The organism is Nocardia sp. NBC_01329 (assembly GCF_035956715.1).
Classification (GTDB): domain Bacteria; phylum Actinomycetota; class Actinomycetes; order Mycobacteriales; family Mycobacteriaceae; genus Nocardia.
Genome location: NZ_CP108381.1, coordinates 6,104,281 through 6,332,746, shown reverse-complemented (window position 1 = coordinate 6,332,746; position 228,466 = coordinate 6,104,281). Strand labels below are relative to the sequence as shown.

Genomic DNA, 228,466 nt, shown 5'->3' with positions numbered 1-228,466 from the left:
GCGGGTGTTCATGCCGTTCGTGAGCGGTTTCGGGGTATACGGCGAGATCATCGCCGAGGTCGCGGCCGCCGACTACAAGGGCTTCGACCTGCTCGACTGAACCGGCGAACGCCCGGCGAGCCCTCCCTTTCGACGGTAGTCATATGCCGGACCGGAATATGACCACTGATAGCATTCGGCGAATGACGACGAGCGAACCCGACCAGGCGCAGATCAACCTGCCGCCGACCAGCTGGGCAGTGCTCGCCATGCTCTCCTACGAGGAGGAGATCTCCGGATACGACCTGAAGAAATGGGCCGACTGGAGTATCCGGTACTTCTACTGGAGCCCTTCCTACAGCCAGATCTACTCGGAGCTGAAGAAGCTCGAACGACACGGGTTCGCGCATTCGCGGGTCGACGCCGACAACGCGATGCGCGGCCGCCGCCTCTACCGGATCACCCCGGCCGGACGCGCCGCCGTCACCGCCTGGACCAACAATGCCCCGGTCGATCCGCCGATGCTGAAACACCATGTGATGCTGCGGATCATGTTCGGGCATCTGAGCTCGCCGGACCGGCTCAAAGAGATCCTGCGCGACCATATCGCCGACGCCGAACGGCTGGAACGCAGTGCCGCCGTCGACGCGGCGGCCGCGAAATCGGAACCCGGCTGGGCCTATTCGCAGATCGTGCTGCAATGGGCCGAACGGTACTACGCCTCCGAACGCGACCTCGCCCAGCAGCTCATCGAGGATATCGACGCGGCCGAAATCGCACTGGTAGCGGCCGAACACGACGACCGGGCCGAGTACCCGCACCCCACCCCGGGACGCTGGCGCGAGGTCGAACAGCGGGTCAAGGAAGAGGACCCGGAGCGGCGCTGAGGACCGGCCGGGTCCGGACGCAGAAACTGTGGCAGACCCGGTCGCGGACGATGGACTCCGGGCATTCCGGGTCGAACCAGCGGTCCACCAGACCCCAGTGCACCGGATGCGACAGGTAGGTGCCCGACAGACCGGCGAGGTCGGTGAACTCCTGCTCCCAGACGTGCGTCCATTCCGCGGAACCGGTGGCCCGGTCCACTCGGCTCAACCGCCAGGCGCGGATGGTGGGGATGTGGCGGGGCATTCGCAGCAGGTCGCCCTCGAATTCGGCGAGCGCGGCCGCCGGTGCCGCCGGGTCCGCCCGCAGCAGCAGGGTGCGGAACACCGTGCCGGCGCCCCGGGGCTCGGCCGCCCCGCCCACACCGGGACCGTGGTCGGCCCCGTCGATGCGTGACACCTCGGCCCGATCGCACACCTCGGCGACCCGATCCATGACCGTCCGCCCGGAGACCGCTTCGGCGAAGTTCAGGCGGAGCAGGATATCGCCACCGTTGCGCACCCCGGGCAGGGTCGGTTCGACCAGCGCGTACGGTCCCGCGCCCACGGCGGCCCGCAGTTCGGTCAGCAGGGTGCCGATCGCGCCGGGGCCGGCATCCGGGACGAGGTGGACGAGACGGGTGACCTCATACATCGGCGAGCGCCTCGATATCGGCGGCCGCTGCCGCGGATTCACGCGTCCGGCGAACGATCAGCTGATCCATCCCGGCCCACCAACGACCGAGTTCCGGATCGGGCCGGCCCTTCCAGGTCATCTCCCACCAGCCGGCGGGACCGTCGAGTTCCCACATCACGGTGACCGTATTGGACCGATCGTCGAGCCAGAGCGGCGGCGCCACCAGGACCTGCGCCAAGGTCATACCGCGCCCGATCGCCCCCGGCACATACTCGGCGAGGTAGCGGTCCACGAATTCCCGTGCGCGGCCGGGCATCGTCTCGATCCGGTCGACGATGTAGACCTTCGCTGCAGTCATCGCCCCACGGTATGACCGCGCCGCGCTGTCCGGCCGAGACCGGTCCACTCTTCGGGAGGAGCGGCTCCACCGGCTCTTTCGCGGATCTACGGTGGCCCGACCAGGGATACGGCCGGTGCCGCACCGGCCACGAGATCGAGGAGGCCGCGGATGGAATCCGGAGCCGTACGCGACGCGGAACCCCGACTGCTTCCCGAGGTGGCCGCGATGCTGGCCACCCTCGACAGCGGGTTTCCCGACGTCACCGCCCTGACCGCACCGGAACTGCGGGCGATGATCCGCGCCCGCCGCGCGCCACTGCAATGGCTGCCGGCCATGCGCGACGTGTACAACCTGACCATCGCCGGCCCGGGCGGGGCCCTGCCGATCCGGATCTATCGGCCCCGCCACGACGCGTCCGCGCTCCCGGTGATCGTTTTCGCGCACGGCGGCGGGTTCGTGTTCTGCGATCTGGACAGCCACGACGAGTTCTGCCGGTCGATGGCCGACGGGATCGGCGCGATCGTGGTATCGGTGGACTACCGGCTCGCCCCGGAACATCCCGCACCTGCCGCACACGACGATATGTACGCGGCACTCGTCTGGTCCGCCGAACACATCGGCGAATACGGCGGTGACCCCGCGGCTCTGGTGGTCGCCGGGGACAGCGCGGGCGGTAATCTCGCCGCCACCATCGCTCTGGCAGCCCGCGATCACGCCGGGCCCTCGATCGCCGCGCAACTACTGCTGTACCCGGTGATCGACGACGATTTCGATACCGAGTCCTACCGCCGCTTCGGTACCGGCTACTACAACACCGCGGCGGCGATGCGCTGGTACTGGCAGCAGTACGCACCGCACGGGACCGGCGATCCGCGCCTGATACCGACCCGTGCGGACTCCCTGGCCGGGCTACCGCCCGCGGTGGTGATCACCGCCGAACTCGATCCGCCCTGCTCGTCCGGCGACGCCTACGCACAACTGCTCACCGAAGCCGGTGTCGTGGTAGGCCACCATCGCTACAACGGCCTGTTCCACGGGTTCCTGACAATTCCGGCCCTCGCGGTCACCCGGACCGCCCGCGCGGAGATCTGGGAAATGGTGCGTTCCGTACTTCCGGCCCGGTAGGCCGGGCACTCACGAACCCCGGTCACGGCACGGGCACTGGCGGGCAGCGGGGTACGCGGCCTAGCGTCACGCCATGACCACCACAGCAGTTGTGACCGGCGGCGGCCGCGGTATCGGACTCGCCTTCGCCCGCCACCTGGCCGATGCGGGCCACCTGGTCGTCCTCACCGATATCGACGGTGCGGCCGCGCAGCGGGCCGCCGCCGAGATCGGCCGGGGCGCGGTCGGGTTCCGGCAGGATGTCCGCGAGATCGCCTCCCACCGCGAGATCGCCGAGAAGGCCGGGGCCCTGGGGCAACTGACGGTTTGGGTGAACAACGCCGGGGTGCTGTTCGCGGGCGATGCCTGGACCCATCCGGACGAGGAGATGACCACCATCCTCGATGTGAACATTCGCGGCGTCGTGGCGGGGTCCGCGGCCGCGATCGCGCAGATGGGGCAGGCGGGCGGGGTGATCCTCAATATCGCGTCGCTATCGGCTCTCACCCCGGTACCCGGCCTCGCCCTGTACGCCGCGACCAAAGCGGCCGTCCTGTCCTATACGACGTCCGTCCAGGGCGACCTCCGGCACGCCGGTCTGCCGATCCGCGTCCGGGCCCTGTGCCCCGACGTGGTCGATACCCGGATGGTGACTTCGCGTGCCGAGGACCCCGGCGCCGCGCTGCTGTTCGCCGGGCCGAAACCGATGAGCGAGGATGCCGTCGCCCGCGCGGGGCTGGCACTGATGGAGAGCCGTCAGATCTTCCGGGTGATGCCCCGATGGCGCGGGGCGCTGGTACGAAGCGTCGATCTGGCACCCGCGTTCGGCCTGGGGATGGTCGCGCTGATGCGCAAACTCGGTGATCGCCGGCAGGCCCGTACCTGACCGAGCGCATCTCCCGGTACCGGCAGGCGCGAGACGCAGGGCGTCGATTCCGGCGCCGGAACACGACCTGCCGATCCCCCGGGCAGCCCGGCGCCGGTCAGACGTATTGCAAGGCCGCCGCACGCGGCCTCGGCACCGATCCCAGTGGGCGGGCCTGCTGGAGGGTGGGATGTACCCGGACCTGCCCGTCCTCGACATTGCGCCAGATCCCCAGTGCGGTCATCCGAACCGGCGCGGCCAGGCGCTGATCGAACCGCATCCGGTCGACGGGCCCGCAGATCGATACTGCGGCCACTGCCTGCCCGATCTCGCCGACCGGCGCCGCCACGCACCCGAATCCGGACAGCGATTCCTCGCGTTCGAAAGCGATACCGTGCGCGCGGACCTTGGCCAGTTCGGTGCGCAGTTGCGCGGCCGTCGCGATGGAGTAGCGCGTTCTCGGCCGGACGGGTCCGGCGTCGAATACATCGCCGCGCTCGCCGTCGGCATAGGCGAGGATCGCTTTGCCCACCGCCGTACAGTGCGCGGGCTGGCGGCCGCCGACCCGGGTCGGCACCGCGCCCGCGAGCGGCCCGCCGATCTTGTCCAGATACACCACATCGTTGCCGTCGAGAACGGCCAGATGCACCACGTATCCGGTGGTTCGGTGCAGTTCGTGCAGGAAGGGTACGGCAGCGCGGTGCAGCCGGTCCTGGTGCACCGCCAGCGAGCCGAGCTCCATCAGGCGCAGCCCCAGTTCGTAGTCCCGGCCGTCGCGGCGCAGCCAGCGCAGTTGTACGAGCCGCTCCAGAATGCGGTGCGCCGAGGACCGGGGCAGCCCGGTGCGGCGCACGATCTGCGCGAGGGTGAGGCGCCCCGGGCCCTCGAACGCGTCGAGAACGAGCGAGACACGGTCGAGCACAGCGCTCGGGGTGGCGGCGTCGGCCTGGATTGTCATGAGCCCTCCATCGGGTCTACAAAATGGTGCCCCCAACTGGATATGCCGAATAGGCATATTCCTATTAGTATCATCTGCCTGTGGTAACTGTCACACGAATCGCAAAGGTTGGCCGAAAATCACGAACGGCCCCCTAACCGAGCGAAACGCTCAGCCGGGAGGCCGTCTCCAGCGCGGTTTCTACATCGCGGCCAGTGGTTCGCTACCGGACCAGTCGTGACCCCAGTAGCTGTCCGCGGTGATCTCCTCCGCCGTGTAGTACTTCTCGTCGACCCGCATCCCCTCGGTACCGAATTCGATATCCCAGCCGCCGGGCGCGCGCACGTAGAACGACACCATCTTGTCGTTGGTATGCCGGCCCAGCGTCGAGGACACCGAGAACCCGTCCTTCGTGACCCGATCCAGCGCCCGGCCCACCGCGTCCAGCGAATCGACCTCCACCATGATGTGCACCAGCCCGGGCGCACCCCCGTGCGGAGCGGGACACAGCGCCAGGCTGTGATGCCGTTCGTTCACACCGAGGAAGCGGATCCGCACCGGCCCGAACTCCGGCGGCGCCGGCACCCGGAACGCCCCGCGCGGCAGAAAGCCCAGCACCTCGGTGTAGAACTCGAACGCGCCGCCCAGGTCCATGGTCGGCAGCACCACATGCCCCAGACCCTGGGCCCCCGTCACGAACCGAGCGCCGAACGGGGTCACGACCGGGCTGTGGTCGAGTACCGGGCCGTGGAAAACCTCGAGAGTGGCGCCGGTGGGATCGGTGAAGGTGATCGCCTCCTCCACCCGACGGGCATCGGCGTCGGCCTGCGACAGCGATTCCACTGCGACCCCGGCCTTCGACACCGTCTCCCGTACCCGCCGCAACGCGGCGTGGTCGCGGACCTCCCAGCCGATCCGCACCACCTCGTCGGATTCCCCGGCGACCACCACTATCCGCGCGGCCCGTTCGTCCATCCGCAGATAGAGCGCGTTCTCGTCCGGCCCCGACCCCGCCGCGAAACCGAGCACATCGAAGGCGAACCGCCGCCATCGCTCCATATTCGTGGTCTGGATCTGTACATAACCCAGGCTCTTGATATCGGTCATTTTCGATATGTCCTTGTCGTTCGTCTCGTTCCGGCCGGTCAGATCATCGAGCGCAGCTGATCGGCCGGATCGAATCCCATCGAGCTCAGCGCCGCGGCGTGATACACGGTGCTCGGTACATGGATGGCGTGGTTGAGGCCCGCGTGGGCGTCGCGCCAGTACCGCTGCAGCGGTTTGTCCATCCGCAGCGCGTTACCACCGGACCGGGCGAAGATCTGGTCGACGGCCAGGACCGCCCGCCAGGCCGCCCGCACCTGGGTGCGCCGCACGGCCGCCCGCTCGGCGAAATCCACCTCGCCGCCGGATTCGACGATGCCCCAGACCCCATCCACATTGGCGAGCAGTTCCTGCCGCGCCGCGTTGATATCGGCGGCGGCCTCGCTGATCGCGAACAGGACGTACGGATCGTCCTTGACCGCCGTACCCTGTGCCCCCACCCGGCCGCGTTGATAGTCCAGATGCGCGGCCAGCGCCCCCTCCGCGATCCCGATCACCGCCGCGCTGATCCCCAGCGGGAACATCGTCGACCACGGCATCTTGTACAGCGTTTCGGTGACGCCGTACTCGCGCTGTGCGGTGCCGTCGATGACATGGTCACCGTTCATCACCCGGTAGGAAGGTACGAACGCGTCGCGTACGACGATGTCCTTGGAACCGGTCCCCTTCAGCCCCACCACGTTCCACGAATCCTCGACGATCTCGTAATCGGACCGGGGCAGGATCATGTGCAGCATCGTCGGTGGCGCGGCGATACCGCCCTGTTCGTCGCCGAGCATGGCGCCGAGAAAGATCCAGTCGCAGTGATCGGTACCGGAACTGAACTGCCAGCGGCCGTTGAAGATATAGCCGCCGTCCACCGGACGAGCGACACCGGTCGGCGCGTAGGGCGAGGCCATCCAGGTGTCGTTATCGGCACCCCACACCTCTTCCTGCACCTCGGGATCGGCGAACGCGAGCTGCCACGGATGTACGCCGACGATGCCGCAGATCCAGCCGGTGGCCGGATCCAGCGCGGCCGCCGCCATCACCGATTCGGCGAATTCCCGCGGATGCGCCTCGAACCCGCCGTATTTCTTGGGTTGCAGCAGCCGGATCGGGCCGGCGGTCTTCAGCAGCTTCGCGGTCGAATCCGGGAGCCGGCCGAGGGCTTCGGCCTCCGGGGACTGTTCGCGCAGCTGATCGGCGATCGCGGCGAGGTTGTCGAGAACACTGGTCATTATGGGTTCCTCGGGGATACCGCGCACGGCTTCGACCGGCGCGAAAGGGGAAGTGAACAGCTCAGGCGGTGGTGTCGAGGACCGCGCCGCGGGCGATATTGTCGGCGACCTCGGCCTCCCAGCTGGATACTGCGCGTTCGGTATCGATCTCGAATTCGAATCGTTTGGTCATGTCCTCGGTGACGTCCCCGATATCCACGTAGAACTGCTGGTACCAGCGGCGCAGCTGGTACACCGGGCCGTCCTCCTCGGAGAGCAGCGGATTGTCGATGGGCGCCTTGTTCTTCCAGATCTCGACATCCTGTTCGAAACCCACTTCGACACCGCGCGCGAACTGCGCCGCCATCGCCTCGGCATCCGCGTCCGACATGCCCTGCGGTTTTTTCACCATCACGCCGTACTGCAAGACGAACGAATTCGCGCTGACCGGATAGTGGCAGTTGATCAGGACAGTTTCGATCGTCATCCCCTGCGCCTCGTTCCACAGCCGGTCGATCATGTAGGAGGGGCCGAAATAGGAGGCGTCCGAGCGCAATGCGGAATTCGGATCGTCGTAACTGGTACCGACATTGATATCGCCACGCGGTGTGGACCGCATGTACTGGGTCGCCACATGCCCTTCGAAAACGTTCTTGAAATAGCGCGGGAAGGAATAGTGGACGTAGAAGAAGTGGGCCATATCGACGACGTTGTCCACGATCTCGCGGCAGTTCGAGCCCTCGACCAGCAGCGAGTTCCAGGTCCAGTCGGTCCACTCCGCGGTGCCGTAGCCCTCGATCTGCGGCACGGTCACCTCGTCGGTGGGTCTACTGCCCTGCGGGTCGTGCCAGACGAAAAGCTGACCGTTGCGTTCCAGCGTCGGCCAGGCCCGGGTCCGGGCCAGTGGGGGCACCCGCCGGGCATACGGGATCCCGGTGCATTTCCCGTTCCCGCCCCAGCGCCAATCGTGGAACGGACAGGCGATGGAATCGCCTTTGACCGACCCCTGTGCCAGGTTGCCGCCCATATGGCGGCAGTACGCGTCGAGTACGTGCAGCGTGCCGTCGGTCTCGGAGCGAAAGACCACCAGGGTCGTGCCGAAGGCCTTCACCTCGTGCGGCTGCCCGTCCCGGAACGATTTCGCCAGGCCCAGGCAGTGCCAGCCGCGCGCGAACCGGGTCGGGGCCGCGGCCGCCTCGATCTGCCTGTATTCGTCTGTACCGTGCTGGGATCGCCCGTTCGGTGCGTGAGCCGGCATCGGAACCTCCATGTTCGGAGCGAGTTGAGTAACTGCGCCGATAGTGACGTGACACATGGGGGTGCACCGTGCGTCGTTCCCGGTCAGTGGAAACGTTTCGGCACGCGATCGCGCCGGGAGAGCCCGGCGGCGGAGACTCCGGCGGCCCGTTTCCGGGTCCGGAGCAGTGCGGCTCGGGAGTGAGAACTCAGAAGCAGATCGACGCGCTTCCGAGCGGGATACAGATCACGACCGACCCCGTGACCGGGGCCACCGGCTCCGCAGTGGCCGATGCGGCGGGTGCCGCGATGAAGCCCAGAGCCAGGGCGATCGTGCTCGCGGCGAAGAGTTTGCTGATTCGGTTCGACATTTCCGATCCTTTATTCGCAGGCCGACCGATTCGTCGACGCACAACTCAGTTTTCGCCGTTCGGGAGGTGGGCACCAGACAAGGAACCATGACTTTCCGGTTCGGGGGTCACGGTCCGATCGCCGGTGGAACCCGATGCGGTCACGTTCCGGTCGCGGGCGGGATCGGGTGGATCCGGCAGCTTTCGAGCCGGTATCGAATCGGAGGCTTCCGCGTCCCGCGTCCCGGCTCACCCCGACGACGAATCGTGGACCGGACGCACTGTCCGCTCAGCGCCGGAAACAGCCCCTGAGCGGGGTGCGCGGCATTGTCGCTGGTTACCCGGCGTTAGGATTGCGCAATGAGCGTCGACAATCGCCGGGTCCGGGCGTCCGCGCCCCCGGTGCGCGCGAACGGGCGCGAGGAACCGGGTAACGACGCCGCCGGAAAGAAGGAGAATGCCGCGGTGGCGCGGCCCGTGCGCCGTCGGCCGAAGAACCGGCGGGCGCAGATCGCCGCGGCCGCGGCCAATGCGTTCGGAGCGCTCGGATACCACGGCGTGAGCATGGAGGATATCGCCGGCGGGCTCGGCATCAGCTCCGCGGCGCTGTACCGGCACTACCCCAGCAAATACGCGCTTTTCCAGGAAGAATCCCTGCGCGTCGGCCAGGCTATGGCCGACGCGGTACGGATCGCCCCCGAGGTAGCCGAGGACGAACCCGAGCAGCGACTGCGGTCGGTATCGGCGGCGCTGTGCGCGGTCACGGTGGCCAACCGGGCCAGTGTCGCGCTGGTGCGGTGGGAGGGCCGGTACCTGGAACCTGCGGATCGCGAGATCCGGGACGGGCAGCAGAACGCGGTCCTGGCCGCCCTGGGCACCCAGCTCGCCGCCTATCGGCCCGAGGTACGCGGACAGGATCGCCAGGTTCTGGTGGTGGCATTGCTGTCGGTGATCACCAGCATCGCCGACCATCATGCGACGCTGCCCACGAAAGCCCTCGCGGGATTGCTGGTCACCACTGCGATGGACCTCGCGGCGGTCTCTCTCCCGGCACCCGGTGATGTCGAACCCGTCCGGCCGGTGGAGATTCCGGAATCGTTCAAGCACGAGCTGCTGTTGCGCAAAGGCGTGGAACTCTTCCATGCCCGTGGCTACCCGAATGTGAGTGTCGAGGATATCGCCACCGCGGCGGGTCTGTCCGCGGCCTCGGCGGTGTACCGCTTCTACCGGGGTAAGAGCGATCTACTGGCCGCTGCTTTCCGGCGTGCCGCCGAACGGGTGTCCAGCGCGATCGGTCCGGCTGTCGCGGGAGCGGCCGGGCCACGCGAGGCATTGGATTCGTTGATCCATCAGTACGTCGAGGGGTCGTTCGCCGAACGCGAACTCACTTTCGTCTACTACACCGAATTCCAGCACGTTCCCGCCGAGGAACGCGCTGCGCTGCGCAATGTGCAACGGCTGAGTGTGGAGGAATGGGCGCGATTGGTCCGGGAAGTCCGCCCGGAACTGTCCGGCCCGCAGGCGCGCTTCCTCGTTCACGCGGCTTTCGCCCTCGTCGTCGATCTGGGTCGCGCGTTCGGCACGGTCGCGACCGCCTCACAGGAGCGGGTCTCCCTGCTCATGCGCACAATTCTGTACGGTCACAGGCTCCGCTGATACAGGGCACGGCCCGCCGGTCCGCGGCGGCCGTACCCGGCCAGGGCTACGAATGATCCACTGGTACATGCGCATTCCGTTCCGCGGGCTGCTCAGGTTCCTCACCGGATCGAGAAGCAGAAGAACCTCATCCGAAACCGCCGCGAATCCGCGCCGCCCGTCCACATCACACCAGCTTCGGTGCCAGGTATCCGAAACATGCAGTGCCGCACCGTGAATGTCTCAATTCCAGATGTCGGCCGAGCACGGTAGCTTCACCTTCGTGCCCGCCAACCCGTCCAACCCGCACGATGCATACTTCCGACATGTCCTCGGCCGCCCCGCCGATGCTGCCTGCGAACTGAGCACCGCGCTTCCAAGGAGGCACTCATGACCACCGCCGAACGGCTCCGCGCCGAGGGCGAGGCCCGGGGTGAAGCCCGCGGCGAGGCCCGCGGCCGAGCCGAAGCGCTCATCGAGCTGCTCACTGTGAAGTTCGGAGCCCTGCCCACCAGCACAGTCCAGACCATCCGCAACAGCGACCCCGATCACGTCCGTACCTGGACAGCCCGGGTTCTGGACGCCACCACCGTCGACCAGATCTTCGCCTGAGTTCCTTCCCCGGGCGCCGCCTGGACCGAGTTCGCTCGTGCCTCGGCTGTACATCCGCAGATGTCAGCAGTTGTGTCGGGACTACCTCCTGCCCCGACGCCACCGCCGATCCGTCTTCCTGAGCCACTGCCGACCGTCGTCGGCGAGCGACCCGGATAGTGCCGGTAACAACAGGGTGAGTCGTTCGGGTCGATCCGCCCAGCGGCGTTGCACAATCGCAGGGCCGGGCAGCGAGCAGTGTCCACAGCAGGCAGTGCCCACAGCAAGCAGTGCCCACAGCAAGCGGAACGAGCGAACCCCGGCGTTCGATGCACGAATCGCACATCCGGACTGGGAAGATTTCGCGCGAGTGAGCGCGGCGCAGGAGGCGATTGCGGCGTGGCTGAGCGAGGAATGCTGGTGGGGCGGCGCGCGTTTCTGCACGCCGCCACCGGCATCGGTGCGGCGCTGGCGATGCCCGCGCTGGGCGGATGCGGTGGCGACGACGACGCACTGACATTCTTCTTCCAGGCCAACCCCGCCGAAGCCGACGGACGGCAGCGGGTGATCGACGAATTCGCCCGCCGGAATCCGGATATCAGGGTGAGGACCCTGCTGTCGGGCCCCGACCCGATGCAGCAGATGCTGACCTTCTGCGCGGGCGGGAAATGTCCCGATGTGTTGATGGCGTGGGAACAGACCTATGCCGGGCTCGCCGACCGGGGCGTGCTGTTGGATCTGAACATCATGCTCGACCGTGATCCGGCCTTCGCGGCCGAACTGGCAGCTGGAGGAGTGGCCGCGCTGTACGACACCTTCACGTTCGAAGGTGGGCAGTACGCGCTCCCGGAACAGTGGTCGGGAAACTTCCTGTTCTTCAACAAGGCATTATTCGACGAGGCCGGGTTGCGTCCCCCCGGCCGATGGGAAGACGCGTGGAGCTTTGCCGAATTCCTCGATATCGCTCGTGCTCTCACCGAACGTGTCCGGTCGGGCGAGGTCCGGCAGTGGGGGTTCGTGGACTCCTGGGTTCCGTACTATTCGGCCGGCCTTTTCGCCATCAACAACGGCGCCGAATGGGCGCGTCCGCGAACGGTCCCGGGTCGTTCGGTCTTCTCCGATGACGCTTTCGTCGAGGGTGTCCAGTTCTACGCGGACCTGGCCAACAGATATCACGTGGCGCCTGCTCCGGCCGATCAGCAGTCGATCTCGGCGATGGATCTGTTCGCCCAGGGCAGAGCTGCGCTGGCGATGGGCGGGCACTGGCGATACCGCACTTTCGCCGACGCCGACGACCTCGATTTCGACGTCACGGCCCTCCCGTCCGGTTCGGCGAGGCGCGGAGCGCGCTCGAATATCGGCACGACGGGGCTCGCCATATCCGCCGCCAGCCGCCACCGCGAGCAGGCATGGGAGTTCCTGAAGTTCGCGGCCGGGCCGGTCGGTCAGGCCGTCATCGCGGAGACCGGCCTATTCGTTCCAGCCCTCCGGTCAGCGGTGCGATCCACCGGGTTCGCCGAAGCGCACCGCGATATCGGGAACCTGGACATCCTCATCGACGGACCGGCCCACTCCGCGCCGCTACCGGTGACGGACCAGTGGCCCCGGATCGACGCTTTGATGGACCGCTACATGGGCCCGGTGCTGCGCGGCATTGCGCCCGCGACCTCGCTGGCGGACCGTCTCGCTCCCGAAGCCGAGGAGGTGCTGCGCAACCCATGACCGCCACCGACGAGATCGCGATCGCGGAACCCGCGGCGCCGAAAGCCGCCGCCATACCGCGGCGCTCGGCGCTGGCCCGGCGGCAGGCGCGGGCGGCGCGATTGTTCATCGCGCCGAATCTCGTGGCGGTGGCGGTGTTCCTGGTTTTCCCGTTGGGGTTCTCGCTCTATCTGAGCTTTCAGCAGTGGGATATGTTCGGCCCGATCCGGTTCACCGGGCTGGGGAACTTCCGCCGCCTGCTCACCTCGGATCCACTGTTCACCATCGCGTTGCGGAACACGATCGTCTTCACGCTCGGAACCCTGATCCCCACGGTGTCGATAAGTCTCGTGGTCGCGGCCACCTTGAACCGGGGCGTCAGGGGAACCGGGTTCTTCCGGACGGTCATGTTCCTGCCACTGGCGATATCGAGCGTGGTGATGGCGGTGATCTGGCGTTTCGTCTTCGATACGAACAACGGTCTGCTCAATATGATGCTCGGCCGGCTCGGAATAGGCCCCGTCCCCTGGCTGGTCGATCCGCGCTGGGCGATGGTTTCGGTATGCCTGGTCAGCGTCTGGAAAAGCATCCCGTTCGCCACGATCGTTCTGCTCGCCGCCATGCAGGGCGTCCCGGCGGACCTCTACGAAGCGGCGAAGATCGACGGTGCGGGCGCGATCCGGCGATTCGCATCGATCACCCTGCCCTTGATCCGAGGTGCGCTGTCCTTCGTCTTCGTGATCTCGATCATCGACTCGGTCCAGGCGTTCGACCAGATCTATGTCCTCACCGGCGGTCACGGCGGACCGGAGACGGGCACCTATGTCTTCGGAATCATGATCTTCCAGAATGCTTTCGCGTTCGGTGATGCCGGCTACGCCTCCGCCATCGCCTGGCTGATATTCGTGGTCCTTTTGGCGCTGACCGTCGCGCAACTGTGGTTCGCCCGCAAGAATTCAGCGGACCGATGACGGCGGCACCGGCCCGATGGCGGACCCGCGCCTTCGTCCGCGCCGGCGCGCTCTACCTCGCGCTGATCGCGATGGCGTGGTGCGCGCTGCTGCCTATCCTGTGGGCGCTGGCGGGTTCGGTGAAGAAACAATCCGAAGTCACCACACCGACCCTGATCCCGCGGAATCCACAGTGGTCCAACTACCGCGCTGTCTTCGCGGAGATGCCGTTCGCCCGGATGTTCCTCAATACGATCGTCTACGCCGGATGTATCACCGCGGGCCAGGTCTTCTTCTGCTCACTGGCCGGCTATGCGTTCGCCCGGCTGCGCTTCCCCGGCCGTGACGTCCTGTTCGTGGCCTATCTGGCCACGCTGATGGTCCCGCTGACCGTGACCGTCGTGCCGCAGTTCGTCCTCATCCGGATTCTGGGCTGGACGGATACGCCCTGGGCGTTGATCGTGCCCAGTGTGTTCGGCAGTGCCTTCGGCACCTATCTGATGCGACAGTTCTTCCGCACCCTGCCCATCGAACTCGAAGAGGCCGCCATCATCGATGGTTGCTCACCATGGCAGGTCTACCGGCGGGTTCTCCTGCCGAACGCCAAACCCGCGGTGATGGTTCTGGCTGTACTCACCTGGGTCAACGTCTGGAACGATTTCCTGTGGCCCCTGGTGATGATCCAACGCCAGGATATTTCCACTGTCACGCTCGGCCTGGTGTGGATGCAGGGCCAATACGTCTCGAATTGGCCGGTATTGATGGCAGCGTCCATGCTGATCCTGCTACCGCTGTTGCTCATCTACGCCCTCGCGCAGAAGGCGTTCGTTCGAGGGATCGCCCTGTCCGGGATCGGCGGCCGGTGAAGGACAAGCTCCTTGAACCCGCCCCTGAGCACGCGGTACCTGATCCGGGGCCCAACCCACGTGCGCCCTGGCAACCGATATCTGCCGAATCGGAACAGAAGAATCCGAGCTGGACGCGCTCGAAATCCGATTGCGTCGCGTCACCGAATCGGCCGTCGCACGGCCGTCGCCATTCGGGGCCGCCGCCAGGTCGGCAAATCCCGGTTGGTCCAAGAATTCTGTGACCGGGCAGCGCTGCCGACGCGCGGCCCCCGAAAAAGCCTCGGCATCAACGTGATCGGCAGAACGGTCCGCACCACCGCAGCCGCCGATCCGTGGTCGCGGAGGGTTCGCTGGGACCTTCCGCACCGGCGCCGTACCTTCCCCGAGTCCGGCGCCGGGTGCGGATTCCCGGGTGGCCGGATCACGTTGCCGCAGCGGGCCACCCGAAGGAACAGAGTACAAGCTCACGATCCGATTGCCGGGAGATCGGCCCGGGGTGTCGAAAATGGAGATGCAATATTGCGCCGTGCCGCTTGATATTTCGTCCGGGCGACCCAGGTGAGCTGTATCCCCGACCGATACAGCTCACCTACCACACCGGTTGTCCCCGGCGTAGGCGGTTGGGGCATGCCGATAGCGGACGGCTATACCTCGGTGCCGGCGATTCGCAAACGGGCGGATGCCGACATCCGGGCTGTCCGTTGTGGGCGGCCGGAAGACCGGCCGGCGAATCGCACCGGTGGAAAGTACCGCACCGGCCACAGGCGCGCCAGTGGGGAAACGGAGGGCGTCTTCTGGTGCCGGAGCGCGCTCGCGAGCGGTTCGCCACCGATTAGCGCGACATAGAGTACTCCATGTGTCGAATATTCCTCCGGCACAGCGGCACCGGATCCTCCGGGATCTCGGCGCCGCGCGCTCAGCGCAGTTCGGCGGTCGCCCGCTCGGCCAGCAGCACGACCGTTGCCTGCGGACCCCGGCTCAGCGGGACCGGAACCACCGAGAGATCCACGACCGACAGCCCCGCCACTCCGTGTACCCGGAATCGGTCATCGACCACCGCCCGCGGATCGCCGGCGCGGCCCATCCGGCAGGTACCCGCCAGGTGTTGCGAGGTACCGAGCCGGTCCCGCAGCCACCGGTCCGAGACCGGACCGGCGGCTCCGAGCGGCTCGGCCGCCATGGATTCGAGGATCTGCCCGGCCAGTTCCACCGCATCGCGCAGCCGGGTACGGTCGTCGGCGGTTTCGAGGTACCCGTGCTCGATCCGGGGAGCGGTCAGCGGATCGGCCGTGGTCAGCCGGATACTGCCCGCGCTGGTCGGTCGCATCAGGGTCACGCCCATGCGATACGCGCCCGGGATGAACGCGACCGTATAGGGCCGGATCTCGATATCGTCGAACTCCAGGACGTATTCCAGCGGAACGGAGCGGCCCGCGGGCGCCGGATGCCGATAGTCGATCCCGATCTCCGGATGATCGGTGAACCAGCCACCGACCGGCACCTCGGCGACCACCGGGATACCCAATGCCGCCGACTGCTCGCCCGGCCCGATTCCGGAACGCAACAGCAGGGCCGCCGATTCGATCGCGCCCGCGCACAACACCACCCGCTCGGCCCGGATCGTCTCCGGCTTTCCATCGATCAGGCAATCGGCCCCCGTCACCCGGGTGCCCTGGAAACGCAGCCGGATCACCAGGGTGTCCCCCTGCACGGTCAGATTCGGACGCGACAGCGCGGGCAGCAGATAGGAATGCGCGGGTCCGATCCGGTGCCGCCGCCCGGACGCGTCGGGTGGCCCGACCGTGCACGGGACCGGGCCGACACCGGATTCGGGACCACCGGGCAGCGCGTTCCAATCGGCGACCTCACCGAACCCGAGGTCCCGGCAGGCCGCCCCGAACTCCTGTATCAACGGGGTCGGCCGCACGATCCGGCGCACCGGAACCGGCCCCGCCCGGCCGTGCCCGGGGTGGTCCCCGTAGTCGTGATCGTTCTCCAGCGCGCGGAAATACGGTAGCGCCGCCCCGAAATCCCACGACCGGCTCCCGGTCTCCCCGCTCCACGCGGCGAAATCTCGTGCCGCGGCCCGGATGAAATAGGACCCGTTCACCGATCCGGAACCGCCGATTCCGCGGCCGCGCACGATGGTGCCCGGCCGGTCCGGCGTGAGCGCCACGGAGTACCGCCACAACCAGGACGCCCGATCGCCGAGCGGCAGCTCGGCACTGTCGGCCAGTTCCGGCGGGAAATCGTCACTGTGGGCCCAATGGCTGCCCGCCTCGACGACCCGCACGGTATGTCCCGGATCCTCGCTGAGCCGGGCGGCCAGTACGCATCCGGCCGTTCCGGAACCGATGATCAGCGTGTGCACCATGCGGATACCGACTCCGGCTACTGCGGTGGAGCGGTCGGCTTCAGGGCCCCGAGGCTCCCGGCCCGGTAGGCGCCCAGCCACAGGCCGGTGCCGTAGCCGATATCGTCGACCCGCCGGAATGCGATATAGCGCAGCGGATCCAGCCCGCCCGATTCCCGGTGGGTGTACCAGTCGACGGCGCCCTCGGCCACCGCCAGCGATAGCGCTATCTGCCTGATCCGGCGGGAGAACAGCATGGCGGCCAACGTTATCGGCCAGTAGTGGCGGCAGATGGCCGAGGCGATACGCCACAGGCCGGCGAAGAAACCGCGCGCCACGTAGATCGCCGCGACACCGGTGGGGTTGTCCACCCCGGCGAAGGCGCGCCGCAATCGGCGCAGCGGCAGCAGCAGGGTGAGCCCAGCGCCCAGCGCACCCCATCGAGTGCGGGTCGCCAGCAGCAGCACCGCCGCCGCTGTCCATTTCGGGACCTGCAGCGGCGAAACCATTCCCGCGTGCCGGTCGCTGAGTGGGGCGGCACCGGTGCCGTAGAACACTTTGCGCCGGAACCAGTCCCGGAACGAGACCCGGTGATCGTGGGCCACATGGGCGGCCGGTTCGTAACGTGCCCGCCAGCCCGAACGTTCGAGTCGCCAGCACAGGTCCACATCTTCGGCGACCTGCATGGTTTCGTCGAATCCATCCTCGGCCTCCAGTACCGAGCGGCGCACCAGCAGAGCCGCACTGGGTACATACGAGACCACCCCGCGCGATTGCACCGCCGATTCGCGCCGGCCCAGGTCCAATGAGGAGCGGGTGTGCTCGTAGCGCGCCAGCGTATTGGACTCCGGGTCCAGCGCCACGATCCGCGGCGCCACCAACGCGACCTGGGGATCGCTGAAATGGCCGAGCATCACTTCGAGCCAGCCGCTGCGCGGTACCACATCGGAATCGAGGAAGGCCACGAACTGGGTTGTCGCGGCGCGCAGCCCGGTGTTGCGGGCCGCGGCCGGGCCACGGCTGCGTTCGTGGCGCAATACTCGCACCCGGCAGCGGCCGGTGTGCTCGTCGGCGATCCGCACCTCGTCATCGGAACCGTCGTCCACGACGATCACGGTATGACCGCGCAGCGCGGCCAGCAGCCGATCCAGGCCGACCGGATTGTTGTGCAGCGGGACGATGATCGTCACGTCCTCCGGCGACGGCAACAGCCGCGGCCGCGGATTTGCCACCCCCGAATCCAGTAGCCGTCTGGCAACCACCGCCGATTGCGGGCTGTTCACCTCGAGATAGCCGTCGCCGATCATTTGGGCCGCCTCGGGAGCCAGACGCAGCAACCGGGCAGGTGAACCTCCGATAAGGATTCGACCCCCCGAGTATGCGCGTACCCGTGGGTCGATCCGCACCCCGAATCCGTCGGGCAGGCGATCATTGCGCATTCCACGGATGGTAACTGTCGATTCGATACGAGACATCAGCAGTCCGGGAAAAAGTGTTTCGACCGGAAGAAATTACCGGAACGACCGGGTGCGCGGACATGAAAGAGGTCACCGGCGTCGTTGCGCTGGTATGGAAAACCGCCCGGAGCAACGGCCTGGCTATCGCTGCTCCGAGCGGTTTCCGGAAACTCCTCACACGAGCGGACTCTCGTCACACGCGCGCGCCGGCGGCCGCGACGGCGGCAGCAACGTCAGCGGAATCGGACCGCCGCCCGAACGCGACCGGCGAGGGGCGCTCTTGCGGGAATGGTCCACCGCCGGACGCGGGATCACCCGTCCGGTGGCGGCCAACGCCGCTTCCCCGTAGCCCTGGACGCATTCCGGATCGGGGCCGTCGGCGGGCAGTCCGGTGAAGAACTTCGCCGCCATACAGCCGCCACGGCAGGAGTCGTAATGGGCGCACGAGGCGCAGGCCCCACCACCGCTGGGCTCCCGCAGCTCCTCGAAGAGCGCCGATTCCCGCCACACCGTGGCGAAACCGCCGTCGGTGACCACGTTTCCGGCATGGAATTTCTCGTGGATCGCGAATGGGCAGGCGTAGACGTCACCCAATGGATCGACCAGGCACACGACCCGGCCCGCCCCGCACATGTTCAGTCCCGGCAGGGCCTGACCGTAGGCGGAGAGGTGGAAGAACGAATCCCCGGTGAGTACACCGTCGCCGTTGCGGACCAGCCACTCGTATAGCGTGCGCTGCTGTTCCGGAAGCGGATGCAATTCGTCCCATACGTCGGCGCCGCGGCCCGACGGCCGGAGCCGGGTGAGCCGCAGGGTTGCGCCGTACCGATCGGCGATCTCCTTGAATTGGTCGAGCTGATCGATATTGTGCCGGGTCGCCACCACGGATAATTTCGCATCGCGGAATCCGGCGTTCGCGAGATTCTCCAGCGCCCGTATCGCGGTGGCGTAGCTACCCGCTCCGCGGACCGCGTCGTTCACCTCGGCATCGGCACCGTCCAGCGAAATCTGCACATCTACGTAATCGCTGGCGGCGAGCCGCTGCGCGACCTCGGGAGTGATCCGTACGCCGTTGGTGGAGAATTTCACGCCGACCTGATGCGAGGTCGCGTAATCGACCAGTTCCCAGAAATCCGGGCGCACGGTGGGTTCACCACCACCGATGTTCACGTAGAACACCTGCATCCGCTGGAATTCGTCGATCAGCGCCTTGCATTGTTCGGTGCTGAGTTCTCCGGGATCGCGCCTCCCGGACGAGGACAGGCAGTGCACACACGAGAGATTGCACGCGTAGGTGAGTTCCCAGGTGAGGCAAATCGGAGCGGCCAGGCCCGATTCGAAACGGTCCACCAGGCGTACCGCCGGGTCGGCCGGGCCCACTCCGGTGAAGGGCGCGGGCTCGCCGGGCACCGCTTCCGCCGGCGCGTGCTGGATCATCTGCGAATCGGCCAGATCCGCCAGTGCCCGGACGTACGGATCGGCGGCCGAGTCCTCGATCCCGGCGGCCCGGATAGCCGCGCGGGCCGAGGTGTGCCCGGGCAGGGAACGCACGATCTCGACGATCCGCGGATTCTTCAGGAACGACAGTTTGCGGGTCCCGAAGTGGTAGAGCAGCGCCCCGAAGGGTTCGGGGCGCAGCGCCACTCTGGGATGCAACTGCCAGCGCGTTTCCAGGTCGAGCATAAGTTGGCTCCCGCCGATCAGTAGACGCCGCACATACCGTCGATGGACACCTCTTCGATCAGGGATTCCTCGATCACGGGCGCTTCTTCGGCGGCGTGGGTGTCGACGGTCCCGATCGGGCCGCGGTGATCGGTTTCGGTCTGTCCGAAGGAACGGTTGTCGGCCATGGCTGCCTCCACAGGTCGGTACCTGCGCCGGCTCGATGCCGTGGCGAACCGCCGCAGCGGCACCGCTGGGGATACCGCCGGTGAGCCCTGGCACAGTGCCGGCGCCGCGGTCGCACGCTGCGACCACCGTCACACCATAACGTCATCCACTGACAAAATGGAACAGTTTTACGGTGATGTCCGCGCTCGCGCCCTACCGCGACCTCTACACTTCGGGGGCAAAGCAGCTGAACAGAACGTGACGGGCGGATGCCGCCCGACGCGCAGAGGTGGCAATGGGAGTCGTGCGGATGCAGGCGAGTGGGGGCGGGGGCGGCAACGGCAGCACCCTCTCCGAGACCGAGATCGTGGAGGCGGCACTTCGTGTCGTGCGAGCCGACGGGGTGGAGAAGTTGTCCATGCGGCGGCTCTCACGCGAACTCGGCGTCTCTCCGATGGCGCCGTACTACTACGTCGCCGATAAACGGGAGCTGTTGGACCTGGTGGCGAGCGCCGCGCTGACCGGGGTGCGCAAACCGCCCCCCGAATCGGGCCCCTGGCAGGACCGGCTGGTCGATCTACTCGCCCAGATCGACGAACGGCTGCGCAGACATCCCGGACTGGGCGATGTACTCATCGAGCAGATGCTCGGCAAACAGCTCGACCTGATCGCCGGGATCATGGAGATCCTCTACGAGGCCGGCTTCGACGATCGCAACGTTCTCGCCGGTTACGCGACTATTCACACCTACCTGTTCGGCCGCCGGCGGGTGAATCCGCGCAACTTCGACACCCCGCCCGATGTGGTGATGCCGGAGCGAGTGGCCCGCGCAATGGAACACCTGCCCGATCTGCGTGGCCGGTATTCCTACGATTTCGGGGTGGGCGTACTGGTCGCCGGCCTGGAGGGTCAGCTCGTCCGTCAACAATCGGCCGGCATAGGCTAAAATAGAACACGTTCTAGTTTTGCCGAGGCGCGGATGCCACCGGCTACCAGTGTCGAGAGGACGAGATGACCACCGTCGAAGTGCCCCATGGCTCACGATCCGTCGTATTGCGGGTCGCCCAGGTCATCGCGGAAACCACCGACGCGAGCTCGCTGGTCTTCGAGGTCCCCGAGCAGGCGCGGGAGAAGTTCGCGTACCAGCCCGGCCAGTTCCTCACCCTGCGCATCCCCAGCGACCGCACCGGATCGGTGGCACGCTGCTATTCGCTGGCGAGCTCGCCCTTCACCGACGATCTGCCCAAGGTCACCGTGAAGCGGACCCGGGACGGTTACGGCTCCAACTGGCTCTGCGACAACATCAAACCGGGCGACCAGCTCGAGGTACTGCCGCCGTCGGGCATCTTCACCCCGAAAACTCTCGACGAGGACCTGCTGCTCTGCGCCGCGGGCAGCGGTATCACCCCGGTGATGTCCATCCTCAAATCCGCGCTGGAGCGGGGCAGCGCCAAGATCGTGCTCTTCTACGCCAACCGCGACGCCGAATCGGTGATCTTCGCGACCGAACTGCGCGAACTGGCCGAAAAGAACCCGCAACGGCTGGTGGTGGTGCACTGGCTGGAGGCCCTGCAGGGCCTGCCGACCGTGACCGCGCTGGCCGAACTGCTGCGGCCCTACACCGAATACGCGGCCTTCATGTGCGGCCCGAAGCCCTTCATGGACGGGGTGCACGACACACTCGCCCAACTGGGTGTGCCGCGCAACCGCACCCACGCCGAGATCTTCAATTCGCTGGCCGGCGACCCGTTCGCCGACGCGGCCCCGGTCGATATCTCCGACGAGGAGGCCGCCCGCGCGGCCACGGTGGAGGTCGAACTCGACGGCGAGACCCACAATCTGAGCTGGCCGCGTAAGCGGACGCTGGTCGACATCATGCTGGACAAGGGCCTCGATGTGCCCTACTCGTGCCAGGAAGGCGAGTGCGGCTCCTGCGCCTGCACCGTACTCGAGGGCAAGGTCGAGATGGAGAACGCCGAGATCCTCGACCCCGAGGACATCGAGAACGGTTACATCCTGGGCTGCCAGGCTCGCCCGGTCACCGACCACCTGCGCATCCAGTTCTGATCAGGGAGGGCGTGCCCCGCGAGATCCGGGTCACGCGCGAGGAAGCCGGGCCCAGCGCTGCGTGGCGCATCGGACCCCGCGTGCGGATGCGCGGCCGGATCTGACGGGCCGACCGTGGCCCATCGACTGAGCCCGGATGTCGGTTGGATCCCGAGTAGCTCTCGGGTCGCCCCCGGACAACCCAGGGATGCCGCCGCTTTTCGGTGCTGGAGGCCCCGGATGCCGGCCGCGCGGGCTCGAACGTAGCCGATCGCACCGACAAGATCGTTGCTGCGGCCGGCCGAATGGAGTCTCCGCGGGACACGTCCTCCGCTCGCCGGTCCGGATTGCCGGGCTCGGATCAGACGTGCACCGGTTCCGGGAGCCGGGCCCCCTGGCGCTGCAACTCCGCCCGCACCGTCGCGGTGGCCACCGTGCCGGTGCGAGCCTGCTGCGCGGCCGCCACTCCTGCCGCCTGACCGGTGGCGAACGCGGTCCCCATGACCCGCAGCGACGCCCCGGCCTGGCGATCACCGTCCAGGGTGCGCCCCGCCGCGTACAGATTGCCGGTGCCGACACTGCGCAGACAATCGAGCGGGATCGGATAGAAGCCGGGGTCGCCGATGAACTTCCAGGTAGACGGGATACCCGGGCCCGGGTGGTACTCCATCGGCCAGGCGCCGATCGCGATCGCGCGCTCGGTGGTATCCGGGCGGAGGATATCGGCCTCGCGCAGCCGATGCCGGGTAACGATATGGCGGGATTCGCGGGTACCGAGTTCGGGACCGGTGGTGACGATATAGGCGTGCTCGGCACCGGGGATGGTCCGCACCACCGGCAGATATGCCTGGGCCTGCCGTCGCGCACCGATCTCGGCGCGGGTGGTGTCGGCCGCGGACCGGGCGTCATAGCCTTCGTCGACCAGGTACATGATCACGTCGCCGGAGACCGGCATCCGGGCGACCAACCCGGATTCGGCGAGCAGACCGGCCACCCCAGCGGCCTTGGCGCGGCGCACGGCCTCCCCGACGGTGTGCACGGTGACCTCCGCCTCGGCCGCGATACCGCCGAAGCGCACGCCGAGGCTGCCGTTCTGCACCCACCCGTCGGTGCCGTAGCGGACTTCGGCCCCGGCGCGATGCGCGAGATCGGCGTCGCCGGTCGCGTCGACGAACGCTGCCGCGGTGAACCGGTGCACACCCTCATGGTCGGCGACCTCGACCGCGGTGATGCTGTCACCTTCGGTATGCGCCCCGACCAGCAGGCTGTGCAGGCGGATATCCACCCCGGCGTCCCGGCAGAGCTCGTCGAGGACGACCTTCACGTTCTCCGGGTCGAAGACCACGGTGACGGCGTTGAATCGGCGCGGCGCGCTGACCGCACCGCGCGTCTTCAGTGCCGACACCACCTCGTCGGCGATGCCGAAGACGACCTGTTCCTGCTCGTCGCGGGTGTAGAGGCCGCAGTAGGTGACGACATTGCGCAGTGTCGCCGCACCGCCCAGACAAGGACCGCGCTCGATCAACAAGGTGCGCGCTCCGGTACGGGCGGCACCCACCGCCGCCGCGATACCGGCCGATCCGCCGCCCGCGACGATAACGTCGTAGTGCGTACTGCTCGGGGTCATACGGGGTCAGCCCTTTCCATCGGTGGCGAGGATCAGCGAATTGCGGTCGCTGCGGACGGGGACGGCAGCGGACACGGATTCGCGGTTGTCGGCGTCGCGGATGAAGTACATGGGGACGATCGCCAGACAGGGGCCGGCGGCGAGGACGAGGAAAACCAGCTGGAACGAACCGCTGGCGCTGAAGACCAGCCCGACGACCGCCGGCACGATCGTGCTGCCGAGCTGCCAGAAGGCGTTCACACCGCCGGTGGCCGTCCCGGCCAGTTCCGCGCCCGAGAGCGTGGGGATCATCGCCATCATCACCGGGCTGTAGACGTAGGCCGTGATACCGAGGAACGGCGCGATCCAGAGGAACTGAGTTGCGGTGTGCGCGAAACTGAAGATGATCAGACAGGTCACGAACGCCACCAGGATCGCGATCGTCAGCCGCCGGCGGCTCAGCCCGAGGGCATCACCCAGCAGGCCGATCAATGGCTTGGAGAAGACCGCGACGGCGCCGAAGATGACCACGACGGTGCCCGCCTGGACCGGATCGATACCGACTCCCTTGACCATCAGCAGGTTCGACCAGGTGATGAATCCGTAGGTACCCCACAGCGCACCGAACCCGGCCAGCGCGAGCAGCAGCAGGCCGCGATTGCGCAGCAGCGGGCGCAGGTTCGGTTTGGCGCCGGAATCGGCGCGGACCACCAGCGGGCCGGGGCGCAGCAGGATCAGGCAGAGCACGCCGACGACGATCGAAACGAGCCCGAACAGGTGGTAGGAGGTCCGCCAGCTGTGCGATTCGATGAGTCTGGGGACCACGGCATTCGCGACGACCAGGCCCAGGGAGGTCGCGGTCATGAAGACACCCATCGCGAAACCGCGCCGCTGCGGGACGAACCAGCTGGTGATGAGTTTGACGCCGCCGCCGACCTCGGCACCCGCGCACAATCCGATACACGCCTGGAAGAGCAGCCCCATCGCATGACTGTCGGCTTCGCCGAACGCGAGCATGAAACCGCCGGAGAGCAGGATGCTCACCCCGACGGTGGCCCGGGCGCCGATCCAGTCGGCGATGAAACCGCCGATCGCGTTGGAGACGACGTACCCGATGTAATAGGTGGTGGCGAAGATTCCGAGGCCGGCGACGGCCACCCCGAGGTCGTCGCCGACCGAGCCGGCCGCCGGCCCCCAGGTGGCACGGTCGACCGAGGTCATCGTGAAGGCGGCCCAGCAGAGAGTCAGTACCACCCAGCGATATCTGGTGTCGGGAGGTGCGGGGGAGATCGCGGTCACCGGAGGTCCTTTCGAGCGAAGCGGGGGCACCGGCGCCGCGTTGGGCGGCAGCTGTGGTTCCCACCACAATGCAACCGCGTGAGCGGCTCGTGATCCAATGCCACTTGGATGGCCCGGGTATGTCCTGAAGTTATGGCATATCGATCGGTATGCGAAATGGGAGCAATGGTGGAGCTACGGCAGCTACGGTATTTCGTCGAGGTCTTCGATCGCGGCTCGCTGTCCGCGGCGGCCAAGGCCCTGCTGATCTCGCAACCGGCCCTGACGCGCCGGATCCAGCAGCTGGAACGCGAATGCGGGGTACCGCTTTTCGAACGGGTTCCGGCCGGTATCGTGCCGACCCCCGCCGGGACCGCCCTTTACCAGCATGTCCTCACTCTGCTCCGCTACGCCGACACCGCCAAGGATGCCGCCCGCGAGGCGGGACCGGTCCGGGAGATCGTGCAGATCGGGCTGGCTCCGGGCCTACCACCCACGTGGCTCGAGCAACTGATCGACACCGTGCGGGTGGCGGTCCCGCAGGCATACCTTTCGCTGACCGACGCGATCAGCACCGTCCAGCTCCAGCACCTGCGAGCCGGGCGCCTGGATATAGCTTTCGTGCATGAACCGCCGACAGGAGACCTCGTCCGGCACCGCGTGCTGGAAGAACCGTTCGGCCTCGTCGTCGGTCCCCGGCTGGAGTCCGAGTTCACCGGCACCACCTGCCCGCTGCGCGCCCTCGACGGGATGGATGTTCTCGCCCACGCCCGCGACCAGGTCCCGATCGGGCACGACCGGCTCGTCTCCGCGGCTCACGAAGCCGGTATCGCACCGCGGTGGCATTTCGCCAACTACACCGAGAACGCGCGAGCCTGCCTACGCGCTACCGGTGCGAGTGCGGCGATCCTGAGCCGGACCACCGCGGGGCGGCTGCTGCCCGGCTGGGAATGGCGGCGGCTGGTCGATCCGCCGATCACCATGCAGACCTGGATCGTGCGGCAACCTGTGGTCCGCAGCACCGTCGACCAGGTCGCCGAAACCATCATCGGCTCCTTCGGTATCGACTGATCCGCTTCCGGCGATCAGCACCGGGCCCGTACCGGCCAGGGGTCCCGGCACCTGTCGCGGATGAGCACCACGCCGGTCCGGGCTCCTACCCGGCCCCCAGGAGGCGTCCGGATTCGTACGCGGCAGCCCCGGGGGGCAGCTCCCCGGGGTGACCGCTCAGATACACCCGCACGGTCCCGTCACCGGTCGACGGGCCTCCCAGCGCCTCCATCCGCCGGACCGTCTGCGCGGCCACAGCCTGTGCGCTGTCGAAGAGCCGGACACCGTCGGGTAGCGCGGCGACGATGGTGTCCACGATCAGCGGGTAGTGGGTGCAGCCGAGCACCACACCCTCGACATCGGCAGGAGTACGGGCCGCCGCGTCCGCCACCGCCGCACGCACCCCGGCCATATCCCCGCGATCCACCGCTTCGGCGAGCCCGTGACAGGCCACTCCCGTCACCTTCGCCGCCCCGCCGAACCGGGCGATCAGATCGGCCTGGTACGGGCTGGCCGTGGTCGCCGCCGTCGCCCATACCGCCACCGACCGGCAGGCCGCGGCGGCCGGTTTGATCGCCGGAACGGTACCCACCACCGGCACCCCGGCACCCAGATCGGCGCGGACGTGGTCGAGGGCGGTCACGCTGGCGGTGTTACAGGGCAGCACCACCACCTCGGCACCCAGGTCGCGCGCGGTACGGGCGGCCGAGACCACCCGATCGACCACCCAGTCCTGTGGTTTCGGGCCCCACGGCGCCCCTGCCGGATCCAGCTGCAACAGCAGGTCCACATCGGGACGCAGCTTGCGCAGCCACGCCGCGGTGGGCAGTAGCCCGAAACCCGAATCGATGAGCGCGACGATCACCCCAACAGGTTATTGAGTCGCGCCGAGCAATTCCTCCACCGGGGCGGCAGCGGCGATCTTCGCGCGCATCTTCATCACCTGACCGGTCATCCCGGCACCGACCACCCCGGCCAGCCGCCCCTCACGGAAGTAGTAGGCAAGGAACTTACGACCGTCGTCGGCAAGGATCCGGATATCGTCTGTCGCCCGCGGGGTGCCCAGAGCTTGGAGTTTCAGGTCGTACTGGTCGCTCCAGAAGTACGGAACCTGCGGGATACTCGGCGCTTCCACTCCGAGGAGCGCGCAGGTCAGCAACTTGGCCTGCTCACCAGCATTGGTCCAGTGCTCGATCCGGCGATGTTCACCGGTGGGGGTCCGCCAGGCCGCGACATCACCGACCGCCCAGACCCCGGGCACGCTGGTCCGCCCCGCCTCGTCGGCGAATACGCCACCACCGGCCGCCGGCTCGGCCAGCTCGATACCGGATCCGGCCAGCCAGTCGGTCACCGGATAGGAGCCGATACCGGATACCACGAGATCGGCGGTCACCTCCGACCCGTCCGCCAGCCGGGCCCCACGCACTCGCCCGGCCGGATCGGCCAGCAGTTCGTCGACACCGACGCCGCAACGCAGATCGACACCTTCGGCCCGGTGCAGCCGGGCCACCAGTTCACCGAGTTCCGCGCCGAGCACCCCGGCCAGCGGCGCGGGCTGCGGCTCCACCAGCACCACGGGCACGTTCTGCGCCCGCAGGCTGGCGGCCAGTTCACAGCCGATGAACCCGGCGCCGATCACCAGGGCCGCGTTCGTCGCACCGACTCCCGCCCGGATCGCGACCGCGTCGTCGTGACTGCGCAGGACGTGGACCCCGCCGACCTCGTCTGCGCCGGGTAGCAGCCGGGGCCGCAATCCGGTAGCGATGACGAGATGCTCGTAGGCCACTGCGGAACCGTCGGCGAGCCGCACCTGTTTGGCGGCCGTGTCCACCCCGACCGCGGCAGTACCCAGCCGCAGGTCGATCTTCTTCTCGTCGTAGAACTCGTCCGGCCGCAGCGGAGTCGCGGTGGTTTCACCGCGAACGAACTGCTTGGACAGCGGGGGGCGATCGTAGGGCGCGTGCCGCTCCTCCCCGAGCAGCACCAGTTCGCCCTCGTACCCCGCGCGGCGCAACTCCTCGGCGGTGCGCAACCCGGCCAGGCCGGCACCGGTGATCACGATCGGCGCGGACATACCGAACTCCCTCCCGCGGCGCCCGGCGCCGCGCCTGGAACAGGTTACAGAAATCTGTGTAGCTCACCCTAACAAGCGCAGCGGGCGTAGCCCATCCGCGCTTCGCGCACGGCCGAAGCGAAGGCGGGGTCCACCCGACTCGCCCGGCTCCGTGGCGGAAGCGCGCCGTTTGCCCATCGATTCGCCGCGCAATCGTGTCCGTCGCGATACCGAGCGGTCACTGTAGGACGGCTATACCGAGGTCAGGCCCTGTCAACGGACCTGTTTTCAGTCTTAGGGAGGCCACCATGTTCACAGAAAGCCGGACTCAGGATTTCCTGGCCGTAGTGCTCGGCGTCTTCACCGCTCTGTCACCGATCTGGGTAGCGACCAACGACCGCGCGGTGTGGACGATGATCGTGCTCGGCGCGCTCATCGCACTGACCGGACTCGCTCAGATGTACCGGCCCGCGATGGCGGCAACCGACTACGCGATGGCGTTGTTCGGCGCACTGCTGTTCATCGCACCGTGGGCCATGGACTACACCAGCTACAGCGGGGCGTCGTGGACGTCCTGGGTGGTCGGGATCGTCACCGTCGTGATCGCCGTGGCGGCGCTGCCGGCGGTCGCCGGCCGGATGCACAGGGCGGCACCGCACCACTGACGCGGACCGTCCCGAAAACACCACCCGCCGGACGGGACGGGCGGTCGGGCTCATTTGCGCCATCGACACCACCGGGAAAATTTCGAGGGGCCCCGACAAAGCCCACCGGACAGGGCGGCCGGATGAACCGATCACCACCGATCCCCGCGTATCTCGCCGTCGGGGCACGTCAGAGCTCCGTATCCGGGTGCCCCGGATACGGATCCGCGCGCGCGGTCGCGGCGGGCGGGATGTAATCTCGATCACCGCGGGTGGTCCCCGCGGCATTCATGGGCTTTGCACACTAGAACGTAGTCCCCCCCGGCGGGTAAGAATGGGCTCATGGATGCCGAAAATGCCAGCCTCGGAGACGGACGTCGCGGCCGCCAGGAGGAGTACGGTCGCGCACAGCACAACTCCGAGTCGAGGGGCTTCGCCGGCTTCGGATCGAACGAATTCGATTCGGCGAATGGTTCGAACGGCTCCACGAACCGATCCGAACCCATCCCGGATCACGGTTACACGTGGACCCCCGCACCACCGTCCACTCCCCCGCAGAACCAGCACAGCACAGGCGGATCGGCGGCGTTGGACCCGTTCGCCGCCTGGAACACCTCCGGCGTGATCGGTGACGCCTCCGCTGTCGGGGTCATGACATCCGGTAGCCAGGAACCGGATTCCCGCTTCAGTAGTTCCCCGTCGGAACCGTCACGGTTCCCCGCCCCTCCCGACGACCGCAACGGTCCCGATACGGCCGCACTCGCCACCCGCCACAGCGCCGGGCCGGAAATCCGCCCGGGACAGGCCGACGAGCACTCCGCCGCGCTCGCCTCCTCGGCGCGTATCCCCGTTCCCGGCACACCGTATTCGCCCGAACCGCTGCCCACCACGGGGACGGCGGAGGGCGCGGCTTTCGCCTATCCGGTCGACCCGGAGGCCGCACCGGGGCCTGCCGACTCCTACGGGTCGTCTCCGGACGCCGGGTCGCTGCCGAGCTGGCTCAGCTCCATCGGGGAAGAGCCGGCTCCCCATCCTTTGGAATCCGGTGGGCGCCGCCGCAAGGTCGATCTGACCGAATCCGCGGAATCCGCCGAGACGTTCAATCCGTTCGAGGATCAGCACACTACCGAGCCGGCGGAGAGCGCCGCGGTGAGCGTCTCCGACCCTTATGAGCTGCCCGCGATTCCGAGTGACCAACGGGAATCCGAAACCGTCGACGATGATCTCGCCGTCCGGCCGGAGCTCCCGTCGCGTGGACTGCCCAGCCGTAGCCCGCGGACCCACACCGCATCTGCGCCGGGAACCGACGAGGAGCCCGCTGCCGCTTCGATCACCGCCCGGCGCCTGCCGCGTTCGGCGGCCCGGCACGCCCCTGCTCCGAGTGCGGACGCGCCCGTGTCCGCGAACGCGCACGAGGCCCGCACCGACACCGGAAGCGAGCCGGAAACAGCACATACCGCCACGGGTGCCGAGAGCCTCGACAACGAGCTTCCGGCGCCGCGCCGGCTGCCGCGCGGCGCACTCCGGTACAACCCCGACGACGACCGTTCCGGTTCTCGCGGCGAGCAGCCCGCCGCGCTGCGAATCGCGGCCCCGGCACCGGATACCGCGCCCGCCGACGATGCGGGGGCCCACACCGTCGCTCCCCCGCGGCTGGCTCCACCGGGTGACAGCACCCCGATCCTCGACCGACTGCTGGACCCCGAACCCGCGCACCGTATCGATACCGTCGACGAATCCGGTGCGGGCCCGGTGGCCGAGATACTGAACCGGATCCTGGAATCCGATCCCGGCCCTTCCCGGCACTCGGATTCCGACGAACCCGAGGAAGCGGAAGCCGCGGTCGAGAGCTCCGTACTCTCACCGCTGACCCTGGTACCCGACGATACGAGCGAGAGCTTCTCCGATACGCGCACCGACGACGCCGATGCGCGCCCACCCCTCGAAACGCGGCGTTCGCGGCGGGCCCGCGAGGCCGCCGAGGCCACGGGGCCCACCCTGCCGGACCTGTCAGAGCCGGAACTCCCGGCTCCGGACCCGGACCCGGACCCGGACCCGCTGCCGGAGCTGCGCCCGGCGCCGGTGGACGACACCGCCTCCCGGCACAGCCGCAGCGAGGAAGGCGCCGATATAGACATCCACCTCATCATGCGTTTGCTCACCGCAAGCGATGATCTCGAAGTCCTGGCAGGACAGGCGGAGACAGGCGAGGTATCGGCCGCCGAGGTGGCCCGCGCCGCACGCGAGGCTCGCGCAGCGGTCCTCTCGGCGGTCACCGCCTGGTATGGCGGGCCGGCCCAGATGGTCAAGTTCGCCAACGCACTGTTGCAGGCGGCCCGCGAATCCTGATCCACGGCTGCGAGTCCCGTTCGCGCGATCGCAGTCAGCTGGAGGCCGGCGTGGTCGCCGACCGTTCGTCCACGTGATCGGCCGGTGCCCCCGCCGGTTCGATCTCACCGTCGGCCACAGCCTGCCACCGGTGCACGAGCCTGCGGCAGGCGTCCGCCAGTTCCCGCGGCTCCACTTCCGTGATATCGGTATCGAAGGTGGCGAGTAGTCCCGCGACACCGGCCCAAGACCACGCGCCGATGGTGAGGCGGCAGTGATCGGGATCGAGGTGCTCGACAACCGATCCGCCCGGCGCCCAGCGCGCGACCGTCGCGGCCGCGAGGTTCAGCCGCGCACTCCCGGTGCACTCCCAGGTAGCCGGCGTATCGCCGCGGTCGTGGGTGGTCATGACGAAGCGGGCGATATCGCCGCCGGGTAGTTGTCTCGGCGTGAACTGGATGCCGGTGGGCGGATGTAGGTAGAGACGGTCGAGGCGATGGACGCGCCAGGCGTCCTCGGTGTGGTGGTAGCCGACCAGGTACCACCGGCCCGCCCAGACCACCAGGTGATGCGGTTCGAAGCGACGGGCCGGAGTGAACCCCGCTGTGCCGGGGGCCGGTCGGGTGCCGTCGACGTCGAGCGTCTCGATGACGAGGATTTGATGGCGGTGTACCGCACTGCCCGCGATCTGCAATGCGGCCACATCGATGGGCGGCGCCGGAAACTCCCAGTAGTTCTGAAGCCTGGTGAGCCGCAGCGTTTCCACCGCCGCCCGCAATCTGGCCGGCATGACCTGTTCGAGGGTGTCCAGGGCCCGCGCGGTGTCCTCGCCGAGGCCGAACACGGTGTTCGGAGCGGTCTGTAGAGCCACCGCGACCGCCAGTGCCTGCTCGTCGTCGAACAACAGCGGCGGCAGCGTATGCCCAGCACCGAGGCGATAGCCGCCGGCCGGGCCGTGCAGCGTCACGACCGGATAGTCGAGCATGCGCAACGTTTCGATATCCCGCCGGACGGTTCGCTCGCTGACCTCGAGCCGGGCGGCGAGCTCACCGAGCGACCACCGCCGACGAGTGGCGAGCAGCGACAGCAGGCGCAGGGCGCGCCGAGATGTATCGGCCACGGGTCGACAGTAGTGGACATTCGACGGCCACTACCGATGGCATCCTCGCGTCCGGAAACATTCGATATCAGCCCTGGGAGCCAGAACATATGCGCATCATCATCGTCGGGGGCGGAATCGGTGGCCTGGCGCTGGCCGCCGGTCTGCGCCGACACCAGTTCGAGGTATCGGTGTTCGATCGCGATCACGACATCGCGGAAACCGCCGGGTACCACATCACGCTCGACGGCCGGGCCCAGGCGGCACTGCGGGAGCTGGTCGCACCAGAGATCTTCGAACGGCTGCTGGGCTCGGCGTCTGCGCTGCGACTGCGGCCCGCGGACGCACTCTGGGACCGGCACGGCCGCCTGCTGGGTTACGGACCGAACCTCAGTGACAGCCCGAGCGTGGATATCGACCGCATCACCCTGCGGACAATTCTGGCGGACGCGGCCGCTGCCGACCTCCGATTGGGGCGAGCCGTCACCGATATCGGCCGGACCGCGGACGGTAAACCGACGGCTGCCTTCGCCGACGGATCCGTGCAGGAGTGCGATCTGCTGGTAGGAGCCGACGGCACCCATTCAGTGGTCGCCCGCCACCTCGCCGGCGGTCCCACCAACGAACCCGCCGGTATCGTCGGTTTCTCCGGCCGGACCGCGGCCGAAGACCTCGGGGTATCCGAGCGGCAGCGGCTCGGGCCACGCTCGGGGATGGCGATCGGTCCGCGGGGCGCGGCGCTCTATATCGGATACCTCGATCCGGTGGGCAACGCGGTACTGGACGCACCCGCGCGACGGGAGGCGATCACCACGGGCCCCACCTACATCTGGGGCGCTATGTTCCCCGAGTCCGCCGCGATCGAGTCGATGCGCGGTACCCGCGGCGCGGCGCTGCGCTCCGCGTTGCTCACCGGGTTCCGCCGCCGCGGATGGAGCGAACGCTCATTGGAAGTCCTCACCCGGGCCGACCCCGACAGCATCGCCGCCTTCCGGTTCAACGCCGCCTCGACCCGGTCGCAGGACCTCGCCCCCTGGCCCGCCGGCCCCGTCACCGCCCTAGGCGACGCTGTCCACGCGACGCCGCCCACCGCTGGCATGGGAGCCGGCGCCGCTATCCGCGATGCCGCGAGCCTGGTCACCCACTTGCTCGAGGTCGCGGCCGGTACGACGGCCCTGACCGTGGCTGTCAGCGGTTTCGAGGCGGATATGCGCGTACGCGGTAGCGAAATCTTGACCCAAGCCATGAAAACCGTCCGCTGGATACGCGCCACGGATACCCCGCTCGGCGCGGCCTTGACCGCGACAACGACCCCGTTACTCGCTGCGACCAACCGCCTGCGACGCAGAAGCTGATACGCCCCCGGCCCGCGCCCCCGCACCGGCCGAGCGGGTGAGTCCAGCTCGGCTGGGTCGGGGCCATGGGCGCGGGAAGCCGAGTGGCAGACTGCAGGCAGGGTCACGTCAGTCGTACGGAAGTAGAACCGCGGACCACAAGTGTTGAGGAACAGCCGCGGTGCCGCGACTGTTCCCTCGCTCCGTCGGCCGCCTTCTACGCCTTCCGACCTCGCGCGCGGACGCGCAGGGACCAGTAGATCATGCGGGCCATCGCGAGCGGCCCGTAGCGCACACCCTCTGCGTAAGGCTGATCTCCGCGCAGGATGGTGTCGGCGCCGCCATCGACGAAGATGATCTGTCCCGCCATGAACGAGTTGGCCGGGGCGAGCGTCCAGGCGACGGCCTCGGCGACGGCTTCGACCGGGCCGGGAAAACCGAGCGGCTGTGGCAGTGCCTCGGCGAGGATCTTGGCCTGCGCCGAGTCGGCGAGCATTGTCCCGCGCACGGTCTCGGTGTCGACGATGCCGGGAGCGATAACGTTGAGCGGGATGCCACTGCCCGCCCACTCCGCGCCCCCCGCATGGCGCCGCACCCATCGATTCAGGGCGATCTTCGTCGACCGGTAGATCACCCCACCCCGACCGCGCGCGATCGCCCGTTCCGCGGCCGCGATCGCCGAATTCTCGTCGTCGCGTAGCGCGGCCGCCACGATATCGGCGTCGCCCGAGGACAGCGACGACGCCGAGGAGATCAGCGTCGCACGCGGCGCATCGGACTTGAGCAGCAGCGGGCGCAGGCCGGTCAGCGCAGCCATGGTTCCGAAATAGTTGACCCTTACCGTGGCCGAAGCGGGCGCACCGATACCGGCGACGAGTGCGAGCCCGTCGATGCCGTTGGGTGCCAGCCGAGCAACCTCCCGCACGAGCGCCTCCCGCCCCTCGGGGTCCCCGAGATCCGCTCGGACGTCGACGTCGTCGGCCAGGCCGCAACGGATCACCCGGGCACCACGGCGTTGCAGAAGTTGGGCGGTCAGAGCGCCTATTCCACTGTCGGCCCCGGTGACGACGTACGTGCGCCTGTCGTGAACATCCATGACACTCCTGATGCGGTGAGACAAGATGCATTACTGCAATAATGCATAAATGCATCATACTGGTAGTTCGTCACCTGCCGGCGGTTTGCGCGAACGAAAGAAGCAGGCCACGCGAGAAGCGCTCATCTCAGCGGCGACCCAGCTCTTCCTTCGCCGCGGCCTCGCCCAGACGACGATCGCGGATATCGCGGCCGCCGCCGATGTGGCACCGCGCACCTTCTTCTTGCACTTCGCATCCAAGGAGGACGTACTTTTCCACTACTTGGAACGCTATGGTGACACCGCTGTCGATGCGATCGCGCAGCTCCGACCCGGTGCAACACCACAGGACGGGGTGCACAGTGCGGTGCTGTCGATGATCGAGCTGTACGACGCCCCGGAGGGTGGGGCCGACACACTCGCGCCGCTGCGAGTGCAGTTGATGCGAGACAGTGAAGGCTTCCCCGCTTCTCTCGCCGCTCGCCTCTCAGCTCTGCAGAAACGACTTCTCGACGCGCTGTACAGCCGGTTCCCCGAAGTGGCGGGATCCGAACTCGTCGCCACTCATCTGGGCGCGGCCTGCGGCGCGGTCGGCGCAACCGCGATGCACAGGATCACCGCGACCCCCGATCTGACTTCCCTCGACCTGAAGGAAGCGATGCTGCTCGCCCTGAAAAGAGCGAGTGCCGGCTTCACCGACCTCGCCGAGACTCCGGGTGAAACGCCGCCGTGACGCCCGGGCAAGTGCGATCAGATGAGTGGGCAGCGCAACCTCTACGTCGACGGATCAACCGAGCCATGCCTCCAGAGCCCCGCAAACTCTCCAGGCGCCGGTTTCCTCGACGAGGTCGTACTCCATGGTCCGACTGTGGCTCTGCGTGCCGATTGCCACGTCCATCTCGACGGTGATGGTCCCCCGGTCACTTCCTTCGGGCACATCGACACGTGGTTCTGCTCCCGTCCGGCGCGGATCCGATAGCCATCGGGCTGCGTTCTCTCCCCGAGCGTCCGCGGTGGTTGGAGCCCGCGGTCCACAATGCAAACGGCGCCGCCCTCGAAGGAGCGGCGCGGTACCCAGCGATTCAGCGAACACTTGACGAAACTGCGGACGGTAGTTGTCGAAGAACGGGGTGTGGCACTCACGAATGGCCGAACTCGGCCCACGCCCGTCCCAGCATCATGGCGTTATCGCTGTGATGCCATCGAGATCACCGAACTTCGCCTTCGTATCGAGGGAAACGACGGCACGACCGGTTTCCGCAGCATGCGCGGCGATGATCAGATCGTGCGCGCCGCGGGGTCTACCCGATCGGCGTACCTGTGCCAGGAGCTGGGCGTGGCGAGTGGCTGTGGCATCGGTGTACTCGAGGATATCGAGGTCGGTCAGCAGCAACGCGAGTCGACGGGAGCGTTGAGCCGCGCGCTCAGCGGTGTCGGCCAGTTCGATCCCGACCCGGAACTCCGCGACAGTCACTGCGGCTATCGCGAGATCGTCGGCGTCGTAAACTGTACGGTCGATCGTTCCGCGCTCGTAGGCGATCAGAACACCCGTATCGAGAATCAAGCGCCTGCCCACGGGTCCTCCATGTCGTCGGACACCATGGCGAGCCCCGCCGCGATATCGGACGCGTAGTCGTCGTCGAACGGTGGTACGTCGGATTCCTCCAACGCGAGCCGCAACGAACGGCCCGTACTCGTCGCGGGCGGCGTCACGGTCGCGACGGTTCTCCCATGTCGGACGATACGAATCGTCTCACCGTGTTCAGCACGGCTGAGCACGGCTGAGAAGTTGCGTGACGCCTCGGCCGCGGACATTGTCACCATGAATTCAGATTATCTGAATTACGCGGGTCGCGCTACTTCTGGGCCTGGCTCGAACCGAGCAGTATGCCGCGCGAGATGCAAAACGGCGCCGCCCCCGAGGGAGCGGCGCCGTTCTCGGTGATTCAGCGAATCAGGCGATGATCTTCGTGACGCGACCGGCACCGACGGTGCGGCCACCCTCACGAATCGCGAAACGCAGACCCTCGTCCATGGCGACCGGCTGGATCAGCTTGACCAGCATCTCGGTGTTGTCGCCGGGCATAACCATTTCGGTGCCCTCGGGCAGGGTCACAACGCCCGTCACGTCAGTCGTACGGAAGTAGAACTGCGGACGGTAGTTGTTGAAGAACGGGGTGTGGCGGCCACCCTCATCCTTCGACAGGATGTAGGCCTGACCCTCGAACTCGGTGTGCGGGGTGGTGCCCGGCTTGACCACGCTCGGTCTGCCACATCGGGCCACCGGCGGCGGCGACCACCACGGCGTGGCCGCCCATCTTGTGCAAGCGATCAATTCGATAGATCGGTCGCGATACACCGGAAACCAGTGTCATCGTCGAGCATATTCCGCGCTGCATCATTAAATGCAGCCGGTTCGCCTCTGTCGAAAGGGCTTGTGAAGGCCGAGCCTTTGAGCTGATAGCGGCCGACCGTGGTCTCTGTTGCGATCCACTCCCAGGTGTTACCCACAAGGTCGTAGACCCCGAAGGGGCTGACTCCACTGGCGTACGTGTCCACGGAGGTCGTTGTGCCGGGTCCGGAACCACGGACATTACATTTGGCCGGAGTCGGCTGGTTTCCCCAGGGCCACGTGTTGCCGCGGGTACCCCGGGCGACCTTCTCCCACTGCTGACTGGTCGGCAAAGACTTATGGGCCCACGCAGCGTAATTCGCAGCGTCGTCCCACGTAACCCAGACCACAGGATGGTCGGCAACCTCACGTTCCGGGTGCAGTCCACCCCAATGTCTCGGCGGGAGATGCGCGCTTGCCGCGATGAAGCGTGCATAGTCGGCATTGGTTGTCGGAAAAATATCCATCCAGAAGCCACCCACCCACGCCGGCTGGTCTTGTGCTCCCGCAAGGAAAGTTCCCTCCGGTACCCAGGTCATCAACTTGCCATCTATGGGATGACGCCGACGAGAACAGCTCTGGGTGACATCGGGATCCCGTGCCGCACTGAGTACAGATGGGGATATCGCCTCGATAAAACGAACAAGTTCGTCGTCTCTGAGTCGGGACAGGATTGTGTCGAGGGCCGCCTGGTTGACCGGGCGGGGCTTGATGGTCGCACCGCCGGCCTCCCAACGGGAGACCACCCGGGGATTGACCCCGATGTGTGCGGCGAACTCGACCAGACTCATCCTGCGTGCACCACGCAACGCACGTGCTTCTGCTCCCGTCCAGCTTCGAACAACAATGGCCATCGGGTATACGCCCCCTTCCCCGAGCGACTTGATCAGCACCCCAACGTCATATTAAGCTCATCAGACCCGTTGCGCTGGAACGGATTCGTATTCCGCCCGGAGCCGGTCGATCATTACGCGATCTATCGGAACTTCAATGTCATCGATTCGACCGATTGCGCGCACTCCCACCGCGGCATTGGTCGCGACAGCGCCATCGACGTATGGCAGCTCGGCCAACGTGATCGGCTTGACGATGACTTCCTCGTCCAAGGTCTGGCTGAGCAAGCGCATCGTGACGCCGGGCAGAACCTCCGCCTCCGGCCAGATGAGGTGCCCGTCTGCGATAACCCCGATATTCGAGGTCGCAATCTCGCTGATAGCTCCGTCAGCGGTGGTGAACAGGACATCGTCGGCGCCATCACGCTGCGCCAGACGACGTTGATGAAGAGCTCCGAACAGTCCGACATGTTTGGTCCTGGGTAGGTCCCGACTGTAGACCGCTGACCGCAGGGTGAGCGGAGACTCTGGGACAGGCGGCGCCTCGCGCACAGTAACCAGAACCGCAGGTTCTGCATCTGCTCCCGGTTTGCTGAGTGTGATCCCCGGATCGAAGATGGTAACCCGTAAGACAACTGCGGAATCAACATCTTCAAGGGCCTGCCGGATGAACACGCGCACGCGGTCGACATCGAGTTCAGCATCGAACACCGTCTGACAGTCTCGGACGAGCCGATCCATGTGCTGGGTGAAGCCACGCACAGCGCGATGCTCTACACGCATGGAAGTGAAGTGCCCATAGCCCACCAAACCCAGTGCAGCAATAGCGGACTGACTGATCGGCGCCCCATTGAGTTCCATGTGCTCAGTGTGTCACCCATAAGCGCGAACGCGATCGGGACCGGCAGCCAAGGCCAGCGAAACGTCAGTGCATTGCGACCAAGCGCCAGTTCCGCGCAGACGGTTGCCCCCTGATGCTGGGTTCATCAGCACGGATGCGACTGAACCTATACGAGTCCAGCCAGGCTGACCGAACATCACATTCAGCGCAGATCAGGGGGTACTGGTGGCACTGTCCTTCGGGCACGAGGGCTTTTCGATGGCATTGCGCTGCGATCGGCCGATTCGGGTAACGAGCTTCGAAGAAGCTCGAACGCTCCTACGGATTCACCATTACTGCTCGACGGAAATTTGCCAGGCCAGATGTTCTGCCCAGTCATTCCTCGATTACGTGACAGGCAGTACCTGATCCGAGATAAATAGCCAAGACGGAGTTGGCAGTGAGAAACCTCTATGGTCGGTCCATCGACTCTGTAGCACCGAACCGGACTCGCCCGCGATTGCCCAAGCGCATTCCAGGAGCGACATTCGAGCAACGGGGCGAGATGCACACGGAAGCACCCGCTACAGAAGCTGACCCGACGGTAATCACCGGACTTCTGAATGCCCTGCATAAGTGGGCGATGCAGGAACCAGAATGAAATTCGCCGCACCAATGGGCAGCACTTATTCCATTGCCATCTGGGGAATTTCCGCGCTGGAACCGGAGCCGAACTGAACCACCGGACAAATCCAATAAAGGAACCTAAATGAACATTAACGACTACTACGGCGCGCGGCTCGAACCGACTGGCCGGGTGCTGCGACTGGTCATCGATGCTGTCAACGAATGCAACCTGCGGTGCAGATACTGCCATCCCGGCGAGGTCTGGCGTACTCAGCAGCTCGATGCCGCTGTGGTGCAGCAGGCGATGACTGCGGCGGATGACGCCGGCACGCTGGAGGTGGTGCTGACCGGTGGGGAAATGACGATGCATCACCAACTGCCCGCGGTCCTCGACAGCACACACCTGCTGCGGCGGTGCGCGTCCACGCTGATCACAAACGCCACATTGCTCACCCCGGAGATCCAGCGTCAGCTGGCCGAATCGAATCTGACCCGGATCTGCACCAGCGTCGACGGCATCACCAACGATCTACACGGGTCGGCACGCGGGAAGAATCTGCCACGCGTACTGGACGGGCTGCACAGGCTCGCCGGAACAGGGAAACCGACTACCGTCATCACCGTCGTGCACCGCGGCAACTGGGAGCGGGCCATCGAGCTCAGCGGCTACCTCGCCGATCGCCGACTCGCCGTGCAGCACCACCTGTGCGCCCCCAGTTATTCCGGTCAGGCTCGCGAGAACTACCCGGAGCTGGCGTTGCGCAAGCACGAATTCCACAGTGTGCAGACCCTGGTCGACGAACACCAGGCAGACCTCGCTGACCGTGGTGTGTATCTGACATTCAATTCGTTCTGGCCGGCTACCGGGTTGGCGCCGATACGTACCGGCCGCACGATCACCCTCCAGCAGCTGTCCGAACAGATCAAAGACACCCTCTGCAATATCCGCCCGAACGGTGAGTTCCGTTTGCAGGCAACAACGTGGGGCCGGGAAATGGTCGGCAACGCCGCCCTCGGCTCGGTCCACGACCAACCACCAAGCCGTCTGCTCAGGAATGCCGAATCGGTACTCGCCGACGGATCTGCCAAACAACTGCCCCGGGATGTCGAGGCACGACACAAGTTCCAGATCGGCACCCACTTCGAAACCGAAGAACGCCAGGCGACCGACGTGCTCATCGGCCACGCCGACGGCAACGAGTCCGATGTCGAACTGGTGCCGATCCGCAGCGTCGACAAGCACTGGGCCTTGGACAATCCCCTCGACATTTCCCAGCTGGCCGCCGAACTGAAAACCGAACCCCAGGACCGGCGAGTCCTGCTCCATCCCACCGGGGTCATGCTGATCTTCCACCGGCGCCACTCTCTGGTCACAGTTCTTCGGCCGGCCGAATGGAACGCTGTGTGCCGGGAGCTCGCGACACAGGAGCGGCAGCCAGCATGAGTACACCAGTGGGCACACGCACCGGCATCCTGTGGGACGACATCGAACTGACTCGTCTCGTCTCGGCCGCGACTGCGGGCACGAGCGGCAGCCTCCAGGCAACCATCCTGTCGCATCTGGCGACACCTTCCACAGCGGCCGTCCGGCTCGCGGCCGACTTGGAGGTAGATCTGGGGATGGTGCGAGCGGCCTACCGCCACTGCCGCACCAGCATCGCGGTGCACGATCTGGTCAACAGCAACTATTACCCACATCGGCTACGGTGGGCCGCTGCTGCATCGACCATTACTGAGTGGCAGCGAAACCCTGACCGCCCGGCTCTCATAGCGGCCCACGAGCCAGCGATGTCGGAAACCGTAGAAATCCATCCCACCCGCGGTACCTGCAACTATTCCTGCGCAATGTGCCTGTGGTCGGACCAGAAGGAGCTCACCTACACCACCCAGTTCCTCGACGCCGGTGGCCTGCTCAGCGCACACGAATGGATCCGGGTCCTCGGTGATCTCCGCGACGGCGGCGTACGGCGCGTAGTGATATCCGGCGGCGGTGAAGCCCTGATCAACCCCGAACTCCCCGACATCCTCACCGCGGCTGCCGATCTCGGGTTCGACATTCACGTCTACACCACCGGGTTCAGTATCCGATCCGGAACACCGCTGTTCGCGGCCCTTCTGCGCTGCCATCGGATCCGGTTCAGCATCCACTCGCCGGATCCCATTACCTACGACCGCATTGCCGGTACCCGCCCCCAACAGCGGGCCCTGCATCGCGTCGTGGAAAATTTGGCGGCCCTGCGCACAGCGCGCAGCGATGGTCTGCGACTCGGCATGGGCTGTGTCATTCAGCCGTTCAATATCGAGCAGATCACCGAGATGGCCGCCTTCGCAGCCAACGCCGAGGCAGACTGGCTCGATCTCCGGAAAGACGAGGTCGAAGTCACCAACAGCCTTGACGGTATGCAGACAGCACGGCTGCGCGAACAACTCCGTGCCTTACGCGCTGCCCCGCCCGCCGGAACCCGAATCGATCTCGGCGACGAACTGGTCGCCATCGCCAACGGCTCCACACCCCAGCGAGCCCGAACCCGTGAATGCATGGCCCGCTACCTGCGACCCACGATCAGCCCCTACGGTTTATTAGCACCCTGCGATCTCAAAGCCGAGCCACGCTTCGCCCAGGGCGGATACGACCTCGGCAATATCAAACGCTCCCGAATCCTCGACGTAGTCACCACCTCTGCGCAACGGCCGATCGCCGACGACTGCGACCAATGCATGCCCAGCTCCCGCACAGGTAATGCCGTGGTACACAAACTGCTCGACGATCTCGCTGCGGGCTTAACCCTGGACGAACAGCCGTTCAGTTACGCGCCAGCCGGCCCGTGATCGCCGTGCGGGCGGCGGCAAGAACACCACGCACGACCAGCCCCACGGCGACCAGCGGCACGAACAGCATCCACGGTGTGCCCCGGTGGTAGTCGCAGTAGAACCGCAGTGCGCTGTGGTGGTGGGTACGCACCTTGCGCAGCGGCGCCGAACGCATGCTTCCACCCTCACGGTGACGGATCTCCACGTTTGGATCCAACACCACCCGCCACCCGTTGCGATGCAGATCGAGCGCCATCTTCGTTTCCTCGAAGTAGAGGAAATACCGCTCGTCGAATCCATCCACAGCATCGAATGCTTCACGGCGGAACAGCATGCAGCATCCCGAAATCCAGTCCACGTCACTGACTTCGGTGACCTGCCGACCAAAGTACCGCCGTGTGGCCGGGTTACCCGGCCACACCCCACCCAAGATCGCGTGTGCGATACCGACCAGCAGTGACGGAAACGCGCGACCGGAGGGATACAGCGTCCCGTCCAGCCGGGCGATACGTGGTCCGATCATCCCGATCCGCTCGTCGGAGCGGGCAGTTTCCACGAGAGTCGATATCGACCCGGGGGCCAGTTTTGTATCCGGATTGGCCACCAACAGCCAATCCGCGTCGGTCTGCGCTGCCGCCTGATTGATCGCCGCAGCCAAACCCACGTTGCGGTGATTACGGGTGACGCGACCGCCGAATTCCTCTACCAGCACGGGACCGTTGTCAGTGGACGTGTTGTCGACGCAGACGATATCCAGTTCCAGCGGCTGCACCGCGTTCTCGATCGACTGCAAGAAAGTTGGTAGATCCTCCGCACTTTGGTACGTGATCAGCAGGACACCGACGGTCTTGTCACGCATGCGGGGACCCTATCAGCGTTGAACGAAGTCCTCATCTTCGCTCACGAGGAAACGAAAACGGCGCCGCCCCCGAAGGAGCGGCGCCGTTCTCGGTGATTCAGCGAGTCAGGCGATGATCTTCGTGACGCGACCGGCACCGACGGTGCGGCCACCCTCACGAATCGCGAAACGCAGACCCTCGTCCATGGCGACCGGCTGGATCAGCTTGACCAGCATCTCGGTGTTGTCGCCGGGCATAACCATTTCGGTGCCCTCGGGCAGGGTCACAACGCCCGTCACGTCAGTCGTACGGAAGTAGAACTGCGGACGGTAGTTGTTGAAGAACGGGGTGTGGCGGCCACCCTCATCCTTCGACAGGATGTAGGCCTGACCCTCGAACTCCGTGTGCGGGGTGGTGGTGCCCGGCTTGACCACGACCTGGCCGCGCTCCACATCCTCGCGCTTGATACCACGGATCAGCAGACCCGCGTTATCGCCCGCCTGCGCGGTGTCCAGCATCTTCCGGAACATCTCGATACCGGTGATGGTGGTCTTGGTCTTCTCCGGGCGGATGCCGACGATCTCGACCTCAGCGTTGAGGTTGATCACGCCACGCTCGACACGGCCGGTGACGACGGTGCCACGACCGGTGATGGTGAAGACGTCCTCGATCGGCATCAGGAACGGCAGCTCGGTCTCACGGACCGGGTCCGGGATCGACTCGTCGACCGCGTTCATCAGCTCGACGATGGACTCGCTCCACTTGGCATCGCCTTCGAGAGCCTTCAGGCCGGAGACGCGCACGACGGGGGCATCCTCGTCGAACTCCTGCGAAGCCAGCAGCTCACGGACCTCCATCTCGACGAGCTCGAGGATTTCCTCGTCGTCGACCATGTCCGACTTGTTCAGCGCGACCAGGATGTAGGGCACGCCGACCTGACGGGCGAGCAGCACGTGCTCACGGGTCTGCGGCATCGGGCCGTCGGTGGCCGCGACCACCAGGATGGCGCCGTCCATCTGCGCCGCACCGGTGATCATGTTCTTGATGTAGTCGGCGTGACCGGGGGCGTCTACGTGAGCGTAGTGGCGCTTCTCGGTCTGGTACTCGACGTGGGAGATGTTGATCGTGATACCACGAGCCTTCTCCTCCGGCGCCTTATCGATCTGATCGAAGGCAAAGCTCTCGTTCAGATCCGGAAACTTCTCCGCCAGCACCTTGGTGATCGCTGCGGTAAGCGTGGTCTTGCCGTGGTCGACGTGACCGATGGTGCCGATGTTGACGTGCGGCTTTGTCCGCTCGAACTTCGCCTTCGCCACTGTGTGGTCCTCCTGGACTTGTTGGTGCTTGCAGTTGCAGCAGTGCGGGGGTCATCCCCGCTTACGCGGGGAACTAACGGTTGTACAAACTCCCGGGAGATCCGGGGCAGGCGAGCTACCTGCCCCGGAGGGGTATTTACTCGCCGGTCGCCTTGGCGATGATCTCCTTCGACACGTTGGCCGGAACCTCCGCGTACGAGTCGAACACCATGGAGTAGTTCGCCCGGCCCTGGGTCCTCGACCGCAGATCACCGATATAGCCGAACATCTCCGAGAGCGGAACCAGCGCCTTGACGACACGGGCACCACTGCGTTCCTCCATGGCCTGGATCTGGCCACGGCGGGAGTTGAGGTCGCCGATCACATCGCCCATGTAGTCCTCGGGCGTGGTGACCTCGACCGCCATCAGCGGTTCGAGGATCACCGGACCGGCCTTACGGGCCGCTTCCTTGAGGGCCTGCACGCCGGCGATCTTGAACGCCATCTCCGAGGAGTCGACGTCGTGGTACGCACCGTCGAGCAGGGACACTTTCAGGTTGACCAGCGGGTAACCGGCGAGAACACCGTACTGCATGGCGTCCTGTGCGCCCGCGTCGACCGAAGGGATGTATTCCCTCGGCACACGGCCACCGGTGACTTTGTTCTCGAACTCGTAAGTGGCACCGTCTTCACCGACGAACGGCTCCAGCGCGATGATCACCTTCGCGAACTGACCCGAACCACCCGTCTGCTTCTTATGGGTGTACTCGAGCTTCTCGACCTTCTTGGTGATGGTCTCGCGGTAGGCCACCTGCGGCTTGCCGACGTTCGCCTCGACCTTGAATTCGCGCTTCATCCGGTCGACCAGGATGTCCAGGTGCAGCTCGCCCATACCGCCGATGACGGTCTGGCCGGTCTCCTGGTCCAGTTTCACCGTGAAGGTCGGATCCTCTTCGGCGAGCTTCTGGATCGCGGTGCCCAGCTTCTCCTGGTCGGACTTGGTCTTGGGCTCGATGGAGACCTCGATGACCGGGTCCGGGAAGGTCATGGACTCCAGCACGATCTGATTGTTCGGATCGCACAGGGTATCGCCGGTGGTGGTGTCCTTCAGGCCGATGACCGCGTAGATATGGCCGGTGCTGGCCGAGGGGACCGGGTTCTCCTTGTTGGAGTGCATCTGGAACAGCTTGCCCAGACGCTCCTTCTTGCCCTTGGTCGCGTTGATGACCTGGGCGCCGGAATCGACCTTGCCCGAGTAGACGCGGACGTAGGTCAGCTTGCCGAAGAACGGGTGCACCGCGATCTTGAACGCCAGCGCCGCGAACGGCTCGTCGGCGCTCGGCTTACGGATGAGAACCTCGTCCTCTTTGTTCGGCGCGTGACCCTGCACGGACTCGACGTCCAGCGGCGAGGGCAGGTAGTCGATCACGGCGTCGAGCATGGGCTGCACGCCCTTGTTCTTGAACGCCGAACCGCACAGCACCGGGTAGAGCTCGGAGTTGACCGTCATCTTGCGGATGGCGCCCTTGATCTCCTCGATCGAGAGTTCACCACCGCCGAAGAACTTGTCCAGCAGCGCTTCGTCGGACTCGGCGACGGTCTCCAGGAGTTCCTGCCGGTACTGCTCGGCCTGCTCGGCCAGATCGGCCGGGATGTCCTGGACCTCGTACTTCTCGCCCAGCTTGGTCTCGCCGGTCCAGACCTTGGCCTTCATCTCGACCAGGTCGACGATGCCCTCGAAGGAATCTTCGGCACCGATCGGCAGCTGGATGACCAGCGGCTTGGCACCGAGACGGTCCTTGATGGTCTGCACGGTGAAGTAGAAGTCCGCACCGAGCTTGTCCATTTTGTTGACGAAGCAGATCCGCGGCACGTCGTACTTGTCCGCCTGCCGCCACACCTGCTCGGACTGCGGTTCCACACCCTCTTTACCGTCGAAGACGGCGACGGCGCCATCGAGCACGCGCAGGCTGCGCTCCACCTCGACGGTGAAGTCCACGTGGCCCGGAGTGTCGATGATGTTGATCTGATTCTGGTTCCAGAAGCAGGTCACCGCCGCGGAGGTGATGGTGATTCCGCGCTCCTGCTCCTGCTCCATCCAGTCGGTGGTCGACGCCCCGTCATGGGTTTCGCCGATCTTGTAGTTCACACCGGTGTAGAAGAGGATGCGTTCGGTGGTAGTGGTCTTGCCCGCATCGATGTGGGCCATGATGCCGATGTTGCGGACCTTGTTCAGGTCGGTGAGCACGTCCTGTGCCACGGAAATCTTCCCCGCTCGTAGCTAGTTGGGATTCTCGCCGACGACCCGGAAGTCGTCATCTGTCTCAAAGCGGAAGCAGAGCTTCCGTAAGCCTCCCGACCCCGGAGCGATGGGCCGGGCAGACATCACCAGCGATAGTGCGCGAAGGCCCGGTTGGACTCGGCCATCTTGTGGGTGTCCTCGCGACGTTTGACCGAAGCACCGAGACCATTGCTGGCATCCAGCAGTTCATTGGCCAGACGCTCGACCATGGTCTTCTCACGACGCGCCCGCGAGTAGTTCACCAGCCAGCGCAGCGCGAGAGTGTTGGAGCGGCCGGGACGCACTTCGACCGGCACCTGGTAGGTGGCGCCACCGACGCGGCGCGGCTTGACCTCGAGGGCAGGCTTGACATTGTCCAGCGCGCGCTTGAGGGTGACGACCGGATCGGTGCCGGTCTTGTCGCGCGCCTGCTCCAGCGCGCCGTAGACGATGCGCTCGGCAGTCGACTTCTTGCCGTCGAGAAGAATCTTGTTGACCAGTTGCGTCACCAGCGGCGACCCGTAGACCGGGTCGTTGATCAGCGGACGCTTGGGAGCGGGGCCCTTGCGAGGCATATCAGCTCTTCTCCTTCTTGGCGCCGTAACGGCTGCGGGCCTGCTTGCGGTTCTTCACACCCTGGGTATCGAGCGAGCCGCGAATGATCTTGTAGCGCACACCGGGAAGGTCCTTCACACGACCGCCGCGCACGAGCACCATCGAGTGCTCCTGGAGGTTGTGGCCTTCACCCGGGATATAAGCCGTGACCTCGACCGCGCTGGTCAGCTTCACACGCGCGACCTTCCGCAGCGCGGAGTTCGGCTTCTTGGGGGTGGTGGTGTACACGCGGGTGCACACGCCACGACGCTGCGGGCTCCCCTTGAGGGCCGCGGTCTTGGTCTTGGAGACCTTGTCGCGGCGACCCTTGCGGACCAGCTGGTTGATGGTTGGCATATACCGGCTTTCCTTTTATCGGTTATGGCGGTGTCAGGGCGGTTCATCGAGCTTTCACCCGCACGTCCAACCACGTTTCTCGCGTCCCGAGGTCGGGCGTGTCGCGCGCAGTTCAGGGCCCGCTTTACAGGCACGCTGGAATCGTCAGCCGCTCTCGCTGGCCTATGTCTACGCTCGAACTTGCCCGTATCCTTCCGGGCACAGCGGTCCACTGTACTCGGGCGTAGTGAATAGGGTCAAAACCGGGGTGATGTTGTGATATGGCGGGCCGGCCACGACCCCTCGGTTTCCGGGGCACCGCCGGACGTCACCGCGCCCGGTTCAGTGTCAGCGCCATGAGTTGCTTCACCGGCTCACACGGATCGGGATGCGCCGAGCCCGGATGGTAGTTCACCCACCACCCGACCACCCCGGAATCCGGCGCGCTGGCGGTGACCCCACACGAATCCGGGTCCTGCGGACGCCGGATCGCCAGCCCTTGGGAACTTTCGACCTCGATGATCTGCGAGGTGTAGCCGAGCTCGCCGTAGGTGGTCTTCTCGTTACTCAGGGTCCCGTTCTCGTACCAGTTCAGGGTGACCAGCGCGCTCCCGCCCGGAGCGTCGACGACCAACCACATACACACAGCACCGTTGAACTCGCCGCTGGCGAGCTGACCGCCGACCGCCTCCCCGATGGTGACCCGGTCCACGACTTCGCATTCGCGCAGCAATTTATCGAAGTTCACGTCCAGCTGCTCGGAGTCACCCGCCGGCACCGCCGACCCGTCGATGGTGCTGCCACACCCGACCGAAAGCAGTACCAGTACGCAGCCGAGCAATGCCAGTAGGCCGCTCCGGCCCCACGGAGGTCTACGCATACCGGACCTCACTGCAACCGCTGCACGGTCAGCTCGGCCAGTTCGCGGGCGGCCTCACACGGTGGCTCCAGCGTCCCCGCCTGGTGGGACCATTCGAAGAAGTCATCGTCCAGTTGTACCGCCAGATCGCAGATGGTCCCCCAACTGCCCTGGAACCCCGGCCGGCCCGCGACCTCGATCGATTCCGGGGCGCGCCCCGCGGTCGTCACCCACGCCCGCTCGCGTCCGATGGGACTGCCGCGGTAACTCGCGAAGGTCATGCTCCCGCTGCCCTCCCAACGGCAACCGGTGGAATTCTTGTAGCTCATCCACACCGGACCTCCGAGAACCTCGGATACCTCCTGATCGGTCACATGGCCACATTCGCCGACGAACGGACCCAGTGCGGCGACTTTCGGTGGGGCCTTCTTCGAGAAGTCCGAATCGTCGGAGTCGGAAGACGAGCAGCCCATCAGCATGGTCAACGCCATCCCGCCCGCGATCATGGCCGACTTCATCCGCATACCGGAACTCTACCGACAGGACAGGTCACCAGCATCCGCGGATCGCGGGCCCACCCGGGCGACCGGCCCGACGGCAAGACGGACCGGCATGCGCCGGAAGCGAATTCGGGATCGGCCGCGTGCGTCACGCGGCGTGGGCAGCGGAACGCGGCCTCAGCGAACCGTCACCACGACTTTGCCGGTGGCGGCACGGTTTTCCAGTGAGGCCACCGCCTGCGCGGCCTGGTCCAGCGGAAAGAGCACAGCCTGCGGCGCGGCGATCTTGCCCGTCGCGAACAGCGGCTCCACTTCGGCCCACTGTTCGGTCAGGTAGCCGGGGTGGGACAGCATCCATTCACCCCAGCCGGCACCCACGACCTCGACATTCTTGAGCAGCAGCCGATTCACCTTCACAGTCGGGATATCGCCGCCGGTGAAACCGACCACCAGCAGTCGGCCACCACGGGCCAGCGACCGGATGCTGTCGGTGAAGCGGTCACCGCCGACCGGGTCGAGCACGATATCGACACCGCGGTTGTCGGTGAGTTCCTTGACCCGGTCCAGCCAGCCGTCGGTGAGCACCACATCGGTGGCCCCGTGCGCGCGGGCGATCTCGGCCTTCTCTGCGGTGCTCACCACCGCGATCACCCGACCGGCACCCAGCGCACCCGCCAGTCGCAGGGTAGAGGTACCGATCCCACCGGCGGCACCGTGCACCAGCACGGATTCACCTTCGGCGAGGCGGCCGCGGTTACGCAGGCAGAAGTGCACGGTGAGATCGTTGAACAGGATTCCGGCCCCCGCCTCGAAGGAGATGTTGTCCGGGAGCTTGAAAACCATCTCGGCGGCGGTGGTGGTCACTTCGGCCATGGCGTTACCGAGCATGGTGAGGGCGCACACGCGGTCACCGGGCCGCACATGCGATCCCTCCGGGGCTTCGCGCACCACGCCGGCGACCTCGCCGCCGACGACGAAGGGCATCGGGGGTTTCATCTGGTAGAGCCCACGGGTCATCAAGACGTCGGGGAACGCGACTCCGGCGGCGTGTACGTCGATCACCACACCTCCCGGCAGCGGCTGCGGTTCCGGGATATCGACGATCTCGATCGCTTCCGGCCCGTCGAGTTTGCTGACCTGAGCTGCGCGCATATGCCGCCCTCTCTGTTCGCCGACCGGGCGGCTATAGAGACGCACCAGTCGATGTGTACCAATCCACCCGTCCTGATCAACCTAATGGGCATCACCGGCCGAAGTCCATCCCACGCCCGGGCCGGTCGATCCTCGCGCATTACGTCGGATACCGGCCACCGCCACGCGCCGAACACAGCGAACAGGCGGCTCAGCGTGGCGCGGTGACACAGGCCCCGTAAAGTCGTCTCACAGGAAACACGCAGAAGTACCGCGGCTCAGCCCGCCGCGCGAGGAGCACAAGTGTCACTCGATCAGCCGCTCACCCCGCTTCCCCACGAGGGCATGGGGTTCGTCACGGCGTGGCCGGTGCGAGCCGGCGACGTGGACCCGTACAACCGCCTACGCCTCGACGGTGTCGCCCGCTACCTCCAGGACATCGCCTGGGAAAACCTCCAGCAATCGGTCCTGGAGCGCAGCGACCCGAACTGGATCATCCGGCGCACGGTCATCGACGTGGTGCGGCCGGTGCTGTGGCCCGACCGTGTCCAGCTGCGCCGCTGGTGTTCGAGCATGTCCACCCGCTGGGCGAATATGCGGGTCCGGATCACCAGCGACCGCGGCGGCCTGATCGAGACCGAGGGTTTCTGGATCAATATCAACGAGTCGAACAATATGCCCGCCCGCATCAGCGACGCGGGCCTGGCCTACCTCGCGCAGACCACAGCCGAACAACGACTGCGCTGGCGCCCCTGGCTGACCGACGCGGCCCCACCGGAATCCGACACCGACCTGCCGTTCCCACTGCGAGCCACCGATATCGACCAGTACAACCACGTGAACAACACCTGCTACTGGCAGGCCGTGGAACAGTACTTGGTCGACTACCCGAAGCTGGTCAGCGGCCCGCATCGCGCGGTCATCGAATACGTCGCCCCGGTCCTGGCCCGCCAGCACATCAGCGTCCGCAGCAGATACGAACCGGGCGACCGGACAACTGGCCGGCCGACACTACGACTGTGGTTCGTCGTCGACGGAATCACCACCACGATCGTCCGCATCACGCCGCTGTAGGCCGGAGAGCCAGACCTTGGGACCGGCTCTTCGACGGGTAGCGGGGGTGCGGGTCGAGCTTGTCGCGAAGGCGAGAGCGCGTGAACTCGCACGCGAAAGCGAGGGCCTGAACTCGCACGCAAAGGCGAGAAGTGGGCTCGCTCGCGAACGTGCTGTGTTTTTGGCGCGCTGGCGCGCGCGGGGGTTGAGGCCCTGAAGTCTCGCCGTTCAAGCCTCGAGACTCGCACCCTGGCCTGGGTGGGTTCACCTCGGCCGAAGGTGCTCAACGGTCGGTCCATCGGATGGCCGACCGCACGTCGCATGCGCTTCGAGGCCTGAACGGCGAGACGGCCTCAACCCTTTGGGTGTCTCGTAAAACTCGACTCACTGGGTTGCTTCGGCATTCGATGGCCCGGTGGTGGGTCCGTGTCCCGGATCGTTCCGGGGCACGGACCACGTCGGCTGCACGGCTCGGCGGCAGTCCGTGCGTTCGACCTCAGCTACCGCCCTTGGCCGCCTGCAGGAGGTCCGCGAGGGTGGTGAACTTGACCCGGGGCCGCCCCGCGTCCTTACCGGCTCCCCGTTCTGCCTGGTCGATGGCCTTCCAGCCGACCCGATCCACCAGGTCCGGCTGGCGTTCCCGGACCAGGGCGCGCAGTGCGTCCCGGTCGGCCGTGGGTGCGGCCAGTCTGCCGGCGATGAAATCGGCGATCAGTCCCTCCACGGTTTCCTCCGAGTCGACCCGGTTCGAACCGATGACCCCGCGTGGGCCGCGTTTGATCCAGCCGCTCACATAGACGCCGGTCAGTGGTCGACCGTCCGGGGCCGTGACGCGGCCGTGTTCGTTTGGAACGACCGCGCGCCTGTCGTCGAACGGCAGATCCGGAACCGGCTGTCCGCGGTAGCCGATCGACCGAAGGACGAGCGAAGCCGACAGGCTATCGATTTCGCTGGTGGGGCGGGCGTTGAGGATGCCGTCCTCTTCCACCAGCTCGTTGCGGGCGAATTCCAGTCCTTCGACCTTGTCGGTACCGGTGACCGCGACCGGGGCGGCCAAGAATTTGAACACGATCCGCTTGTTGCCTTCGGCGGCCGGCTTCGCGGCGAATTCCTCGGCGAGCGCGTATTTCAGCGTCAACGAGGGTTCGACATCCGGGTGGTCGAGCAGCGCCCGCGAGGCCGGATCGAGTTCCAGTTCGGCCGGGTCGAGCACGATATCGACCCCGGACAGATGCGCCAGTGCCAGGAATTCCGGCGAGGTGTAGGCCGCCTGTAGCGGTCCGCGCCGGCCCAGCACCACGACTTCGCGGATATTGCTGGTGCGCAACGCGGCGAGCGCATGATCGGCGATATCGGTTTTCGCGAGTTCGTCGGGGTCCACGGTCAGCACCCGGGCGACGTCCAGCGCGACGTTACCGTTGCCGACGATGACGGCCCGCTCACCGGAGAGGTCGAAGGCACGGTCCGCGTAGTCGGGATGCCCGTTGTACCAGGCCACGAACTCGGTCGCGGAATGGCTGCCGGGCAGCTCCTCACCCGGGATGCCCATCCGGCGGTCCGAGGAGGCGCCCACCGCGTAGAGGACAGCGTGATGATGCGCCAGCAGTTCCTCGTGGGTGATGTGTTTACCGACCTCGACGTTCAGGTAGTACTGCAGGGTGTCGCGGCGGAATGCCGATTCGAACATGCCCGCGACCGTTTTGGTGCCCGGATGGTCGGGGGCTACGCCCGCGCGGACCAGGCCCCACGGCGTGGGCAGGCGGTCGAACATCTCCACCTGGACGTCGCAGCGCCGCAGTAGTTCGTCGGCCGCGTAGGCAGCCGCCGGTCCGGCACCGACGATCGCGACCCGCAGCGTGCCCAGTTCCTTGGGTGGCCGCACCGGGGTCGAGATGGGATCCAGGTTCGATTCCAGCGGATGGCGTTCGAACCAGGCCGCGTTGATCTCCCGGAACCGGGCCAGCGACGCGGGCAGATCGTCCTCGGAGTAGATGGCCTCCACCGGGCACGCGTCGACACAGGCGCCACAGTCGATACAGGTGTCGGGGTCGATGTAGAGCATTTCGGTCGTCGCGAATTCCGGCTGGTCCGGAGTCGGGCGGATGCAGTCGACCGGGCACTCGGAAACGCAGCTCGCGTCGTTACAGCAACGCTGTGTGATTACGTAGGCCATATTTGTACAGATCCTCGAGACTTATGTGCGGGCTGGTGCCGTCCGGGTCGCGGGTGGCAAGGCGTGACGACTGTGCGTGGACCGGGGTCGCCGGCCTACCCTCCATTGTGACGCCGCTTTCAGTTTGCCTCGAGTGTGTTGTGGATCTCCGCACGGAGGGTGCCTACGGTGGTGCCATGGCTCGGACTCTGATCTTGATGCGGCACGGGAAATCGGCATATCCGGCCGGGGTCGAGGACCATGAACGCCCGCTGGCCCCGCGCGGGCGACGGGAAGCCGCCCTGGCCGGCGACTGGCTGCGGTCGACCCAGCCGCCGATCGACGCGGTCCGCTGTTCCACCGCGACCCGCACCCGGGAAACGCTCACCGCCACCGGTATCGACGCACCGGTGCGGTTCGAGTCCGGAATCTACGAGGCCGGCGCCGAGTATCTGGTCGAACTCGTGGGCCGCACCGATCCCGCGGTCTCGACCCTGCTGGTGCTCGGCCACGTCCCGGGAATGCCATGGGCGGCCTGGGACCTGGCGGCTGTGCACGACACCGATGACGCCCTGCGGCTGAGCCGCAAATTTCCGACATCCGCTCTGGCGGTGCTGCGCTTCACCGGCGGGTGGGACGAGGTGGGCCCGGCATCGGGAGATCTGGTGACCTTCCACGTCCCGCGCTGACGCTCAGCGCAGCAGTTTGCCGCCGAACACCGCCCCGGCACCGAGTACGACGAGCAGCAGGAAAGCCGCCCAGCCGCCGATAAGCCACCAGACCAGACCGAACACCACCACGGCCGGTGCCACCGCGATGGCGGTGATCACCGGGCTTTCCTTGACCGTTGCCCACGCCGAACGCGCCCGGACCCGGTCGATTTCCTTGGCCATGTCCCCAGGTTACGTGCCGGATACCGGATACGCCGGTACGCGCGGGTTCCGGCCGTTGGCCCCGTCGGCCCGGCACGGCGGCCGTGCCACCGCAGTCTGAGTACGCTGGCGCTCGGCGGCACGGCCACCGGCCGTGGCGTCGTGTGGAGGTATCCGGATGCGGAGAGGAGCTGCGGAGATGACCGAAGCGACCGAACAGAGCAAGGTGCTGCGCAACCCCGACGAGAACCGTTACGAGGTGTGGTACGGCGCTGAACTCGCCGGATTCGCGGAGTACACCGAGCAGGGTGGGGAAACCGTTTTCACCCATACCGAGATCGGCCCCGAGTTCGGCGGCAAGGGTTTGGGTAGTCGGCTTGCCGGGTTCGCGATCACCGATACGGTGGAGCGGGGGCGCAAGATCCGGCCCGAATGCGCGTTCATCCGCGGTTACCTGGATAAACACCCGCAGTACAGCGAGCACGTGGTCGGCGGCGGTGAGTGATCTCGATCCGTATCCGGCCGAGACCCTGTGCGAGCCGGGTAGCGGGCCGGGGCCGGTAGCCCGGCTGTATCCGGCACGTGAGGTTCCATTGGGCGGAGTGCGCGGAACCTATGTGGAGCGCACTCTGCCGCAGCGGGATCTGCCGACCGTCGGAGCCTGGTGCTTTCTGGATTATTTCGGCGTGCCCACGGTCACTGTCACCGGCGCACCGCCCGATATCGACCCACATCCGCATATCGGTCTGCAAACCGTCACCTGGCCGTTCGAGGGGATGATCCGGCACCGGGATTCGGTGCGTTCGGATGTGCGGATCGAACCCGGCCAGCTCAACCTCATGACCTCCGGCCGCGGTATCGCCCATTCGGAGTACACGGTTCCCGATGCCCCCGCCGGGCGTGGGTTGCAGTTGTGGATCGCGCTGCCCGACGGTCATCGCGATATCGCGCCGCATTTCGAACAACATCGGGAGCTGCCCGTTCACACTGCCCCGGGCTTGCGGGCGGTCGTACTGCTGGGCTCGCTGGCCGGGGTCACCTCACCGGCGATCATCTACACCCCGCTGGTAGGGGCCGATATCGAGATCGAGCCCGCGACGGCGGCGACTGTGCCGTTGGACCCGGGGTTCGAATACGCACTTCTGGTGGTGGAGGGTACGGTGACCGCAGCCGGGACCGAGCTGACGCCCGGTCCGCTGCTGTATCTGGGTACCGACCGCGACGATCTCGAGTTGTCCAGCGACTCCGGGGGCCGGTTCGCCTTGATCGGCGGGGAGCCGCTCGCGGAGGAACTGGTGATGTGGTGGAACTTCGTCGCCCGGGACCATGCCGAGATCGTGGCGGCCCGCGCGGATTGGGAGTCGCACGATATCGAACGCTTCGGCGATATCGCCGGCCATACTCCCGACCAGCGCATTCCGGCGCCGCCGATGCCCGGCGGCCATTTGAAACCCCGGGCCCGGCGACCGCACGGCGATTGATCCGGATCCGCGCTTGCTTGGAGTCCACTCCAGGTGGATAACGTTGTCCTCGTTCGACGAGAGGACAACGGGCGCCATTTGTAAATTATTGTGGCGCAGCAACTTCAGGCAAGAGAGGTAGTCCCGTGAGCGTTACCGGACCCAGGCTGGACGTCACCGACCCGGCACGGGAGCTCCCCCGGCATTCGATCGGGGCCGCCGCCCGGCACTGCGGGCTGAGCCAGGACACCTTGCGCTGGTACGAGCGCATCGGCCTGCTCGCCCATATCGGCCGCGACCACACCGGTAAGCGGCGGTTCAGCGACCGCGACCTCGACTGGCTGACCTTGATCACCAGATTGCGCACCACCGGGATGACGGTTGCGGACATGATCAGGTACGCCGAATTGGTCCGCGCCGGCTCGAGCACCATTCCCGAACGGCTCGCGATGTTCCGAAAGACCCGCGCCGATGTCCTCGAACGTATCGCCGAACTGGAGCAGACCGTGGCGGTGCTGGATCACAAGATCTCGATCTACGAACAGCACACTCCGAGTGAGGTCGCCGGGTCCACCGATAACGCAGCTTCGTGAAGGGACAGCCGAGACCATGACCGAGTACGCAATACTGCCGACCACCGCATTGGGCACCGACGGGATCCGGGTCGGCGTCCAGGGGCTGGGCTGCATGGGGATGAGCGAGTTCTACGGCCCCACCGATCGCGCGGAATCCCGTGCGACCCTGGATCACGCCCTCGAACTCGGCGTCACCCTGTTCGACACCGCCGACATCTACGGTTCAGGTGACAACGAGGAATTCCTGAGCGATTTCGTTCGCGCCAACCGGGACCGGATCGTCCTGGCCACCAAATTCGCGCTCGTCCGCAAAGCCGACGATCCGCACTATCGCGGTATCGACAATTCACCCGAGTACATCCGAGCGGCCGTGGACGCCAGCCTGCGCCGGCTCGGCATCGACACCATCGACTTGTACTACATGCACCGGCGCGACCCGCAGGTGCCGATCGAGGACAGCGTAGGGGCGATGGCCGAACTGGTGCAGGCGGGCAAGGTGCGCACACTCGGCCTGTCCGAGGTCACCGGGGACGAGCTGCGCGCCGCGCACGCGGTCCACCCGATCGCGGCGGTGCAGTCGGAGTGGTCGCTGTTCTCCCGGGATGTCGAGCGCACGGCCGTGCCCGCCGCCGCCGAACTGGGTGTCACCTTCGTCCCGTACTCGCCGCTGGGTCGCGGCTTCCTCACCGGCGCCCTGCCCAGCACCGGCGAGCTGACCGAGGGCGATTTCCGGCGGAACATGCCCCGTTTCACCGGCGACAACGCCGCGCACAACGACGCGCTCCTCGCCCCCCTGCGCGCCGTCGCCGAGACCCGCGGGCTCACACCCGCGCAGATCGCGCTGGCCTGGGTGCAGTCCCGGGCGCAGGTCCACGGGTTGCCGGTGGTACCCATTCCGGGCACCCGGCGCCGGGCCAGGCTCGCGGAGAACACCGCCGCCACCACCGTCAAGCTGACCGCCGCCGAACTGGACCGGCTGGAGCCGATCGCCGAACAGGTAGCCGGGCCGCGCTACGCGGATATGTCGTTCACGTCGGCGGGCCGCGAGTAGGACGGTTCGTTCGAATCCAGCCGCTGGGTACCGATGACCCGGAGCAGTTCCATCTTCTCCGCGGCGTCGGTACCCGGCAGCGGCCAGTAGATGAGCAGTCGCTGGGTAGCGCTGGGCGTCAGCAGTGTTTCGCAGAACACATCGATCGCGCCGACCTCGGGATGGACGGCGGTCTTGGTGTCGGAGAGCCGGACCGCCACTTCGTGTTCGTTCCACAGCCGGTCGAACTCCGTACTCGCCGAGCGGAGCGCGCCGACGAACTCGACGACGTCGGGGTCCCCGGGTCGCCGGGCCGCGGTGGCGCGCAGATCGGCCACCTGCCGCCGGGACAACCGGTCCACATTCTCCGCCGGGGTGATCGACCGGACCGCCGGTTCGGTGAACCACCGCCAGGCATGGAACCGTTCCCAGCCCGGCCGTTCGGCCTGGTCGCCGAAAAGCAGGGTGTGCATTCGGTTCTGCACCAGGCATTCACCGAGATCGGTGATGACGGCCGCCGGGATATCGTCCAGTTTCGCCAGTACGTGCATCAGTCCCGGGCCCACGTGTTTGTCCGTCCGGCTCCCACTGGGCGGAGCGTGATCGCACAGCAGATAGATGTGATCGCGTTCGTCACCGGTGCACCGCAGCGCGCGGGTGAGGGATGCGAGCACCTGCGTGGACGGCCGCGGACCGCGGGCCTGCTCCAACCGCGTGTAGTAGTCGGTGGAGATTCCGGCCAGCTGCGCCACCTCGTCCCGGCGCAGGCCCGGGGTGCGGCGCCGAGTACCCGGGGGCAATCCCACCGCCTCGGTGGTCAGCTGTTCCCGGCGGCGGCGGAGGAAATCGGCGAGTTCGCTGCGATCCATACCTCCACTGTCGCGCACCGGCGCGCGGTCAGCCAGGGATCGCCGCTCCCCCGATAAAGCGTCTCTGCCATGGCCGCCCGAACTGCGCCACCGTGGATGCCATGACGAATACACAGATCGCAGTCGCGCAGTTGGGTAGCACCGGGCCGACGGTCGGGCGTATCGGGCTCGGCGCGATGGGAATGTCGGGTTCTTACGGCCCGGCCGACGACACCGAGTCGGCGGCCACCGTGCACGCCGCGCTCGATTCCGGCGCCCGGCTCGTCGACACCGGCGATTTCTACGGGATGGGCCATAACGAACTGCTGGTGGGCAGAGCCATCGCCGATCGGCCCCGGGAGGAAACGATTCTCAGCGTGAAGTTCGGCGGGATGATCGGTCCGGACGGCACGTGGCAGGGGTTCGACAGTCGCCCGGCCGCACTGCGCAACTTCCTGAGCTACAGCCTGCGGCGGCTCGGGGTCGAGCACGTCGATATCTACCGCCCGGCGCGGCTGGACCCGGCGGTGCCGATCGAGGACACAGTCGGTGCCCTCGCAGAACTCGTCGATGCGGGGTATGTGCGGCATATCGGGCTTTCCGAAGTGGGCGCCGAAACACTGCGCCGGGCCGCCGCGGTACATCCGATCGCCGATCTGCAGATCGAGTATTCGCTGTTCTCGCGCGGGGTCGAAGCCGAGATCCTGCCCGCCTGTCGCGAACTCGGTATCGGTATCACCGCTTATGGAGTGCTGTCCCGGGGCCTGCTGAGCGATACGGCTCCCGGTCGCACCACCGGGTTCGGCAAGTCGGACTACCGGCCCCACACTCCCCGTTTCCAAGGCGACAATCTCACCGCCAACCTGAAACTGGTCGATGCCCTGGCCGCGCTCGCCCGGGGCAAGGGCGTGTCCACTGCCCAGCTGGCCATCGCCTGGGTACTCAGCCGCGGCGGCGATATCGTCCCGGTGATCGGTGCGCGGACCCGTACCCGCTGGTCAGAGGCACTCGGAGCGCTCGACGTCACGCTCACCGACGCGGATCTCGCCGCTATCGAGGCCGCGGTCCCGCCCGAGGGCGTCGCGGGTAGCCGGTATGCACAATCACAGATGCGCGCGTTGGACAGCGAGCGTTGAGGTAAATGGGTCGCGGGTGAGTATCGCCTCGCACAGCACCGGCCGGGCCGCCGAGATCGGGGCCCGGTCGGCGATCGCCACGACGGACTACTTCGCCAGCAACGCGTCCAATGCCCGGTAACTGGCATTGAGCCCGTCGGCCATACCGGACTGCAGCATCCCGTCGCGTTCCTCCGGTGTGTGGAACTGGCTCACTGTGACCACGCAGGTCCGGCCGTCTCCGAGATCTTCGAAGGTCGCCGCGTCGATGGCCACATGTGCGGGCATACCGTCCCATTCGAAGGACTGCACGATCCGCTCTTGCGGCACGATTTCCCGGATGCGGCCCTCGAACCCGTGAGCCCGGCCGTCGGCGTGCTCGACGAAACGCCAGTGCCCACCGACCCGGAACTCCCAGCGCTCCACATCGATCCGATTACCGCGGCCCCACCACTGGGTGAGCTGTTCGAGCCGGGTGTAGGCGTCCCAGACTCGCTCGGGGGCAGCGTGGAAAACCCGTTCGATCCGGATCTCGCGATCCCCGGCGGTGGTGACGACTGCTTCTTCGGTGGCAGTACTCATTGTTCGTGCTCCGTTCGTCGCAGGAATTCGCCGAGACGGTCCATGCGTGCTTCCAGCATCTGCCGGTAGCCCTGGAGCCAGGCCATCTCCCGTTCGAACACATCGGGACCGATCCGGCAGTACCGGACCCGGCCACGCTTCTCCATATTGAACGGCACCCGAAGGATGTCAACCGACCACGGTGAACAGCTCGTAGCTGTGCCCCTCCGGCGATCGGACGTACACGCCCCGGCCACCACCCAGGTTGTTGATATCGCGATCCCAGCCGTTCTCCGGCCCCGAGCCGAACTCCACCCCGGGCTGCCGCGCCAGCCACCGCAGCACGGCATCGAACGTCGGGTCGTCGACCAGGAAACCGTAGTGGCCCGGCTCGACCCGGCCGCGGTCGTCGAAATCGAAGGTCAGATCGCGATTCACCCGCACCGGCACGAACGGGCCGACCGGGGCGCCGACCGAAAGCCCCATGAGACCGGCGAAGAATGCCGCCCCGGCCGCGCGATCCCATGCGGGCACGATGGTGTGGTTCAGCACGATGCCCGGCCGCCGTTTCGGCACGTCCACTTCGGCGAACATCACCCCGCCTTCTAATGTGAATGCGATTCACATGTATTATACATGCGAATCGCATATTGAAATACGAAGAGGATAGATTGGTTCACATGAGCGGCAGCTCCACTCCCGCAGACGGCGGGCCCGCCCTGTTCCGACTGGTTCGGTTCTGGTCCCGGCGCTGGATACAACGCGGCGCGGGTGAGCAGAGCGCGGAATTGCGCAACGCCGCGTACGTCCAGGTCGTGGAAGCGGTGGCCGGCGCCGCCCACGCCCCGGCCGAGGCGACCATCACCGCGGTCGCCCACCAGCTCGGCCTCGACCATTCCGGCGCCAGCCGGATGGTCCGCGACGCCACCGCGGCCGGATATCTGGCCCGCCGCGAATCCGACCTCGATCGGCGGCGCACCGCGTTGCACCTCACTCCCGCCGGCAACCGCCTGCTGGCCGACGCTCACGATTGGCAACGCCGGATCTTCGACCGGCTCACCGACGACTGGTCCCCCGCCGACCGCCGCCGGTTCGCCGATTACCTACAGCGCCTGGCCGACGACCTACCGCACAACCACTGAGACGCGGCCGGACAACTTCCGATATCACCAGCGATAGTCGAGGAATTTCCCGTCGAGGGTGATGACGACGCGATCACCATCGGGATCGGGGCGGCGGGCGAAATCGACCTTGAAGTTGATAGCACTCATGATCCCGTCACCGAACTCCTCGTGGATGAGTTCCTTCAAGGCCGGTCCGTACACCGAGATCGCCTCCACGAAGCGATAGATGGTGGGATCGCTCAGCAGAGCCGGATCGGCGCCCCGTGCCGGCTGCAACGCCAGGCTCTCGGCTACCGCGTCGTCCAGTCCGAGCAGATCGCAGACCTTGCCGGCCTGTTCCGAAGTCATCGGATGCTGCCCGAGCAGCGCCGCAGTGGTCCAGACCAGCGGAGCGCCGAGCGCATCGGCGATGTCGGCCCAGGACTTTCCCTGACGGATACGGGCGGCGACGACGAGATCGGCGGCCGCGCGCTTGCTCATGATCGGTTCCATACGAGACTCCTAGCATCGGGAAACATCGAAAGCCTCCCATCGCCGGGCGCGGCGAACCGAATCGGTATCCCAATGTTTACTTTCGTGAAATCGCGCCAGTTCGTGGCTGTTGCGCAAGGTCACGCCGCGGCGGCACCGCACCGCACCGAGTCCGGTGAGGGCCCGGTAACACGGGTGCGCTCGGCTCGATACGGACGGGAAATCTCGGCATCGCACACTTCGGCACGAAAGACCACAACCGAAGGGCGTGTCATGTCTTATCTCAAACCAGCGGATTTCGTCGGAGCAATGATCGACGCCGGCGAAGCGAAGGCATTCATGTCCACGCGCGATACGGTCATCCGTGCCTATATGGCGGGGGCGATCCTGGCACTCGCCGCGGCTTTCGCGGTCACCATCACGGTGCAGACCGGCGAGGCGCTACTCGGCGCGGTGCTGTTTCCAGTCGGCTTCTGCATGCTCTATCTCCTCGGATTCGATCTGCTCACAGGTGTTTTCACCCTTGTCCCGCTGGCCTGGCTGGACCGGCGGCCCGGGGTTACCTGGCGAGCCTTGCTACGCAATTGGGGTCTGGTCTTCGCCGGGAACTTCCTCGGTGCGTTCACCGTCGCGATCATGATGGCGATCATCCTGACCATGGGATTCTCGATGGACCCCAACGAAGTCGGCCAGAAACTCGGCGAAATCGGAGTTTCGCGCACCGTCGGCTACGCCGACCACGGCGGGGCGGGAATGCTCACCCTTTTCGTTCGCGGTGTGCTGTGCAATTGGATGGTCTCCACCGGCGTTGTCGCGGCGATGATGTCGACCTCGGTATCCGGCAAGGTGATCGCCATGTGGATGCCGATCATGCTGTTCTTCTATATGGGGTTCGAGCATTCGATCGTCAATATGTTCCTGTTTCCCTCCGGACTTCTGCTGGGTGGCGATTTCTCGATCGGTGACTATCTGATCTGGAACGAGATCCCCACGGTGGTAGGAAATCTGGTCGGTGGCCTGGCCTTCGTCGGCCTGACCCTCTACGCGACCCACGCACGCACTGCCACGCCGCGCCCACGCCCCGTCGCTCAGCCACCCGGCGCCAATGCCGACGCAGGCAACGGGGTCGACTTCGCGGCCCAGTAATCGGTGTCCACGGCCGCGTTCTGCGCGGCATAGAAGCGGCGGCGATTCTCCGCCGAGGGGTCGCTGACCAAATCGGTCACCGTGTCGGAAACCCGGCGGGCGTGTTCGTCACCGATCCAGCGCAATGCCCGTGCAGCTTCCGCCTCGGAGTACCCCGCTGTTTCCTCACCGGCCGCGACCTGCTGCAGCCGAGTCAACTTCGCCCGGCTCGGGGCAGCCAGATAGTCCTCCCCCGCGTCGCGTGCCGCACCGCGCAATTGGATTCCCTCCCGGCCCAGCGAGTAGTTCAGGACGGCTCGCTCCAATTCCGCGGCGGCGGCGGGGGTGTTCATCGCGGCCGAATAGTTGGAAGCGGCTACGACCTCGGCCAGGTTCTTGTCGGCCAACGGCACGTCTCCGGCATGTTTCACCACATACCCCCGCGCCTCCACCGCGCGCTGGATCATATCCTCGTCGGTGAAACCCGAACCGCGTAGCGAGGCGGCGACCTGACCGAGGAATCCGCCGCCGCCGACAAGGACGCCGTCGACCGCGGCAGCCGCGCCCCGGGTCGTGTTCACGCCGCCACGACCGGCGCCCAAGGAGACTGCCGTCGCGTCGCGCGCCGCGTGCGACAGGTGTAGGCGATCCAGATACGCGTGGGTGAACAGTCCATCGGACCCACCGATCTTCTCACCGTTCCAGCGCGTATTCCACGCCGCCCACTGATCGGACATCGCTCTCTGGCGTTTCCACGAATGCGGGTCCAGTGGCGAGACCCGGTTGAAAAGCCAGGCGCTGGCCGGATTGTTGTTCAGCGTGCTGAGTGCGGCGGCCCCGGCGAGCAATCCGAGCCCCGGAACACCGGCGTTGCCGAGACCACTCGCCCCCATCCCCAGCGCCGATGCCCCTCCTCCGCCGCCGCCCCCCGGCGCCTGCTGCAGAGCCAGGGCGAACCGGTTGACAATCCATTCGTTGCCCTGGTGCAACGCGGCGGAGAGGCGCCGGAACTGGAACAACGCGACCGTCTGTACGACAGCACCGAGGATCAGCACCAGCGTCGCCTGTCCACCTGCTCGATCGAACAGGTTGCCGAGGAACAGCACATACAGACCCAGGTAGATGATGTAGACCGCCATGACCGCGGCCCCGTAGAAGCTGTCCACCAGGTTGCGCACCAAGAATGTCTGAGTCGGCCCATAGATGAAACCACCCGCCGCGAAACCGAAGATCGCGGCGAAGCCGTGGAATATCGAATCGAGCGCGGCCCAAATGATCTTGACCGAGAGGTACGCGCCGAACGCGAGCAGAATCGCCGCGCAGATCAGCATCACCAGACCCGAGCCGACTTGGCCCATAGTCGGATTCAGGGCTGCCTGCTGCGCCGCCAGATCACCGCAGTTGCGCAATCCGGACACCACAGCGGAATCCGAACCCGACCGCATCCCGGCCGACCAGGCGTCCGCGCAGCCGGCCCGGTCGTCGATCACATGCCCGAAGTTCCATACCTGGAGCTGATGCCGGGCGAAATTATCGGCCAGACTCTCCTGCATCGTGGCGACCAGACCCGTCGGGTCGGCGTGCGCCTGCCCGGTCAGCCCGGCGGCCACCGAGATTCCGAGATCGCGCCCCTGCGACATCAGTCCGTGCGAGGACAGGACGTCTTCCAGCGGTTGAGCGGTGAATGTCGGGCCGATCACCGCGACCCCGACCATGGTCACGGCCTGGGTCACCGCCCGCGCGCGTTGCCCGCGCAGCACGAACCACGCGACGAAGAACGCGCCGATCGACGCGGCGACGATAAGCAGTAGGGGAGTCGCGATCTGCGCGTCGAGACTGCCCGCGACCCCGGACAGTGCTTCACCCACCGGATCGAGCCAATGGAAGCTCATCGTGTAGCCGATCAACCAGATAGCGCCCGTCACGATGACGATATAGCCGGCGAATTCCAGTCCGAGCACCACCGCGATCGCTGTCTGCAGCGGCTCGAACAAACTGCCCTGTGTGGCGACGAACCGATAGTGGGTCAGTTCGACACCGCTGGAATCACGGATGTTCATCCAGTTCAGCGCGGGAAATCCGGCGTTGGCGACCGATTCGGTTTCCCCGCTCGCGGCCAGCGCACTGGCCCCGAGCAGAGCGGGAACGACGAACAGGGCCGAGAAGATCACCGCCGCCCGCCGGATCCACCGGCTGCGCGCGGACTTCGACAGACTCGGATCGGTGGTACCGCGGCGCCGGGATCGGATACGGATAACGCGAGCGGACACAGCGCTTCGGTATGACATCGGACCTCCGGGCAGTCGTCGACTCGGGGACTGTTCGACAACTCCGGCAGACAGTGCGCTGCAACATTATTCTCAACCGTTTCAGTGAACGACATATCGACGCAATGTGATCGAAAGGCGCGGTTCATATTCCCACCGGCGGTGGTTCCCCAGCATCCGCCCATGACCACCTCCGAAGCGCAGGCGAATCCGCCCTCGACCAGAACCGGCCCGCAGACAGAAGCGGGCCGGCTCTCCAGCAGCGAACGATCAGCCGATCAGGACCAACGTGATGGGGGTTGAGGAGCATCCGGAAGAAAGTCACGCTGAGCGGACACGCTGAATCCTGTTGTTGTGCTGGTGATTTCATGTCAGCGTGATTGATGACGGTGTACCCGGTTACGGGCGGTTCGATGTGTTGTCCCGTGTGGAGTTGGAGCGGTTCTGCTACCTGGACGATGAGGACCGGCGGTTGATCACAGCCCGACGCCGGGAATACAACCGGCTCGGGTTCGCGGTACAGGTGGTGACAGTCCGCTATCTGGGGAGAGGAACCCACAACTGGAGACAGTTGATTATCCGATGAACACTATGGCGTGGTCGCTGGCGATGCTCTGCCGGCATGCTTCGTGCAATGCCAGCCACGCCATCCACTCGTAGGTGAATTCTCCACTGTCGGTCTGGATCAGTTCGTCGATGCGCTGCGCTTCGGCGTCCGACAACGAGAGATCTGGCTCTAGCCGAATTCCGATCGCCGGAGCACAGGACTGTAGTTCGGCGAGCAGGCCTTGGCTGGAGCCCACGCGCTCGTCGTCGCCGATCAATTCCGGGATATCGAAATCGACGGGTATGTAATAGCCGTCGACGTCCGAGTGGTAGAGGAGGTGAGATTCGAACATGTCCCTCTCAGCAGACACCACCTCGTCGTCCGCCTCCACCTCCGCCATATCGGACACCGGCGTGACGGGCAGTCCGGCCTGGCATCGCGCGTAAACCCGATGCAGGCAGTAGAGCGCGGAGTACGGCATCGATGTCATGTTGCGCGGCCGGGTGGCAGCACGCACGACTCGGGTTGCTGCCATTCGATTGCTTCTTCTTTCAGCAGTATGGCGAGCTGGTCCAGTTCTTCTCGGCTGTCGTCATCGCCGACTGCGATCGCTAGTCCCACGCGGGCACCCTAGCGGGCTCCACCGACAGCAGGAACGACATCGCATGCCACGGCGATCAGACCTCGCCACATCTGAGCCAGCATCACCCACCAGTTCCTGGCACTGCCGCCGAGCTGCTACTTCAGCTGGATCGACCAGCAGACCAAACATGAACCCCGCCGACCGCGAGTCTTGCTGGCTGTTCCCCAGCCGTTGCGTCGGCCCGCCGCGACACACCAGCACGTTCTCCGGATGCCCGCCCCGGCTGTCGCGGACGCGCTCGACTGTCACCACCAGACCACCACCAGGGCCGCCGCCCCAGGTCACCGCCCCAGGTCACCGCCCCAGGTCACCGCCCCAGGTCACCGCCGCGTGGACCCGCTATGCAGCGGGCCTGCGGCTACGGTCCCCGCGCTGGATACCACGAACACGCGATACCTCTGTATCTGTCAAGCTGCGTCGGCGTGGTGGCTTGATTCGTTTGGTGCGGTGCGGCGTTCGTCTCGAGTCATCGTTCGCCAGCACAGATCGGCCAAGCGGCGCTTGAGACAGCGCTTCGCTTCCTTCGGGGTCTTTCCTTCGGCGATCTTCTTGTCGTAGTAGGCGCGGCCGGCGGTGCTGCGCATCCGGATCTGGATCATCGCGACTGTGTGCAACGCGGAATTGAGTTCTCTGTCGCCGTAGCGGGACAGGCGATGGCGGGTCGAATCGGCACTGGCGATCTCGACAGGTGCGGTGCCGGTGTAGCTCGCGAAAGCGGCAGCCGTCGGAAATCTGCTGACTCGTCCAGTGCGTCCGATAATGCGGGCAGCCAGCACTGGCCCGACGCCGGGTATTTCGCGCAGCGTGGTGCCGTGCTGATCGAGAAGCTCGCTCATCGCTGCGGCGTTCTCGGTCAGCTGGGTGTCGTAGCGTTTGATATCGGCGACGAGGTCCTTGGCCAGCGTTTTTCGGACTCGGTCGGTGCCGCTGATCGGGCGCAGACCACGTAGGGCGGTTGTGGCCTTGGCGGCGGTGAGATCCGTGGGGACCCCGCCTGGCAGCAGTTCGCGCAGCAACGCGTGCAATTGGTTGACTGATCGAGTTCTGTTCTCGGACAGGGTCTTGCGTCGCTCATCGAGCAGAGCTAGGGAGTCGGCGTGCGTTTCGCCGTATACCGGACGGGCATCACCCTGCATTGCCGCGACGCTGGCTGCCGCCGCGGCATCGATGCGGTCGTTCTTGCGGCGGCCACCGCGGGAGAGCTGCCGCACTCGCGCGGTCGCGGAAGGCGCTACATCCACCACTGCCTCGTCGGCGGCGACCAGCCACTGCGCCAAGTGGTGGCCGAGGCCTTCGGCGTTCTCCACAGCCCAAGTGCGTTCGGGCCATTGCCGTGCCCAGACCAGCAGCTGGCGGTAGCCGGCATGGCTGGCGTCGACGCGGATCGATCCCTGATCAGAATTCGTCGCTGGATCCAGCGCGGTCGCGGTGTGGGTGGACTTGTGCGGATCGACGCCGATCAGCATCATCAGGTGCGGTTTCCTCGCCTCGTCGGGTGGGGTGATCCACGGCCGACAGGTCGACTTCCAGAACCCTTCGCAGCAAGTAGTCGTCACACCTCTGTCGAGTCAGACCGTGAACGGAGACCAGGCGGTGGACATATCGCGAGCAAGTCAGCCACACCGGCGACAGACAGTTGACGAGTCACCCCGCCCGGTCACCTGCGGGACGTTACGGGGTCGCGAACCCCGACCACGAACCGCTGCGTACAGATAAGTCGACAGTTGATTACGCGATCCCACCAGTACGGACCCCGTGATCCCGAGGGCGGCGGCGCCGAATACCGCCACATTGCACAACTTCTGGATCGTCCACGTCCGGCAACTTGCTGTACGGGGAGAGCGAATCGCGACACGACGAGCACATACTCGCCGTCTACGACGGGGCCGGGTTCACCGCCGCGGAGGCCGACCGGGCCACGGCCACGGTCTTCATGTTCGTATCGGGCAACGCAGTGGGGCTACAACGCCGGCCCCGAGCAACAGTTTCGAATTCGGTCTGGCCGCACTGCTGAACGGACTGCGGGAACACCTTCCCAGCAGCGCGAGCGGATAACGCGGCCCGAGACGCACTTCGGCCCCGCACCGTGCCGGTGCGGGGCCGAATGCTGTCGCTACCTACCGATTACCGGTAGTCGCTGAATCCGTAATCGTCCAGCGGGACCGCGGCACCGGTGGCGGCGCCGAAGCCCTCCGGGCTGTAGTAGGTGTCGTCGTAGGACGGCACCGCATACGCTGCGGCACGGGCCTCCTCGGTCGGCTGAACCTGGATGTTGCGGTACCGGTTGATACCGGTACCGGCCGGGATCAGCTTACCGATGATCACGTTCTCCTTGAGGCCGATGAGCCGGTCGGAGCGGCAGTTGATCGCCGCGTCCGTCAGGACTCGGGTGGTCTCCTGGAACGACGCCGCCGACAGCCACGAATCGGTGGCCAGCGACGCCTTGGTGATACCCATCAGCACCGGACGACCCGCCGCGGGTTCGCGCCCCTCGGCGACGACCCGACGGTTGGACGCCTCGAACTCGGCCCGCTCGGTGAGCGAACCGGGCAGGAACTCGGTGGCGCCCGAGTCGATGATCGTCACCCGGCGCAGCATCTGGCGGACGATGACCTCGATGTGTTTGTCGTGGATCGACACACCCTGGCTCCGGTAGACCTCCTGGACCTCGTGGACCAGGTGGATCTGGACCTGCCGGGGGCCCATCACGCGCAGCACCTCGTGCGGATCCGCCGCGCCTTCCAGCAACTGCTGGCCGACCTCGACGTGGTCGCCGTCGGCGAGCAGACGTTCGCTGCCGTCGTCGTGCTTGAACACGCGCAGCCGCTGACGCTTGGACAGCTTGTCGTAGACCACATCTTCCCCGCCGTCGTCGGGAATGATGGTGATCTTGTAGAAGCGGTCGTCGTCCTCCAGCCGGATCCGGCCCGAGACCTCGGCGATGGGCGCCTTGCCCTTGGGCACCCGAGCCTCGAAAAGCTCCTGAACACGAGGCAGACCACCGGTGATGTCATCACCCGCGACACCACCCTGGTGGAAGGTACGCATGGTCAGCTGGGTACCCGGCTCACCGATGGACTGCGCGGCGACGATACCGACCGCCTCACCGATATCGACCAGCTTGCCGGTCGCCATCGAACGGCCGTAGCAGGTCGCACAGACCCCGGTACCGGTCGTGCAGGTCAGCACGGAGCGGACCTTCACCTCGGTGATACCGGCGTCCAGCAGCGCCTCGATCGCGGGATCGCCCAGGTCCGCGCCCTTGCCGACGACGACATTGCCGCTCTGGTCGAGCGCGTCCGCGGCGAGCGTCCGAGCGTAGGCCGAGGTCTCCACATGCGCGTCGCGGATCAGCGTGCCGTCGGCCTGCTTCTCGGCGATGTGCACGATGATGCCGCGCTCGGTGGCGCAATCGTGCTCGCGCACGATGACGTCCTGCGAGACGTCGACCAGACGACGGGTCAGGTAACCCGAGTCGGCGGTACGCAGCGCGGTATCGGCCAGACCCTTACGAGCACCGTGGGTGTTGATGAAGTACTCCAGAACCGTCAGGCCCTCACGGAAGGAGGACTTGATCGGTCGCGGGATGAACTCACCCTTCGGGTTCGTCACCAGGCCCTTCATACCGGCGAGGGTACGGGTCTGGGTGAAGTTACCCGTGGCGCCCGAGTCGACGATCGTGATGATCGGGTTATCGGCCGGGTAGTGCGCCCGCAGCGCGCGGCCGACCTCTTCGGTGGCCTCCTGCCAGATCTTGACCAGGGCGTTGTTGCGCTCCTGGTGATCGAGAGCACCACGCTGGTACTTCTTCTCGATCTGATCGGACTGCGCCTCGTAGCGCTCCATGATCTCGGCCTTCTCCGGCGGAACGAGCACGTCCGACATGGAGACGGTGACACCCGAACGCGTGGCCCAGTAGAAGCCGGCGTCCTTGAGCTTGTCGACGGTCTGCGCGACCACGATCATCGGGTAGCGCTCGGCGAGATCGTTGATGATCGTCGCCTGCCGCTTCTTCGGCATCGGCTCGTTGATGAACGCGTAGTCCGCGGGCAGCAGTTCGTTGAACAGCACCCGGCCCAGAGTGGTCTGGGTGGTCCACGCGTCGCCGCGCCGCCATCCGTCCGGGAACAGCTCCGCCTCGACCTCTTTCTGCGGACGCTGATCGGTCAGCCGCACCTTGATGCTCGACCGCACGGTCAGCTCGCCACGGTCGACCGCCATCTGTGCCTCGGCCGGCGAGGAGTACACGCCCTGCTCCGGACCGTCGCCGTTCGCGGGCTGGTACCCGCCCTTGGCGCCTTCGTCGAACCGGGTCAGGTAGTACAGACCCGTCACCATGTCCAGACGGGGCATGGCCAGCGGGCGACCCGACGCCGGGGACAGGATGTTGTTCGAGGACAGCATCAGGATGCGGGCCTCGGCCTGCGCCTCCGCCGACAGCGGCAGGTGCACGGCCATCTGGTCACCGTCGAAGTCGGCGTTGAACGCCTCACAGACCAGCGGGTGCAGCTGGATGGCCTTACCCTCGACCAGCTGCGGCTCGAAGGCCTGGATACCGAGGCGGTGCAGCGTGGGTGCCCGGTTGAGCAGCACCGGATGCTCGGCGATGACCTCTTCGAGGACGTCCCACACCTGCGGCCGCTGCCGCTCCACCATCCGCTTGGCGGATTTGATGTTCTGCGCGTGGTTCAGGTCGACCAGCCGCTTCATCACGAACGGCTTGAACAGCTCCAGCGCCATCAGCTTGGGCAGCCCGCACTGGTGCAGTTTGAGCTGCGGGCCGACGACGATGACCGAACGACCGGAGTAGTCGACACGCTTACCGAGCAGGTTCTGCCGGAAACGACCCTGCTTACCCTTGAGCAGATCGCTCAGCGACTTCAGCGGGCGGTTACCCGGGCCGGTGACCGGCCGGCCGCGACGGCCGTTGTCGAACAGCGCGTCCACGGATTCCTGCAGCATCCGCTTCTCGTTGTTGACGATGATCTCGGGGGCACCGAGGTCGATCAGTCGCTTGAGGCGGTTGTTGCGGTTGATGACACGCCGGTAGAGATCGTTCAGGTCGGAGGTGGCGAACCGGCCACCGTCGAGCTGGACCATCGGCCGCAGTTCCGGCGGGATCACCGGAACGGCGTCGAGCACCATGCCCATCGGCGAATTGCCGTTGGTCTGGAAGGCCGCGACGACCTTGAGCCGCTTGAGAGCGCGCAGCTTCTTCTGACCCTTACCGCTGCGGATGGTCTCCCGCAGGTTCTCGGCCTCGGCCGCGATATCGAAGTTCTCCATCAGCTTCTGGATGGACTCCGCGCCCATCGCGCCGGTGAAGTACTCGCCGTAACGGTCGGTGATCTCGCGGTAGAGCACTTCGTCCACGATCAGCTGCTTGGGCGCGAGCTTGGTGAACGTGGTCCAGATCTCGTCGAGCCGGTCCAGCTCACGCTGGGCCCGGTCGCGGAGCTGCTTCATCTCCCGCTCGCCGCCGTCTTTGACCTTGCGACGGACGTCGGACTTGGCACCTTCGGCCTCGAGCTCGGCCAGATCGGCCTCCAGCTTCTGCGCCCGGGCCTCGAGGTCGGCGTCCCGCTGGTCGGCGACGGTCTTCTTCTCGACCTCCATCTCCGCCTCGAGCGTGGACAGCTCGTTGTGCCGCATCTCGTCGTCGACGGCGGTGATGACGTAGGCGGCGAAGTAGATGATCTTTTCCAGATCCTTCGGCGCCAGGTCGAGCAGGTAACCGAGCCGGCTCGGCACACCTTTGAAGTACCAGATGTGGGTGACCGGGGCGGCCAGCTCGATATGGCCCATCCGCTCACGACGCACCTTGGCGCGGGTCACCTCGACGCCACAGCGCTCACAGATGATGCCCTTGAAGCGGACACGCTTGTACTTACCGCAATAGCACTCCCAGTCCCGGGTGGGACCGAAGATCTTCTCGCAGAACAGGCCGTCCTTCTCCGGCTTGAGCGTGCGGTAGTTGATGGTCTCCGGCTTCTTCACCTCGCCGAAGGACCAGTTACGGATGTCTTCGGCGGTGGCCAGGCCGATCCGGAGTTCATCGAAGAAGTTGACGTCTAGCACGTAACTTCCTTTCCCCTGTGCGGGTCGAATACGAGCAAAAGTTCTCTATTGGATTCGAACGCGGAGGCCGAGCACCGAGCCGCAATCCGGCTACGGCACCCGGCCAACGCCCTAGTTCGCCAGATCGTCGACGGTTGCCGCTTCGTTCCGGGACAGGTTGATACCCAGATTGGCCGCCGCCCGCTCGAGATCCTCGTCGTCGCCGTCGCGCATCTCGATGGCCGCGCCGTCGGAGGACAGCACCTCGACGTTGAGGCACAGTGACTGGAGTTCCTTGAGCAGAACCTTGAACGATTCCGGGATTCCGGGCTCCGGAATGTTCTCGCCCTTGACGATCGCCTCGTAGACCTTCACCCGGCCCACCACATCGTCGGATTTGATGGTCAGCAGTTCCTGCAGCGTGTAGGCAGCACCGTAGGCCTGCATGGCCCAGCACTCCATCTCACCGAAACGCTGACCACCGAACTGCGCCTTACCACCGAGCGGCTGCTGGGTGATCATCGAGTACGGACCGGTCGACCGCGCGTGGATCTTGTCGTCGACCAGGTGGTGCAGCTTCAGGATGTACATGTAGCCCACCGCCACCGGATACGGGAACGGCTCACCCGAACGACCGTCGAACAACGTCGACTTACCGTCGTCGTCGACCATGCGGTCACCGTCGCGGTTGGGTCGGGTCGAGGCCAGCAGCCCGGTCAGCTCCTCCTCACGCGCACCGTCGAAGACGGGGGTCGCGATATTGGAGTCGGCCGGAGCAGCCAGCATTTCCTCCGGCAGCGCCTTCGCCCATTCCGGACGGGTGCCATCGGCTGCCACATCGACTTCCCAACCGGCTTTACCGATCCAGCCGAGGTGGGTTTCCAGGATCTGCCCGATATTCATACGACGCGGCACACCATGGGTGTTCAAAATAATGTCGACCGGGGTGCCGTCTGGCATGAACGGCATGTCCTCGGTGGGGAGGATCTTGCCGATGACGCCCTTGTTGCCGTGCCGACCCGCGAGCTTGTCACCGTCCTGGATCTTGCGCTTCTGCGCCACATAAACCCGGACCAACTCGTTCACACCGGGAGGCAGGTCATCATCGTCATCACGGGAGAACACCCGGATACCGATCACCTTCCCCGACTCACCGTGGGGCACCTTCAACGAAGTGTCACGCACTTCCCGCGCCTTCTCACCGAAGATCGCGCGCAACAACCGCTCTTCCGGGGTCAGCTCGGTCTCACCTTTCGGGGTGACCTTTCCGACCAGGATGTCCCCGTCACGGACCTCGGCACCGATCCGCACGATCCCGCGCTCGTCGAGATCGGCGAGGACCTCATCGGAAACGTTCGGGATATCGCGGGTGATCTCCTCGGCACCCAGCTTGGTGTCGCGGGCGTCGATCTCGTGCTCCTCGATATGAATCGAGGTGAGAACGTCGTCCTCGACGAGGCGCTGCGACAGGATGATCGCGTCCTCGTAGTTGTGGCCTTCCCACGGCATGATCGCCACGAGCAGATTCTTACCGAGAGCCATCTCACCGTTCTCGGTGCACGGACCGTCGGCCAGGACCTGACCACGCTCGACCCGCTGACCCTCGTCCACGATCGGACGCTGATTGGCACACGTGCCCTGATTCGACCGCGCGAACTTCCGCATCCGATAGGACTTACGGGTGCCGTCGTCGGCCATCACGGTCACGTAGTCGGCGGAAACCTCCTCGACCACACCGGGCTTGTCGTTGACCACGACATCACCGGCATCGACCGCCGCCCGCAGTTCCATACCGGTACCCACCACAGGGGATTCCGAACGGATCAACGGCACAGCCTGACGCTGCATATTCGCACCCATCAAGGCACGGTTGGCGTCATCGTGCTCCAGGAACGGAATCATGGCCGTCGCCACCGACACCATCTGGCGCGGCGAAACATCCATGTAGTCGACCTCGCTGGTGTCGACGAATTCCATCTCCTCGTTACCGCGGCGGCACAGCACCCGGTCCTCGACGAAATTGCCGTCGGCGTCGACTGCCGAGTTCGCCTGGGCTCGGACGTGCCGGTCCTCTTCGTCGGCGGTGAGGTACTTGACCTCGTCGGTCACCCGGCCGTCGATCACCTTGCGGTACGGCGTCTCGATGAAACCGAACGGATTGACCCGCGCGTACACCGACAGCGAACCGATCAGGCCGATGTTCGGGCCTTCCGGAGTCTCGATCGGGCACATGCGGCCGTAGTGCGAGGGGTGCACGTCACGGACCTCGAGGCCCGCGCGTTCACGGGACAGACCGCCGGGGCCCAGCGCCGAGAGGCGGCGCTTGTGGGTCAGACCCGACAGCGGGTTGTTCTGGTCCATGAACTGCGAGAGCTGGGAGGTTCCGAAGAACTCCTTGATCGCGGCCACGACGGGGCGGATGTTGATCAGGGTTTGCGGCGTGATCGCCTCGACGTCCTGGGTGGTCATCCGCTCGCGGACCACGCGCTCCATCCGGGACAGACCGACCCGGATCTGATTCTGGATCAGTTCGCCCACGGTGCGCAGGCGACGGTTACCGAAGTGGTCGATATCGTCCACGCCGACCGGCACCTCGACACCGCCGGGGGCGGTCATCATCCGGTCGCCGGCGTGCAGCCGCACCAGGTATTCGATGGTCGAGACGATGTCCTCGCGGGTCAGCGTGGACCCGTCGATGGCCTCACCCGGATGCAGACCGAGCTTCTTGTTGATCTTGTAGCGACCGACGCGCGCGAGGTCGTAGCGCTTCTCCTTGAAGAACAGGTTCTCCAACAGGGTCTGCGCGGACTCCTTGGTGGGCGGTTCGCCCGGGCGTAGCTTGCGGTAGATATCGAGCAGCGCCTCGTCCTGGCCGGCCGTGTTGTCCTTCTCCAGGGTGGACATCATGATCTCGGAGAACCCGAAGCGCTCGGAGATCTCCTCAGCGGTCCAGCCGAGGGCCTTGAGCAGCACGGTCACCGGCTGACGACGCTTGCGGTCGATACGCACACCGACGGTATCGCGCTTGTCGACGTCGAACTCGAGCCATGCACCACGGCTCGGGATGACCCGGACGCTGTGCAGATCCTTTTCGGTGCTCTTGTCGACCGAGTGATCGAAGTACACGCCCGGCGAACGCACCAACTGGGAGACCACGACACGCTCGGTGCCGTTGATGATGAAGGTGCCTTTATCGGTCATCATCGGGAAATCACCCATGAAAACCGTCTGGCTCTTGATCTCGCCGGTGTTGTTGTTGATGAACTCCGCGGTGACGAACAACGGCGCCGCGTAGGTCATATCTTTGTCTTTGCACTCGTCGATGGAGGCCTTGACCTCTTCGAAACGAGGGTCGGAGAAAGACAGGGACATCGAGCCGGAGAAATCCTCGATCGGGGAGAGTTCCTCGAGAACCTCCTCGAGCCCGCCGACCAGCCCGCCGTCACCGCGAGCGGCAGCGCGCTCACGCCAATCCGGCGTGCCGACCAACCAGGCGAAAGATTCCGTTTGTAGATCGAGAAGTCCGGGCACCTCCAGCGGCTCCCGGATCTTCGCGAAAGACACCCGCAATGGAGCCCCGGGTATACCCCCCGAAACTCCCAGCTTCGTATTGGCGCTTGTCTGGGTGGAGACTGCCAAGATGCGTCCTTCCAGCACCTCACGCGCGTCGCGTGGTGGTCCGCGACCGTCGCTTGTCTGCTACATTTTGGGATTCTCGCTGGTCACAACCCGAACGAGACTCGAACAGCAAACAACGGAAGCATCACCGGAAGGGTGGAACTTTCGTAGTGCGATCAAGGAATGGACAGGAGGCAGCCAGCGCAACGTCCAAACCTACACCTACCTATACGGAGGTGTCAAAGTACCACCCCGCCGAAGCGTTGCGTGGCTGACGCGCCGGGCCGGTTCCGCTGGCTGGGTTCCGGACCACGGGCGGTGCCTCCGACAACGAATTCGGCGCTGGCGGGTGTCCACTACCGACGGCGGCCGAAGCCGCCACCAATAGCGTGACTGGTCCGGCGAAACTCGTCAAGTGCCCGTGCCGACCTGGCGTCCTTCAAATCTCCGGGCGCGATACAAGATCAGTAACGATCGCCCGTATCGCCCCTGTTCCAGCCGGATACGCGCCCGCGGCACCCCTGCCGAACGGCTCGGGACCACGAAACAGCGCGCCGGGTACGAACCCGACGCGCTGCTCTGGAAACAAGCTCGTTTATTACACCCTGGGGTACTGCATGGTGTCGAAATCCGACCCCGGGAAATCGTTACCGCTGTCACCGCTGCCGCGCTGACCCGAGTTGTAGGACATGACCATCGTCTCGTCGTTCTGATCGAGCGACTCCCGGATGGCGACCTGCGCGGCGTGCGGCAGGGTATGCATGGTCTCACGCACCCGGTTCTTACGCCGCTCCACCGCCTGCCGCACCGGCATACCCGGCTGGGCCTTCATCTGCGGGATGATGCCGTCGACCTCTTCGGCACCACCGTGGTGATGGCCGGCGTCCACCATGGCCTGCTCGCGCGCCATCTGGGCTTCGTCCTTTTCCTCGGACATACCGATGGGGCCGATCATGCGACCGTTGAGGAACTGCTTGACCACCGGCTCTTCACTGGTGAGCAGCACCTCACGCGGGCCGAACATCACCAGTTGGCGGCGGAACAGCATGCCGATGTTGTCCGGCACGGTACGAGCCAGGTTGATGTTGTGGGTCACGATCAGAATCGTGGCATCGATCTGAGCGTTGATATCGATGAGCAGCTGGCTCAAGTAGGAGGTACGGACCGGGTCCAGGCCGGAGTCGGGCTCGTCGACCAAGATGATCTGGGGGTCGAGCACGAGTGCCCGGGCCAGTCCGGCGCGTTTACGCATACCGCCGGAGATCTCGCCGGGGAGTTTGCCCTCGGCACCGAGCAGACCGGTGAGCTCGAGTTTCTCCATGACGATCTTGCGGATGTCGGATTCGGACTTCTTCGTGTGCTCGCGCAGCGGGAAGGCCACGTTGTCGAAGAGATTCATCGAACCGAACAGCGCACCGTCCTGGAACAGCACACCGAAGAGTTTCCGGATCTCGTAGAGCTCCTTGTTGGAGCAGGTGGTGATATCGGTACCACCGATGAAGATGGAGCCGCGTTCGGGCCGCAGCAGGCCGATGAGCGACTTCAGGAATACGGACTTACCGGTACCCGACGGGCCCAGCAGCGCGCTGACCTCACCGGCAGGCAGGGTAATAGAAACGTCCTGCCAAATCCGTTGTGAACCGAACGACTTGGTTACACTCTCGGTCCTGACCTCGACGCCCACGCCAACCTCCACATTTCTCAGCGAGCTACCCGCTTGGCACCGCAGACCCGGAAGCGGTGCGTCACGTCACAGCGAGTCCGGTCACTGTAACCCATGGCACGTCCATAGCACACCCGACCTGACCGAAGAGTAACCATCGCCGCCGATCTCGAAACGGCAGAATGGCCGTTAACCAGCACCTGAGAAAACGGGCGGAAGACGAGAAAACGGGCGGCCCCGAAAGGGACCGCCCGTTTCCGGCAATGCCGGTCGTAGCCGGTCGTATTACTTGACCGAAACCTTGGCGCCGGCGGCTTCCAGCTTCTCCTTGGCGGCTTCGGCGGCATCCTTGGCCACCTTCTCCAGGATCGGCTTCGGCGCGCCCTCGACGAGATCCTTGGCCTCTTTCAGGCCCAGGCCGGAGACGATCTCACGGACCACCTTGATGACCTGGATCTTCTTATCGCCGGCACCCTCGAGGATGACGTCGAACTCGTCCTGCTCCTCGGCGGCGTCGGCGGCGGCCGGGGCGGCACCGGCGGCGGCGACGGCGACCGGAGCAGCAGCGGTGACCTCGAACTTCTCCTCGAACTTCTTGACGAAGTCCGACAGCTCGAGCAGGGTCATGTTGCCGAAGGTTTCGAGCAGCTCGTCAACGTTGGCCATTGTTGTTTCCTTTCGATGGTGAATGTCTGTGCGGGCGAGCCGGAGTCGACCGTTCCGCGAATAGTGACGCGAGCCTCAGCGGAGTCTCCGCGCTGTTACTCTGCGGCGGCTTCGCCGCCGGTGGCCTGCTTCTTCTCCTGCAGCGCGGCGGCCAGGCGGGCCACCTGCGAGGCGGGAGCGTTGAACAGACCGGCGGCCTTGGCCAGGTTGCCTTTCATGGCACCGGCCAGCTTGGCCAGCAGGACCTCGCGGGACTCCAGGTCGGCGATCCGCTCGACCTCGGACACGGACAGCGCAGCGCCGTCCATGTAGCCGCCCTTGATGATGAGCGCCTTGTTGTCCTTCGCGAAGGTCTTCAGCGCCTTGGCGGCGTCGACCGGTTCACCGGAGATGAACGCAATCGCGGTGGGTCCGACGAACAGATCGTCGAGACCCTCCACGCCGGCCTCGGCCGCAGCGCGCTTCACCAGGGTGTTCTTGGCGACGGAGTACGTGGCGTCGGCACCGAGCGCACGACGCAGTTCGGTGAGCGCGCCGACGGACAGGCCACGGTATTCCGTGACGACTGCGGCCGTCGAGCCCTTGAACTGCTCGGTGATCTCCGCGACCGCGGCAACCTTTTCGGGTTTCGCCATACTTCGCCTCCTCTCTGATGTCGGTATGGATATGCCCTACCGATCAGGGGCCGGCGAAAGAACAAGCGCCCCGAACGCAGAGCGTTCCGGGGCGCGTAAGGAAACCTCCACACGGATAACCCGTGTCGGATTCCAGCCTCGGCTCTCCCTGCGCGGGCCGCCGGCACTCTCGCCGGACCTTCGACCGATTCCACGAGGAATCGACGACCAACGGTCTTCGGTAGAACGGATTGGTGGTGTCGAACTGGTCGACAACCGGATCGAGCATACCCGGACAGTTCCTCATCTGGCAAAACGGTCGCGTAGCGGGTCGACCGGGCCGCCGATTTCCCGCACAGATCGCTGGTACCCACGGCCCAGTCCAGCAGATTCTTCAGACTTCCCGGCAGCGTGCACTTCCCGGCAGCGTGCCCGCGTATTCGGGAGTGCAGAACAGGACCGCGTCTGCCGCGGCCGATCGCCCCCGCAGTTCCCGCACCGCGGGGTGGACGCTGACGGCGTCCGGAAAGTACGCGGGCAATTCCACCGATCCGCCGTAGCACCGGGCCCGGATCCCGTCCGGCGCGAGGGCCTCGACGGTGCGCAGGGCGGCTGTGTTGGTCGACCCCGCTCTCGTACTTCCGGAAATCAGCAGAACCGCCGTCACACCACGGAGTAACCGCCGATGCCCGGTAATCAGTCCGCACTGCGCTCGGTCCCGCCGGTGGTCGGGTGCCGGGACGACACCGGATGCGCAAAACGGCGGGAGCGTCGGAGACGCTCCCGCCGTTTTGCGGTACTTCGCTTTACAGGCGACGCTTACGCGTCCTCCTCCAGGAGGTTGCGGGTGCGGTTCGGGTCCACCGGGATGCCCGGTCCGGTGTTCGTCGAGACCGTCACCTTCTTGACGTAACGCCCCTTGGCGGTCGACGGCTTGGCCCGCAGGATCTCGTCCAGCGCGGCACCGTAGTTCTCCACCAGCTTGTTGTCGTCGAACGACGCCTTACCGATGACGAAATGCAGGTTGGCCTGCTTGTCGACCCGGAAGTTGATCTTGCCGCCCTTGATGTCGTTGACCGCCTTGGTCACATCGGTCGTGACCGTGCCGGTCTTCGGGTTCGGCATGAGACCGCGCGGGCCCAGGACACGCGCGATTCGGCCGACCTTGGCCATCTGGTCGGGAGTGGCGATCGCGGCGTCGAAATCCAGCCAGCCGCCCTGGATCCGCTCGATCAGATCCTCGGCGCCCACAGCGTCGGCACCCGCGGCTTCCGCCTCGGCCGCCTTCTCACCGGCCGCGAACACGATGACGCGGGCGGTTTTACCGGTGCCGTGCGGCAGGTTCACGGTGCCGCGAACCATCTGGTCGGCCTTACGAGGATCAACGCCGAGCCGGATCGCGACCTCGACGGTCGCATCCGTCTTCGTGGTGGCGGTTTCCTTGGCCAGCCGGGCCGCTGCCAGCGGCGTGTAGAGCGTGTCGCGATCGACCTTCTCGGCGGCGGCGAGGTACGCCTTGCTTCGTTTTGCCATGTTTCTCTGTCCTGATTCTGTCGGCGACGTTCCCGGGGCGCTCGTGATCACACAAGTAACCGCCTGAGCGCCCGGCGTTCACGCCGCAAGTCGTGGTTCAGCTGTGGTTATCGGGCCTGGCCGGCCCTCCCACCGAAAGCGGGATCGCGATATATGGCTTCGCTGCGCCTACAACGGCCTGTCATAACCGACCGCGGCGGCCTGGCGAAGGCGGAGGTATCGCACCTCCCCCAGCACTGACACTCAGCCTTCGACGGTGATACCCATCGAACGCGCCGTACCCGCGATGATCTTGGCCGCCTGGTCGATATCGTTGGCGTTCAGATCTTCCTGCTTGGTCTTGGCGATCTCGCGCACCTGGTCCATGGTCACCGTGGCGACCTTGTTGCGGTGCGGCTCGGGCGAACCCTTCTGCACACCGGCGGCCTTCAGCAGCAGCCGGGCGGCGGGCGGTGTCTTCAGCTTGAAGTCGAAGGACCGGTCCTCGTACACCGAGATCTCGACCGGGATGACGTTACCGCGCTGCGATTCGGTCGCGGCGTTGTACGCCTTGCAGAACTCCATGATGTTGACGCCGTGCTGACCGAGCGCCGGACCCACCGGGGGAGCCGGATTCGCGGCGCCGGCCTGGATCTGAAGCTTGATGATCCCGGCGAGCTTCTTCTTCTTGGGGGGCATCTTTCTTTCCTAGGGTGTGGTGTTCCTTGCTCTCTGCAAGTTCCGACCCGGGACTCACGGCCCCGGGAAACACAGGCGCCGCCGACTAGATCTTGGCGACCTTGGTGAATTCCAGCTCGACCGGAGTCTCACGCCCGAAGATCGAGACGAGCACCTTGAGCTTCTGCTGCTCGGCGTTGACCTCGGAGATGGTGGCAGGCAGTGTCGCGAACGGACCGTCCATCACGGTCACCGATTCGCCGACCTCGAAATCGACCTCGATGGTGGGCCGAGCCTTGGTCTCGCCGCCGCTCTCCGTACCTCCGGATGCGGCAGCCGACGCGGGCGCCTTCTTCTGCTGCGAGACCGGGACCAGGAATTTCACGACCTCGTTGATGGTCAGCGGCGAGGGGCGCGATGTCGCGCCCACGAAACCGGTGACGCCCGGGGTGTTGCGGACCGCGCCCCACGATTCGTCGTTCAGGTCCATCCGGACCAGGATGTAGCCCGGCAGCAGCTTCTCGTTGACGCTCTTGCGCTGGCCGTTCTTGATCTCGGTTTTCTCTTGGGTGGGCACCTCCACCTGGAAGATGTAGTCCTCCAGGTCCAGGTTCTGCACACGGGTTTCGAGGTTGGTCTTCACCTTGTTCTCGTAACCGGCATAGGAGTGGATGACGTACCAGTCGCCGGGAGCGCGCCGCAGAGCGGCTTTCATCTGCTCGACCGGGTCCGGCTCTTCCGCGTCGACGGATGCGGGTGCGGCCTCGTCGCCAGCCTCGGGCTCGGCGTCGGACGCCGGCTCCTCGACGGATACGGCGGCCTCCTCGGCCGTCTGATCGTCGACCGGGAACTCGTCGGTGGTGTCGTTCTCCGGGGTGCTCACTGGGCACTCGCTTCCTGTGTCGTCACGTGCATCCTCTGCATGCCGGGGTTCGGGTGCGGCGTAGGGCTCCGTCCGGCCCGCGGCGCGGATCGGTTACCGGCTCCGATATCGCCTGGCTAACCGAACAACCAGTCGACACCCTTGATGAACGCCAGATCCAACCCGCTGATGAACGCGACCATGAAGACCACGAACACCAGAACAACGGTCGTATAGGTGATCATCTGCTTCCGGTTGGGCCAGATAACCTTCCGCAGTTCCGCGATCACCTCACGCAGGAACTTGAACAAACGCTTGAACGGATTCCGGGACCGTTCGCGGTCGGTCCGGCCGGATTTGGCCTCGGACTTGCGCGTGGGTCGATCGATGGTCGCGATCGAACCGGTATCGGACGCGCCCAATGAGGCGGACCGGCCCCGGCGAGCGGAGCGCTTTCCGCTCGGCCGCTGCGCCGGGGCGGCGGCGTCATCGCCGTCGTCGGCGCCGTACCCGCCGCGGCGGGTGTCCCGCTCGTCGGTCACGTCGATCCTCTCTCATCGCCGGCATCCAGGGCAGGGGCGACAGGACTTGAACCTGCAACCTGCGGTTTTGGAGACCGCTGCTCTGCCATTTGAGCTACGCCCCTTCGGCTGAACTCCGACACCGTCGCGAGTTACAACCACACTGCGATATTCAATTATCGGCGCTGGTGTCACACAACACGCGCGCCGCTCCGGCAGGTGCCGGCCCCATCGGCGGGGCCGGTCGAACCGGTATCGGCTCGAGCCTACTCAGCCACTGTGGCCGATATGAACGAACCCCGCCTGGAACCAGCCTTGCAGAGCAGCGCGCATCGGCTGGTGACCCCAGAATCCCGAGTGTACGGCACGGTCGGCGGCGGAAGCCAATCAGGGTCGCTCGACCAGGTCAGGACAACTGAACGGTAGCCGTGGCCCGGCCGAAAATCTTGCGCCCACCGGACTTCGCCACGATCGCGATCACCGCGGTCTTCGTCTCCGGATCGACGGATTTGACCTTGCCGGTGTACTCGACCTCGGCCGGCTCCGTGGCACTCACGAACACCGGGCTGGTGAACCGGACGTTGTACTCCTTCACAGCACCGGGATCGCCCAGCCAGGAGGTGACGAAACCGCCGCCCAGGCCCATCGTGAGCATCCCGTGCGCGACACAGGTGTCCAGGTCCACCAGTTTGACGACCTCGTCGCTCCAGTGGATGGGATTCGCATCGCCGGAGACGCCGGCATAGTTCACCAGATCGCCACGAGTCAGGGCGACGATGCGGGTGGGAAGCTCGTCACCGACCGAGACATCGTCGAACGCCCGGCCGAACCGGATCGGCACCGCTGCGCCCACGACCGGAGCCGGGACCTCGTGCCGGGTACGCGGGGTGTGATCGGGCACGGACGCATCCATTCCGTGCATGAGCACCTTGCGGACGGCGTCGTTCAGGTTCGGGTCGATATCGCCGCCGCTGCGGCCGACCAGCGTGGTGTAGGTAGTGAGCACCAGTTGGTCGCGCTGATCGGTGACGATGTTCTTGGTGACGATGATGTCGCCACCGAAGGCCTGCCGGAACGAGTGCAGATGCACATCGCAGATCAACTGGTCACCGACCACAATGGGCCGGTGGAACTCCAGGATCTGGTCGGTCTGCATGATCTGGCTCAGGTCGTAACCGGTGACGACCGTCTCGAAGAGTTTGCGTTGAGCGAGGATCCCGATGAGAGAGATGAAGGTCAGCGGGGCGACCAGGCCGTCGTAGCCGAATTCCAGGGCGATGTCTTCGTCCCAGTGTGTCGGATGACTGTCCTGAACAGCGCGAGCGTATTCCCGAACCTTTTCGCGGCCGACCTCGTAGTAGTCGTCCACACGATAGTGGTGACCGACCATGGCGGCCGCGTGGGCGGCGGGATCGAACTCCGCATCCGTCGCGACCGCTTCGTCTGTATCGGTGTGCATTGTCACGGGAGGACTGTACCTATCTGACCCCGCAGCACGGAGTCTGCATGGCGGCTGGACATCGGGCCTGAAGATAGCAGTCGGCGTGACCAAGGAGGGCCGAGTAGCCGCCTGATCGTTGCCGTGGCCGGCGATCGGCCACGGCATCGGTGGTTCGCGCAACCACCGCAGGACCAGGACGCCGCCGTCGAGCGGGAATACGAACCCCCAGCACTTTCGGCCGGAAACCCGGTGGGGAACACGACCGTGGTGCTGTGAACATCCGACACGCCGAATACGCGTGTGGACGCTCGGGACCCGCTGCTACCGCAGCGGCGTCACGCGAGAATCAGCGGGATTCGCGATGCGCCCGGTGCGTACCGCAGTTCGGGCAGAACTTCTTCAGTTCCAGCCGATCCGGGTCGTTGCGCCGGTTTTTCTTGGTGATGTAGTTGCGATGCTTGCACTGCTCGCAGGCCAAGGTGATCTTTGGCCGGACATCGGTGGACTTCGCGGCCACGATATGCCTTCTTTCCGGTCAACCAGAGGGTCAATCAGTATGGGTAGCGATGGCCGGACTCGAACCGGCGACACAACGATTATGAGTCGTTTGCTCTACCGCCTGAGCTACACCGCCTTACGCGCCATCTGCGACGGCGACGCCGCGGCTTGGAGTGCCGAGTCGGGACATCACCGGCAATCCGGCGAGCCCCCTAACGGAATCGAACCGTTGACCTTTTCCTTACCATGGAAACGCTCTACCGACTGAGCTAAGGGGGCACGACCTCTCAGCAGCGAACCGACAAAGTCGTACCCGTTGCCTCGAAGACTTGAACGAGAGTACACACTCACCGCCAGGAGCTCCAAACTGAGTGGTCAAAGCATATTTTCCAGTGACCGGCCCATCATCCCCCGCTTGGAAAACGACCCCGGACGGACAGAACCCCCGCCGGTCTTCACCGGCGGGGGTTCGTGGTGGCAGGTGTAGGATTCGAACCTACGTAGGCTTTCACCGGCAGATTTACAGTCTGCTCCCATTGGCCGCTCGGGCAACCTGCCTCGTCCCGCACTCTTGATCTTTCGATCGCTTTCTCAGTGCGCTCAGCAGGATACAACGAACCCGCACCCCGAATGCAAACCCGCTGGCCAGATCGCTCGAACAGCTCCGATCACCATGGCGGCACAGCGTCGCGCCGCCGACCGGGTAGCTTGCGTAAGCACCCAGGGTGATCCAACAGTGAACAGGAGCGCAGTGTGGCCGATTCATCATTCGACATCGTCAGCAAGGTCGAGCGGCAGGAGGTCGACAATGCCCTGCACCAGGCCGAGAAGGAGCTGAACACCCGCTACGACTTCCGCGGAACGGGTGCGGAAATCGAATGGTCCGGCGAGGACAAAGTGGTACTCACCGCTGAATCCGAGGAGCGGGTCAAAGCCGCGCTCGAGGTGTTCAAGGAGAAGCTCATCCGGCGCGATATCTCCCTCAAGGCCTTCGACGCCGGCGACCCGGTTGCCTCCGGTAAGACCTACAAGATCACCGGGACGCTGATCCAGGGAATCGACTCCGAGCACGCCAAGAAGATTTCCAAGAAGATCCGCGACGAAGGCCCCAAAGGTGTCAAAGCGCAGATCCAGGGCGACGAATTACGGGTCAGCAGCAAAAAACGCGATGACCTGCAAGCAGTGATCTCACTGCTCAAAGCCGACGATTTCGGGATCGCCCTGCAGTTCGTGAACTACCGGTAGCCGGCTGCGTCGATCCAGCACGAGCGAGGGCCCTCAGCGACCGGCCATCTGCTCCAGCCGCGCGATCCGATCCGCCATCGGCGGATGTGTCGAGAACAACTTGGCCATGCGGTCACCGGCGCGGAACGGGTTCGCGATCATCAGATGTGATTGCGCGGTCAGCCGGGGTTCGGGCGGCAACGGTGCCGCCTGCACCCCGCGCTCCAGCTTGCGCAACGCCGAAGCCAGCGCGAGCGGATCGCCGGTGAGTTCCGCGCCCGACTCGTCGGCCTGATATTCCCGCGATCGCGATACCGCGAGTTTGATCAGACCCGCGGCGATCGGACCCAGCAGAGAGACCAGCAGGACACCGATGATATTCGGCCCGGAACCGCCCCGATTACCACCGAACGCCGCCGCGAAATACGCGAAATTCGCCAGTCCGGAAATCACTGCGGCCATCGCTCCCGCGACCGACGAGATCAGAATGTCCCGGTTGTAGACATGGGAGAGTTCGTGCCCCAGTACCGCCCTTAATTCCCGCTCGTCCAGAATCTGGAGAATACCGCTGGTACAACACACCGCGGCATGCCGCGGGCTACGTCCGGTGGCGAACGCATTGGGCGCATTCGTAGGACTTATATACAGCCGCGGCATCGGCTGCCGGGCGATGGTCGCCAGCTCACGCACTATGCGATAGATCGCCGGCGCCTCGATCTCGCTCACCGGCTGCGCCCGCATGGCCTTCAACGCGAGCTTATCGCTGTTGAAATACGCATAACCGTTCATCGCCACGGCGAGAAGAACCGCGACGACCAGAATGGTCGTGTTCCGGAACGCCGCCCCCGCCAGCACTATCAGCGTGGAAAGTCCGACCATGAGCCCGAACGTTTTCATCCCATTCGCAAACCCGTGCCCGTGCATAGCACTCCTGTATACGTGGCGCGCGACCGAACGCGCGAGTTTCGGCCAGAACCGCTACTGCACGACAACGACCACAGCGCCGCGTGAGTTCCGGTGCCTTCGGCGCGTTGCGTCGGCCGCTGCCTCCGGTGCGAGGCGGGCCCGATCCACCGACGCCGACCGAGAAGTGGGCGCCACGCACCGGTGTCGAAAGCGATGAGCGGCATGCCACCGACTGTCACGCTCACCCCCTTGTACCGGGTCGGAGGGGCTTTTCGTTCGACAGTTACGTATGCGCTCGCGGTAACGTTCCGTTCGCGTAAGAGGTAGGCCGCTGCTCGGTGCGCCTCATAGCATGAATTTACTCCACAGTTCGAGCGAGTAGGTCAAGGAGGAGTCATGCAATATCAGACACAGCGAGATATGCGTTCGACCCAACTATCGGGCAGGCGAACAGCTCGAGCTGTATTCCCGCTCGGCGATCGAATCGCCTATCGGATACAGCACGCCGGCTGCCGCCGCTGATCCGGCCGCAATCCCCGGCAGATGTACCAGGTCCAGTGTTCAGAGCGAGCCACGGCCGCCGCGAACACCGATGCGCCCCGGAAAATCGCCAGGTGTTTTCGCGATCCGATGATCACAATGATCTCGCTACCTACGACGAGACCCGCGCCGCATACACACAGCCCGGCCTCTCCGCGCCCCGAGGAAGCGGACGTGCACCTCAGAGTGCAACTCGGCAACGTTCGTTTCGATTTCGTAGCCTGCGTCACCGCGGCGTTGTTGTTCATCCAGGACTGCCACGCTCGCCGCCATCCGCGAACTATCAAGATAGTCCAAGATGACCGTCTTCGATACCCGCGCTTGCCCAATGAGCGCCTGTATTTGGAGCCCTGAACGCTGAGCCGAACAACTCACACAGACCCGGCCGGCACGTTCGGCCACTGATCGGGTGACAGCGTCGTCGCCTGACCTCCGATGGATTCGACTCCAGGTGAGGGTGTTCAACACCCGCGCTGCCTCGACAATGGCGTTGGCGGCAGTTCACAACGGCGTGGACCTGGAGACGGTTCTCCCTCGAGGATGAACGACCCCGGCGTAGGTCGGTGGTGGTCGCCACCGGAGCAGGCGCGATCTGCACTACCCGGTCGCGGCCGGCGCGACCTCTTCATGCTCGGCCGCACGCTTGATCGGCCCGCTATCAGACGACGAACGCCACACAACCCGCCGCGGACTACTCTGAGACTGAACGCCTCGTCGGATCGACGACGTGCTCCGGCGCAGAGGCAGGCCGCGGAGCTAGGGAAGTGATGGCGGTGAACGATCGAGATGTCTCGGTCCAGAACGCTACAACTCGTATCATCGACCCGCATGAGCGGGCCGACTATTGGTCCGAGCTGATCAATTCGTATCATCGGCGTCTGGGCTATGCCTTCCCGGGTGGGAACGACTTCAACGGTCGCACGACCGTACGGCGCACCGCGGATTACCAGCTCGTCGGCTGGGAGTCCGACCCGGTGACCTATTACCGCACCGCTGGACATGTGCGCGCCGATAGCGACGACGATTTTCGGCTGCTGCTGTCTGTCACCGGACAGGTGGACCTCTGGCAGGCCGACCAGCACGCCCGCCTACCAGCAGGGGTGGGCTGCCTGGTCTCCATCGACAAACCCTTCGCGTTCGCTCTCGGCGAAGGCAAGGGATTGCTGATGACCATCCCGCACCGAGAGATCGAACACCGCTTGGACAGTACGGCGCTGCCCCCCGCCCGCCCCGCCGACCTCACCTCGGGGCTCGGCCGGGTTGTCGCCGACCTCGCCGCGGGGCTGTTCGCCGAAGGCGACAACATGACCCGCCATCAGTTCGACACAGTCTCGTCCCGCCTGGTGGAATTTCTGTGTATGCACATCCTCGGGGACTCTCCCACCAGCCCGAGTCATCTCGCGGAGCTGGAAAGCGCTATCCGGCACTATATCCGCACCCACGCCGCCGATCCCGATCTCACGGGGACGACGATCGCACACGACCTCGGCTGGTCTCTGCGGCAAATCCAGCTCGCACTCCAGCGAGCCGGCACCACGCCTCGTGAACTCATCAAGGATGAACGCCTACAACTCGCTTACTCACGTCTGCGCAATCCCGTCTTCCGCGAGCAAGGCATCGCAGACCTCGCCATGGGGCTGGGTTTCGGCTCGGCCAGCGCGTTCAGCACGGCCTTTCGCCATCGCTTCGACGCCAGCCCCCGCGATATCCGACACGGGTGAGCGGCCGGCGCAGGGACGGCCATCACAACGTGCGTGGACGAGTGGGCCGAGACGACGGCGCGACGATCCCGTTCAGGCGTTCAGGCGGCGGCGACCGGGGCGAGCGGATGCGAGTGCATTGTCAGCCGACGCGTTCGATGGTGTACTGCACCAGGTGCACCAAGGCGTCGTTGGCGGGACCCGGCGGAAGGGCCCGCAGTTCCGCGTGGGCAGTATCCGCGTAATCGCGCAGCTTTTCCTTCGCCCGTGTCATCCCCGGGGAGCAGGCGAGTAGCTCCAGCGCTTCGGCTACTTCGGCGTCGGATTCGAGAGGACGAGCCAGGAGGGTGCGCAGCCGGTCGCCGTCGGGGCTTTCCTCGCGGAGTGCGTAGAGGACTGGGAGGGTGTGAACACCTTCTCGTAGGTCGGTGCCCGGGGTTTTGCCGGATTGTGCGGACACCGACGAGATATCGATGATGTCGTCGGAGATCTGGAAGGCGGTTCCCACCGCGTCGCCGAGGCGGGCGAGACGCTCCACATGCTCGCTGTCACCTCCGGAGAAGGTGCCGCCGAACCGGCCGGAGGCCGCGATCAGCGAACCGGTTTTCTCCCAGACCACACGCAGGTAGTGCGCCACCGGGTCGGCGGACTCGCGCGCGCCCATGGTTTCGCGCATCTGACCGGTGACCAGTTCGGCGAAGGTCTCGGCGATGATGCGCACGGCATCGGGGCCCAGGGTCGAGGTGAGCCGGGAGGCGTGCGCGAAGAGATAGTCGCCGGCCAGGATCGCCACACTGTTACCCCAGCGGGAGTTCACGCTCGTGGCACCGCGGCGCATGGTGGCTTCGTCCATGACGTCGTCGTGGTACAGCGTGGCCAGATGCACGAGTTCGATGACGGTGCCGGCGGTGACGAGGTCCGGATCTCCTGGGCGGGGGCCCAGCTGCCCGGTGAGTATCGTGAACAGCGGCCGGAACCGTTTACCACCGGCCTTTGCCAGGTGAAGTGCCGCTTCCTGGAGGAAGGCCGCCCCGGAGGACAGTTCCTCGACCAGCAGTTTCTCCACTTCTTCGAGGCCGTTGCGTACGGTCTCGGCGAGGGCGGGGTCCCCGAGGTCGACCCCCGCCACCACCGTGCCGGCTTCGCTCACAGCAGATGTGCTCATACCTTCTCCCAAGGACGCGTCCGACCCCACGGTGATGAACCTAGCGTGTTCACGTCGGAACGCCCATGAACACCGTCACTGTATTGATTGAGCATGAGCGAGGCCGACGAGCTGTCGTCACACTGATGCGGAGACCGGAGAGCAGGCGAAGGTATCGCACTTCAGCCTCCAGGCCTGACTCGCTCATGCTGTGCCCACCGTACCGCCATCGACATCACCGGCGACGGCCTGTAACTATTGACCGCATGGGTGCACCCGAAGCCACGCCATCCGATACCGACCGGGACGCGCTGCCCGCCCACGTACCGGTGCTGGTGGTGGGTGCCGGTCCGGCCGGTTCGGCGGCCGCGGCCTGGGCCGCCCGCGCGGGTCGCGAGGTACTGCTGTTGGATTCCGCGACCTTTCCCAGGGATAAGACCTGTGGCGACGGTCTGACACCGCGCGCCACCGCCGAACTCGAACATCTGGGGTTGGGCGAATGGGTGCGGGCGCATACCGTCAACCACGGCCTGCGGATGGCCGGTTTCGGTGGCGAGGCCCTACTCCCTTGGCCCGGTGGTTCGTTTCCGACCTACGGCAGCGCGATTCCGCGCACCGAACTCGACGACAAACTGCGTGAAACAGCCGTGAAATCCGGCGCGCGGATGCGCGACAGCGCGAAGGTCGTGGATATCGCGCGTGACGGCGACCGTGTCACCGGGGTGACGGTCCGGGTGGGCGCGGCATCGCACGAGATCGGCTGCCGGACCCTGATCGTGGCCGACGGCGTTCGTTCTCCGGTCGGTAAACGGCTCGGCCGCACCTGGCATCGCCGGTACGCCTACGGGGTGGCGGCGCGTGCCTACATTTCCTCCGGCCGCAGCGACGACCAGTGGATCACCTCGCATCTGGAGTTGCGGAATGCCGAGGGGGATCTGGTGCCCGGCTACGGCTGGGTCTTCCCCCTCGCCAACGGTGAGGTGAACATCGGAGTCGGTTCGCTGGCCACCGAACGTAGGCCATCGCATATCGCGCTGAAACCGTTGCTCGAGCACTATGCGGAGCTGCGCCGCGAGGAATGGGAGTTGAGTGGTTCGGTGCGCGCGGTTTCCTCGGCGCTACTGCCGATGGGTGGCGCGGTGTCCGGTATCGCGGGCCGCAACTGGGCGCTGCTGGGCGACGCCGCCGGTTGCGTGAACCCGCTGAACGGTGAGGGGATCGATTACGGACTCGAGGGTGGGCATATGCTGGCCGACCTGCTGGACGAGCCCGATCTGACCCGGGTGTGGCCGGAACTGCTGCGCGCGAAGTACGGCCGCACCTATTCGGTGGCGCGGCGGATCGCGGGCCTGGCCACCCATCCGCGGATGGTCCCGATCGGCGGGCCGCCGGTGATGCGTTCGAAGTTCTTGCAACGCACCGCGGTCCGGGTGATGGGCAACCTGGTCACCGACGAGGATGTCGACGTCACCGCCCGTGCCTGGCGTGCCGCGGGGCGGGCATCGATGCGTTTCGACGACCTCGCACCCTTCTGCTAGGCCGTCGTGACCGGCCGGCCGATACCCCTGGATCTGCTGCCGCATCTGCGGCGGGCCCGAGACCTGGTCGACCGCGAATACGCCCGGCCGCTGGACCTAGACGGTATGGCGGCGGCTGCCGGAGTGTCGAAATATCATCTCCGACACCACCGTGACCGAGGTCTGCATCCTCGTCGGCTACGCGCCCGATTCGGGAGGCGAAACGGGTAGGTCCGGGGCCGCGCGCTACCGCACGGCCCCGGAGGGATATCAGACTTCGGCGTGCTCCTCGAACCATTTGACGATGAACTTGCGTTCGCCGTCGGCCACCCGCCGCTGCAACTGTTCGGCAAGGGGCTCGATGGCACCGCCGACCAGCGGAACCTTGACCTTCACCGAGCCGGAGACCACGATCTCCGAACCGTCGGCGGTGGGGCGCAGTTCGTAGGTGCCCTTCATCTCCGAGGAGATCGCCGACGAGGTGCCCTCGAAGGTCCCCGCAGCAGTGGTCCCGGTGAGGGCCTGCCAATTATCGATACGGGTGACGACCAATTCGCTCTTGAGCACCTTGCGCACGATCCCGGGGATCTTGTCCTGCCGGATCGTCTCGGTCATCTCGATGCGAGCGGTTCCCGGGCCACCGGGGTGGGACAGGTCGAGGGTGGCCGTCGGGGCGCCGGCGAACCGGTCGCGCCACAGTTCTTCTCCGGTGAGCGCGGCGTGCAGATCGGCCACCGGGATCGGATAGGACAGCGTGAAGCCGAATTTTCGGGCCATGAGCGCTCACCCTAGCCGACCCCGCTAGCCTGTTGCGGTGCCGGAAACCAGCCGCCGCGAACCGCGCGACCCCGGTCACCCGGAGGCCGGTGCGCGCGCCGGTGGAGCCGCTCCGGCCGAGAACGATTCCGCAGGAGGCAGCGTGGCCGAGCAGGCAGGAGTGGCCGAGCCACTCGTCGCGGCCCCGGAGCCCGGCGGTGCGCCGGCACCGACGGCCGGCCCGGCACCGCGTTCGGCGCGCGCCGAACGACTCCGCAAGATATGCGTCGGCGTGGTGATCACCGCCGTCTCGGTGAGCGTGCTGGTGGTGCTGTTGTTCCTGGCGGCCTGGCGCAACGACTATCTGATCGAATCCGACAAGGGTGAGACCACCGGTGAGGTGCTTTCGGCCGGACGGCTGCGCTCGGCCGTGATGTACGTGACACCGGACGGCGTCACCCACAACCCGAAGGTCGGCGTGCTCTACCCGACCAACCTCACCGCGGGCGAACGGATCAATGTCGAATACAGCCGCGCCGACCCCGATCTGGTCCGGGTGGCGGGCCGTGATGTCCGCGTCGCGATCCTCCCGGCCCTGTCGGTACTGGCCGTGACCTGGGCACTCACCCTTCCGGCATTGTGGTTGCTGATGCGGGCGGCGACCGGTTCGATGAGTGTTCGCCCGATCTTCGATCCGGCGTCATATCGACGTCGCGTGCCGGGGGACCACAACCGCGCAGACTGACCGGGTGCGCGTAGCCATCGTTGCGGAGTCATTTCTGCCTGAGATGAACGGCGTCGTGAACTCGGTGCTGCAGGTGCTGGATCATCTGGACCGGCACGGTCACGAAGTTCTCGTCATCGCGCCCGATACTCCCCGCGGGTCGCCGCCCGCACCCCGATCGCACGGCAGGTTTCCGATTCACCGGGTCCCGGCGGTAATGGTGCCGAAGATCAGTTCGCTGCCGGTGGGGCTGCCGCAGCCGGGCATGATCGGAGTCCTGGCGGATTTCCATCCCGATGTGGTTCATCTGGCCTCACCGTTCCTGCTCGGTGCCGGTGGCCTGGCAGCGGCGGTACGGCTGGACCTGCCCACGGTGGCCGTGTACCAGACCGATATAGCGGGATTCGCGAAGAGCTACGGACTGGGCCTGGCGGGCCGCGCCGCGTGGGGCTGGACCCGGCGGATCCATGAGGGTGCGGTCCGGACGCTGGCCCCGTCGAGCGCGGCCGTCGAGGATCTGGCCCGGCACGGGATCCCGCGGGTTCACAAATGGGGCCGCGGGGTCGATACGGTCCGGTTCACCCCGACCGCGCGGAGCACGGAACTGCGCGAGGAATGGCTCGGCGGCACCGACCGGCTGCTGGTGGGGTTCGTCGGCCGCTTGGCGCCGGAAAAGCATGTAGAGCGGCTCGCGGCACTGGCCCACGACCCGTCGGTGCGGCTGGTGATCGTCGGTGACGGGCCCGAGCGGCAGAAACTCGCCGGCCTGCTGCCGAATGCGATCTTCACCGGCGAACTCGGCGGCAGCGAACTCGCCCGTGCCTATTCGAGCCTGGACGTGATGGTGCATTCGGGTGAGCACGAGACGTTCTGTCAGGCGGTACAGGAAGCGCTGTCCTCCGGGGTTCCGGTGATCGGACCCGATGCCGGCGGCCCCCGAGATCTGATCGCGCACTGCCGCAACGGCTATCTGCTGCCGGTGAGCGACTTCACCGAATTGCTGCCCAGCACGGTCGCCGCGCTAGGCGATGCGCCGCTGCGCAACCGATTCGCCGCGGCAGCCCGTAAATCGGTTCTGCACCGCACCTGGCCGGCCATCTGCACCGAACTCTTGGATCACTACGCCGAGGTGATCGGCACCGAACACCGATTACCGCGCTCCGCCTGACCGGGCGCGGCAGACCGGCCGGGCCCGGACTGTAGACAGGCCTGTTCAGCCGATTCCATCAGGGCCACCGCCGCCTGTGCTCCGGCCGGGCGCGGACTGTGGATGGGCTTTGCCCAGCCGTGCCCATTAGGGTCGGGACGTGGTGAAAACACAATCGGTCCGGGCCTCGCTGGACAAGCAACCGCACGAGGTCGCGTCGATGTTCGACGGGGTGGCGCGACGATACGACCTGACCAACACCGTGATCTCGGCCGGCCAGGACCGTTATTGGCGCTGGTTGACCCGTAAGGCCATCGCTCCGCGACCCGGCGAGCGGGTGCTCGACCTGGCCGCCGGCACCGGGGTCTCCACGGTGGAACTGGGCCGGTCCGGCGCTTGGTGTGTGGCTACCGATTTCTCCCAGGGCATGCTGGCCGCGGGCCGGTTCCGGAAGGTGCCCATGGTCGCCGGGGACGCCATGGCACTGCCCTTCGCCGACAGCTCCTTCGACGCGGTGACCATCTCGTTCGGCCTGCGCAATGTCGCCGATATCGATCTCGCGCTACGGGAGATGCTGCGGGTCACCAAACCCGGCGGCAGGCTGGTGATCTGTGAGTTCTCCACACCGGTGATCCCGGGCTTCAAAACCCTCTACATGGAGTACCTGATGAAGGCGCTCCCGAAGGTTGCCCGGGCGGTGAGCAGCAATCCGGATGCCTACGTCTACCTGGCCGAATCCATCCGAGCCTGGCCCAACCAGCGGCAGCTGGGACGCCGGGTGGCAGAGGCGGGATGGTCGGGCGCGAAATGGCGGAACCTGACCGGCGGAGTGGTCGCGCTGCACCGGGGTTACAAGCTCGGGGGCTGATCGCTCGGTCTCGGCCGTTCATCAACCTCACCACTGTGATTTTCGCCGGTGAAGTGGAATGTCATGCGGCGATAACATCGGGCAAACCCGAGGAAATCGGCCGCGGGCACGATCGGAGGCATGTCCGAGGCACACCCCGACCGGCAGGCGGGCACGACCAGGACGGCGTGCTCCTACTGCGGTGTCGGCTGCGGAATCGAGGTCGCCACCGAGGTGGGTACCTCCGGCGCACCGATGATCGTCAAAGTCAGCGGCGATAAACTGCATCCGTCGAATTCCGGGCGGCTGTGCACCAAAGGCGCCACCCATCTGGAGCTGATGCGGGCACCGGGGCGGATGACCACCGCCTACCGGCGTTCCGAACGCGGGGTGGAACCGCAACCGGTCGGCGTGGACGAGGCAGTGCGGGAGACCGCGACGCGGCTGCGCCGGATCCTCGACGAATACGGCCCCGACGCCATCGCCCTGTACGTATCCGGGCAGATGTCGCTGGAAGCCCAGTACCTGGCCACGAAACTGGCCAAGGGCCATCTGCGGACCATTCATATGGAAGCGAACTCGCGGCTGTGTATGGCCAGTGCCGGCACCGGATACAAACAGTCGCTGGGAGCCGACGGCCCACCGGGGTCCTACGAGGATTTCGAGCACGCCGACCTGTTCTTCGTGATCGGCGCCAATATGGCCGACTGCCATCCCATCCTCTATCTGCGCATGACCGACCGGCTCAAGGCGGGCGCGAAACTGATCGTGGTGGATCCGCGGCGCACCGATACCGCGGCGCGCGCCGATCTGTTCCTGCAGATCGCGCCGGGGACAGATCTGGCGCTGCTCAACGGTTTGCTGTACCTGCTGGTCGAAGCCGGCGATATCGACGCCGGCTTCATCGCCGAGCTCACCGACGGCTGGGAAGCCATGCCCGAGTTCCTCGCCGACTACACACCTGAGAAAGTGGCGGAACTGACCGGTCTGACCGAAGAATCCATCCGTACCGCCGCGCGCTGGATCGGCGCGGCCGGTGAATGGATGAGCCTGTGGACCATGGGGCTCAACCAGTCCACGCACGGAACCTGGAACACCAACGCGCTGTGCAACCTACATCTGGCCACCGGCGCCATCTGCCGTCCCGGCAGCGGACCGTTCTCGCTGACCGGCCAGCCGAACGCCATGGGTGGACGCGAAATGGGGTATATGGGCCCCGGCCTGCCCGGACAGCGCAGTCTGCTGAACCCGGCCGACCGCGCGTTCGTGGAGGACGCCTGGGAACTGCCGCCGGCGACGCTGCGCACCGAGGCCGGGCCCGGCACCATCGAAATGTTCCGCGAACTCGCCGCGGGTGCGATCAAGGCCGCCTGGATCGTCTGTACCAACCCGGTGGCGACGGTGGCCAACCGGAAGACGGTGATAGCGGGCCTGGAAGCGGCCGAACTGGTGATCGCACAGGACGCCTACACCGAGACGGCCACCACTCCCTACGCCGATATCCTGCTGCCTGCCACCCTGTGGGCCGAGGCGGATGCGGTGATGGTGAACTCCGAACGCAATGTCACCCTGCTGGACAGTTCGATCGAACCGGCTGGCGCGGCTCGGCCGGACTGGCAGCTGATCGCGCAGGTGGCGACCGCTATGGGTTTCCCCGGTTTCGACTACGCCTCGAGCGCCGAAGTATTCGACGAACTGCGGCGCTTCACCAATCCCGCCACCGGCTACGACCTGAGCGGGATGACCTACGACCGGTTGCGCGAGGGCCCGATGCAGTGGCCGTGCTCGGATCCGGGACAACGCCGCAACCCGATCCGCTATCTGAACGACGGTACGAGTCAACCGCTCTACACCGATGCCGACGGTAACGAACCCCGCCTGGCCTTCCCGACACCGAGTCGCCGGGCCGTCTTCTGGCCACGCCCGCATATGCTGCCCGACGAAATGCCCGACGACGACTACCCGTTTCTGCTCAATACAGGCCGACTACAGCACCAGTGGCATTCGATGACCAAGACCGGTCGCGTCGGCAAACTCAACAAGCTCAACGGCGAGCCGTTCGTGGAGGTCCATCCCGACGATGCTCGCGCGCTCGAGCTGAATCCCGGTGACCAACTGGAGGTCACGTCGCGGCGCGGGCGGGCGGTACTGCCCGCCCGGATCAGTGACCGGGTACGGCCGGGCGGATGTTTCGCGCCGTTCCACTGGAACGATGAACAGGGCGAATATCTGACCATCAACGCGGTAACTCACGACGCCGTCGATTCCGATTCCCTGCAACCGGAATTCAAGGCATGCGCGGTGGCGCTGCGCCGGGTCGCACTGATGGCGCGGGCGCACACCCCGGAGACACCCGCGAGCGCACCGGGATCAGCCGCGACCGGCCACCACCCCCTGGCCACGATGCTCGGCCTGGATGCCGCGGCCACCCCGACCCTCAGCGAAACCGAACGGATCTACCTGGGCGGGTATCTCGCGGCCTTGCAGACGCTGCCGGTATCCGGGCAGCCGGTACTGCCTTCGTCCGCGCCGCTGTCGGAACGCAGCCGACTGTGGGTCGACGGCCTCCTGGCCGGCATGTACTCGCGTGGCGCACAGGTCGATCCGTCCCCCGGTGATCTCGACCAGGCGCCCCCCACTCGAACCGTGACAGTGCTGTGGGCTTCGCAGACCGGTAATGCCGAGGAATTCGCCGCGACGGCGGTCCAGCGGCTCACCGAGTCCGGGATCCGCCCGCGGCTACTCGATATGGACTCCTGTGAGCTCGATGTGCTGACCGGTGACGTCCTGGTGGTCACCAGCACCTTCGGGGACGGTGGACCGCCGGACAACGGCGCCGGTTTCTGGACCCGGCTCGACGACAGCGCGAACCGGCTCACCGGTATGCGGTACGCGGTGTTCGCACTCGGCGATTCCTCCTACGACGATTTCTGCGGGCACGGCCGCAAACTCGACACGCTGTTCGCCGACCGGGGCGCGAAACAGTTGCTACCCCGCCAGGACTGTGAACCCGATTTCGACGAACCGGGCGCGCGGTGGCTGGACGCGGTGATCGCCGCACTGTCCGAAGCCGGCGACCACGGTGCCGGCGACGATCTCGGTGGTGGCGGCCCGAGCACCGGATTCCGCAGCGGCACCGCGACCGGTGTCCTGGAACGCAGCGCCCCCGCCCCGCTTCCGGTTCGCCGGACAGCGCCCACCACTTTCACCCGTATCGCACCGGTCGCCGCACCGCTGCTCGGGAACGAGGTACTGACCGCGCCGGACGCCGCCAAGGAGGTCCGGCGGATCAGTTTCGACCTGAGCGGGCTGGAAGCCCGGTACGAGGTGGGTGATTCCCTCGGTGTCCGGCCGACGAACTGTCCGTCGCTGGTCGGGGAATGGCTGGCGGCGACCGGCCTGGACGGCTACCGGGAGGTGGAGGCCGGTGGCGCCGAGATGTCGCTGGAACAGGCGCTGTGTACCCACTACGACATCACCAAGGTCTCCCGTGGTCTCCTGGAATTCGTGGCCGGGCACAACCCGAGCAACCGGCTCGCCAAACTGCTGCGCCGCGACAACCGGAACGAACTGGCCTCGTATCTCTGGGATCGCCAGCTGGTCGATGTACTCGGCGATTTCCCGGTCCACGCCGACCGGGTGGAGTGGCTGGATGTTCTCGGGAAATTGCGGCCGCGCCAGTATTCGATCTCGTCGAGCCCACTGGTGAGCCCGGACCGGGTGGAACTCACCGTGGGGGTCGTCCGGTACGGCGACCCGACCGCCACAGGGTCCGCGGCCCGGCGCGGCGGGGTCTGCTCCACCTTCCTAGCCGATCGATCCGCGAACGCTATGGTGCCGATATTCCTCCAGCGCGCTCCGCATTTCCGGCCGCCACTGGACCCCGGCACACCGATGATCATGGTCGGCCCGGGCACCGGTATCGCCCCGTTCCGCGGTTTCCTGCACGAACGGCGCGCGCAGGGCGCTACCGGGCGCAACTGGCTGTTCTTCGGCGACCAGCACGCCGCCCAGAACTTCTACTACCGCACCGAATTGGAGGATATGTTCCGGACCGGTCACCTCTCCCGGCTGGATCTGGCCTTCTCGCGAGACCAGCGGGAACGGATCTACGTACAGCACCGCATGATCGAACACGGCGCCGAGCTGTGGTCGTGGCTGCGCGACGGTGCCCACTTCTACGTCTGCGGTGATGCGGCACGGATGGCCGAGGATGTGGACGACGCGCTCCTGCGGATCGCCCGCATCCACGGCAAACTCGACGAGGACGGCGCCCTGGCCTTCAAGAAGCAGCTCATCGCCGAGAAACGCTATGTCCGCGACGTGTACTGACAGCTGCCCCGGGGCCGGTTTCAGGCGGCCGGCGGGTTGAGCCGGGCGAAATCGGGCAGGCGGTAGTAGGGATAGTAGGGGTAGGGCGGGGTGACCGCGCTTGCCTTGTCGAGCCGGGCGAGCTGATCGGTGCTGAGTTCCCAGCCGATCGCTCCGAGGTTCTGTCGCAACTGTTCCTCGTTGCGGGCACCGACGATGACCGTGCCGACCGTGGGCCGGGTGAGCAACCAGTTGAGCGCGATCTGGGGGACGGATCGGCCGGTTTCGGCAGCGATTTCGTCCAATATGTCGACCACGTTGTAGAGGTGTTCCTGATCCACCGGCGGGCCCGCCTCGGCGGTCCGATGCAGTCTGCTACCTGCGGGCAGCGGCTGCCCGCGCCGGATCTTGCCGGTGAGCCGCCCCCAGCCGAGCGGACTCCAGACCACCGCGCCCACCCCCTCGGCCCGGCCCAGCGGCATCAGCTCCCATTCGTAATCGCGGCCGACGAGCGAGTAGTAGACCTGATGGGCGATATAGCGGGTCAGACCGTGCCGATCCGCGGCGGCCAGCGATTTCATCAACTGCCAGCCGGCGAAGTTGGAAGCACCGATATAGCGGATCTTGCCCGCGCGGACCAGATCGTCGAGCGCGTGCAGAACCTCCTCCACCGGGGTACGGGCGTCGAAGGCGTGCAGTTGGAACAGATCGATATGCTCCACGCCCAGTCGCGTGAGTGAAGCCTCCACGGTGGCGATGAGGCGGCTCCGTCCGGTACCCGCGTCGTAAGGGCCCGGCCCGGTGGGCAGACCGGCCTTCGTCGACAGCAGTAGTCGATCGCGGCGGCCGCGGATCGCGGCCCCGAGCACCTCCTCGGACGCGCCGTCGGAATAGACATCGGCGGTATCGAACATGGTCACGCCCGCGTCGAGGCTGATGTCGATGAGTCTGCGCGCCTGGTCGGCATCGGTATCACCCCAGGCTTCGAACAGTTCCCCGCGGCCGCCGAAGGTGCCCGCGCCGAAGCTCAGTGCGGGAACGACCAGACCTGAGGTCCCCAACCGCCGGTATTCCATCTCGACTCCTAAAGGGTCTATTGTTTCGTTAACGAACCCGAACATACACCCACTGAGCAGTAAATGAAACTGGAGTTCCGTTATGACTGAAGAGTTGGTCGCTCCCGGCTCGGTACGCCCCGGCGGCCGCACCGCCCGCGTACGGGCCGCGGTACTGGAAGTCGCCGGTGACCTACTCGCCGAACACGGCTTCGCCCATCTGGACCTCGCCGACGTCGCGACCCGCGCCGATGTCGGCAAGACGACGGTCTACCGCCGCTGGCGGACCCCGACCGGGCTCATCGCCGACCTCCTGGTGGATATGGCCGAACAGTCACTCCCCCGCGCCGCGACCGGCTCCCTGCTCGGCGATCTGACCGCCAACGCCCAGCTCGTCGCGAAAACCCTCGCCGACCCCAGACAGGGCCGGCTCTTCCGCGCCGTTATCGCCGCGGCGACCTGCGACGAGAGCACAGCCGCCGCGTTGCGCCGGTTCTACGATGTCCGGCTGGCGGAATGGGCACCGTGCATCGCCGACGCCGTCGCCCGGGGCGAGGTCCCACCCGGGACCGACCCCCGAGCGGTACTCACCGCCGTATCCGGCCCGCTCTACTACCGGCTGCTGGCCAGCGGTGACCCCATCGACGAGCACGCTGCCCACGCCGCCGCCGAAAGCGCGGCGAGCGCGGCGGCCGCCGGAATCTTCACCGCGCCTTGGGAATCCAGAACGGATCGCGCCCGGTGAGGCCCAGGACCCGATGCAGCGGCGGAGCCCCCGGCCCGACCGGCACCACGGGTCCGAAGAGCCCGGGCGTACCCTCCGGCGGCGTATCTCGCAGGAACCGCAACAGAACCTCGAGATCGCTGTCGGCCACCTCGACAGCGCGACCGGTGGCACGGGCCAGATCCCAGGCGTGGATGACCAATTCGTCCAATGCGACACGGGCTGTGACCACCGCGGGCATAGCGACGCCGCCGGCCTCGGTCTCGCCCTCCCACGCCTCGGGATCCTGCCACGCCTCGGCCAGAGCCTTCAACTGCGCCGGGATCCGGGTCCGCCAGTCGGGCGCCAGGGTTGCGCCGGAATCGAATTCGGGTGCCGCGGAATTCCCGACCGCATCCTTGGTCGCCGCGGCGCGGAACGCCTCGGCCAGCCCGCCGACGTGTCCGAGAATCGCGCGGACCGGGAGATCGGCGGGAGTTCGGCTGTCGATCTGATCGTCACCGATCGCGGCAACGGTATCGGCGAGCGCGGCAGCTGCGGCCGACAGGTCGAATTCGGGATACATCGGGGCTCCTCGGGGTCGGTGGATCCACCTGTACCGACGAATCCGGGCGGTGGAATTCACCGGCCGCGACGCAAACGATGCCGGGCAGCTACCGACTGGGATCACGCTCGGCTGAGCTGCGATCGGAACCGATCGATACGGAAGCGCACGGCCGGAGCGGAGGCGAAGGTACGCCTAGATCCCGACGTTCGTCCGGACCGCCGTGTGCAGATCCCGCAGCCCGGCTCGATCGGTGACGACTTCCAGCACCCGCAACCCCGTCACCGACCCGCTGAGCTCGATCGCCAGTTCGTCCAGAGCCACCTGCCGGTGCGGAATCCGGTACGCCGCGCAGAGTGCCGACAGATCCATACCGTGCGGTGTGCCGAAGACTCGCTCGAAAACACCGGCGTACTGGGGATCGCCCTGTTCGAGGAGTTCGAAGATACCGCCCCCGTCGTCGTTGGCGACCACGATGGTCAGATCCTCGGGGCGGGGCTCGCCGCGCCCGATGAGCAGACCGGAGGCGTCGTGGAGGAAGGTGAGATCGCCGATGAGCGCGACGGTCCGGCCCCGATGGTGCAGCGCCGCGCCGACCGCCGTCGAGACCGTTCCGTCGATACCCGCGACACCCCGGTTCGACAGCACGCGCACATCGGGCCGCGGCGCGGAGACCAGCGCGGCGTCACGTACCGGATTGGACGCTCCCAGCAGCAGCTGGTCACTCTTGCCCAGCGCGTCCATCACCACCGCGGCCACGTGCAGGCCGGTGGGTTTCGGATGCTTGGACAGTTCCTCGCGCACCACCGAACGGGCCCGCTGATCGAGATCGCGGCAGCGGGCCAGCCATTGCGCGCTGGGCGTCCCGGTCGTCACCGCGCGGGTACCGGTGCCCACCACATTGCCCGAGACATCCGGCCAGCGCGGGCCGGTGGTCAGCGCGTACACGGTGACCTCGGGGTCGGCCAGGACCCGGGAAACCTGCCGGTGCAGCGTGGGCCGGCCGGTGATGATGGCCTGCCGGGGTTTCAGTAGCGGCAGCGCCAGCGGGTGCAGGGCCGGACCGTGTACCGGCGCGGTGGGTTCGGCGACCGTCGGCAGCGCGGCGAGTTCGGCGCGCAGACCCGCGCCGTGCCCGGAGATCACCACGGTATCGGGGGTGAGGTCGATATCGAGCGGCACATCGAGCGTGGCGTACTGCGTTGCCGTCCAAGGCTGCTCGGTACCGCGCCCGGCGGGAATGGTTTCGTCCTCCCGGAAGTCCGGCACCAGCGGTTCACGCAGCGGGATATCGAAATGCACCGGCCCGGCATTGCCGGACCGGGTCCCGCGCGCGGCGGCCAGCACCCGGCACACAGAGGAACGCCAGACACTGTTCTGCTGCGGATAGTCGGTGGCCGGTTCGGCTTCGGCGAGACCCATACTGATCGTCGCCCGGACCTGACTGCCGAACAGACCGAGCTGCTCCACCGTCTGATTGGCACCGGTACCGAGCATCTCGTACGGGCGATTGGCGCTGAGCACGATCAGCGGGACCCGGGCGTAGTTGGCCTCCAGTACCGCGGGCCCCAGATTGGCCACCGCTGTACCCGAGGTCATCACCACCGGAACCGGGGTGCCCGAAGAGACGGCCAGGCCGATCGCCAGGAAACCCGCGGTCCGCTCGTCGATGCGCATATGCAACCGGAGCCGGCCCGCGGCATCGGCGGCCTGCAGAGCGAAAGCCAGCGGGGCGTTTCGCGAGCCGGGGCACAGCACGACTTCCCGAACCCCACCGCGTGCGAGTTCGTCGACGATCACCCGCGCCTGCGCTGTTGACGGATTCACGCCTCCAGCCTGTCAGACCACGGACGCCACGTCTGCGTCGGCCTGCTCACACCCCATGAGTTGTCGCGGAACCCCGCGGAAACGAACCCGGCGGCTCCGCCCGGATGGGCCCGCGCGCCGGATTCCGATCACCCCCGTGTACTCCCCCGTTGGGGACCTCACCGTCGAGGTCCCCGGGTGCCGCGCACACGCGCGGCCGAATCACACGTCGGTCAGCCGGCGTGCTTCTGCACCAGATCGCCGAGCCGCGGCAGCGCCTCGATCACGTTCTTCTTCGCCGAGGAACGCATCGAGTTGTACACCTTCTGCAGGGCCGGACGGCTCGAGGAGGCGGCACGCGCGTCGGTGACGGTCAGCAGGGATTCGGCGACCTCGTCACCCTTGGAGCTGAGCAGCTCACCGAAGCTGCCGGTACCGCCGGCCTGGAATTCACCCCAGTACGGCTGAAGCTGCTCGAGCAGCTTGGGCGCCAGCGATTCCAGTGCGTCGGGCACGATGGACGGGCTGATCTTCTTCACCGCCGCGTACCCACCCTTCACGGCGAGACCCGACGCACCACCTTTATCAGAGACTTCGGCATCCAGGACCTGGACGGCGTCGGCAAGGAAGGCCGGGCGCGTAGTCTCGTCAAGCAGTGATTCAGACAGTGCTGCAACCAATTTAAGGATCCTCCGGATCAGAACTCGTATGGACGGGCAACGCAACTATACGCACCATCCACAAGAGTCCTTCCCGCCCCGCATGGGTAAGCAACAGACGGAGATAACACCTCCGCAACCACGGAAGTGTTACGCGGCTGGATCATTCGGCTCGACCGGAACGCGCTGAACAGCGCCCCGGCTTCGCGACCGGGCGATATCGTGCGGTCCCCGGGCCACCGGAAAGGGAAGTCCCGTCGGTGACGCCGCGACGGCGATCCGCCGGGACGACCGATCACGGCTGCCAGGGCAGAAGTTGAACCATCAGCCCTTCACTATCCGCCAGCACGGTGCCTTGCTCATCGACGAGTTCGGCACTGATGAAGGTTTTACGACCCTCGATACGCTCGACCCGGCCGCGGACCGTCAGCGGCGTATCCAGCGGAGTCACCTTGCGGTAGTTCACGTGCAGGAAGGCGGTCCGGCTGATCGGACGGCCGGCGTAGTGCACTGTCATCCCGAACAGGTCATCGAACAGTAGGGGCAGGACGCCGCCGTGCGCGGCGGAGTTGCCACCGAGGTGGAAGCGGCGGAACACGCCCTTCATCACGATGCCGTCGGGTCCGGCCGAGACCGTGTGCCAGGGCAGCAGGAGCAGGCTGCCGCGCCCGGGCAATTCGACGGCCCGGCCCGCAGGGCCTTGCTGTTCCGGCGCACGGTAGGGCTCGAGCAGATCGACCAGCGCGTTCACCTGGTCGCGCGCCGCCCTGAATACGTCGTCGGGGGCGTCCGCGGAAACAGCGAGGTCCTGGAGCGTGCGCATGGCCTCGACGAATTCGCCGAATTCCGGCCCGACCCGGGCCGGGGTGATCTTCGGGAACCCACCGTGCCGCTCGTATTCCTCGGGCGCTGACCGGTCCTGCGCGGGCCGATCTCCGTCGACAGCGCTGTCGTCGATCGCCGGTTGCGTCTGCTCGCTCATATACGCACCGTAACCCTGGGTTATACGCCGTCCAAATATTCCGGCTCATATGTGGTGAACTCAACGGCCCGCCGACACCGCCTGCGAGCCTGATGTAATCACCCCATGACGTTCAATCCGACGCTGTGGCGCGACGTGGCCGGGTTCGAGAATCTGACCGATATCACCTACCACCGCCACATCGACCAGGGCACCGTCCGGATCGCGTTCGACCGCCCCGAAGTACGCAACGCCTTCCGGCCACACACAGTCGACGAACTCTTCGCCGTACTCGAACACGCCCGGACGACAGCCGATGTCGGCGCCGTCCTGCTCACCGGCAACGGCCCCAGCCCCAAAGACGGCGGCTGGGCGTTCTGCTCCGGCGGCGACCAGCGCATCCGCGGCCGCAGCGGCTACCAGTACGCCAGCGGCGACACCGCCGACACGGTGGACAAGGCCCGCGCCGGACGGCTCCACATCCTGGAAGTCCAGCGACTCATCCGATTCATGCCCAAAGTCGTGATCGCCCTGGTCAACGGCTGGGCCGCCGGCGGCGGCCACAGCCTGCACGTCGTCTGCGACCTCACCCTCGCCAGCCGTGAACACGCCCGCTTCAAACAAACCGATGCCGATGTGGGCAGCTTCGACGGCGGCTACGGCAGCGCCTACCTCGCCAAACTCGTCGGCCAGAAATTCGCCCGCGAGATCTTCTTCCTGGGCCGTACCTACACAGCCGAGGACATGCACGCCATGGGCGCCGTCAACGAAGTGGTCGACCACGCCGAACTGGAGAACGTCGCCCTGGAATGGGCCGCGGCGATCAACGGGAAATCCCCCCAAGCCCAGCGCATGCTCAAATACGCTTTCAACCTCGCCGACGACGGACTGGTAGGACAGCAGTTGTTCGCCGGAGAAGCGACGCGGATGGCATATATGACGGACGAGGCAGTCGAGGGCCGCGACTCGTTCCTGGAAAAGCGAGCACCGGACTGGACGCCATACCCCTGGTACTTCTGAGCTGTGTTTATTTGCGGCGCCCACATGGTTTATTTGCGGCGCCCACACGAGGTTTGCCGGCGATACGAAACCGAGGAACCCGCCGGAACAAAGGCGAGCTCACCGCAGCCATATGAGCCCTCTCCGCCCCCATTCACCCACCAACGCAAATCGGACACGACGTCGCCTTCACGCACCTAGACTCTGCGTCGATGGACATCCTCAGCAGCCGCATCATCCTCCGTCCCCGGGACTACGCGACGACCCTCGCTTTCTACCGGGACTCGCTGGGCTTGGCGATCTATCGCGAGTACCCGGGCGGAACGGTTTTCTTCGCCGGGCAGTCACTGATCGAGGTGGCGGGGCACGGGGGTTCCGGTTCGGGTCCGCGGGGTTTTTCCGGGGCGGTCTGGTTGCAGGTGCGTGATGTGGCAGCAGTGGCGGTGGAGCTCACGATCAACGGCGTGGCGATCGACCGGGCACCGGTGACCGAGCCGTGGGGGTTGGTCGAAATGTGGTTGACGGACCCGGACGGAGTGCCGATCGTGCTGGTCGAGGTGCCGGAGGATCATCCGATCCGGCGGGACAACCGTTGATCCGGTGCGGGTGGGAGTTTTCTGCCGGGTTGCCAACCCTGGGTCCTCCGGGCGACGATACGATCGGATGGCCGCCCGATCACCGACGCCCGGTGCGACCGCTTTCGTACCGTCCGACGAGTGAATCGCAGTCTCATGCCTGGCCCAGCCCCATCCGATAAGTCGGCTCCGTCCCCTTGTTCCGGCAGCATCGACTCCTGCTATCCGCTCTCCAGCGGACGTGACACCATCGCTGCCGTGATCGAGCGCAGTGAGCGAATCACGGCCTTCCGGCGTGCCGGGGACAAGGCGCGGCCATGACCAAAACCTTGCGTACTCTGCCCATACCCACGGGTAGCGGAGTCAGTGATGTGCTGCCTCACCTGCGACAGGTGCTCGACGGCAGTGGTTCGGCGGCCTGGTTGCCGGTGCCGACGAGCGATCGGCGCGAAGCCCGCCGTTTGGGTGACGCGCTCGCTCCCGGGGAGCCGATCGGCGACGAGATCGCGCTGGTGGTCACGACCTCCGGCACCACAGGGGTCCCGAAGGGCGCCATGCTGACCGCGGATGCGTTGCGGGCCAGCGGTGATGGCACCCATGAGCGTCTCGGCGGCCCGGGTAGTTGGTTGCTCGCCCTGCCCACCCATCACATCGCCGGATTGCAGGTGCTGCTGCGGTCGCTGCTGGCGGGTACCGAGCCGACCGTGGTCGATGTCTCCGGGGGTTTCCTGCCCGAGGCACTGGCCGGTGCGATCGCGGGTATGCGCGGTGAACGCCGATACACCTCACTGGTCCCGACCCAGTTGATCAAAGTGCTGGAAGCCCCCGCCTCGACAGCCGCGCTGGCCGAGCTGGACGCGGTGCTGATCGGTGGTGCCGCGATTCCCGCCCCGATCTACGAACGGGCAAGGGATGCCGGGATCAATGTCGTGCGCACCTACGGGATGAGCGAGACCTGCGGCGGCTGCGTCTACGACGGGGCCCCGCTGACCGGGACGCAGGTGCGAATCGAGGATGACCGCATTCTGCTCGGCGGCGATATGCTCGCCGCCGGTTACCGCAACATGCCCGACCATCCGGCTTTCGCCGAGCCGGGCTGGTTCCACACCGACGACGCGGGGGTCTTCTCCGACGGTGTGCTCCGGGTCCTCGGCCGGCTGGACGAGGCCATCAGCACCGGCGGGCTGCTGGTGATCCCGCAGGTCGTGGAAGCGGTGCTGGCAACGCATCCCGCCGTCGCCGAATGTGTGGTTCTCGGATTGCCCGACGATCGGCTGGGTCAGCGGGTCGCTGTGGCAGTGGTGCCCGCACCGGGTACCACGCCGCCCACCCTGGACGGGATTCGCGAGCACGTACTGGCCGAGCTGGACGCCGTGGCGGTACCGCGCGAACTCACCCTCGTCGATGAGATCCCGCTGCTCGGCCCGGGTAAACCCGATCGCGGCGCACTGCGCAGGCAGCTGTCGGCCGGGTCGGCGTCCTGATCGAGCGGTCCGCGACGGTACCGCCGCGGACCGAGCTCGCCGGATCAGAGTTCGTCGTCGCCCGTGTCGCTGTCGTAGTCGTCGCCCAGCGGAACCGGGATGGCCTGTTCCGCGATATCGACCGGATTCGCGTACCACTCGTCGCTGCCACCGCCGACCAGGGCGGGTTCGTCGGGTATCGGCATACCCTCGGGAACCGAACGGGGATCGATATCGGTGTACGGGGCGTCGTCGGGGTAGGCCGGTGCTGCCTGTTCGGCCCGATCGGCTTCGGGTACCGCGTCGAAGGTGCCGGGGTCGGTCGTCCGGGGCAGTTTGTCACGTTGGGCCATGGTGGGCTCCTCTCCTCCGTATAGGCCTCGGCGGGCGACTGCCCACCGAGGGGAAGATCAGTCCAACGCTGTCGAGGATGCCCCCGACAGTCCGATCCGGCAAGTAGCGTTTTCCGCGTGATCTGTGGATGAACCTCACCCGGACGCGCGCATTAGGCTGCGGAGATGGCTACCGCAGCACAATGGATCGAGGGCGCCCGGCCCAGAACTCTGCCGAACGCGATCGCCCCGGTCGTGGCCGGTACCGGCGCCGCGGCCGCCATCGACGGTGCGCAGTGGTGGAAAGCGCTACTCGCCTTGGGTGTTTCGATGGCCTTGATCATCGGCGTCAACTACGCCAACGACTATTCCGACGGTATCCGCGGCACCGACGACGAACGCGTCGGCCCGTTGCGGCTGGTCGGTTCCGGAGTGGCCTCCCCCACGGCGGTGCGGCGCGCGGCGGTCGCGAGCCTCGCGATCGGCGCGTTTCTGGGGCTGGTGCTCGCGCTGTTGTCGGCCCCGTGGCTGCTGTCGGTCGGCGCGATATGCCTGGCCGGCGCCTGGTTCTACACAGGCGGCAGCAAACCCTACGGCTACAGCGGTTTCGGCGAGATCGCTGTTTTCGTCTTCTTCGGCCTGGTGGCGGTACTGGGCACGCAGTATGTCCAAGCACTCCGGATCGATTGGGCCGGGGTTGCGCTGGCGGTCGGGGTCGGCGCGTTCTCCAGCGCGGTACTTGTGGCCAACAACCTCCGCGATATCCCCACCGACACCGAGACAGGTAAGACGACACTGGCGGTGAAACTGGGCGATACCCGCACCCGCGTCCTGCACCTGGTGCTGTTGGTGGTCCCGTTCCTGATGACCCTGGCACTGGTGGCCCGCACCCCATGGGCCTTGGCCGGCCTGCTCGCCGTCCCCCTGGCGGTACGCGCGAACGCCCCTGTCCGGGCGAACCGGGACGGATCGGCGTTGATCCCCGCCCTCCGCGATTCGGGTCTGGCGCTGCTCGCCTGGTCCGTCCTTTCGGCCGTTGCCCTCTGGCTGGGCATCTGACCGTTACGCCCGGGCTCCCCGCACAGGACGGGAGGGCACGTAGCCGAGGCGTGGTCCTTTCAGTCCGGTGCCAGCAGACCCTCGAGAGCTCGGCGTACTACGAGTTCGAATATGTCGCCCGGCGGGCCGGTGTCGTGGTTCGAGGTCCCCAACGCTGCCGCGAGGTGGGGATGGTCGCCTTTCTCCGCGGTTTTGTGAAGGTAGGCCGCCTGGGCGGCACGCCGCGACCGGTCGGCCGCCCGGTCACCGACCTCGGCGCGGGTGAGCTGTTGGACGAGCGCGTTGAGCGCGGCGATCGCTTGTAATTTGATCAGCCCGGGCAGGTCGACGGTTTTCATCGCCTCCAGCGCGTATTCGAGATATCGGATTCCGTGCGGTCCCACGCGTAACGGCTCGACCGGGATGTCGAGCAGCCACGGGTATTTCACGTGGACGTTCTTAGCCCGGATCGCCAAGGCGGTGAGGTCGTCGATCGCCGTGCCGCTGGGCGGTGGATCGAGATCTATCTCGCCGGCGGCGGCATCGACCATGAGGTCGAGTACGTCGTCACGACTCGACACGTAGCGGTACAGGGCAGACTGGCTCACGCCCAGCTTCTCCGCGATCCGGCGCGTGGATACCGCGGCCAAACCGCCGTGGCCGGCCAGCTCGATCGCGGCGGCGGCAAGGTCGTTCCGGCTGTGCGATGGGGCGGGCCCGCGCCTGCCGTCCGTACGTTCCCACACTGTCGGCCCGGCTTTCCCGGACTGTGCCATTCGCCATACCCCTCTACTCGCCGGTGTCGGCTGTGCCCTATTCTAAAACTGAGTTCAGTGAACGCTATTAATGGAGGTTCGAGATGTCAGCCGGTGAAGCATGGGGACCGCGGCGGTGGGCGCAGAACGGGGCGGTGCGCCTCGCTTTCGATGAGTTCATGCCAGAGCTCGGTGGAGAACCCTTGCTGATCGTCACCGGATTGGGCGCAGGTCGGCACTGGCTTCCTGATGGTTTCTGCGAGCAGTTGGCCGAGCACGGGTTCGCCGTGGCGCGATACGACCAACGCGACGGCGGCGAATCGACCCATCTGCCACCGATCGCGGTCCGGAACCCGATCGCCGCGCTGTTGACGCGACGCGGTGAGGCCTACACCGCCGAAGACGTGGCAGACGACGCGACGGCCGTGCTCGATGAACTGGGCTGGAGTTCGGCACATCTGCTCGGGGTGTCCCTCGGTGGGGCGGTCGCGCAGCGCATCGCCCTGCGGCACCCCGGTCGAGTACGTTCCCTCATTTCGGTGGATGCCGTTCCGGGTGATGTCACCGGCCTGCGCACATTGCGCTACATCCGGTTGGGCACGCTGGCGAAGTTCGCGCGGGTGAAATTCCCCGACACCCGGGAAGGTGCGGTCGATGCGGGCGTCGCGGTAGCGAAACTGCTGTCCTCCCCGAACCGTGAATTCGACGAGGCCGCCGTGCGAGCAGGTTTGGAACTCAACCCCGACAGCGGGATTCACGACCAGGAAGCGCAGAGTCGGCAGATCGGCGCCCAATGGAGCGGTCCGGCGATCAGCGAGATCACCCAACCCACCCTGGTGGTACACGGCGAAGACGATCCGCTGATCAAAACCAGCGCCGCCCATGTCATCGCGTCGCGGATCGCCGGCGCGCGTCTGCTCCTGCTGCCCGAAACCGGACACGACCTACCCGCGCACGTATGGCAACCACTCTCGGCCGCTATCCGCGAACTCGCCGACACGAATGCCTGACGAGCAACCTCCCGAGGATTCCGGCTTGTGGCCTCACCGCCGTCCAGCCGTCACACCTATCGACTACGACGAGGAAATACGATGAGATTCAGCCGTTCGATATTCATTGCCGCGCTCGCGGCCGGCAGCATCGTTTCGGGAGCGAGCACCGCACACGCGGACCCGAACCGGCCCGAGCCGGTCGTGTCCTATCACGCCGCATTGGTCGGCCGGTCCGTGGTCACAACTCTGGATCACGGCACATTCGCCGACACGCATACCGGCGGCTCGGTCGACATCCGCAACGCTGCGGGCGAGCTGCTCGACACACTGCCGGTGACGTACTCCTTGGACGGTCGAGCGCTCGACCTCCGCCGACAGATCTCCGATGACGGCCGCACCCTGACCATCACCCCGGACATCACCGGCCTGGACCGCGCGGCACTGCGCCCGGTGGCCTCCCCGGTCGAGAACCAGCTCGCAATGAACGACCTCATCAACGCGGTGAGTATCAGCACCTCGCTCGGAACCCTCGTCGGCACCGCCCTCGGCGCGATCGCCGGAATCGGCATCGGCATCGCGGTTTCCGGCGTCGCCTGCGCGGCGCTGAGCCTGGGCTGCGTCGTCGCCGTGCTGCCCATCATGAGCCTGGCGGCCGCGGCCGGCGGAATCACCGGACTGATCGTCGCCGGTGGGCCCATCAGCACAGCCGCGGCGTTCGACTACATCACCACCCTCAACGCACCGCCGGGGACCAGCAAATACGCCGAGCAGGTCCAGGGCGAGCCCGGTAGTACTCCCCTGTCGGGCACACCGCGGTGAACACCGGATATCGCGGCATATCGCGAACAGCCGTCGCCGCTCTGGCAGCCGCCGGTGCCCTCACCGTCGCCGCGGTGCCCGCAGCTGCCCAGCCCACGACGGTGCCGGCCCTGCACGCCTCGGTATCGGGCGACTCAGTGATCACCCATCTCGACGGCGCCACCTTCGATCGGGCCGGCGATGAACGCACGGTGCGCATCGTCGACGCGCACGGCCAGCTGTTGGCGTCTCTGCCGCTGACGTTCCGAATCGACGACCGACCGTTCACGATCAGCAAGCAGATCTCCGACGACCAGCGCACCCTGACGCTGAGCCCGGATCTCCCAGCCCTTCGCCGAGCCGGGCTCGAACCGGTGGCCTCCCCGATGGAGGAACAGCTCGCGCTGAACCAGTTGTCCATCGATCTCGGCCGCGACGTGGGCCTCGGCGGTCTCGCGGGAGCCGTGGTCGGCGCCGCCGTGGGCGCCGTACTCGGGCTCGGTTCATGTCTCGTGGTCGGTCTGGCCTGCGTTGCCACCGTCCCGGCGGCGATCGCGGCGTTCGCCGCCGGCGGCGGCGTCGCGGGGACATTGATCGGCGGCGCCGCCGCGCTCGCCGACTCCGGGTGGAAGTATCTGCTCACACGGCAGGCACCACCGGGGCAAAGCCCCTATGCCGGCCGGGACGGAGTGCTCGCCGAGGACGGAACCGGCGTTCCCGATACCAATCTCCGTCTGCCCTCCGGGTCGGCGAGCGGTCTGAAGACCGGTTCCGCCAGCGGCTCCGGCGGGTAGCCGAGCCGAACTCGGAATCCCGCGCACCTGACCGTCAGTCGTTGTCCGGGATCAGGATTCCGATGGCCCAATTGACGATCGTGACGATGATGGCGCCCAGGAAGGCCGCCCAGAATCCGTCGATCCGCAAACCGTAGTCGGTGGCCTCGGTGATCCAGGCGGTGAGCCACAGCATGAGGGCATTGATGACCAGCAGGAACAGGCCGAGAGTCACAATGACCAGCGGTAGTGACAGCAATTTCACGAAGGGTTTGACGAAGGCGTTCACCACTGTGAAAACCACCGCGATCGCGATCAGGACCACGATTTTCGCGCCGTTGCCCTGGTCGGGTGGCGAGACGATCTCGATGTTGCCGACCCATAGGGCGGCCAGCCAGATGGCGAAGGCGGTGCCGATCAACCGGAGAGCAAGCTGCATATCGTCATGCTAAGCACATGAGGCCGCGGCATGCCGCATACGAGGGTCTTTTGGGCTCGCCCGGACAGCGGCTCCGGCGCTGCCCGGGGGCCGGCGGACTGTCCGGCTCACGCCGCCTTGTCGAGGACAAGTGTGTGCCTCACCGCGCAATTCGGCGATTCCATCGGCGCCGTGGTTCGCCTTTTTCGAGCAGTCCGAGCAGGAGGTGCTCGACCCGGATCTCCGGCGAATGCAACTCGCGCGCCTGTTCCTGTGCCGCGACAACCGCCATGCGCGCGTTCCCGGAAAATTTCTCGAACATCTATCGACCCCTGCCTCTGCGAGTGTATTTCTGATGGACCGCCTGTTTACTGACCTCGAGTGCGTCGGCGATGGCTTGCCACGACCAGCCCTGGTCGCGGGCATTGCTCACCTGGATCGCTTCGAGCCGCTCGAGGAGTCTGCGCAGCGCCAGCACTGCCCGTAGACCCACCGCGGGGTCCGGGCTGCCCGCCGCCGCGGCCAGCGTGGTTGCTTCTGTCATATGTCAATTTTTATTGACACCTGCGGCGAATGTCAATAAAAATTGACGACAGGTGGACGCAATCGCGGCGCAAGAGCCGTGCAAGCCGGGAAGAGGAACCTGGCCGACATGACGAAACACGCGACAGCGGCCTCGTTCGCGATCGAAGCGAACGATCTGGTCAAAGTATTCGGCACCCAGCGGGCCGTCGACGGGGTCAGCCTCACCGTCCCGCAAGGGTCGGTCTACGGCGTGCTCGGACCGAACGGGGCGGGAAAGACCACGACCATCCGTATGCTCGCCACCCTGCTGCGCCCAGACGCCGGCAGTGCCCGGATCTTCGGCCACGATGTCGTCGCCGAACCAGGGGCGGTGCGGTCGCTCATCGGGGTGACCGGCCAGTACGCCTCGGTCGACGAGGATCTGACGGCCACCGAGAACCTGATGGTCTTCTCCCGGCTGCTCGGACTGAGCCGATCGGCGGCCAGAGTGCGGACCGCCGAACTACTCGAGGAATTCGAGCTCACCGATGCCGCGAACAAATCGCTGAAGAACTTCTCCGGCGGAATGCGCCGCCGGCTGGACCTGGCGGCGGGCCTCATCGCGACCCCGCCGCTGCTGTTCCTCGACGAACCGACCACCGGTCTGGACCCGCGTACCCGGGCCCAGATGTGGGAGACCATCCGCAGGCTGGTGCGGGGCGGCACCACCGTCCTGCTCACCACCCAGTATCTGGACGAGGCCGACCAGCTGGCCGATCGGATCGCGGTGATCGATCACGGACGGGTGATCGCCGACGGCACCGCCGACGAACTGAAAGCGTCCATCGGTGGTTCCTCACTGCACCTGACCATCGCCGACCGCGCGCAGCTCGAAACCGCCCGCCGGATCATCACCGAGGTATTGGACACCGAAGCTCAGGCCACTCCGGAGGCCGGTCGGCTCACCGCCGCGCTGCCCGATCCGAACAGCACCACCGATCTCCTGATCAGGCTGCGCGACTTCGATATCGCGGTGGAGGAGATCACCGTGTCCAAGCCCAGCCTCGACGAAGTCTTCCTGACCCTCACCGGCCGCCCGGCCGACGCCGATACCGAAACCGAAACCGAACGGACCGCAGCATGACCACGACACTGACCGAACCCGTGCCGCCCGTTGCGGCTGCGCGGATTCCGGAACCGGCCGCCCGTATCGGGCTGCGCAAGACTTTCGAGAACACTCTCACCTTGGCCTACCGCGGCCTGCTCAAGATCAAGCACAACCCCGAGCAACTGTTCGACGTGGTGATCCAGCCGGTGATCTTCACCCTCATGTTCACCTACATCTTCGGCGGGGCCATCTCCGGCGACGTGAAAAGTTATCTGCCGGTGATCATTCCGGGCATCCTGGTGCAGACCGTGGTGATGACCTCGGTGGTCACCGGTGTACAGCTCAAAGAGGATATGGAGAAAGGGGTCTTCGACCGCTTCAAATCCTTGCCGATAGCCCGGATCGCCGCCCTGTCGGGCGCCCTCACCGCCGATATGGTGCGTTACGGCATCGCCTCGGTACTGACCGTGGTGATGGGTTTCATCATGGGCTACCGCCCCGAACCTGCCGGTGTCCTGCTGGCGGTGCTGCTGGTCGTGGCCTGCTCCTTCGCGACCAGTTGGATCTGGGCCTTCTTCGGTGTGATCGCCAACAAGGCCTCGGCGGTGCAGGGCTATTCGATGCTGGTCATGTTCCCATTGACCTTCGCCTCACCGGCGTTCGTTCCCAAGGAGACAATGCCGGGCTGGCTGCAGGCATTCATCGACGTCAACCCGGTCTCCCATCTGGTGTGGGCCTGCCGGGACCTGATGAACTCCGGACATATCGGCATACACGTGCTCTGGTCGCTGGTCGGCGCCGCCGCGATCGTCGCGGTGTTCGCGCCGCTGACCGTACGGGCCTATATGCGCCGCGCGTGACTCGGACGCGTCCAGGGCCCGCTCAATCGGTCACAGGCCGAGCGAGCGGGCCCGGCGCGCCCGTTTCCGCACCGACCGTCCCGATCAATTCCAAGATCCGCGCCCCGGCCGCCTTCCGGCGCAACCGCCGGGCTCTGTCCACGGCCTCGTCCAGCCGGAGCCCGCCGAGCCGCTCCCGCCACAGCTCATGATGCCGCTCCCACCGCATGACGGGGTAGTCCTGCCGGCCCGTCGCCACCGTTGCCAGCGCGAGCAGTTCGACCCCTACCCCGGAATGCTCGTCCAGGGCCAGCAGTGCCGAGCCCAGCGCACAGGCCACCGCGCCGATCTGTGGGAGATCGGGTACCACGCCGAGCCGTTCCAGCGCGGTGACGGCCAGTTCGGGAATCAGCGCCGCGACCGCCTCTATCCGCCCGGCCAGTACATGCGCGGCGACAGTCGTCGAACACACCAGCAACGCCCCCGGGCCGGGGGTGAATTCGTCTCCGGGCCAGCCCAGCAGATCCACCGCACGCCGGAAATGGGCCAGACCCGCATCGATATCGCCTTCGGCGAGTTCGATCTCCGCCAGACCGGCCGCGATCGTCGACAACCGATGATTGCGGCGGATGGTCGGGTCGTCGATCAACTCCAACCCCGCCCCGCCGGAATCGGACAGCCCCAGTGCGGCGGCGAGCTCCCGCCGTGCCCATTCCGGCTCCCCGCTACCGGCCAGCGAGACCGCCATGAACGACCGCATCTCGAGGCTTTCGTCGTAGGCACGGATCCGGTACAGCAGTTCGGCGGCCTCCTCGTAGTAGCCGACCGACTCGCGGTAGTGCGCAGTCTGGCCTTCCAGTGCGCCCAGATGCTGCACCACCATCGCCCGGCTCCACACCTCCGTCTCGGTCGTGAGCAATCGGGCGGCCCGCGCGTCGCGACGGGAAGCGAAGATCCGGCCCATGTTCTCCCAGATATTCGCCCGGGCCACCAGAGCGACCACTCTGATCTGTGGGTCGTCCGAACGTGACCCGTTCGCGAGCAGGCGGGCGATCCGAGTCGTATCGGCGGGGTAGGTGAGCAGCTGCCCGAGGAATCGGAGAGCCCCGTCCATCCCGGTCCCGTGCCGCAGCAGCGCACGAGCCCGGAACCGCACCACCGCCAGCTCACGGATGCCGCGGCTCATGAAAGCCAGATGCAGCGCGGTCATCGCATGACAGAGCATGTAGAGGTCCGCGTGGGTACCGGACGCGCGATCCGGCGGCGGCAGCGCCAACAGCCGCGGTATCCACCCCATCAACTCCAGGTGCGCCCCCTGCGCCACCCACCGCATGGAGACTGCCGGGAAGACCCCGTACACGGTGTGCCGATCCCCGACCGCCTCGGCCCGGCGTAACACCGCGACCAGGTTGTCCAGTTCGGGGACCATGAGCAGGGCGGGTCCGATCTCATCGCCGGCCAGGTATCGCTGTGCGAGCGCCACCGCGAATTCGCACGCCCATCGGGCCATCCGGGACTCCACGAGTTCGATCTCCGCGCCGGTTCCGCTGTCCGCGGCGACCAACTGCTGCTCGCCGAATTCGCGAACCGTCTCCAGCATCCGATAGCGCACGCCCAGGCCCGGATCGGTCTCGACGCCTTCGTCTTCCACGACCGTCAGAAGCGATTGCCCGACCAGCCCGTCCACCGCCGTCGCGATATCGCCGACCTCCGGCCCACCCGCCACCAGCTCCGCGGCGTCGAGCGTGAAACCCGCGGGGAAGCGACACATCCGGCGCAGGGCGATCTGCTCGGCGGGCTCCAGCAGGTTCCAGCTCCAGGCGATCACGGCGTGTAGCGTGCGATGCCGTTCCGGTGACGCGCGATCGCCGGAACGCAACAGAGCGAAACGCTGGTCGAGCCGACGCTCGATATCCTCCACACTCATGGTCCGCACCCGGGCCGCCGCGAGCTCGATCGCCAGCGGCAGACCGTCCAGCGTGTGACACAACCGTGCCACGACCGCCGCATCCAGTCGCACCGAGGGCCGCACGGCGCGGGCCCGGGCCGCGAACAGATCGGTCGCCGGGGATCCGGCCGGGTCGATCGCCAGAGGCGCCAGCGGAAAGACCGTTTCGGCGGTGATCGCCAGCGGTGACCTGCTGGTGGTGAGCACCGTCAGCTGAGGACAGCGGCCGACCAGATCGGCCACCACCACGGCCGCACCCTCGATCAGATGTTCGCAGTTGTCCAGCACGAGCAGCATCGGGCGGGCCGAGAGCGCATCGCGCAGCTTGCGGCCGCTGTCGGTGGGCGGGCGTACCTGCGGCAGAGCACGATCACGCACGGTTTCCCCCAGACCCACCGCCCCTGCTATCGCGGTCTCGATATCGACCGCCGCGGCCCGGCCGGTGCCCTCCGGTCGTACCGACGCGAGCTCCACCAGCACTACCGGCTGGGTCGCCGAGGCCCGCACCGCGAGTTCGTTGGCCACCCTGGTCTTCCCGGCACCACCCGGCCCCAGCACGGTCGTCACCCGCGAAACCCGCAGCAGGCGAGCCAGTTCGGTGAGATCATCGGCCCGCCCGAGCAATTCGTTGGGTTCGGCCCGTACCCCGACGGCGGCGATCGCAGGTGGTGGCGGCGCAACCGGTCCGGGCAGTTCCGGTTGCGCACGAGAGGTGAACCGGCCCTGCAGTATCGCGGTGTTGAGTTCGGTGATCGCGGCCCCGGGATCGGTGCCCAGTTCGGTGGCCAGGGTCGTGCGGAGTGCGACGAAAACGTCGAGTGCCTCGTTGGTGCGGCCGGCTGTCGCGAGCAACTGCATCAGCGTCCGGGCCCGGGCCTCGTCCGCGGGGCGCTGCCTGGCCTGTTCCCGAGCGATCTCGGCGGCGCCGTCGAGATCACCGGTCGCCGCCCGAGCCGCCCGCTCGATATCGTCGAGCGCCCCGGCGCATTCCGCGGCCGCGGCGGCGAGTTCCACTGCCGGCCCGCTCGGGGGGAGGTCGGTCCCCGGCTCACCGCACCACAGCCCCCGGGCCCGGGCCACAACGGCCAATGCTTCCGCCGCGTCACCGGCGGTCAACGCGGCACCGGCCCGGCGCGCGGACTGCTGCGCGGCCGTCAGGTCCACCTGTTCCGGACGCAGCGCGATCCGGTAACCGGCCGGACCTGCCGCCAGCACCCCGTCGGGCAGCGCGGCCCGCAACCGGGAGACCTGGGTGTGCAGGGCGTTCATCGGCGAGCGCGGCGGGTCACCGCCCCAGACCTCCTCGATGAGCACGGCGGCACTGCGACTGCGGCCCGGCCGCAGGGCCAGCGCCACCAGCAGCAACCGAGCCCGGGTCCCCGGCAACACCACCAGGCCGGCGTCGCGGCGCAGCGCGATACGACCCAGCAGCGTCACCACGAACGGTTCGTCCGTGGACGCCGGAATCAGAGGAGGACGGCCGTGCGCGCGGCCCGGATCGAGAACCATACCGACGTCATCGTATGCGCTGCCTGCCCGGGGAACGCGTCCTCACCACCCCGGCGGCGTCAGGCCTGCCATCGGCCGGTGGCCACGAACTCCTCCAGGGCGGCGGTCGGCCCGATCAGGTCCCAGCCCTGGCTCGAGACCCATTCGTCGCTGAAATAGGTGCCCGCGTACCGTTCGCCGCCATCGCACAGCAGGGTCACGACACTGCCGCTGCGACCGTCGGCCAGCAGCTGCGCGATCAGCCCGCACGCACCCCAGAAGTTGGTCCCGGTGGAACCGCCCACTCGCCGGCCCAGCCCCTTGCTCGCGAATCTGGCCGCCGCGATCGAGGCGGGGTCGGGGACGTGGATCATCCGATCCACCACCTCCGGCACGAACGAGGGTTCCATCCGGGGCCGGCCGATCCCTTCGATCCGCGACGGCATACCGGTCGTGTAATCGCGCAGACCGGTTTCGTAGGCCCCGTAGAACGCGGAATTGTCCGGATCGACGACGGCCAGCCGGGTCGGATACCGGCGGTAGCGCAGGTATCGGCCGATGGTCGCGCTGGTACCGCCGGTGCCGGCGCCCACGACGATCCACTCCGGCACCGGATTGGTCTCCAATGTCAGCTGATCGAAGATCGACTCGGCGATATTGTTGTTCCCGCGCCAATCCGTCGCGCGTTCGGCGTTGGTGAACTGGTCCAGGTAGTGCCCGCCGCATTCCTCGGCGAGCCGGGCCGCCTCGCTGTACATATCGGGTGGGCGCCGGACGTAATGGCACCGGCCGCCCTGGGCTTCGATGAGAGCGATCTTCTGCGGCGAGGTGTTGGCCGGAACCACCGCCACGAACTCCAGGCCGAGCAGCTGTGCGAAATAGGCCTCGCTCACCGCGGTCGAACCCGAGGACGCCTCCACGATCGTGGTGCCCTCGGTGATCCAGCCGTTGCAGAGGGCGTAGAGGAAGAGGGACCGCGCAAGGCGATGCTTGAGGCTGCCGGTGATATGGGTGGATTCGTCCTTGAGGTAGAGCTGAACATTCCAGTCCACCGGCAGCGGATAGCGCAGTAGATGGGTGTCGGCACTGCGCTGGGCGTCGGCATCGATGAGCCGGACGGCTTCATCGGCCCAACCGCGCGGGTTGCCGCGCGCACACGTTTTCACGCCGGACCGCCGGAACTGCCCGGTTCCCCCCGCTTCGTATCCGGTTCCGACGCGCCCTCGGCCGTGGTCCCGGTCTCGGCCGGGGGCGAATCCTCCGGTCCCTCGGTCTCGGTGTCGCCGCGCAGCCGGGCCCGCAATTGCGCCTTGTCGCGGCGGCGGCCTTCGTCCACGGCCGCGATATCGGAATTCACCTTCCCGCGCAGCCCCTTGAACAGGGTGAGCGAGAGCGGCAGCGCGATGACGATCGCGAAGAGGATGGCGACGACCAGTGGGATCTCCACCGAGACCACCGCCGCTCCGGCCATGATCACGGCGGTGAGTATCGCGACCGACACCAGCCGAGCCAGGGTGTAGAGCGCCAGGTTGCGTGCCAGCCGGCGGCCCGGCGATGTACCGGGCCGGGGGCCGGTCGGTTCCTCGGATGGGTTCGCGTCACTCACCTGACCAGCGTAAGCGACACGCCGGGCGCGTCCGCACGGCGTATCCGTTTTGTCCATTACCTCCGCTTTACCAACAGTAGGTGGTTCGAACACCCGGGGGTCGCAGTGCCACTATGTCGGAATCCGATGAGAAGACGTGACGAAACAGAAAGGTTTGCCATGACCGCGATCGCCGTGGGGGTGCAGGAGAACCTGTTGACCCCGGGCCAGGTTGCCACCCTGTTCCACGTAGACCCCAAGACCGTCACCCGCTGGGCGCATGCGGGACGGCTCGGTTCGCTGCGCACTCCGGGTGGACATCGCCGGTTCCGCGAATCGGAAGTGATGCGGTTGCTCGAATCGCTCACCACCGAGGCGACGGTACGCGGGTAGCCGAGCCGCACCCCGCAGGGCAGCTCGGCCGCTCGTTCACACCGCGGCTGAGCTCGACCTCGGCGGAACGGGACCACCGGCGCCCCGGCCGCCCTTACCCGTCGGGGGTTCCGGGAGCTAACCTCGGTGGAGGAGGTGAGCCACGTGATGTACCTGTTGGCACTCATCGCGATCGTGGCGATCGTGGTGCTGTGCTGGAAGGCATTCGGCCCCGGGGGCGGCACGCCCGCTCCGGGACCGACCCGAAAGCGTGTTCTCGGCCCGGATGACGATCCCGAATTCCTCTGGCGAATCTCGCGTCAGCAGAAACATCGGGACGGCGATCCGGGATCTACCGAACACTGATCGCCGCACGCTGATAATGCCCGGCCGCGGGTTGTTTCCCGCGGCCGGAGGGGCAGGTTCAATCACCCGTGCTGTCCAATTGCGGCAGCCCTTCCACGGCCCGCAATTTATCCGCGACCACGGCCAGGCGATCCAGCGCCTCGGCAGGCAGCCCTACCGCGGTGCGCACCAGCCTGAGCAGGGAGTCGGGCTCCAGGCCACAGATGAGCGCGTTGTCGGCCGCCAGTGTCGCGCGGTAATCGGTATCGCCTCCGTTATCCGAACTGAAATTCTCCGAATCCACTGCCGCTCTCCTCATTGCTCGCCGCGCTATGGAGGGGAAATGACCGGTCACACCCGATAAATCGCAGGCCGGGCCTTGTACAGTTCAGCAAATAACTCGACCGAACAATAGCAACCGAGCATTGCGGCAGAGTAACGATCATTACGGCCGGAGAAATAGCCGCCCGATCAGTTCAGCCCGGAGTAGCTGTGCAGCCCCGAAACGACCAGATTGATGATGAACAGGTTGAACAGCATCGCCACGAATCCGGCCACATTGATCCACGCGGCTTTGGTATCCCGCCAGCCCGAGGTCGCCCGTGCGTGCAGATATGCGGCGTAGAGCACCCAGGCGATGAACGAGCAGGTTTCCTTCGGGTCCCATCCCCAGAACCGCCCCCACGCCGCCTCCGCCCAGATGGCACCCAGGATGACTCCGGCGCCGAAGAGCGGGAAACCGATGATGGTGGTGCGGTAGGCCAGCCGGTCCAGGGTGCGGGCGTCGGGCAGCCGGGCCGCGATCGCACCCAGGATATTCGCGGACTCCGCGCCCTCGGGCTGGCGCAGCCGGTAGAGGAACAGCAGACTCGCCACACCCGATACCAGGAACACCCCGCTGCCCAGGCTCACGATCGTGACGTGCACCGGCAGCCAGAACGAACGTAGTGCCGGCACCACCGGGGCGGCGTCCGTATAGAGCACCGTGCCGGCGAGGAACATCAGGATCAGCATGGGTGCGAGCAGGAAGACCCACATCGCCCGATAGCGCGCGTCCCGCATGAACACCAGACCGACCACTGCGGCGGCCGCGGTCGCCATGGCGACGAACTCGTACATATTGCCGAGCGGGAAACGACCGGTCGAGAATCCGCGCAGCACGATCGAACCCACATGCAGGGCAACCGCCACGAACAACACCGAGAACGCGCTGTTGCCGAGTCGCTCGGACATCGGAATCGCCGGTTCCTCGGCGATCCGGCCCGGGGTAGCGCTGCCCGCGGCGACGCCGCCGGCGGGAACCAGCTCCCGCTCGCTCACCTTCCGCACCCGCGCCGAGGCGTATTGCACGATCAATAGCACCAGCACCAGCGCGTACACGACGATCGCCGTCTTGTAGGCGAGGTCGCTGTAGCCGGCGAGGGTGTCGTCGATCGGCATCGTTACATCTCCCGTGTTCGTACCGTGGTGCTCGTCGGGCAGTTTCTGCCCGTGCGTGGTCGCCCACGCGTGTTCTGGGACGGCGTTCAGTCGCCGGACGCGTCCAGCAGGCGGTGGCGCAGACGATCGAACTCGCCGCCCCAGCCGGCCTGATCGGTACGGGCCAGCCCACCCATCTCTACTACGACGCGTCGTTGGTCCACGGTACCCTCCGGGGTCACCCGCAGCCAGACCCGCCTCCGCGAAACCAGCAGCGAGACCAGCAGCCCGCCCATCATCACCACCGCGCTCACCAGCACCCACTGCTGCGCGGGATCGTGCGAAACCTGCAGGTTCACGAACTCCTCGGCACCGTCGAAACGCACTTCGGTCCCACCCGGCAGTTTCGTGGTCTCCCCCGGCCGCAGATTCACCCGGGCCTCCTTGCTGAGCCGGCCCTGCGCCACCATCTCCTGATCCAGCGCGAAGATCGACTGCGGGCGCCCGGTATCCAGACCGGTGTCACCGCGATAGATATCCACTGCCACCGCAGGATCGGTCAGCTCCGGATACACCGAGGTGAGCAGCGAACCGTGGAAACTCGCGGTGGGCGCGAACAGACCCTCGATCGCGATCTGGTTCTGCCGCCGCTGCTCGTCGGTAGCGAACATACCGCCCGGCGGATCGACGCGCAGCACTCCGCTGGAGAGGAAGGTCTGCATATCGTTGGGCTGCCATTGCACGGTTTCGGTGCGTTTCTCGCCGTTCGGGAAGGTCACGGTGAACGTCGGTGCGTAACCGTGTCCCTGCAGATAGACCCGGTCTCCGCCGACCCGCAGCGGATGGTTCACCTTGATGGTCTTATCCCGCCAGGTACCGGCCGCCAGATCCGCGCCCTCCTGATACGAGATATCGGAGGTGAACATCTCGGCCTGCCCGTTGTCGAGATAGTCGGCCCGGAAGTTCTTCACCTTCACACACATCGGGGTCATCCCGGTTCCGTCGTTCACGTTCCCGGCGCGGAACGAATCGAACACCGCCGGCGAGGTCGTGCAGAAACCGGGCCCGTTGTTCGCGATGACGATCACATTGCCCTCGTACCCGAAAAGCTTCCCGGCCGCGACAGCGACCAGGAGCCCGACCAGGGCCAGATGGAACACCAGATTGCCCAGTTCGCGGGTGTAACCCTTCTCGGCCGACAGGGTGACCTCACCGTCGCGCTCGCCCGGCCGCGTCTCGGTACGCCAGCCGCGCAAGCGGGCCCGAGCCCGCTCGGCGATCTCGTCCGGGGTGCCGTCGAGGACTACGCGGTGGTGGTGCGGCAGCCGGGCCAGATTGCGCGGCACCCGCACCGGTGGGGTTCGGAGTGCGCGGTAGTGGTCCACGGTCCGCGGCAGGATGCAGCCCACCAGAGAGATGAACAGCAGCACATAGATCGCGGTGAACCAGAAACTGGAGAACACGTCGAACAGCTCGAACCGGTCCATCCACTCACCGAGCACCGGCCGGTCCGCGATATAGGTCGCGACCTTCTGTTCGTTCAGGCTGCGCTGTGGCAGCAGCGCGCCGGGGATGGCGGCGAGCGCCAGCAGGAACAGCAGCACCAGCGCGGTCCGCATACTGGTGAGCGCTCGCCAGCTGTTGCGTAGCAGGGCGAGAGCGCGGCCGAGCGGGGACTGCCGGGGCGGCTGGACCGGAGGCGCCTCGGGATGGTCTGTCACGGTCATATCGGCAGCGTCACCTCGGCGACGAATCCATCACGCACCCAGCCGACGAACTGATCCCAGGCCCCGGTCACCAGGGCCGCCCCCACCGCGACCAGCAGAATTCCGCCGACCACCTGGATCCGGCGGGAATTACGCCGCAACCATCCGACACCGCGCAGCGCGCGCGCCGACCCGAGGGCCAAGATCACGAACGGTAGTCCGAGCCCGAGACAATAGGCGACGATCAGGGCCACCCCGCGCACGGCGGTGGTGCCCTCGGTACCGGCGGCCACCGCCATCACACCGGACAGCGTCGGGCCCAGGCACGGCGTCCAGCCGAGCGCGAACACGGCCCCGAGCAGCGGCGCCCCCGCGATCCCGGCGAGGCGGCGGGGCTCCATCCGGGTATCACGCTGCAGCGCCGGGATCAGACCGAGGAAGGCCAGGCCCATCACGATGGTGACCACGCCACCCAGCCGCTGCAACAACTCCCGGTTGACGTTCAAGGTCTGGATGAGCCCGAAAACCGTGGCGGTGGCCAGGACGAACACGATTGTGAAACCGGCGACGAACAGGCCCGCCGCGCCCGCGACCCGCAAACGTCCCGAATCGGGGGCCGTCACCGGAACCGAATCCGCGGGCGCGGCAGGCTCGGTGAGTACCGCCGACGCGGACCCGCCCGCAGCCGTCGCGGACCGCGCGCGCCGAGCCTGGTCCACGGTCACCGGCGGCGCCTGCGCACCGACCAGACCGGCCAGGTAGGACAGATACCCCGGCACCAACGGCACCACACACGGCGAGGCGAACGACACCAATCCGGCCAGCAGGCAGGCGCCGAGGGCGAGCAGCAACGGCCCCGTGGCCGCTGTCTGCTGAAACGATTCCCCCACCCCTGCCAGCACCGTCAACGCGAACTACGCTCCGATTCGCCCTCGGAGTTGTTCACACGGCGCTCTTCGCCACGCCCGCCCGGCGCGGTCGAGCCCCGGCCACCCGACGGGCGCGAACTCGACACCCGCCGATCGCTGCCGGGCTGCTGGGTCGCGGGCTGTAGCTCCCACGAACCGAGCGAGGACTTCACCAGCACCTCGGCGCGGACTCCGCGCGGTGGCCGGGTCGCCCCGTAGCGTCGTACGCCTCGGGATCGAAGACTTCTCATGATGCTCCCTCCGCGGCGATGCGCTGCACCACCGGTAAAAGATCTTCTGCGAGTAGGGCGCGCAGGAAAACCGCTGCCACCCGATGGTCCCGATCCAAAATCAGAGTTGTGGGAATGACACTGGTCGGGAAATTGCCACCGAGCGCCAGAAGTGTGCGCATCGACGGGTCGTAGATCGACGGATAACCGACGTGGTTATCGATAACGAAATCCTGTGCTTTGTCCTGTTGGAAATCCCGGACGTTGATCCCGAGGAAAGCGACCCCGAGATCCTTGGTCTGTTCGTAGACCTGTTCGAGCGCGGGGGCTTCGCCACGGCAGGGCCCGCACCACTGCCCCCAGAGATTGACCACGACCACCTGGCCCGGGAAATCGTCCACCGACACGTTCTTACCGTCGTCGGACATCAGATCCGGACCCGAGAGCTTGCCGATCGTGCCACGCTCGGACGGCGGATCGTAGAAGATATCGGTCTGCCCGCCGGGCGAGACGAATTCGAAGGTGCCACCGGTGGCCACCGCGTCGGTACCGGTCGAACAGGCCGACACCACTGTCAGGCACAGCAGCGCCGCGAGCGCCGGCAACAGCCGGAACCCGAACACCACGGCACCTCGTCTCATGCGCTCTGCCTTCGCTCGCGCAAGAACGGACGCCCTACGTGGTCACGCTGCGCTACCGCCTCCGGCCGCTGACCGTTCATGCGCTCTGCCTTCTGGCGCAAGAACGGGCGCCCTGCGTGGTCACGCTGCGCTACCGCCTCCGGGCGCTGACCGTTCATGCGCTCTGCCTTCTGGCGCAAGAACGGGCGCCCTGCGTGGTCACGCTGCGCTACCGCCGCCGGGCGCTGACCGTTCATGCGCCGTGCACCGTCGGATCCGAACCGCCCGCGGGCTCGGAGTAGACGATATCGACGAGTGTGTCACCCCGGTACACCAGTGAGGTGAGCGAGGCCAGACCGCACTGCCGAGTGCGCGGATCGTGCCAGAGGCGCTGCCCCTGTAGGAACCGGCGCAGGGTCCACACCGGCAACTGATGCGAGACCAGCACCACCTCACGACCGGCCGACTCCACCCGGGCCTTGTTCACCGCGGCCAGCATGCGGTGGGCGATCTGCAGATAGGGCTCGCCCCAGGACGGGGTGAACGGATCGCGCAGTTTCCACCAGTGCCGGGGTTTGCGCAGCGCGCCGTCACCGACCGACACTCGCAGGCCCTCGAAGGTGTTGCCGGCTTCGACGAGGTTCTCGTCGGTGCGCACGATCAGCCCGTGTTCACCCGCGATGGGTTCGGCCGTCTCCTGCGCGCGCTGCAACGGAGATGCGATGACCACGGCGATGTCGTGGTCGGCCAACGCCCGCGCCACCGCGCCGGCCTGGGCCCGCCCGGCCACCGACAGACCGAAGCCCGGCAGCCTGCCGTACAGGATGCCGCGCGGGTTGTGCACTTCACCGTGGCGCAGGACGTGGACGATGGTTTCGACCGCTTCGGAATCGGCCGTACCGGTCGACGGCGCGGAAGCGGCGATCGGGCCGGCAGCCGGGAGATCGGCGCCGGTATCCGGCGGAGATACCGGGTTGCCGGGTGACGACGAGGTGCCCCGGTCGGCCGGGGCGGCGGATACGCGCTCGGGGTCGGGCTTGCTCACGCGCGAGTTCCTTCGGGTGTGGCGCTCGCGGCCGCTTCGGCGGCGGCGGGCAGGGCTGCGGCGATTCGGTCGAACGCGGCGTCGTCGAGCGCGGCCGAGACGAACCAGGCCTCGAACGCGCTGGGCGGCGCGTACACCCCGCCGTCGAGCAGCGCGTGGAAGAAGGCCGGATAACGCCAGGTCGCGCTCGCCTTGGCGGCGGCGTAGTCGAGTACCGGTTCATCGGCGAAGAACACGCTCACCATATTGCCCGCGAACTGCACACGATGTGGCACCCCCGCGCCGGTGAGGGCGTCGGTGAGCAGAATTCCGAGCCGTTCGCTGTTGCGGTCCAGCGCGGCGTACACAGCATCGTCGGCGGCGCGCAGCGTGGCGAGCCCGGCCGCCACGGCGACGGGGTTTCCGGACAATGTGCCGGCCTGATACACCGGCCCCAGCGGCGCCAGCCGGTCCATCACGTCGGCCCGGCCACCGAAGGCCGCCGCGGGCAGCCCGCCACTCATCACCTTTCCGAAGGTGTAGAGGTCGGCGGCCACCGGATCGAGTCCGTACCAGCCCGATGCGCTCACCCGGAAACCGGTCATCACCTCGTCCATGACCAGCAGTGTGCCGTGATCGGAGGTGATCCGGCGCAGCCCGGCATTGAAATCGGGCAGCGGCGCGACCGCGCCCATATTGCCGGCGGCGGCCTCGGTGATCACCGCGGCGATCTCGCCCGGGTTCGCTTCGAAGGCGGCGCGTACTGCGTCCAGATCGTTGTACGGCACCACGATCGTGTCGGCGGCCTGCGCTCCGGTGACGCCGGGGGAGGTCGGCAGCGCGAACGTGGCGACTCCGGAGCCGGCATCGGCCAGCAGGGCATCGACATGACCGTGATAGCACCCGGCGAATTTGATGATCTTGGCGCGTCCCGTGTAGCCGCGCGCCAGCCGGACCGCGCTCATGGTCGCCTCGGTACCGGAATTCACCAGCCGCACCTTCTGCACCGGCGCCACCCGCTCGACGATGAGCTCGGCCAACTCGACCTCGCCCGGTGTCGGCGCCCCGAAGGACAGCCCGGACCCAGCGACCTCACGGACCGCCTCCACCACCGCCGGATGGGCGTGCCCGAGAATCATCGGTCCCCATGAGCACACCAGATCGACGTACTCGTTACCGTCGGCGTCGGTGAGTCGACAGCCCTGGGCGGATGTGATGAACCTCGGCGTGCCGCCCACCGAACCGAAGGCCCGCACCGGGGAATTGACCCCACCGGGAACAACCGCTTCGGCTCGCTGGAAAAGCTGACTGGAGGCCGGCACTGCCGTACCGGCCACGCGCAGAGAACTCACGGCCTCCAGTTTGGCAGCCCGCCGCGGCGACGTCGACGACAGGGTGCGCATACGTGACATACACCGCTGAGTCGACACTTACCGAGCCAAATACAGCCGGGTAACGGCCCGAGTGCGTAAGGTCTGTCTGCGTCGGATCAACAGCGGATCACCGGCCAGGAGGTCGTTTTGCGTATTGCCTCGAGTACTGCGGCTCTGTCGCTGGCCTCGGTCGCCTTCGGAATCCTGGCAACCGGACTCGGCGCGGGGACGGCGGCGGCTGTCGAGCCGGTCCTGGACCCCGACAATGCCCGCGGCGGAGTACGGCTGAGTCAGCCCGAAACCGCGGCACTGGCCCAGGGCCCGATTCCGGCGCTGGTGGACCATACGATTCCGCCCTCGCGGATCGGCGCGGGACTCGACAGCGATACCCGCCTCTACCGCGATGAGAACGGCGGCGTCCGCGCCTCACTGCGCCAGGTGATCCTGGAATCGGCGGACAACGGCGGGTCGGTCCTGGTGTTCTTCCATGTCCCCGGTGCCGCGCACGGCCGGGTGTTCGATATCTACCAGCAGTGGCGCTGACCGGGCGATTCAGGAACGCCCGGGCGTGCGGAAGACCCGGGCCACACCATCGATAACAGCCGTACCGGCACCTGCGACCAGCAGCATCGCGAGAAACAGCCAGGGCCCCACGTAGCGGGTCGCCGTATACGCCGGGACCTCACCGGTCGCCGGGAAATCGGTGTTCTGCACCCCGAGATTCCAGCAGAGCGCGGCCAACGCGAGCGCGAGGACCGCTGCCGCGATATCCGCGGCCGGTACCACGAGCGAACGGTTCACAGGTCTCCTCGGATCGATGGCGACTCGAATGTGCTCACCCGATGGTGCCCGCGCGGGACCCGATAATCAATCGTCGCGACCGGTGCCCGGTCCGGAATCACGATCTGTCCCGGATGCGGTGACCACCTGGTTCAACGCCGCCCGCAACGCACGATGGTCCTTCGCCCAGGTACGTACCAACTCACCATCGATACGCCGCAGCCCGATCGCGGTACGCCGCCGCGGGACACCGGTCAGCTCACCGAGAGCCCGGCCGTCCTCCCAGGGTTCATCGGCATCCACCGGCAAAACCGCGGCGATGGACCGGACCGGTGTCGTTTCGGGACCGTTACGCAGGAAACTGCCCGTGAGCTCGACACTGGCGTGGGTACGGGCGGCATACACCTGTAGAACCGCGAAACCGCTGATCAATATTGCGCAGAACAGCAGCACGAACCAGTGCGGCGTAGCTCCGACCGCGACCTCGGCGATCAAGAGCAACACACAGAACAGTGGGCCGTAGGCGACTGCGCGCCAGCGCGCCCCTGGCTCGGAGAAAAGAACCTCGTCCGCCGCCTCGGCGGTATCCACTCGATCAGGCATGGAAGAACCGGCCGGAAGCGAGCACCACTCGTATCAGCCGATGACGCCGGGAATCAGCAGAACCGCGACGGTGAGAACACCGAACAGGACCATGAGAGTCAGTACGAGCATGTCCCGCCGAATACTCTGTGGCTGTTGGATCACCACTCGCATCGTCGCCTCCGATCCCCGGACGGTGGAGTCTCCGCCCTACTGGCCGGGTACCCGAGGCCGCCGGTTGGCATGTCCTCTGTGACAGCCCTCACCATACATGGCGGAATACCGGGAACAAACTCCACGTTCGTTATCTGAGCGCGCCGCCTGGTCGGTGCCGCTGTCGACGCCCAGGTCGAAAGGCCTGGTTCGGGGTCACGAGTTTCCGGGCCCGCCTGGCCCACGCGGGGGCAGGAACCATTTCGCCGCCTCCGACCGCTGACAGAGAAAAATCGCGCCACCGGCCAGCACCGCCTGCACGATGGACGCCGCGCCCGACAGCAGCGGCCCCACACCTTCCACGACTCCGATGGAGAACAACGCGGCGACCCCGGTGATCACCAGCCACACCCCGACAAAGGTCAGCAAGGTCCGCGCCCACAGCTTTCCTCTGCCGAGCTGATGCACCACCAGCACCCCCAGCGCGGCCACCGCCAGCCCGAGAATCACCCCCAGGACCGCTCCCACCGTCACCAGCAGATCGACCATCGCTGGAGTGATCTGAGGGTCGGCGGATTGCATCCGCTCCCGGAACTCCGCGCTGAACCGCTCGCGGTCGGTCAGCGTATCGGCCAGGGATACGAACAACCGGCCCACACCCAAACCGATTACGCCCCACCACAGTTGCCGCGCGGTGCTGATATCCACCGGCGGGGTCATGACAGCCAGAGCGCCGCCTCCGTCGCCCAATAGGTCGCGACGATATCCGCGCCCGCGCGACGGATCCCGGTCAGCGATTCCAGTACGGCACCGCGACGATCGATCCAGCCGCGTTCGGCCGCCGCCGTGATCATCGAGTACTCGCCCGAGATCTGATAGGCCGCAACGGGAACCGGGGAACGATCGGCCACCTCGCGCAGAATATCGAGATACGACATCGCGGGTTTCACCATGACGATATCGGCGCCCTGTTCCAGGTCCAGTTCCAATTCCCGGATCGACTCCCGGCGATTGGCCGCGTCCTGTTGATAGGTGCGGCGATCGCCCTGTAGCGAGGAGGCCACCGCTTCCCGGAACGGGCCGTAGAACGCCGACGCGTACTTCGCCGCGTAGGCGAGAATCGCGGTATCGGTCCGGCCCGCCTCGTCCAGCGCCTCCCGGATGGCGCCCACCTGGCCGTCCATCATCCCGCTCGTCCCGAGCAGATCGGCGCCGGCCTCGGCCTGCGCCAGCGCCATCTCCATGTACCGCTCCAGCGTGGCGTCGTTGTCCACCGCGCCCGAGCTGTCGAGCACTCCGCAGTGCCCGTGATCGGTGAACTCGTCGAGACACGTATCGGCCATCACCACGGTGGAATCCCCCACCTCGGCCACCAACGCCCGCAACCCCCGGTTCAGAATGCCCTCCGGGTCGGTCGCCCCGCTGCCCACCGGATCCTTGTCCTCGGCCTTCGGGACCCCGAACAACATCAACCCACCCACACCGGCCGCGACGGCCTCGGCGCCGGCTTTGCGCAGCGAATCCAGCGAATGCTGGAACACCCCCGGCATCGAAGAGATCTCCCGAGGTTCGGACAACCCGTCCGCCACGAACATCGGCAACACCAGATGCCGCGGCTCCAGACTGGTCTCGGCCACCAGCCGCCGCAACGCGGGCGTCCGCCGGAGTCGCCGCGGACGTTCGATACCGCTCATAGTGTGGAGTCTAGGCGGGCCGGTCAGCGAGGGGATGGTGCCCCCGCTCGCGCAGGGGCGGGACTCCCGGGGGCCTCGACCCGCGGCGCCGCCGGCGCCGCGGAAAAACAGTTACCTGCTGCGTCGGCTCTTCTTCCGCGGCGGCGGCAGCAACCCCTCAGCCCGGAGCCGGGCCGCGTGTTCGGCGAGTGCTTCCACGAGCGGACCCACCTGCGCGACCTCCGGCTGCACATCGACCCGCAGCCCGAACTCTACGGCCGTCTCGGCCGTCTTCGGGCCGATGCAGGCCACGATCGTGCGCGTGTGCGGCTTCCCGGCGATACCGACCAGGTTGCGGACCGTGGAGCTGGAGGTGAACAGCACCGCGTCGAATCCGCCGGTTTTGATCATCTCGCGGGTTTCCGCCGGCGGCGGAGAGGCACGCACCGTGCGGTAGGCCGTGACATCGTCGATCTCCCAGCCGCGTTCGCGCAGGCCTTCGGCGAGAGTTTCGGTGGCGATATCGGCGCGCGGCAGCAGCACCCGGTTCACCGGGTCGAAAACGTCGTCGTAGGGCGGGAAATCGGCCAGCAGACCGAGCGAGGACTGTTCCCCGCTGGGCAGCAGTTCCGGGTTGATACCGAAGGCTCGCACCCGCTCGGCGGTGGCTTCGCCGACACAGGCGATCTTCACACCGGAGAACGCGCGCGCGTCGAGACCGAACTCGGCGAACTTCTCCCAGACCGCGCGGACCGCGTTGGTGGAGGTGAAGACCACCCACTGGTAGCGGCCGTCGACCAAGCCCTTGACCGCACGTTCCATCTGCGCGGGACTACGCGGCGGTTCCACCGCGATGGTCGGCACTTCTTTGGGGATGGCGCCGTGGGTGACCAGCCGTTCACTCATTTCGCCGGCCTGGTCCTTGGTGCGGGGCACCAGCACGGTCCAGCCGTAGAGCGCCCGCGATTCCCACCACGACATCTTCGATCGCTGCGCGACCGCCTTACCGATGGTGACCACCAGCGGGCCGACCAATTCGGAGGCAGCACTGTTCAACGTGGCCAGGGTGGCTTCGATGGTGCGCTGCTGACGGGTGGTGCCGCGCACGGTGACCGCGACCGGGGTCTGCGGCGCCATACCGTGTTCCACCAGGGCACTGGCGGTTTCGGCCAGATGCCCGGAGGTGGCGTGCAACACCAGCGGTCCGGGCGCGGCGGCGAGGGCGGGCCAGTCGACTTCGCCGCGCACATCGGCTTCGGTGTGACCGGAGCCCAGCGCGATACCGGCGTAGCTCGGCACGGCCGAACCCGAGGGCAGCCCGGGCAGCACCTCGAACACGATATGCGAGCGGGTGACCGCGGTGACCTCGGCGATGACCGCGTCGGTGGTGAGCGGGTCACCGGAGACCACCCGCACCACGTCGTGGCCGGCTTTCGCCTCGGCGACCAGGGTTTTGGCGACTTCGGCGGGATCGCCGAGCGCGGGCCGGACATCCACCGGGCGCTCGCCGTCCGGTTCCGGTTCGACCTCGGTGCCGATCAGGGCGAGCACGCCGGCGTCCACATCGGGATCGGTGAACGCGAGGGTGGCCCGGCACAACACTTCGCGTGATCGGGTGGTCAGCAATGCCGGGTCCCCCGGGCCCGATCCGACGAACAGGATCCGCCCCGGATGCTTCTTGCTGGCTCGACTCATCGGTTGTTCTCCATTGGACTGGGTTCGGTGAAGTCCGTGGCGGTGCTCGTTCCCGCGGCAGCCGCGCTCGGTTCCGCGGCGGTGCCGCCCGATCGCGCTGCGGCGGTGCTCGTTCCCACCGGGGTGGTGTTGTTCCCGGCTCTCGCGAGATCCGGTTCCGCGATGCCGGGTTCGGCCGCGAGTAGCTCGTGCGCACCCAGCTCCAGCAGTTCGCGGGCCAGGGCGCGGCCGAGTTCGGCGGCCTCGGCCGGTGCACCCACCGTCGAGGCCCGTATCACATCGGAACCGTCGAGCGCGGCGGCACAGCCGCGCAACGACAGCTCCTCGACGATGCGTCCGTCGTCGTCCAAGGATTCGACGAGTTCGGCGATCGCTCCGACGGGCGCGGTGCAGCCCGCCTCGAGTTCGGCGAGCAGCGCCCGTTCCGCGGTGACGGCCGTTCTGGTGGCCGGATCGTCGAGGACGGCGAGCAGCTCGATCAAGTCTGTATCGTCGGCGCGGCATTCGACGGCCAGCGCCCCTTGCGCGGGCGCCGGCAGCATCTGCACCGGGTCCAGCGCCTCGGTGACAGCGTCCAACCGGCCGATCCGGGCCAGCCCGGCGCGGGCGACCACGACAGCGTCGAGTTCGCCTTCGGCGACCTGACGCAGCCGGGTGTCGAGATTGCCGCGCAGCGGCCGGATCTCGAGGCCCAGGCCGAGCGCGCGCACCTGCGCTATCCGGCGCGGCGCGGAGGTACCCACTACGGCACCCGGCGGTAGCTCACCGAGCACCAAGCCGTCGCGGGCGACGAGCGCATCCCGCGGATCCTGGCGTAGCGGCACCGCGGCGAGCACGAAACGATCGTCGGGCGCGGTGGGCAGGTCTTTGTAGGAGTGCACCGCGATATCGATGTTCGCGGCGGCGAGTTCGGCACGCAATGCGCTGGTGAAAACGCCCACGCCGATCTCCTCGACCGGATCGCTGGACAGATCTCCCGGCGTTTCGACGATCACCAGTTCCGCCGGTTGCCCGGTCTCGATCAACGCGTCGCGCACATCGCCGGCTTGGGTGCGCGCCAGCAGACTGCCTCGGGTGCCGATCCGCCACGGCCGTCGACCGGCGGTTCCGGGACCCTCGGCGCCCGCGGAGGCGGCCGAGCCCTGCAGGATTGTCATGTCGACTGCTCCTGTTCGTCTTCGTGGCTGCCGGGTGTGAAATCGTCGGCCAGGGCGATATCGCCGTCCAGGCTCATCCAGCCGGCGCCGTTGTGTTCGGCCCGGCTGATCTCCATGGGAGCCGCGACCGCCTGGGCCGATCCGGGTTTCAGTTCGAACAATTCGCGCAGCGCCTCGGCGTAACTGTCCCCGCCCGGTGTGCTGGCCAGCTGTTTGACGCGCACTGTCGGCGCGTGCAGCAGTTTGTCCACCACGCGCCGGACTGTGCGAGCGACCTCGTCGCGTTCGGGGTCGGCCAGCCGCGGCAACCGCGAATCCAGCCGCAGCAGTTCGGCCTCCACGACTTCGGCGGCCCGCTGCCGCAGCGCGGCGACGGTCGGTGTGACCTCGGCCATCCGCTGTCCGGTCAGGTACTTGGCAAGTTCCTCGGCGACGATGGCGCGAGCAGCGGCGGTATCACCGGCAGCGGCACCGGCGGCCGGGTCGTGCTGAAGAGTCTCGATATCGATCACGGTGACCCCGGGGAGCCCGGCGACCGCGTGATCCACATCGCGCGGTAGGCCGAGATCGCAGAACACCATCGGACGGCCCACTCCGCGCTCCCGGTCCGACAGCGCGTTGTGCGCATCGGCCAGGGTGACCACCGACCCCACCGCTCCGGTGCAGGTGACCACCACATCGGCGACCACCAGCGCCTCGGCGAGCCGGGACAATTCGAGGGCATGCCCCGCCACCGCGTGGGATTCCGCTGTCGCGGCGAGCCGTTCGGCACGTTCGATGGTGCGGTTGACCACCAGTATCCGCCCGATACCGGCGCGGGCGAGATGCGCGACCGACAGGCCGCCCATCGCACCGGCGCCGATCACCGCGGCCGTCCGGCCGGCCAGCGGTCCGAGGACCGTGGTCGCCCGATCCAGAGCCACCGACACCACCGAGGCACCGGCCCGGTCGATCCCGGTCTCCGAATGCACCCGCTTACCGACGCGCAGGGCCTGCTGGGAGAGTTCGTGCAAGGTCCGCCCGACGGCCTGCTGAGCGTCGGCGGTGGTGTAGGCGCTGCGGATCTGGCTGAGCACCTGCTGTTCGCCGACGACCATCGAATCCAGGCCGCTGGCTACTGCGAACAGATGCTCGGCGGCGGCCTCGCTGTATCGGACGTAGGCGTGCCGGGTCAGTTCCGGCATCGGCAGCCCGGAGTGCGCCGTCAGCAGTTCGCCGATATCGGCCAAGCCACCGTGGAACGCATCGACCACCGCATAGATCTCCACTCGGTTACAGGTGGAGACGATCATCGCTTCGGAGATATGACTCGAAGCCAGCATGCGGTCGATCAGCTTGGGCCGATCGGTATCGGTGATCGCCACCTTCTCCAACATCGCGACAGGCGCGCTGCGATGTGAGATTCCGACGAGAAGAACGCTCATGGTGTGACCACCGATCCCTTGCTGGTTGGCTCCGTTGCCGTATGCGAGGTCGTCTGGGCGGCCTGCGCCGCACAGTGGGAGAGCCCGGCGGTACCCGGCGACGAATGCGCGGGCATCCGGCGGGCGATCCGGCCGGAACCGTTCAGTGGGTGGGCGGACGGCACGGCACTACTGCTTCCAACGCCGCCCATAGCGGGATCATTCGCCGGTTCGGTGGCGTTCTCCGCCACATTTCCGGTGGTCACATCGTCCCCCGAGGAGGTAGAGGCGGGTTCCTCGAGGTCGGCGTTGCGGACCCGTTCGAACGAGAGCATCTGCATTTCCACCGCGAGGTCGACCCGCCGCACCTCGACACCGGGCGGTGCGGTCAGCGGGCACAACGCGAAGCTCAGGATCGACTGCACCCCGGCGGCGACCAGTTCGTCGCACACCCGCTGGGCGGCGTCGTCGGGTACCGCGATCACCGCGATGGTCGGGCGCAGCACTGCGATGCCGTCGGTGAGTCCGGACGCATCACGCACCCGAAGACCTTCGACATCGCGTCCGACCACCTCGGGGTCGTTGTCGAAGACTCCGACCACCGCGAAACCGCGCCGCCGGAACCCGCGATAACCCACGAGCGCGCGTCCCAGATTGCCGGCGCCGACGAGGACCACCCGGTGACCACCGGACAGCCCGAGCACATCTTCGATCCGAGCCCGCAGCCGCGCGACGTCGTAGCCCACGCCGCGAACTCCGTTCGGGCCCAGGAAAGACAGATCCTTGCGCAGTTTGGCCGAATTGACACCCGCCGCGACAGCCAGTTCCTCACTGGATACGATGGCGACACCGTCATCGGTCAGCAGGGCGAGCACCCGGAGATAGGTGGCCAACCGCGCCACCGTAGCCTGGGGAATGCCCTTCTGCAGTGTGCGGGTGGTGACGTTGGGAGCATCGCCGGAGACGTCGCGCGTCTCATGGTGCTCTGTCACGTCCTCGGCTCCTCGTCCGGGCTGAAGAGGCCCGGGTGCTCGGCGACCTCCGTTGCGGTCCATGCGCCGATGACGGGGTCGGATATCGGGTTGATTCACCTGCTACCGGCGGCCGGATACTCGCCCCGGCCTGCGGTTCGCGTGCCACCACCGTAACTGCTTGTGAACCCATGCACAAAGTCGGTGAAATTCGACTCATTTTGTGTCGCGACCTCACCTTGTACGATCCCCCGCCGGAATTCGGACACAGTCAACGATTCAGGTCGGCCCGCAGTCGCGTCTCGTCGACATCGAAATAGCTGTGTTCACGGCCGTCGAGCAGCACCACCGGTAGCCGGTCACCGTATTCGGCGCGCAGGCCCGGCTCGGTAGCGGCGACCGCGTCCACATCCACCCTGCCGACCTCGATACCGAATTCCGCGCAGATCCCGCGCAGCTGTTCCAGCGCCCGCTCGCACATCCCGCAACCGGCGCGGGTCAGCAGGGTCACCTCGTGCGTCGTGGAGTTCGTCATGCCGCTATTCAACCCGCTTCCGGACCGGGTGCGACGGGTTGTAGTACGTCCCCGGGCATACCTCTGGCCGGACGTACCGCCGCATTCGCTCCGTCCGGGCGCGGCCTGTGGATGAGCTTCGCCCCGCAGTACCCATTAGTGTGGACGTGATTCGCGCGAACAGGCGGAGGTACTGGTGCCGGAACGATCGAAGGTGGGGAAATCCGGGTTCATCGCGGGCCGGTTCGGGGAGCTTCCGGTCCGATGGAATCTGGGCCCGCTCGGGCAGGGTCTGTCCGAGCAACTGGCGCGCATATCGCGCAGCCCGTTCGGACCCAGCGAGGAGGAGGTCCGCGCCAATGTGGCCGGTGAGGCCAGCGCGGACGCCGCCCTCGCCCTACAGGACGCCGAGCGGGCGGCCACCGGTCTCCCGCCACAGGAGATCCCCCGTGACCTCACGGCGGCGGCGTTCTTCGACGTGGACAACACCATGGTGCAGGGCGCCTCGATCGTGCATTTCGCACGAGGTCTGGCCGCGCGCAAATATTTCCGCAGCGCCGACCTGGTCGATATCGCGTGGAAGCAGGTCAAGTTCCGGATCACCGGCAAAGAGAGCAGCACCGATATGGCCACCGGTAAAGAGAAAGCGCTCGAATTCATCGCCGGTCGGTCCACCGCAGAACTCGCTGCTCTCGGTGAAGAAATCTACGACGAGATCATCGCCGACAAGATCTGGCCCGGTACCCGGGCGCTGGCACAGATGCATCTCGATGCCGGACAGCAGGTCTGGCTGGTCACCGCGACCCCGGTCGAACTCGCGCAGGTGATCGCCAAAAGGCTCGGTTTGACCGGGGCCCTCGGCACCGTCGCCGAAAGCGTCGACGGGAAATTCACCGGCCGCCTGGTCGGCGATATTCTGCACGGCCTCGGTAAAGCGCACGCCGTCCGTGCCCTGGCCATCCGGGAAGGCCTCAACCTCAAACGCTGCACGGCCTACTCCGACAGCCATAATGACGTGCCCATGCTGTCGCTCACCGGCACCGCGGTCGCGATCAACCCGGATTCCGACCTGCGTGAGGTAGCCAAAGCCCGCGGCTGGGAAATCCGCGATTTCCGGACCGGCCGCAAAGCCGCGAAGATCGGGGTGCCCACCGCGCTGGCCCTCGGCGCCGCCGGCGGGGCGGTCGCGGCGGCGGTCACCCGGCGGCGCAGCCTCAGATAGCCCACGGCTCCGACAACCGGCCACGACACGCACTGTCGGTGGTCGCACAGAACTACGCCGCATACGAACCTCGGTATACCTTCTTCACGAAACCTTCGGCGATCGTGACCGGTGCCGCCGGCTCGCACGGCGTGGTTCGCCGGTTCGAGGTCGATGTGAAACCTCATGTCGCATGTGCAACCTCGCCGAACCGTCCAGGAGAAACGATGCGTCCGATCCGTCCATCGCGTCGATCGCTGACAGCGGCAGCCGCGGTATTGCTCGCGGTCGCGTCGGGGATGTCCGCGGCCTCGGCCGCTCCGGATGACGCGGACACACGACCGAACGTGGTGCTGATCCTGGCAGACGACCTGGACGCCACCACCACCCCGGTCTGGCAGGCCATGCCCCGTACCGCGGCGTTGATCCGCGATCGCGGTACCGAGTTCACCGACGGCTTCGCCCCGATGCCGATCTGCTGCGCGGCCCGCGCCTCCATCCTGACCGGTGAATACGGTCACAACACCGGAGTGCTCACCAACTCCGGGCCCGTCGGCGGGTTCGAGTCCTTCCGTGCCAACGGAAACGAGTCGCATACCGTCGCGACCGCACTACACAACGCCGGCTACAGAACCGGGATGGCAGGCAAGTACCTCAACGGCCTCGAGCACGACCCCGGCCACATACCGCCCGGTTGGGACGACTGGAATGCCGGTGTCGACAATTTCTTGTACTCCGGCTACAACTACACCCTCAACGAGAACGGCACCTTCGTCGAATACGGCATCGCACCAGCCGATTACGAGACAGATGTGGTCGGGGCGAAGTCCCGGAAGTTCATCACCGACGCCGCCGAGTCCGGGCAGCCGTTCTTCTGGCTTGCGTCGTCCACCTCGCCGCACTTCCCGATCCCGCCCGCGCCTCGGCATCTGGCCGAAACCCGGCCTACCGCGGCGCCCAGGTCACCGAACTATCAAGAACCCGACGTATCGGATAAACCGTCGTGGCTGGTCGATACGGCAGCACCGCGGGCGGCGACCATCGCCGCGACCAACGATATCGACTACACGAACCGGCTCGGCGCACTGAAATCACTGGACGAGATGGTGGCCGGAATTGTCGAAACCCTCGCGCGCACCGGCGAACTGGACAACACCTACCTCATATTCACCTCCGACAACGGCTACAGCCTGGGTGCTCACCGGCTCACTCAGAAGATGGCGCCCTACGAGGAATCGATGCGGGTGCCGCTCGCCGTATCCGGGCCCACTGTCGAGCCGGGCCGCAGCGATGCCATGGCGTTGTCGATCGACCTCGCACCGACCATCCTCGACTGGGCCGGAGTACCGGTTCCCGACCGCGTGGACGGCAGCTCACTCACCGGCGTACTCCGGGGTGACGCCCGGTGGCGCACCGATTTCCTCGCCGAATACGGTGGACCGGGCGCCGACGGTCGCGAGGGCATCGCCCAGGAACAGATCCCCGGCACCGAGACCCCGCTCGTGTACGTGCTGGATATGCCGTCGTGGAGCGGAGTCCGCACCCAGCGGTATCTCTACGTGCGGTGGTACGAGCGGGAGCGACCCATCGAAGCGCGCGAATACGAACTCTACGATCTCCGGTCCGACCCCTACCAGTTGACCAACCTCGTCAAGACTCCGGAAGGCCGGGCCGCGCACGCCGACATCGTCGACACTCTCGACCGCCGCCTCACCGAACTGACCGAATGCGCCGGCCCGGCATGCCGCTGACCCGGCCCCGTGCCGGTAACTCAGCCCATGAAGGCGTTGCGGCGTTTGATCAGTAATTTGTAGAGGGTCTGCTGGATCGTTTCGCGGACCTGATCGGTGACCTCGAACATGAGCATCGGGTCGTCGGCGTCCTCGGCCTGGTATTCGGTGGTGCTGATCGGAGTGCCGAATTCGATATACCACTTCGAGGGCAGCGGTATCGCGCCCAGCGGACCCAGATGCGGGAACGTGGGGGTCACCGGGAAGTAGGGCAGGCCGAGGAGCCGGGCCAGCGGCTTGACGTCGGCGAGTTTCGGATAGATCTCCTCGGAGCCCACGATCGAGCACGGGATGATCGGCACTCCGACACGCACCGCCGCGGCGACGAAGCCACCGCGCCCGAATCGCTGCAGTTTGTACCGGTCCGCGTACTTCTTACCGACGCCTTTGAAGCCCTCCGGGAACACTCCGGTGAGTTCGCCGGCGCTGAGAAGTCGTTCGGCGTCGGGGCGGCAAGCCAGGGTATGGCCCGCCTTGCGGGCGAGGGTGCCCAGCATCGGCATCTCGAAGACGAGATCGGCGGCCAGCAGGCGCAGGGCGCGCTGTTTGGCGTGATGGTCGTGCACCGCGAGTTGCAGCATGAGCCCGTCGATCGGGATCGTGCCGGCGTGGTTGGCCACGATGAGGGCACCACCCACCTCGGGCACATTCTCCATCCCGCTGGTCTGCACCCGGAACCAGTTGTCGGCGAGTGGGCGCAGGGCAGGTAGCAGGACCGATTCGAGCAGATGCTCGTCGAACCCGAACTCGTCGACCTGGTAGTCGCCGGTGAGGCGGCGGCGGGCGAATTCGGCGGTACGGCCGATCTGCTTGCCGAGGGCGTCGCGCATCAGTTCGGAGACCGAGCGCGGGGTGGGTGTGGGTGGGGTGAGACGGTCGGTCAGCGAGGTCACCGGCCGGTGGGCAGGACCGGTCCAGCTCCGTGTGGCGGTCCGTGGCCGCGGCACGGTAGCGAGGTCCTGCAGTCTGATGACTTTGGCGACGTCGTTCATGTATGTGCTCCCGTACCGGCCCCGATGAGGCCGAGCAGTTTGTTTTCTGCGGCGTCGATCCACGCTGGATCGACTACGGGCCGCGACACTGCGCCCCCGGTGAAGTCGTCGAACGCCTGTACCGTCGTCCAGCGCGGTTCGAACCCGAGTTCACCGCGCATACGCGTCGTATCCAGACCACAACCGAAAAGAAAATAATCGAGCTGCTCTGAACTGAAATCACGCATCACCGGACCCATGAGCGTCCGGCCGACGGTGCGGAACACCGACCAGGGTACCGGCATCGCGACCCGACCGGAACGGCGCACGGCCTGCGAAAGTGCGAGGGCGCCGTCACCGGCCACATTGAAGGTGCCGCCCGGGCCGGACCGGACGGCATGCACCAAGGCCGCGACCGCGTCTTCCTCGTGGAGGAACTGCATCCGCGCGTCCCGGCCGAGCACGGTCGGGGTGATCGGAGAACGCATCAATTGCCCGGCCCGCGCACCCAGACCGGGACCCACCATCGGCGCGAGGCGCAAAGTGAGCACAGTGGTATCGGGACGGCGTCGGGCCAGACCGCGGGCGAAGCCCTCGATCTCGATCATGTCCCGGGCGAACCATCCGCCCGGTGCCCTCCGTGCGCTCATCTCCTCCGTGAACTTCGCGGGATCCTTGGCACTCCCGCCGTATACCCCGGAACTCGAACGTGACACCACCCGCCGCACCGTCGATGATTTCTGGCAGACGGCGAACAGCTGCATCGCGCCGAGAACGTTCATATCCTTCATCGCGGCCCGGCCGCCGCCCGAGGGCGGCTGCGACAGCACCGCGGTGTGCACGACGGTATCGACCTGGTAACGCTCGATGACCTTGCGGATCAATGGGTTCCGGATATCGGCGCGCACGAATTCGGCACGGCCCATCCGGCGACGCAGCGGTGGCGTTGGGGTGAGTACGTCGACCGCCACGACTCGCTCGATATCGGGGTCGGAAACCAGGCGACATACGGTATTGCCGCCGAAGTACCGGCTGGCTCCCGTCACCAGCACGACTTTGGGCTTATAGCTGCCGTTCGCTTCAGTTTCCACCTGTACCGGACCGTTCCACCTCGAGCATCGAGCCCCCGCTCAGTAGTTCCGAGTCGATGACGGCGCCTCCGGCGCCGCACGGCCGGGGCCTTCGTCGCCCCGGTTCTTCACTCCGCCATCAGTCGCTGCGCTCCCTCGCTCTGTCGCTCCAGAACCGGGGCGGCCCCGACTGCCCACCAGCTTAACGACCGAAACAGCGGATCCCGGCTTCTTAACGAGGACCTAACCCCGATTTCAGTCGATGGAAACGCGAAGAAACCCGCTACCGAATGGTAGCGGGTTTCGCCGATGACGAAGCGCGGTTGTGCTTACTTGCCGAGTTTGCGCCGCTGCACGCGGGTGCGACGAAGCAGCTTGCGGTGCTTCTTCTTCGACATGCGCTTGCGGCGCTTCTTGATCACAGAACCCATAGGGTGTCCTCGCGTTCTCTCCTCGGCGCGTCTCGCGCTCGCTTTACGTCAACTGTCCGGTCGAATGCCCGGTTGCTCGCGGCTGAATCTCAGCCCTGGAGGCGGCGGCTGCGCACCACCGGCGAAAGGCCGGGTTGCGCGCCGCCGATCCCACACAGCGAGGGTTGATGTTACCGGCCCGCTACCGCAGACCGGTAACCGCCTTCACCCGGCATCGAAATAGGACGTTTCCAGATAATCGTGCACCGCCTTGGCGTGAACCCGGAAGGATCTCCCGACGCGGACCGCCGGTAGCTCTCCCGAGTGCACCAGCCGGTACACCGTCATCTTGGAAACTCTCATCAAATTCGCCACCTCGGCGACGGTGAGAAATTGCGTACCGCCGCCGAGTATCGATTGTCCTGGCGACGAACCACCGCCGCTGTTAGCGGACATCTTGTTAGAAGACATCATCGCACCACTGACCTCCGGCACGTCCGCGCCACCGGCTTCCCCACCGGCGGAACAGACACGCACGTGCTCCTTGAAGCTTAGCGGGACCAGTGGGATTACTGCGACGGGAGTGAGAAAACAGGTTCACACGCTGGGCGTGAGGTGGTCATTCCGAGGTCGCGCCCTGTTCGGCGGAACGCTGTTTGGCCGCGTGCAGCGCCTCCTGGAAGGCCGAACGCAGACCCGCCCGCTCGAGTTCGCGCAGGGCGGCAGCGGTGGTTCCCGCCGGGGAGGTGACCGCCGCCCGCAGATCGACCGCGCTCTGCCCCGACTCCGCGAGCATGGCCGCGGAACCCAGCATGGTCTGGGTAACCAGTTGCGCGGCGATATCGCGGGTCAGGCCCAGGCCGACACCCGCCTCCACCATCGCCTCGACCACCAAGAAGAAATATGCCGGCCCGGATCCCGAGACCGCGGTCACCGCGTCCATCTGCGATTCGGGCACCACGCACACCTGGCCCACCGAACTCAGCAGCTCGGTCACCAACTCCAACTGCTCGGCCTTGGCATAGCGACCCGCCGCCAGCACGCTCATACCCGCACCGACCAGCATCGGGGTGTTCGGCATGACCCGGACCACCGGGAAGCCCGCGGGCAGCTTGCCCTCCAACCGCGCAGTCGGCACCCCGGCCGCCAGCGAGACCAGGATCTGGTCGCGTTCCCCGCCCAGATCGGCCTTGCCCAGTTCGGTGAGCACGGCGTCGACGTCGGCCGGTTTCACCGCGACCACCAGCAGATCGGCCCCCATCGCGGCATCGTCGACCGAGTCGGTCACCCGGACCCCGAACCGATCCGCGAGCAGCTCGGCGCGGTCGGCGTGTGTCTCGACCACCACCAAGTCCTTGACGGCCCGTCCTGCCTCCAGCAGGCCGGCAATGAGGGCCTCCCCGATCCGGCCGCCACCGATCACCGCAATTCGTGTCATAGGCGCCATTGTTCTTGCCCCACCGATGGCCACGGGGGCCGGGGGGCCGATTGTTTCCGGCACCGGACACCACAGGCCCGCGACCTGCCGCCACGCCCACCGGATCCATTCCGATTCCGAAAGCGTCCGCATCGAGTTCGGCCGGGGGTGACCTCACCGGTGCGACCGTGCGCCTACGATCCGGCCCCCGGAGAGCGTCGTCCGGCGCCACGTCCGGAGCCGTGGGATCCCCTCGCTGCGCGAGGCGCACCAGCTCGCGCACCCTCCGTCTTCACCCCCCGGTTCGCCTCCTCGCCCGGAAGGTCCCCGGCTGAGAAAAAACGATCGACGGCAGCTACTGGAGCGCTTGCGATATGCAGAGATCCGCGACCATCGAGCACTTACAGAGCAGTGGGCATACCCAAGTCATAAAAACTCACGTCCACCCCCACCTATCGTCCACTCCGGATGGTCACCCTTCATGGTCGGGGCCCGCCCCGGTTCTGGAGCGACAGAGCGATGGAGCGCAGCGACTGAGCGCCGGAGTGAAGAACCGGGGTCACGAGGGCCCCGACCGCCCCGCCGCAGGCGGGGCAATCAAACACAGTCGGGGCCCGCCCCGGTTCTGGAGCGACAGAGCGATGGAGCGCAGCGACTGAGCGCCGGAGTGAAGAACCGGGGTCACGAGGGCCCCGCCGAAGGCGGGGCAATCAAACACAGGCGGGGCAATCAAACACAGGCGGGGCAATCAAACACAGGCGGGGCAATCAAACACAGGCGGGGCAATCGAACACAGGCGGGGCCCGCCCCGGTTCTGGAGCGACGAAGCGAAGGAGCGCAGCGACTGAGCGAAGGAGTGAAGAACCGGGGTTAATAGGGCCCCGCCCGCCCCGCCGAAGGCGGGGCAAATAAACACAGTTCACTGCTTGGGGGATGGGAGCAATGCCAGTTGGCGGCTCTGTGCGACCAGTGCGCCCGAGGAGTCGACCACGATCTGGTCCGAGTCGAACAGCCCGCCGCCGACCTCATGTGTGGTGGCGATGACCCGTAACCAGCCGGGCGCCGGGCGCCGGCGCAGATAAGTAGTCATCTGGATCGTCGGTGACCAGCCGAAATAGCCCAGGTTTGTGGGCACCGGGGGGCACATATCGGCGGCCATCATGGCGATATAGGAGGCGATCTCCTGATCGGCCTGATCGGCCGGTCGCGGGCGCAGCCACATCCGCAGCCGGGGTTCGCCGTGAGCGTTCTCGGTGAACGGCGCCCATTCGCGGTCCAGGAACGCATCCATCCCCCGCGCCACGTGCACGATCCGGCCCATCGACGAGCCCGGTTCGTAGCCGATGGCGTCCGCGGAAGGTTCCACCGGGAGATCGGTGTGCTCCGGAGCGTAGAGCGGCGGCCGGTCCGGGCCGTCCAGATCCCCGAACGTGAAGGCCGTACGAACCAGCGGCCGGCCGCGCTGCACCAGCGTCACATCCACCAGGCAGATCTGCCGCCCCACCTTGCGGACCGTCACGTCGTACAGCACCTCACCGGGCTCCGGGGCGCCGAGGAAATCGGTGCTCCCGGACAGTGGCGCCATACTCGCGCGCTCCGGTTCCATGGTGCGCAACCATCGGCTCGCCGCAGCGGCCGAACCGGCGACCATCGTTCCGCCGTGTACTTTCGGCCCGATTGTCCAGATGTCGTCGATGACGCCGCGATAGCGCCCGTCGCCCGGCTCGTCGGCGGCGAGTTCGGTCAGGGCACAGACCTGGCTGAACGGCGCGTCGGTGGACGCCAGTTCCCGTTCGGCGCTCAGTTCCGTCTCCGTCGTCATCGGTACTCCTTCTCCTCGGCCCGGTAACCGTTCCGCGGGTGCATACTGCCGGTCAATCTTGGTACAGCGCGATCACACGGTGACAGGCGGACCGGTGGGGGCGGTGTTTTCGGCGGCGCGGGGTCAGGACACGTAGGGCACCGGCACAGATCATCGGGCGATCCGACCAACCGGCATCTTCGTATGCCGATAGCACGCCAGGAGTCGAGTTCTACGAGACACCGAAAAGGGTCGGGGCGCCGCAGGCGGCGCCAGAAGACACCGCTCAACGGGTCTCGATGGGGCTGGGGTCGGGCCGGGAGGTGATCGCCGGATTCAAGTGGGTTCGGGCGAAGGTGAGGGTGCGTTCCAGCATGGCGGCACGGGCCGCGGTGGTGCGGGCTTCCTGGGTGTTGATCTCGGCCACCGCGTGACCGGTGAAATCGTTACCGACCAGTGCGGCGCAGACCTGCGCGCAGGGTTGAGTGCCTTCGCCGGGGACCAGGTGCTCGTCATGGGCGGCGCCGCGGCCGTCGGCCAGGTGCAGGTGGACCAGACCCGGGCCCATCCGTTCGGCCAGTGCCAGCGGATCGGTGCCGGCGGTCGCTGTATGCGACAGGTCGAGGGTGTAGTGCCGGAATCCGGTGTCGGTGGGGTCGTAGGTGGGGCTGAACGCGGTCAGCGAAAGCCCCGGCCCGCCACGGCGTTCCAGCCGCTGGATATCGCGGGCCCGGCGGGCGAAGAGGCGGTCGGCCCGCATCGGGAACATGTTCTCCACCGCTACGGCCACCGAACTGCTCTCTTCGAGTTCGGCCACCTGCTCGACGAAACCTTCGGAGTAGCGGCGTTGCCAGCGGAACGGTGGATGCACAACCACGGTGTCGGCGCCCAGCGCTTCGGCCGTCCGTACACTGCGTTCCAGTTTCGGGGCCGGGTCGGCGCCCCACACCCGCTGTGAGATGAGCAGGCACGGCGTGTGCACCGCGAGTACCGGTATCGCATATTTGCGGGCGTATCCGCGCACAGTGGTGATGCTCTGGCTGGCCGGTTCGGCCCAGACCATCAATTCGACACCGTCATAACCCAGTTCGGCCGCATAACGGAAAGCTGCTTCGGTGTTCTGTGGGTAGACCGAAGCGGTCGAGAGCCCTACTTTGATTCCGCTGCGCCGTCCGTCGTCCAGCGGGCCGGCCGCGGGAGAAATGCCTGCCATCGCCTGCCTCGCTCAGCCCGTACTGAGTAGAAATGCCAGCGGCCCCAGTGTGACGAACACACCGACGACCACAGCGATCACGGTACTGAACATATCGTCGCCGCGCCGCAGGATCCGCACCAGCGCGACGAGCCCGAGGATGACCACGACGGCGAGCGCGAGCGCGGCGAGCGGCTGCGCCTCCCATAACATCTCGAAACCCTTGAAAGCCAGCATTCCGGCGATCGCCGAGCCCACGCTCTGCGCGCCGAGGATCATCCATTGTTTGCGCGGATCGTCGGTGGTCTCGCGATCGGGAGTGCGTGCGGCGGCCCCCAGCCTGGCCTTGGTGGCGGCGAATTTCCCACCGGCCGCGCCGAATCTGTCGCTCAGCGCCGAACGCGCACGGCCCAGGCGGTTCTCGTCGTCCGGGGTGTCCTCGGGGTGGTCGTAGTCGTCGGCGTCGGGATCGTATTCCGGTTCGAAATCCCCGGTTTCGAATTGTTCACCGGGCGGTACGGGGTGCGGGTGCGGCCGCATGGGGCCGTGTGCATCGGTGGCGAAGATGTCGGTCTTCGCAAAGCCCGGGTCCGGACCGAAGTCCGGACCGGGACCGAAACCTGGATCCTGTCCGAATCCGGGGTCGGGACCGAATCTCTGGTCTGGATGGAAACCCTGGTCCGGGCCGAAATCCAGTGCCGGCATCCCGGGCGCGGGCGGCACCGGTCGGCCGTTCCTGGGCCCGGGGGCGCGGAATTCGCCGTGGTCGGGAGTCTCGTGCTGGGGCGGCTCCAGCCCCTGCAGGCCCGCGTGCAACCGCATACCTTGGTCGGTCGGCGACCAGGCGACGGTGTGTTGATCTCCGTTTCCCGCCTCGGGCGATTCCTGCCAGGAGGCCGGCTCGGGCAGCGGACGTTCACCGCGGCGGCGGCGCTCGAGCTTCGGCCGCGAATCGTCGGGGTGCGTCTGCCATGCCTCGGTGGGTGGGGCGGCGTCGGGCGGGCCCAATCGGGGCGGACCGTCGAATCCCTGACCTGGCCACGAGGGACCTGCGTCCGGCCCGCCGAAATCCGGGATCCCCGATGGTAGGGGCGTGCGGCCGAAATCAGCGGGCCCCGCCGGGAGGCCGTAGTCCGCCGCCGCCTCCGGTTCGGGGACGGAATCGGCCACGGCGGCGGCTTCGGCGGCTTCCGCCGCACGTCGGCGCGCGGCGCGCCCGCCGCCGGGAGTCGCCGGATCGGTCTCCCAGGACGGGTCCGGCGTCTCGTTCGCGTAATCGGCCTCCGCGGCGAGATCGTCGTCCGGATCCGGCCGGCGCCGCCGGCCGCTGCGGCGCGACTCCTCCGCGGGCGGTAACTGGTCGCGGCCGTCCGCGAACGAATCCGGATCACCCAACCGCGCGGGAGCACCGGCACCGGCGGGTCCCGCCTGGTACGGCTCGAGCGGGTTGTAGACGGTGATCGGACCCGACATGGGCGAATTGTTCGGATCCGGGGCGGCATAGGAGACCTGCTCGCCCGCATAGCTTTGCGCGCCGTAGTCGCTGCCGCCTGGCACGCCGAAGTCGTTACCGGCCGGGTCGCCCGCTTCCGCGGCGTAGGCCGCGGGATCTTCCGCGGCGTACGCCGCGTCGGCTTCGTCAGGAGCCGCGTGGGCGGAACCGTTGCGTTCGACGGCCGGGATATCACCGGACAGATCGTCGACCGAGAGCCCGCGGCCACCGCGCCGCCGCCTGCCGCCGCTGGAGGCCGGCTGCTGACCGTTGCGGGCGAGCAGCTCTGCTACCGACAGTTGATTGGAGTTCCTGCTCATGAAGGCACCGTTTCGATCGGGCCCGCCGACGTCTTGCCGCCGGGCGTCGAACCGTTGCCGGTCGCCGCGCTCGGTGCGTTCGTAGTCAGAGGTCCACCATCCATATCGGTATCCAGTTTGCGCAGGATCAGTCCTTCGCGCAGCGCCCACGGACAAATTTCCAGCGTATCCAGGGAAAGCGCGCGCATGGCCGCCTCGGCCACGAGCGCTCCCGCCACCAATTGCTGGGACCGGTCGGCGCTGACTCCCTCCAGTTCGGCGCGATCGGAGGCGGTCATCCGGGAGATGAACGCGATCAGCTGACGCAGTCCCGAACTGGTGAGGGTCCGGCGGGCCCGGGGTCCGGCGCCCGAAGGCGCGGCGCCGGTGAGCCGGGCCAGCGAGCGGAAGGTTTTGGATGTGCCCACCGCCAGATCGGGCCTACCCGTCTCGGCGATCTGTTTGGCGGGATCGACCATCTCGGCGGCGAGCCAGTCACGGAGGATCCCGATACGGCGTTTGCTCGGCGGATCTTCCGGTAACCATTTCCGGGTCAACCGCCCGGCGCCCAGTTGCAAGGACAGCGCGACCTCGGGTTCCTCGTCCACTCCGCTGCTGATCTCGAGGGAACCGCCGCCGATATCGAGGTTGATGATCCGGCCGGCGCTCCAGCCGTACCAGCGGCGCACCGCCAGGAAGGTCAGCCGCGCCTCGTCCACCCCGGACAGCACCCGCAGATCCACCCCGGTCTCGGCGCGCACCCGACCCAATACCTGGTCGGAGTTCGTCGCCTCGCGCACCGCCGAGGTCGCGAACGCCATCAGTTCTGAACAGCCCGAGGTGGCGGCCAGACTCGCGAGGTCGGCGACCGTATCGACGAGTTTCCGCTCGCCCATCGCGGTGATCCGGCCCACGTCGTCCAGGCTCTCCGACAGCCGCAACGACTCCTTCGTGGAGCTCATCGGCATGGGGTGGCCACCCCGATGCGCGTCCACCACCAGCAGGTGAACGGTGTTGCTTCCGACATCGAGGACACCTAGACGCACACGGACACGGTACTTGGTGCACCTGAACACCAGGCGACCCGGTTGTGGTGTTAGCGTTGAGGGTTGTGACGTCAGGCGCAGCCGCGAACGACTCCGTCCCCGCTCCGACCGATCTTCCGATGCCGAAGATGCGGCCGAGCCGGGAAGTACCACTCGACTTCCCACGCGAGTGGCTCGAGTTCGTCGATCCCGCCGATGACGAACATCTGATCGCCGCGGATCTCACCTGGCTGACGTCGCATTGGACCTGCGTTTTCGGCACCCCCGCCTGCCAGGGCATCCTGGCCGAACAGCCCGATTCCGGCTGTTGCACACATGGCGCCTTCCTGTCCGACGACGACGATCGCAAGCGCCTCCGCAAAGCGGTGAAGTTGCTCACCGCCGAGGAATGGCAGTTGATGGACGAGGCCCGCAACGAGCACGGCAAGATCACCCGTAAGACCTATCTGGAGACCGACGAGCTGGACGGTGAATCCGCCGAACGCACCCGCCGGGTCGATGGTGCGTGCATTTTCCTGAACCGCCCGGATTTTCCGGGTGGCGCCGGGTGCGCGTTGCACATCATGGCCGCGCACCGGGGCGTGGAACCGCATACGGTCAAACCGGATGTGTGCTGGCAACTGCCGATCCGCCGCACCCAGGACTGGGTGGACCGGCCCGACGGCGTGCAGATCCTGCGGACCGTGATCACCGAATACGACCGGCGCGGGTGGGGTCCGGGCGGGATCGATCTGGACTGGTACTGCTCCGGGTCACCCGATGCCCATATCGGCGAGCGCCCGGTCTGGCAGTCCTACCGCTCCGAACTGATCGAGCTGATCGGAAAACCCGCTTACCAGGAACTCGAGCGGCAGTTGCAGTACCGGGCCGGTACCGGGGTCGGGGCGGAACATCCCGCGACCACCCGAGCGCTGCGTAAGGCCCGCGAGAACGAGCAGTCCGCACGACCCACTCGAGTAATCGGACTCGATCTGCGATAACGGGAGCACAGCATGACGCGGAGCCCCTGGACGCGATGGCCGGCCGGTACGGCGGCTCTGATATTCATCGGCCTCGCCTGCACCGCGACAGCCGGCAGTGTGGGCGCCGAACCCGCCGCCGACCCGCACCAGTTCTCCGATCGGACCGCCGCGTTCATCCCACTCGGTGATCCGAACGCGCTGGCGGCCCGCGACGCCGGGAGACATCTCGTGCTCAGCCCGCACGGCACCCACCGCAGTATCGTCTGCCGGGGCGACGGCGCAGCAGTGCCGTTCTACGACTGCGCCCAAGAGGACGGTCTCGGCTGGGCACCGCTGCACCGCACGGATACACCGGTCGGCGCGGTCTGGATCCACTTCCCCTGAGCCGGGGACGTTCAGGCTTCCAGCTTGTATCCCAGGCCCCGGACGGTCACCAGGTGCTCGGGCCGCGCCGGGTCGGCCTCGATCTTGGACCGCAACCGCTTCACGTGCACATCGAGGGTTTTGGTGTCGCCGACATAGTCAGCGCCCCACACCCGGTCGATGAGCTGACCGCGGGTGAGCACCCGACCCGAATTACGGAGCAGATACTCCAGCAGGTCGAATTCTTTCAGCGGCAGCGTCACCGGCTGACCGTTCACCAGCACCGTGTGCCGGTCCACGTCCATCCGTACCGGTCCGGCCTCCAGCACCCCGTTCTCGCTGCTGGAGTCCAGTTCGTCACCGGCGCCGCGGCGCAGTACGGCCCGGATCCGGGCAATCAGCTCCCGCGCCGAATACGGCTTGGTCACGTAGTCGTCGGCACCGAGTTCGAGCCCCACGACCTTGTCGATCTCACTGTCGCGCGCGGTCACCATGATGACCGGCACCCCGCTGCGGGTCCGCAGCTGTTTGCAGACATCGGTGCCGCTCATACCGGGCAGCATCAGGTCGAGCAGGACGATATCGGCGCCGGACCGGTCGAATTCGGCGAGCGCCGAGGGTCCGTCTCCGGCGACCGTGACCTCGAAACCTTCCTTGCGCAGGAGGAAGGCGAGCGGATCGGCCAGCGACTCCTCGTCCTCGACGATCAACACACTGGTCATCTGCGTGCCTCCACACCGTTCGTTCGGCCCGGGCCAGAGGGGCGCGGGCTGGTTTCTCTTTTGGTCAGCACAGGCGGGCCGGCGACGGCGGTGCCGTCTGCCTCCTGATGCGCGGGTATACGCAGGGTGAATGTCGAACCGGTGCCGAGTTTGCTCCACAGGGTGATCTCACCGTTGTGGTTGGCGGCCACATGTTTCACGATAGCCAGGCCGAGTCCGGTACCGCCGGTGGCGCGGGAGCGCGCCTTGTCGGAGCGGAAGAAGCGTTCGAATACCCGCTCCTGGTCGTCCTTGGCGATCCCGATCCCGCGGTCGGTCACGGCCATGGCCACGTAGGGGCCGCGCATCGATCTACTCACGGATACGTGCGAGCCCCGCGGTGAGTAGGCGATGGCGTTCTCGACCAGGTTCGACAGCGCGGTGATGAGCAGGGTTTCGTCGCCGAGTACCTCGAGCCCGCTGGGCCGGTCGGTGCTCACCGTGATCCCGGCGGCCTCGGCCGCAGTCCGGGACCGGTCCACAGCCTGGCTGACGACCGTGTCCACGTCCACGACCTCGAGTTCGGGGAGTTTCTCGGCCCCCTGTAGCCGCGACAGCGCGATCAGTTCGGTGACCATTTTCCCGAGTCGGCCGGCTTCGGCCAGCACCCGCTGACCGAAATGCCGGACGGCTTCCGGATCGTCGGCTGATTCGAGCAGCGCCTCGGCCAGCAGACTCATCGCCCCGACCGGTGTTTTCAGCTCGTGGCTCACATTTGCGACAAAATCGCGGCGAGTGGCTTCCATCCGGGCCTGTTCGGAATCGTCGTCGGCGAACAGCACGGTGAAGCTGGTCTCCTCCGGTGACAGCGGCCGGGCCAATCCACGCACCGCGATCCGGCCGCGCCCGGGTGTCGGTTTATCCGCCGTGAGATCGAACTCCGCCGTTTCGCCGGTCGCCAGAACTTTCTCCACCGCCCCCCAGGCCCGCTCTTCGAGCAGCCGGTTGCGGACCAGGCCGAGTTCCTCGGCGCGCGGGTTGACCAGGACGACATCGCGGTACTCGTCCACCACGGCGATACCGCTCTCCGAGGCCAGCACGATCAGGTCGAGAACCTGCGACATCGTCAGGCCGGAGTCGGCCTGTCGGCGCTGCGCCTGCCGCGCGTTCATATAGGGAATGACGAGTCCACCGACGGCCAGTCCGACAACAGCCGCCAGGACTGCCAGTAGTACGGCCTGGGGAACGCTCACATCAAGAATCGTACGGTCGACCACAGGTAAACAAACCGGGGGTCGGTGAAGTTTCGTGCAGGTCACGGGCGATTACTTCGGTGTTCGCCGGGCGTTTACTCATTGTTCGGCGGCGGACAGGTTTCGATCACCTCGGGCGTGTTCCGGGGCCGGAAACGCCGACGAACCCCATTGCGTCTGGGACACAACGGGGTTCGTGTCGCGCCCGGCCGCGGCCGTTCACCAGCCGGGGTCGCCCCGCACCGGCAGATTCACGTAACTCGGCCGGTTCGGATCGAGTTGTACGTGCTGCGGCTTCAGTCCGGTGTCGATGATCATCGGCAGCGGCGGGACGCCCTTGGGCGCGTTGCCCGCGTAGACATCCACGCGCAACCGGTGCCCCGGTTCCAGTTTCGCCTCGATGGCGGGGACCGCGATATCGAGCGTCGTCACCTCCCCGGGCACCGTGAGCCGCCGCTTCTCCAGCGCGGTGTAGGGCCGGGGGTCGGTGTAGTCGCCGTTGGCCGATCGGCTGCTGCGCGAATCGTCGATCTCCCGCAGGGAAGCCATCAACTGCCCCGACGACAGCACCCGGGACTGCCCGTCGGGCGCCACATCGTTGACCGTCACCGACCAGTAGCCGTCGGCCGCGTCCTGCACCGTCTCCAGGTGCACGGCCATCGGCCCGGAGACCTCCACGGCTTCGGTCACCGGCGCGCTGGTGAAGGTGAGCGCGTTGGTTTCCTGGATCCGGGAATCGGCGCCGCAGGCATTGATCACCGCGACCACTCCGGCCGTCGCCTGCCCCCCGTCGTTGGAACACAGTCCGGTCAGCCCCGGCGCGACGGTCACCCGGGCGGAGCTGTCGGCGACCGGCCCGAGCGAACCGTCGTGCACGCTGTGCCCGCCCGTTCCGCTGGGCGCCGCCGAGAGGTACATACGACGGTATTCGGCCGCTTGATCAGCCGGTGCGCTCTCGCCGAAGCCGGCCTTGGTCACCCAGCCCCCACCCTGCTGGCGCAGGGTCACCGGACCGTACTGATCGATACCGTTGTCGATGCCCTTCAACCATTTGTCGAACCAGGCGCGCTGCAACACGTCCAGACGCGGCGGCAATCCGGGTCTGCCGGATTCGCTACCGGAGTTGATGTGATAGGTATCGCCCATCAGCAACTGTTTCTGCCCCGGTGGCACCGGTATCGCGTTGTAGATCTGGGATTCGGAATAGGTGAACAGATCGTGCCAGCCACCGGTTACGAAGGTCGGGACGTCGATCTGTCCCGGATTGCCGAGCCAGGCCTGCCGATCCGGGCTGTCGCCCCGGATCATCTCCTGCAACCGCGGATCGAGATCTTCCACGCGCGGTGTGGTGTAAGCGTTCAGGAACACGTCGAGATAGGTGAACGGTGAGGACAACCGGTCGTTCAGCCACTGCTGATCGAAGGTGCCGTTCACCATCGACGCTACGTCCGGTACCCATTTGGTCGCGTTGATCAGCGACATCCACAACGGGATGAAGGCGAAGCCGAAACCGCCGCCGGGCATGAGCACGTCCTGCGCCAGATCGCTGCCGGGCACTACCGGGAAGAGGGCCTTCAGCGCGGGCGGATGCTGCTCGGCGGCCTGCAACTGGTTGATCCCGGAATACGACATGCCGGTCATCCCGACCTGCCCGTCCGCCCACTGCTGCCGGGACGCCCAGTCGATGACCTCGACGGTGTCGCGCTGTTCGCGCTGCCGCAACATATCCCAGACGCCCTGGGAGAAACCGGTCCCGCGCACATCCACCACAACCTGGACGTAGCCGCTCTTCACCAGCTGACGGTCGACCGCGAAATTGCGCAAGGCCCCACCGCCGAGTGCCTTGGTCAGATCGGTCAGACCGGACAGCGGAGTACCGGTCATATCGACATCACGGGCCAGCTGGGACATCGCGTCGGACAAGCCCGGAATGGATCCCATGTGGTCGACGAGGTTGGACACCAGTTTCGTATAGGGCGTCATATTGACGAGTACGGGCAGCCGGGTGTCGATCGGCCGGGACGCAGCGTCGGCGGGCCGGTACACATTGGCCTTCAGCACGGTGCCGTCGCTCATCGTGATCGGCACATCCCAGGTGATGTCGATACCGGGGTACTGCTGCGGGCCGTCGTGGGTGGCAGCCCATTGGGCCCCCGCCGCTCCCCCGTCGGGACCGGAGGCCACCGGCGCCGCCCCGGCGCTACCGCCGAGGAGCGGCACCAGCAGCACAGTGGCAGCCATCGCCACGCTGGCTCGTATCACAAACTTCATCGGTCGTGATCCATCTCTCGGACTGGTCGGACGTTCGAGAGCTTACACAGCGTTACCGGCGGGTAACGAGAATCGACCGGGTCGGCAACGGGCCTTTCCGAGAACGCGGGTGAATATCGTGTTCTCGCACAAGTGAAACCACCGATTCCGGTGATGGATTACAGAATCGCGACCTTTCCATCCGTGCCGCGCACCGGTACGAAAAAGCGCCGCAACCCATTCCGGGTCGCGGCGCTGTGGATCGGACTACTTACCGCCCTGACTCGCGACGGCGGCCGCCCCGGCGGCCGCGGCCTCCGGATCGAGATATTCCCGGGGACGCACCGGACGCAGCTCGTCGTCCAATTCGTAGCGCAGCGGAATTCCGGTCGGGATATTCAGTCCGGCGATATCGTCGTCGGAAATCCGGTCCAGATGTTTGACCAGGGCACGCAGCGAATTCCCGTGGGCAGCGACCAGCACTGTCCTACCGCCGCGCAGTTCCTGCGAGATGGTCGATTCCCAGTACGGGACCATCCGGTCGACCACGTCGAGCAGGCATTCCGTAGGCGGGACCTCGATATCGGCGTAGCGCGAATCGCCGGCCTGGCTGTACTCGTTGTCGAGTTCGATCGGGGGCGGCGGCGTGTCGTAGCTGCGCCGCCACAGCATGAACTGGTCTTCGCCGTACTCGTCACGGATCTGCGCCTTGTTCTTGCCCTGCAGCGCGCCGTAATGGCGTTCGTTGAGCCGCCAGTCCCGCACTACCGGAATCCAGTGCCGATCGGCGGCGTCCAGCGCGATATTCGCCGTCGAGATCGCGCGGCGCAGCAGGGACGTATAGACGATATCGGGCAGAATGCCGTGCTCGGCCAGCAGTTCACCGGCCCGTTTACCCTCGGCGACGCCCTTGTCGGTGAGATGCACATCCACCCAGCCGGTGAACAGGTTCAGGGCGTTCCATTCGCTCTCGCCGTGGCGCAGCAAAACGAGGGTGTTCGTCATGCGGCCATCCTGCCATGGCCCCATACCGGGTCCACGCACCCCGGGGCCCGCTCCCCACCGTCGGCTACGACACCGCGGGCAGACCTGCCGCGAGGATGGCCGCGCCGCACAGCGTCGCGCCCTCGGCGAGACCGGACCGCTCCACCCGGAGTTCACGGATGAAACCCAAGCCCGAATGCCGGGCAGCCGCCGCCCGCAGCGGTGCCCACAGCAGTTCTCCCGAGGCTGCGAAACCGCCGCCGACCACGACCGTATCCACATCGAGCAGCGCGGCCGCGGAGCCGATCGCAGTCCCCAGTGCGGTACCGGCCCGTTCGAGCGCGGCCACCGCGATCGCGTCACCGGCTCGGGCATCGGACGCGAGTTCCGCCCCGGTATCGCCGGTCCAGCCCTGTGTCCGCGCCCAGCGCGCCGACGACATCCCGCTCGCCACCGCTTCCAGACAACCGAAACCCCCGCACGCGCACGGCACATCCCATCCCGGCACGACGAGATGACCGATATGACCGGCGTTGCCGGTGCGTCCCATCGATACCCGGCCGTCGACCAGGATGCCGCCGCCGATTCCCGACGAGACGGTCATCGCCAGTCCGTTCCGCAGTCCGCGCAGCGCACCCGAATGGTGTTCGGCCAGCGCCAGACACGCACCGTCGAGGGCGAAACGCACTGTGGCGTGGGGGAACAGCGACCCGACGGCAGCGACGATCGCGAACCCGTCGCGCCACTGCGGAATATTGAGCGCCCGGGTGATCCCGGCCGGAACATCCACCGGCCCCGCCGATCCGATCCCGACCGCCGTCACCGGTGCCCCGGCAGCGACCTCACGCAGCAGTCCGCCGCATACCTCCCACACATCGTGGTCCGGAACCGGGACCCGATGCACCGCGCCCACCCGGCCCGCCTCGTCCACCAGCCCCGCGGCAAATTTCGTCGCCCCGATATCCAGTGCCAGAATCGCCACCGCGCCGCCTCCCGAAGATCCGATCTGCAGGCTTCGATTGTCATCCATGCACCACCGAGCTCCGCACTGTCGCACCGGCGCGCGCACTGATTCCGGTCGAGAAGCCCAGGGACCGATACCGCGACCTTGTCGATCCGGATCCGGGTGAGCACGCCGGGCGGTGCCGATCAGTGCTTAGTGTCGGATTCGACCAGATGCTCGAAGGCACGCAGGTTCTTCAAGGATTCACCGCGCGAGACCCGCCACTTCCATTCCTTGCGAATGGATTCGGCGAAGCCGAGTTCGAGCAGTGTGTTGAAATCCCCGTCCACCGCCTCGAGGATCTGCCCGAATATCCGGTCCAGTTCGTCGGCGGTCACCGCGTGGGTGGCGGCGCGGCCGACGAGATAGATATCGCCCAGTTTGTCGATCGTGTACGCGACACCGTAGAGGCGGCGATTACGCCGCAGCAGATACTTGTAAACCCCTTCGAAATTCTCGTCCGGTTTGCGGCAGACGAACGATTCGAAGCGCACCCCGTGCGCCCCGAGAGTCAGCATCACATTGGTCTTCAGTTTCCGCTCACCCGGCAGCACCGCGACGAACACATCGTCGCTGGGGTGGGTGTACTCGATCTCGCGGTCCCGCAGTGTTTCCTCGACGACCCGCGCGGTGGCCGATGTCTCGCTCATCTGCGCACTCCCGTCCGGCGCCGCCACAGCGCCCGCGATCTGGCCTGGCTCTCGCCGAGGATAGCCGGACCGCGACCGTAGCCGGTCAACGCGGCGGTATAGCTGTGCAGCAGCTTCTCGGCGGTGTGTGCCCAGGAGAAATCGGCCGCGTGCGTCACCGCCTGCGCGCCCAGCAGCCGCAACCGGTGCGAATCGTCGAGCAGATACTCCAGCGCGCCGGCCCAGTCCGGAGTGCGGTGCCCGGCGACCAGCAGCCCGCTGTGCTCGTGCCGGACCGCCGTCCCGAGCCCGCCGACGGCGGCCGCCAGTACCGGTGTCCCGCTCGCCTGAGCTTCCAGTGCGACGAGTCCGAAGGACTCGTTGTAGCTCGGTACCGCGACCAGATCGGCGGCCCGGTAGACCTGCACCAGCCGGGCGGGGGGCTGCGGCGGCAGGAAGGTGACGTGGTCGGCGATCCCGAGTTCGGCGGCCAGTTCGATCAGCGCGTCGGGCCGCTCCAGGCCGGTGCCCGACGGGCCGCCTACGATCAGCGCACGCAACGGACGCCCCGGTCGCCGACGCAGCGCCTCGGCGACCGCGCGCACCAGGACGTCGGGCGCTTTCAACGGCTGGATCCGGCCGACGAACGCGACGATCTCCTCGTGTGCCGCCAGCCCCAGCTCGGCGCGAGCCGCCGCCCGGTCACCCGGCCGGTACTGCGTGAGGTCCGCGCCCGGCGGCACGATATCGACCCGGTCGGGCATCGCGCCGTACAGATCCACCAGATCCCGCGCTTCCCGTGCGGTGTTGGCCGTGAGCCGATCGGCTTCGGCGATAACCTGTTTCTCGCCGATCTCGCGGCTCGCCGGTTCGGGGGAATCCCCCTCGGCGAGGGCGGCGTTCTTCACCGCTGCCAAGGTATGCCCGGTATGCACGAGCGGCACCCGCCAGCGGTCGCGGGCGAGCCAGCCCACCTGCCCGGACAGCCAGTAGTGCGAATGCACGAGATCGTAGTAACCGGGCAGATGCCGGGCCTCCTGGCGCAACACCTCGGCGGTGAACGGGCACAGCTGGGTCGGCAGGTCGTGCTTGTCCAGGCCTTCGAACGGCCCGGCCACCACACTGCGTACCAGCACCCCGGGCGCTGCCTCCTGCACCGGGGGCATATCCGAGGTGGTGGCCCGGGTGAAGATCTCGACCTCGATCCCCCGCTGGGCCAGCTGGAGCGCGGACTGGAGGACGTAGACGTTCATCCCGCCCGCATCACCGGTACCGGGTTGTGCCAGTGGTGAGGTGTGCACCGTCAGTACGGCGATACGGTTCGGCCGTCGGTCCGGGCGATGACTCACGATGTCCATATTGCACGGTGCAACGCACCGGCCCGGCCCCTCCTTCCCCGGTCGTGAAAGTGATCACACCTCGCCCATTCGGCAGGTTCGCCGGGCCCTGGCATGCAGCCACAGACCACGACCACAGATCCGGACAGATCGGGAAAAATGCTCGTCAAGGACAATCAGGACTTCCGACCGCACTCCGCGGCGAATGCCCGGACCTCACCCACGAAGCGGGCGGGATCCTCGATGAACAGCCCGTGCTGCGCGTCCGCCCAGACCGAGGCCCGGCCCAGCGGAGCGGTCTCGGCGATATAGCGGCCGTCGGCCACCGGCACCACCGGATCCGCCGAACCGTGCAGGACCAGCACCGGAACATCGAGGCCGCGCAGGGTCTCGGTGTTGTCCACCGAGCGGTAGAAGAGCGCCTTGCGCACGAACGGCGGGGTTGCCAGGCTCGCACCGAACAACCGCTGCGCGTCCGGCCCCTTGTCCTGCCCCGGCCCGGTGTTCGCGTTCCCGAACGCGGAGAAACCACGCACCGCCCGGCCCGCGCTCTGCTCGAACACCGCCGGGATCGCCTGCTGCATCGATTCCCCCACCTCGGCGCCCGGCACCCCCTTACCGATATTGGCCATCGCCCCGGTATAGATGACACCGGCCACCGCGCCCGTGCCGTACTCGGCGAGATAGTCGCTGATCACGATCCCGCCGTAGGACCACCCCAGCAGCAGCGCATCCGATTCGATCGACTCCGCGGCCAGCACCGCGGCGATATCGGCGGCCCAGTTCTTCGAGTCGTCGTAACCGGAATCGGGGGCGTCGGAATACCCATGACCGCGCAGGTCGACAGCCACCACCCGGAAATCGGCGGCGAGATCGTCGAACACCCGCCCCCAGCAGCGCAGATCCGCCGACCAGCCGTGCACCAGCACCAGCGGCCGCGCCTGCGCGGGCCCACCCGCCCGATAGACGATGCCGGTACCGTCCGCACTGCGCGCTTCCCGTATAGCCATGAGCGCATCATAGGATCGGGTCCATGAGCACACGCACCGCTGTTGTCACCGGGGCCAGCTCGGGTATCGGCGAAGCCACCGCCCGGGAACTCGCGAAACAGGGGTACCACGTGTACGTGGGCGCCCGCCGGATCGACCGGCTGCGGGCGCTGGCCGACGAGATCGGCGGGACCGCGCTCGAACTCGATGTCACCTCCGACGAATCGGTCCGGGCCTTCGCCGATGCCGTCGAGAGCGCGAACGTCCTGGTCAACAATGCCGGGGGCGCCAAGGGCTTGGCCACGGTGGCCGACGCCGATCTCGACGACTGGCGCTGGATGTGGGAAACCAATGTGCTCGGCACCCTGCGGACGACCAAGGCGCTGCTCCCGAAACTCATCGCCTCGGGCGACGGCCTCATCGTCACCATCACCTCCGTCGCCGCCTTCCACGCCTACGACAACGGCTCGGGTTACACCTCCGCCAAACATGCCCAAGCCGTCCTGCACCGAACTCTGCGGGGTGAACTGCTCGGGCAACCGGTCCGGCTCACCGAGATAGCTCCCGGTGCGGTGGAGACCGAGTTCTCCCTGGTCCGCTTCGAGGGCGACGCCGACCGCGCGGCCGCTGTCTACCAGGGCATCGACCCGCTGGTCGCCCAGGACATCGCCGAGATCGTGGGCTTCGTGGCAAACCGCCCCCCGCATGTCAACCTCGACCAGATCATCGTCAAACCCCGCGATCAGGCCGGCCCGGGCCGCTTCGCCCGCCGCGGCTGATCCCGGCCGGGCCAACCGCGGTCGACACACTGTTGCGCGTGACCACCGGCGAGGGTCCTTTCCTACTGATCGTGGAAGCACAGACCTCGGTGAACTGACCGAACTCGGCCTCGGCAATACCCCGGCCGCAGAAACCTGGAGACGACTGATGACCGTGGACCTTTCCTTCTTCCGTTCCCCCACCGCCGAGCGCCTTCGCTCCGAGGGGCGCACCGAAGGACGCACCGAGGGACGCACCGAAGGTATCGCCGGAAGCGTCCTGCGCGTATTGGCGCGGCGCGGCGTCGAGGTGGATGCAGAGGCCGAACAGCGCATCCGGACCTGCACCGAAATCGAAACCCTCCAGGGCTGGCTCGACAGGGCGGTTGTGGTCGATTCCGTGGCGGAGCTTTTCGGCTGATAGGCCGATACCGCTAAAGCTCCACGCCGACCGTGACCGGTTCCGGTACCAGCACGACCCCGAATCGCTCCGCCACACCGTCACGCACCGTCCGGGCCAGCGCGACGATATCGGCGGTGGTGGCGTCGCCGCGGTTGGTGAGGGCGAGCGTGTGTTTGGTGGACAGCCGGGCGGGCGCGTCCGGGCCCGGGAATCCCTTGGCGAAACCGGCGCGTTCGATCAGCCAGCCCGCGGAGAATTTCACCCCGCCGACCCCCGGGTAGGTGGGGATCGCTACATCGCCGAGCCGGTCGCGGACAGCGGCCCGGACCCGATCCACCTCGTCGTCGGGGACCACCGGGTTGGTGAAGAACGACCCGGCGCTCCAGGTGTCGTGGTCGGCGGGATCGAGCACCATCCCTTTGCCCGCTCGCAGGCCGAGCACGGTTTCCCGGACAGCGGCCGCCGGACGGGTGCCTCCCTCGGCCGCGTCCAGACGACGGGCGAGTTCCCCGTAGCGCAGTGGTGCACTCGTACCGTCGGGGTGCAGCGCGAATTCCACCGCCAGGACCACTGCCTCGTCGCGGTGTTTGAGCCGGCTGGTCCGGTAGCCGAAGGCGAGTTCGCCGGGACTCACCCAGTCGACCGTGCCGGTTGTCCGGTCCAGCAGCCGTACCCGGCGCAGGAGATCCGCGACCTCGACACCGTAGGCGCCGACGTTCTGTACCGGTGTCGCCCCCGCCGACCCGGGGATCCCGGACAGGCATTCCAGTCCACCGAACCCCGCCCGCACACTCTTCGCGACCACACCGTCCCAGTTCGCGCCCGCTTCCGCGGTGACGCTGTCAGCGCCGAACTCGACCACGTCGGTGGCTACCCGTACCACCACCGATTCCACATCGTCGTCGGCGACCAACAGGTTCGAGCCCCCGGCGACCAGCAGCACCGGCACCGCGGCGGCATCCAGCGCCCGCACGGTCGCCACCAGCGCTTCGGTGGTGGCGCAATCGGCGACGGTGGCCCGGCCGCCGACGCGCAGCGTGGTCAGGTCTGCCAGCGGGACCGCGGACCGCACGACCGCGCCCGTTCCGGCCAGCAGCTGCCGCAGTTCGTCCGCGGGGACAGCCCGAGAAGTTCGCACGACCAGACGGTAGCGTGTCCGGTCATGGCTACAGCGCTTGCGTATACGGCTCACTACTCTCATTCGGTCGCCGCGGTACGCGAGGCACTCTGCACCGAGCAGTACTGGCAGGACCGGATCGCCGCGGTGGGCGGGCCCGAAGCCCGCTTCGTCTCGCTGGACGTCGAGGGCGAGCAGGTGCGGGTCGAGGTCGTGCAGTCCATCCCCGCCGATCTGCTGCCGCCCGCCATCACCGCTGTGCGTCCCGGCGACCTGATCATTCCGCGCACCGAACTGTGGACGGGCGCCACCGGTAGCTTCGAGGCGCGGGTCGAAGGGGCACCCGCGGAGGTCCGCGGTTCCATCACCGCCACCGACGAGCCCACCGGCGCGGTCGCCGAGATCTCCGGCACGATCGAGGTGAAGGTCCCGCTGTTCGGCCGCAAGATCGAGGAGGCCATCGGCGAACGTCTCACCGAGCTGCTGGCCGAGGAGACCGAGTTCACCAACACCTGGATCGCCGAACAGCGGTAGTGCCCGGCGACCGCGGGTTCGGCGGCTGGAGCCCGCCCGGCCTCCCTCGGCTCGGGCCGGTCCGGACGGTAACCTACCGCCCATGGCTCGCCGACTGGACTACTCCGCCCGCTACCCGCTGCACACCACCAAAGAGCTGTACGCGGCGCTGACCGACCGGGACTATTGGGAGGCCCGGATGGTCGAGATGCGGAAGTACTCGCCGAACGAGGTCGTCAGCCTGGACGTGAGCGAGCACGGTCTCGAAGTGGTCCTGCACCACATCCTGCCGCGGGAGATGCTGCCCGAGGTCGCGCAGTCGGTGATGCGCAAGGATATGGTCATCACCCGCAAGGAGAGCTTCGGGCCGTTCGGACCGGAGGTCGAGGGCAAATATTCGGCGTCGATACCCGCCGGGCCCGGCAGCCTGGCCGGTACGACACGTCTGTTCCCGACCGAGACCGGTTGCACTATGCGGATGTCCTCGGAAGCCAAAGTGTTCATCCCGATGATGGGTCCGCGGCTGGAGCAGCTCATGCTGGTGAATCTGGTGGATCTGTTCCGCGCCGAGGCCGAAGTGACCCAGAAATGGCTGGACGAGCAAAAACCGGGCGGCTGAGTGTTCCGCTCGGCACCGTCACCCGCGGCACCACCGGAACCAACCGGCTCCGCCGCAGTGACCGGCAGCTGATCGGAGATCCACGGATCTCCGAAGTGCTGCGCCGGGCCAGCGATCCGCTGGTGGTGGATCTCGGTTACGGTGGTCGGCCGTGGACGACGCTCGAGTTGGCCACCCGGTTGCGCCGCGTGCGCCGGGATGTGCGGGTGGTGGGGTTGGAGATCGACCCGGCGCGGGTGGTGCCCGCTCGTGACGGCGTGTTCTTCGCCCGCGGTGGTTTCGAATTGGCGGGTATGCGTCCGGTGCTGGTCCGCGCGTTCAATGTGCTGCGGCAATATCCGGAATCGGCGGTGCCCGGGGCGTGGTCGGCGATTCTTTCCGGGCTGGCGCCCGGCGGGCTGCTGATCGAGGGCACCTGTGACGAGCTGGGCCGCCGGTGCGCCTGGGTGGTTCTGGACGGTTCGGGCCCGCGCACACTGACTCTCGCATGGGATCCGTTCACCGTCGCGCGGCCGTCCGATCTTGCCGAACGTCTCCCGAAGGCACTGATCCACCGCAATGTGCCGGGTGAACGGGTGCACGCTCTGCTCGCCGCGGCCGACCGGGCCTGGTCGCATACCGCGCCGCTGGCCGTTTTCGGGCCGCGCGTGCGCTGGCGTGCGGCGGCGGACATCCTGCGGGAAGAGGGATTTCCGGTACACGATTACCGGCGACGACTTCGGGACAATGTCCTGAGCGTTCCGTGGTCGACGGTCGCTCCCGCCGGACAGGCGGAATAATAATCGTGATCTAAATCACAAATCATTGGGCCCAACCGCCGCTGACGTCGGAACCTTCACCATCAGCCCACAACCGGGCCACAGAGCCGGCACAGAATCATCGTGAACAATCTCGAGTATGCCCACCAAGTCCCTGTCTGCCCCGAAGGCCAGTCGCCGGACCGTCGTGATCGTCCTGGTCACCGTGATCGTGCTCGTGGTGGCCGCGCTGATCGGCGGCGAAGCGTATGCGCGGCACAGAATCGCGAGCTGTATCAGTTCGCAGTTCGAGAAAGAGATGGGATCGCAGATCGACGTCGGCTTCGGCGCGAAACCGCTACTCCTCACCTGGGTGGACGGCAAGGTCTCACGGATGGATGTCGACAGTAAGGGCGACGAATTCGGCCCGGCTGTCGATATGCAGGTCCACGCCCAGTTCCACGATATCGAGATGGCCGAGGGGAGCAACAGTGGCAGCTCGGTCGGGAGTTCGAACGCCGACGTCACCTGGAGCAACTCCGGTATCTCCCAGACGTTGCAGGGCCTGGTCAGCGATGTGCAGTCCGATCCCGATACCGGGCAGCTCACGATGAAGGTGCTGGGTGGTTTCGGAGCCATGCAACTCACCCCGCAGATACAGGACGGGAAAGTCGATATCGCGGTGTCCCAAGCGCAGTTCCTGGGCATCGGGGTGCCCGATGAGCTGGTCCAGGGTGTGGTGGATTTGATGACCGAGAGCTTGCAGACCTACCCGATGGGCCTGGAGCCGAGCGCGTTGCGAGTCACCGGCAGCGGCATCGAGGTGGACCTGCGGGGCGGCCCGACCGAACTGCCGGCCGCCCAGGGCGATGCGACCTGCTGAGTCCCGCCGGCGATCAGGCGGGGAAACCCTCGAGCACCGCCCGGGACCGGGACAGCCCGAGCCGGGTGGCGCCCGCGGCGATCAGCTCCGCGGCCGCGGCCGCGGTCCGGATTCCACCGCTGGCCTTGATCCCCAATCGCCCGCCGACGGTTTCGGCCATCAGCCGGACCGCACGCACATCGGCGCCTCCGGCGGGATGGAATCCGGTGGAGGTCTTCACGAAATCGGCGCCCGCGCGTTCGGCGGTCCGGCACACCTCGACAATCGCTTCGTCGGTCAGCGCGGCGGATTCGATGATCACCTTCAGCAGCGCCCGCTCCGAAATAGCCTCGCGCACCACGATGATATCGGCGAGAACCGCCGCGAAATCGCCCGAGACCGCCGCGCCGAGATCGATCACCATATCGACCTCGGCCGCACCCTGCTCCACCGCGAGCCGCGCTTCGGCGCCCTTGACCAGCGAATGATGTTTCCCGGAGGGAAATCCCGCAACGGTCGCCACCACCAGCCCCGGAGCTCGTACGGGCAGTACGGCCGGCGAAACGCATACCGCGTATACGCCGAGTTCCCGGGCCTCGGCCACGGCGGCGGTAACATCCGCGCTGGTCGCCTCCGGGGCGAGCAGCGTGTGGTCGATCATTGCGGCCACCTCGGGCCTGGTCAGCGATATGGAATCGGCCATAGGACGAAAGTCTGGCACATCCGCGGCGAATTCCGTTGCGCGCCTCGAACTCCTCGCGCACACTCGTATCGCCTTCCGACGAGAGGACGATGTTGCTGATCCGCCGCGAACGAGCCGTCGACACCGACGCGGTAGCAGCCGTGCACCGAAGCGCCTTCGCCCCGCATTACGCGACGGACGGCCCCGCGGCCGCCGACGGCCCGGTGGAGGCGCCGCCGGAGGTCGAACTGCTGGCCCGGCTGCGCACCGATCCCGGCTGGATTCCCACGCTGTCCATGGTCGCGGTGGACCGCGAGACCGTCGTCGGACATGTCTGCGTCACCCGGGCCACCGTGGGCCCGTTTCCCGTTCTGGCGCTCGGGCCCATCGGGGTGCTTCCGGAGGGGCAGCGCGGCGGAGTGGGTTCGGCGCTGATGCACGCCGCGCTCGGCGCCGCCGATGCGCTGGACGAACCGCTTGTCGGCCTGCTCGGCAGTCTCGAGTACTACCCCAGGTTCGGTTTCCAGCCGGGCGAGCGGCTGGGCGTTGTCCCCGATCGCCCCGAATGGGCGAGCCATTTTCAGATCAGGCCGTTGAGCGCCTACGACTCCCGGATCATCGGCGAATTCCGTTACGCCGGACCCTTCTACGAACTGTGACAACGCTGCCGATCCACGCCGGTGTGGGTCCTGCGCTCCCCGCCGGCCGCGAGGGCGGAGTCGCGCTGACCGGCCGGCACCCTTACTGTCAGGATGACCTCATGGTTTCCGCAGCTCCCGCTCCCGACGGCCGCCGCTACGTGCTCACCTTGGGCTGTCCCGACCGCCCGGGCATCATCGCCGCCATCACCTCGTTCATCGCCGAATTCGGGGGCTCCATCCTGGAGGCCGGTTACCACTCCGACCTCGAGACCGGCTGGTTCTTCACCCGGCAGTCCATCAAAGCCTCGACCGTGCCGTTCGGGGTGGAAGAGTTGCGCAGCCGATTCGAGGGGGTTGCCGCCGGTCTCGGCCCGGCGACCGAATGGCAGGTCCACGATTCGGGAGTGCGGCGCCGGGCGGTAGTGCTGGTGAGCAGAGAGGGACACTGCCTGCACGATCTGCTCGGCCGTGCCGGCTCCGGGGAACTTCCGGCCACCATCGAAGCTGTGATCGGTAATCATCTCGATCTGGCAGCGATCACCGAGGCGCACGGTATCCCGTTCCACCATGTTCCGTTCCCGAAGGACCCGTCCGAACGTGGGCCGGCCTTCGAACAGGTCCGTGAACTGGTGGATTCCCATGCTCCGGACGCGGTGGTGCTGGCCAGGTTCATGCAGGTACTACCCGAGCACCTGTGCGAGCACTGGGCCGGGCGGGCGATCAATATCCACCACAGCTTCCTGCCTTCGTTCGTCGGCGCCCGCCCTTATCACCAGGCATTCGTCCGCGGCGTCAAACTCATCGGCGCCACCTGCCACTACGTGACCGCCGAACTGGACGCGGGTCCGATCATCGAACAGGACGTGATCCGCGTCGACCATGCCGACAGCGTCACCGATATGGTCCGCGAGGGCCGCGATATCGAGCGGGTGGTGCTGGCGCGCGGCCTGCGCTGGCATCTGGAGAGCCGCGTGCTGGTGCACGGGCGGCGCACCGTCGTGTTCTCCTGAGCGCGGGTCAGCCCGTCGCTTCGGCCGGTTCACGCACCGAGGTGAGCACCTCGTCGAGGATTTCGTCGAACCTCTCGATTTCCTCCAGATTGCCCAGATGACCGGTGGGTAGCAGAACGAACTGCACCAGGCTGCCGGTCTCCCGGAGCCAGCAGGCGATCTGCTCGGCGTGCACCGCCGGCGTCATATCGTCGGCCGTCCCCGCCACCACCGTGGTCGGCACCACCAGTTGGCGCGCCGCGTCCCCGAGGTCCATCTCGGCGAGCAGCAACCCGAACTCCGAGCGGATCCGCGCCCGGCAGGAGCGCACGATGTTCATGCCGAACTCGATCGACTCCGGGTCGGCGTCCGGGCTCATGATCTGGCGGGCGAAGATCCACCGCACGGCAGCCACCGGCGGAAAGACGATCCGGGCACTCAGCCCGTTGCGGCCGAGCCAGGCCGGCAGCGGGACCATCCGGTTCAGTAGCGGCAGCGGCCGGTTGAAGAACGGCACCACAGTGGTCTCGGCGACCAGCGAATGCGGTCCGGTGTTGGCCAGCAGTACAGCCGCGGCCTGGTCGACGACCCGCTGCGGATACTTCCCGGCCCAGGCCTGCAGAGTCATCGCCCCGAGACTGTGACCGACCAGGACAGCCCGCTGACCCGGTCGCAGCACAGCGTCGAGTACAGAGCAGAGATCGTCGGCGAGCAGGTGACAGTCGAGCTGATCCGGGGTGCCGAACTCGCTCTCGCCGTGCCCGCGCAGATCGAAGGCGATGACCCGGTACTGCCCCGCGAAGGCATTGATCTGCGGGTTCCAATATTCGAGGCTGCAGGTCCAGCCGTGGATCAGTATCACCGGCCGGGCGTCCTCCGGCCCGTAAGCGTGGACCCGCAGCCGAGCCCCGTCCGCGGCGCGCACACCGATCACCTGATGTTCGGCCTGCGGCGGATTGAAGGCCGGATTGCGATAGCCGCCGCGGGTGCGCAGCCCCGCACGATGCACCTCGAACAGCCCGTCGAGCTGATCGACGAGGGCAGTCAGCGCTTTCGGCACAGTCGCACGCATCAACACACACTCCTTTGTGTTACCGAATGACACAGTAACGCGTGGAGTGGTAGCCCGCCAGCACGCACACCGGAATCGAGGCGATCTCACCGCGCCGACAGCTCGAACTCGCCGACCTTTCCCACAGGTCACAACAACGAAGGCGTCACAGAATCCGACACCCTCCCCGCACACCTATCTTCTGCTGCACCCGCGACCGCCACACCCCCGCCGGACCATCAACACAGACATCGCGCCGACTCTCACCGATCCCCCCTGAAAGCCGCCCCACCTGCGCCACTGTTTTACGACGGGTCAGGACCAAGCGCTGCGGGGCCACACCCATCCTCACCGCTTTACGAGGCCCACCAAGGTCGAGGACCGTCCCGCCCTTGGCCGAAGGTGCTCAGCAGGTCACATTCCGCGGATGGCCGACCGCACGTCGCATGCGCCGAAGGCGCCGCAAATAAACACAGCTACCAGCGGGGACCGCGTTGCACCTCGTCCACCTTCGGCCGCACATCGGCCAGGTAGATACCGGTCGCGATGATGGCGATGAACGCCAGCAGACCCAAGTTGAGGAAATTGACCAGGAGCAGCAGAATCGCCACCCCGAGGATGCCCAGCCAGATCGGTTTTGTCAGTTTGTCGACCGCGGTGAACGCATCGGAACGCTGGCGCACGGCATGCACCAGCGCAAAAACGGTCGCACTCGCCGCCAGCAGCCACAGCGCGGCCATGATCCACCCGGTCAAGCCATACACGTGTTCCACCCCACCATGATAGGAGCAGCGCCCCCACGCACTGCACGTGCACGGGGGCGCGGCGCCGGAATCAGCAGGTCACGCTTTCTTCGGCGCGGCCTTCTTGGCCGGAGCGGTCTTCTTGGCGGCCGGAGCCTTCTTGGCGGCGGGAGGCGTCTTCGTCGCGGGAGCCGGTTTCACCGGCGGCGCGGGCACAGGCTCGGGAGCCACCTCGGACACAGGCTCGGGAGCCACCTCGGACACGGGCTCGGGAGCCACCTTGGGCGCGACCTCGACCACTTCGGCTTCGACGACCTCCGGGGCGGCAGGGGCGGCGGCCGGGGTGCGCGCGGGGGGCTCGGATTCGGGCTCGGATTCGGGCTTCGCCCGGCCGATCAACCCGTTCACCCGGCCGAAAACTTCCTCGGCCCGGCTGCTGGCGTCCTTGTACAGGGTCTCCACCCGGCCGACCTGCTCCTCGACCAGATGGTTCGCACGCAGCCGCTCGACGGTCTCTTCACCGCGGACCGCGAGATCGGCGTAGATGTCGAGCACCTGACGGTAGTACTGCTCGGCGAGTTTGCGTAGTTCCTCGCTGGTGAACTTCTCCCGCAGTTCGGCCAGGTCCTCCGGCAGTTCGGAGGGCAGTTCGGACAACCGGGCGCGGATCTGCTCGAACTGGGTCTGCACATCGGCCGGCAGGCCCGCGAAGCGCTCACGAGCCTCGTCGACCCGGCCGTTGACATCGGTTGCCCGCCCACGTACCTGACTCACCGCGTCCACGACCGCGGTGTAGACCGCGTCGGTGGCGCCGACGGTGGCGAACAGTGGTTTGACGGTGGTGTACTTCTCGGTCATTTATCGTTCTCCTGGCGTGGAGCGTCGGTTGTCGGTTGTGGAACAACACTGTCCCGGGGGATAACAACACTGTCCCGGGGGATCGTTTCCTCCGGCCCGTTCTCCCGGCGGAACGATTCGTATATATCCAGGAGCACCTGCTTCTGCCGCTCGCTGATCGCGGAATCGGCAAGCACGGCATCCCGGACGGGACTGTGCGGCCGCTGCTCGAGGTAGCCGGCACGCACGTACAACACCTCCGAAGAAACCCGGAGCGCCTTGGCGATCTGTGTGAGTACTTCAGCGGAGGGATTACGCAACCCGCGCTCGATCTGACTGAGATACGGGTTGCTCACCCCTGCCAGCAGGGCGAGCTGACGCAACGAGACCTGTGCGGCTTCGCGCTGCGCTCTGATGAACCCTCCGATGTCCTGCGCCGCGTTGACCACGCGGGCTGCCTTGTCGCCGGCGCCGGCAGTCGCTGCCGGATCGTCGGTGCGCTGGGCGAAAACCTCGAGATGGTCGGCCATCACTCACCTTCTGGCGTTGTACGTACAACGTTAGGTCAGGGTGCTAGCAATTGCAAGCACCATGTTAGCAGTGTCTGATTGCGCCGCCTCCGGCGTCGCGGGGGTCGAGGCCCCTGGAAGTCCCGCCGTTCAGGCCTCGAGACTCGCGCTTCGCGCATGCGACGTGCGGTCGGCCATCCACGGAATGCGACCTGCTGAGCACCTCCGGCCAAGGGCGGGACGGGCCTCGACCTTTGTGGGCCTCGTAGAACTCGGCACCGGGGTGGGGCTGTATTCATGGACGCGGTTCGGAAGGCACGAACCCAGAGGTACACAGCCGGCCGCCGGCGAACGCCCACAGGCGCGCGCTGACCGCGGCGACCTCATCCCCCGAACATCAGCTGCGACACCGTGTAGATCACCAACCCCGCCAGGCTTCCGACCACGGTGCCGTTGATCCGGATGAACTGCAGGTCACGCCCCACTTGGATCTCGATCTTCTTACTGGCCTCCTCCGCATCCCAGCGGGCCACGGTATCGCTGACGATGGTGGCGATCTCGTCGGCGTAGTTGGCCGCCAGATAGCGGGCGCCGCGTTCGATCCAGCCGTCGACCTTGGCGCGGGTTTCGGTGTCGTCGCGCAAGCGTTCGCCCAGCTGCCGCACGTTCTCCGCGACCTTGCGCCGCAGGGTGCTGTTCGGGTCGTCGGCGGATTCCAGGATGAGTCGTTTGGCCGCCCGCCAGGTCGCCTCGGCCAGGCCGGTGATCTCCTCTCGACCCATGATCTCGGTTTTGATCCGTTCGGCCTTGGCGATCATCGTCTCGTCGTATTGCAGATCGTGGGCGAATTCCTCCAGGAAACGGTTGGCGGCCAGCCGGACCTCATGGTCGGGGGTGGAGCGCACCTTCCAGGTGAATTCGACCAGTTCCCGGTACACCTTCTCCGCCAGCAGGACGTTCACGAATTTCGGTGCCCACTGCGGCGCCTCACCGTTGACTATCCGGTCGATCGTCTCCTGGCTGCCCAGCGCCCACTGATGGGCCCGTTCGGCGAGCAGATCCAGCAGGGGCAGTTGCCGGTTGTCCGCCAGCAGTTCGGACAGGACGCGGCCGATCGGCGGACCCCACTGCGGTTCCGCGATTCGCTTCACGATGGTGTTGTCGATGATCTGTTCGACGTCCTCGTCGCGCAGCACCCCCACGACCGCGCGCAGGATCGTCGAACTCTCGTCGGCCACCCGGGCGGCGTTCCCGGGCCCGGCCATCCAGCGTCCGATCCGCCACGGGATCTGCGCGGAGTTCACCTTCGCCGTGACCACCTCGGGTGACAGGAAGTTGGTGCCCACGAAATCGCCCAGGCTGGCGCCGAGTTGATCCTTCTTCCGGCGGATGATCGCGGTATGCGGGATCGGCAGGCCGAGCGGATGCCGGAACAGTGCCGTCACCGCGAACCAGTCCGCCAGCGCGCCCACCATGCCGGCTTCCGAGGCCGCCCGCACATAGCCGACCCAGTCACCGGAGCCGCCGCGTGACTCCAGCCACCTGCACACCAGGTAGATGATCGTGGCGACGGCCAGCAGACCGGTGGCGACGGCCTTCATCCGCCGCAGGTCCCGTCGTTTTGCCGCATCGTCGGTGAGGGTGGCGAACACGCCCGGTGGTTCGGCCGGACCGCCGGGGGCGGATACCCCAGCGGCGGATTCGAGCACCGCGCTGCTACCGGTCGGTTTCTGCATAACCCCCATTCTGCTGTGTTTCCGGCGTCGCCTGCGGTGCCGACGCCTTCGCCGGGTGTGGGATCGGCCGCAGTGGCACCAAACGAACCACCCCGGCGGGGAGGGGGCCTAGAGTGGAACTCACGTGAACCGTCCGACCGAGGAGCCCACGCTGTCCACCGAAGACCTGCTCGATATCGGGAAATCCGCCGATCGATCGGCGCCGGTGCGTACCCCGCGGACCGATGGGCGTAAACGCCGCTGGCGACAGCACAAGATCGACCGCCGCGAGGAACTCGTCGACGGCACGCTCGCGGCGGTGCGGACTCGGGGCGGAAATGCCGGGATGGATGAGATCGCCGCCGAGATCGGCGTGTCCAAAACCGTCCTGTACCGCTATTTCTCCGATAAGAACGACCTGGTCAACGCGGCTATGCAGCGGTTCATCGAGATCACGCTGATGCCGCGCGTCTACGGCGCGATCAGCCTCGACGCCGACGAGTACCAACTGGTGCGGTCGGCGCTGGCCGAATACGTGGGCGCGGTCGACGAGGACCCCGAGGTCTACCGGTTCATCATGGGTACCGGTTCCGGCGACCCGTCCTCGCTGGCCGATTTCGAGCGGCTGTTCGCCGAGGTGGTCGCGGCCGTCATCACCGAACGCGGCAGCGCGCGCGGGATCGAGACCGAAGGCGTCATGCTGTGGTCGTATGTGCTGGTCGGCGGTATCCAACTCGCGACCCACTGGTGGACCACGCACAAGACTCTGCCCCGCGAAGAGGTCATCGATTACCTCACGATGATGGTGTGGAGTGCCATCGAGGGGATGGCCAGGGCCGGTGGTTCGCGCACCGAGTTCGCCGAACAGGAACATGTGCTCCCCCCGGTTTCCTCCGACGACCAGGCCGTCTGAGTCGGCGCGCGCACCGGGCTCGACATCCGGGCCCGTTTGGCTAGTCTGATTCCCGTGCGGTGACGAGGAACCGACGTGTTCTTCTGTCGTCGTAGGCGCGCGTCGGCACCAACGGAGGTACCTCGATGGCGAAACAAGTGCCGACATCGCGGCTGGCCCGCGGCACCAAACTGGGTGCCGTCGCGGCCGGCTCGGTGGTACGTAAACAACGTGCCCGGCTCTCGATGCGCGGGCGATCGGAGGCTGTACGCGCCCGGATGGCCGAGGAATCCATCCTTCGCAGTACCGAGCAACTGGTCATGGTGCTGGGCACCATGAAAGGCGTGGCCATGAAACTCGGCCAGATGATGTCGGTGCTGGATCTGGACCTGGTGCCGCCGGAGCATCGCGAGCGGTTCCAGAAGCGGCTCGCCGTGCTGCGTAACGCCGCGCCCTCGGTGTCCTTCGAAGCCATGCGCGCGGTGATCGAAGAAGACTACGGGCAGCCGTTGGAGGCGGTTTTCGCCGAGTTCGAGCCCGAGGCCATCGCGGCCGCCTCCATCGGCCAGGTCTATCTCGCCCGGCTACCCGACGGCCGGCAGGTCGCGGTGAAGGTTCAGTACCCGGGGATCGACGCGGCGGTCCGGGCCGATCTGAAGAATCTGAACATGTTCCGGCGGGTCCTGCAGTCGGCGATGCCGTGGGTGACCCCTGCGGTTCTCGACGAACTGCGGTTGAACATGGAAGCCGAGCTCGACTATCACATCGAGGCCGAGACCCAGCGCGATATCGCGGCGCTGTACGCCGATCATCCGTTCGTCGTCGTCCCGCGGGCGTTCCTCGAACACAGCACGCGCCGCGTCCTCGTCACCGAATATCTGCCGGGGACCGCCTTCGAGGACATCCGGCGGATGCCGCAGGCCGAACGCGACCGGGTCGGCGAGATCATCTATCGCTTCTATGTGGGGTCGCTGTTCAATTTCAACGAATTCTGCGGCGACCCGCACCCGGGCAATGTGCTGCTCGCCGAAGACGGCCGGGTCGGGTTTCTGGATTTCGGGCTGTTCAACCGGATGGATCCCGAACACGTCCGATTCGAGGCGATCTGCCTCTGCGCGGCGGCCGAGGATCGGGGCGAGGATCTGCGCGAACTGATGATCCAGCGCGGGGTCATCGATTCGGCGGACGAGATCGGAGTCGAGGAATGCCTGGAGTACGTGCTCTCGGCATCCGAATGGTGTCTGGTGGATCAGGAACTCACCATCACCCCGGAACTCGCGAGTGGCGCGTTCCTGCTGGCCGTGGACCCGCGATCCGGCGAGTTCTCCGGTATGAAGCAACAGAATCTGCCGCCGGAACATCTGTTCTCGCGGCGGGCCGATTTCCTGACCTTCGGCATGCTGGGTCAGCTCGAGGCGACCGCCAACTGGCATCGCATCGCCCGGGAATGGTTGTACGGCGAGGAACCGGACACCGAACTCGGCCGAGTCCATCGACAGTGGCTGGCGCAGCGCCGGCCGGCCAAGCGCGGCGCACGGCGCACGGGTTGACGCCGCCCCACCAACACACATTCAAGGGGTTCGATCCATGACGGACACACGCGAATTCGATCTCGTCGTATTCGGCGCCACCGGCTTCGTCGGCAAACTCACCGCCCAGTATCTGCTGGGCGCGGCGCCTACCGGAGCGCGGATCGCGCTCGCCGGACGCTCGGCGGAAAAACTCGCCGCCGTACGCGATGAGATCGGAGCCGCGGACTGGGGTCTGGTGGTGGCCGATTCCACCGACCAGGAGTCGATGGACGCCCTCGCGGCCCGGGCCACCGCCGTGATCACCACGGTCGGCCCGTATCTGCGCTACGGGATGCCGATGGTCGCCGCCTGCGCGAGGGCCGGGACCCACTACGCGGACCTCACCGGTGAACCGCTTTTCATCCGCGACGCCATCGACAACCACCACGACGAGGCCACGCGCACCGGCGCCAAGATCGTGAACTCGTGTGGTTACGATTCGGTCCCCTCGGATCTGAGCGTCTACCAGCTCTACCGGCGCACTGTGTCGGACAACTCCGGCGAACTCGGCGACACCACCCTCATCGCCACGCTGCGCGGCGGGGTCAGTGGTGGCACCATCGATTCCGGCCGCGCGATGATGGAGGCGGTCGCGGCCGACAAATCGAAAGGCGCGGTGCTGAGCCACCCGTATTCGCTGAGCCCGGACAAATCCTTGGACCCCGAGGTGGGCCGCCAGTCCGACCTCACCCTGCAACGCGCCCGCGATATCGATCCGAGCCTGGACGGCTGGGTCGGCACCTTCGTGATGGCCTCGCACAACACCAAGATCGTGCGTCGCAGCAACGGCCTGCTGGGCTGGGTGTACGGGAAGAACTTCCGCTACCGCGAAACCATGGGTGCCGGATCCTCACGGCTGGCGCCGGTGATCGCTGCGGGTATCTCGGGCGGTGTCGTCGCCGGTATGGCGGTCGGGGGTCTGCTGTCCCGGTTCGGTGCCGGTCGCGCGGTCCTCGACCGGATCCTGCCCGCGCCGGGCACCGGTCCCGGCGAATCGACCAGGGAGAGCGGATGGTTCCGGATGCGCACCTACACGCAGACCTCGTCGGGGGCTCGGTATCGCGCAGATTTCGCCGGTCTCGGCGATCCCGGGTACAAGGCCACCGCAGTCATGCTCGGTGAAAGCGGTCTCGCACTGGCCTTCGACGACAAACCCGAACTCGCCGGGGTCCTGACCCCCGCCGCGGCCATGGGCGATGCCCTGACCGAACGGCTGCGGGCAGCCGGGATGACCATCGATGTCGAGCCGCTGGGATGAATCTCGCTCGGCGCACCATGAACGCCCCCGCACTGGCAGCGGTCTACGAACGGGTCTGGCGGCCGACGGTGTTCTACCTGGCCACCGGCCGAACCACCGACGCCGACCGCCGTTTCGCGGTGGAATCGCTGCACCTCGACCGGTCGCCCCGCGTCCTGGACATCGCCTGCGGGCCCGGTAATTTCACCCGTTTCCTGAGCGAGCACGTACCGGCCGGCGGCTACGTCACGGGTATCGACTACTCGCCGCCCATGCTGGCGCGCGCTCTCGCCGACAACGCCGGACCGCGCACCGGATACATACGCGGAGATGCGCGACACCTGCCGTTCGCCGACGAAAGTTTCGACGCGGTCTGCTGTTTCGGTGCGCTGTATCTGATCCCCGATCCGCTCATCGCGGCCCGGGAGATGGTCCGGGTGCTGGCACCGGGCGGTCGTATCGCCATCACCACCAGTCATCGCCCGGACAATCCGATCGGCGAACTCACTCGGGTCACCGCCGCGGTGAGCGGGTTGCGGATGTTCGGCGGCCGTACCTTTCCGGAATTGTTCGCGGCGTCCGGACTGGTCGATATAGACCAGCGCGTTCACCGCTTCTTCCAGTATGTGACAGCCACCCGGCCCACCGCCGGAACGGCCGCGCGCGGCGCGGACCGTCCGGCGGCGTCCGGTCGTGGGGTCTGACGAATCCCGCGCCGCGAGCAGAATCGCCCGACCCGTTGTCACCCCTCGATCCGTTGCTGTCCGCGGTCTGCGGCGCGTGCGCCATTTCACAGGCGAATCCCTATGACCGGCAGGTTTTCCGATACCTTCACCGCTACTCGTCGGTAGAGTCACGGTGCGTACCCGCGGGCCGGAAGGGGGATTCCAGATGTCGGTGCCGGAGGTGGGTCAGAGCACAGCCCGCCGGCTGTACCGCGCGGCCACGGCCGGCGGAACGGATTCGTTCACCCTTGCCGAAGACGTCGCATTGCGCCTGGCCCATGCCTGCGACACCCTGGTCGCCGAACTGGAGGCCGCCCGGCTCGGGGGGCATCGGATCGCCGAAGCGGACGGCGCCACCGGATTCCCCGATCTGCCCACCGGTCACGCGCTCGCCGCTGGGTTCCGCGGCAAAGCAGGGCAATACCTGGAGACTCTCACCGCGCTGCAGGAAGCGGCACTGTGCTTCAAGGCGGCCTATCTCGCCGCCGCCGGCAAACTCACCGAAGCCGATCTCGCCAACCGCGCCGCCCTCGCGATGGTGGCGGCTCGTTCCGGCTCCGGCGACGATCGCCACGAACAGGACGACCATGGCTGAATCCGCCGGTACGGACCCGCCTTACGCACCCGAACGCGAATGTTTCGGCAGTTTCACCCATCAGGAGATCTGGGACCGGGTACACGAGGTACTCGATCCCGGTGCGCTCGGCGACACCGCCGCGGCGTGGAAGTCGAACGCGGACGCGGTGGCGGATGCCTTCGCCGCGTTCACCGATACCGCCCGCCGCGAATTCGATCGCTGGTCCGGCCATTCGGCGAACGCGGCACGGCAGGCGACCCTGGAATTCATCGTCCGCGGCAACGAAACCCATGAGGCGTGCCGGGCGCTACAGCGCCTCATGGAGAGCAATACCGAAGCGGCACAGACGCTCCGGTCGGCGCTGGCTCCACCGCAGCCCTATCGACCACTCGACGATCCGGCCACCGAGGCCGTGCACGGTGGCCGCCGCCGGATGGATCACGATATCGCCGCCGCCGCGGCCGCCGCCGATGCGCAGGACGCGATGACCACCATCTACAATCCCACCCTCCCGGCTTCCGGCGATTGCGTCCCCCGATTCCCCGGCACCGCCGCCGACGGGAGCCCACGCCGGTGAAATGGATTCTTACCCACGACGAATTCAGCTACGTCTGGGCCAATGAGACGAGCCTGGACCGCCGCCCCTATCCGGTGAATCTGGCCCCGGCGAGCACTGTGCGGACCGAATCCGAATTGGACGCCCTGCGATTACCACAGCGGTTCGCCAGACAGGCCGACCCAGATCTGGCAGCCGCGCTCATGCTCTGCGCCCGCCCGGACGCCACCTCGGTCACGATCTCCGGCGAACGCCCGGCACCCTCCCGCAACGGCGACCAGCCGCATACCGAACAGATCCTCGGCTTCGCCGCCGTCATCGATCATCACGCCGCCGTACTGCACGCCACGCCCACGAAGGTCATGGTCCATATGTGCCAAGCTCAGGATCTCGGGGGCCGGTTGGTGCAGCTGATCGGATCCGCCCGGCCCGGGACCCACGGCCCCTTCCACCAGCCCCAGGACGCGGTACTCACCGACGCCCCGATACCCACCGACGACGGCGCCGGCGATGCTGCCCGGTTTCGGGCGACCCTGCGCGAACCGGTCGACTCCCGAGGTTTCATCACCATCACGGTGGCCCCGGAGGATCCCATGTCACCGCCGACGTTGCACCGCAGCTGGCTCGATATCCGCGGCGACGGCCGCTACCTGCTGACCACCGCCGACGTCTTGGTCCTCGCCCCGGTCAGCGATTCCGATTTCGCCGACAACCTGCAGAACCTGGCCCGCATCCGCGGCAGCATGCCCGGATTGTGATAGGTCTGTCCGATGTCCGTGCACTGGAAGATCCCCGCGAGCCGGGCTCTGCGCGCCGACGGCCTGCGCGTCGCCGATATCGATACATCCGCCAAACCCGGGTTCCCCGGCCAAAAAAAGGACGGGGAACAACTGCTGAGCGAACGCAGCAAAGTTCTGGCCGGCCTGCAGGAGAAGCTGTACGCCAACGGGCGCTCCGGGGACAACCGCAGTGTCCTGCTGGTGCTGCAGGGGATGGATACCGCCGGGAAGGGCGGAATCGTACGTCACGTGATCGGTTCGGTGGATCCACAGGGTGTCGATCACGCCGCGTTCGGCGTCCCGACCGAGGAGGAGAAGCGGCATCACTTCCTGTGGCGTATCCGCAAGGAACTCCCGCGCAGCGGCCAGTTGGGCGTTTTCGACCGCTCACACTATGAAGACGTCCTGGTGGCGCGCGTCCACGAACTCGTGCCCGAGACCGTCTGGCAGCAGCGCTACACCGAGATCGACGATTTCGAAAAGGAGCTGACCGAATCCGGGACGACGCTAGTGAAGGTCGCGATGTTCGTATCGCTCGACGAACAGAAGAAAAGGTTGCGGGAGCGACTGGAACGACCGGACAAACACTGGAAGTTCAACCCCGGCGATATCGACGAGCGCGCCTACTGGCCCGCCTACCAGCAGGCCTACCAGGATCTGCTGGACCGCACCTCCACCGGCCACGCGCCCTGGTATGTATTGCCCGCCGACGCGAAGTGGTATTCGCGGCTGGCCGTGACCGAATTGCTGATCGAGGCGCTCGAGAAACTGGAGCTGACCTGGCCACCGGCGAATTTCGATCCGGCCGCCGAACTGCGCCGGCTGGACACGGCCTGACCGACGGAAACGGGTGAGTTATGGAAACTCTCAGCAAGCCGGACAATGATGGGACGGTGCGCCGGGAAACCCGGCGCTCCTCGGCGAACCTATGCGTGGCCGGGGCAGCGAGGCGAGGGAGAGGCGTGGTGAACGCACGGTGAGCAAAAACCCCGGTCGGCCGAATCCGGTGGCGGCGGCCGCGCGCGCGGACCGCAACCGCAAGATCGCGATACAGGTCGCAGTGGCGGCCGTGCTGGTGGTGCTGGTCGCGGCGATCGGGATCGGCCTGGCCGTACGCAACTCCGGTTCCGACGATGTGGGCCCCGTCCCGGCGGTCGCGACCGATAACGGCGCCATCCGGATCGGGCAGCCCGACGCGAAGGCGACCGTACGGATCGTCGCGGATATGCAGTGCCCGGTCTGCCAACAGTTCGAGGCCGACCACGCCGAACTACTGCGCGAATCGGTGGCCGACGGCACCGCGGCGGTCGAATACAACATCGTGGGCTATCTGGACCAGATGTCCAGCACCGAATACTCGACTCGGTCGGCCAATGCCTCCTACTGTGTAGCCGATACCGGGACCGATAAGTATCAGGACTGGCTGAGGCTCATGTTCCAGCAGCAGCCGCCCGAAGGCGGCGCCGGGCTGACCGACGAGCAACTCATCGCCATCGCGCAGCAGGCGGGCTATACCGACCCCACCATCGCCGACTGCATCACCGACCGCAAATACGATGGCTTCGTCGCGGCGAAATCCGAGGAATCACTGGCAGAAGGCATCGACGGAACCCCTACGGTGTTCGTCAATGGTGAGCCGGTGAAACTCACCGCCGACCCGAGCGGGCAGAAGTTCGATACCGCACCGCTGGCCGCCGCGATACAGGCGGCTGCGGGCCGGTGATCCGGACATCGCCGCCTGCCGCCTGGACGATGCTCCTGTGCGGGCTGGCCGGCTGGATCGCCGCGTTCGCCCTGCTGGTCGAAGATTTCAAACTGCTCAGCGAGCCCGGCTACGTACCGTCGTGCAGCTTGAACCCGGTATTGTCCTGCGGTTCGGTGATGGCCACCGACCAGGCGGCGGTGCTCGGATTCCCGAATCCGATCATCGGCCTGGCGGGGTTCTCGGTGGTGGTGACCCTCGGCGTCCTGTCGGTCGCGGGAGTGGGGCTGCCTCGATGGATCTGGACCGGCCTGTGGCTGGGGACGGCCGCGGGCACGCTGTTCATCTGCTGGCTGATCTTCCAGAGCCTGTACCGCATCAACGCGCTGTGCCCGTACTGCATGGTGGTCTGGGCGATCATCACACCGCTGCTCGCGGTCATCACCGAGCAGTTGTGGGGTAACGATCGGGGTGCGCTGCGAGTGGTCGCGGAATGGCGCTGGACTTTCGTCGCGGTGTTCTACGCGGTGGTGCTGGTGCTGGTGTTCCTGCGGTTCCAGGACTATTGGTTGTCGCTGTTCTGACCGCGGGACGCGAACTGCCCTAGCCCGGCGTACCGGTAGCCAGTCGCACCGCCACGACCCGTTCGGTGCCGTCGGATGCCCGCACGCCCAGCCGCACTGTTTCGGCGGGTTTGCGGGTGTCGATCAAAGCACGCAGCAACCGGGCGCTGGTGACGGCGCGACCGTCCAGCGAAGTGATTATCTCCCCGGCCACCAGACCCGCGGTCTGCGCGGGCAGCCCGTAGATCGCCATATCGATACGAGCGCCGCGCGGACGCGCATCGGAGATCAGGACACCCAGCGTGGCGGTGGGACCGATGTGCACGGATTCGGTGGGTGTCCCGGAACGTATCTGACGCACGACCCGCATGGCGGCGTCGATCGGCACCGCATAGCCGTTCGGGGGGTCGGCGGCTCCGCCCGGCGGCGGGTCCCGGCTCCCCGATGCTGCGGCGATCACGCCGACGACCGCGCCGGTGTGATCGGTGAGTGCGCCACCGGACTGGCCGGCGCTGACGGCGGCCTCGATCTCCAGCATCCCGGTGAGCGCCTGCCGGGACAGATCCTGCTGGTTCAGCGCCATGATCGTGCTGTCCAGATCGCTGATCTCTCCGGTGACCGCCGTCGCCGTTCCGCTACCGCCCGCGTTACCGACGGCCAGCACCTCGTCGCGGACCCGGAGCCCGGCGGAACTGCCGATCCGCGCGGTGGCCAAGCCATAGGCGCCGGTGAGGGAAAGCAGCGCGATATCGGCGTGGGTGTCGTAGCCGAGTACTTCGGCGGTGTACACAGCGCCGTCGGCGACACGGCTGACCCGGACGGTTTTCGCGCCCTTCACGACATGATGGCTGGTGAGAACCTGGCCCTCGCCGGTGAGCACGATGCCGGACCCGGCAGCCGCGGCGCCGAACGGCCGGGCGGCGGCAGTGATGTTCACAAGTACCGGGGAGAGGCCACGCGTCAGCTCACTCGCGTTCAACGGGGGCGCGGGCCGGACCGGCGCCGCGACGACGCTGCGGCCGGGTTGCGAAAGGCCGGGCAGCTCTCCCTGATAGCCGAAGAGCGCTCCCAAGGCGAGCACGGCGGCGAAGACGGTGATGAGCACGCGGCTCCCGCCGGTGGGTCCGCCGGAGCCGGTGCCCTGCCACTGGTTGTCCAAGGAGCCTCCCGCTGCCGCAGCCGATCACGACCATTGTCGCCCGATCGCCACGCGGCTGCCGGGTTTCTCGCCATGGGAGAAGTTATCCACAGGTATCCCAAGTTATCCACAGGCTGGGGCGGACCTGGGGAAAGACCGCTCGAATGCCTGTGGATTCGTTATCTGGGACCGTCACGGTCACATCCACGTCACATCGCGGGAACGGCCCTTTACGCCGTTCGGTCGAAAACCGGGCCGGAGGTCGGGGTATGCCCGGAAACGGTGCTGATCACCGATACCGGATATTCTGTCCGGTCCGTTATCCGGCGGAAACCGAATCAATAGATTTCCGGTATCCGAACCGCTCCAGCACACAATCCATCCACAGCCCCGGCCTTCATCCCCACCTCGGGTATCCGGTTCTCCACAGCCTTCTCCACAGTGTGGAAAATTACGCTGGAAGGCGCGGAATCCCTTTGTTCGATGATGGACGATTGTTCGAAGCTCGCCGATCGAACCGGCATTCCAGGGCCCTTCCGACCGTGGCGATCGGCCGGAAATCGTCAGATCGTCGCAGCGTCTATGACGAACCGATACCGCACATCACTGGCCACCACCCGCTCATACGCACCGTCGATCTCATCCGCGGAAATCAACTCGATTTCCGCACCGATTCCGTGGTCGGCACAGAAATTCAGCATCTCCTGCGTCTGTTCGATACCCCCGATCATCGAACCGGCCAGCACTCGGCGGCGACCGGCCAGCACCCGGGCCTGAACCTCGAGCGGAGCCTCGGGCAGCCCCAAGACGACCAGCGCCCCATCCAGCCGCAGCAGCTTCATATATTCATTGATCGGCAGATCCGCGGACACGGTATTGATGACGAGATCGAAGCTGCTGCGCAGCTCCCGGAACACCTGCTCATCGCTGGTCGCGTAATAGTGGTGCGCGCCGAAACGCTTCCCGTCATCCTGTTTGCTCAGCGAATGACTCAACACAGTGACCTCGGCACCCAGCGCCGCCGCGATTTTCACACCGATATGGCCGAGCCCGCCCATTCCGATGATCGCGACCTTTTTACCCGGCCCGGCATCCCATTGTCGTAAAGGTGAATACAGCGTGATTCCGGCACACAGCAGCGGCGCGGCCACCGACAGATCGATCCCCGCCGGGACAGCGACCACGAAGTTCTCGGTCACCACGATCTGCTTGGCATATCCGCCCATGGTGTGCCCGCCCGGCTGCACTTCCTCCGGCACGCGGGAGTTGTAGGTCATCACCGCACCACGGGCGCAGAACTGCTCCTCGCCCGCCAGGCACGATTCGCACTTCCCACAGGAATCCACCATGCAGCCGACACCCACCCGGTCACCGACGCTGTGCCGGGTGACCGCCGCGCCCACAGCCGCGACGGTCCCCGCGATCTCGTGCCCCGGAACACATGGATACGCCGCGCCACCCCATTCGTTGCGGGCAGTGTGAATATCGGAATGGCAGATACCGGCATATTCGATATCGATGAGGACATCATCGGGGCCGAGGTCCCGCCGCTCGATGGTGACCTTTTCGAACGCGGCATCGGGTCCGGCCATCGCGTAAGCAGCTACAGCATTACTCATGCGTCCATGCCTACCGTAATTTTGGCGCGCTGTGTTTTTTGGCGCCGCCTGCGGCGGCGCGGGGGTTGAGGCCCTGAGGTCTCGCCGTTCAGGCCTCGAGACTCGCACCCTGGCCTGGGTGGGTTCACCTCGGCCGAAGGTGCTCAACGGTCGGTCCATCGGATGGCCGACCGCACGTCGCATGCGCTTCGAGGCCTGAACGGCGAGACGGCCTCAACCCTTTGGGGTGTCTCGTAAGACTCGACTCATTGGGTTGCGTCGGGATTCGACGTTCCGGTCAGCATGCGGGTCCTGGTCAGCATGCGATTTCTGGGGTGCGTACGCCACCTGCTGTGCCTGCGGAGGGGGGACGCGAGGGTCGCGGGCGGGGGCCTGGTCACTGCGCCGACTCCGCCCGGCGGCGGACGCGACGGGCGGCGGCGACCATGTTGCGCAGGGCCGGGTCGAGCTGCCAGTGGTGGCGGGTCTTGAGACCACCGTCAGGGTTGGCCCAGAGCCGGTCCGGTCCCACGGCCGCCGCGGCGGCGGTGAGCAGTTCGTCCAGCTCATCGATATCCGGGATCCGAGCCGAACGGCTCTCGTACACGCCCGGGCCGACCCCGTTACTCGGACCGTGGCCGGAGGCGTAATCCTCTTCCAGCGCTTTCAGCACCCATTCGATGGAACGGGTGGCGACGATGGCCGTGACATCGGCGTCCAGCTGCTCGATCGCCTCCACGATCTCCGTACGCCCCGAGTACGGGATATGGGTGTGGATCTGCGTACCCGGCGCCACGCCGGAGGTCGCGAGACGGAAGGCGCCGATGGCCCAGCGCAAGTATTCGGCGCGGCCTTCTGGCCGGGCCGGCCACAGCTCCCGCAGCGCCGGTTCGTCGACCTGGATGATGCCGATACCGGCCCGTTCCAGATCGACCACTTCGTCGCGAACGGCCAGTGCCACCTGATCGGCTGTCTCGAACAACGGTTGGTCCTGCCGGACGAACGAGCGCGCGATCATGGTGACGGGGCCGGTGACCATGCCCTTCACCGGTTTGTCGGTCAGCGATTGCGCGTAGGTGATCCAATCCACCGACATCGGAGCCGGGCGCGACACGTCACCGTAGATGATCGGCGGGCGCACACAACGCGAACCGTACACCTGCACCCAGCCGAAATGGGTGGTCGCGAAACCGTCCAACAGTTCGGCGAAGTACTGGATCATGTCGTTGCGCTCGTGTTCGCCGTGCACCAGCACATCGAGGCCGATATCTTCTTGCAGTGCGATTGTCGCGGCGATCTCCGCTTCGATCTTCTTGCGGTATTCGTCGTAGGACAGCCGGCCCTCACCCAATTGGTGGCGGGCCTGCCGGGCCGCGGCGCTCTGCGGATACGACCCGAGCGTGGTGGCGGGCACCAGTGGCAGTCGCAGCTTCTCCTGCTGCGCCGCCCGGCGCTCGGCATAGGGTGCGCGTTCGCGCATCTGCGGGGTGATCGCGTACACCCGCTGCCGCACCGCGTGCTTCTGTTTGAAATGCACTTCGCCCGGACGTTTACGCCATTTGTCCGAGGGCCCCTCGGTGAGCGCTTTCGCCAGCGAGACGACCTCGCCGACTTTCTGCTTCGCGAATGCCAGCCGATCGGCCACATTTCCGGGGATTTCGTATTCGGCGAGCACATCGTAGGGCACATGAAGCAGAGTGGTCCCGGTGGCGACCACCAGATCGGGACACACTTTCGCTAGTTCGTTCAGGTATTCCAGGGTGACGTAGCGATCGGCCCGCCACACATTCGTACCGCTGATAACACCCGCGTACAGCCTTTTACGCCGGATACCCGGAATACTCGCCAGATCCTCGGCCCGGACCCGGTAGGTGGCGAGATCCAGACCGATCGCCTCCACCCCGGTACCGGCCAGAATCCGCAGGGCCTCACCGAAATCACCGTACTGGCCGGTGACCAGGATGCGCGGGCGCAGCGGCGCCTTGGAGAGCCGATCGTAGACACGTTCGAAGGCCGCGAGTTCGGCGACCGAGCGTTCGGCGGTGAAACAGGGCTCGTCCAACTGCACACAGGTGGCGCCGCGCCGGGCCAGAATCTCGAACAGCTGCTCGTAGACCGGTAGCAGCCGGTCCAACAGGTCGATGGTGTCGAAACCGGCCGATTCGCCCGGCACACTGCCCGCCTTGGACAGCAGCAGCAGCGACACCGGCCCCAGCACGACCGGCCGCTGTTCGATGCCCACCGCCATCGCCCGGTCCCATTCGTCCAGCAGCGCCTCGGGATGCAGGGAGAATTCGGTGCCGCCATCGAGTTCCGGCTGCCGGTAGTGGTAGTTCGTGCCGAAGAAGCGCACCAACTCCAGCGGCGGTAGGTCGGGTCGGCCGCGGGCCATCAGGAAGTAGAAATCCAGCGGGTCCAGATCGGCCCGATATTCCTCGAAACGGGACGGGACCGCGCCGAAGAGCAGCGCGTTGTCCAGCACATGGTCGTAGAAGGAGAAGGTGTTACCCGGAACCTGGGTCAATCCGGTCGCAGCGAGTTCGTTGAACTGCTGTTCCTGGATATCGCGTCCGACCGCGACCAATTCGTCCCGGGTGATCGCCTGCCGCCAGTACGCTTCGAGCGCGCGTTTGAGTTCCCGATGCGGACCGATCCGCGGATACCCGAGCACACTCGAGCCGAATCCGTCACTGACGTTGACCATTACCGACCTCCGTGTTTATTTGCGGCGCCTCCGGCGCCGCGGGTCGGGGCCCTGTTAACCCCGGTTCTTCACTCCGCCGCTCAGTCGCTGCGCTCCTTCGCTCTGTCGCTCCAGAACCGGGGCGGGCCCCGACCATGGATGCGGGCCACCTGGGTAGACGGTACGTCCTGCGACCAGCGAACAAGAGCTACCCACAGCGGACGGTCACATGCGACCGAGACATACGCTGCCGTCGTAACCCCATGAGTCGAGTTTTGCGAGACACCTCGAAGGGTTGAGGCCCGTCTCGCCGTTCAGGCCTCGAAAGCGCATGAGCCGAAGGCTCGAGTCTCGAGGCCTGAACGGCGAGACCGAGGGGGCCTCGACCCCGCGCGCGCCAGCGTGCCGAAAACACAGCACCTTCACGAACAAACCCACACCGCCCACCTCCGCGGCCGGCCGAAGCCCGTCTCCCACCACTGACCCACATTTCACCACTCCGACCGGACCGATGCACGCCGCCCGCTTCACCACAGACCTGACCGTGTGCAAACCGACCGACGGACGCGGATACCGCCTGTGCCCTCGGACCGGACATCGACTCGTCCGAGCGCGACCCGGTCCAGTGACTTAAGCCTTGTTGTACTGGTAGAACCCTGTACCCGACTTCTTACCCAGCAAACCTGCCTCGACCATGCGCATGAGCAGCGGCGGGGCCGAGTACAGCGGCTCCTTGAATTCGCCGTACATCGAGTCGGCGATCGACTTCACCGTATCGAGGCCGACCAGGTCGGTCAGCGCCAGCGGGCCCATCGGGTGGGCGCAGCCGAGCACCATCGCCTTGTCGACATCTTCCTTGGTAGCGAAACCGGACTCGACCATGCGGATCGCCGAGAGCAGGTATGGCACCAGCAGCGCGTTGACCACGAACCCGGAGCGGTCGGAGGAGCGGACGATCTCCTTGCCGAGGATTTCGGCCGCGAACGCCTCGGCCCGTTCGGTGACGGCCGGGCTGGTCTTGAGGGTGGTCACCAGTTCGACGAGCGGCAGGACCGGTACCGGGTTGAAGAAGTGCATACCGACGACCCGTTCGGGGTTGTTGGTGGCCACGGCGATCTTCATGATCGGGATGGAGGAGGTGTTGGAGGCCAGCACCGCGCCGGGGTCGGTGACCACCTTGTCCAGTTCGGCGAAGATGGAGGTCTTGACCTTCTCGTCTTCCAGGACGGCTTCCACCACGAGCTGCCGATCGGCGAAGTCACCGAGATCGGACGTGAACCGCAGCCGCCAGGCAGCCTGTTCGCGTTCCCGTTCGGTGATCTTGCCGCTGCTCACGCCTCGGTCCAGGGACCGCAGGATCCGCGACCGGCCGGCCGCGGCGAGATCCCGGGTCTGCTCGTACACCAGCACGTCGACATGCGCGCGAGCACACACCTCCGCGATGCCTGCGCCCATCTGGCCGGCGCCGATGATGCCGACACGCTGAATCTTTTCGCTGCTCACGTCCCGCTCCTGATCAGTTGTGTAGGTCGGTGGGGAACGAAGGTGTTGCTCTGGTGTGAGCGGAGCCTTCGACGTTGAAGTTCGTAGTTCGGTGTCAACGGTAGAGGGCCCGAAGCCCCCTCGCCGGGCTGTGGCGAGGGGGCGGCGGGTACACCCCTACCGGGGTAGCGGTTGCCGGTATCGGTCACCGATACCGTGCCCGGCTCAGTGGAACTGGCCCTCTTCGGTGGAGCCCTTCAGCGCGGCCGTCGAGGTGTTGGGGTCGACGGTGGTGGCGATGGTGTCGAAGTAGCCGGCACCGACCTCGCGCTGATGCTTGATGGCGGTGAAGCCACGCTCGGCGGCGGCCTTGAACTCGCGCTCCTGCAGGTCGACGAAGGCGGTCATACCCTCGCGGGCGTAGCCGTAGGCCAGGTCGAACATGCCGTAGTTGAGCGAGTGGAAGCCGGCCAGGGTGATGAACTGGAACTTGAAGCCCATGGCGCCGAGTTCACGCTGGAACTTGGCGATGGTGGCGTCGTCCAGGTGTGCCTTCCAGTTGAAGGACGGCGAGCAGTTGTAGGCCAGCAGCTGGTCCGGGAACTCGCTGCGGACGGACTCGGCGAACTTGCGGGCGACCTCGAGGTCCGGCACGCCGGTTTCCATCCAGATGAGGTCGGCGTACGGGGCGTAGGCCTTGGCACGCGCGATGCAGGGCTCGATGCCGTTCTTCACCCCGAAGAAGCCTTCGGCGGTGCGGGTGCCGTCCAGGAATTCACGGTCGCGCTCGTCTACATCGGAGGTGATGAGGGTGGCGGCTTCGGCGTCGGTGCGGGCGATGATCACCGAGGGAACCTCGGCGACGTCGGAGGCCAGGCGCGCGGAGGTCAGGGTGCGGATGTGCTGTTGGGTGGGGATGAGCACCTTGCCACCGAGGTGGCCGCACTTCTTCTCCGAGGCCAGCTGGTCTTCCCAGTGCACACCGGCGGCGCCGGCGGCGATCATGGCCTTCTGCAGTTCGTAGGCGTTCAGCGCGCCACCGAAGCCGGCTTCGGCGTCGGCCACGATCGGGGCCAGCCAGTTCTCGATGGAGGTATCGCCTTCGACCTTGGCGATCTCGTCGGCGCGCAGCAGCGCGTTGTTGATGCGGCGGACCACGGCGGGCACCGAGTTGGCCGGGTAGAGGCTCTGGTCGGGGTAGGTGTGACCCGAGAGGTTCGCGTCACCGGCGACCTGCCAGCCCGACAGGTAGATGGCCTTGAGGCCGGCGCGGACCTGCTGCACGGCCATGTTGCCGGTGAGGGCACCCAGCGAGTTGATGTAGTCCTCGTTGTTCACCAGATCCCAGAGGATCTCCGAGCCGCGCCGCGCGAGAGTCTGCTCCTCGACAACGGTGCCCTGCAGCTTCGTAACCTGCTCGGCGGTGTAGTTGCGGGTGACGCCCTTCCAGCGCGGGTTGGTGTCCCAATCCTTCTGGATTTCCTCGGCGGTCTTCGGGGTGCCGGTGGTCGACATCTTGCGACTCCACTTCCTTGTTCGGTCGGTCCGCCGGTCCGCGTCGACGAAGCGTTTCCGCGTCGCACTGCTGGAACGACGATTTGCAGGCTTGCAATGCCCAGTGGGTGTACTTCCACACCATGGCACACCATTAAAACGTCGTCTACCTGTTGCTTCTGTGAATCTGAGCTAGGATCGGCCATCGCTTTGCTAAGCCTGTGAAAGTTGCCAGCATGTAGCCGCCGTCAAGTCTACTCATCAGTAGCTCTGACGTGGGATTTTAGCGTAACGCTCGTACTGTTAGCGGAGGCGCCCACCCGGCCCCCGCCCACTCCCCGACTTCGCCGCCCTGTGAGGACCTTCATAACTGAGGTCGACCGCCTACAGTTTTGTTGGCGCCGGCTCCGGCGTCGCGGGGTCGAGGCCCCTGGAAGTCCCGCCGTTCAGCCCTCGAGACTCGCACTTCGCGCATGCGACGTGCGGTCGCCCATCCGCGGAATGTGACCTGCTGACCACCTCCGGCCAAGGGCGGGACAGGCCTCGACCACGTGAGCCTCGTAAAACTCGGCACCGGGCAGGTTCGACTGTCCGTGAAAGCGACACAGGCGAGGTTCTCCCCGGACACGAGAAACCGGGGCCCCACCGGAACCGGGTGAGACCATCGACGAACGCACAGGTTCCGAGCGAGGCCCGGGAATACGAACAGCCCGATCCTGCTCCGACGTTGCGCATCCGCCCGAGCAGGAGGACCCCCAGCAGTTCCGCACCGCGGTGGGTCCGCATGCCGACCGTGCCCCCGAATCCCGACGCAACCGTATGAGTCGAGTCTTACGAGACACCCAAAGGGTTGAGGCCGTCTCGCCGTTCAGGCCTCGAAGCGCATGCGCCGAAGGCGCGAGTCTCGAGGCCTGAACGGCGAGACTTCAGGGCCTCAACCCCCGCGCGCCAGCGCGCCAAAAACACAGCACCTTCACGAGCGAGCCCACTCCCCACCCTCACCAACAAGCCCGCCTCCCGCGCTTGCAGGGGCTCACTCCCTACGCTCGCAGCTCGGCTCATGTCCTACAGTCGCGAGTCGGCTCACCCTTGACCCTCACCGGCAAACCCACCCCCTCACCCTCACGAGCGAGCCCACTTCCCGCGTTTGCGGACAGGCCTACCCCCGCGTTTACGAGTCGACTCGCGTTCCACGTTCACTGCCGGCTCATGTTCGATGCTCACGAGTGGACCCACGTTCTGCCTTCGCAAACAGACGAACCTCGTGTTCACGGGTCGACTCACATTCCACGCCCAGGAGCAAGCCGCTCCTTGAACCAGCAAATCCGCACTCGCCACCAACCCACATCTCCACTCCCCGAACAAGCCCTACCTCCCACACCCACATCACCTTTCACGAGCAAACCCATCCACTACCTTTACCGCCCAACCCACCCTCCCCCGAGCTCCGCTCTGTTCCATCCACTTCCCGCCGACGGGAGCACAACTCCCTGGTGAACCGGCAGAATTTCACAATATGCCCAGCACGGGACCGTGGCGCCACACAACGTTTGGCCAACCATTCATGTTCTCGCCCGACGAGATTTTCGCAGGCGTGCCAAATTCAGAGGGAACAGCGCTAGGGTGTCCGTCACGTGCGCGGTCATCGGTGACGGGTGCCGATGGTGAGCGCCTGCCCTCCGACGCACGGTGGGATCGGAGCTGTTGATGCGCGACATCGTCGACGACCTGCTGCAGGTGTGGCGTTCGGGCCGGACGGGCGGGCTGGCCACCATCGTGCGCACGGGTGGTCAAGTGGATATTCCGGTGGGTACGTCGATCCTGGTGGACCCCGACGGAATGATCTACGGGACCATGGCGGCGACCGGGATAGAGGACACCGTTTACGAGTCGACCCTGCAGTCGGCTCGGACCGGGCAGCGCGCACTGCATCGGCTGCCGGTGCCCGGCGGCGACGGCGCGGTGATCGATGTGTTCACCGAGCCGTTCTCCCGGGGCCATTTTCCGGAGTTCCCGACCATCGCTGCCGAAATAGCCGAGCATCGGCGGGTTACGGTTTTCACGGTGGTGTGGAATCCGGAACCCGGAATGATCGGGCAGCATCTGATCACCGATAAAAGACATGCGACGGAGTTGGTCTCGCTACCACAGTCCGATATCTTCGTCGCGTCTTTCGCCCCGCCGCCGCTGCTGGTGCTCTTCGGCGCCGATACCGTCGCCGGGGCGCTGTCGGCGCAGGCGCAGCTTCTCGGTTATCGGGTCGCCATCTGCGATCCGCGCCCCACGTTCGCGGTACCGGAGTCCTTTCCCGGTGCCGAAGTGGTCTGCGATTGGCCGCACCGCTACTTGAATATGCTCGTCTCCGAGGGCGAGATCGATTCCTCGACCGGTATCGTGCTCGCCTCCCATGATCCGCAGTTCGAGATCCCGCTGCTCACCGTCGCGTTGCGACTACCCGAGATCGGTTATATCGGCGCGGTGGGTTCGACGGTCTCCAGTGCCCGGCGCCTCGACGATCTGCGTGCGAGCGGGTTCGACGATACGCAACTGGCGCGGCTGCACTCCCCGGCCGGAATGGATATCGGGGCGGCGACGGGCACCGAGACAGCGCTGGCGGTGACCGCGGAGATGGTGGCCGTGCGCAACGGGCGGCTCGGCCGGATCACGGTCCCGTTCCCGGCGGAGGCGGCGATCTGAGCGCAGTACCGTGTTGCCCCGGGTGGCGCCGGCGGCGACCGATATCACCCTCGCGATCCTGCCCCTCGATCTTGTGCCGGGCCGATGCTCGTGGACAGTGGTTCTCGTGATCCTCACCGTGACAATGAATCCCGCTTATGATGTGACCTACCGTGTCGAGAACTACACCCGCGGCCAGGCGCATCGGGTTCGTTCGGTGGAACAGCGGCTCGGCGGCAAGGGCATCAACGTCACCCGAGTGCTCAATCAATTGGGCCGTTATGCCCGCGCCACCGGGTTCGCCGATCACGCTTTCGCGGCCGCCGCCGAGGCGGAGATACCGGTGGATTTCGTGCATGCGCTGCCGTGGGTCCGGCGCACCGTGGTGATCAGCGAATCCGATACCGGGACTGCGACCGCGTTCCGGGAGCCCGGGGCGCGGATTTCGAATCCGCATGCCTCCGAGCAGCTAGAGGTCCGGGTATCGGGGATGCTGCCGCATATATCGGGTCTGGTGATCGCCGGGTCACTACCCGACGGTATCGATCCGGGTCTACCCGCCCGGATCGCTCATGCGGCGTTGGACGCGGCGGTGCCCACGGTCTGCGACCTGCACGGACCGGCACTGCGGATGGCCGCCCGGGTTCCCGGGGTCGTGCTGTTGCCCGGTCTCGGCGAGTTCGAATCGCTCACCCACTGCCGGCCCGAGACGCCGGAGGCGCTGGTCACCGCGACCCGGCCGCTGGTGGATCGCGGAGTGGGTGCGGTGATCGTCACCCGGGGGCCGCTGGGGATGGTCGGGGTGACTCCGGATGGTTCCTGGGAGGCCCGGTTACCGGAACCGCTGACCGGTAATCCGACCGGCGCGGGGGACACGGTGGCCGCGGCCGTGATCGCGGCACTGGCCACGACGAAGACTCCGGATTGGCCGGCGATACTCGTCGACGCCGTCGCGACCTCGGCTGCCTCGGTGGTCATTCCGGTGGCCGGGGAGATCGATCGGCGGTTGCGCGGTCATCTGGCGCCGACGGTGCTGATCTCCGAATTGGAAACCCCTGACCGGAAATCCGCCGGGGATTGATCGAAAAATACCCGGGTGGAACTCATTTCAGTACATACGGTGAGACCGAACTCCGATGTTCGCTGATATCCAGGGTTTTGCCGAGCGGCGGGAAGGCGCGCTGCGGGCAGTTGGCGCGGTCGCACACCCGGCAGCCCGCGCCGATGGGAGTAGCGGCGGCCTCCCGCAGATCGATACCGTCGGCGTACACCACCCGGGCCGCGTGCCGGATCTCGCAACCCAGCCCGATCGCGAAGGTCTTGCTGGGTTGTCCATAGCGTGTCGCGCGGCGTTCCACTGTGCGCGCCACCCACAGATATTTGCGACCGTCGGGCATCTGGGCGATCTGCGTCATGATCTTGCCGGGGTAGGCGAAGGTTTCGTACACGTTCCACAGCGGGCAGGTACCGCCGCTGGAGGAGAAATGGAATCCGGTGGCGGACTGCCGTTTCGACATGTTCCCGGCCCGATCCACTCGCACGAACGAGAAGGGCACTCCACGTAGTTCCGGCCGCTGCAATGTGGAGAGTCGATGGCAGATGGTCTCGTAGCTCTGCGCGAAGAACGCCGACAACCGTTCGATGTCGTAGCGGAAGCCTTCGGACACCTCGTGGAAATAGGTATAGGGCAGCACGGTGGCGGCGGCGAAATAGTTCGCCAGACCCAGCATCGCGAGCTTGCGCGCGTCCGGCCCGGAGAAGTTGCCCTCGTCCACCAGCTTTTCCAGCAGCTGCCCGCATTCGAAATAGGCCAGTTCGGCGGCGAGTTTGAACAGGCGCTGTCCACCCGACAGATGCGGTGCGATCTCGAGCACCTGATTGTCCGGGTCGTAGCGATGCAGGACGCCCTCGCCGAGGTCGATACGTTCTACGATCCGCACTCCGTGGGTGCGCAGCACCTTGGGGATCTCGCTGTGCGCGTCGCCGTTGTGGAAGCGGATCCGGTTGGCCAGTTCCTCTGCGGCGGTATCGAGTTCGTGAATATAGTTCTGCCGTTGATAGAAGTAGTCGCGCACTTCCTCGTGCGGTTTGCTGATGGTGGCGCTGCCGGAGCCGTCGGCGAACCTGTCCTCGGTGGCCGCGGCCAGCTGGGCGCTGGTGTTGCGGTAGCGGTTGTGCATATTGACCAGAGCCCGGGCCATACTCGGATGGGCCGAGACCATTTCCGCGATCTCGCGGGCGTCGGCCTCGATACCCAGTTCCTGGTCCATCACCACTTCCTGCAGTTCGGCGATGAGCCGGGTGTCGTCCTGCGGCGAGAAGAAAGTCGCCTCGACCCCGAAGACCTCGCTTATCCGCAGCAGAACCGGCACGGTGAGCGGCCGGACATCGTGCTCGATCTGGTTGAGATAGCTGGCCGAAATCTCCAGTTGCTGGGCCAGCGCCACCTGACTGAGCCCGCGTTCGGTCCGTAGTTGCCGCAACCGGGCGCCGACGTACGTCTTGGCCATGCGTCCAGCTTAGGGGTCGTTCGCATGATGCGATAGTCGGGTTAGCAAGAATTGCATACTCGACTGTACGGTCGATGTCAGTGGGGCCAGCCGGGTGGATCCAGGCGTGACAGCACCCGCCGCAGATCCTCCTCCGACGGCATCTCGTCGGTGACCGCGGTGATCATCACCTGGATATCGACACGGTCGATCGGGCGGTCCGGGGAACCCAGCACTTCCGCCACGATCTGCTGGACCTCCTGGTCGCTCAGCCGCCGTCGCAGCAGCGCGACCAGGGGAATGTAATCGGATTCCGGGATGCCCTCCGGATAACCCCGCCGGAGCCAGTCGACGATCGCACGCAGCACATGCGGCATCAGCGGTCCTCGTCCGGCTGGGCGATCTCGGTCAGCGGCGAGGCCAGCGGCCAGCCACCCGCGGCCAGATGCGAGGCCACCCGCGCGATATCTTCCGGACCGGCCTGTTCCCTGGCTTGCTGACTGACCGCCGCCTCGATCTCGGCATGGGTGATGGCCTCGTCATCGCGGTCACGCACCAGCTCCTCGGCGACCAGCACGACCTCGTATTCGGTCAGGTCCCGGTGCAGGACGGCGAACAACGCCACGTAGTCCGATCGCGGTACACCCTGCGGATACCCGGCCCGCAGCCACGCGATCACGCGGGCCAGCAGTCCCGACCGTTCCGCCGGCAACTCGTTCCCGGTGGCCATCACGCCTGCCCGAACAGATGGATACCGAGCCGGTCGGCGAGGAACGCTTTCGCCACGAAGAGCACCGCCGCGATCACCACCGACAGCACGATGAGCAGGCAGAGATACGCGCCGGCCAGAGCCGCCGGGTTCCGCCGTACCGAACCGTCCGGCCCGGCGACCACGGCGGCCGACCAGAGTCGCACCCCCAGAGCGAAGAGCATCGGCAACCCGGCCCCCAGGATGAGTGCCGCCAGTGTCACCTCGCCCAGTGATCGTAGATTCGTCAAGACGGTTTCCATCACGCCTCCTCGGAGGTCGACCCGGCGACCCGCGGCAGCTCCGCGGGCGAGGTATGCCCCGGCCCGGGGTCGGTATCGGGGGGTTCGTTGACGTTGCCGCTGGACACCTTGTCCCGCAGCGAGCGCCGATAGATCACCGCCGCCAGCGCTATCAGCAACGCCAAGACCACGAGCACTCCGGCCAACCCGCCTATGTAGTATGCGAGCGCCCAGCAGATCGCGCCGACGATACCGGCCGCGGGCAGGGTGAGCAGCCAGGCCACGACCATGCGGCCCATGACTCCCCAGCGCACTTCCGCACCCTTGCCGAGACCTGTTCCGAGGATCGCTCCCGTGACGGTCTGGGTCGTCGACAGCGGCAACCCGAAATGAGCGGAGGTCAGAATGATCGCCGCGGACGCCGATTCGGCCGCCAGGCCCTGCGGGGAGTCGATATCGACCAATTTCTTGCCGAGGGTGCGGATGATCCGCCAGCCACCGAGGTAGGTGCCGGCCGCGATAGCGCACGCGCAGGCCGCCATGACCCACAGCGGCATGATCGAATTCGGGGAGAGTTCCCCGTACGCCACCAGGGCCAGGAAGATGACGCCCATCGTCTTCTGCGCGTCGTTGGTGCCGTGGGCCAGCGACACCAGCGACGCCGAGCCGACCTGGCCCCAGCGGAACCCGGTGGTCACCTTGTCCGGATCCGAGCCCCGGGTGATCCGATACACCGCCCAGGTTCCGATGGCGGAGACCAGACCGGCGACGATCGGCGCCAGCAGAGCGGGGATCACGATCTTGTTGATCACCCCGCCGGAGTCGGAAAGCCACACCACCCCGCTCCATCCGAGCGCCGCCAGCGTCGCACCGATCAATCCGCCGAACAGCGCGTGCGAGGAACTCGACGGCAGCCCGAACAACCAGGTGATCAGGTTCCAGAGAATGCCGCCGACCAGCCCGGCGTAGACGATGATGAGCAGGTCGTGCCCGGATACCTCGTCGAGCCGCACGATTCCCTCGGCTACCGTCGCCGCCACCGCCACCGACAGGAACGCTCCCACGAGGTTCAGCACCGCCGACAACGCGACCGCGACTCTGGGCCGCAGTGCCCCGGTCGCGATGGAGGTCGCCATGGCATTGGCCGTGTCGTGGAACCCATTGGTGAAATCGAAGGCCAACGCCGTGACAATGACGACCAGAAGGATCAGCAGCTCAACTGTCACGCCAAGCATTGTGCGTCATGGACCGTGCGGTCCGGCCCGGCGGGATCGGTCGCTCGCCGAAAGGCAGCGGCCACCTGCGTGAACCCGCGGGCGCCGCCGGACCCGCATCCATCAGCAGCCAGATGGTGCGCTCGCGGGCGACCCACCCGATTCGGATGGGTCGCCACCGGTCGGATCAGAAAGCCTCTTCCGGCATGTTCATGATGTCGGTGTCGATCGCCGCGATGATCTCCTTGGTCGCGGTGAGCGTGGGCAGCACATTCTTCGCGAAGAAACTCGCTACCCCGACCTTGCCTGTGTAGAACGGCCGGTCACGCTCGTCCGCCGCAGCCAGGGCCGCGGTCGCGACCTCCGCCTGGACCAACAGCCGCCAGCCGATCAGCAGATCACCGACCGCCAGCAGGAATCGCACCGAACCGAGGCCCACCTTGTACAGCTCGGCTGGGTCGGACTGGGCGGCCACGGTATAGCCGGTCAGCGATCCCGCCATTGCCCGGACATCCTCGAGAGCCGTGCGCAACAGTGCTCGTTCGGCGTCCAGCCGCCCGGTGGGCGAATCCAGGAACGAGGTGATCTGGCCGAAGATCTGCCCGGCCGCGGCACCTTTGTCCCGGATGATCTTGCGGAAGAAGAAGTCCTGCGCCTGGATCGCGGTGGTGCCCTCGTACAACGAGTCGATCTTGGCGTCACGGATGTACTGCTCGATCGGATAGTCCTGCAGATAACCCGAGCCACCCAGGGTCTGCAGCGATTCGGTCAGGTACTGGTAGGCACGTTCGGAACCCACACCCTTCACGATGGGCAGGAGGAAATCGTCCATCCGGTGGGCGGTTTCGGCGTCCACCCCGGAAACCAATTCCGCCACGTCGGCGTTCTGGTGGATCGCGGTGTACAGGTAGACCGCGCGTAAACCCTCGGCGTAAGCCTTCTGCGTGGCAAGGCTGCGCCGCACATCGGGGTGATGGGTGATGGCGACCCGCGGCGCGGTCTTATCCGCCATCTGGGTCAGATCGGCACCCTGCACCCGTTCCTTCGCGTACGCGAGCGCGTTCAGATATCCGGTGGACAGCGTTCCGCTGGATTTGACGCCCACCATCATTCGCGCGTTCTCGATGACCTTGAACATCTGCGCGATACCGTTGTGGTTGTCGCCGACCAGCCATCCGACGGCGGGCCGCTCGCCCCCGAAGGTGAGCTCACAGGTCGGCGAGGATTTCAGGCCCATCTTGTGTTCGACATTGGTGACGTACACGCCGTTGCGCTCGCCCAGTTCCAGGGTCTGCGGATCGAACAGGAATTTCGGTACGTAGAACAGCGACAGGCCCTTGGTGCCCGGCCCCGCGCCCTCGGGCCGCGCCAGCACCAGATGGAAGACGTTCTCCGCGGTATCGCCGACATCGGCGCCGGAGATGAAGCGTTTGACGCCCTCGATATGCCAGGTGCCGTCGGGCTGTTCCACGGCTTTGGCCCGGCCGGCTCCCACATCCGAACCCGCGTCGGGTTCGGTGAGCACCATGGTGCCCTGCCAATGCCGATCGAAACCGGCTGCAGCCCAATGTTTCTGCTGTTCGTTGCCGATGCCGAACAGTACCTGCGCCATCACCGCGCCCATATCGAAGAACACCGCCGCCGGGTTGGCGCAGGTGATCATCTCGCTGACCGCCCAGCAGAGCGCGGCGGGTGCCGGCATTCCGCCCATCTCCTCGGGCTTGCCGAGTCGGTTCCAGCCGGCGTCGCGGATGGCGTACACGGTCTTGGCGAGCGGTTCCGGGACAGTGACCGAATGGGTCTCCGGCACGAATTCCACCGGATGCCGGTCGGCGGCCGCGAAGGATTCCGCCACCGGCCCCTCGGCCAGGCGTTTGACCTCGGCCAGGATTTCGCGTGCGGTATCGGTGTCCAGATCCCCGTACGCACCGGCATCGAGAATCTTGCCCAGCTCGAACACCTCGAAGAGGTTGAACTCGATATCACGCAGATTCGCCTGGTAGTGACCCACGGCTGTCCTCCTGGTCGGTGCGGTCGGCGGCCGGGCCGACCGCCTGGTTACAGGCTTTTCGACATCGTACGAATTGAAGCGTGCCGGACTCCGCACCGGGTACGCAACCGTAGCCTCGGACCGACCGCTCACCCGGCCCCGAACGCACATCCGGGACAGGCGCGCGGCCTGCTCAACAACCCGGTTGCAACGGCCAGCACTCCACCGGGCCCCCGCGCGCGGGGATGGTCGGCTCGACCGTGGTACTCGGTGGCGCCGCCGGTTCGGCGGCAGGCCCGTCGGCCAGCAGGGAGCCGATGATCGCGCCCAGCACCATCAGCATGCCCAGTACCGCGACCGTCAGCACAGCCCAGCCGACGGCGTCCTGGGTACGACCGGAATCCGGACGGCGCCAGCTGGGCTGCTTCCGCGGTTTCCTGGGCGGCTCCGGCAGTTTGTCCTCGAAACCGGCGGCGATCAGCTCACCGCGTTCCGGCGCCCAGCCGGTGAGAGCCCGGGTCGCCGCGCAGACCCGGCCCAGGGTCCAGCGAGGCGGTCCCGGTGCGAAATTCTCCAGGAAGATCCGAAGTTCGGTGGACTCGGCCACGTTGCCGACCACCACATCCAGACCCGGTCGCAGAGTTTCCCGGCCGGGACGCAGGGCCACGCCCCGCATGGGCACCAGCACCACCGCCCCGCACAACCGCCCGGGGTCGTAGGTGGCCCGCTCGAAGGCCAGGGCGACCTCCCGCACTGCCGCCTCCAGCTGCCGCACCGGGTTCACACCGAACTCCAGTTCCAGATCCGCCGCGGCATCGCCCACCCGCCACGACCGTTCCTGGGATACCGTCAGCACTCCGCTCTGCCGGCTGCGGAAACCGACCACCTCGACCACGAGGATGCCCTGAGGCGTCCAAACCACCGCGCCGATCTGCCGGGTCCCGCGCTGGGTACCGATTCGCAGATCGACGATGGCCAGGCCGGTCGTCGGCAACTGCCGCAGACATTCCACGAATTCCTGTTCGGCCGCGGATAGTTCCGCCCGATCGTCGACCTTCACCAGCATCGTGCTCTACCTCTGCCGTGTGTCGTTACCCCTCATGCCACCACCGACCCCCGTGTCGACAACGGCCCGCCAGCCACTTTCGTACCACTCATATGTCCTGCGGTTCAGGCGAATCGACAATCAGTGCCCCGGATCGACATGTGCGCGGGCCTCAGACCCATTGGACGAGTTGATAGACGATCCCGTTCGCATCCGTTGTCTGGAAGTAGCGTTCACCCCATTCCTCGGTCTCGATCGGGGTCTCGATCGGGGCTCCGGCCGCACACAGACGGTCGTATTCGGTATCGATATCGGACACCACGAACACCACCAGCAATCCGTCCCCCGCGGCGCCGGCGGCGCGTTCGGGCTTGAAGGTGGACAGGCCCGTGCGCAGGTAGATGAGATTCATTCCCGAATCGGGATGAACGAGGGAGACGAAACCCTCGGCAGCCATCTGCTCGGTGAACCCGAAATGCGTGGTGACGAATTCCGCCGACGCAGCCGTATCGGCGACGTTGAGCGATACGGCGGTACCGGTGATTCGCATATGAACTCCCGTCATTAAACTACGTATGCTGTACGAAGTTGTTTCTACCCTCCCGCGCCGCCGCGCGCAAAGTGGTCTCGGCCCGGCACAACTACGTGCCGCTGCTGGAGATCGCCTCGCTGCTACGCGCCGTCGACCACGATCGCGAGCTCGTACTCCAGCGGGTCGGGGAATTGGCGCTGGGCTCGGACACCGGCGACCCGGAGGTGCATATCGAGCGCATCGGCTCGCTCGTCGGATTCGCCGAATGGCCCGAGCGGGAGCTGCTGATCACCGCCCTCGATATCGGCACCGGGACGCTCACCGCTCGGGCCCGCGCGGCGGCGCCGCCTCCCTGGTGCAAGCACTCGCCTCCAGCACCGCGGTTCCCGGAGTCTTCCCGCCCATCGAGATCGACGGCCGGCACTACATCGACGGCGGAGTGCGTTCCACCGTCAATGCCGATCTCGCCGTGGACCACGACGTGATCGTGATCATGGAGCCGCTGGCACATGTGTATCCACGCACCCGCGCCGACCGGGAGCTCGGTGCCGCGCGGGAGATCACGGTGCGCCCGGACGATACCGCCGTCGCCGCATTCGGCACCGATCTGTTCGCCGATGCCGCGCTGGGCCCGGCCTACGAATCGGGCGTCCGGCAGGCGGCAACGGCCGCGGCCGAATTGAAGGAATTCTGGCCCGCTACGCCCGACTGTGCCCGGTAGGCCGGTCCAGCTCAGATCGCGCGCGGGCCGCGGGCCGCGCGCAGACCACTGCGGGCCGGGCCGGGCCGGACGGTGGCCGGCTGGATCAGCGCCGCGTCCATACCGATCCGTTGCGCGAATTCACCGAGGCCGGGCGCCCCGCGGTCCATGCTGAGCAGATCCGCGGTTGTCGACCGTACCGACTTGCGCCGGTACACCTGCTCGGGAGCCAGCACCTCCGCCTCCAACAGCAGCGCGAGTGCGCGATCGGGACTGCGGCGCTGCGCCCACGCCCGGGCGGTATCGATGAGCAACCGGCCCAGTTGCCCGGGAGTGAGCCGCTCCCGGCCGATCTTGCCGGCCAGCCTGATCGCGGTACCCGCGTCGCCGAGTTCCACCGCGGCGGCGACCTCGTGCAGATCCACCGCGGTGGGACCGAATTCCGTGTGGTGGTCGTCGCGATCCGCGCCCAGGGTGGTCGCCGTCGCGCGGGCATCGGCGAGTAATTCGTAGGCCTGTTCGGCCTCTTCGGCCCGCGCGGCGATGAGCGCGAGCTGCAGGGTGAGCGCGCCGTACACACTCGATGCGCGCGGCTCGGCCCCGCGAACCAGTTCACCGAGCACCGCACGGGCACTTCCCGCGGCATGTTTCGCCTGGTCGAGGCGATGGGAACGCTGGAAGACAAAAGCGAGGCGAAATGCGCCCGCAGCCATCAGGATCGGGTCCGCGGCGCGCTGCGCCGCGGCGATCGCGCGATCGGCGGATACCCAGGCGGCGTCGAACTGCTCCAGGTCGGTGAGCGCGACCGCGTACGCCTGATAGGTGTCGGCCAGCAGGATCTCGGCCCGGCGGGAGCCGTCGGCATGAACCACCGCGGCCTCCAGTTCGGGCAGTAGCGTTTCCAGCAGAGCCAGTAGCTCGGTGTAGCGACCCAGCCGGGTGAACGTCCATGCGGCGTCCGCCCCTCGTTCGAGCCGTTCCGGATCCGGTTCGTTCCCGGCGCCGGACGCCGTTGCCAGCAGGGCGTGCTCAGACGCCGTCGCCCGCAGGGCGTGGTTACCGGTCAGCAGTAGCCGGAGCGGGACGGCGTCGGCCGGTATCCGCTCGGCCTGCGCGGTGGGCGCGGACGGCGCCAGTTCGGCGACGGGCATATCGAGCACATCGGCGATGCGCTCCAGCACATCGATCGCCTTGACCGGCCGCACTCCGCGCTCCACTTGCGAGACCCACGCCTCCGATCGTTTGATCAACGGCGCGAAGTCGCGCTGGGACAGACCCTTCCGCGCGCGGTAGTACGCGATCTTGCGGCCGATACCGGAGTTGTGCTCGGCCATCAGCGCAGCACGCCGTTCAGCACAGGCGGGCGCGGGCTTGCCGTATGCCGGTATCCGGGATGAACGCGCCCGCGAGACTCCGTCACCGAGCCGGGTACTGCCGCGCTCGTCGGGTCGTGCGTATCGAAGCGTGACACCAGTTCTCGCATAGCTGGCTCCTTCGTTGCGACTCCGGCTTGCGCCCACGGACGACAAGCTCTTCACAAATGCTAACCAGTATTTCGCTACCACCAAGGTAGCGAATTGATCCATTACCTGCCCGAGTCGGGCGCAGTCGCCTCGGACCGGACCGTGCGCCGACCCGGGAAAAGCCGAATTCCGCTGCGGAATCCCATTCCGCGGTCCGCTCGTCACTTTATATCGACGACCGCCGAGAGAAACGCGGCCGATCCCCTCCGCCGGGACCGGGTCGGCCCCGGACCTGTTGCCGTATCGGAGATCCCGACCCGGGCTGCGTCGACGCAGCCCGGCCGCGCACCGGAAGTAGCGCCGACGGAGGAACCCCTGTAATATAAGCTCAAACTTATAAAAGGAGGAAGAGATGGGTTTACTCACCGATCCGGCCGCTATCGCCGGACTGGTCACCCGAGAGGTGCGTACCAGCGAACGACAGGGGAAGATCACGCGAATCGCCGTCGCACGGCGTACCTACGCCACCGATCCGGACGATCTATGGGAAACCCTCACCGATATCGACCGGATTCCGCGATGGTTCCTGCCGATCACCGGCGAGTTGGCGCTCGGCGGCAGATATCAGCTCGAGGGAAATGCCGGAGGCGTGGTCGAAGAATGCGAACGGCCGAAACGCTTCGCGGTGACCTGGGAGATGGGGGCGATGATTTCCTGGCTCGAAATCCGGCTCGGCCCCGGCCCCGGCGGAACCGAGCTGGAATTGGTGCACGAAGCTCCCGTCGATCCGGAAATGTGGACACAATTCGGCCCCGGCGCGGTGGGCGTCGGCTGGGATCTGGGGCTGATGGGGCTGGGATTGCATCTGGAAACCCGCGCGGCCGTGGACCCCGCGGTCGGCCTCGAATTCCCACTCAGTCCGGAGGGTCTGGTGTTCGTCCGGACCGCATCCGCCGGGTGGGCGGCGGCCGCGATCGCCGACGGCGACGACCCGGCGCAGGCTCATGCGGCCGCCGAAGCGACCACCGGCTTCTACACCGTCGCCCCGGAGGAGCCGCAGCCCTGATGACCCCTGCCTCCCCGGCCCGAGTATTCGAGGCGCTCGGCGACCCGGTGCGCCGCGCGATACTGCGGCTGATGTCCGGCGGTGAACGATCCGCGGGCGCCCTGGTCGAGGAGATCCGCGCGCACACACCGATCTCGCAACCCGCGGTCTCCCAGCACCTCAAGGTGTTGCGCGAGGCCGGGCTGGTGCACGTGCGATCGGAAGCCAACCGGCGGTTCTACGCTCTGGAACCGGCGGGGATCGCCACCGCCCGGGAATGGCTCGCCGAACTGGTGGACCCGCTGGAGCAATTCGCGCAACCCCTCGACGCCCTCGCGACCGAGGTCGCCCGCGGCAAACGCGCACGACGCGAAAAGACCCCCCGGACAACGCGGGCGAATCGCACCGGCCGGACCGCCTGAACACCTCTACCACGGTGGCCGTCCGACCCAGCGCCTGATATACACCTGGGATGCGGAAGCGGGTGGCAGGTTCGGCGATCGCCCTGGTGGCGGTGCTGATCGTCGCGGCCGGCGGCTATTTCCTGATGAACTCGCGGACCTACCAACTGGCCGGGCGGCTGGTGGACCGTGTGGACACCGACGAGAAGGTGGTGGCCCTGACACTGGACGACGGCCCGTCCGAGCACGCTCCCGAGGTGCTCGGATCACTCGCCACCGCCGGTATCCCCGCCACCTTCTATCTCAACGGCCGGGATCTGACCGCCCGCCCCGACCTGGGCCGGGCCGTCGTGCAAGCCGGCCACGAGATCGGTAACCACACCTACAACCACCGCCGCATGGTGTTCGTCTCGCCCGAAACCGTCGCCGAGGAGGTCGAAGACACCGATTCCGAGATCCGGGCGGCCGGTTATCAGGGCGACATCACCTTCCGGCCGCCCTACGGCAAGAAGTTGTGGGCCCTGCCGAAATATCTCGCCGACCACGACCGTACGACGGTCACCTGGGATGTCGAACCGGAGGACGGGAACACCACCACCGCGGCCATGGTCGCCGCCGCCGTCGACCAGGTCCGTCCGGGATCGATAATTCTGCTGCACACCATGTACGCGTCCGGAGCAGCTTCCCGGGCGGCCATCGGCCCGATCGCCGCGAAGCTGCACGCGCAGGGGTACCGGTTCGTCACGATCTCCGAACTGCTCGATCGAGGCGATTCCACGCGCCCGTGATATGAACTCGGGAAATGTCGCCTTCTCCGGCGGTCCACCGCCGGGTAGGTTCGGGGCAGAGCCGCGCCGCGGGCGTCGCGACGGCGCCCGCGGCCGCAATACTTGTTCCACCGGAGAGGGCGATGTGATGGATTCGCAGGCGCGACCACGGATAACCCCCGGCCGCCTCCGCGAGCTGGGTCCGGTCAACTGGGCGGCCTGGCAGGTGCTCTCGCGGGCATCGGGCACCGCGGACGCCCAGGTGTTCAGCACCCTGGGCCGGGCGGGAAGGCTGTTTCGCGGCTGGCTGCACTTCTCCGGAATGCTGATGCCGGGTGGGCGGCTGCGTCGCTACGAGACCGAGCTGGTCATCCTGCGCGTCGCCCATCTGCGCGATTGCGAATACGAGACCGACCACCACATCCGTCTCGGACGGCGGGCGGGGATCACGCCGGAGATCCTGGAGAGGATCCGGGCCGGCGCCGACGCGGAAGGTTGGACCGATAAGCATCGGACCCTGCTCGCCGCGGTGGATCAGCTGGTCCTGACCCGCGATATCGACGATGCCGCCTGGGACCGCCTGTCCACTCATTACGACGACCGCCGCCTCATCGAGATCGTGCTGCTGGTCAATCAGTACGAGGGCCTGGCCGCCACCATCACCACGCTGCGCATCCGTCGCGACGATTTCTGACCGGCCGATCGTCGCCCGCACTCATCCTGCCGACGATTTCGACAGATCCACGGCGACTTCTCCCCTATGGATGACTCAGCGACCGCCGGTGAAAGCGCTTGCCGGAACGAATATCTCGTGCCCGGAGTCGAGGTGGGCCCATACTCCTTCCGGGCCCCATCGCGCCGAGTCGAGTGCCGGGTCGCCGGTGCCGGTGATCTCGAAATACACCGGGTGCCCGTACCCCATGTCCGGGTAGCGTCCGACCATGATCGCGTCCGGCAGCCGCCGACGCAGCAACCAGCTCTCCCGGTGCAGCAGCCCGGCATGGTAGGTCGAACCGTCGTATTCGACGCTCGCGGGTTGGGTCTCCACCCGCCACACCTCGGTGCGCACCATGCGGGTGTCGGCGAAGACCCCGAGCAATACGATCAGGAACGACAGAAGGGCGACTGCCACTCCGGGGCCCGGTCGTAACCCGGAGCGTGCGGGCGGTGACAGTTCCGGGCTCACCGCCGGAATATATCCCGGCCGCGCTTCACCGCGAAAAGGCACCGGCCCGGCACCGCGTGGAACGCGGGCGCCGGGCCGGAAAGATCCGCCGGGGCGGGTCAGAAGTTGATCATATGCCCGGCCAGGCCGTGGATGGCCTCCTGCAATGCCTCGCTGAGGGTCGGGTGCGTATGCACATTGCGGGCCAGTTCGTTGACCGTGAGGTCCCACTTCTGCGCCAGGGTCAGCTCGGGCAGCAATTCGGAGACATCGGGACCGATGAGATGCCCGCCGATGAGTTCGCCGTACTTGTTGTCCGAGATCAACTTGACGAACCCGGTGGCGTCGCCGAGGCCGTGGGCCTTGCCGTTGGCGGTGAACGGGAAGGTCGCGACCTTCACGTCGTAGCCCTCGTCGCGTGCCTGCTGTTCGGTGAGACCGAAGCTGGCGACCTGCGGCTGACAGAAGGTGGCGCGCGGCATCATCCGGTAATCGCCGAGCGGCAGCGTCTCCGCGCCACCGATGGTCTCGGCCGCGACCACACCCTGTGCTTCCGCGACGTGCGCGAGTTGCAGCTTCGCCGTGACATCGCCGATGGCGTACATATGCGCCACATTGGTGCGCATATTGTCGTCGATGGCGATGGCGCCACGTTCGGTGAGGGCGACGCCGGTGTTCTCCAGCCCGAAGCCTTCGACTCGGGGCGCGAAGCCGACGGCCTGCAGCACCTTGTCCACGGTGACGGTCTCGACCGAGCCGGACTTGTTGTCCTTGATCGCGACAGTGACCTTGGCGCCGTCGTCGTCGATGGACTGCACGGCAGCACCGGTGGTGATGGTGATCCCGAGCTTCTTGTACGCCTTGGTGATCTCCTTGGAGACATCGGCGTCCTCGTTGGGCAGCGCACGGTCCAGGAATTCCACGATCCGCACGTCCACGCCGTAGTTGCGCAGCACGTAGCCGAACTCCATACCGATGGCGCCGGCGCCGACGATCAGAATCGAACCCGGCAGGTCGCGGGTGAGGATCTGCTCCTCGTAGGTGACCACGTTCTGGCTCAGCGAGGTGCCCGGCAGCAGTTTGGTGTTGGTGCCGGTGGCGATGATGACGTTGTCGAAGGTGATCGACTCGGTGCCGCCCTTGCTCAGCTCGACCGACAGCGCGTTCGGGCCGGTGAACGAACCTTTGCCGTCGTACTCGGTGATCTTGTTCTTCTTCATCAGGAAGTGGACGCCCTTGACCCGGCCGTCCGCGACCTTACGGCTGCGGTCGAAGGCCGCTCCGAAATCGAAGGAAGCCTCCCCGCTGATACCGAAGGTTTTCGCTTCCTTGGTGAAGATATGGGCCAGCTCCGCATTGCGCAGCAGGGCCTTGGACGGGATGCAGCCGACGTTCAGGCACACGCCACCCCAGTATTTCTGCTCGACGATCGCTGTTCGCAGGCCGAGTTGAGAGGCGCGGATCGCGGCGACGTAACCGCCGGGACCAGCACCGAGAACGACGACATCGTAGTGGGAAGTCACGATGTCGAGCCTAACGCTGTTGCTGGAAGTTCACTCGCCTAGCCCCAGCAATGGTGAGGAGCTCGGGCCACCCGCTGGTTGCTCGTGGCACGGCCGCAATGACCAACGCGGTAACCGTGGTGACCGCGCGACCCCGTGACCTCGACCCGGTCGACGTCCCATCCGCGCGCCGTGCCGTCATCCGGCACCGCCCGCACAACGGGTCACGATGCCCGCACCCGGCCGCGCCGGGCAGCTCGCCGAGCCGATCCGGATGTGCGCATGCTCATCCGCACGGCAACGGCGAGCGCGAGCATTGTCGCGGCGGCCCCCACCGCCACGTACTCGATCCCGGCCGCGGCAACCGCCGCCCCGCCCGCGACCATGCCGCACGGAACCCCCGCCGCGGTGAGGAAACCCTCGGCCGAGCTGAAAACACCCAGCTCATCGGCTGGTAACTCGGCCTGGAGCGACGTCTGCCAGACGATCCCCGCCACCGAAACCGCAAAACCGGCCGTCGCGCAGCCGATGAACAGTAGAACCGGGCCGGGGGCGGACAGGCTGTACCCGGCGATCGTGACCATCTCGAGAACGACCGCGGCTGCCAGGGCGGTGGCCGCGAACGGCCAGCCGAATCGGCCCACGCCCGCCACCACGGACAACGACCCGGCCAGGGCGGCCAGCGCCATACCGGCCGCGAGCACCGCCCACCGCCCACCGCCACCGGTCCCGGTCACCGTGAGCGCCGGCCCGGCTACTGCCACCAGGCCGATCGCGAACGACACCGCGAACCACAGGCCGACCGACCAGCCCAGCCACGGCGACCGGGCGACCGTTGCGCACCACGAGTCCCGGCTCTCCCGGAACGTGGACCGCCGATCGCGGACCGTAGCTCGCACGACCGGGCCCGCGGCACGCCGCGCGTACGCCAGAGCGAGCACGTTCGATCCGAAGGTCAGCGAATCGAATACCAGGATCCAGACGAAACCCACCGTCGTGGACAATGCCACCGCCAGGGCGGGACCGACGAGCACACTGATATCGGCGACCATCGCGACCAGGCCGTTCGCGGTCCGGAGATCCCGACCGGGCACCACCCGGGGTAGCACGGTGGTCAGCGCGGGCGCGTAGAAAGCAGTGGCCGCGCCGTAGATTCCGGCCGATACCGCCATGGCCGCGAGCGAATCACGGCCGGTGGCCACCAGGACCACCGCCAGACCGCCCTGGGCGGCGATACGCACCAGATCGGACCACATCATGACAGCGAACTGGTCGCGGCGGGCGGCGGTGACCCCGGCGACGGGTGTGCAGGCGAACCGCCCTGCCCACAGGGCGATCAGGATGACGGTGAGCGAGGTGGCGGAACCGAACGCCTGTACCGAATAGACAGCGAAGGCCACCGGCACGATTCCGTCGGTGACTCCGGAACACGCGGCGCCCAGGAAAATTCCGCGGAAGGACCGCACCCGCAGCGGCCGCAAGTTGCCGCGGATGCGGGAATCGAATGCGTTGGCGGCCATATCTTCCAGATCCTGCACCGGTCGGCGGCGCGAGAAAACCGATTATCCGGTGGGACCGCCCGTCACCCCAGCAGAAAAGCGACGAGGAATCCGACCGATGTCGCCATCCCGACCCACCAGCCGCCTTCCCGGTACGCCTCCGGCATCAGCGAATCGGCGAGCACCGCGATGGTCGCACCACCGGCGAAGGCCTGGATCGCGCTGATATGGGTCGGTTCGAGGTGATCGGACAGCAGGCTGCCGGCGACGGTCACCACAACGAGGACCGCACCGGTGAGCAGCCACAGTGTGAATGCCTTGCCGGTGGAGACGTTTCGCTGCCGGTGCAGCAGTGCCGAACCTCCGATGGCCTCCGGCACATTGCCCGCCGCGATGGCGACCAGGAGCACCATGCCGCCACCCGAACTCAGCGAGACCCCCAACGCCGTGTTCTCGGGAACTCCGTCCAGCACTGTTCCGAGCATCAGCGCCCAGCCCAGCGCACCCGCGCCCTCCCGGCGTTCGAGGAGGCGGTTCGCGACCACGTACACGGTCGCGCCGAGAAACAGCGCGGCCCCGGCGGTCAGCGCTCCCGCCTGTAGGAAGGCCGGCTCGAACAGTTCGTTGGACACCGCGGCGATCATGGCGCCCGCGCCGAACGCCATCAGCGAGGCGAGCAATGGTTTGGGCAATGCCATTCGCAAACCGATGATGGCCCCGATCAGCAATGGAATTGCGGTACCGAGCCCATACAGCAGTGCGGTTCCCATAAGGTGAACACTATGTGTTGCCGGGTTATTGCAGTGGTCATGACCGGCCGGTAGAAATTATTCTAGAATTCCCCTCTAAAATACCGCTTACCTGCACAGATTCGAGCATTGTCCGATTTGGCAGTTTCATCGGCGACCCCGGTTGCGGGCAGACAACTTTCGGCAAACCCATAGCTTGCTACCGCCATGCTACGAAAGGCCCGATCGATGACGAGGGGATCAGGCTTTTCGGTATTGTTCTGCGCGATGTCACAGGAAGCGAATTCGGGACGAAGGTATGCCGGGCAGCCCGTAGAAGATCGGCAACGCGAGCGACGCGCGCGTTTTCTCGAATCCGGCCTGACGGTTTTCGCCCGAGACGGGTATGCCAATAGTTCGGTCGGCGCCATTTGCAAAGACGCGGGGTTGTCTTCCCGCCAGTTCTACGAGGAGTTCACCGGACGCGAATCCTTACTTCTGGAACTCTTCGCTCTCATCGACCGGGAATCCCGGACAGCGGTGCTCGCCTCACTCGACCAGAGCACCGAACAGAGCGCACTACAGCGGATCGACAGCGCCATCCGCGCCTATGTGCAATCCATCGGCACCGATATGCGACGGGCTCGGGTCGTGCTCGTCGAAGTGGTCGGTGCCGGAACCAAAGTCGAGAAGATGCGCGGCGAATCACGCCGAGCCTGGAGCTCGGTGCTCGCACGGGCCGCCGAGGACGCCGCACTGCACGGTGAGATCCCGACCGGCGATTACGACCTGCGCATGCTCGCCATCATCGGCGCGGTCAACTATGTGGTGGACGAATGGAGCGGAGCGCAACCCCAGCAACCGCTCGACGAGGTGATCCGGGTGCTGAGCCGGATCGTCGTGGGCGCGATCCGGGCCTGAGCACGGCGGCCGCCGCCCGGGGGTTGCGGCGGCTAGCCTCGACCCGGTGGAGACTGTTCCGATCCAGATGCCGGACGGCAGCACCGTGCCGGTGCGGTTGATCCCGGCCACGGGACCGCACCGGCATCCGGTCACGCTCGATTCACCACGTCCGGTGGTCGTGCTGATACCCGGACTCGGTGTGCCCGGCGAGTACTACCTCTATTTCGCCCGGGAACTCGCCCGCCGCGGTGTGGACGTCGCGGTGGGCGAATTGCGCGGTAACGGCGACAGCCTGCCGAAACCCAGCGCGGACAGCGGCTACGGGTACCACGAACTCGCCGCGATCGATTTTCCGGCGATCTTCGAAGTGGTCCGCACTCGCTTCCCGACCAGCACTCCGTACCTGCTGGGCCACAGCATGGGCGGCCAACTGTCGGCGCTGTACGCCGCGCGGGTCCGCGGCCGGCTCGCGGGTTTGATCTTCATCGCCTCCGGAACGCCCTACTACCGTGGCTTTCGCGGCCTGCTGGGACCGGGCATGCTGGTCGGTACCGCCGCGGTATCGCTGACGGCCGGCCTGGCCGGGTTCTGGCCCGGCGACAAACTGGGACCCAACGGTTTCGGCCGCCAGTCCAAGGTGCTCATCTCCGATTGGGCCCGGCTGGCCCGCACCGGCAAGTTCACCCCGGCCGGAGCCGATATCGACTACGAGGAACGGCTGTCCCGGCTGAAACTACCGGTCCTCTCGATCACCATGTCCGGTGACGAACTCGCCCCGCGGGCATCGGCGCGTCATCTGCTGGACAAACTGCCCGATGCCGAGACGACCACCTGGCACGAACCCCGGCCGCTGGGCCACAACGGCTGGATCCAGGACCCGGCCACGGTGGTCGACCGTATCGAGAAGTGGCTTCGCGACCGGTGACCGGCTATTCCGAGGTGCGGCCTTCGATGAGCATCTGGGTGAAGAACTCGTAGATCAGGGCCGCTTGGAACGCCGATTGTTTGTTGTCGGCCGCGCCACCGTGCCCGCCCTCGATGTTCTCGTGATACCAAACCCGGTGCCCCTGTTCCTCCAGCAACGCGGCCATTTTGCGGGCATGCCCGGGATGTACACGGTCGTCGCGGGTGGAGGTGGTGAGCAGGATCGGTGGATAGACCGCGCCGGCACCGGTTTCCATGGCCCGCTGATAGGGCGAGTACCGGCTGATGTAGGCCCATTCCTCGGGTACGTCCGGGTCGCCGTATTCCGCCATCCAGGACGCCCCGGCCAACAGCAAGTGGTAACGGCGCATATCCAGCAGCGGCACCTGGCACACGATCGCCCCGAACAATTCCGGATAGCGGGTGAGCATCACCCCCATCAGCAGACCGCCGTTGCTGCCGCCGACCGCGCCGAGTTGCGGTGCGGTGGTTATCCCGCGCGTCACGAGGTCCCGGGCGATGGAGGAGAAATCCTCGTACACCTTGTACCGGTTCTCTTTCTGGACCGAGGTATGCCACTCGGGCCCGTATTCGCCACCGCCCCGGATATTGGTCATCACATAGACGCCGCCCCGCTCCAGCCATCCGATCCCGGAGGCACCGCCGTAACCGGGCATCCGGGAGAGTTCGAACCCGCCGTAACCCGACATCACCGTGGGCCCCGGCGCGTCGCGCGTGTCGCGGTGCCGGATGACGAAGTAGGGAACCGGTGTTCCGTCGTCGGACCGGGCGAAGAACTGTTCTGTCTCGATACCGGTCGCGTCGAAGAACGCGGGTTCCTGTTTCCATTCGACCACCGGCGTACCGACCGCCCCCGCAAGCAGCGTTGTGGGTGTGGTGAATCCGCTGGTCATGAGCATGTAATCGTCCCCGCCCTCGAGCGGGTCGAGATTCATGACGCTGGTGCTCGCCATAGCTGGGGCATCGCCCAGCGGTTCGGTCCGCCAGCCCGTGGCGCCCGGGGTGAGCACGTGGAGTGCGGTCTGCACATCTCGCAGGGTCACCAGCAGCAGATGGTTCTCGGTCCAGCCGTATCCGTGCAGCGAGGTGTGCGCGTCCGGCTCGAAAAGCACCTCGAAATCACGCCCGCCGGAAAGGAACTCGGTGAAATTCGTGGCGATCAACGCACCGGCGGAATAGGTGCGGCCGCCGATCTCCCACGGAGATTTCAGCCGGACCAGCAGCCATTCCTTGTACCACGACTCACTCGCGTCCGACGGTGTCTCCAGGTGGGTCCGGGAACCGTCGTCCTGTAGCAGGAACACCTCTTCGTTGAAGAAATCTGTGGCCTGCGCGACGTAGTGCCGCTCGTAGCCGGGGGTCCGGTCGTAGCCCGCGGAAACCGAGACATCGGATACCGCGCCCTCGAAAACCGTTTCCGCGGTATCGAGTTCGGTGCCGCGTGCCCACCGCTTCGCGAGCCGCGGGTATCCGGAACCGGTGAGTGATCCCGGTCCGAAATCCGTTCCGACATAGACGGAATCGATATCGATCCAACTGATCCGTGACTTCGCCTCGGGGAGGAAATACCCACCGTCCGCCGGCGCGATGAATTCCCGCGATCGCAGATCGAATTCACGAACGACTTTGGCGTCCGCGCCGCCGCGGGACAGGCTGATCAGCGCACGGGTCTGCGATGGGCGCAACACCGCGGCACCACCCCAGACCCAGTTCTCCTCCTCGCCCGCCGCGAGCGCGTCGAGGTCGATGAGAACATCCCAGTCGGGCTCCGGTTTCACGTATTCGGCGAAGGTGGTGCGCCGCCACAGACCACGGGGGTGTGCGGCGTCGCGCCAGAAGTTGTACAGCCACCGCCCCCGCCGCCCGGGGAAGGCGATCTTGGTGTCGGTATCGAGCATGTCCAGGATCCGGCGCTGCAACGCATCGAACCTGTCGTCGGCGGCGAACCTCTCGACGACCGTCTCGTTGTGCGCCCGGGCGAAGGCCAGCGGGCGCTCACCGCTGACCTCTTCGAGCCAGAGATAGGGATCGGTTCCACTGTCCGGTGCGGCGTTCATCCGACCATTCTCACCCGGCGGGCGAAAACGGGGGCAGGCCGGTCAGCGCCTGGTACGGCGAATGCTCAGCACAACCGCCACGACCGCACCGACCGCGGCCACGATCCCAGCGCCGATCGCTGCCCAGATCACCGGGGATACCCCGTCATCGTCGCGGGCACCGCCCGCCTGCGCGGTCTCCTCCTGCGCGCTGCGCGTCTTCCCGTTCTCACCGAACACCGGATCGTCCCCGGCGCTGTCCTGATAGCGCGGCCCGGGCTCCGGATCGCCGGTGACGTCGATTTCCAGTTCGACCGGGACCGGGCCGGCCGTACGTTCGCCGTCGAGTGTCGGGCTGAGTTTGACCGCGATGTAATACCAGCCCGCCAAGGCCTGGTTCACGATATCGGCGTCGGAGTTCTCCCGGTTCGCGTAGCGGATCGGGACGGTCGCTATCGCGGGGGCATTGGCCGGCAACAGGTTCTCGGTGCCGTTGTAGGAAGTGAAAGCGGAGTCGAGTTGCACCCGATACGGCGTGTAGAGCGTCGTCCGGACGTTCGAGAGGTTATCGGTTCCGCGCAAAGAGCTCTCGCGGAACCGCACCCGGTACGCCAGCCCCTGGCCCCAATCGAGCTTCACCCGATAGAAAACGTACTCGCCACGCTGCAACGTATCCGAGTACCGGCCGGACCCGGGCAGTTCGGCCGCGACATTGAACGACCCGCCGCCCACCACGGGCCGGGGCGACCCGCTCGGCTCGCTGTATGTCACCGGGGTCGGGGCGGCCGCGGCACCTGGATCGGTGACACCGGGCTCCAGACCGATCGATACTTCCAGCGGCAGCTGCGCCGGCGCGTCGTTCGCGACGCTCGCCCATTCCAGGGTGAAGTAGTAGCGTCCCCCGCCCTTGCACTTATCGATGTTGTAGCTGCCCGTTTCGGGTTCGGCGGCACCTGCCCACACACTGCCGACCGTGAGGCTCACCCCGTCGGAGGAGCCGGTGGACGAGTCGCTCTCGAAGCCGTAGCAGTCCTGGCCGTCGGTGCCGTAGATCTTCATCTGCAGTGAATTGGTCGACTGCTCGGTCCCGTACACCCGCGGAAACGACACCGTGCCGGTGAAATACGCGGTCGCACCCTCGGGCACATCCACCGCGTAATACTGCTGTTTCTTCCGTCCCAGCACGTCGACATACTGTCCCGGCGTGACCACCGGCGCGTCCCGGTACTCCGGTGTCCCGGCGATCGGTGTACCGGTCGCGGCATAGTTGCGTAGTGCGGCAGCGGTGACGCGCGGTAGAACTTGCTCGAGGGTTTTACCGTCGACGGCGTCGGTGTAGGTGCCACCGGTGCTCTGCGCGATACAGGTCAGCTGTGCCCGGGAAGGATCGTCGACCCCGAACCCGATAGCGTGCACCACGATCTCGGATCCCTGCGCACTGAGCTCACGCGCCACATCGCAGGGGTCCGGCGGCGCACAGGTATCCAGTCCGTCCGAGACCAGGACTATCGAGCGGGGCCCTTGCTGAGGTAGTTGCGCGGCCGCGGCTCGTAGCGAGGCGCCGATCGGGGTGTAGCCGCGTGGAACGATCTGGTCCGCCGCGGCGGTCAGCGCCGGTTTGTCGATGGTTTCGGCCGGGTGCAGCACCTTGACGTCCTGGCAGCCCGCGGCCTGCTCGGCGTCCGAAGACCCCGTCGAGGTGCCGTACACCGTGAGGCCGACCTTGGACGCGTCCGGCGCCGCCGTTACGAAGCTGCGCACGGCGTTCTTGGCCGCGTCCATTTTCGTGCCACCGGTGGGGTCGGCAGCCAGCATCGAACCCGACGCATCCAATACGAGCATCGTCGGCGCGTACTCGGTACCCGCCGAATCCGGTCCCTGCTGAGCCAGAGCGGGCATCGCACCCGGAACCAAGCCGATCAGGCCTACCGCCGCAGCGGCCAGGACCCTGTTCATCATCCGCACGCTGCCGGCCCTCCATTCACGACCGCCACGTCCGGCACAACATGGCAGATCGGACCCTACGGCAATCTCGGAATATTGGCACCCCTGTGAATTCCCTACCACCGGCTATCGTCGAAAATCGAGGGCGCCGCCGCTACTTCCGCCGGTCGGCCGGGGGGCGTCCGGGACGAGATCCTCGCCACCCCGACCACGCTGATCCATACCGCGGACCGCACCCTGGTGGTCGCCTCGCAGTTCGACAGCGGCGGGCAGCGCCGAACAGGCCGAAGGCCGGCCCACCGTAACGGTGGGCCGGCCTTCGGTTCGAGAAAGGTTGCCGGGTGGCCGGACTCAGAAGTCCATGCCGCCCATGCCGCCGGTCGGATCGGCCGGGGCGGCCGAGGCCTTCTCCGGCTTATCGGCGACAACGGCCTCGGTGGTGAGGAACAGGGCCGCGATGGAGGCCGCGTTCTGCAGAGCCGAACGGGTGACCTTCACCGGGTCGGCGACACCGGCGGACAGCAGGTCCTCGTACACACCGGTATCGGCGTTCAGGCCGCTGCCGGCGGGCAGGTTGGAAACCTTTTCCGCGACGACGCCGGGCTCGAGGCCGGCGTTGAAGGCGATCTGCTTCAGCGGAGCCGACAGCGCGACCTTCACGATGTTCGCGCCGGTGGCCTCGTCACCTTCGAGCTTCAGATCGTCCAGCGCGGGGGCAGCCTGCAGCAGCGCCACGCCACCACCGGCGACGATGCCCTCTTCGACGGCGGCCTTCGCGTTGCGCACGGCATCTTCGATGCGGTGCTTGCGCTCCTTGAGCTCGACCTCGGTCGCGGCACCGGCCTTGATGACCGCAACACCGCCGGCCAGCTTGGCCAGGCGCTCCTGCAGCTTCTCGCGGTCGTAGTCCGAGTCGGAGTTCTCGATCTCGGTACGAATCTGCGCGACCCGGCCCTGGATGGCCTCCGCGTCGCCCGCACCCTCGACGATCGTGGTCTCGTCCTTGGTGACGACGACCTTGCGCGCCTGCCCGAGCAGCTCGATACCGGCGGTCTCCAGCGAGAGGCCGACCTCTTCGCTGATGACCTCGCCACCGGTGAGGATGGCGATATCGGCGAGCTGGGCCTTGCGGCGGTCACCGAAGCCCGGAGCCTTGACGGCGACGGACTTGAAGGTGCCACGGATCTTGTTCACGACCAGGGTCGACAGGGCTTCGCCCTCGACATCCTCGGCGATGATCAGCAGCGGCTTACCGGCCTGGATGACCTTCTCCAGCAGCGGCAGCAGGTCCTTGACGGTCGAGACCTTCGAGCCGACCAGCAGCAGGTAGGGGTCCTCGAGGACCGCTTCCTGACGCTCGGGATCGGTGACGAAGTAGCCCGAGATGTAGCCCTTGTCGAAGCGCATACCCTCGGTGAGCTCCAGCGACAGACCGAAGGTCTGCGCCTCTTCGACGGTGATGACGCCTTCTTTACCGACCTTGTCCATGGCCTCGGCGATCAGCTCACCGATGGACGCGTCGCCCGCCGAGATACCCGCGGTAGCAGCGATCTGCTCCTTGGTGTCGATCTCCTTGGCGGTGTCGAGCAGCTTGGCGGTGACGGCCTCGACGGCCTTCTCGATGCCCCGCTTCAGACCCAGCGGGTTCGCGCCGGCCGCGACATTGCGCAGACCCTCACGCACCAGCGCCTGGGCGAGCACGGTGGCGGTGGTGGTGCCGTCGCCCGCGACATCGTCGGTCTTCTTGGCGACTTCCTTGACCAGCTCGGCGCCGATCTTCTCGTACGGGTCCTCGAGCTCGATCTCCTTGGCGATGGACACACCATCGTTGGTGATCGTGGGAGCGCCCCACTTCTTCTCGAGCACGACGTTGCGGCCCTTCGGGCCCAGCGTCACCTTGACCGCGTCGGCGAGGGCGTTCAGGCCCCGCTCGAGACCGCGACGGGCCTCTTCGTCGTACGCAATTGTCTTGGCCATTGCGGTGAGATCCTCCAAATGATGAGGCTGACACACAGGATGACCACATTGTCGGGTCACCCTTTAGCTACGCTTGTGGCCAGGCTCGGTGCCCGCGACGGACGACCAGGGGTGTCGTGGTACCCGATCTCACCGTCCCGACCTAGCACTCTCTATTCGGGAGTGCCAAAGCCATTTTTAGCACTCGCGGGTGGCGAGTGCAAGGTCGGGTGGCGTGACGACACCGATCACCCCCGCTCCGGCCGTCGGAAGAAGTTCGGACCACCGGAGGCGGCGCCCCGAATTCAGAGGCTGTCGGTAACCCGCAGAGCAAGGGCCAGAAAAGCATCCGCGCGCCGCTCCTCCGGCGTCCGCGGCTCCCCCTCGTCGATGGTGACGAATTCGGCATCGTGCAGCAACAGCTCGGCCTCGACCCGCATGATCGCGCGAATGAACGGCGGCGCCACCTCCGGCGGTAAGTCCCCGTTGACCACGTAACTCCCGTCCGAGAGCGATTCGGTCGAAACGTAGGTCAGTGCGCGCAGCAGATCGCCCCGGTGCTCACCGGCCACCAAATCGGAGTCCGTTTCATCCGCCATTGCTATAGGTTACCGGGATACCGGCTCGGATCGAGCGCACCGGATTCTCTCCCGCGGTGACCCCGTTCACCGGCGCGAACGGGGCAGCGCAAGATCACAGGAGGGGGTCCCGGCTTCTGGATATCACCCCAGCCGGCGCGATCCCGAGCACCTTTGAATCCGCGCGACAACCGCGCGACCGTCACCCCTTCGCGACCACGATCTGTTGCAGAACCTCGTTCAATCGGGTCTCCAGCGGCTCCTTGCGCAGCCCGGCATCGGTCAGGATTCCCGAACCGTTCTCCTGCTCCAGGATGGCGAGCAGGATGTGCTCGGTGCCGATGTAGTTGTGCCCGAGCCGCAGCGCCTCTCGGAACGTCAGTTCCAGCGCCTTCTTCGATTCGGCGTCGAACGGGACCAGCCCGCTCATCTTGCCCGCCGCGGTCGCGGCCCCGAGAGCGGCGGGAGAGACCGTCGCGTCCCCGCCCACCGCGGCCAGCGTCGCGTCCCCCAGATCGGCGAGCGTGACACCTTGTTCGACGATGAGATGCCCGGCCAGACCGTCGGCCTCACTGAGCAGACCCAGCACCAAGTGACCGAGGGAGATCTCGGCACTGCCGGTGAGATTGGCGGCTTCCTGCGCGGCGACCACGACCTTGCGCGCCCGGTCGGTGTATTTCGCGAAACCCGCGTTGGGGTCCACCTCGGCGGCGGGATTACCCGGCGGCTTGGGTACGAACCGCTTCTGGGCTGCCTGTTTGCTGACACCCATACTCGCGCCGATCTCGGTCCACGAGGCGCCCGAGCGACGGGCTTGGTCGACGAAGTGGCCGATCAGATGATCGGCGACTTCGCCGAGATGCCCTGCCGTGACCACGGCGTCGGAGAGTTGTTCCAGGGCGCTGTCGGGACGAGCCTTCTTGATGACCTCGATGAGGTCGTCCAAACGTACTGTCGTCATGCGTCAACTATAGGTTGACGCAAACCGAACGTCAACCGTGAGTTGACGATAAAGCCGCCTCAGTTCCGCCCGCCGGGGCGACGCAACCGCAACCGCGAATCACCGCGCGGTACCGGTCGCCGGTTATCGGGCCGCCGCAGCGCCGGCCGCCGGATCTCCGGTCGGCGCAGTACGGGGAGCCGACGATCGGCGCGCCGCTGCGCGCGGCGCTCGGCCGGCTTGTACTGCCAGGTTTCGGGGCGGGCCGCCACCCAGCGCTGCGAGTACCACGCGAACGGGATATGCCCCAGGTAAACGACGATCAACACGAGCAGCAGCATGATCGGATATGTGATCAGCGCGGCACCGGCCAGCGCGACCAGGACCAGCAGACCGGCGGCCGCTTGCGGCGCCACCGATACCGATTTCAGGGCCAGCGTCGGAATGGTACTCACGCACAGCGCGGCGACGAATACGGTCCACAACGCGACCACCGGGAAACTCGTCCACCAGCCGTCACCGAACTCCACATACACCGCGATAGGGGCCATCGCGATCAACGCACCCGCGGGCGCCGGAACCCCGACGAAGAACTCCCGTGCCCAATCGGGCCGGGTGTCGTCGTCCAGCAGAGTGTTGAACCGGGCCAGTCGCAACACGATGCTCACCGCGAACAGCAACGCGATGATCCACCCCGAACCACTGCTCTCGCCGTCGAACATCACCACATAGAGCACCAGCGCGGGCGCCACCCCGAAGGAGATGGCATCGGAGAGCGAATCCAGCTCCGCGCCGATCTTGGTGGTGGCCGACAACAACCGGGCCAGCCGGCCGTCGAGAGTGTCCAGTACCGCGGCGGCGCCGATCATGGCGAGCGCGATCTTCAGCTCACCCGCCAGACCGAACTTCACCGCGGACATTCCCGAGCACAGCGCCAGGATCGTGACGATACTGGGCAGCAGCCTGATGGATCGGCGCCGCCTGCCTTCGATGACCTGCTCCATCACGCGTCCGCCGCCGGCAGGACCGCCAGCACCGTCTCCCCTCCGATCGTCCGCTGCCCGATATTCACCAGTAGGTCGGTACCGGCCGGGAAGTAGGTATCCACGCGGGAGCCGAACCGGATCAGGCCGTAGGTATCGCCGATGGTGACCCGGTCGCCGGGCGCAGCGTCGCACACGATGCGGCGAGCCAGCAGCCCCGCGATCTGGACCACCACGAGCTGGTGCCCGTCGGCGGTGTCGATGAGCATGCTGCTGCGTTCGTTGACCTCGCTCGCATCGGCCAGATCGGCGGATTTGAACTGCCCACGCCGGTACTGCACATCACGCACCACACCGGAGATCGGTGTCCGCTGGACGTGGACGTCCAATACGGACAGGAAGATACTCACCCGGGGCAGCGGCTCCGCACCGATTCCGAGCTCGGGCGGCGGTACCGCCGTATCGACCAGCGCCACTTCGCCGTCGGCCGGGGCGACCACCACTCCGGGCCGGTTCGGCGGAACGCGGTGGGGATGCCGGAAGAAGGTCGCACTCGCCGCGGCGGCCGCGAGCGCGAACCGACGGACCCAGCGGCGACGCCGGCCGAGGACCGCGACGCCCAGCGGAACGGCCACGAACGGTAACCCGGCCGGATGCATCGGCGGGATCGCGCTGCGCACCAGATCGGCCAGATGTGCCGGGCCGGTGGTTTCCGGGGTGCCGGGCGGAGTGGGACGGCGTGCCACTGATTCCTCTTTCGTACTCGGTTCGATCTGCGCGGACCCGGGGTGGCGACCGGTACCGCACGGATACCGGCCGAGCCTGTCGGCGCAAGCGTTCACACCTTACGCCGAACAGGCCCGTGGCACCGGGTGTCGAACCGAGGGCTACCTCCGTACGACCAACTTGACCAGGAACAACAGGATGACGGCGCCCGCCAGACAGGTGAAGAAGCTGAACCACCAGCCCCCACTGTCGACGTCGACACCGAATGCCGAGAGCAGGAAGCCGCCGATCAGGCCACCGACGACGCCCACCACGATATTGAGCAGGATGCCCTGTTGAGCATCGGTTTTCATGAGCTTGCTGGCGATCCACCCGGCGATACCGCCGATGATGATCCAGCCGATGATGCCGAGACCGAGCATGAGTTGTTCCTCGCTTGCTCTCTGGTTACCCCGCCGCGGCCGCGGCGGGGTAACGCCGCAATACCCGGACCCGGTCCCGATAACCCCGTCGAATCTCGGATATGCGATGCCGTCGCGCGGACATGGGGATAATATGAGGGTGCCTCATGTCTCCGGATTGCCCGATGGCCGCCCTCACACGGCCCACGGGTGAGGAATCCACATCGAAATCGGGTCAACCCCTCGCGGCGGACCGGCCGCAGGTACATAGGAGAAGCACCATGGCTACTCAGATCGCCCAGACAACGGGGGCGCAGTACACCGCGATCCTGGGGCTGGGCGTGTACCGTCCGGCGCGGGTCGTGACCAACGACGAGGTGGCCGGACCGATCGACTCCAGCGACGAGTGGATCCGGTCCCGTTCGGGTATCCGCACCCGCCGGTTCGCCGACGATACGGAGACAATCCATTCGATGAGCGTGGCCGCCTGTCGCGGCGCCCTGGACGCCGCCGGAATAGCGGGCGACCAGATCGACTGCGTGATCGTGGCCACCTCGACCCATCTGTTGCTGACGCCGGCGGCCGCGCCGCGTATCGCCACCGAACTCGGCACGAACGGCGCCGCCGCCTTCGATATCTCGGCCGGTTGCGCCGGTTTCTGCCACGGCCTGGCCATGGCCTCCGATCTCGTGCGCGCGGGCACCGCGTCCCATGTGCTCGTCATCGGCGTGGAGAAACTCAGCGATACGGTCAACCCCGCCGACCGTGGCACCGCGTTCCTGTTCGCCGACGGCGCGGGCGCCGTGGTGGTGGGCTCGGCCGAGGAACAGGGCATCGGGCCCACCGTCTGGGGTTCCGACGGCACCCAGCACCGGGCCATCCGCCAGGACAAGGACTGGCTCGAGTTCTTCGCCGAAATCGACGAGAAGGGCACCGACGCCGTCCGCCCCTACTTGGCGATGGAGGGCACCGCGGTGTTCCGTTGGGCCGCGCATTCCCTCGAGAAGGTCTGCCGCGACGCCATCGACCGTGCCGGTCTGTCCACCGACGACCTGAACGCCATGATCCCGCATCAGGCCAACGGCCGGATCATCGAGATCATGGCGCGGGTGCTGAAACTGCCGGAGAACTGCGCGCTGGCCAACGATATCGAGGAGACCGGCAACACTTCAGCAGCCTCGATTCCACTGGCGATGGAGACCCTGCTGCGCACCGGGCAGTCCAAACCGGGCGATACCGCGCTGCTCATCGCCTTCGGCGCCGGACTCTCCTATGCGGCCCAGGTCGTGACCCTGCCGAAATTCAGTTCGTCTCGACCGCTGTCCTGATCTTCGCCAGGGATTCGTTCATCCCGCGGACCAGGTTCTCTTCGAATGCCGCCTCCCCACCGAGCACCGCGCCGATAAGGGTTCGCGAGACCCAGGTGGTGCCGTTGGGCACGTCGCGGCGTTCGACGAGCCGGGTTCCGTCCTCGGTGGGTTCGAGGGTGTAGGTCCACACCGTCCGGTTCTGGCTGACCCGGAAAGCCAGCGCACTGCCCTTTTCGTAGCGCAGGATGCGCGAGGTGGTCGGCCAGAACTTCCATCCGTCCCGATTGAGGTTGACCGTCAGCGTGCCCGCCTTCGGCCGGCCGATCGGGATCATCCGTACACACTGCGGACTGAACTCCGGCATCCGGCTCGGGTCGGCGAGTACCTCCCAGACCCGCTCCGGCGATGCGGCGATATCGATACTGGCTTCCAGATTTTTCGGCAACGTTGCCTCCGGGTAGATGAAACTCCAAGTATCAGTAAGGGTAGCGATTGGCGACGGCTCGGTCACATTTTCCCTAGTCGAGTATCGATAAGGTCGATCCGGAAGCAGAATCGATTGCGGGACCCCATCGGTTGCCGTACACGCCACCGCAAGCAAGACACGTCGCCAGCAAACATACAGCTACCGTAAGGTGATGGGCCGTGAACCTTCGCTCGCTACTGCGCCGCCAGACCACCGAGGGACTGCCGCAACTCCCGGCACTCGAACCCGATGATCCTTCGGCAAACGCCAAGATCGACGAACGGCTGGAACGTCTACTCACCCCCACCGAACTGGATATGCTGCTACACCACCGGGTCTGAGTGTGTTTATCTGCCCCGCCTTCGGCGGGGTGGGTCGGGGCCCGGCTGCACCCGGGGCCGCCACGCACTACCCGGTACGCTGCTGGTCGCGCCGGAGGCTCCGGCGTGGCTGACCACCGGGGAATGCGTTATGAAACGAATCTCAACTGTTGTCGTCACAGCTGCCGCCGCCGCGGCGCTGGTGCTGTCGGGGTGTTCCTCGGAGGAGGAATCGGCCGAAGCCTCGGGCCTGCGCAAGAACACCGCGACCGCCCAGACGACACCGAGCACGGCGTCCGGCACCGAAACCACCGCGCCCAGCGACGACAACACACCCAGCGACGACAACGCGCCCGTGCAGTCATCGGAAACCAGCGCACCCGAAGACGATTCCGCCGACGACGCTCCCGCCTCGGACCGCCCCTCCGACACCACCTGCCGCCAGTTCAGAACACTCGACGAACCGGCGCAGCAGCAACTCATCGGCCAGATCATCGCGGAGAATCCCGACAGCGCGTTCGTGGGTAATCCGAATGCCGCCCTCGGCACCGCCAAGCTGGTCTGCAATTCCGAGAAACTGGCCGACCAGAAGGTCGCCGTCGTCGCGGGGATCGTCGTCAACGGCTGAGGCGATCGCCTACCCCTTCCGCAGCCGCTGATCACCGTTACCTCGTAACGCCCACACCAGAGGCCGATTCGGTGCCCGGTCGCGACGGCCCTCGCACCCGCCGCGCGGAAAGCGCGCAGAATGGCACCGTGGCTGAGTTGGCGTTGACCGTCCGTCTGAATCCATCCGCCGCCGACGCCCGGCGCGGGGTGGTCCGGCTGCATCCCGAGGCGCTCACCGCCCTCGGCTTACGCGAATGGGACGGTATCTCACTCATCGGCACCCGCCGTACCGCTGCTGTGGTGGGCCGGACACCCGCCGGAACTCCGGCCGGTACCGCGCTACTCGACGATGTGACCCTGTCCAATGCCGGACTGCGCGAGAACGCCGGTGTGGTGGTGGCACCGGCCGTGGTGTACGGCGCCCGCCGGATCCGCGTGAGCGGTTCCCGGCAGGCCACCCAATCGATTCCGGCGGCGACGCTGCGCCAGGCGCTGCTGGGAAAGGTGGTGACCGTGGGCGATACGGTATCGCTGCTGCCCCGCGAGCTGGGGCCCGATATCCCGTCCTCGGTGGCCAGCCAGGCATTGTCGCGGGCGTTCGGGATCGCGTGGACCTCCGAATTGCTCACCGTGGTCGCCACCGAGCCCGCGGGTGTACCGGTGAGTGTGCAACCGAACACCGCCGTCGAGTGGACCGCGGGTGTATCCGCCGGCGACGAGCCGGCTCCGGTTCGGGTGAACGAGCAGCCGGGCCCGGATCAGCCGCTGGCGCCGAGCCATCCGGAGACAGTGGTCGGCAGCGATATGCCCGGGGCCGTCCCGGTAGAGACTGCCCCGCACACCGGACTGAAGGTGGAGGATCTGGCCGGTGCGCAACCGCAGGCCGCGAAGCTGGCGGAATGGCTGAGTCTGGCATTGGACGAACCCGAGCTGCTCAAGGCGCTAGGCGCGACGCCACGCCTGGGTGCGCTCATCACCGGACCGGCCGGGGTGGGCAAATCCTCACTGGCCCGGGCGGTGGCGGCCCCGCGGCGGATCGTGGAGCTGGACGGCCCGACGGTGGGGGCAGCGGAGAGCGGGGCCCGGTTGCGCGCGGTCGCCGCCGCGGCCGCGGCGGCGGGTTCGGGTCGCGGCGGGATTCTGCTGGTCACCGATATCGATGCGCTCCTGCCGGAACCGGCCGAACCCGTCGCCACCCTGATTCTGGATCAATTGCGGGCGGCGGTGGCCGAACCGTGTGTGGCACTGCTGGCCACCACCGCACACCCGGCGGCGATCGATCGGCGGCTGCGGGCACCCGATCTGTGCGACCGGGAGCTCGCGCTGACATTGCCCACCGCGGCGGTACGCCGGGCACTGCTCGAGCAGTTACTGCGCAAGGTACCGACGGGCGAGTTGCGGCTCGACGAGATCGCTTCGACCGCGCCCGGGTTCGTCGTCGCCGATCTCGCCGCGCTGTGCCGGGAGGCGGCCCTGCGGGCGGCCGCGCGGGCCAGCCGCGACGGTACCGAACCACAGCTCGAGCAGGAAGATCTCAGTGGGGCGCTGGAAGTGATCCGGCCGCTGTCCCGGTCGGGTACCGACGAGTTGGCGATCGGCAGTCTCGGTCTCGACGATGTGGGCGATATGGCCGAGACCAAGCAGGCGTTGACCGAATCGGTGCTGTGGCCGCTGCGCCATCCCGACTCGTTCGCGCGGCTGGGGGTCGAACCCCCGCGCGGGGTGCTGCTGTACGGCCCGCCCGGCTGCGGCAAAACCTTCCTGGTGCGGGCACTGGCGGGCAGCGGCCAGTTGAGCGTCCACTCCGTCAAGGGCGCGGAGCTGATGGACAAATGGGTGGGCTCGTCCGAACGCGCGGTGCGTGAGCTGTTCCAACGGGCGCGTGATTCCGCGCCGTCGCTGATCTTCCTCGACGAAGTGGACGCGCTGGCGCCGCGGCGCGGCCAGAGTTCCGATTCCGGGGTCGGTGACCGGGTCGTGGCGGCGCTGTTGACCGAACTGGACGGGGTGGAACCGCTACGCGATGTGGTGGTGCTGGGTGCCACCAACCGCCCGGAGTTGATCGATCCGGCACTGCTACGACCCGGCCGGCTCGAACGGCTGGTATTCGTTCCGCCACCCGACGCCGAGGCCCGGGAGGCCATTCTGCGTACCGCCGGCCACGCGGTGCCGCTGGCGGAGTCGGTGGACCTGGCTCGGCTCGCCGCCGATCTGGACGGTTTCTCCGCCGCGGACTGCGCGGCTCTACTGCGTGAGGCGGCGTTGGCGGCCATGCGCCGCGATGTGGACGCCGCCGATGTCACGGCTGCGGATATCGCCGCCGCGCGGCGGGCGGTACGGCCTTCACTGGACGCTGAGCAGGTGGAGTCGCTGCGCCGGTACGCGGAGTCCCGCCACTGACCCGTTTTCCGATCTGTCCGTTATGCCTGACCTGGTGAAACTGTTGCCCGGCGGTAGCCGGGTGCGAGACCGAAACCCTTAATCTGTACGATTGTCCCAGTTCGTGCTCGCATATGATGAGCGCGCAATACCCCGCCGCCCCGACCCCGACGGAGGTAACGCTTGCTCGCCATCCTGCTCGCACACGCCCTGGCCGCGCTGATCGCGCCCGCCGCCGTGCGAGCACTGGGCCGCAACGCGTTCTATCCGATCGCGCTGGTACCGCTGGGCAGCCTCGGCTGGGTCATCGCCCACTGGAACGACGAAATCCAGGTCCGCCTACCGTGGGCGCCGACCATCGATCTGTCGCTCGATCTACGTTTCGATTCCCTCGCGACCGTGATGAGCGCGTTGGTACTGGGGATCGGCGCCCTGGTTCTCGCCTACTGCGCCCGCTACTTCACCGACGACGAACCGAAACTCGGATCCTTCGCGGCCTGGCTGGTCGCCTTCTCCGGCGCCATGTTCGGCCTGGTCACCAGCGACAACATGTTGCTGCTGTTCACTTTCTGGGAAGTGACCACCGTCCTGTCGTTCCTGCTGGTCGGGCACAATTCCGACAGCGTCCCCGGACGTCGCGCCGCCCTGCAGGCACTGCTGGTGACCGGCGCGGGCGGCCTGGCCATGCTGGCCGGCATCGTGATCCTCGGACAGTCCTACAACAGCTACCTGCTCTCGGATCTGCTGGCGGCCGAGCACCCGCCGGGCGGAATCGCGATCCAGGTCGCCATCGGTCTGGTGCTGGTCGGCGCATTGAGCAAATCCGCCATCGTGCCGCTGCACTTCTGGTTGCCCGGCGCGATGGCCGCGCCCACCCCGGTGAGCGCGTATCTGCACGCGGCCGCCATGGTGAAAGCGGGTGTCTATCTGATTGCTCGGCTCGCGCCGGCCTTCGCCGACGAACCCGTGTGGCGGCCGATGATCCTCACCCTCGGTCTGGCGTCGATGCTGCTGGCAGGGTTGCGCGCGATGCAGGTCACCGACCTGAAACTGGTTCTTGCCTTCGGCACGGTCAGTCAGCTGGGCTTCCTGGTGATGATGGTGGGCCTGGGCACCCCGGACGCCGCGCTGGCCGGTATCGGCCTGATCGTGGCGCACGCGATGTTCAAGGCCGCCCTGTTCTTGGTCGTCGGCATCATCGACCACGGCGCCGGTACGCGTGACCTGCGCGAACTATCCGGATTGGGCCGCCGCGCCCCCGTACTCCTCGGCGCCGCGGCGCTGGCCGCGCTGAGCATGGCGGGTATCCCGCCGCTCTGGGGATTCGTCGCGAAGGAATCCGCACTGGCCGCCGAGCTCGATGCCGCACCGCTCTCCCCCACCGTGCGGCTGCTGCTGATCGCCGGACTCGTAGCGGGGTCGATGCTCACCGTCGCCTACAGCGCACGCTTCCTCTGGGGCGCCTTCTCCGACAAACCCGGAGTCCCGGTCCGCGGCTGGCACGCACCCGGACCCGGGCTGCTCGCGGCACCGGTCGTGCTCGCCGCCGGCTCGCTGGCCGCCGGACTGGCCGCGCCCTGGATGGACGGCCTGCTGGCCCCCTACGCCGCGACCCTGCCGGGTGAGCTGACCGAGCATCTGCAGCTCTGGCACGGATTCACCATGCCGCTACTGCTCACCGTCGTGATCATCGCCGGGGGCCTCGCCCTGTTCTCGGTACAGGACCGGTTCGGCGAATCGGCGACCCTGCTCGGTAACGCCGACCGCGGCTACGACGCCGCGCTGCGGGCGATGGACCGGATGTCGCTGCGGATGACCACTTCGGTACAGCGCGGTTCCCTGCCGTTGAACCAGGCGATCATCCTCGGCACCCTGGTCATCCTGCCCGCGGTGGTCCTGGCCGTCGGGACCCGGACCGGGGTGGAGTTGCGGCTGTGGGATTCTCCGTTGCAGCTGGTGATCGGTGCGATCATGATCGCCATGGCGCTGGGTGCGACGGTACTGCGCAACCGGCTGGCGAGCGTCCTGGTCGTCGGGCTCACCGGTTACGGCTGCGGTGTCATCTTCGCCCTGCACGGTGCCCCCGATCTGGCCCTGACCCAGTTCCTGGTCGAAACCCTGACGCTGGTGGTCTTCGTCCTGGTCCTGCGGGCCTTCCCGGCCGAAGTCGGCCCGGAACAGCAGACCGGTTTCCAGGTCGGCCGGGCCGCCATCGCGATCGCGGCCGGAATCGCCGTACCGGTCCTGGCGGCGTTCGCCGCAGCGGCACGCAATTCCCAGCCGATCTGGGAACGGATCCCGTCGGCGGCCTACGAATTCGGTGGCGGTAAGAACGCGGTCAATGTCCTGCTGGTCGATATCCGTGCCTGGGACACCCTCGGCGAGATATCGGTACTCGTCGTGGCCGCGACCGGTGTCGCCTCGCTGGTGTTCCGCAGCCGCCGATTCGGCGCGGCACCGCGCGCCGCCGACGCCCCCAACTACAACCCGGGCAAGGTGAGCTGGCTTCCGGCCGGGCGCTTGGTGGACCGCCGGGACCGCTC

Annotated in this window: 220 protein-coding genes, 4 tRNA genes and 3 pseudogenes (2 of these 227 running past the window's edge); 85 read left to right on the top strand and 142 right to left on the bottom strand. The window is 66.7% G+C overall.

What is annotated here, in order from left to right:
* Nucleotides 1–100 carry the 3' portion of a flavin-containing monooxygenase gene (locus tag OG405_RS28910; RefSeq protein WP_327149556.1) on the top strand. The gene continues 1,523 nt to the left of window position 1, outside the view, so only the last 100 of its 1,623 coding nucleotides appear in the window; its start codon lies beyond the left edge, outside the window; its stop codon occupies nt 98–100.
* Nucleotides 101–182: 82 nt separating this feature from the next.
* Entirely contained in the window at nt 183–866 is a 684-nt protein-coding gene (locus OG405_RS28905) for a PadR family transcriptional regulator (RefSeq protein WP_327149555.1), read from the top strand.
* Here the strand turns inward: OG405_RS28905 and OG405_RS28900 are convergent.
* Together OG405_RS28900 and OG405_RS28895 are read right to left on the bottom strand one after the other, a co-directional pair.
* Nucleotides 838–1,497: a Dabb family protein gene (locus OG405_RS28900; RefSeq protein ID WP_327149554.1), complete on the bottom strand. Its 660-nt coding sequence runs from the start codon at nt 1,495–1,497 to the stop codon at nt 838–840. The genes OG405_RS28905 and OG405_RS28900 overlap by 29 nt on opposite strands.
* The gene (locus OG405_RS28895) at nt 1,490–1,837 is read right to left on the bottom strand and encodes a hypothetical protein (RefSeq protein ID WP_327149553.1); all 348 of its coding nucleotides are present in this window, start codon (nt 1,835–1,837) and stop codon (nt 1,490–1,492) included. The genes OG405_RS28900 and OG405_RS28895 overlap by 8 nt, the downstream gene beginning before the upstream one ends.
* A gap of 150 nt (nt 1,838–1,987) precedes the next feature.
* On the opposite strand from OG405_RS28895, the gene OG405_RS28890 reads away from it, so the two are divergent.
* Both OG405_RS28890 and OG405_RS28885 read left to right on the top strand, forming a co-directional pair.
* Entirely contained in the window at nt 1,988–2,944 is a 957-nt protein-coding gene (locus OG405_RS28890) for an alpha/beta hydrolase (RefSeq protein ID WP_327149552.1), read from the top strand.
* 73 nt (nt 2,945–3,017) lie between these two features.
* A complete protein-coding gene (locus tag OG405_RS28885; protein ID WP_327149551.1) occupies nt 3,018–3,809 on the top strand; it encodes an SDR family NAD(P)-dependent oxidoreductase in 792 nt (263 codons plus the stop codon).
* Between the two features lie 97 nt (nt 3,810–3,906).
* On the opposite strand, the gene OG405_RS28880 is transcribed toward OG405_RS28885, so the two are convergent.
* The 5 genes from OG405_RS28880 to OG405_RS28860 all read right to left on the bottom strand — a co-directional run bounded on the left by OG405_RS28880 (nt 3,907) and on the right by OG405_RS28860 (nt 8,635).
* Nucleotides 3,907–4,746 carry an IclR family transcriptional regulator gene (locus OG405_RS28880; RefSeq protein ID WP_327149550.1) on the bottom strand — a complete coding sequence of 280 codons (840 nt, stop codon included), beginning with the start codon at nt 4,744–4,746 and terminating at the stop codon, nt 3,907–3,909.
* Nucleotides 4,747–4,926: 180 nt separating this feature from the next.
* Complete coding sequence (gene bphC / locus OG405_RS28875) at nt 4,927–5,832, bottom strand: biphenyl-2,3-diol 1,2-dioxygenase (RefSeq protein WP_327149549.1); 906 nt, start codon at nt 5,830–5,832, stop codon at nt 4,927–4,929.
* Between the two features lie 38 nt (nt 5,833–5,870).
* Nucleotides 5,871–7,049 carry an acyl-CoA dehydrogenase family protein gene (locus OG405_RS28870; RefSeq protein ID WP_327149548.1) on the bottom strand — a complete coding sequence of 393 codons (1,179 nt, stop codon included), beginning with the start codon at nt 7,047–7,049 and terminating at the stop codon, nt 5,871–5,873.
* A 61-nt stretch (nt 7,050–7,110) separates the two neighbouring features.
* The gene (locus tag OG405_RS28865) at nt 7,111–8,286 is read right to left on the bottom strand and encodes a Rieske 2Fe-2S domain-containing protein (RefSeq protein ID WP_442790631.1); all 1,176 of its coding nucleotides are present in this window, start codon (nt 8,284–8,286) and stop codon (nt 7,111–7,113) included.
* Between the two features lie 187 nt (nt 8,287–8,473).
* Nucleotides 8,474–8,635: a hypothetical protein gene (locus tag OG405_RS28860; RefSeq protein WP_327149546.1), complete on the bottom strand. Its 162-nt coding sequence runs from the start codon at nt 8,633–8,635 to the stop codon at nt 8,474–8,476.
* A gap of 339 nt (nt 8,636–8,974) precedes the next feature.
* Between OG405_RS28860 and OG405_RS28855 the strand changes: the two genes are divergently transcribed.
* The 5 genes from OG405_RS28855 to OG405_RS28835 all read left to right on the top strand — a co-directional run bounded on the left by OG405_RS28855 (nt 8,975) and on the right by OG405_RS28835 (nt 14,357).
* On the top strand, nt 8,975–10,270 hold the full coding sequence (locus OG405_RS28855) for a TetR/AcrR family transcriptional regulator (protein ID WP_327149545.1): 1,296 nt from the start codon (nt 8,975–8,977) through the stop codon (nt 10,268–10,270).
* A gap of 369 nt (nt 10,271–10,639) precedes the next feature.
* The gene (locus OG405_RS28850) at nt 10,640–10,861 is read left to right on the top strand and encodes a hypothetical protein (protein WP_327149544.1); all 222 of its coding nucleotides are present in this window, start codon (nt 10,640–10,642) and stop codon (nt 10,859–10,861) included.
* 393 nt (nt 10,862–11,254) lie between these two features.
* Nucleotides 11,255–12,562, top strand: coding sequence for an ABC transporter substrate-binding protein (locus OG405_RS28845; protein WP_442790803.1), 1,308 nt, complete (start codon nt 11,255–11,257; stop codon nt 12,560–12,562).
* A 71-nt stretch (nt 12,563–12,633) separates the two neighbouring features.
* Complete coding sequence (locus OG405_RS28840; RefSeq protein ID WP_327152570.1) at nt 12,634–13,512, top strand: carbohydrate ABC transporter permease; 879 nt, start codon at nt 12,634–12,636, stop codon at nt 13,510–13,512.
* Complete coding sequence (locus OG405_RS28835; RefSeq protein WP_327149543.1) at nt 13,509–14,357, top strand: carbohydrate ABC transporter permease; 849 nt, start codon at nt 13,509–13,511, stop codon at nt 14,355–14,357. Before OG405_RS28840 ends, OG405_RS28835 begins: the two co-directional genes overlap by 4 nt.
* 898 nt (nt 14,358–15,255) lie before the next feature.
* Here OG405_RS28835 and mftG read toward each other — a convergent pair.
* The 4 genes from mftG to mftA all read right to left on the bottom strand — a co-directional run bounded on the left by mftG (nt 15,256) and on the right by mftA (nt 19,948).
* Entirely contained in the window at nt 15,256–16,713 is a 1,458-nt protein-coding gene (gene mftG / locus OG405_RS28830; protein WP_327149542.1) for a mycofactocin dehydrogenase MftG, read from the bottom strand.
* 17 nt (nt 16,714–16,730) lie between these two features.
* On the bottom strand, nt 16,731–18,131 hold the full coding sequence (mftF, locus tag OG405_RS28825) for a mycofactocin biosynthesis glycosyltransferase MftF (RefSeq protein WP_327149541.1): 1,401 nt from the start codon (nt 18,129–18,131) through the stop codon (nt 16,731–16,733).
* A 192-nt stretch (nt 18,132–18,323) separates the two neighbouring features.
* Entirely contained in the window at nt 18,324–19,832 is a 1,509-nt protein-coding gene (mftC, locus tag OG405_RS28820; RefSeq protein ID WP_327149540.1) for a mycofactocin radical SAM maturase, read from the bottom strand.
* Nucleotides 19,833–19,849: 17 nt separating this feature from the next.
* Nucleotides 19,850–19,948 (bottom strand): mycofactocin precursor MftA, encoded by a 99-nt coding sequence (mftA, locus tag OG405_RS28815; RefSeq protein WP_327152569.1) that lies wholly within the window; start codon nt 19,946–19,948, stop codon nt 19,850–19,852.
* Between the two features lie 326 nt (nt 19,949–20,274).
* Here mftA and mftR2 point away from each other — a divergent pair, with 326 nt between their 5' ends.
* Complete coding sequence (gene mftR2, locus OG405_RS28810) at nt 20,275–20,925, top strand: mycofactocin system transcriptional regulator MftR2 (RefSeq protein WP_327149539.1); 651 nt, start codon at nt 20,275–20,277, stop codon at nt 20,923–20,925.
* Between the two features lie 65 nt (nt 20,926–20,990).
* The gene (locus OG405_RS28805) at nt 20,991–22,046 is read left to right on the top strand and encodes a ferredoxin--NADP reductase (protein WP_327149538.1); all 1,056 of its coding nucleotides are present in this window, start codon (nt 20,991–20,993) and stop codon (nt 22,044–22,046) included.
* A gap of 340 nt (nt 22,047–22,386) precedes the next feature.
* On the opposite strand, the gene OG405_RS28800 is transcribed toward OG405_RS28805, so the two are convergent.
* Both OG405_RS28800 and OG405_RS28795 read right to left on the bottom strand, forming a co-directional pair.
* Entirely contained in the window at nt 22,387–23,652 is a 1,266-nt protein-coding gene (locus tag OG405_RS28800) for an FAD-dependent oxidoreductase (RefSeq protein ID WP_327149537.1), read from the bottom strand.
* Nucleotides 23,653–23,658: 6 nt separating this feature from the next.
* Nucleotides 23,659–24,930, bottom strand: a complete 1,272-nt coding sequence (locus tag OG405_RS28795; protein WP_327149536.1) for an MFS transporter — start codon at nt 24,928–24,930, stop codon at nt 23,659–23,661.
* A 132-nt stretch (nt 24,931–25,062) separates the two neighbouring features.
* Between OG405_RS28795 and OG405_RS28790 the strand changes: the two genes are divergently transcribed.
* Nucleotides 25,063–25,980, top strand: coding sequence for a LysR family transcriptional regulator (locus OG405_RS28790; RefSeq protein WP_327149535.1), 918 nt, complete (start codon nt 25,063–25,065; stop codon nt 25,978–25,980).
* An 85-nt stretch (nt 25,981–26,065) separates the two neighbouring features.
* Here the strand turns inward: OG405_RS28790 and OG405_RS28785 are convergent, their stop codons facing one another.
* Nucleotides 26,066–26,824, bottom strand: a complete 759-nt coding sequence (locus OG405_RS28785) for a glutamate racemase (protein ID WP_327149534.1) — start codon at nt 26,822–26,824, stop codon at nt 26,066–26,068.
* Between the two features lie 9 nt (nt 26,825–26,833).
* Nucleotides 26,834–28,033, bottom strand: coding sequence for an NAD(P)/FAD-dependent oxidoreductase (locus tag OG405_RS28780; protein WP_327149533.1), 1,200 nt, complete (start codon nt 28,031–28,033; stop codon nt 26,834–26,836).
* Nucleotides 28,034–28,320: 287 nt separating this feature from the next.
* On the opposite strand from OG405_RS28780, the gene OG405_RS28775 reads away from it, so the two are divergent.
* Together OG405_RS28775 and OG405_RS28770 are read left to right on the top strand one after the other, a co-directional pair.
* Nucleotides 28,321–28,677, top strand: a complete 357-nt coding sequence (locus tag OG405_RS28775; RefSeq protein WP_327149532.1) for an SPW repeat protein — start codon at nt 28,321–28,323, stop codon at nt 28,675–28,677.
* 321 nt (nt 28,678–28,998) lie between these two features.
* Complete coding sequence (locus tag OG405_RS28770) at nt 28,999–31,005, top strand: hypothetical protein (protein WP_327149531.1); 2,007 nt, start codon at nt 28,999–29,001, stop codon at nt 31,003–31,005.
* A 34-nt stretch (nt 31,006–31,039) separates the two neighbouring features.
* On the opposite strand, the gene OG405_RS28765 is transcribed toward OG405_RS28770, so the two are convergent.
* Complete coding sequence (locus OG405_RS28765) at nt 31,040–32,104, bottom strand: helix-turn-helix transcriptional regulator (RefSeq protein ID WP_327149530.1); 1,065 nt, start codon at nt 32,102–32,104, stop codon at nt 31,040–31,042.
* 89 nt (nt 32,105–32,193) lie between these two features.
* Between OG405_RS28765 and OG405_RS28760 the strand changes: the two genes are divergently transcribed.
* Nucleotides 32,194–33,438 carry an FAD-dependent oxidoreductase gene (locus OG405_RS28760; protein ID WP_327149529.1) on the top strand — a complete coding sequence of 415 codons (1,245 nt, stop codon included), beginning with the start codon at nt 32,194–32,196 and terminating at the stop codon, nt 33,436–33,438.
* Between the two features lie 196 nt (nt 33,439–33,634).
* On the opposite strand, the gene OG405_RS28755 is transcribed toward OG405_RS28760, so the two are convergent.
* Complete coding sequence (locus OG405_RS28755) at nt 33,635–34,513, bottom strand: SDR family oxidoreductase (RefSeq protein ID WP_327149528.1); 879 nt, start codon at nt 34,511–34,513, stop codon at nt 33,635–33,637.
* Between the two features lie 49 nt (nt 34,514–34,562).
* Between OG405_RS28755 and OG405_RS28750 the strand changes: the two genes are divergently transcribed.
* Entirely contained in the window at nt 34,563–35,225 is a 663-nt protein-coding gene (locus OG405_RS28750) for a TetR/AcrR family transcriptional regulator (RefSeq protein ID WP_327149527.1), read from the top strand.
* 444 nt (nt 35,226–35,669) lie between these two features.
* Here the strand turns inward: OG405_RS28750 and OG405_RS28745 are convergent, their stop codons facing one another.
* From OG405_RS28745 to OG405_RS28725, 5 genes and pseudogenes are all read right to left on the bottom strand, one after another.
* Nucleotides 35,670–36,068, bottom strand: a complete 399-nt coding sequence (locus OG405_RS28745; RefSeq protein ID WP_327149526.1) for a PIN domain-containing protein — start codon at nt 36,066–36,068, stop codon at nt 35,670–35,672.
* Nucleotides 36,053–36,316: a type II toxin-antitoxin system Phd/YefM family antitoxin gene (locus OG405_RS28740; protein ID WP_327149525.1), complete on the bottom strand. Its 264-nt coding sequence runs from the start codon at nt 36,314–36,316 to the stop codon at nt 36,053–36,055. Before OG405_RS28740 ends, OG405_RS28745 begins: the two co-directional genes overlap by 16 nt.
* A gap of 130 nt (nt 36,317–36,446) precedes the next feature.
* Nucleotides 36,447–36,752 (bottom strand): annotated as a pseudogene (locus OG405_RS28735) (elongation factor Tu); the annotation flags it as partial.
* A gap of 71 nt (nt 36,753–36,823) precedes the next feature.
* Nucleotides 36,824–37,675: an SUMF1/EgtB/PvdO family nonheme iron enzyme gene (locus tag OG405_RS28730; protein WP_327149524.1), complete on the bottom strand. Its 852-nt coding sequence runs from the start codon at nt 37,673–37,675 to the stop codon at nt 36,824–36,826.
* Nucleotides 37,676–37,798: 123 nt separating this feature from the next.
* Nucleotides 37,799–38,578 (bottom strand): aminotransferase class IV family protein, encoded by a 780-nt coding sequence (locus OG405_RS28725; RefSeq protein ID WP_327149523.1) that lies wholly within the window; start codon nt 38,576–38,578, stop codon nt 37,799–37,801.
* A gap of 728 nt (nt 38,579–39,306) precedes the next feature.
* Between OG405_RS28725 and OG405_RS28720 the strand changes: the two genes are divergently transcribed.
* A complete protein-coding gene (locus OG405_RS28720; RefSeq protein WP_327149522.1) occupies nt 39,307–40,608 on the top strand; it encodes a radical SAM protein in 1,302 nt (433 codons plus the stop codon).
* On the top strand, nt 40,605–41,993 hold the full coding sequence (locus OG405_RS28715; protein WP_327149521.1) for a radical SAM protein: 1,389 nt from the start codon (nt 40,605–40,607) through the stop codon (nt 41,991–41,993). Before OG405_RS28720 ends, OG405_RS28715 begins: the two co-directional genes overlap by 4 nt.
* Here the strand turns inward: OG405_RS28715 and OG405_RS28710 are convergent.
* From OG405_RS28710 to OG405_RS28675, 8 genes are all read right to left on the bottom strand, one after another.
* Nucleotides 41,968–42,834: a glycosyltransferase family 2 protein gene (locus OG405_RS28710; RefSeq protein WP_327149520.1), complete on the bottom strand. Its 867-nt coding sequence runs from the start codon at nt 42,832–42,834 to the stop codon at nt 41,968–41,970. The two genes, OG405_RS28715 and OG405_RS28710, sit on opposite strands and share 26 nt — an antisense overlap.
* 105 nt (nt 42,835–42,939) lie before the next feature.
* Nucleotides 42,940–44,130 (bottom strand): elongation factor Tu, encoded by a 1,191-nt coding sequence (gene tuf, locus OG405_RS28705; RefSeq protein WP_327149519.1) that lies wholly within the window; start codon nt 44,128–44,130, stop codon nt 42,940–42,942.
* A 136-nt stretch (nt 44,131–44,266) separates the two neighbouring features.
* Nucleotides 44,267–46,369, bottom strand: coding sequence for an elongation factor G (gene fusA, locus OG405_RS28700; RefSeq protein ID WP_327149518.1), 2,103 nt, complete (start codon nt 46,367–46,369; stop codon nt 44,267–44,269).
* A 125-nt stretch (nt 46,370–46,494) separates the two neighbouring features.
* Nucleotides 46,495–46,965: a 30S ribosomal protein S7 gene (gene rpsG / locus OG405_RS28695; protein WP_150399709.1), complete on the bottom strand. Its 471-nt coding sequence runs from the start codon at nt 46,963–46,965 to the stop codon at nt 46,495–46,497.
* 1 nt (nt 46,966) lies between these two features.
* Nucleotides 46,967–47,341: a 30S ribosomal protein S12 gene (gene rpsL / locus OG405_RS28690; protein ID WP_063041881.1), complete on the bottom strand. Its 375-nt coding sequence runs from the start codon at nt 47,339–47,341 to the stop codon at nt 46,967–46,969.
* A 307-nt stretch (nt 47,342–47,648) separates the two neighbouring features.
* Nucleotides 47,649–48,200, bottom strand: coding sequence for a DUF3558 domain-containing protein (locus tag OG405_RS28685; protein ID WP_327149517.1), 552 nt, complete (start codon nt 48,198–48,200; stop codon nt 47,649–47,651).
* Nucleotides 48,201–48,208: 8 nt separating this feature from the next.
* Nucleotides 48,209–48,703 (bottom strand): DUF3558 domain-containing protein, encoded by a 495-nt coding sequence (locus OG405_RS28680; protein ID WP_327149516.1) that lies wholly within the window; start codon nt 48,701–48,703, stop codon nt 48,209–48,211.
* A gap of 153 nt (nt 48,704–48,856) precedes the next feature.
* A complete protein-coding gene (locus tag OG405_RS28675; RefSeq protein WP_327152568.1) occupies nt 48,857–49,831 on the bottom strand; it encodes an NADPH:quinone oxidoreductase family protein in 975 nt (324 codons plus the stop codon).
* 282 nt (nt 49,832–50,113) lie between these two features.
* Here OG405_RS28675 and OG405_RS28670 point away from each other — a divergent pair, with 282 nt between their 5' ends.
* The gene (locus OG405_RS28670) at nt 50,114–50,884 is read left to right on the top strand and encodes an acyl-[acyl-carrier-protein] thioesterase (RefSeq protein ID WP_327149515.1); all 771 of its coding nucleotides are present in this window, start codon (nt 50,114–50,116) and stop codon (nt 50,882–50,884) included.
* Nucleotides 50,885–51,359: 475 nt separating this feature from the next.
* On the opposite strand, the gene OG405_RS28665 is transcribed toward OG405_RS28670, so the two are convergent.
* A complete protein-coding gene (locus OG405_RS28665; protein ID WP_327149514.1) occupies nt 51,360–53,036 on the bottom strand; it encodes a 4Fe-4S binding protein in 1,677 nt (558 codons plus the stop codon).
* Between the two features lie 176 nt (nt 53,037–53,212).
* Between OG405_RS28665 and OG405_RS28660 the strand changes: the two genes are divergently transcribed.
* The gene (locus OG405_RS28660; protein WP_327149513.1) at nt 53,213–53,704 is read left to right on the top strand and encodes a SixA phosphatase family protein; all 492 of its coding nucleotides are present in this window, start codon (nt 53,213–53,215) and stop codon (nt 53,702–53,704) included.
* Between the two features lie 3 nt (nt 53,705–53,707).
* On the opposite strand, the gene OG405_RS28655 is transcribed toward OG405_RS28660, so the two are convergent.
* Nucleotides 53,708–53,908 carry a hypothetical protein gene (locus tag OG405_RS28655; RefSeq protein ID WP_327149512.1) on the bottom strand — a complete coding sequence of 67 codons (201 nt, stop codon included), beginning with the start codon at nt 53,906–53,908 and terminating at the stop codon, nt 53,708–53,710.
* A gap of 178 nt (nt 53,909–54,086) precedes the next feature.
* Between OG405_RS28655 and OG405_RS28650 the strand changes: the two genes are divergently transcribed.
* The 4 genes from OG405_RS28650 (at nt 54,087) to OG405_RS28635 (ending at nt 56,973) form a co-directional block, all read left to right on the top strand.
* Nucleotides 54,087–54,392: a GNAT family N-acetyltransferase gene (locus OG405_RS28650; RefSeq protein ID WP_327149511.1), complete on the top strand. Its 306-nt coding sequence runs from the start codon at nt 54,087–54,089 to the stop codon at nt 54,390–54,392.
* Nucleotides 54,385–55,368 carry a pirin family protein gene (locus tag OG405_RS28645; protein ID WP_327149510.1) on the top strand — a complete coding sequence of 328 codons (984 nt, stop codon included), beginning with the start codon at nt 54,385–54,387 and terminating at the stop codon, nt 55,366–55,368. The genes OG405_RS28650 and OG405_RS28645 overlap by 8 nt, the downstream gene beginning before the upstream one ends.
* 125 nt (nt 55,369–55,493) lie before the next feature.
* Nucleotides 55,494–55,940, top strand: coding sequence for a MerR family transcriptional regulator (locus tag OG405_RS28640; RefSeq protein WP_327149509.1), 447 nt, complete (start codon nt 55,494–55,496; stop codon nt 55,938–55,940).
* Nucleotides 55,941–55,956: 16 nt separating this feature from the next.
* A complete protein-coding gene (locus OG405_RS28635; RefSeq protein WP_327149508.1) occupies nt 55,957–56,973 on the top strand; it encodes an aldo/keto reductase in 1,017 nt (338 codons plus the stop codon).
* Here the strand turns inward: OG405_RS28635 and OG405_RS28630 are convergent.
* Nucleotides 56,934–57,821: a helix-turn-helix transcriptional regulator gene (locus OG405_RS28630; RefSeq protein ID WP_327149507.1), complete on the bottom strand. Its 888-nt coding sequence runs from the start codon at nt 57,819–57,821 to the stop codon at nt 56,934–56,936. The genes OG405_RS28635 and OG405_RS28630 overlap by 40 nt on opposite strands.
* A gap of 101 nt (nt 57,822–57,922) precedes the next feature.
* Here OG405_RS28630 and OG405_RS28625 point away from each other — a divergent pair, with 101 nt between their 5' ends.
* Nucleotides 57,923–58,936, top strand: coding sequence for an aldo/keto reductase (locus OG405_RS28625; RefSeq protein WP_327149506.1), 1,014 nt, complete (start codon nt 57,923–57,925; stop codon nt 58,934–58,936).
* Between the two features lie 87 nt (nt 58,937–59,023).
* Here the strand turns inward: OG405_RS28625 and OG405_RS28620 are convergent, their stop codons facing one another.
* The 3 genes from OG405_RS28620 to OG405_RS28610 are packed head-to-tail and all read right to left on the bottom strand — an operon-like array spanning nt 59,024 to nt 60,070.
* A complete protein-coding gene (locus OG405_RS28620; protein ID WP_327149505.1) occupies nt 59,024–59,497 on the bottom strand; it encodes an SRPBCC family protein in 474 nt (157 codons plus the stop codon).
* Entirely contained in the window at nt 59,494–59,655 is a 162-nt protein-coding gene (locus OG405_RS28615) for a hypothetical protein (RefSeq protein ID WP_327149504.1), read from the bottom strand. Before OG405_RS28615 ends, OG405_RS28620 begins: the two co-directional genes overlap by 4 nt.
* Nucleotides 59,656–59,665: 10 nt before the next feature.
* The gene (locus OG405_RS28610; RefSeq protein ID WP_327149503.1) at nt 59,666–60,070 is read right to left on the bottom strand and encodes a VOC family protein; all 405 of its coding nucleotides are present in this window, start codon (nt 60,068–60,070) and stop codon (nt 59,666–59,668) included.
* Nucleotides 60,071–60,156: 86 nt separating this feature from the next.
* On the opposite strand from OG405_RS28610, the gene OG405_RS28605 reads away from it, so the two are divergent.
* Nucleotides 60,157–60,618: a MarR family winged helix-turn-helix transcriptional regulator gene (locus OG405_RS28605; RefSeq protein ID WP_327149502.1), complete on the top strand. Its 462-nt coding sequence runs from the start codon at nt 60,157–60,159 to the stop codon at nt 60,616–60,618.
* Between the two features lie 24 nt (nt 60,619–60,642).
* Here OG405_RS28605 and cynS read toward each other — a convergent pair whose 3' ends face one another.
* Nucleotides 60,643–61,092 carry a cyanase gene (gene cynS / locus OG405_RS28600; RefSeq protein ID WP_327149501.1) on the bottom strand — a complete coding sequence of 150 codons (450 nt, stop codon included), beginning with the start codon at nt 61,090–61,092 and terminating at the stop codon, nt 60,643–60,645.
* Nucleotides 61,093–61,344: 252 nt separating this feature from the next.
* Between cynS and OG405_RS28595 the strand changes: the two genes are divergently transcribed.
* The gene (locus tag OG405_RS28595) at nt 61,345–62,217 is read left to right on the top strand and encodes a formate/nitrite transporter family protein (RefSeq protein WP_327149500.1); all 873 of its coding nucleotides are present in this window, start codon (nt 61,345–61,347) and stop codon (nt 62,215–62,217) included.
* Here OG405_RS28595 and OG405_RS28590 read toward each other — a convergent pair.
* Nucleotides 62,160–64,466 (bottom strand): hypothetical protein, encoded by a 2,307-nt coding sequence (locus OG405_RS28590; RefSeq protein ID WP_327149499.1) that lies wholly within the window; start codon nt 64,464–64,466, stop codon nt 62,160–62,162. The two genes, OG405_RS28595 and OG405_RS28590, sit on opposite strands and share 58 nt — an antisense overlap.
* A gap of 373 nt (nt 64,467–64,839) precedes the next feature.
* On the opposite strand from OG405_RS28590, the pseudogene OG405_RS28585 reads away from it, so the two are divergent.
* Nucleotides 64,840–65,010: pseudogene (locus OG405_RS28585) on the top strand (DUF4158 domain-containing protein); the annotation flags it as partial.
* Between the two features lie 28 nt (nt 65,011–65,038).
* Here the strand turns inward: OG405_RS28585 and OG405_RS28580 are convergent.
* The 19 genes from OG405_RS28580 to OG405_RS28490 all read right to left on the bottom strand — a co-directional run bounded on the left by OG405_RS28580 (nt 65,039) and on the right by OG405_RS28490 (nt 84,341).
* Nucleotides 65,039–65,491 (bottom strand): hypothetical protein, encoded by a 453-nt coding sequence (locus tag OG405_RS28580; RefSeq protein ID WP_327149497.1) that lies wholly within the window; start codon nt 65,489–65,491, stop codon nt 65,039–65,041.
* A 5-nt stretch (nt 65,492–65,496) separates the two neighbouring features.
* Nucleotides 65,497–65,631 carry a hypothetical protein gene (locus tag OG405_RS28575; RefSeq protein WP_327149496.1) on the bottom strand — a complete coding sequence of 45 codons (135 nt, stop codon included), beginning with the start codon at nt 65,629–65,631 and terminating at the stop codon, nt 65,497–65,499.
* 429 nt (nt 65,632–66,060) lie between these two features.
* Nucleotides 66,061–67,122 carry an IS110 family transposase gene (locus OG405_RS28570; RefSeq protein ID WP_327149495.1) on the bottom strand — a complete coding sequence of 354 codons (1,062 nt, stop codon included), beginning with the start codon at nt 67,120–67,122 and terminating at the stop codon, nt 66,061–66,063.
* A gap of 655 nt (nt 67,123–67,777) precedes the next feature.
* Nucleotides 67,778–71,731: a DNA-directed RNA polymerase subunit beta' gene (locus OG405_RS28565; protein WP_327149494.1), complete on the bottom strand. Its 3,954-nt coding sequence runs from the start codon at nt 71,729–71,731 to the stop codon at nt 67,778–67,780.
* Nucleotides 71,732–71,842: 111 nt separating this feature from the next.
* Complete coding sequence (rpoB, locus tag OG405_RS28560) at nt 71,843–75,367, bottom strand: DNA-directed RNA polymerase subunit beta (protein WP_327149493.1); 3,525 nt, start codon at nt 75,365–75,367, stop codon at nt 71,843–71,845.
* A gap of 559 nt (nt 75,368–75,926) precedes the next feature.
* Nucleotides 75,927–77,012 carry an ABC transporter ATP-binding protein gene (locus tag OG405_RS28555; protein WP_327149492.1) on the bottom strand — a complete coding sequence of 362 codons (1,086 nt, stop codon included), beginning with the start codon at nt 77,010–77,012 and terminating at the stop codon, nt 75,927–75,929.
* A 264-nt stretch (nt 77,013–77,276) separates the two neighbouring features.
* Entirely contained in the window at nt 77,277–77,657 is a 381-nt protein-coding gene (rplL, locus tag OG405_RS28550; protein ID WP_327149491.1) for a 50S ribosomal protein L7/L12, read from the bottom strand.
* A gap of 95 nt (nt 77,658–77,752) precedes the next feature.
* Nucleotides 77,753–78,292 carry a 50S ribosomal protein L10 gene (rplJ, locus tag OG405_RS28545; protein WP_327149490.1) on the bottom strand — a complete coding sequence of 180 codons (540 nt, stop codon included), beginning with the start codon at nt 78,290–78,292 and terminating at the stop codon, nt 77,753–77,755.
* 373 nt (nt 78,293–78,665) lie between these two features.
* A complete protein-coding gene (locus tag OG405_RS28540) occupies nt 78,666–78,938 on the bottom strand; it encodes an NADPH-dependent FMN reductase (RefSeq protein ID WP_327149489.1) in 273 nt (90 codons plus the stop codon).
* 152 nt (nt 78,939–79,090) lie between these two features.
* Nucleotides 79,091–79,804: a 50S ribosomal protein L1 gene (gene rplA / locus OG405_RS28535; protein ID WP_327149488.1), complete on the bottom strand. Its 714-nt coding sequence runs from the start codon at nt 79,802–79,804 to the stop codon at nt 79,091–79,093.
* 243 nt (nt 79,805–80,047) lie between these two features.
* Entirely contained in the window at nt 80,048–80,482 is a 435-nt protein-coding gene (gene rplK / locus OG405_RS28530; protein ID WP_327149487.1) for a 50S ribosomal protein L11, read from the bottom strand.
* An 85-nt stretch (nt 80,483–80,567) separates the two neighbouring features.
* A complete protein-coding gene (nusG, locus tag OG405_RS28525) occupies nt 80,568–81,344 on the bottom strand; it encodes a transcription termination/antitermination protein NusG (RefSeq protein WP_327149486.1) in 777 nt (258 codons plus the stop codon).
* A gap of 116 nt (nt 81,345–81,460) precedes the next feature.
* On the bottom strand, nt 81,461–81,865 hold the full coding sequence (secE, locus tag OG405_RS28520; protein ID WP_327149485.1) for a preprotein translocase subunit SecE: 405 nt from the start codon (nt 81,863–81,865) through the stop codon (nt 81,461–81,463).
* Between the two features lie 31 nt (nt 81,866–81,896).
* Nucleotides 81,897–81,969 (bottom strand) — tRNA-Trp (locus OG405_RS28515).
* Between the two features lie 281 nt (nt 81,970–82,250).
* Nucleotides 82,251–83,303, bottom strand: coding sequence for a fused (3R)-hydroxyacyl-ACP dehydratase subunits HadA/HadB (locus OG405_RS28510; protein WP_327152567.1), 1,053 nt, complete (start codon nt 83,301–83,303; stop codon nt 82,251–82,253).
* Nucleotides 83,304–83,631: 328 nt separating this feature from the next.
* Nucleotides 83,632–83,802, bottom strand: coding sequence for a 50S ribosomal protein L33 (gene rpmG / locus OG405_RS28505; protein ID WP_011211653.1), 171 nt, complete (start codon nt 83,800–83,802; stop codon nt 83,632–83,634).
* A gap of 44 nt (nt 83,803–83,846) precedes the next feature.
* Nucleotides 83,847–83,919, bottom strand: a tRNA-Met gene (locus tag OG405_RS28500).
* 70 nt (nt 83,920–83,989) lie between these two features.
* Nucleotides 83,990–84,062 (bottom strand) — tRNA-Thr (locus OG405_RS28495).
* Nucleotides 84,063–84,255: 193 nt separating this feature from the next.
* A tRNA-Tyr gene (locus OG405_RS28490) sits at nt 84,256–84,341 on the bottom strand.
* Between the two features lie 195 nt (nt 84,342–84,536).
* Between OG405_RS28490 and OG405_RS28485 the strand changes: the two genes are divergently transcribed.
* Nucleotides 84,537–85,028 (top strand): YajQ family cyclic di-GMP-binding protein, encoded by a 492-nt coding sequence (locus OG405_RS28485; RefSeq protein ID WP_327149484.1) that lies wholly within the window; start codon nt 84,537–84,539, stop codon nt 85,026–85,028.
* 33 nt (nt 85,029–85,061) lie between these two features.
* Here OG405_RS28485 and htpX read toward each other — a convergent pair whose 3' ends face one another.
* A complete protein-coding gene (gene htpX, locus OG405_RS28480; RefSeq protein ID WP_327149483.1) occupies nt 85,062–85,931 on the bottom strand; it encodes a zinc metalloprotease HtpX in 870 nt (289 codons plus the stop codon).
* 1,289 nt (nt 85,932–87,220) lie between these two features.
* On the opposite strand from htpX, the gene OG405_RS28475 reads away from it, so the two are divergent.
* Complete coding sequence (locus tag OG405_RS28475) at nt 87,221–88,174, top strand: AraC family transcriptional regulator (protein ID WP_327149482.1); 954 nt, start codon at nt 87,221–87,223, stop codon at nt 88,172–88,174.
* A 121-nt stretch (nt 88,175–88,295) separates the two neighbouring features.
* On the opposite strand, the gene OG405_RS28470 is transcribed toward OG405_RS28475, so the two are convergent.
* Nucleotides 88,296–89,318: a polyprenyl synthetase family protein gene (locus OG405_RS28470; protein ID WP_327149481.1), complete on the bottom strand. Its 1,023-nt coding sequence runs from the start codon at nt 89,316–89,318 to the stop codon at nt 88,296–88,298.
* A 245-nt stretch (nt 89,319–89,563) separates the two neighbouring features.
* Here OG405_RS28470 and OG405_RS28465 point away from each other — a divergent pair, with 245 nt between their 5' ends.
* Both OG405_RS28465 and OG405_RS28460 read left to right on the top strand, forming a co-directional pair.
* Nucleotides 89,564–90,835: a geranylgeranyl reductase family protein gene (locus OG405_RS28465; protein ID WP_327149480.1), complete on the top strand. Its 1,272-nt coding sequence runs from the start codon at nt 89,564–89,566 to the stop codon at nt 90,833–90,835.
* Nucleotides 90,836–90,856: 21 nt separating this feature from the next.
* Nucleotides 90,857–90,973, top strand: a pseudogene (locus OG405_RS28460) (helix-turn-helix transcriptional regulator); the annotation flags it as partial.
* A 111-nt stretch (nt 90,974–91,084) separates the two neighbouring features.
* Here the strand turns inward: OG405_RS28460 and OG405_RS28455 are convergent.
* A complete protein-coding gene (locus OG405_RS28455; RefSeq protein WP_327149479.1) occupies nt 91,085–91,591 on the bottom strand; it encodes a DUF2505 domain-containing protein in 507 nt (168 codons plus the stop codon).
* Between the two features lie 259 nt (nt 91,592–91,850).
* On the opposite strand from OG405_RS28455, the gene OG405_RS28450 reads away from it, so the two are divergent.
* The 4 genes from OG405_RS28450 to OG405_RS28435 all read left to right on the top strand — a co-directional run bounded on the left by OG405_RS28450 (nt 91,851) and on the right by OG405_RS28435 (nt 98,620).
* Nucleotides 91,851–92,315, top strand: a complete 465-nt coding sequence (locus tag OG405_RS28450) for a DUF3592 domain-containing protein (RefSeq protein ID WP_327152566.1) — start codon at nt 91,851–91,853, stop codon at nt 92,313–92,315.
* Nucleotides 92,316–92,319: 4 nt separating this feature from the next.
* Nucleotides 92,320–93,462 carry a glycosyltransferase family 4 protein gene (locus OG405_RS28445; RefSeq protein ID WP_327149478.1) on the top strand — a complete coding sequence of 381 codons (1,143 nt, stop codon included), beginning with the start codon at nt 92,320–92,322 and terminating at the stop codon, nt 93,460–93,462.
* A gap of 199 nt (nt 93,463–93,661) precedes the next feature.
* On the top strand, nt 93,662–94,309 hold the full coding sequence (locus OG405_RS28440; RefSeq protein WP_327152565.1) for a demethylmenaquinone methyltransferase: 648 nt from the start codon (nt 93,662–93,664) through the stop codon (nt 94,307–94,309).
* A gap of 120 nt (nt 94,310–94,429) precedes the next feature.
* The gene (locus tag OG405_RS28435) at nt 94,430–98,620 is read left to right on the top strand and encodes a bifunctional nitrate reductase/sulfite reductase flavoprotein subunit alpha (protein WP_327149477.1); all 4,191 of its coding nucleotides are present in this window, start codon (nt 94,430–94,432) and stop codon (nt 98,618–98,620) included.
* A gap of 20 nt (nt 98,621–98,640) precedes the next feature.
* On the opposite strand, the gene OG405_RS28430 is transcribed toward OG405_RS28435, so the two are convergent.
* Nucleotides 98,641–99,675, bottom strand: coding sequence for an aldo/keto reductase (locus tag OG405_RS28430; protein WP_327149476.1), 1,035 nt, complete (start codon nt 99,673–99,675; stop codon nt 98,641–98,643).
* Between the two features lie 82 nt (nt 99,676–99,757).
* Here OG405_RS28430 and OG405_RS28425 point away from each other — a divergent pair, with 82 nt between their 5' ends.
* Complete coding sequence (locus tag OG405_RS28425; RefSeq protein WP_327149475.1) at nt 99,758–100,399, top strand: TetR/AcrR family transcriptional regulator; 642 nt, start codon at nt 99,758–99,760, stop codon at nt 100,397–100,399.
* Here the strand turns inward: OG405_RS28425 and OG405_RS28420 are convergent.
* The 4 genes from OG405_RS28420 to OG405_RS28405 form a co-directional block, all read right to left on the bottom strand.
* Complete coding sequence (locus tag OG405_RS28420) at nt 100,359–100,943, bottom strand: TIGR03086 family metal-binding protein (protein WP_327149474.1); 585 nt, start codon at nt 100,941–100,943, stop codon at nt 100,359–100,361. The genes OG405_RS28425 and OG405_RS28420 overlap by 41 nt on opposite strands.
* A 174-nt stretch (nt 100,944–101,117) precedes the next feature.
* On the bottom strand, nt 101,118–102,749 hold the full coding sequence (gene menD / locus OG405_RS28415; RefSeq protein WP_327149473.1) for a 2-succinyl-5-enolpyruvyl-6-hydroxy-3-cyclohexene-1-carboxylic-acid synthase: 1,632 nt from the start codon (nt 102,747–102,749) through the stop codon (nt 101,118–101,120).
* Nucleotides 102,750–102,961: 212 nt separating this feature from the next.
* On the bottom strand, nt 102,962–103,408 hold the full coding sequence (locus tag OG405_RS28410; RefSeq protein WP_327149472.1) for a DUF6918 family protein: 447 nt from the start codon (nt 103,406–103,408) through the stop codon (nt 102,962–102,964).
* Nucleotides 103,409–103,682: 274 nt separating this feature from the next.
* Entirely contained in the window at nt 103,683–104,369 is a 687-nt protein-coding gene (locus OG405_RS28405) for a PaaI family thioesterase (protein WP_327149471.1), read from the bottom strand.
* Nucleotides 104,370–104,474: 105 nt separating this feature from the next.
* Between OG405_RS28405 and OG405_RS28400 the strand changes: the two genes are divergently transcribed.
* The 3 genes from OG405_RS28400 to menE all read left to right on the top strand — a co-directional run bounded on the left by OG405_RS28400 (nt 104,475) and on the right by menE (nt 107,406).
* Entirely contained in the window at nt 104,475–105,368 is an 894-nt protein-coding gene (locus OG405_RS28400) for a 1,4-dihydroxy-2-naphthoyl-CoA synthase (RefSeq protein WP_327149470.1), read from the top strand.
* Between the two features lie 191 nt (nt 105,369–105,559).
* The gene (locus tag OG405_RS28395) at nt 105,560–105,943 is read left to right on the top strand and encodes a VOC family protein (protein WP_327149469.1); all 384 of its coding nucleotides are present in this window, start codon (nt 105,560–105,562) and stop codon (nt 105,941–105,943) included.
* 296 nt (nt 105,944–106,239) lie between these two features.
* Nucleotides 106,240–107,406: an o-succinylbenzoate--CoA ligase gene (gene menE / locus OG405_RS28390; protein WP_327149468.1), complete on the top strand. Its 1,167-nt coding sequence runs from the start codon at nt 106,240–106,242 to the stop codon at nt 107,404–107,406.
* A gap of 44 nt (nt 107,407–107,450) precedes the next feature.
* Here the strand turns inward: menE and OG405_RS28385 are convergent, their stop codons facing one another.
* On the bottom strand, nt 107,451–107,738 hold the full coding sequence (locus OG405_RS28385; RefSeq protein ID WP_327149467.1) for a hypothetical protein: 288 nt from the start codon (nt 107,736–107,738) through the stop codon (nt 107,451–107,453).
* A gap of 165 nt (nt 107,739–107,903) precedes the next feature.
* Here OG405_RS28385 and OG405_RS28380 point away from each other — a divergent pair, with 165 nt between their 5' ends.
* On the top strand, nt 107,904–108,776 hold the full coding sequence (locus tag OG405_RS28380; protein WP_327149466.1) for a 1,4-dihydroxy-2-naphthoate polyprenyltransferase: 873 nt from the start codon (nt 107,904–107,906) through the stop codon (nt 108,774–108,776).
* 59 nt (nt 108,777–108,835) lie between these two features.
* On the opposite strand, the gene OG405_RS28375 is transcribed toward OG405_RS28380, so the two are convergent.
* Entirely contained in the window at nt 108,836–109,531 is a 696-nt protein-coding gene (locus OG405_RS28375) for a TetR/AcrR family transcriptional regulator (RefSeq protein WP_327149465.1), read from the bottom strand.
* Nucleotides 109,532–109,614: 83 nt separating this feature from the next.
* On the opposite strand from OG405_RS28375, the gene OG405_RS28370 reads away from it, so the two are divergent.
* The 3 genes from OG405_RS28370 (at nt 109,615) to OG405_RS28360 (ending at nt 112,094) form a co-directional block, all read left to right on the top strand.
* The gene (locus tag OG405_RS28370) at nt 109,615–110,520 is read left to right on the top strand and encodes an alpha/beta fold hydrolase (RefSeq protein WP_327149464.1); all 906 of its coding nucleotides are present in this window, start codon (nt 109,615–109,617) and stop codon (nt 110,518–110,520) included.
* Nucleotides 110,521–110,601: 81 nt separating this feature from the next.
* Nucleotides 110,602–111,321 carry a hypothetical protein gene (locus tag OG405_RS28365; RefSeq protein ID WP_327149463.1) on the top strand — a complete coding sequence of 240 codons (720 nt, stop codon included), beginning with the start codon at nt 110,602–110,604 and terminating at the stop codon, nt 111,319–111,321.
* 74 nt (nt 111,322–111,395) lie between these two features.
* On the top strand, nt 111,396–112,094 hold the full coding sequence (locus OG405_RS28360) for a hypothetical protein (protein ID WP_327149462.1): 699 nt from the start codon (nt 111,396–111,398) through the stop codon (nt 112,092–112,094).
* Between the two features lie 34 nt (nt 112,095–112,128).
* Here OG405_RS28360 and OG405_RS28355 read toward each other — a convergent pair whose 3' ends face one another.
* From OG405_RS28355 to OG405_RS28345, 3 genes are all read right to left on the bottom strand, one after another.
* Nucleotides 112,129–112,512 (bottom strand): phage holin family protein, encoded by a 384-nt coding sequence (locus OG405_RS28355; RefSeq protein WP_327149461.1) that lies wholly within the window; start codon nt 112,510–112,512, stop codon nt 112,129–112,131.
* Between the two features lie 139 nt (nt 112,513–112,651).
* Entirely contained in the window at nt 112,652–112,813 is a 162-nt protein-coding gene (locus OG405_RS28350) for a Clp protease N-terminal domain-containing protein (protein ID WP_442790630.1), read from the bottom strand.
* A complete protein-coding gene (locus OG405_RS28345; protein ID WP_327149460.1) occupies nt 112,814–113,035 on the bottom strand; it encodes a helix-turn-helix domain-containing protein in 222 nt (73 codons plus the stop codon). It lies immediately after the preceding gene.
* Between the two features lie 108 nt (nt 113,036–113,143).
* Between OG405_RS28345 and OG405_RS28340 the strand changes: the two genes are divergently transcribed.
* Nucleotides 113,144–114,139, top strand: a complete 996-nt coding sequence (locus OG405_RS28340; protein ID WP_327149459.1) for an ATP-binding cassette domain-containing protein — start codon at nt 113,144–113,146, stop codon at nt 114,137–114,139.
* Nucleotides 114,136–114,963 carry an ABC transporter permease gene (locus OG405_RS28335; RefSeq protein ID WP_327149458.1) on the top strand — a complete coding sequence of 276 codons (828 nt, stop codon included), beginning with the start codon at nt 114,136–114,138 and terminating at the stop codon, nt 114,961–114,963. Before OG405_RS28340 ends, OG405_RS28335 begins: the two co-directional genes overlap by 4 nt.
* Before the next feature lie 22 nt (nt 114,964–114,985).
* Here OG405_RS28335 and OG405_RS28330 read toward each other — a convergent pair whose 3' ends face one another.
* Genes OG405_RS28330 through OG405_RS28320 form a run of 3 tightly spaced genes read right to left on the bottom strand, consistent with a single transcriptional unit; the run spans nt 114,986 to nt 119,984 of the window.
* The gene (locus OG405_RS28330) at nt 114,986–118,399 is read right to left on the bottom strand and encodes a BTAD domain-containing putative transcriptional regulator (protein WP_327149457.1); all 3,414 of its coding nucleotides are present in this window, start codon (nt 118,397–118,399) and stop codon (nt 114,986–114,988) included.
* Nucleotides 118,400–118,458: 59 nt separating this feature from the next.
* Entirely contained in the window at nt 118,459–119,544 is a 1,086-nt protein-coding gene (locus OG405_RS28325) for a PLP-dependent cysteine synthase family protein (protein WP_327149456.1), read from the bottom strand.
* The gene (locus OG405_RS28320) at nt 119,541–119,984 is read right to left on the bottom strand and encodes a DUF4229 domain-containing protein (protein WP_327149455.1); all 444 of its coding nucleotides are present in this window, start codon (nt 119,982–119,984) and stop codon (nt 119,541–119,543) included. Before OG405_RS28320 ends, OG405_RS28325 begins: the two co-directional genes overlap by 4 nt.
* A 159-nt stretch (nt 119,985–120,143) precedes the next feature.
* On the opposite strand from OG405_RS28320, the gene OG405_RS28315 reads away from it, so the two are divergent.
* A complete protein-coding gene (locus OG405_RS28315) occupies nt 120,144–120,356 on the top strand; it encodes a BldC family transcriptional regulator (RefSeq protein ID WP_327149454.1) in 213 nt (70 codons plus the stop codon).
* Between the two features lie 144 nt (nt 120,357–120,500).
* The gene (locus OG405_RS28310; RefSeq protein WP_327149453.1) at nt 120,501–120,701 is read left to right on the top strand and encodes a hypothetical protein; all 201 of its coding nucleotides are present in this window, start codon (nt 120,501–120,503) and stop codon (nt 120,699–120,701) included.
* A gap of 58 nt (nt 120,702–120,759) precedes the next feature.
* Here the strand turns inward: OG405_RS28310 and OG405_RS28305 are convergent, their stop codons facing one another.
* The 8 genes from OG405_RS28305 to hemL form a co-directional block, all read right to left on the bottom strand.
* A complete protein-coding gene (locus OG405_RS28305; protein WP_327149452.1) occupies nt 120,760–120,984 on the bottom strand; it encodes a hypothetical protein in 225 nt (74 codons plus the stop codon).
* A gap of 167 nt (nt 120,985–121,151) precedes the next feature.
* Nucleotides 121,152–122,120 carry a c-type cytochrome biogenesis protein CcsB gene (ccsB, locus tag OG405_RS28300; RefSeq protein ID WP_327149451.1) on the bottom strand — a complete coding sequence of 323 codons (969 nt, stop codon included), beginning with the start codon at nt 122,118–122,120 and terminating at the stop codon, nt 121,152–121,154.
* Nucleotides 122,121–122,206: 86 nt separating this feature from the next.
* A complete protein-coding gene (resB, locus tag OG405_RS28295) occupies nt 122,207–123,826 on the bottom strand; it encodes a cytochrome c biogenesis protein ResB (RefSeq protein WP_327149450.1) in 1,620 nt (539 codons plus the stop codon).
* Entirely contained in the window at nt 123,823–124,713 is an 891-nt protein-coding gene (locus OG405_RS28290) for a cytochrome c biogenesis CcdA family protein (protein ID WP_327149449.1), read from the bottom strand. The genes resB and OG405_RS28290 overlap by 4 nt, the downstream gene beginning before the upstream one ends.
* Nucleotides 124,710–124,964 (bottom strand): hypothetical protein, encoded by a 255-nt coding sequence (locus tag OG405_RS28285; RefSeq protein ID WP_327149448.1) that lies wholly within the window; start codon nt 124,962–124,964, stop codon nt 124,710–124,712. Before OG405_RS28285 ends, OG405_RS28290 begins: the two co-directional genes overlap by 4 nt.
* Nucleotides 124,961–125,584 (bottom strand): TlpA disulfide reductase family protein, encoded by a 624-nt coding sequence (locus OG405_RS28280; RefSeq protein ID WP_327149447.1) that lies wholly within the window; start codon nt 125,582–125,584, stop codon nt 124,961–124,963. The genes OG405_RS28285 and OG405_RS28280 overlap by 4 nt, the downstream gene beginning before the upstream one ends.
* A 232-nt stretch (nt 125,585–125,816) precedes the next feature.
* Nucleotides 125,817–126,488, bottom strand: a complete 672-nt coding sequence (locus OG405_RS28275) for a histidine phosphatase family protein (RefSeq protein ID WP_327152564.1) — start codon at nt 126,486–126,488, stop codon at nt 125,817–125,819.
* Between the two features lie 116 nt (nt 126,489–126,604).
* Nucleotides 126,605–127,939 (bottom strand): glutamate-1-semialdehyde 2,1-aminomutase, encoded by a 1,335-nt coding sequence (gene hemL, locus OG405_RS28270; protein WP_442790629.1) that lies wholly within the window; start codon nt 127,937–127,939, stop codon nt 126,605–126,607.
* A 168-nt stretch (nt 127,940–128,107) separates the two neighbouring features.
* Here hemL and OG405_RS28265 point away from each other — a divergent pair, with 168 nt between their 5' ends.
* Nucleotides 128,108–128,503, top strand: a complete 396-nt coding sequence (locus OG405_RS28265) for a hypothetical protein (protein WP_327149446.1) — start codon at nt 128,108–128,110, stop codon at nt 128,501–128,503.
* 9 nt (nt 128,504–128,512) lie between these two features.
* Here OG405_RS28265 and OG405_RS28260 read toward each other — a convergent pair whose 3' ends face one another.
* From OG405_RS28260 to OG405_RS28220, 9 genes are all read right to left on the bottom strand, one after another.
* Nucleotides 128,513–128,761 (bottom strand): hypothetical protein, encoded by a 249-nt coding sequence (locus OG405_RS28260; protein WP_327149445.1) that lies wholly within the window; start codon nt 128,759–128,761, stop codon nt 128,513–128,515.
* A gap of 66 nt (nt 128,762–128,827) precedes the next feature.
* Nucleotides 128,828–129,343 carry a hypothetical protein gene (locus OG405_RS28255; RefSeq protein ID WP_327149444.1) on the bottom strand — a complete coding sequence of 172 codons (516 nt, stop codon included), beginning with the start codon at nt 129,341–129,343 and terminating at the stop codon, nt 128,828–128,830.
* A gap of 348 nt (nt 129,344–129,691) precedes the next feature.
* Complete coding sequence (locus tag OG405_RS28250; protein ID WP_327149443.1) at nt 129,692–130,195, bottom strand: hypothetical protein; 504 nt, start codon at nt 130,193–130,195, stop codon at nt 129,692–129,694.
* The gene (hemB, locus tag OG405_RS28245) at nt 130,192–131,169 is read right to left on the bottom strand and encodes a porphobilinogen synthase (RefSeq protein ID WP_327149441.1); all 978 of its coding nucleotides are present in this window, start codon (nt 131,167–131,169) and stop codon (nt 130,192–130,194) included. The genes OG405_RS28250 and hemB overlap by 4 nt, the downstream gene beginning before the upstream one ends.
* Before the next feature lie 111 nt (nt 131,170–131,280).
* The gene (locus tag OG405_RS28240) at nt 131,281–132,843 is read right to left on the bottom strand and encodes a bifunctional uroporphyrinogen-III C-methyltransferase/uroporphyrinogen-III synthase (RefSeq protein ID WP_327149440.1); all 1,563 of its coding nucleotides are present in this window, start codon (nt 132,841–132,843) and stop codon (nt 131,281–131,283) included.
* Nucleotides 132,840–134,000, bottom strand: coding sequence for a hydroxymethylbilane synthase (hemC, locus tag OG405_RS28235; RefSeq protein WP_327149439.1), 1,161 nt, complete (start codon nt 133,998–134,000; stop codon nt 132,840–132,842). Before hemC ends, OG405_RS28240 begins: the two co-directional genes overlap by 4 nt.
* Nucleotides 133,997–135,424 carry a glutamyl-tRNA reductase gene (locus tag OG405_RS28230; RefSeq protein ID WP_327149438.1) on the bottom strand — a complete coding sequence of 476 codons (1,428 nt, stop codon included), beginning with the start codon at nt 135,422–135,424 and terminating at the stop codon, nt 133,997–133,999. The genes hemC and OG405_RS28230 overlap by 4 nt, the downstream gene beginning before the upstream one ends.
* Entirely contained in the window at nt 135,421–136,395 is a 975-nt protein-coding gene (locus tag OG405_RS28225) for a redox-sensing transcriptional repressor Rex (protein WP_327149437.1), read from the bottom strand. The genes OG405_RS28230 and OG405_RS28225 overlap by 4 nt, the downstream gene beginning before the upstream one ends.
* A gap of 250 nt (nt 136,396–136,645) precedes the next feature.
* Complete coding sequence (locus OG405_RS28220) at nt 136,646–136,909, bottom strand: glutaredoxin family protein (RefSeq protein ID WP_327149436.1); 264 nt, start codon at nt 136,907–136,909, stop codon at nt 136,646–136,648.
* A 175-nt stretch (nt 136,910–137,084) separates the two neighbouring features.
* On the opposite strand from OG405_RS28220, the gene OG405_RS28215 reads away from it, so the two are divergent.
* Together OG405_RS28215 and OG405_RS28210 are read left to right on the top strand one after the other, a co-directional pair.
* Entirely contained in the window at nt 137,085–138,110 is a 1,026-nt protein-coding gene (locus OG405_RS28215; protein ID WP_442790628.1) for an HAD family hydrolase, read from the top strand.
* A 206-nt stretch (nt 138,111–138,316) separates the two neighbouring features.
* A complete protein-coding gene (locus OG405_RS28210) occupies nt 138,317–139,840 on the top strand; it encodes a sulfatase family protein (RefSeq protein WP_327149435.1) in 1,524 nt (507 codons plus the stop codon).
* A 20-nt stretch (nt 139,841–139,860) separates the two neighbouring features.
* Here the strand turns inward: OG405_RS28210 and OG405_RS28205 are convergent, their stop codons facing one another.
* The 9 genes from OG405_RS28205 to OG405_RS28165 form a co-directional block, all read right to left on the bottom strand.
* Entirely contained in the window at nt 139,861–140,871 is a 1,011-nt protein-coding gene (locus OG405_RS28205; protein ID WP_327149434.1) for a lysophospholipid acyltransferase family protein, read from the bottom strand.
* Entirely contained in the window at nt 140,868–141,941 is a 1,074-nt protein-coding gene (locus tag OG405_RS28200) for an NAD-dependent epimerase/dehydratase family protein (protein WP_327149433.1), read from the bottom strand. The genes OG405_RS28205 and OG405_RS28200 overlap by 4 nt, the downstream gene beginning before the upstream one ends.
* 308 nt (nt 141,942–142,249) lie before the next feature.
* Complete coding sequence (locus OG405_RS28195) at nt 142,250–142,351, bottom strand: 30S ribosomal protein bS22 (RefSeq protein WP_003402602.1); 102 nt, start codon at nt 142,349–142,351, stop codon at nt 142,250–142,252.
* Between the two features lie 204 nt (nt 142,352–142,555).
* The gene (locus OG405_RS28190; RefSeq protein ID WP_030525584.1) at nt 142,556–142,804 is read right to left on the bottom strand and encodes a helix-turn-helix domain-containing protein; all 249 of its coding nucleotides are present in this window, start codon (nt 142,802–142,804) and stop codon (nt 142,556–142,558) included.
* A 145-nt stretch (nt 142,805–142,949) separates the two neighbouring features.
* Entirely contained in the window at nt 142,950–143,768 is an 819-nt protein-coding gene (proC, locus tag OG405_RS28185; RefSeq protein ID WP_327149432.1) for a pyrroline-5-carboxylate reductase, read from the bottom strand.
* Between the two features lie 898 nt (nt 143,769–144,666).
* On the bottom strand, nt 144,667–145,569 hold the full coding sequence (locus tag OG405_RS28180; RefSeq protein ID WP_327149431.1) for a thioesterase family protein: 903 nt from the start codon (nt 145,567–145,569) through the stop codon (nt 144,667–144,669).
* 265 nt (nt 145,570–145,834) lie between these two features.
* The gene (locus tag OG405_RS28175) at nt 145,835–146,761 is read right to left on the bottom strand and encodes a sugar phosphate isomerase/epimerase family protein (protein WP_327149430.1); all 927 of its coding nucleotides are present in this window, start codon (nt 146,759–146,761) and stop codon (nt 145,835–145,837) included.
* Between the two features lie 12 nt (nt 146,762–146,773).
* The gene (locus tag OG405_RS28170) at nt 146,774–148,552 is read right to left on the bottom strand and encodes a hypothetical protein (protein WP_327149429.1); all 1,779 of its coding nucleotides are present in this window, start codon (nt 148,550–148,552) and stop codon (nt 146,774–146,776) included.
* Nucleotides 148,549–149,577 (bottom strand): Ppx/GppA phosphatase family protein, encoded by a 1,029-nt coding sequence (locus OG405_RS28165; protein WP_327149428.1) that lies wholly within the window; start codon nt 149,575–149,577, stop codon nt 148,549–148,551. The genes OG405_RS28170 and OG405_RS28165 overlap by 4 nt, the downstream gene beginning before the upstream one ends.
* 128 nt (nt 149,578–149,705) lie before the next feature.
* On the opposite strand from OG405_RS28165, the gene OG405_RS28160 reads away from it, so the two are divergent.
* Nucleotides 149,706–150,557, top strand: a complete 852-nt coding sequence (locus OG405_RS28160) for a hypothetical protein (protein WP_327152561.1) — start codon at nt 149,706–149,708, stop codon at nt 150,555–150,557.
* A gap of 12 nt (nt 150,558–150,569) precedes the next feature.
* Nucleotides 150,570–150,923 carry a hypothetical protein gene (locus tag OG405_RS28155; protein ID WP_327149427.1) on the top strand — a complete coding sequence of 118 codons (354 nt, stop codon included), beginning with the start codon at nt 150,570–150,572 and terminating at the stop codon, nt 150,921–150,923.
* Nucleotides 150,924–150,934: 11 nt separating this feature from the next.
* Here the strand turns inward: OG405_RS28155 and OG405_RS28150 are convergent, their stop codons facing one another.
* The 8 genes from OG405_RS28150 to OG405_RS28115 form a co-directional block, all read right to left on the bottom strand.
* On the bottom strand, nt 150,935–151,624 hold the full coding sequence (locus OG405_RS28150; protein ID WP_327149426.1) for a response regulator transcription factor: 690 nt from the start codon (nt 151,622–151,624) through the stop codon (nt 150,935–150,937).
* Nucleotides 151,621–152,856 carry a sensor histidine kinase gene (locus OG405_RS28145; RefSeq protein ID WP_327149425.1) on the bottom strand — a complete coding sequence of 412 codons (1,236 nt, stop codon included), beginning with the start codon at nt 152,854–152,856 and terminating at the stop codon, nt 151,621–151,623. The genes OG405_RS28150 and OG405_RS28145 overlap by 4 nt, the downstream gene beginning before the upstream one ends.
* Nucleotides 152,857–153,075: 219 nt before the next feature.
* Nucleotides 153,076–155,127: a CocE/NonD family hydrolase gene (locus OG405_RS28140; protein ID WP_327149424.1), complete on the bottom strand. Its 2,052-nt coding sequence runs from the start codon at nt 155,125–155,127 to the stop codon at nt 153,076–153,078.
* Nucleotides 155,128–155,373: 246 nt separating this feature from the next.
* Nucleotides 155,374–156,111 carry a phosphoglyceromutase gene (locus OG405_RS28135; RefSeq protein ID WP_327149423.1) on the bottom strand — a complete coding sequence of 246 codons (738 nt, stop codon included), beginning with the start codon at nt 156,109–156,111 and terminating at the stop codon, nt 155,374–155,376.
* 64 nt (nt 156,112–156,175) lie between these two features.
* The gene (locus OG405_RS28130; RefSeq protein WP_442790627.1) at nt 156,176–157,120 is read right to left on the bottom strand and encodes an ROK family protein; all 945 of its coding nucleotides are present in this window, start codon (nt 157,118–157,120) and stop codon (nt 156,176–156,178) included.
* Nucleotides 157,121–157,239: 119 nt separating this feature from the next.
* Entirely contained in the window at nt 157,240–157,743 is a 504-nt protein-coding gene (locus tag OG405_RS28125) for a YbjN domain-containing protein (RefSeq protein ID WP_327149422.1), read from the bottom strand.
* Complete coding sequence (mshA, locus tag OG405_RS28120; protein ID WP_327149421.1) at nt 157,740–159,080, bottom strand: D-inositol-3-phosphate glycosyltransferase; 1,341 nt, start codon at nt 159,078–159,080, stop codon at nt 157,740–157,742. The genes OG405_RS28125 and mshA overlap by 4 nt, the downstream gene beginning before the upstream one ends.
* 155 nt (nt 159,081–159,235) lie before the next feature.
* Entirely contained in the window at nt 159,236–160,069 is an 834-nt protein-coding gene (locus tag OG405_RS28115; protein ID WP_327149420.1) for an alpha/beta fold hydrolase, read from the bottom strand.
* 23 nt (nt 160,070–160,092) lie between these two features.
* On the opposite strand from OG405_RS28115, the gene OG405_RS28110 reads away from it, so the two are divergent.
* On the top strand, nt 160,093–160,827 hold the full coding sequence (locus OG405_RS28110) for an SDR family NAD(P)-dependent oxidoreductase (protein WP_327149419.1): 735 nt from the start codon (nt 160,093–160,095) through the stop codon (nt 160,825–160,827).
* A gap of 148 nt (nt 160,828–160,975) precedes the next feature.
* A complete protein-coding gene (locus tag OG405_RS28105; RefSeq protein ID WP_327149418.1) occupies nt 160,976–161,227 on the top strand; it encodes a hypothetical protein in 252 nt (83 codons plus the stop codon).
* A 13-nt stretch (nt 161,228–161,240) separates the two neighbouring features.
* On the opposite strand, the gene OG405_RS28100 is transcribed toward OG405_RS28105, so the two are convergent.
* Nucleotides 161,241–162,314, bottom strand: a complete 1,074-nt coding sequence (locus OG405_RS28100; RefSeq protein WP_442790802.1) for a UDP-N-acetylmuramate dehydrogenase — start codon at nt 162,312–162,314, stop codon at nt 161,241–161,243.
* Between the two features lie 57 nt (nt 162,315–162,371).
* Here OG405_RS28100 and OG405_RS28095 point away from each other — a divergent pair, with 57 nt between their 5' ends.
* The 4 genes from OG405_RS28095 (at nt 162,372) to OG405_RS28080 (ending at nt 165,078) form a co-directional block, all read left to right on the top strand.
* Nucleotides 162,372–162,860 (top strand): DUF2505 domain-containing protein, encoded by a 489-nt coding sequence (locus OG405_RS28095; RefSeq protein ID WP_327149417.1) that lies wholly within the window; start codon nt 162,372–162,374, stop codon nt 162,858–162,860.
* An 82-nt stretch (nt 162,861–162,942) separates the two neighbouring features.
* A complete protein-coding gene (locus OG405_RS28090; RefSeq protein WP_327149416.1) occupies nt 162,943–163,458 on the top strand; it encodes a DUF2505 domain-containing protein in 516 nt (171 codons plus the stop codon).
* Nucleotides 163,428–164,237, top strand: a complete 810-nt coding sequence (locus OG405_RS28085) for a class I SAM-dependent methyltransferase (protein ID WP_327149415.1) — start codon at nt 163,428–163,430, stop codon at nt 164,235–164,237. The genes OG405_RS28090 and OG405_RS28085 overlap by 31 nt, the downstream gene beginning before the upstream one ends.
* A 118-nt stretch (nt 164,238–164,355) precedes the next feature.
* Nucleotides 164,356–165,078, top strand: a complete 723-nt coding sequence (locus OG405_RS28080) for an LmeA family phospholipid-binding protein (protein WP_327149414.1) — start codon at nt 164,356–164,358, stop codon at nt 165,076–165,078.
* A gap of 13 nt (nt 165,079–165,091) precedes the next feature.
* Here the strand turns inward: OG405_RS28080 and deoC are convergent, their stop codons facing one another.
* Nucleotides 165,092–165,760, bottom strand: coding sequence for a deoxyribose-phosphate aldolase (gene deoC, locus OG405_RS28075; RefSeq protein WP_327149413.1), 669 nt, complete (start codon nt 165,758–165,760; stop codon nt 165,092–165,094).
* A gap of 92 nt (nt 165,761–165,852) precedes the next feature.
* Here deoC and OG405_RS28070 point away from each other — a divergent pair, with 92 nt between their 5' ends.
* A complete protein-coding gene (locus OG405_RS28070) occupies nt 165,853–166,398 on the top strand; it encodes a GNAT family N-acetyltransferase (protein WP_327152558.1) in 546 nt (181 codons plus the stop codon).
* Nucleotides 166,399–166,499: 101 nt separating this feature from the next.
* Nucleotides 166,500–167,390 (top strand): formyltetrahydrofolate deformylase, encoded by an 891-nt coding sequence (purU, locus tag OG405_RS28065; protein WP_327149412.1) that lies wholly within the window; start codon nt 166,500–166,502, stop codon nt 167,388–167,390.
* 7 nt (nt 167,391–167,397) lie between these two features.
* Here the strand turns inward: purU and OG405_RS28060 are convergent, their stop codons facing one another.
* The 5 genes from OG405_RS28060 to OG405_RS28040 all read right to left on the bottom strand — a co-directional run bounded on the left by OG405_RS28060 (nt 167,398) and on the right by OG405_RS28040 (nt 172,254).
* The gene (locus OG405_RS28060) at nt 167,398–168,441 is read right to left on the bottom strand and encodes an alpha/beta fold hydrolase (RefSeq protein WP_327149411.1); all 1,044 of its coding nucleotides are present in this window, start codon (nt 168,439–168,441) and stop codon (nt 167,398–167,400) included.
* Between the two features lie 455 nt (nt 168,442–168,896).
* On the bottom strand, nt 168,897–169,160 hold the full coding sequence (locus OG405_RS28055; protein ID WP_442790801.1) for a DUF2516 family protein: 264 nt from the start codon (nt 169,158–169,160) through the stop codon (nt 168,897–168,899).
* Between the two features lie 102 nt (nt 169,161–169,262).
* Nucleotides 169,263–170,021 carry a heparin-binding hemagglutinin gene (locus OG405_RS28050; protein WP_327149409.1) on the bottom strand — a complete coding sequence of 253 codons (759 nt, stop codon included), beginning with the start codon at nt 170,019–170,021 and terminating at the stop codon, nt 169,263–169,265.
* On the bottom strand, nt 170,018–170,530 hold the full coding sequence (locus tag OG405_RS28045; protein ID WP_327149408.1) for a helix-turn-helix domain-containing protein: 513 nt from the start codon (nt 170,528–170,530) through the stop codon (nt 170,018–170,020). The genes OG405_RS28050 and OG405_RS28045 overlap by 4 nt, the downstream gene beginning before the upstream one ends.
* Before the next feature lie 362 nt (nt 170,531–170,892).
* Nucleotides 170,893–172,254 (bottom strand): DUF445 domain-containing protein, encoded by a 1,362-nt coding sequence (locus tag OG405_RS28040; RefSeq protein WP_442790626.1) that lies wholly within the window; start codon nt 172,252–172,254, stop codon nt 170,893–170,895.
* Nucleotides 172,255–172,450: 196 nt separating this feature from the next.
* Here OG405_RS28040 and OG405_RS28035 point away from each other — a divergent pair, with 196 nt between their 5' ends.
* From OG405_RS28035 to OG405_RS27990, 10 genes are all read left to right on the top strand, one after another.
* Nucleotides 172,451–173,137, top strand: coding sequence for a TetR/AcrR family transcriptional regulator (locus tag OG405_RS28035; RefSeq protein ID WP_442790800.1), 687 nt, complete (start codon nt 172,451–172,453; stop codon nt 173,135–173,137).
* A gap of 125 nt (nt 173,138–173,262) precedes the next feature.
* Nucleotides 173,263–174,666, top strand: a complete 1,404-nt coding sequence (locus tag OG405_RS28030) for an ABC1 kinase family protein (protein WP_327149405.1) — start codon at nt 173,263–173,265, stop codon at nt 174,664–174,666.
* A 37-nt stretch (nt 174,667–174,703) separates the two neighbouring features.
* Nucleotides 174,704–175,945, top strand: a complete 1,242-nt coding sequence (locus tag OG405_RS28025; RefSeq protein ID WP_327149404.1) for a saccharopine dehydrogenase family protein — start codon at nt 174,704–174,706, stop codon at nt 175,943–175,945.
* Nucleotides 175,942–176,628 carry a class I SAM-dependent methyltransferase gene (locus tag OG405_RS28020; RefSeq protein WP_327149403.1) on the top strand — a complete coding sequence of 229 codons (687 nt, stop codon included), beginning with the start codon at nt 175,942–175,944 and terminating at the stop codon, nt 176,626–176,628. The genes OG405_RS28025 and OG405_RS28020 overlap by 4 nt, the downstream gene beginning before the upstream one ends.
* Before the next feature lie 187 nt (nt 176,629–176,815).
* Complete coding sequence (locus tag OG405_RS28015; protein ID WP_327149402.1) at nt 176,816–177,244, top strand: hypothetical protein; 429 nt, start codon at nt 176,816–176,818, stop codon at nt 177,242–177,244.
* Complete coding sequence (locus tag OG405_RS28010; protein WP_327149401.1) at nt 177,237–177,803, top strand: hypothetical protein; 567 nt, start codon at nt 177,237–177,239, stop codon at nt 177,801–177,803. The genes OG405_RS28015 and OG405_RS28010 overlap by 8 nt, the downstream gene beginning before the upstream one ends.
* Nucleotides 177,800–178,540: an ESX secretion-associated protein EspG gene (locus OG405_RS28005; protein ID WP_327149400.1), complete on the top strand. Its 741-nt coding sequence runs from the start codon at nt 177,800–177,802 to the stop codon at nt 178,538–178,540. The genes OG405_RS28010 and OG405_RS28005 overlap by 4 nt, the downstream gene beginning before the upstream one ends.
* A gap of 12 nt (nt 178,541–178,552) precedes the next feature.
* Entirely contained in the window at nt 178,553–179,398 is an 846-nt protein-coding gene (locus OG405_RS28000) for a polyphosphate kinase 2 family protein (RefSeq protein WP_327149399.1), read from the top strand.
* A gap of 139 nt (nt 179,399–179,537) precedes the next feature.
* A complete protein-coding gene (locus tag OG405_RS27995; protein WP_327149398.1) occupies nt 179,538–180,284 on the top strand; it encodes a DsbA family protein in 747 nt (248 codons plus the stop codon).
* 29 nt (nt 180,285–180,313) lie between these two features.
* On the top strand, nt 180,314–180,847 hold the full coding sequence (locus tag OG405_RS27990; protein WP_442790799.1) for a vitamin K epoxide reductase family protein: 534 nt from the start codon (nt 180,314–180,316) through the stop codon (nt 180,845–180,847).
* A gap of 19 nt (nt 180,848–180,866) precedes the next feature.
* Here OG405_RS27990 and OG405_RS27985 read toward each other — a convergent pair whose 3' ends face one another.
* The 5 genes from OG405_RS27985 to aceA all read right to left on the bottom strand — a co-directional run bounded on the left by OG405_RS27985 (nt 180,867) and on the right by aceA (nt 189,242).
* A complete protein-coding gene (locus OG405_RS27985; RefSeq protein ID WP_327149396.1) occupies nt 180,867–181,985 on the bottom strand; it encodes a S1C family serine protease in 1,119 nt (372 codons plus the stop codon).
* A 542-nt stretch (nt 181,986–182,527) separates the two neighbouring features.
* Entirely contained in the window at nt 182,528–183,583 is a 1,056-nt protein-coding gene (locus OG405_RS27980; protein WP_327149395.1) for an NAD(P)-dependent alcohol dehydrogenase, read from the bottom strand.
* A 376-nt stretch (nt 183,584–183,959) separates the two neighbouring features.
* Nucleotides 183,960–186,266 (bottom strand): 5-methyltetrahydropteroyltriglutamate--homocysteine S-methyltransferase, encoded by a 2,307-nt coding sequence (gene metE / locus OG405_RS27975; protein ID WP_327149394.1) that lies wholly within the window; start codon nt 186,264–186,266, stop codon nt 183,960–183,962.
* Between the two features lie 609 nt (nt 186,267–186,875).
* On the bottom strand, nt 186,876–187,748 hold the full coding sequence (locus OG405_RS27970) for a 3-hydroxybutyryl-CoA dehydrogenase (protein WP_327149393.1): 873 nt from the start codon (nt 187,746–187,748) through the stop codon (nt 186,876–186,878).
* A 204-nt stretch (nt 187,749–187,952) separates the two neighbouring features.
* Complete coding sequence (gene aceA / locus OG405_RS27965; RefSeq protein WP_327149392.1) at nt 187,953–189,242, bottom strand: isocitrate lyase; 1,290 nt, start codon at nt 189,240–189,242, stop codon at nt 187,953–187,955.
* A gap of 1,686 nt (nt 189,243–190,928) precedes the next feature.
* Between aceA and OG405_RS27960 the strand changes: the two genes are divergently transcribed.
* Nucleotides 190,929–191,918 carry an XdhC family protein gene (locus OG405_RS27960; protein ID WP_327149391.1) on the top strand — a complete coding sequence of 330 codons (990 nt, stop codon included), beginning with the start codon at nt 190,929–190,931 and terminating at the stop codon, nt 191,916–191,918.
* 22 nt (nt 191,919–191,940) lie between these two features.
* Nucleotides 191,941–192,978, top strand: a complete 1,038-nt coding sequence (locus OG405_RS27955; protein WP_327149390.1) for a hexose kinase — start codon at nt 191,941–191,943, stop codon at nt 192,976–192,978.
* A 22-nt stretch (nt 192,979–193,000) separates the two neighbouring features.
* Here OG405_RS27955 and ramB read toward each other — a convergent pair whose 3' ends face one another.
* The 9 genes from ramB to OG405_RS27910 form a co-directional block, all read right to left on the bottom strand.
* Complete coding sequence (ramB, locus tag OG405_RS27950; RefSeq protein WP_327149389.1) at nt 193,001–194,407, bottom strand: acetate metabolism transcriptional regulator RamB; 1,407 nt, start codon at nt 194,405–194,407, stop codon at nt 193,001–193,003.
* Nucleotides 194,408–194,484: 77 nt separating this feature from the next.
* On the bottom strand, nt 194,485–194,763 hold the full coding sequence (locus OG405_RS27945) for a DUF3349 domain-containing protein (protein WP_327149388.1): 279 nt from the start codon (nt 194,761–194,763) through the stop codon (nt 194,485–194,487).
* Nucleotides 194,763–195,116 (bottom strand): DUF3349 domain-containing protein, encoded by a 354-nt coding sequence (locus OG405_RS27940; protein ID WP_327149387.1) that lies wholly within the window; start codon nt 195,114–195,116, stop codon nt 194,763–194,765. The genes OG405_RS27945 and OG405_RS27940 overlap by 1 nt, the downstream gene beginning before the upstream one ends.
* Entirely contained in the window at nt 195,116–195,397 is a 282-nt protein-coding gene (locus OG405_RS27935; protein WP_327149386.1) for a hypothetical protein, read from the bottom strand. The genes OG405_RS27940 and OG405_RS27935 overlap by 1 nt, the downstream gene beginning before the upstream one ends.
* Nucleotides 195,397–196,602, bottom strand: coding sequence for an inorganic phosphate transporter (locus OG405_RS27930; protein ID WP_327149385.1), 1,206 nt, complete (start codon nt 196,600–196,602; stop codon nt 195,397–195,399). The genes OG405_RS27935 and OG405_RS27930 overlap by 1 nt, the downstream gene beginning before the upstream one ends.
* Nucleotides 196,603–196,777: 175 nt before the next feature.
* Entirely contained in the window at nt 196,778–198,601 is a 1,824-nt protein-coding gene (locus tag OG405_RS27925) for an acyl-CoA dehydrogenase (RefSeq protein WP_327149384.1), read from the bottom strand.
* Nucleotides 198,602–198,773: 172 nt separating this feature from the next.
* Nucleotides 198,774–199,646 (bottom strand): nuclease-related domain-containing protein, encoded by an 873-nt coding sequence (locus OG405_RS27920; RefSeq protein ID WP_327149383.1) that lies wholly within the window; start codon nt 199,644–199,646, stop codon nt 198,774–198,776.
* A gap of 151 nt (nt 199,647–199,797) precedes the next feature.
* Complete coding sequence (locus OG405_RS27915; protein ID WP_327149382.1) at nt 199,798–200,175, bottom strand: VOC family protein; 378 nt, start codon at nt 200,173–200,175, stop codon at nt 199,798–199,800.
* Nucleotides 200,176–200,297: 122 nt separating this feature from the next.
* Nucleotides 200,298–200,522 carry a hypothetical protein gene (locus OG405_RS27910; protein ID WP_327149381.1) on the bottom strand — a complete coding sequence of 75 codons (225 nt, stop codon included), beginning with the start codon at nt 200,520–200,522 and terminating at the stop codon, nt 200,298–200,300.
* On the opposite strand from OG405_RS27910, the gene OG405_RS27905 reads away from it, so the two are divergent.
* Entirely contained in the window at nt 200,513–200,878 is a 366-nt protein-coding gene (locus tag OG405_RS27905; RefSeq protein ID WP_327149380.1) for a patatin-like phospholipase family protein, read from the top strand. The two genes, OG405_RS27910 and OG405_RS27905, sit on opposite strands and share 10 nt — an antisense overlap.
* 11 nt (nt 200,879–200,889) lie before the next feature.
* On the opposite strand, the gene OG405_RS27900 is transcribed toward OG405_RS27905, so the two are convergent.
* Nucleotides 200,890–202,191: a helix-turn-helix domain-containing protein gene (locus tag OG405_RS27900; RefSeq protein ID WP_327149379.1), complete on the bottom strand. Its 1,302-nt coding sequence runs from the start codon at nt 202,189–202,191 to the stop codon at nt 200,890–200,892.
* Between the two features lie 541 nt (nt 202,192–202,732).
* Here OG405_RS27900 and OG405_RS27895 point away from each other — a divergent pair.
* From OG405_RS27895 to OG405_RS27880, 4 genes are all read left to right on the top strand, one after another.
* Nucleotides 202,733–203,386, top strand: a complete 654-nt coding sequence (locus OG405_RS27895; protein WP_327149378.1) for an SRPBCC domain-containing protein — start codon at nt 202,733–202,735, stop codon at nt 203,384–203,386.
* The gene (locus tag OG405_RS27890) at nt 203,386–203,787 is read left to right on the top strand and encodes an ArsR/SmtB family transcription factor (protein ID WP_327149376.1); all 402 of its coding nucleotides are present in this window, start codon (nt 203,386–203,388) and stop codon (nt 203,785–203,787) included. Before OG405_RS27895 ends, OG405_RS27890 begins: the two co-directional genes overlap by 1 nt.
* 50 nt (nt 203,788–203,837) lie before the next feature.
* A complete protein-coding gene (locus OG405_RS27885; RefSeq protein WP_327149375.1) occupies nt 203,838–204,554 on the top strand; it encodes a polysaccharide deacetylase family protein in 717 nt (238 codons plus the stop codon).
* Between the two features lie 127 nt (nt 204,555–204,681).
* Nucleotides 204,682–205,227 carry a carboxymuconolactone decarboxylase family protein gene (locus OG405_RS27880; protein WP_327152557.1) on the top strand — a complete coding sequence of 182 codons (546 nt, stop codon included), beginning with the start codon at nt 204,682–204,684 and terminating at the stop codon, nt 205,225–205,227.
* Between the two features lie 75 nt (nt 205,228–205,302).
* Here the strand turns inward: OG405_RS27880 and OG405_RS27875 are convergent, their stop codons facing one another.
* From OG405_RS27875 to OG405_RS27860, 4 genes are all read right to left on the bottom strand, one after another.
* On the bottom strand, nt 205,303–205,719 hold the full coding sequence (locus tag OG405_RS27875; protein ID WP_327149374.1) for a hypothetical protein: 417 nt from the start codon (nt 205,717–205,719) through the stop codon (nt 205,303–205,305).
* Between the two features lie 98 nt (nt 205,720–205,817).
* Complete coding sequence (gene lpdA / locus OG405_RS27870; RefSeq protein ID WP_327149373.1) at nt 205,818–207,221, bottom strand: dihydrolipoyl dehydrogenase; 1,404 nt, start codon at nt 207,219–207,221, stop codon at nt 205,818–205,820.
* 203 nt (nt 207,222–207,424) lie between these two features.
* Nucleotides 207,425–208,720 carry an MFS transporter gene (locus OG405_RS27865; RefSeq protein ID WP_327149372.1) on the bottom strand — a complete coding sequence of 432 codons (1,296 nt, stop codon included), beginning with the start codon at nt 208,718–208,720 and terminating at the stop codon, nt 207,425–207,427.
* 62 nt (nt 208,721–208,782) lie between these two features.
* Nucleotides 208,783–209,469: a ZIP family metal transporter gene (locus OG405_RS27860; RefSeq protein ID WP_327149371.1), complete on the bottom strand. Its 687-nt coding sequence runs from the start codon at nt 209,467–209,469 to the stop codon at nt 208,783–208,785.
* Nucleotides 209,470–209,808: 339 nt separating this feature from the next.
* On the opposite strand from OG405_RS27860, the gene OG405_RS27855 reads away from it, so the two are divergent.
* On the top strand, nt 209,809–210,348 hold the full coding sequence (locus OG405_RS27855) for a TetR/AcrR family transcriptional regulator (protein ID WP_327152556.1): 540 nt from the start codon (nt 209,809–209,811) through the stop codon (nt 210,346–210,348).
* 46 nt (nt 210,349–210,394) lie between these two features.
* Complete coding sequence (locus tag OG405_RS27850) at nt 210,395–211,255, top strand: alpha/beta hydrolase family protein (RefSeq protein WP_327149370.1); 861 nt, start codon at nt 210,395–210,397, stop codon at nt 211,253–211,255.
* A gap of 4 nt (nt 211,256–211,259) precedes the next feature.
* Here OG405_RS27850 and OG405_RS27845 read toward each other — a convergent pair whose 3' ends face one another.
* The 8 genes from OG405_RS27845 to OG405_RS27810 form a co-directional block, all read right to left on the bottom strand.
* The gene (locus OG405_RS27845; protein ID WP_327149369.1) at nt 211,260–213,332 is read right to left on the bottom strand and encodes a prolyl oligopeptidase family serine peptidase; all 2,073 of its coding nucleotides are present in this window, start codon (nt 213,330–213,332) and stop codon (nt 211,260–211,262) included.
* Between the two features lie 42 nt (nt 213,333–213,374).
* Nucleotides 213,375–215,270: a vWA domain-containing protein gene (locus OG405_RS27840; RefSeq protein ID WP_327149368.1), complete on the bottom strand. Its 1,896-nt coding sequence runs from the start codon at nt 215,268–215,270 to the stop codon at nt 213,375–213,377.
* Nucleotides 215,271–215,606: 336 nt separating this feature from the next.
* Nucleotides 215,607–217,232, bottom strand: coding sequence for a chaperonin GroEL (gene groL, locus OG405_RS27835; RefSeq protein WP_327149367.1), 1,626 nt, complete (start codon nt 217,230–217,232; stop codon nt 215,607–215,609).
* Nucleotides 217,233–217,516: 284 nt separating this feature from the next.
* Nucleotides 217,517–217,810, bottom strand: coding sequence for a hypothetical protein (locus tag OG405_RS27830; protein WP_327149366.1), 294 nt, complete (start codon nt 217,808–217,810; stop codon nt 217,517–217,519).
* Between the two features lie 181 nt (nt 217,811–217,991).
* Nucleotides 217,992–218,750 carry a Clp protease N-terminal domain-containing protein gene (locus OG405_RS27825; protein ID WP_327149365.1) on the bottom strand — a complete coding sequence of 253 codons (759 nt, stop codon included), beginning with the start codon at nt 218,748–218,750 and terminating at the stop codon, nt 217,992–217,994.
* 59 nt (nt 218,751–218,809) lie between these two features.
* Entirely contained in the window at nt 218,810–219,733 is a 924-nt protein-coding gene (locus OG405_RS27820) for a CDP-alcohol phosphatidyltransferase family protein (protein ID WP_327149364.1), read from the bottom strand.
* Complete coding sequence (locus OG405_RS27815; RefSeq protein WP_327149363.1) at nt 219,733–220,458, bottom strand: phosphatidylserine decarboxylase; 726 nt, start codon at nt 220,456–220,458, stop codon at nt 219,733–219,735. The genes OG405_RS27820 and OG405_RS27815 overlap by 1 nt, the downstream gene beginning before the upstream one ends.
* 141 nt (nt 220,459–220,599) lie before the next feature.
* Entirely contained in the window at nt 220,600–220,860 is a 261-nt protein-coding gene (locus tag OG405_RS27810; RefSeq protein WP_327149362.1) for a GlsB/YeaQ/YmgE family stress response membrane protein, read from the bottom strand.
* Nucleotides 220,861–221,120: 260 nt separating this feature from the next.
* On the opposite strand from OG405_RS27810, the gene OG405_RS27805 reads away from it, so the two are divergent.
* Nucleotides 221,121–222,167, top strand: a complete 1,047-nt coding sequence (locus tag OG405_RS27805; protein WP_327149361.1) for a beta-ketoacyl-ACP synthase III — start codon at nt 221,121–221,123, stop codon at nt 222,165–222,167.
* On the opposite strand, the gene OG405_RS27800 is transcribed toward OG405_RS27805, so the two are convergent.
* On the bottom strand, nt 222,142–222,594 hold the full coding sequence (locus OG405_RS27800; protein WP_327149360.1) for an SRPBCC family protein: 453 nt from the start codon (nt 222,592–222,594) through the stop codon (nt 222,142–222,144). The two genes, OG405_RS27805 and OG405_RS27800, sit on opposite strands and share 26 nt — an antisense overlap.
* Nucleotides 222,595–222,794: 200 nt before the next feature.
* On the opposite strand from OG405_RS27800, the gene OG405_RS27795 reads away from it, so the two are divergent.
* The 4 genes from OG405_RS27795 to OG405_RS27780 form a co-directional block, all read left to right on the top strand.
* On the top strand, nt 222,795–222,956 hold the full coding sequence (locus tag OG405_RS27795) for a hypothetical protein (protein WP_327149359.1): 162 nt from the start codon (nt 222,795–222,797) through the stop codon (nt 222,954–222,956).
* Between the two features lie 130 nt (nt 222,957–223,086).
* Nucleotides 223,087–223,563: a hypothetical protein gene (locus tag OG405_RS27790; RefSeq protein ID WP_327149358.1), complete on the top strand. Its 477-nt coding sequence runs from the start codon at nt 223,087–223,089 to the stop codon at nt 223,561–223,563.
* A gap of 128 nt (nt 223,564–223,691) precedes the next feature.
* Entirely contained in the window at nt 223,692–225,944 is a 2,253-nt protein-coding gene (locus tag OG405_RS27785) for an AAA family ATPase (protein ID WP_327149357.1), read from the top strand.
* A gap of 162 nt (nt 225,945–226,106) precedes the next feature.
* Nucleotides 226,107–228,466: the 5' portion of a Na+/H+ antiporter subunit A gene (locus OG405_RS27780; RefSeq protein WP_327149356.1), read on the top strand. It continues 430 nt past the right edge of the window; only the first 2,360 of its 2,790 coding nucleotides appear in the window; the start codon lies at nt 226,107–226,109; the stop codon falls past the right edge of the window.

Bases quoted from the DNA above. Each gene is read 5' to 3' on its own strand.
- OG405_RS28905 (WP_327149555.1), top strand. From the start codon at position 183: ATGACGACGAGCGAACCCGACCAGGCGCAGATCAACCTGCCGCCGACC.
- OG405_RS28900 (WP_327149554.1), bottom strand. From the start codon at position 1,497: ATGTATGAGGTCACCCGTCTCGTCCACCTCGTCCCGGATGCCGGCCCC.
- OG405_RS28895 (WP_327149553.1), bottom strand. From the start codon at position 1,837: ATGACTGCAGCGAAGGTCTACATCGTCGACCGGATCGAGACGATGCCC.
- OG405_RS28890 (WP_327149552.1), top strand. From the start codon at position 1,988: ATGGAATCCGGAGCCGTACGCGACGCGGAACCCCGACTGCTTCCCGAG.
- OG405_RS28885 (WP_327149551.1), top strand. From the start codon at position 3,018: ATGACCACCACAGCAGTTGTGACCGGCGGCGGCCGCGGTATCGGACTC.
- OG405_RS28880 (WP_327149550.1), bottom strand. From the start codon at position 4,746: ATGACAATCCAGGCCGACGCCGCCACCCCGAGCGCTGTGCTCGACCGT.
- bphC (WP_327149549.1), bottom strand. From the start codon at position 5,832: ATGACCGATATCAAGAGCCTGGGTTATGTACAGATCCAGACCACGAAT.
- OG405_RS28870 (WP_327149548.1), bottom strand. From the start codon at position 7,049: ATGACCAGTGTTCTCGACAACCTCGCCGCGATCGCCGATCAGCTGCGC.
- OG405_RS28865 (WP_442790631.1), bottom strand. From the start codon at position 8,286: ATGCCGGCTCACGCACCGAACGGGCGATCCCAGCACGGTACAGACGAA.
- OG405_RS28860 (WP_327149546.1), bottom strand. From the start codon at position 8,635: ATGTCGAACCGAATCAGCAAACTCTTCGCCGCGAGCACGATCGCCCTG.
- OG405_RS28855 (WP_327149545.1), top strand. From the start codon at position 8,975: ATGAGCGTCGACAATCGCCGGGTCCGGGCGTCCGCGCCCCCGGTGCGC.
- OG405_RS28850 (WP_327149544.1), top strand. From the start codon at position 10,640: ATGACCACCGCCGAACGGCTCCGCGCCGAGGGCGAGGCCCGGGGTGAA.
- OG405_RS28845 (WP_442790803.1), top strand. From the start codon at position 11,255: ATGCTGGTGGGGCGGCGCGCGTTTCTGCACGCCGCCACCGGCATCGGT.
- OG405_RS28835 (WP_327149543.1), top strand. From the start codon at position 13,509: ATGACGGCGGCACCGGCCCGATGGCGGACCCGCGCCTTCGTCCGCGCC.
- mftG (WP_327149542.1), bottom strand. From the start codon at position 16,713: ATGGTGCACACGCTGATCATCGGTTCCGGAACGGCCGGATGCGTACTG.
- mftF (WP_327149541.1), bottom strand. From the start codon at position 18,131: ATGCGCAATGATCGCCTGCCCGACGGATTCGGGGTGCGGATCGACCCA.
- mftC (WP_327149540.1), bottom strand. From the start codon at position 19,832: ATGCTCGACCTGGAAACGCGCTGGCAGTTGCATCCCAGAGTGGCGCTG.
- mftR2 (WP_327149539.1), top strand. From the start codon at position 20,275: ATGGGAGTCGTGCGGATGCAGGCGAGTGGGGGCGGGGGCGGCAACGGC.
- OG405_RS28805 (WP_327149538.1), top strand. From the start codon at position 20,991: ATGACCACCGTCGAAGTGCCCCATGGCTCACGATCCGTCGTATTGCGG.
- OG405_RS28800 (WP_327149537.1), bottom strand. From the start codon at position 23,652: ATGACCCCGAGCAGTACGCACTACGACGTTATCGTCGCGGGCGGCGGA.
- OG405_RS28790 (WP_327149535.1), top strand. From the start codon at position 25,063: ATGGCATATCGATCGGTATGCGAAATGGGAGCAATGGTGGAGCTACGG.
- OG405_RS28780 (WP_327149533.1), bottom strand. From the start codon at position 28,033: ATGTCCGCGCCGATCGTGATCACCGGTGCCGGCCTGGCCGGGTTGCGC.
- OG405_RS28775 (WP_327149532.1), top strand. From the start codon at position 28,321: ATGTTCACAGAAAGCCGGACTCAGGATTTCCTGGCCGTAGTGCTCGGC.
- OG405_RS28770 (WP_327149531.1), top strand. From the start codon at position 28,999: ATGGATGCCGAAAATGCCAGCCTCGGAGACGGACGTCGCGGCCGCCAG.
- OG405_RS28760 (WP_327149529.1), top strand. From the start codon at position 32,194: ATGCGCATCATCATCGTCGGGGGCGGAATCGGTGGCCTGGCGCTGGCC.
- OG405_RS28755 (WP_327149528.1), bottom strand. From the start codon at position 34,513: ATGGATGTTCACGACAGGCGCACGTACGTCGTCACCGGGGCCGACAGT.
- OG405_RS28750 (WP_327149527.1), top strand. From the start codon at position 34,563: ATGCATCATACTGGTAGTTCGTCACCTGCCGGCGGTTTGCGCGAACGA.
- OG405_RS28740 (WP_327149525.1), bottom strand. From the start codon at position 36,316: ATGGTGACAATGTCCGCGGCCGAGGCGTCACGCAACTTCTCAGCCGTG.
- OG405_RS28730 (WP_327149524.1), bottom strand. From the start codon at position 37,675: ATGAGTCTGGTCGAGTTCGCCGCACACATCGGGGTCAATCCCCGGGTG.
- OG405_RS28725 (WP_327149523.1), bottom strand. From the start codon at position 38,578: ATGGAACTCAATGGGGCGCCGATCAGTCAGTCCGCTATTGCTGCACTG.
- OG405_RS28720 (WP_327149522.1), top strand. From the start codon at position 39,307: ATGAACATTAACGACTACTACGGCGCGCGGCTCGAACCGACTGGCCGG.
- OG405_RS28715 (WP_327149521.1), top strand. From the start codon at position 40,605: ATGAGTACACCAGTGGGCACACGCACCGGCATCCTGTGGGACGACATC.
- OG405_RS28710 (WP_327149520.1), bottom strand. From the start codon at position 42,834: ATGCGTGACAAGACCGTCGGTGTCCTGCTGATCACGTACCAAAGTGCG.
- rpsG (WP_150399709.1), bottom strand. From the start codon at position 46,965: ATGCCTCGCAAGGGCCCCGCTCCCAAGCGTCCGCTGATCAACGACCCG.
- rpsL (WP_063041881.1), bottom strand. From the start codon at position 47,341: ATGCCAACCATCAACCAGCTGGTCCGCAAGGGTCGCCGCGACAAGGTC.
- OG405_RS28685 (WP_327149517.1), bottom strand. From the start codon at position 48,200: ATGCGTAGACCTCCGTGGGGCCGGAGCGGCCTACTGGCATTGCTCGGC.
- OG405_RS28680 (WP_327149516.1), bottom strand. From the start codon at position 48,703: ATGCGGATGAAGTCGGCCATGATCGCGGGCGGGATGGCGTTGACCATG.
- OG405_RS28675 (WP_327152568.1), bottom strand. From the start codon at position 49,831: ATGCGCGCAGCTCAGGTCAGCAAACTCGACGGGCCGGAAGCGATCGAG.
- OG405_RS28665 (WP_327149514.1), bottom strand. From the start codon at position 53,036: ATGGCCTACGTAATCACACAGCGTTGCTGTAACGACGCGAGCTGCGTT.
- OG405_RS28660 (WP_327149513.1), top strand. From the start codon at position 53,213: ATGGCTCGGACTCTGATCTTGATGCGGCACGGGAAATCGGCATATCCG.
- OG405_RS28655 (WP_327149512.1), bottom strand. From the start codon at position 53,908: ATGGCCAAGGAAATCGACCGGGTCCGGGCGCGTTCGGCGTGGGCAACG.
- OG405_RS28650 (WP_327149511.1), top strand. From the start codon at position 54,087: ATGACCGAAGCGACCGAACAGAGCAAGGTGCTGCGCAACCCCGACGAG.
- OG405_RS28635 (WP_327149508.1), top strand. From the start codon at position 55,957: ATGACCGAGTACGCAATACTGCCGACCACCGCATTGGGCACCGACGGG.
- OG405_RS28630 (WP_327149507.1), bottom strand. From the start codon at position 57,821: ATGGATCGCAGCGAACTCGCCGATTTCCTCCGCCGCCGCCGGGAACAG.
- OG405_RS28625 (WP_327149506.1), top strand. From the start codon at position 57,923: ATGACGAATACACAGATCGCAGTCGCGCAGTTGGGTAGCACCGGGCCG.
- OG405_RS28620 (WP_327149505.1), bottom strand. From the start codon at position 59,497: ATGAGTACTGCCACCGAAGAAGCAGTCGTCACCACCGCCGGGGATCGC.
- OG405_RS28610 (WP_327149503.1), bottom strand. From the start codon at position 60,070: ATGTTCGCCGAAGTGGACGTGCCGAAACGGCGGCCGGGCATCGTGCTG.
- OG405_RS28605 (WP_327149502.1), top strand. From the start codon at position 60,157: ATGAGCGGCAGCTCCACTCCCGCAGACGGCGGGCCCGCCCTGTTCCGA.
- cynS (WP_327149501.1), bottom strand. From the start codon at position 61,092: ATGGAACCGATCATGAGCAAGCGCGCGGCCGCCGATCTCGTCGTCGCC.
- OG405_RS28595 (WP_327149500.1), top strand. From the start codon at position 61,345: ATGTCTTATCTCAAACCAGCGGATTTCGTCGGAGCAATGATCGACGCC.
- OG405_RS28580 (WP_327149497.1), bottom strand. From the start codon at position 65,491: ATGCCGTACTCCGCGCTCTACTGCCTGCATCGGGTTTACGCGCGATGC.
- OG405_RS28570 (WP_327149495.1), bottom strand. From the start codon at position 67,122: ATGATGCTGATCGGCGTCGATCCGCACAAGTCCACCCACACCGCGACC.
- rplL (WP_327149491.1), bottom strand. From the start codon at position 77,657: ATGGCCAACGTTGACGAGCTGCTCGAAACCTTCGGCAACATGACCCTG.
- rplJ (WP_327149490.1), bottom strand. From the start codon at position 78,292: ATGGCGAAACCCGAAAAGGTTGCCGCGGTCGCGGAGATCACCGAGCAG.
- rplA (WP_327149488.1), bottom strand. From the start codon at position 79,804: ATGGCAAAACGAAGCAAGGCGTACCTCGCCGCCGCCGAGAAGGTCGAT.
- rplK (WP_327149487.1), bottom strand. From the start codon at position 80,482: ATGCCCCCCAAGAAGAAGAAGCTCGCCGGGATCATCAAGCTTCAGATC.
- OG405_RS28510 (WP_327152567.1), bottom strand. From the start codon at position 83,303: ATGCACACCGATACAGACGAAGCGGTCGCGACGGATGCGGAGTTCGAT.
- htpX (WP_327149483.1), bottom strand. From the start codon at position 85,931: ATGCACGGGCACGGGTTTGCGAATGGGATGAAAACGTTCGGGCTCATG.
- OG405_RS28475 (WP_327149482.1), top strand. From the start codon at position 87,221: ATGGCGGTGAACGATCGAGATGTCTCGGTCCAGAACGCTACAACTCGT.
- OG405_RS28470 (WP_327149481.1), bottom strand. From the start codon at position 89,318: ATGAGCACATCTGCTGTGAGCGAAGCCGGCACGGTGGTGGCGGGGGTC.
- OG405_RS28465 (WP_327149480.1), top strand. From the start codon at position 89,564: ATGGGTGCACCCGAAGCCACGCCATCCGATACCGACCGGGACGCGCTG.
- OG405_RS28455 (WP_327149479.1), bottom strand. From the start codon at position 91,591: ATGGCCCGAAAATTCGGCTTCACGCTGTCCTATCCGATCCCGGTGGCC.
- OG405_RS28440 (WP_327152565.1), top strand. From the start codon at position 93,662: ATGTTCGACGGGGTGGCGCGACGATACGACCTGACCAACACCGTGATC.
- OG405_RS28435 (WP_327149477.1), top strand. From the start codon at position 94,430: ATGTCCGAGGCACACCCCGACCGGCAGGCGGGCACGACCAGGACGGCG.
- OG405_RS28430 (WP_327149476.1), bottom strand. From the start codon at position 99,675: ATGGAATACCGGCGGTTGGGGACCTCAGGTCTGGTCGTTCCCGCACTG.
- OG405_RS28425 (WP_327149475.1), top strand. From the start codon at position 99,758: ATGACTGAAGAGTTGGTCGCTCCCGGCTCGGTACGCCCCGGCGGCCGC.
- OG405_RS28420 (WP_327149474.1), bottom strand. From the start codon at position 100,943: ATGTATCCCGAATTCGACCTGTCGGCCGCAGCTGCCGCGCTCGCCGAT.
- OG405_RS28405 (WP_327149471.1), bottom strand. From the start codon at position 104,369: ATGAGCGAGCAGACGCAACCGGCGATCGACGACAGCGCTGTCGACGGA.
- OG405_RS28400 (WP_327149470.1), top strand. From the start codon at position 104,475: ATGACGTTCAATCCGACGCTGTGGCGCGACGTGGCCGGGTTCGAGAAT.
- OG405_RS28395 (WP_327149469.1), top strand. From the start codon at position 105,560: ATGGACATCCTCAGCAGCCGCATCATCCTCCGTCCCCGGGACTACGCG.
- menE (WP_327149468.1), top strand. From the start codon at position 106,240: ATGACCAAAACCTTGCGTACTCTGCCCATACCCACGGGTAGCGGAGTC.
- OG405_RS28385 (WP_327149467.1), bottom strand. From the start codon at position 107,738: ATGGCCCAACGTGACAAACTGCCCCGGACGACCGACCCCGGCACCTTC.
- OG405_RS28380 (WP_327149466.1), top strand. From the start codon at position 107,904: ATGGCTACCGCAGCACAATGGATCGAGGGCGCCCGGCCCAGAACTCTG.
- OG405_RS28375 (WP_327149465.1), bottom strand. From the start codon at position 109,531: ATGGCACAGTCCGGGAAAGCCGGGCCGACAGTGTGGGAACGTACGGAC.
- OG405_RS28370 (WP_327149464.1), top strand. From the start codon at position 109,615: ATGTCAGCCGGTGAAGCATGGGGACCGCGGCGGTGGGCGCAGAACGGG.
- OG405_RS28365 (WP_327149463.1), top strand. From the start codon at position 110,602: ATGAGATTCAGCCGTTCGATATTCATTGCCGCGCTCGCGGCCGGCAGC.
- OG405_RS28355 (WP_327149461.1), bottom strand. From the start codon at position 112,512: ATGCAGCTTGCTCTCCGGTTGATCGGCACCGCCTTCGCCATCTGGCTG.
- OG405_RS28350 (WP_442790630.1), bottom strand. From the start codon at position 112,813: ATGTTCGAGAAATTTTCCGGGAACGCGCGCATGGCGGTTGTCGCGGCA.
- OG405_RS28345 (WP_327149460.1), bottom strand. From the start codon at position 113,035: ATGACAGAAGCAACCACGCTGGCCGCGGCGGCGGGCAGCCCGGACCCC.
- OG405_RS28340 (WP_327149459.1), top strand. From the start codon at position 113,144: ATGACGAAACACGCGACAGCGGCCTCGTTCGCGATCGAAGCGAACGAT.
- OG405_RS28335 (WP_327149458.1), top strand. From the start codon at position 114,136: ATGACCACGACACTGACCGAACCCGTGCCGCCCGTTGCGGCTGCGCGG.
- OG405_RS28330 (WP_327149457.1), bottom strand. From the start codon at position 118,399: ATGGTTCTCGATCCGGGCCGCGCGCACGGCCGTCCTCCTCTGATTCCG.
- OG405_RS28315 (WP_327149454.1), top strand. From the start codon at position 120,144: ATGACCGCGATCGCCGTGGGGGTGCAGGAGAACCTGTTGACCCCGGGC.
- ccsB (WP_327149451.1), bottom strand. From the start codon at position 122,120: ATGCCGATCGACGACACCCTCGCCGGCTACAGCGACCTCGCCTACAAG.
- resB (WP_327149450.1), bottom strand. From the start codon at position 123,826: ATGACCGTGACAGACCATCCCGAGGCGCCTCCGGTCCAGCCGCCCCGG.
- OG405_RS28285 (WP_327149448.1), bottom strand. From the start codon at position 124,964: ATGAGAAGTCTTCGATCCCGAGGCGTACGACGCTACGGGGCGACCCGG.
- OG405_RS28280 (WP_327149447.1), bottom strand. From the start codon at position 125,584: ATGAGACGAGGTGCCGTGGTGTTCGGGTTCCGGCTGTTGCCGGCGCTC.
- OG405_RS28255 (WP_327149444.1), bottom strand. From the start codon at position 129,343: ATGCCTGATCGAGTGGATACCGCCGAGGCGGCGGACGAGGTTCTTTTC.
- OG405_RS28250 (WP_327149443.1), bottom strand. From the start codon at position 130,195: ATGACCCCGCCGGTGGATATCAGCACCGCGCGGCAACTGTGGTGGGGC.
- hemB (WP_327149441.1), bottom strand. From the start codon at position 131,169: ATGAGCGGTATCGAACGTCCGCGGCGACTCCGGCGGACGCCCGCGTTG.
- OG405_RS28240 (WP_327149440.1), bottom strand. From the start codon at position 132,843: ATGAGTCGAGCCAGCAAGAAGCATCCGGGGCGGATCCTGTTCGTCGGA.
- hemC (WP_327149439.1), bottom strand. From the start codon at position 134,000: ATGACAATCCTGCAGGGCTCGGCCGCCTCCGCGGGCGCCGAGGGTCCC.
- OG405_RS28230 (WP_327149438.1), bottom strand. From the start codon at position 135,424: ATGAGCGTTCTTCTCGTCGGAATCTCACATCGCAGCGCGCCTGTCGCG.
- OG405_RS28220 (WP_327149436.1), bottom strand. From the start codon at position 136,909: ATGACGAACTCCACGACGCACGAGGTGACCCTGCTGACCCGCGCCGGT.
- OG405_RS28210 (WP_327149435.1), top strand. From the start codon at position 138,317: ATGCGTCCGATCCGTCCATCGCGTCGATCGCTGACAGCGGCAGCCGCG.
- OG405_RS28205 (WP_327149434.1), bottom strand. From the start codon at position 140,871: ATGAACGACGTCGCCAAAGTCATCAGACTGCAGGACCTCGCTACCGTG.
- OG405_RS28195 (WP_003402602.1), bottom strand. From the start codon at position 142,351: ATGGGTTCTGTGATCAAGAAGCGCCGCAAGCGCATGTCGAAGAAGAAG.
- OG405_RS28190 (WP_030525584.1), bottom strand. From the start codon at position 142,804: ATGATGTCTTCTAACAAGATGTCCGCTAACAGCGGCGGTGGTTCGTCG.
- proC (WP_327149432.1), bottom strand. From the start codon at position 143,768: ATGACACGAATTGCGGTGATCGGTGGCGGCCGGATCGGGGAGGCCCTC.
- OG405_RS28180 (WP_327149431.1), bottom strand. From the start codon at position 145,569: ATGACGACGGAGACGGAACTGAGCGCCGAACGGGAACTGGCGTCCACC.
- OG405_RS28175 (WP_327149430.1), bottom strand. From the start codon at position 146,761: ATGGCAGGCATTTCTCCCGCGGCCGGCCCGCTGGACGACGGACGGCGC.
- OG405_RS28170 (WP_327149429.1), bottom strand. From the start codon at position 148,552: ATGAGCAGGAACTCCAATCAACTGTCGGTAGCAGAGCTGCTCGCCCGC.
- OG405_RS28160 (WP_327152561.1), top strand. From the start codon at position 149,706: ATGCGGCCGAGCCGGGAAGTACCACTCGACTTCCCACGCGAGTGGCTC.
- OG405_RS28155 (WP_327149427.1), top strand. From the start codon at position 150,570: ATGACGCGGAGCCCCTGGACGCGATGGCCGGCCGGTACGGCGGCTCTG.
- OG405_RS28150 (WP_327149426.1), bottom strand. From the start codon at position 151,624: ATGACCAGTGTGTTGATCGTCGAGGACGAGGAGTCGCTGGCCGATCCG.
- OG405_RS28140 (WP_327149424.1), bottom strand. From the start codon at position 155,127: ATGAAGTTTGTGATACGAGCCAGCGTGGCGATGGCTGCCACTGTGCTG.
- OG405_RS28135 (WP_327149423.1), bottom strand. From the start codon at position 156,111: ATGACGAACACCCTCGTTTTGCTGCGCCACGGCGAGAGCGAATGGAAC.
- OG405_RS28130 (WP_442790627.1), bottom strand. From the start codon at position 157,120: ATGGATGACAATCGAAGCCTGCAGATCGGATCTTCGGGAGGCGGCGCG.
- OG405_RS28125 (WP_327149422.1), bottom strand. From the start codon at position 157,743: ATGAGCGAGACATCGGCCACCGCGCGGGTCGTCGAGGAAACACTGCGG.
- mshA (WP_327149421.1), bottom strand. From the start codon at position 159,080: ATGGACATCGTGAGTCATCGCCCGGACCGACGGCCGAACCGTATCGCC.
- OG405_RS28115 (WP_327149420.1), bottom strand. From the start codon at position 160,069: ATGGCTATACGGGAAGCGCGCAGTGCGGACGGTACCGGCATCGTCTAT.
- OG405_RS28110 (WP_327149419.1), top strand. From the start codon at position 160,093: ATGAGCACACGCACCGCTGTTGTCACCGGGGCCAGCTCGGGTATCGGC.
- OG405_RS28105 (WP_327149418.1), top strand. From the start codon at position 160,976: ATGACCGTGGACCTTTCCTTCTTCCGTTCCCCCACCGCCGAGCGCCTT.
- OG405_RS28095 (WP_327149417.1), top strand. From the start codon at position 162,372: ATGGCTACAGCGCTTGCGTATACGGCTCACTACTCTCATTCGGTCGCC.
- OG405_RS28090 (WP_327149416.1), top strand. From the start codon at position 162,943: ATGGCTCGCCGACTGGACTACTCCGCCCGCTACCCGCTGCACACCACC.
- OG405_RS28085 (WP_327149415.1), top strand. From the start codon at position 163,428: ATGGCTGGACGAGCAAAAACCGGGCGGCTGAGTGTTCCGCTCGGCACC.
- OG405_RS28080 (WP_327149414.1), top strand. From the start codon at position 164,356: ATGCCCACCAAGTCCCTGTCTGCCCCGAAGGCCAGTCGCCGGACCGTC.
- deoC (WP_327149413.1), bottom strand. From the start codon at position 165,760: ATGGCCGATTCCATATCGCTGACCAGGCCCGAGGTGGCCGCAATGATC.
- purU (WP_327149412.1), top strand. From the start codon at position 166,500: ATGGTTTCCGCAGCTCCCGCTCCCGACGGCCGCCGCTACGTGCTCACC.
- OG405_RS28060 (WP_327149411.1), bottom strand. From the start codon at position 168,441: ATGCGTGCGACTGTGCCGAAAGCGCTGACTGCCCTCGTCGATCAGCTC.
- OG405_RS28055 (WP_442790801.1), bottom strand. From the start codon at position 169,160: ATGGCCGCGCTGTGGCTGCTGGCGGCGAGTGCGACCGTTTTTGCGCTG.
- OG405_RS28050 (WP_327149409.1), bottom strand. From the start codon at position 170,021: ATGACCGAGAAGTACACCACCGTCAAACCACTGTTCGCCACCGTCGGC.
- OG405_RS28045 (WP_327149408.1), bottom strand. From the start codon at position 170,530: ATGGCCGACCATCTCGAGGTTTTCGCCCAGCGCACCGACGATCCGGCA.
- OG405_RS28040 (WP_442790626.1), bottom strand. From the start codon at position 172,254: ATGGGGGTTATGCAGAAACCGACCGGTAGCAGCGCGGTGCTCGAATCC.
- OG405_RS28030 (WP_327149405.1), top strand. From the start codon at position 173,263: ATGGCGAAACAAGTGCCGACATCGCGGCTGGCCCGCGGCACCAAACTG.
- OG405_RS28025 (WP_327149404.1), top strand. From the start codon at position 174,704: ATGACGGACACACGCGAATTCGATCTCGTCGTATTCGGCGCCACCGGC.
- OG405_RS28020 (WP_327149403.1), top strand. From the start codon at position 175,942: ATGAATCTCGCTCGGCGCACCATGAACGCCCCCGCACTGGCAGCGGTC.
- OG405_RS28015 (WP_327149402.1), top strand. From the start codon at position 176,816: ATGTCGGTGCCGGAGGTGGGTCAGAGCACAGCCCGCCGGCTGTACCGC.
- OG405_RS28010 (WP_327149401.1), top strand. From the start codon at position 177,237: ATGGCTGAATCCGCCGGTACGGACCCGCCTTACGCACCCGAACGCGAA.
- OG405_RS28000 (WP_327149399.1), top strand. From the start codon at position 178,553: ATGTCCGTGCACTGGAAGATCCCCGCGAGCCGGGCTCTGCGCGCCGAC.
- OG405_RS27990 (WP_442790799.1), top strand. From the start codon at position 180,314: ATGCTCCTGTGCGGGCTGGCCGGCTGGATCGCCGCGTTCGCCCTGCTG.
- OG405_RS27980 (WP_327149395.1), bottom strand. From the start codon at position 183,583: ATGAGTAATGCTGTAGCTGCTTACGCGATGGCCGGACCCGATGCCGCG.
- metE (WP_327149394.1), bottom strand. From the start codon at position 186,266: ATGGTCAACGTCAGTGACGGATTCGGCTCGAGTGTGCTCGGGTATCCG.
- aceA (WP_327149392.1), bottom strand. From the start codon at position 189,242: ATGTCGACCACCGGCACCCCGAAGACCGCCGAGGAAATCCAGAAGGAT.
- OG405_RS27960 (WP_327149391.1), top strand. From the start codon at position 190,929: ATGCGCGACATCGTCGACGACCTGCTGCAGGTGTGGCGTTCGGGCCGG.
- ramB (WP_327149389.1), bottom strand. From the start codon at position 194,407: ATGGCCAAGACGTACGTCGGCGCCCGGTTGCGGCAACTACGGACCGAA.
- OG405_RS27945 (WP_327149388.1), bottom strand. From the start codon at position 194,763: ATGCCGCATGTGCTGCGTGCGATCGTCGACTGGCTCCGGCGGGGTTAT.
- OG405_RS27940 (WP_327149387.1), bottom strand. From the start codon at position 195,116: ATGGCCACCGGGAACGAGTTGCCGGCGGAACGGTCGGGACTGCTGGCC.
- OG405_RS27935 (WP_327149386.1), bottom strand. From the start codon at position 195,397: ATGGAAACCGTCTTGACGAATCTACGATCACTGGGCGAGGTGACACTG.
- OG405_RS27920 (WP_327149383.1), bottom strand. From the start codon at position 199,646: ATGCTGGTGAAGGTCGACGATCGGGCGGAACTATCCGCGGCCGAACAG.
- OG405_RS27915 (WP_327149382.1), bottom strand. From the start codon at position 200,175: ATGCGAATCACCGGTACCGCCGTATCGCTCAACGTCGCCGATACGGCT.
- OG405_RS27900 (WP_327149379.1), bottom strand. From the start codon at position 202,191: ATGGCCGAGCACAACTCCGGTATCGGCCGCAAGATCGCGTACTACCGC.
- OG405_RS27895 (WP_327149378.1), top strand. From the start codon at position 202,733: ATGGGTTTACTCACCGATCCGGCCGCTATCGCCGGACTGGTCACCCGA.
- OG405_RS27890 (WP_327149376.1), top strand. From the start codon at position 203,386: ATGACCCCTGCCTCCCCGGCCCGAGTATTCGAGGCGCTCGGCGACCCG.
- OG405_RS27885 (WP_327149375.1), top strand. From the start codon at position 203,838: ATGCGGAAGCGGGTGGCAGGTTCGGCGATCGCCCTGGTGGCGGTGCTG.
- OG405_RS27880 (WP_327152557.1), top strand. From the start codon at position 204,682: ATGGATTCGCAGGCGCGACCACGGATAACCCCCGGCCGCCTCCGCGAG.
- OG405_RS27865 (WP_327149372.1), bottom strand. From the start codon at position 208,720: ATGGCCGCCAACGCATTCGATTCCCGCATCCGCGGCAACTTGCGGCCG.
- OG405_RS27860 (WP_327149371.1), bottom strand. From the start codon at position 209,469: ATGGGAACCGCACTGCTGTATGGGCTCGGTACCGCAATTCCATTGCTG.
- OG405_RS27845 (WP_327149369.1), bottom strand. From the start codon at position 213,332: ATGAACGCCGCACCGGACAGTGGAACCGATCCCTATCTCTGGCTCGAA.
- OG405_RS27840 (WP_327149368.1), bottom strand. From the start codon at position 215,270: ATGATGAACAGGGTCCTGGCCGCTGCGGCGGTAGGCCTGATCGGCTTG.
- groL (WP_327149367.1), bottom strand. From the start codon at position 217,232: ATGGCCAAGACAATTGCGTACGACGAAGAGGCCCGTCGCGGTCTCGAG.
- OG405_RS27830 (WP_327149366.1), bottom strand. From the start codon at position 217,810: ATGGCGGATGAAACGGACTCCGATTTGGTGGCCGGTGAGCACCGGGGC.
- OG405_RS27825 (WP_327149365.1), bottom strand. From the start codon at position 218,750: ATGACGACAGTACGTTTGGACGACCTCATCGAGGTCATCAAGAAGGCT.
- OG405_RS27820 (WP_327149364.1), bottom strand. From the start codon at position 219,733: ATGGAGCAGGTCATCGAAGGCAGGCGGCGCCGATCCATCAGGCTGCTG.
- OG405_RS27810 (WP_327149362.1), bottom strand. From the start codon at position 220,860: ATGCTCGGTCTCGGCATCATCGGCTGGATCATCATCGGCGGTATCGCC.
- OG405_RS27805 (WP_327149361.1), top strand. From the start codon at position 221,121: ATGGCTACTCAGATCGCCCAGACAACGGGGGCGCAGTACACCGCGATC.
- OG405_RS27790 (WP_327149358.1), top strand. From the start codon at position 223,087: ATGAAACGAATCTCAACTGTTGTCGTCACAGCTGCCGCCGCCGCGGCG.